The sequence below is a fragment of the Streptomyces sp. NBC_00670 genome, assembly GCF_036226765.1.
GTDB lineage: Bacteria > Actinomycetota > Actinomycetes > Streptomycetales > Streptomycetaceae > Streptomyces.
In genome coordinates this window covers 1,915,011-2,142,855 of record NZ_CP109017.1, presented here as the reverse complement: position 1 = coordinate 2,142,855, position 227,845 = coordinate 1,915,011, and the positions used below count along the sequence as shown (strand labels likewise).

The following is a 227,845-nucleotide window of genomic DNA, read 5'->3' as shown; positions in this document are numbered from 1 at the left end:
CGGCCTGGCGGGCGAGCACACCGCCGTCCCCATGGCCGTCGTACAGGTGGGCGCGGCGCTGGTGTCGGTGGTGTGCTTCGTGGCACTGTGCCGTCCCTGGAACGGACCGGCCGGCACGGAGGGACCAGAGCACTGAGCGCACCGAGACTGCGTGTCGACAGCCCCGAACGGGCCGGACTCGACCCCGGCGAACTGCGCCTGCTGGTGCGCGACGTGCGGACGGCGGTGGAGCGGGGCTGGGCCGCCGGAGCGGTGGTCGTCGCGGGGCGCGGGCCCGTCGTCGCGGTCGAGGAGGCCGTGGGGTGGGCGGTCCGGCACGCCCGCTACGACGAGGAGAGCGACACCGGCGTCGAACTCCCGCCGGATCGACGGGTCCCGATGACCGTCGACACGCCCTTCGACCTCGCCTCCCTCACCAAGCTGTTCACGGCCGTCGTCGCCGTGCAGCAGCTGGAGCGCGGCACGCTCGGCATCGACGCGCGCGTCGGGGCGTACCTGCCGGACTTCACCGGCGCCGCCGCGCACGGGCTGACCGTACGGCAACTGCTCACCCACACCTCCGGGCTGCGGCCCGAACTCCCGCTGTACGACGCCGTCGACGGGGCCGCGCGGCTGGCGCTGCTGCGGGCGGAGGAGCCGGTCGGCGCGCCCGGTACGTACCGCTACTCCGACCTCAACATGCTGCTGTTGCAGCAGCTGCTCGAACGGCTGACCGGGCGACCGCTGGACGTCCTGATCCGGGACGGCGTCACCCGGCCGCTGGGCATGACCGCCACCGGCTTCGGGCCGCGCCCGGGGGCGGCGGCGACGGAGGACCAGCGGCGGCCGTGGGCGAAGGCCGACCGGGGGATGCTGCGCGGGATCGTCCACGACGAGAACGCCTGGGCGCTCGGGGGCGTGGCCGGGCACGCGGGGCTGTTCTCGACGGGCCGGGACCTCGCGGTGTTCTGCCGGGCGCTGCTGAGCGGGGGGTCGTACGGACCGGCCCGCATCCTCGGCTCCGACTTCGTGGAGCTGATGCTGACTCCGCCGGGGCTGGGGTTCGCGGTGGACCAGCCGTGGTTCATGGGGGAGTTGGCGGGGCGGGGGGCGGCGGGGCACACGGGGTTCACGGGGACGTCGGTGGTGCTGGATCCGGCGACGGGTTCGTTCCTGGTTCTGCTCTCCAACGCGGTGCATCCGCGACGGCGGCCCGCGGACAACACGGTGCGGGCGAGGGCGGGTACGCGTCTGCACCGGGCGGTACGGCCGCTCTGACCGGGGGCGGCTTGTCGCCCCCGCCGCCCCTGTCCGGTCGCGACAGCCGGGTCCGTCGCCGTCCGCGTCTCCTCGGGCCGTCGCTCGGTCGCTCAGAGGAGGGCGCCGCCGGAGACCTCGATGCGCTGGGCGGTGACCCAGCGCAGGCCCTCGGAGGCCAGCGTGGCAATGGCGTCGCCGATCTCCTCGGGTTCGCCGACGCGGCCGAGCGCGGTCTGTCCGGCCAGAGCCCGGCGCATCCCGGCGTCGTCCCGCATCGCTCCCCCGTTGAAGTCGGTGGCGGTCGGTCCCGGGGCGATCGAGTTGACCCGGATGCCGCGCGGACCGAGTTCCGCGGCGAGGGTGCGGCTCAGGGCTTCGACGGCGGCCTTCGAGGCGGAGTAGACCGAGGTGGCGGGGCTGGTGTGGCGGGTCAGTGACGTCGAGACGTTGATGACCCGGCCGCCCTCGGCCAGCAGCGGCACGAGTGACTGGGTGAGGAAGAACGTGCCCCGGACGTTGGTGCCCATCACCGTGTCGAAGTCGTCGGTCGTGACGTCCTCCAGCGCTCCGAAGATCCCGACTCCCGCGTTGTTGACCAGGATGTCGAGCCGCGAAGCACCCCAGCGCGCCAACCGCTCGCTCAGTTCGGAGGTGAAGGACGCGAAAGAGGAGACGTCGCTGAGGTCCAGCCGGAGCACAGCGGCGGTCCCGCCCACCGCCCGCACCTGTTCCGCCGTCTTCTCGGCCCCGGCCGCGTCACCGCGGTGGGTGACCACGACCCGCACGCCGCGGGCGGCCAGAGCGAGGGCCGCGCCGCGTCCGAGGCCGCGATTCCCGCCGGTCACCAAAGCGATCCTGTCGGTCGTCATGAACTGTTCCTCCACCGGTCCGGCCACCGGGATCCACCCGGTGCACCACGGATAGGAGGCGAGTCACTCGACTCGCCTTTCTCCCGCACCGTAGGCAGGACCATGGAGGCGAGTCAAGTGACTCGCCTCGGTTCCACGGCATACTGTCCGCATGGCAGCAGAACTCTCCGCGCACCACCGCAGGCTCGCTCGGCAGAAACGCGAGGCGATCACCACCGCGGCCACGGATCTGTTCCTGGAGCGTGGTTACGACGGCACCTCGCTTGCCCGGATCGCCGAAGCGGCCGGGGTCTCGAAGTCCACCCTGTTCAAGCGGTTCCCCACCAAGGCGGCACTCTTCGAGGCCATCGTCACCGAGTCCTGGCAGCGCGACGCCGAGGACGCCCCCGCGCGGCCACGGCCCGGAGACCTGCGTTCCGGACTGACGACGATCGGCCACCGCTATGCCGACCTGATCGGCCGGCCCGGCATGACGGCCCTGTTCCGGATCGTCATCGCCGAACTGCCACGGTTCCCCGAACTGGGGCGGATGCAGTTCCAGCTCGGCAAACTGCCCTACTTCACCTCCGTCCAGAGCTACCTGGAAGCCGAGCACGAGGCGGGCAACGCCGATGTCCCGGATGCCGCGAGTGCCGCGAACCAGTTCCTCGGCATGATCGCCAACTACGTCCTGTGGCCGCGCATGCTGCTGACCGACTGGAACCCCGGGGCCTCCGACATCCACGACGCCGTCGAACAGGCCGTCCAGACCATGCTCGCCAGATACACCCCGACCCACCGGCCCGACCCCGGCCGGCCGTGACCGGCGAGGTCAGCGGTGGGCGCGGACGGTGCCGGGCGTGCGCGCCGAGCCCTCGGCCAGGGCGACCTCAGCGGTGTGCGCGGGGAGGTAGCGCGCGCCCCTCACCCGGTCGCTCAGCGGGTCCAGCGCGGCCAGTGCCTCGGCGTCCAGGGTGAGTTCCAGGGCGGCCGCGTTCTGCTCCAGCCGGGCCGGGCTGCGGGTGCCCGGGATGGCCGCCACCGTCACCCCGAGCCGCTCGGCCTGGGCGTACACCCAGGCCAGCGCCACTTGGGCCGGGGTGGCGCCCAGCCGGCCGGCCACCTCGCGGACGGTCGCCGCGATTTCCTCGTTGGCCTCGCCCGCCTCGCCGGCGAAGCGGGGGTTGGTGCGCCGGAAGTCCTTCTCGCCCAGCGTGGAGCGGTCCAGGGCGCCGGTCAGGAACCCCCGCCCCAGCGGTGAGTACGGCACAAGACCGACCCCCAGCTCGGCCATCACCGGGGTGACCGCCTCGACGTCGCGGGTCCACAGCGAGTACTCGCTCTGCACCGCGGTGATCGGGTGCACCGCGTGCGCCCGGCGCAGCAGCTCGCCGTCGATCTCGGACAGGCCCAGATGGCGGACCTTGCCCGCCTCGACCAGCTCGGCCATCGCCCCGACGGTCTCCTCGATCTCCACGTCCTGGGGCGGACGGTGGGCGTAGTACAGGTCGATCACCTCCACGCCCAGCCGCAGCAGCGAGGCGTCGCAGGAGCGCAGCACGAAGTCCCGGGCACCGCGGATGCGGCGTGCCCGGTCGCCGGCGCTGCGGTCGATGCCGAACTTGGTGGCGAGCCGCACCTGGTCCCGGCGGCCGTGGACGGCCCGGCCCACCAGGACCTCGTTGTGCCCGGAGCCGTAGGCGTCGGCGGTGTCCAGGAACGTGACGCCCAGCTCCAGGGCCCGGTCGATCGTGGCCAGGCCGCCGTCCCAGTCGGCGGCCCCGTAACTCTCGCTCATTCCCATGCACCCCAAGCCCATCGCGCTGACGGTGAGCCCGGACGAGCCGAGGGCGGTGCGGTTGATCATGCGCGGACACTCCTCCTGCCCGGCGGACCGGGCGGTACGGTGAGCACTGACGAACGCCCGCGACGCTAGGACTTCGAGCGCGCTCGAAGTCAAGCGAAGCCGCCCTCGCTCCTTCGGGGGCGCAGCCCCTGGGGACGGGGAGGGCAGGGGCGGCTCCCTACAATTCCGCACGTGAACCCCGCCGCCCCCGCCTCCGCCGAGGACACCCTCCGCACCACCCTCGCCCACCTCCTCGACGGTCTGCCGCCCCGCCGGGCCGCCACCGCCGTCGACCGGCTCATCGCCAGCTACCGGGGCCGTACCCCGACCCACACCCCGGTCCTGCGGGACCGCGCGGACGTCGTCGCGTACGCCGCCTACCGGATGCCCGCCACCTTCGAGGCCGTCCGCGCCGCCCTCGGCGCCCTCGCCGCGGCCGCCCCGGACTGGACCCCCGGCAGCCACACCGACATCGGCGGCGGCACCGGCGCCGCCACCTGGGCCACCGCCGCCACCTGGCCCCGGGAACGCCCGGTCACCGTCCTGGACTGGGCCGAGCCCGCCCTCGCGCTCGGCCGGGAGATCGCCGCCGCCCACCCCGCGCTCAAGGCCGCCGAGTGGCGGCGCGCCCGCATCGGGCAGGGGCTCGCCCTCGACCCCACCGACCTCGTCACCGTCTCCTACGTCCTCGGCGAGCTGACCGACGCCGACCGCGCCCACGTCGTCGACGCCGCGGCGGCCACCGGGCGGACCGTGGTGATCGTCGAGCCCGGCACCCCGGACGGCTACGGCCGGATCATCGAGGCCCGCGACCGGCTGATCGCCGCCGGGCTGCGCGTCGCCGCGCCCTGCCCGCACAGCGCCCGCTGCCCGATCGTCCCCGGCGAGGACTGGTGCCACTTCGCCGCCCGGGTCAGCCGCTCCTCGCTGCACCGCCAGATCAAGGGCGGCTCACTGCCGTACGAGGACGAGAAGTTCAGCTACGTCGCCGCCACGCGCGAGCCCGCGACCCCGGCACCCCACCGCGTCGTCCGCCGCCCCCAGATCCGCAAGGGTCAGGTACTGCTCGACCTGTGCGCCCCGGACGAGGCGCTGCGCCGCGAGACGGTCACCAAGCGGCACGGCCCCCTGTACCGGGCGGCCCGCGACGCGGACTGGGGCGACGCCTGGCCGCCCCGGCACTCGGACGAGTGAAGGGCACCCGACGGACCCCCGCAAAGACCCCCGGATACGGACTCCGGCCACCGAAGGCGGAGGATGGTGGGACCATGGAGCATGTCTGAGCATGCCGAGGCATTCCGTACCCAGGTGAGGAGATCGATGAGCGCAGGGTTCGGCCGCCGCGCGGGCGGGCAGGGCAGGTTCGCCCGGATCTCCCAGTGGATGCGTGGCGGCCACACGGACGAAACCGCCGTCGGCGACGGCGGCCGGGAGGACCTGCTGCTCGCCACGGCCGCCGCCGGACTCCCGCTGGCCCCCGCCGCACACCCCGTCGGCTACCGCTGTTCCTGCGACCGCGTCGGCTGTCCCACCCCCGCCCGGCACCCCGTCTCCTGGGCCTGGCAGACCCAGTCGACCACCGACAGGGCCCAGGTCGAGCGCTGGGCCAGGCACCAGCCGGACGCCAACTTCATCACCGCCACCGGCATGACCCACGACGTGCTCGACGTGCCGCGCGAGGCCGGCCGGGAGGCCCTGGACCGGCTGCTGGCGGCCGGCGTCGAGGTGGGTCCGGTCGCGGTCACCGGCGGCGGGGCCGGCACGGGGGAGGGGCGGATGATGTTCTTCACCCTCACCCGCGGCACCCCTCAGGACGAGGACGAGTGGTGGCCGTGCGCGCTGGACTGCCACCCCGAGACGATGGACGAGCATCCCGGACTGCGCTGGCACTGCCGGGGCTCCTACGTCCTCGTACCGCCGGCCGCGCTGCCGGGCGAGGAGCGCGTGGAGTGGGTACGCGGCCCCGAACACCCGCTGCCGGACCCGCTGAGCCTGCTGGAGGCGCTCACCGACGCCTGCGCCCGCCATCACGTGGGAGCCGAGGACGCCGACGCGTTCGAGACGACCTGGCCGCACGGCGCCTGAGCCGAAAAGATCCTCTAGCCACCCCTTGGGTCGCCGCCCTATCCGCCCTTCGCTCCCGTCAGTCCCGCCACCCGTCCCAGGAACCGGACCTTCCCCTCGTCGCCCGCGCCCTTCGCCGGGTCCAGGACCGCCTGGTTCGAGACGTACCCCAGCGTCAGCGACTGCTTCGGCTCGCCCTTCATCAGCGCCTTGATGCTGGGGTCGGTCACCGTGAGGCTGACCCCCTTCGCGGCCGTCTGCTTCTCGTAGTGCCGGGTCGCGAAGAACACCAGCGCCGCCCCGTCCTTCGTGCGCAGCCCCAGCGGGGTGTACGCGCCGCCGGTGAGCGCCTCGTCCTGGTACTGGCGGGCGAGCCCGGGCCGGCTCGCGTTCTTCTTGCGGGCGTCCCGCAGCGCGTTGGTGTAGGCACCGGAGGCGAACGTGTCGCCGCCGTCCCGCAGATAGTCCGCGTACCGTGCCGGGAGCTTGCCCGGCGCCACCGCGAGCGCCGGGTCACCAGCGGGTACGGGCTCCGCGAAGCCGTCGGCGTCCTTCTTGAAGACGGGTACGTCGTCGGCGGCGACGACCGTCAGATAGGTCACCCGCCAGGCGTCGTCCGCGCCGGTGCGGGTGAAGACGAGCAGCCAGCGGCTGCTGCCGCGGTTGGAGGCCGAGTCGGCGACGAACCAGCGCGGCCAGCCCGCCTTCTTCGGGATCGTGTACGTCGTGTCGGTCAGCTCCAGCGCCTTGTACGAGGAGTTGCCGTCCGGGGCCGTCACGTGCCCCGCCTTGAGCTTGGCGCCGTCGATGTCGCCGAGCGCACCGGAGACGTGACCGGCGTCCAGGGAACGGTCGTTGGCCCGCTGCGCCTTGTTGTAGGCGGTCAGGAAAGCCTTGAGCGCCTTCGCCGCCTCCCCCTTCGTGGCGGCCGGGAGCACCTCGCGCTCCCCGTGCACCACCACGCACCCGCTCGCCGTCAACGACAGCACGGTCACCGACGCCGCGAGCAGTGCGCTCCGGTCAAGCCTGCGAAGCCTTCGAGGTCCGCGATCCCTGGTCATCAGGCGCCTTCACCTTCCCCTTCCCGGAGGCGAACCCTACCGGGGCCAGGAACAGCGCGAGCGCCGGGACCAGGTACAGCACCCACACCACCGACTGGAGCACCGTCGGGTCGGGCTGGAAGTTGAACACGCCCTTGAGCAGGGTGCCGTACCAGCTGTCCGGCGGGATCGTGCCGCTGATGTCGAAGGCGAGGCTGGTCAGCCCGGGGATGATGTCCGCCTCCTGGAGGTCGTGGACGCCGTACGCGAGGACGCCCGCGGCGACGACGACGAGCATGCCGCCGGTCCAGGTGAAGAACTTGGCGAGGTTGATCCGCACCGCTCCCCGGTAGAACAGCCAGCCCAGCAGCACCGCGCTGGCCAGGCCCAGGGCGACGCCGATCAGCGGGCGCGGGGTGCCGTCACCGGCCGCGTGCACCGACGCCCACACGAACAGCGCGGTCTCCAGGCCCTCCCGGCCCACCGCGAGGAACGCGGTGGCGACCAGCGCGCCGGTACCCATCGCGAGGGCGGCGTCGAGCTTGCCGTGCAGTTCGGACTTGAGGTGGCGGGCGGTGCGCCGCATCCAGAAGACCATCCACGTCACCAGGCCCACCGCGACGATCGACAGCGAGCCGCCGAGCGCCTCCTGCGCCTGGAACGTCAGCTCCTGGGAGCCGAACTCCAGCACGCAGCCGAAGCCGAGCGCGAGGGCGATCGCGATGGCGATGCCGGTCCAGATGGGCCGCAGGGCGTCCCGGCGGCCGGTCTTGACCAGGTAGGCGATCAGGATGCAGACGACGAGGCTGGCCTCCAGCCCTTCGCGCAGACCGATCAGATAGTTGGAGAACACGGTGCTACGCCTCCTCGGAGAACAGCGCCCGGCCCCACCAGTCGTCCGCGTCGCGGACGCCGGGCGGGATCGCGAAGACCGCCGAACCCACGTGCTGGATGTACTCATTGAGCGCGTCGGACGCGGACAGCTTGCGCTGGAGCGGGATGAAACCCTTGCGGGGGTCGCGCTGATAGGCCAGGAAGAACAGTCCGGCGTCGAGCCGGCCGAGGCCGTCGGTGCCGTCGGTGAAGGAGTAGCCCCGGCGCAGGATGGTGATGCCGTCGTTGGCGTCGGGGTGCGCGAGCCGCACGTGCGCGTCGGGCTTCATCGCCTTCAGGAACGGCGGGTCGTGCTCCTCGGCCTTGCCGACGGGGGCGCCCTCGCCCTTGTCGCGGCCGAAGACGTCCTCCTGCTCCTGCAGCGAGGTCCGGTCCCACACCTCGATGTTCATCCGGATGCGCCGGGCGACGAGGTACGAGCCGCCGTTCATCCACGCGTCCGTCTTGCCGCCGTCGCCGTCCCCGACCCATACGTACTTCTTCAGCCGGCCGGTCTCGTCCCCCGCGATGTTGCGGGTGCCGTCCTTGAAGCCGAAGAGGTTGCGGGGCGTCTGGGCGCCCGGGGTGGTGGAGGAGGTCTTGCCGAAACCGAGCTGGGACCAGCGGATGGCGACCTTGCCGAAGCCGATGCGGGCGAGGTTGCGGATCGCGTGCACGGCGACCTGGGGGTCGTCCGCGCAGGCCTGGACGCACAGGTCGCCGCCGGTGCGGGACTTCTCCAGGTTGTCGCCGGGGAACTTCGGCAGGTCGACGAGGGCTTCGGGCCGCCGGTCGGCGAGGTCGAACTTCTCGAAGAGGGAGGGGCCGAAGCCGATGGTCAGCGTCAGCCGGGAGGGGTTGAGGCCGAGCGCCTCGCCGGTGTCGTCCGGCGGTGCCTCGGCGAGCCCGCCGTAGGCGCCGTCGCCGACGGTCTTCCCGGCGGTCATCCGCCGCGCGGCGGCCGTCCAGTCCTTCAGGAGCTGGACGAACGCGGCCCGGTCCTCGGTCTTCACGTCGAACGCGGCGAAGTGCAGCCGGTCCTGGACGGCGGTGGCGATGCCGGCCTGGTGCGTGCCGTGGAAGGCGACGGCGCCGCCGGTGTCGGCACCGGCCGGGTCCATGCCGTCCCCCGCCTCGGCCATCGCCACGGCACCTCCGGCCACGGCGGCCCCGAGCGCGAGCCCGGCCCCGCCCCAGCCGAGCAGGGCCCGCCGGGAGGGTGCGGGAGCGGCGGGGCCGGACCCCGCACCGCTGTCCGTGTCCGTGCCCGTGTCCGTGCCCGGACCCGGCTCCCCGGAGATCTCCGCCATCCCGCTCTCTCCCACCTCTGTGTCGCTGCTCTCTTCTCTCTCCGTGCCCTACTTGACGACGGCGGCGGCGAGCTTGGAGAGCGGCTCGGCGAGCGCGTTGACCGCGTCCGACAGCTCCTTGCGGTCGCTCTTGCCGACCTGGTCGTAGGAGGTGAAGTCGTAGGAGTCCGTGTTCGGGCGGTACTTGTCGAGCAGCTTGTTCAACGCGGCGAACTGCTTGTCCAGTTCGGCGGTGAGCGCGGAGTCGTTCTTCTCGGCGACGGGCTTGAGCAGCTCGTACGACTTCTGGGCGCCCTCGACGTTGGCCTTGAAGTCGACGAGGTCGGTGTGCGAGTACCGCTCCTCCTCACCGGTGACCTTGCCGGTGGCGACCTCGTCGAGGAGCTCCTTGGCACCGTTGGCCATGGAGGTGGGGGTGATCTCGGCCTTGCCGACCCGCTTCTGCCAGTCGGTGAGGTCGGTGACGAGCTGATCGGCGAGCGACTTCTCCGCCTTGCCGATCTTCTTGTCCTCCCAGAGGGCCTTCTCCAACCGGTGCCAGCCGGTCCACTTCTGGCCCTCTTCGAGGCCGTCGGCGCGGACGTCGACCTTGGGGTCGATGTCGCCGAAGGACTCGGCCACGGGCTCGGTGCGCTCCCAGCCGATGCGGGAGGGCGCGTACGCCTTCTTGGCCGCCTCCAGGTCGCCGTCCTTGATCGCCTTCACGAAGGTCTCGACCTTGGGCAGCGTGGCGTCGGCCTGCTCCTGCGCGTACTCGCGGTAGGCGGCGACGGCCTTGTCGAGCTTCGGGTCGCGCTTGGCGGTCTTGCCGCCGCCGGTGACGGTGAGCTTCTGGCGGACGCCGTGGCCCTTCATGCCGGGCCGGCAGGCGATCTCGTACGAGCCGGCCTTGACCTCGGCGGTCAGCGTGTACTTCGTCCCGGGCCCGATGTTCTCCTTTTCGGACACGATCCGGTCGTCCGGGAAGAGGATCTCGACCTCGGTCGCCCTGGACCCCTTGTTCTCGATCCGCAGCGTGACCTGCCCGGCGGGCACGGACTTGGCGGAGGTGTCGCAGGTGGAGTCGGCGGCGGTCACCTGGATCGCGTCGCCGTCCTTGGCGTCGCTCTTCTCGGTGCACCCCGTGAGGGCGGTCAGGGCCGCCGTGGTGGCGACGGCGGTGACGACGGAGAGACGGACGGCTCGCATCAGGGCTCCAGGCTCCAGGGCAACGGGGCCGCACCGGCAGGTGAGGCTGACCTAACTTAACTGAGGATTACCTCAGTCATACCCGCAGGAGTCGTGATTCACCTCTCACAGAAGGATCACAGACACGCCCAGATCTCACTGGCGAAAAATCGCCCCCAAGTCGAAGTCAAGCCGGGGTCAAGTCCCCTGGTGGGCGCCCCGACTCGGGTGACACACATCACAGGGGCCGCGCCCCGCCGTAAGGGGCGCGGGGCTGTGTTGTCTGCGCGGCTCCGCCGCGGGGGCGAAACCCTCACCCCCAGCCCTCCGATGGTTGAATCCCCCCGTGACCGACTACGACGTCCTCCGCGTCTTCTGCGGACCAACCGCCGGCTACGGCAACGAACTCGCCGTCGTCCGCAACGGCTCGCTCCTCCCGGACCGCGACGACCGCCAGACCCTCGCCGCGAAACTCGGCTTCAGCGAAACCGTCTTCGTCGACGACCCCGAGCGCGGAGTCATCGACATCTACACCCCCACCCTGCGCCTCCCCTTCGCCGGCCACCCCTGCGTCGGCACGGCCTGGCTCCTGGACGTCCCCGAACTGGTCACCCCCGCGGGCACGGTGGGCACTCGCCTGGACGGCGAGTTCACGTGGATCGAGGCCCGCCCGGAGTGGGCCCCGCCCCGCACACTGCGCCAGTACGCGACGGCGACGGAGATCGACGCGCTGCCGGTGCCACCGTCAGGGGAGCGAAGCGAGATGGGGGTCCCCCCGGACGAAGTCTGGGGGACGATCTACGCCTGGGCCTGGCAGGACGAGCCGGCCGGCCGCGTCCGCGCCCGCGCGTTCCCGGGCCGCAACGACGGGATCGAGGAGGACGAGGCGACGGGCGCCGCTGCCCTCCTCCTCACCGCCCAACTGGGCCGAGCCCTCAACATCACCCAGGGCAGGGGCTCCCAACTCCTCACCGCGCCACAGCCGGAGGGGTGGGTGGAGGTGGGCGGCCGGGTGGTCCTGGAACGCTGAACCGGCGTCAGCCGACGCCACCGCCGACGAAGGCGTTCCAGGCGTCCCGCCCGAACGGTATGACCGGCCCGGCCGGCTTCTTGCTGTCCCGGACGGGGGCGAGGCCGGGTATGCCGTGGGCGAGTTCGAGGCAGTCGCCCTGCCCGCCGCTGTGGCTGCTCCTGCGCCATGTCGCCGTGTCGATGAGGGAGGGGGTGCGGGCTTCGTGGCTCATGGTTCGTACTCCTCGGCGACCTGCTGGATCAGCGTGAGTGACTCCGTCGGTGGCAATGCTGCCATCCGGGCGCCGTCGAAGAGCGCCTGGTAACACGCCACTTCGCTCTCCCGCTCCATCCAGATGTTGCCGGCCGGCGTCTCGGTGAGGACCAGGTCGAGTGAGGCCATCTGCGGAAAGGTGAGCAGCAGATACGGGTCGTACATGCTCGCGTGCGCACCACGCGAGAACGGGAGCACCTGGAGGGTGACGTTGGGCTGCCGCGCCATGGTCACGAGGTGCCGCAACTGCGCGCCCATCACCTCGGGGCCGCCCACCTGCTGGCGCAGCACACCCTCCGTCAGCACCGCCCAGTACGTGAGCGGAGCTTCACCGGTGAGACGTTCCTGACGGGTGAGGCGGACGCGCACGAGCTGGTCGATCTCCTCGGGCGTGCGCCACGCACGCGAGGCGACCGTCACCGCCCGCCCGTACTCCGCCGTCTGCAGGAGCCCGGGAACGAGCTGCACCTGGTAGGTCCGGATGCTCTCGCAGATGGCCTCCATCTCGATCTGATCGATGTACGTGTCGCTGAGCAGCGTTCCCCGGGCGCGGGCCCTGTTGCATGCCGTGCTCGGGGGCTGGGGTGTGGGGCAGGCCGTGCGGGACACCGCCGAGTTGGTGCTGTCCGAGCTCGTCACCAACGCGTTGCGCGCGCCCGCGCCGCGGGACCGGCAGGTCGGCGTACGGATCACCCGCGCGGTGGGCGAGGGCCGACTGCGGCTGGAGGTGAGCGACGCCGGCGGCGGCCGCCCCGAGGTCCGCGAACCCGGCGCGGACGAGACTGGCGGGCGCGGGCTCCTGCTCGTCCAGGCCCTCGCCGACCACTGGGGCTACGAGACGCGCACCGCCGGAATCGGCAAGACGGTGTACGCGGAGCTGAAGGACCCCGACCTCGTCGCCGCACCGGAGACGCACGAAGTCGCGGCGGTCATGGTCCGCACCGGCCAGCGCGTCCGGGTATGGGGCGCCTGGCGCACCGTCCTCGCCGTACGGAACGACCAGCACACGACGGGCGGCCCCGCCGTCGTCCTGACCCTGGACGACGGCCCACCCCTCCACGTCCACGCGACCGAGCCGCTGACCGTACGGGCATGACGGGTGGACCCGGGCGGGTCATGCCGTCAGGGGGAACTCCTGGGACAGGGCGTGGAAGACCGTGGTGTTCAGGGTGAAGGCCTTCTTGCATTCCGTGACGATGCGCTGTTTCTCCAGGTCGTCGGCCTGGACGGCGTCCAGCAGGGTGCGGTACCGGCGCTTGAAGGCGGCCGGGTTGGGCACGTCCTCGAAGACGTAGAAGCGGACGCCGTCGCCCTTGCGCGGGAAGCCCCACATGCGTTCCGCGCGGTCGCGGATGATCTGGCCGCCGGAGAGGTCGCCGAGGTAGCGGGTGTAGTGGTGGGCGAGGTAGCCGGCCGGCCAGTGCTCCGCGCACTGGCGGATGCGGGCCGCGTACGCCTCCGTGGCCGGCAGGGCGGTCAGGCCGGAGCGCCAGTCGGGGCCGCGCAGATGGGCCAGGTCCCGTTCCAGCGCGGGCAGGCGGCGCAGTTCCGGGCGTATGAAGGGGCCCGCCACCGGGTCCGACGCCAGCTGCGCGGCGGGGCCGGTCTCCAACGCCTGGTAGACGAACCACAGTTGCTCCGTGTAGCGCGCGTACGCCTCGACGCCGAGGCGGCCGCCGAGCAGGTCGCCCATGAACGTCGAGGTCTCCGCCTCCCGGTGCTGCTCGTGCGACGCGGTGCGGATCAGGGCCGAGAACGGGGCGGTGTGCTCCGACGTGCTCATGAAACCTCCTGTGCCGGGTGGGACGCCCGATCAGTTTTTATGGTTAGGCTTGCCTAAGTCAATGGTTTGCCGACGTCGTGTCGGTAAACGGCAACGCAACCCGGTGAGTGATCAAGGGTGCGTGAAGGAGCCCGCCCCCTGTCGCGTGACAGGGGGCGGGCTCCTCTCGGTCGAGCTGGCCGCGCGGTCGCGCGGTCGTCAGGGCAGGGTCAGGATGTCCGCGCCCGTCTCCGTGACCACCAGCGTGTGTTCGAACTGGGCCGTCCGCCTGCGGTCCGCCGTGACGACCGTCCAGCCGTCGTCCCACATCTCGTACTCGTGCGTGCCCAGCGTCAGCATCGGCTCGATCGTGAACGTCATCCCCGGCCGCATCACCGTCGTCGCCTGCGGGCTGTCGTAGTGCGGGACGATCAGCCCGGAGTGGAACGACGTGTTGATGCCGTGGCCCGTAAAGTCCCGTACGACGCCGTAGCCGAAGCGCTTGGCGTACGACTCGATGACCCGGCCGATGATGTTGAGCTGCCGGCCCGGCCGGACCGCCTTGATCGCGCGGTTCAGGCACTCCCGGGTGCGCTCCACCAGCAGCCGCGACTCCTCGTCGACGTCCCCGACGAGATACGTGGCGTTGTTGTCGCCGTGCACCCCGCCGATGTACGCCGTCACGTCCAGGTTGACGATGTCGCCGTCCCGCAGCACCGTCGAGTCGGGGATGCCGTGGCAGATGACCTCGTTGACCGACGTGCACAGCGACTTGGGGAAACCGCGGTAGCCGAGGGTGGACGGGTACGCCCCGTGGTCGCACATGTACGTGTGCGCCACCTCGTCGAGCCGGTCCGTGGTCACCCCGGGGGCGATGTGCTTCGCCGCCTCCTCCATCGCGCGCGCCGCGATGCGGCCGGCGACGCGCATCGCCTCGACGGTCTCCGGGGTCTGCACCTCCGGGCCCGTGTACGGCGTCGGCGCGGGCTTGCCGACGTACTCGGGGCGGCGGATGTTGCCGGGAACGGAGCGGGCGGGGGAGAGCTCTCCGGGGGCGAGCAGCGACTGACCAGACATGTCGGCGAGTGTATCCAGCGGGGTTGGGGGGACGATGGCGGTGGTGAAGTGGTGAGTGGTGAGAGGAGCTGTGGTCATGGCCCTGTTCAAGAAGCGGACCGCCGGGAAGCCGGGGGAGTGGTTCTACTGCCTTCAGCACAAGAAGGTGGAGGAGGGGCCGGAGTGTCCGGCGAAGGATCGCTTCGGGCCGTACGCGTCGCCCGAGGAGGCGCGGCATGCGATGGAGACGGCACGGGAGCGGGATCTTGAGTGGGAGACGGATCCTCGGTGGCATGACGGGGGTGCGGGGAGCGACGGGGGTGCGTCGGGGCGGGGGTGAGTGGGGGCGCGTTGTCGGGTGCGGGTGGGTGGGGACTCCTCGCGCCCGCGCGGCGGTAGCCGCACATTGACACAGCCCCGCGCCCCTTAAGTCGCCGCCCGGCGGCTCAGTGCGTGTTCGTTCGTGCGGGCGTCGTAGTGCATCAGGGCCGGGAGGAACACCGCCAGCGCTCCCACCGCCGCCGCGCAGGCCGCGCCGCCCGTCCAGATCGAGGTGCGGATGCCCAGGAGGGCCGCCGTGCCGCCTGCGCGTACCTGGCCCAGCTGGGGGCCCGCCGAGTACGACAGGAGTTCGATGCCGGCGAGGCGGCCGCGCAAGGCGTCGGGAATCGTCTGGTTCCAGATCGCGCCGCGGAAGATGCCGCTGACCATGTCGCAGCCCCCGGCCACGGTCAGGAACAGCAGCACCAGCCACACCTCGCGCACCGCCCCCGCCGCCACCACCGCGAGGCCCCAGCCGGCCGCCGCGAGGACCACCATCAGGCCGTGCCGGTGCACCCGCGAGGTCCAGCCGCTGGTCAGCGACACCAGCAGCGAACCGGCCGGCAGGCTCGCGTACATCAAGCCCAGCGACCACGCGGCGTCCAGCTCGTCCGCGAGGAACGGCAGCACCGCGAGCGGCATCGCGAAGAACATGGCCGCGAGGTCGACGGCGTACGTGCCCAGCAGCTCCTTGCGGCCCCACGCGTACCGCGCGCCCTCCGCGATCGCCCGCAGCGACGGCCGCGCCGCCTCCCGCGCGGCGGGCGCCGCGGCCAGCCGCCACCCCAGCGCCACCGACACCGCGAACGTCAGCGCGTCGGCGGCGTACGCCCAGCCCAGCCCCGCGTAGGCCACGACGATCCCGGCCACCGCCGGACCGGCCACCCCGCCGACCGTCCAGCGCAGACTGTTCAGCGAGATGGCCGCCGTGAGGTGCTCGTGCGCCACGACCCGCGGCAGCAGCGCGTCCAGCGCCGGCCGCTGCACCGCGGCGAGCGCGGAGGACAGCGCGGCGACGGCGTACAGCGGCCACACCAGCGGCCGGGGCAGCACCGCGTTCACCAGCAGGACGGCGCTCAGCAGACCCAGGCCCGCCTCGGTGCCGAGGATCAGCCGCCGCTTGTCCAACGCGTCCGCGAGCGCCCCGCCGTACAGTCCGCACACGAGCAGCGGGACGAGTTCGACGGCACCGATCGCGCCGACGGCCGCCGCGGAGCCGGTGAGTTCCTTCAGCTGGACGGGGAGTGCGACGAGGGTCAGGAAGCTGCCGAAGTTGGTGACCAGGCCGGCCAGCCACATGCGGCGGAAGTCCGCGGAGGCGCGCCAGGGCGTCAGGTCCGGCAGCAGCGCCCGCCGGCGCGATGCGGGTCGCGCCGGGGCGGGCGCGGGGGTGGCGGTGTCGTCGGTCACGACGGGCCATGTTCGGGTCCCGGAGGGCGGGGGACAACCGATTTACGGCCTGCCCCGGGCCCATGGGGCCGAGCACGTAGAGTCGGCGCATGACCTCCAGCGACAGCGCACCCCCCGCTTCCGACGCGTCCGGGAAGGCCGCCGACAAGACTTCCGGGCAGACCCCCGCGAAGGCCCCCGCCAAGGACCCCTGGGACCTGCCCGACGTCTCCGGGCTGGTCGTCGGCGTCCTGGGCGGCACCGGGCCCCAGGGCCGCGGCCTGGCCTACCGGCTCGCCCGGGCCGGCCAGCAGGTGATCGTCGGCTCCCGCGCCGCCGACCGGGCCCGGGCCGCCGCCGGGGAACTCGGCCACGGCGTCGAGGGCGCCGACAACGCCGAGTGCGCGCGGCGCAGCGACATCGTCATCGTCGCCGTGCCGTGGGAGGGCCACGGCGACATTCTGGCCTCGCTGCGCGAGGAGCTCACCGGCAAGCTCGTCGTCGACTGCGTCAACCCGCTCGGCTTCGACAAGAAGGGCGCCTACGCGCTGAAGCCCGCGGAGGGCAGCGCCGCCGAGCAGGCCGCCGCGCTGCTGCCGGACGCGCGCGTCACCGCCGCCTTCCACCATCTCTCGGCCGTCCTGCTCCAGGACCCGGGCGTCGAGGAGATCGACACCGACGTGATGGTGCTCGGCGAGGTGCGCGCGGACGTGGAGCTCGTCCAGGCGCTGGCCTGCCGCATCCCCGGCATGCGGGGCATCTTCGCCGGGCGGCTGCGCAACGCCCACCAGGTGGAGTCGTTGGTCGCCAACCTGATCTCGGTCAACCGCCGGTACAAGGCACACGCGGGGGTCCGGCTGACGGACGTGTGAGGGGGGCGGGGGGCACCCGGAAGCATGGGGGACACTGGAGACCGCAGGAACACCCGCGGGTCCCACACCTTCGGTACCGCGGTGTCGTCACGTCCCCGACAGGAGCCCCCCATGCCCCGCCTGGCCCTCTACGCCCTCGCCGTCTGCGTCCTCTCCGTGGCCGCCGCCGTCGTCTCGTTCGTCCAGGGCAGCTGGCTGGGGATCGTGTGGGTGCTGCTCGCGGGCCTGTCGTCGAACATGACGTGGTACTACGTCCGCCGCGACCGGGCCGCCGCCGCTGCCGCCCGTGCGCAGCGGTCGGTCACGGGCTGACGCCGTCACCGGTCGGCGGCCGACGGCGGCCGCGTCACCGACTGACGGCCGTCACCGGCCGCGTCACTGACCGACCGCGCAGTACGGGTCGCTCTCGCGCCAGAAGCGGAACAGGTCGTAGCCGCAGTACGTCGAGAAGTCGTCGATGCCGAGGCCGCGCAGCAGCGCGTCGATCATGTCGAAGAACGCGTTGTTCACCGACGGGATCCACAGCACCGCGAACACGAACAGCAGTCCGAACGGGGCGAACGGCTCCATCTGGCGCCGGGCGTTGTACGACAGCCACGGCTCGACCACGCCGTAGCCGTCGAGCCCCGGCACCGGCAGCAGGTTGAGGATCGCCGCGGTGACCTGGAGCAGCGCGAGGAACGCCAGCGCGTAGCGGAAGGCGCGCGGCACGCCGTCCAGCGCGTCCAGCCAGAACGGCGCCGTGCACAGGACGGCGAACAGGACGTTGGCCAGCGGGCCGGCCGCCGAGATCGCGCTGTGCTTCCAGCGGCCGCGTATGTGCCCGCGCTCGACGAAGACGGCACCGCCCGGCAGGCCGATGCCGCCCATGATCATGAACAGCACCGGCAGCACGATGCTGAGCAGGGCGTGCGTGTACTTCAGCGGGTTGAGCGTGAGGTAGCCCTTGGCGCCGATGGTGAAGTCGCCGCTGTGCAGGGCGGTGCGGGCGTGCGCGTACTCGTGCAGGCAGAGGGAGACGATCCAGGCGGCCGTCACGAACAGGAAGACGGCCACGCCCGGCTGCTCGGCGAACCCGGTCCAGGTGGCCCACCCGGTGACCGCGGTGACGGCCAGGATGCCCAGGAAGACGGGACTGATCCTCCGGTCGCTGCGGCGGGCGGCGGCGGTGCTCATGGGGAAGGGGCTCCTGGGGTGCGTCGTCGGGACGTCCGTGGGTGCGGAACGTGCGTGGGCGGAACGACCGTACAGGTGATGCGGCGATGTGGGGAGAACGATCCGGGAGGCGGTGGGGGTTCCCCGCGGCGGCCGCGGCCCGGCGGGGCGGGCCCTTGGTGAAACCCGGGGGCGGAGGGAACGCGTCCCCAGGGACAATGGACCCCGTGCGCTACCGCATCCTCGGCACCACCCAGGCACTTCGCTCCGACGGCACGCCCGTCCCGGTCGGCGGGGCGCGGCTGCGTGCCCTGCTGACCGTGCTCGCCTTGCGGCCCGGGCGGGCCGTGCCGGCCGGGCTCCTCGTCGAGGAGGTGTGGACCGGCGCCCCGCCCGTTGACGCGCCGGGCGCGCTCCAGGCGCTGGTGGGGCGGCTGCGGCGGGCGCTGGGCGCGGGCGCGGTGGAGTCGGCGGACGGGGGCTACCGGCTCGCGGCGGTCGCCGACGACGTCGACCTGCACCGTTTCGAACGGCTCACCGGGGAGGGACTGCGGGCGCTGGCCGACGGGGACGCCGCGAAGGCCGCCGCCGTCCTGGACGACGCGCTCGCCCTGTGGCAGGGGCCGCCGCTGGCCGACCTGCCGGACCGCACGGGGGAGTCGGCCCGCTGGGAGACCCGCCGGCTCGACGCCCGCCGGGCGCGGCTGACGGCGGCGGTGGCGCTGGGCGAGGCGGAGCAGCACCTGCCGGAACTGACCGCGCTGTGCGATCTGCACCCGCTGGACGAGCCGTTGCAGGCCCTGCGCCTGCGCGCGCTGCGGGCGGTCGGCCGCCCGGCGCAGGCCCTGGTCGCGTACGAGGCCGTACGCCGCCTGCTCGCCGACCGTCTGGGCTCGGACCCGGGCCCCGAGCTCCGCGCCCTGCACGCCGAACTGCTGGCCGTCGCCGACGACGGTGCTCCGGCCCGCACCCCGGGCGCCGTCGACCCCCGTGACACCGGAGCGGGAACCGCGGACACCCCGGCGGGCACCGCTCCCGGACCCTCGAGCGCTGCCCCCGCCAAGAGTCCCCGTACGCCCCCGCCGGGCAACCTCCGGGCCCGGCTCACCTCCTTCGTGGGGCGGGACGGGGACATCGCCGCGTTGCGGCGGGATCTCGGGGCCGCGCGGCTCGTGACGCTGCTCGGGCCCGGCGGGGCCGGGAAGACGCGGTTGTCGCAGGAGGCGGGGGAGGCCGTCGCCGGGGAGCTGCCCGGCGGGGTCTGGCTCGCCGAACTCGCCCCCGTGCGCGACCCCGACGCCGTGCCCGAGGCCGTGCTCACCGCGCTCGGCGCGCGCGAGACCGTGCTGCGCGGCGCCGGCGCCGAGGAGATGCGCGCCGCCACCGACGCGCACCGCGACGACCCCGTCACCCGGCTCGTCGAGCACTGCGCCCGCCGCCGCATGCTGCTCATCCTCGACAACTGCGAGCACGTCGTGGACGCCGCCGCCCGCCTCGCCGAGGAACTCCTCGCCCGCTGCCCCGGCCTGACCGTCCTCGCCACCAGCCGCGAACCCCTCGGCATCGCGGGGGAGTCGCTGCGCCCCGTGGAGCCCCTGCCGCAGCCGTACGCCCTCGAACTGCTCGCCGACCGCGGCGCCGCCGCCCGCCCCGGCTTCCGGCCCGAGGACGACCCGGAGGCCGCCGCCGAGATCTGCCGGCGGCTCGACGGACTGCCCCTCGCCATCGAACTGGCCGCCGCCCGGCTGCGCATGCTGACACTGCGCCAGATCGCCGACCGGCTCGACGACCGCTTCCGGCTGCTCACCTCCGGCAGCCGCACCGTACTGCCCCGCCAGCAGACCCTGCGGGCCGTCGTCGACTGGTCCTGGGAACTGCTCGACGACGAGGAGCGCGGCGTCCTGCGCCGGCTGTCGGTGTTCGCCGGCGGCTGCGACCTCGCCGCCGCCGAGGCCGTCTGCGGCCCCGCCGCCCTGGACGCGCTCGGCTCCCTCGTCGACAAGTCCCTCGTCGTCGCCGCCCCCGCCGAGACGGGCGACGGCGCCGAGATGCGCTACCGGCTCCTGGAGACCGTCGCCGAGTACGCGGGCGCACGGCTCGACGAGTCCGGGGAGCGCCCGGACACCGAGCGCGCCCACCTCGTCCACTACCGCGAACTCGCCCGCACCACCGACCCGTTGCTGCGCGGCGCCGGCCAGCGCGCCGCGGTCGCACGGTTCCAGCAGGAGTACGAGAACTTCCGCACCGCACTGCGCCGCGCGGTCGACGCCCGCGCCGAGCAGGACGCCCTCTGCCTGGTGCTGTCCCTGATCTGGTACTGGCAGATGCGCGACCTGCGGATCGAGGGGCGGACCTGGACCTCCGCCGTGATGGAACTCTTCCCCGACCCCTTCGCGGGACCCGTGCGGCCCGTCCCCGACGTCCTGGAGAGCCCCGTCGGCGCCCGCCCGCCGTTCGATCCGGGCCTCCTCGACGAGGCCCGGCGCGGCGTCCACCTGGCCCATCTCGCCTACATGGACATCGAGCTCGGCTCCTGGCAGACCGAGCAGGCCCAGCAGAAGCTGCGGACCATCGCCGGCACCTACCGGCCGGGCCAGCCGCAGGTCTGCCGCATGCCCGGCAGCCTGTGGTTCTTCGCCGTGCTGCTCACCGGCGAGCCGGGCGACATCCGCGGGGTCGTCGACGCGACCGTGGACACCTGCCGCGCGCTGGGCGACGACTGGAACCTGGCCCAGGCGCTGGAGACCCGGGCCAACATCCTCGCCAACCGCTCCGACTGGGCGGGCGACGCGACCCGTGACGCGGAGGAGGCACTGGAGATCTTCACCCGCATCGGGGACGCCTGGGGCGCCGCCGAGGCGCTCTCCGCCCGCGGCGAGTCACTGGAGCGCACGGGCGCCTACCTGCGCGCCGCCGCCGACTACGAGACGGCGATCGAGCACGCCGACCGGCTCGGCGCCCACGCCCAGGTCGGCGTCCTGCGGTCCCGGCTCGGCGCCGCGCTGATCGAGGCCGGCCAGGACGAGCGGGGCGAGCGGCTGCTGTGGCAGGTGATCGAGGAGAACGCGGGGTCGGTGTCCGAGGGCATGCCCACCGCCCGGCTGTACCTGGCGCTGTGGCTCGGGCACACCGGCCGGACCGGCGAGGCCCGCGCACAACTGGCCCTGCTCCGCGAGGAGTTCAAGGCAGTGGGCTTCCCGGTGTTCGACGGGCTCGTGCTCACCATCGAGGCCTGGCTGGACGCCCTGGAGGAGCGGTACGACGACGGGCTGGAGCGCGTGTGCGCGGCGCTCGACCGCGCCGCCGACCGGCTCACCCATCTGATGGCGCCCCAGCTGGGCTCGACGGGCCTGGTCATCGCCGCCCTCGTCCTGACCGGCCTCGACGGCCGGGACCCCGCGGACGCCGCCCGCTGCCTGGGTGCCGCCGACGCCCTGCTCCCGCCCGGTCAGCTGCTCAACGTCGCGGAACGCGCGAACCGGGAGACGGCCGAGCGGCAGCTCCGCGAAGTGCTCGACGCATCCGCCTACGAGACCGCGTACGCGGAGGGCGGCGGCCTCACCCTGGAGGAGGCCACCGCCCTCGTACAACGCGGACCGGGGGGCGCGGAGGGCCGGTGACACCGGCGCCGCCTCACGCCTTCGTGGAGAACTTGCGGACCGCGATCGGCATCATGACCGCCGTCAGCACCGCCGACCAGGCGACGGTGATCAGGATGTCGTGGGCCACCGGCCCGCCGTTCATCAGCCCCCGCGCGGCGTCCGCCAGCGAGGACAGCGGGTTGTAGTCGGTGAACGCCTGGAGCCAGCCCGGCATGGTGCTGGTCGGGGCGAAGATGGACGAGCCGAACTGCAGCGGCATCAGCACGAGGAACCCCATCGCTTGGACGGCCTGGGCGCTCTTCATCACCACACCCAGGGTCAGGAAGATCCACATCACCCCGAAGCCGAACACCATCGACAGACCGATGGCCGCGAACAGACCGGGGACGTCGGACACGGACAGACCGAGCAGGAAGCCGACCACGAGCAGGATCGCGGTGGCCACGAGCATCCGGCCGATCTCCACCACGATCTTGGCGATCAGCACCGAGGCCCGGCCGATCGGCAGCGACCGGAAGCGGTCCATCACCCCGGTCTGGAAGTCCTGGTTGAACCCGGTGCCCACGCCCTGCGCGATGTTCATGCCCATCATCGCCATCAGGCCCGGCACCAGGTAGTTGACGTACTCCTGCCGGTTGTCGGCGCCGCTGATCGCGCCGCCGAAGACGAACACGAACAGCAGACAGAACACGATCGGGAAGAGCACCGCGTCGAACATCGACTCGGGGTCCTGCCGGATCCACAGCAGATTGCGGCGGATCAGCGCGCCGGTGTGGCGCAGATGGCCGCGCAGCCCGATCCGGCCGTCACCGGAGAGCGGGGCGGAAGCGGTGGGGTGCGGGGCGGCGGTGGCGGCGCTCATACGGCGACCTCCTGGCGGGCGGGGACGTCGTCCTGCGCGGCGGCACTGGCCTTGTGGCCGGTGAGCGACAGGAACACCTCGTCCAGGCTGGGCAGTTCGGTGGTGATGGCGGACAGCGTGATGCCGCGCGCGGTGAGCGCGCCGACCACCGCGGTCAGCTGCTCGTCGCTGAGGATCGGTACCAGGACGCTGCCGGTCTCGGCGTCGACGGAGGCGCTGCCGGTGCCGGTGAGCCCGAACTCGTCGAGCGCGGCGGCCGTCGGGCGCAGCTCCAGCGGGTCGGCCGGGCGGATCCGCAGCGTACGGCCGCCGACGCGGGCCTTCAGCTCGTCGATCCGGCCGCCCGCGACGACCCGGCCGCGGTCCACGACCGTCAGCTCGGAGGCCAGGTACTCGGCCTCCTCCATGTACTGGGTGGTGAGCAGTACGGTCGCGCCCTCGGTGACCATCCGGCGCACCTCGGTCCACACCTCGTTGCGGGTGCGCGGGTCCAGACCGGTGGTCGGCTCGTCCAGGAACAGCACCGCCGGGCGGCCGATCATGGAGGCGGCCAGGTCGAGCCGGCGCCGCATGCCGCCGGAGTAGGTGCCCACCGGGCGCCGGGCGGCCTCGGTCAGCGAGAACCGCTCCAGCAGACCGTCGGCGCGGGCCCGGGCCTCCTTGCGGGGCAGATCGAGCAGCCGGCCGATCAGGTAGAGGTTCTCGAAGCCGGACAGCTTCTCGTCGACGGAGGCGTACTGGCCGGTGAGGCCGATCACGCGGCGGGTCTGCCGCGGCCGGCGCAGCACGTCGTACCCGGCGACGGTGGCGTGGCCGGCGTCCGGCACGATCAGGGTGGACAGGCAGCGGACCAGGGTCGTCTTGCCGGCTCCGTTGGGGCCGAGCACGCCGAGGACGGTGCCCTCGCGCACGTCGAGGTCGACGCCGTCGAGCGCCTTCGTCTCGCCGTAGTGCTTCACCAGCCCCCGCACGGTGACGGCCGCGTCCCGGGCGGCGTCGGGGTTCTTGTCGATTCGCGTCATGCCGATGACGGTGCCAGCCGCCACCGACAGACCACCTACAGATCACCGACAGGAGAACCGACAGGAGAACCGACAGAAGGAGCGACGGAAGGAGCGACGGAAGGACCGACGGCAGGCCGTCGGCAGCGCCGGTCCTACGACGCCTGATCGATGTCGGCGGAGGTGATCTCTCCGTCCTGGACGGTGTACGTGCCCGAGAACGTCTGGACCGAGCCGTCGGTCTGGACCGCCTGGAGGTCGACCTCCACGACGCCGGAACCGGAGCCGGAGCCGTCGTCGACGGCGGTGACATAGACGTGCGAGGTGGTGCCGAAGCCGGCCACCCAGTCGGAGTAGGAGCCGCCGAAGAGGTTCGAGCCGCCCATGTCCCAGGCGGCCGAGTAGTTCCCGGCGTTCAGGTGGTCGTAGTAGTCGGTGACGACCGTGCTCGCGGTCTCCGTCTCCCCGGTGTCCCCGGTGGTTCCGGTGGTTCCGGCCTCCTCGGTGTCCTCCGCGGGCGTCGGGGTGTCGGTCGCCGGGTCGCCGGCACCGGCGCCCACGCCGTCGTCGGAGTAGGGGTACGACGTCCCGGAACCGTCGCCGGACGTGGACGGCGTGCCGTACGGGTATCCGGGGAGGACCGGCAGGCCGGGGGAGCTGTCCACCGAGGTGCTGTCGGACCGGTGGGCGACGGCCACGCCGAGCGTCGTCCCGCCGGCCGCCAGGACGGCCAGCAGGGTCCAGGGCAGCCAGCGCGGCAGCCGGGTGCCGCCCACCCGCACGTAGGCGCCCGGGGTGCCGGTGGCCGCCGGGTCCGCGGCGGGGCGGGCCGCGCCGCAGTGCGGGCAGCCGGGCAGCGTGGGGTCCTCGACGCGCACGCCGCAGTGAACGCAGTAGTGCATGGTCCTGCCTCCGCCCCCGCCTACAGCCCTCGGACGGCTTCCTCGATCGTCACCGCCAGCGAGGACAGCGCGGCGAAGCCGGGCACCGCCTCCGCGAGTGCCCTGGCGACCCGGCGCAGCTTCCCCGTACGGGGCTCCGGTGCGGCCAGTTCCTCGCGCGCGTCCTGCGCGAACTCCGCCAGGTCCTCCCGGTCGGGGTGGTCCGAAGCGCGCAGGTCCTCGATGAACCGGGCCAGCAGCTCGCTGATCTCCTGCGGGGTCGCCGCCCGGGCGCCGTCGTCCGGCGCCTTGCGCTCCGTGACGCGGAGGTCGATGCGCGCGTTGCTGCCGCTCGCCACTGCCACGTTTCTGACCTGGGCGTTCCCCGTCGCGATGACACCGTTGTTGCCGTGTGCGTCCATGTCGTTCCCCGTCCGTCCGTTGGTCGTGCGTCGTGTCCACTTGCCGCCGTCAGTCCACGGTGGGCCGCGGGATCCGCCGGATGACGGCCGAGATGCGGGACTTGTCGCCCGAGGCGACCGCGCTCGAGTCGACCCGCGCCCCGGCGGCGGCGATGATGCCGTTGTTGATGATGGTTTCCTGACGCTTGATCAGGTCACCGGCGTCGATGTCGTGCGCCTCGGCGAACTCCACGAGGGCGTCCAGGATCCGCCGTTCGACGGTCTTGAGGACCATGCCGGAGTCGGACTTCTGGAAGTACCGCTGGTGGCCGGCGGCGGAGGCGAGCTGCCGCACGCTGTCGCGTGCCCCGTAGTCGAACACCTTGAGCCGGGTGATCTGCCGGTGCTGCTTCTTCGTACGGCGCTTCATGCCGAAGTCCGGCAGGAAGCCCGCGACCGCGCGGACCGGGGCGGCGAGCAGCACGAACGGCGTGCCGATGAGGTTCTGGAGCACCATCGAGCAGAACTCGCCCGGCGAGGGGTGCGGCATGAGGCCGTCGATGGTCCGGTAGCGGTCCAGCAGCGGGCACAGCACGGTGGGCTGGGCCTCCACGAGCAGATTGGAGTCCGAGCGCACGAGCCGGAGGAACACCGAGGTCACCAACTCGCCGCCCCAGCCCGAGGAGTGCGTGACCAGATAGGCGCGGGCGGTCTCCTCCGGGGCCCGCTTCAGCGCGTCCAGCAGACCGGCGTCGATCCGGGCCAGGGGACGGCCGAGGGGATTGGGCAGGAAGCGGGAGTCGCCCAGCAGGGCCGACCCCTCCACGAACACCCGCTCCTCCAGTTCCAGGCAGGGCAGCGACAGTTCACCGATCCGCCGGGCGATGTGCGCGTACAGGTCCGTGACCTCGAAGTTCCGCGGTGTCACACCCTCGCGCCCCGAGGTGGTCACGTCGAAGGTCAGCGACCACGAGTCGAGTTCCCGGCCGTACCCGGTGAACGGGGAGAAGCCGCTGTAGGCGGTGAGGTTGCCGTGCGCGTACTCGTCGATCTGGCGCAGGCGCCGGTCGGCGGAGGCGGTGGGCGCCGGGGGCGCCAGCGCGGGGTCGAACCGGTCCGGGCGCAACCGCTGGAGGTGTTCGCCGTAGTGGGTGGAGTAGGCGAACACCAGCGTGGTCAGCCAGCCGAGCAGGAACATGAGGAGGGCGGTCACTCCGCTGCCCAGCAGCAGTCCCACGAACAGCACCAGGAACTCGACCGCCAGGACGAGGTCCCTGGCGTGCCGCCGCGCGTTGGCCTCGTAGGCGTACCGCAGCACCACGGGCACGTCGCATCCCGGAGCCGGTGCCACGCCCAGGTGCGGCTCGGCCGCGATGTCCCTGAGCAGGGAGTTGGCGTACTGCCGGTCCAGGAAGACGGCGGCGCACATGTACCGGGTCAGGTCCCGGCCGCCGGTCCAGCGGGGGACGGTGAGGCCACGTGCCGGGCGGGGCGCGTCCGCCCGTCCGGCGGGGACCAGCGCGGCCCCGCACTCGCCGCAGAAGGCCGCCCCCGGCACCGCGTCGGCGGAACAGCCGGAACAGGTCGTCCGCGTCGTCTGGGTCATCGCCGCTCCCCGAGGGTCTACGTCCCGTCACCACCAGTGCACCACCGGTACGGGAGAGCGCGCTGGGCCGGAGGCGTCCTCGACACCGTTCCGTTGCCGAAGCGTCTCGAATCGACCCGTTTCCGGGCAAGTCGTGGCCATGGCTTCGACGGAGTGTCGGCGCGGCGCGGCCGGGAACCGGCACGGCCCGCCCCCACCGAAGGGGAGCGGGGCCGTGCGCGCGTCCTGCTCAGTGGACGGAGTGCTCCTCCGTCGGGAACGTGCCGCCCACGACCTCCTCCGCGAAGGCCTTCGCCGCGTCGCCCATGGTGCGGCGCAGCTCGGCGTACTGCTTGACGAACTTGGGGACCCGGCCGGAGGTCAGGCCCATCATGTCCGTCCAGACCAGGACCTGGGCGTCGGTCTCGGGGCCGGCGCCGATGCCGACGGTCGGGATGTGCAGCACCCGGGTCACCTCGGCTGCGAGCTCCGCCGGGACCAGTTCGAGGACGACCGCGAACGCGCCCGCGTCCTGCACCGCCTTCGCGTCCCGCAGCAGCTGCTGGGCGGCCTCCTCGCCGCGGCCCTGCACGCGGTAGCCCATCGCGTTGACGGACTGCGGAGTCAGGCCGATGTGCGCCATGACCGGGATGCCGGACTCCACCAGCAGCTCGATCTGGCGGTGCGAGCGTTCGCCGCCCTCCAGCTTCACCGCGCCGACCCCGGCCTCCTTCACCAGCCGGGTCGCCGAGCGCAGCGCCTGTACCGGGCCCTCCTGGTACGAGCCGAACGGCAGGTCGGCCACGATCAGCGCACGCCGGGTGCCGCGCACGACGGCCGCGGAGAGCATGGTCATCTCGTCGAGGGTGACGGGGACGGTGGTGTCGTACCCCAGGTGGCAGTTGCCCGCCGAGTCGCCGACGAGCATCACCGGGATGCCGGCCTCGTCGAACACGGACGCGGTCATCGCGTCGTACGCGGTGAGCATGGGCCACTTCTCGCCGCGCTCCTTGGCGGCGGTGATGTCGCGGACGGTGATCCGCCGGGTGCCCTTGCCCCCGTACAGCGCCCTGCTGTCGCCGGAGGGCTTCAGCGCGCCCGGCGCGGACTGCTCGTGGGCAGCCGAGAACTGCGTCATCGCAACGGCTCCTTCTGTCATCTCGAGGCGCCCTGACGGCGTCCCCGGACCGTTTTCCATGGTGGCACCTCGGGGTGCGGCGGACCAGAGTGGGGCGGGGCGATCCCCGTCTCACGCGCGGTGGTCCCGTCCCGCCCGGCTCCGTAACGCCTCCGTAAAGAGTTTCGATACGAGACGGTGCCGTATCGGAATTCGTCCTACGCTCGTTCCATGACAACTCCCGCTGCCCCGGCCGAGCGCCGGGTGCCGGAGGCGGTGCACCGGCGACGGTGGGCCATCCTCGGCGCGCTCATGCTGAGCCTGTTGATCGTGGTGCTCGACAACTCGATCCTCAACGTGGCCATCAAGACCATCTCCACCCCGGCCCCCACCGGCCTCGGCGCCACCCAGAGCGAGCTGGAGTGGGCGATCAACGCCTACACCCTCGTCTTCGCCGGGCTGCTTTTCACCGCCGGACTGCTCGGCGACCGGCTGGGCCGCAAGAAGACGCTGCTGGCCGGTCTCGCCGTCTTCGGCATCGGCTCGGCGCTCGCCGCCGAGTCCGGCTCACCCGTCCAGCTCATCGTCTTCCGGGCGATCATGGGCCTGGGTGCCGCGTTCGTCATGCCGGCCACCCTCGCCGTCCTCATGAACGTCTTCGAGCGCGACGAGCAGCCCAAGGCCATCGGCATCTGGGCCGGCGGCGTCGGCCTCGCCATCGCGATCGGCCCGATCACCGGCGGCCTCCTCCTGGACCACTTCTGGTGGGGCTCGGTCTTCCTGGTCAACGTGCCCATCGTCGTCCTGGCGCTCGGCCTGATGATCTGGCTGGTCCCGGACTCCCGCGACCCGCGCCCCGGCCGCGTCGACCCGCTCGGCGTCGTCCTGTCCGTCATCGGCCTGGTCCTGCTCGTCTACGGCATCATCAAGGGCGGCCAGCTGGCCGACTTCACCGACCCCAAGGTGCTGGCCAGCAGCCTGGGCGGGCTCGCCGTGCTGGTCCTCTTCGTGCTCCACGAGAAGCGCAGCGACCACCCGTCCATCGACATCGGCTACTTCAAGAACCGGGTGTTCTCGGCCGCCATCGTCGCGATCACCCTGGTCTTCTTCGCACTGATGGGCGTGACCTTCTTCTCCGTCTTCTACACCCAGAGCGTGCGGGGCTTCTCGCCGCTGGAGACCGGTCTGCTGATGCTGCCGCTGGCCGCCGCGCAGATGATCTTCGCGCCACGGGCCCGGCTCCTCGTCGACCGCTTCGGCAACAGGGCGACGACCACCGCCGGACTGCTGCTGCTCTCCGCGATGCTGGCCGCGTTCGTGGTGCTCGACTCCGACACCCCGATCTGGATCCTCGAGGTGATGTTCTTCCTCATGGGCACCGGCATGGCGCACATCATGACCCCGACCAGCGTGGTCATCATGCAGGCCCTGCCGCGCGAGAAGGCCGGCTCCGCCTCCGCGCTCAGCAACACCTTCCGCCAGGTCGGCGGCGCGCTCGGCATCGCCGTCCTCGGCTCGGTGCTCTCCACGGCCTACCGCAACGGCATCGAGGGCAGCCTGTCCCGGGTCCCGGCCGGCCTGCGGCACACCGCCGGCGAGTCCATCGAGGCCACCCTGGGCGTCGCGCACAAGCTGGGCCCGCGCGGCGACGCCCTGGTCGGCCCCGCCAACGACGCCTTCCTGCACGCCATGCACGTCACGGCTCTGTGGGGTGCGGGCGTCGCGGTGCTCGGCGCGGTCGTGGCGGGCGTCTTCCTGCCCGGGAAGGCCCCCGCGGAGCCCGCGGGCGAGGCGGAACCGGAACTCGTCACCAGCCGGGACTGACCGGCCGGTCCCGGGGCGGCGCACGGACACACGGGGGCAGTGGGGGATCCTGGCAGCACAGGAGACGAACGGAGCACCACGTGACCCTTGCCGACAGCACCGCCGGACAGCGGGGCACGCCCGCACGCGGGCGGCCCCGCAGCGAGGCGCTGGAGCACGCCATCATCGAGGGGGTCCTCACCCTCCTGGAGGACGGCGTGCCGCTCGCCGAACTCTCCATGGAGCGGATCGCCCGCACGGCCGGCGTCGGCAAGGCCACGATCTACCGGCGCTGGCGCGGCAAGGAGGAGCTCTTCGTCGACGTCGTGCGCGCCGCCGAGCCCGCCGAGCCCCTGCTGCCCGGCACCTCGCTCCGCGACGACCTGGTGGTCATGCTGGAGTGGATGCGCCGACGCGGCCTGGCCGGCCGGTCCTCGGCGGTGCTGCGCAACGTCCACGCGCAGATGAAGTCCAGCCCCCGGATCTGGGCGGCCTACGAGACGTCCGTCGTCAGACCCCGCCGCAACGCCCTCGTCGAGGTGCTGCGGCAGGCGCAGCAGCGCGGCGAGATCCGCGCCGACGTCGACGTGCGGCTCGCCTACGACCTCCTCACCGGGCCCATGCTCCTGCGGTCCGTCCTGCGCCCGGACGGCGACCTCCCCGAGGACCTCGCGGAGCGCATCGTCGACACCGTCATGGAAGGCCTGTGCCCGCCCGCCGGAGAACCGCCCCGCTGACGGCCCGTCCGGCCTTCCGGTTGTCCGGCGGCCGGGCCTCCCACACGCCGTCAGAAGGCAGTTCCCGACCGGGCCGTGTGCGCATTTCGTCACAAGAATCGCCCGTTCCGCTTCCGTTCGGAACGCGGGACGCCGCCTTCGTCGTCCTTGTGCGGGTACGGCCGCCCGGGCGGGCGCCGTACGGAAGCGATCATCCCCTAGGGTTTTCCTCCACGGGGACGACGACGTGCACGGGCAAGGTGTGAGGCGACGGTATGGCGCAGGCGCAAATGACGGAGACCGGCAACGACGACGGGAACGGGGACGGCCGTCGGGGAGCCCGGTTCCGGCGGCTGTGGCACCGCCTGCGCACCGACCGCGGCATCTGGCGCCGGGGCATCGTCCTCGCCGTCCTCGCGGTCCTCCTCGGACTGCTGATGGCCCTGCACGAGAGCGTGCCCAACCGGGTCGGCAACTTCGGCAGCCTCCTGGAGACCTTCCTGCCCTGGCTGGGCGTCCTCGTCCCGGTCCTGCTGGTACTCGCGCTGGTGCGCCGCTCGGCGACCGCGCTGATCGCCCTGCTGGTGCCCGTCCTGGTCTGGACGGACCTCTTCGGCGGCCTGCTCTCCGACAAGACCGCCGAGGGCGGCGGCGACCTGACCGTCGCCACGCACAACGTCAACGCGAGCAACGCCGACCCCTCCGGCACCGCCCGCTCGATCGCCGCCGCGGGCGCCGACGTGCTCGCGCTCCAGGAACTCAAGGCCTCCGCGGTGCCCACGTACGAGAACCTGCTGGAGCCGACGTACAAGTACCACGCGGTGGTCGGCACGGTCGGGCTGTGGAGCAAGTACCCGATGAGCGGCGTCAAGGCCGTCGACATCAGGCTCGGCTGGAAGCGCGCGATGCGGGCGACGATCGCCACGCCCGAGGGGCGGCTCGCCGTCTACGTCGCCCACCTGCCCTCCGTGCGGGTGAAGCTGCGGGCCGGGTTCACCGCCCGCGAGCGCGACCGCAGCGCGGACGCGCTGGGCGACGCCATCGCGCACGAGAAGCAGTCCCGGATCGTCCTGCTCGCCGACGCCAACGGCACGATGAACGACCGCGCGCTCACCGCGGTCACCTCGCAGATGCGCTCCACGCAGGGCGCGGTGGGCAGCGGCTTCGGCTTCAGCTGGCCGGCGTCGTTCCCGATGGCCCGCATCGACCAGATCATGGTCAAGGGCGTGAAGCCGGTGTCGTCGTGGACGCTGCCGGAGACCGGCAGCGACCACCTCCCCATCGCGGCGAGCGTTGAGCTCACCGGCGACGGGGAGTAGGGGCGCGGCCCGACCGGGACGTGAGGGCGGGCTCTAACCCCGTTCGCGCCACGCGTTGGTGATGGGCAGGCGGCGGTCCTTGCCGAAGCCCTTCGCGGAGATCTTCGTGCCCGGCGGGTACTGGCGCCGCTTGTACTCCGCCGTGTCCACCATCCGCAGCGTCCTGACGACCAGCTCCCGCTCGAACCCGGCCGCGACGATCTCGTCGGCCCCCTGATCGCGGTCCACGTACCGGTCGAGGATCGCGTCCAGGACGGGATAGTCCGGCAGGGAGTCCGTGTCGACCTGCCCCGGCCGCAGCTCCGCGCTCGGCGGCTTGGAGATGGAGTTCTCCGGGATCGGCGGCGTCTCGCCCCGCTCCTCGGCCGACCGGTTCCGCCACCGCGCCAGCTCGAAGACCGTCGTCTTGTACACGTCCTTGATCGGCCCGTACGCGCCCACCGAGTCCCCGTACAGCGTCGAGTACCCCACCGCCAGCTCGGACTTGTTGCCCGGGGCCAGCACGATGTGGCCCTCCTGGTTGGAGATCGCCATGAGCAGCGTGCCGCGCAGCCGCGACTGGAGGTTCTCCTCGGCGAGCCCGGTCAGCTCCGTGGCCGACATGTAGGCGTCGAACATCGGCGCGATCGACACCGTACGGAAGTTGAGCCCCGTACGCCGGGCCAGCTCCGCCGCGTCGTCGCGGGAGTGCTCGGACGAGTACTTCGACGGCATCGAGACGCCGTACACATTCTCCGGGCCCACCGCGTCGCACGCGAGCGCGGCCACCAGCGCGGAGTCGATGCCGCCGGACAGACCGATCAGCACCGAGCGGAAACCGTTCTTCTTGACGTACGCGCGCAGGCCGACGACGAGCGCGGAGTAGATCTCCTCGACGTCCTCCAGCCGGTCCGCGTAGCCGCCGGTCAGCTCGGGCTCGTAGGCCGGGAGGGGCTCCTCGGAGACGACCAGGCGTTCGACGCGCAGCCCGTCGTCGACGACGTCACCGTCGGCCGGCGCGTCCGCGGCGACGCCGGGCAGGTCGAGGTCGAGCATCACCGCGCACTCCTGGAACTGCGGCGCCCGCGAGACGACCTCGCCCTCGCGGTCGACGACGATGGTGTCGCCGTCGAACACCAGCTCGTCCTGCCCGCCCATCATGGCCAGGTAGGCGGTGGTGCAGCCGGCCTCCCGGGCGCGCTTGCGCACCAGCTCCAGGCGGGTGTCGTCCTTGTCGCGCTCGTACGGGGAGGCGTTGACGGAGAGCAGCAGCCCGGCCTTCGCCGAGCGGGCGGCGGGCACGCGGCCGCCGTCCTGCCACAGGTCCTCGCAGATGGCGAGGGCGATGTCGACGCCGTGCAGCCGCAGGACGGGCATGGTGTCGCCGGGCACGAAGTAGCGGAACTCGTCGAAGACGCCGTAGTTGGGCAGGTGGTGCTTGGCGAAGCGGAGCGCGATCTCGCCGCGGTACAGCACGGCGGCGGCGTTGCGGGGGGTGCCGGCCGGCTGGCCGTACTTCGGCTGCGCGGACTCCGAGCGGTCGAGGTAGCCGACGAGGACGGGCAGCTCGCCCAGGCCCTCGTCGGCGAGCCGCGCCGCGAGCTCGCGCACGGCGGCCCGGCTGGCCTCGACGAAGGAGGACCGCAGGGCGAGATCCTCCACGGGATACCCGGTGAGCACCATCTCCGGGAACGCCACGAGGTGCGCTCCCTGCCCGGCACACTCCCGGGCCCGCCGAAGCACGGCCTTCACGTTCCCGGAGAGGTCACCGACGGTCGAGTCGATCTGATTCAGGGCGAGACGTAGTTGAGGCACGCCGCCCAGTGTAATCGTCACACAGACACGATGCCCGCGCCGTAATCAGGGGCGCGGGGAACTGCGCAAAACGGAGCGAAGCTCCGTAGGGGGGTCCGGGGGCGCAGCCCCCGGGGGATGGGAAGGGTAGGGGCGGCGGGGGCGAGAAACCCCCCGCAGGCACCCCCACAGGCACCCCCCTCAGTACCGCAGCAACGTCATCATCCCCGCCTCCTGGTGGTACGCGTTGTGGCAGTGCAGCATCCACACCCCCGGATTCACCGCGTCGAAGTCCACCGCCACCGACCTCCCCGGCAGCACGGCAACCGTGTCCTTCCGCGCCCCCGGCCCGTCCTGCGTCCCGGTCAACGCGAACGCGTGCCCGTGCAGATGCACCGGATGCCACATCTTCGTCGCGTTCGTCAGCACCACCCGCACCCGCTCCCCCGCCCGCACCTCACGCACCTTCTCCGGGTCGTACCGCTCCCCACCGAACGCCCAGTCGTACTTCTTCATGGTCCCGGTCAGCCGCAACCCCAGCGTCCGGTCCGGCCGCCGGTCGTCCATCGCCACCGAGTCGTCCGCCAGCAGCTCGTCCGCCGACACCAGCCGCCCGTCCAGCTCCCTCGGCCGCGCCGACGCCCCCGGCGCCGCCCCGCTCGCCGTACGCAGCAGCGCCCGCGCCGCCCCGCCCTTGCCCTCGGCGAGCGCGGTCAGCGGGAAGACGCCGTCCCCGGCGGTGACCAGGACGTCGTACCGCTCGCCCATGCCCAGCATCAGCGCGTCCGTGTCGGTGGGCCGCACCGGGTGGCCGTCGGTGTGCGTCACCGTCATCCGGTGGCCGCCGAGCGCGACCCGGAACGCGGTGTCGCCGCTCGCGTTGATCAGCCGGATCCGGATCCGCTGCCCGGGCCGCGCCGCGAAGACCCGGGGGGCGTTAGCCGTCCGTCCGTTGACCAGGTAGTACGGGTACTTGACGTCGCCGCCGACCCCGCCGAGCAGCGCACTCTTCCCCCGCTGCGGCCGCCGGCCGGCCCGGTCGGAACCGTGCGGAGCGGAACCGTGCGCGTCACCCTCCGGGTCGCCGTCCCCGTCCCCGCCCCTGCTGTCGCCGCCCCCGCCCTTGCCGTCGCCGTCGGACATGCTCATGCCGCCGCCCCGGCCGCCGAGGAGTTTCTTCAGCTCCGCGTCGGGGGTGCGGCCGCCCACCCCGTCCAGCCAGTCGTCGAGCACGACGACCCACTCCGTGTCGTAGCCGAGCGGCTCGTGCGGGTCCTCGACGATCAGCGGCCCGTACAGGCCGCGGTCCGCCTGGACGCCGGCGTGCGAGTGGTACCAGTACGTGCCGGGGGAGTCGAGCGGGAACCGGTAGACGAAGTCGGCGCCCGGCCGGACCGCGCGCTGGGTGATGCCGGGAACGCCGTCCATCGCGTTGGGCACCCCGAGGCCGTGCCAGTGCAGGGTGGTCGACCGCGGCAGGTGGTTGGCGAGCGTGACGGCGAGGGTCTCGCCCGCGGTGACCCGGATCTGCCGCCCGGGCAGATCGTCGCCGTAGCTCCACGTCCTGACGGTGCGTCCGCCGAGGTCGACCGTGCCGGAGACGGCGGTGAGCCGGACGGTGCGCACGGCACGGGCGCCGGACGTGGCCGCCTCGCCGGACCTCGCGTCGCCGGCCGGCGCGGGAAGCGTGGCGGCGGTGCCGCCGGGGGTGCCGGCCGGTGTGGAGCAGGACGGGTCGGGCAGCGGGCGGGCGGCGGCGAGGGCACCGGCCCCGGCGACCGCGAGGGCACTGGTGCGGAGCAGGGCGCGGCGGGTCTGGGCAGAAGTAGGCATGCCCGAATTGCACTACTTGGGATGGTGTGCATGCGTGCACGAAACGCGTGTTGCTCCGGCCGGGTGAGCCGACGGCCCCCGCGCACCCCGCCGGTGGGCAGGGTGCGCGGGGGCCGCAGGAGGCAGGTGACTCAGCGCCGCCGGTACGACGACACGTAGCCGCCCGCCGGCGAGCCGACGCCCGTCACCGGGTCGTAGCCGCGTACGGCCTTCAGCGAGCTGTCCTTGCCGAGGCTGCGCACCGAGGTGATCAGCCCCTCGGACGCGTCGTAGGAGTTGGCGAAGTCCACGCGGGCCACCGCGAGGTCCGTGCCGGTCGGCTTGTCCACGACGTCGTGGTAGACCTTCGAGCCGTAGCGGTCGTAGATCGCCGGGTTGGCGAAGCCGATCGCCCGGCCGCCGCGCTCCTGCTGCGCGAGCGCCTGGACGCCCGCGATCACCGGCGCGGCCAGCGAGGTGCCGCCGATCCGGTACTCGGAGTAGCGGTAGGAGCCGTCCGGGAAGGTCTGCGTCTGGCCGACCTTGAAGCCGGTGTTGGGGTCGGCGATCGCCGAGATGTCCGGAACCGTGCGCATCGGCGCGGCCGTTCCGTTCGCCTTGGCGAGCGAGGACGGGACCACTCCGCGCTGGTAGTACGGCTGCGCCACGGTACGGCTGGTGCCGCCGCCCGCGCCCGAGGTGAACGCGCCGGGGAAGTCGGCCCAGCTGCGGCCGTCGTCCGACAGGGCGGCCCGCTCGGTGCCCCAGCCGGTCTCCCAGAGGTACTTGTCGTGCTTGCCGACGGCCAGCGAGGTGCCGCCGACCGCGGTCACCCAGGCGGAGTTGGCCGGGGTGTCGACCTGCTTCGTCCCGGTGTTGGCGACCTCGTCGCCGTTGTCACCGGAGGAGAAGTAGAAGCCGATGCCCTCGATCGCGCCGAGCTGGAAGACCTGGTCGTAGGCGGCGGCCAGGTCCGGCGTCTGGTTGGCCTCGATGTCGCCCCAGGAGTTGGAGACGATGTCGGCCAGGTGCCCGTCGACTATCTTGCTCAGCGAGTCGAGCAGGTCGTTGTCGTAGCAGGAGGCGGCGCCGACGTAGACGATGTCCGCCTTCGGCGCGACCGCGTGCACGGCCTCGACGTCGAGGGTCTCCTCGCCGTACCAGCCGGCCGCCCCGCACTCCTCGGTCCGCGTGTAGTCGCTCGGCAGCACCTGGCTCAACTGGCCGCGCTTGTAAGAGGCGTCGCCGTGCTTGCCGGCGTAGGTGGCGGCGTCCGAGGCGATGGTCGGGGAGGCGTAGGCGTCGGTGATGGCGACGGTCACGCCCTTGCCGGTCGCCTTGCCGGCGCCGTAGGCCGCGCGCAGCTGCTTGCCGGTGTAGCCCTTGACCGCGTACGGGATCTTCTTGCCGTACGCCTTCGGCAGCGAGGAGGCCGTGTTCGAGCCGTAGTACGAGGAGAACGGCCCGGAGTTGCGGAACACCGCGTCCGGCGGGGGCAGGGTGTCGCTGTGGCTCGCCTTGTGCGGGGCGTTGTCCAGGCCGGTGACGGTGAGGACGGCGCCGTCCAGCGCGGCGGGCACGGAGGCGTTCTCCGCCGGGGCGCGGTAGGTCTTCTTGCCCTTGGCGTAGTTGTGGAGCTGGGTGCCGAAGGCCTTCTCGGCGGCGGCCACGTCACCGGTGACGGAGACGTAGTGCCGGGTGGTGCCGGTGACCTCGAGCCCGGCCGACTTCAGCCAGTCGGTGACGGCGTCGACCTGGGCCTTCGTGGCGCCGTAGCGGGCGTCGGCCTGCTTGGCCGACAGGTACTTGCCGTACGAGGCGGAGTCCGGGTCGGAGACGGCCTTCGCGTACGCCGCCAGGCCGGTGGCGTCGCGGCCGGCGAGATAGACGCGGACGGAGACCTTGGTGCTGTCGCTGGTGGCGCCCTTGTCGGTCGAGCTCTTGGCCCAGACCGGTTTGGTGCCGGCGAGCGAGTCCCGGCCGTGGCCGTCGGCGGCGTGGGCCGCGGGCGTGCCGAGGGCCAGGGCCCCGGCGAGCAGCGGCAGTGTCGCTGCCAGGCTCAACCCGGCGCGCGCGGTGGCGCGAGTGGATCTCATAAAACCCCCTGCGATGCGGTTCTTCGCATGTTTCGTCGCATGTCGATCGCACGATCCCGGCCACTCTTTCGATGATCGGTTCATGTCAGGGGAATGGAATGGCCAAGAAGAGCCCAAGTGCCGGGGATTGGTGGGGGTTTGGGAGAGATGGGGAGAAGGACCGGTCAAAAAGTTGAATGCCCGATGCGTATTATTTACGCTGGTGGTATGCGGCTTCTGCGCTCCACCGATCTGGCGCTGCGCGTCCTGATGAGGCTCGCCGTCGCGGGCGAGTCCAGCCCCACGACCCGGGAGGTCGCGGCGGACATGGACGTGCCGTACACGCATGCCGCGAAGGTCGTGGCCGAGCTCCAGCACCGGGGGTTGCTGGCGGCGCGGCGGGGGAGGGGCGGGGGGCTGTCGGTCACGGAGGCGGGGCGGACGGCGTCGGTCGGGGCGATCGTGCGGGCCTTCGAGGGCGGGGAGGAGGCGTCCGACGTGGTCGACTGCGAGGGGGCCGGGCCCGGGACCCCGCCGTGTCCGCTCCGCTCGGACTGCCGGCTGCGGGGCGCGTTGCGCCGCGCCCAGGAGGCGTTCTACGCGACGCTGGACCCCCTGACGGTGGAAGACATGATCGCGTCCCCCACGGGCCCCCTCCTCCTGGGCCTCCCGGGGGTGGGCGCGCCGGCGTAGGGGGCACCCCGGGTTTTGTCGCCCCCGCCGCCCCTGCCCTTCCCGTCCTTGACCCGGGGGCTACGCCCTCAGGCCCCCGAGGGGGAGGGCGCGGGAGAGCTCGGGTGGGTGGGGTGTGGGCGGGTGCGGGTGCGTCGTGGTTGGTCGCGCAGTTCCTCGCGCCCCTTGAAAGCAGGGGGCGCCCCCGTCTTTCAGGGGCGCGGGGAACTGCGCGACCAGCCCCCACCGGCCGTCAGCCGACAACGCACCCCCCGGGGTTCAAGGGGCGGAGCCCCTTGAAGGGACGGGAAGGGTAGGGGCGGCGGGGGCGAAAATACCGTCAGGCAGCCGCAGCCGCATCCTTCGCCAGCCACAGGTCCGGCCCGAACACCTCGTAGTGGATGTCCGCTGCCGCGACCCCCGCGCGGAGCAACTGCTCCCGCACCACCCGCATGAACGGCAGCGGCCCACACAGATAGGCAACCGTCCCCGGCGCCACGTCGACCTCGCCGAGGTCGACGAGCCCCGGCCGCCCGGCCCCCTCCGCGTCCTCCTCGTAGAAGAACACCGCCTCCCCGTCCGCGAGCTTCGCCGCGTACGCCGCGTGGTCACCCCGCAGGGCGTGCGCCGCCGGCGACCGGTCCGCGTGCACCACGGTCACCCGCCCCGCATGCTCCCCCTGCGAGAGCTGCTCCAGCATCGCGATCATCGGGGTCACCCCGATCCCCGCGGACGCGAGCAGCAACGGCGCGTCGGTGTCCTCGAGCACGAGGTCGCCGTACGGCGCCGACAGCTCCAGTACGTCCCCCTCGCGCACATGCGCGTGCAGGTGGTTGGAGACCTCGCCCTCCGGCGTCACCGCGTCCCCCGGCACCCGCTTGACCGCGAACTGCCGCACCGGCGAACCCGGCGCCGCCGTCAGGCTGTACTGCCGGATCTGCCGCGCCCCGTCCGCGAGCCGCACGCCGACCGAGACGTACTGCCCGGCCCGGTACGCCGGCACGGGCCCGTCGTCGGCGGGCCGCAGCCGGAACGTGGCGACGTCGGCGGTCTCGTCGATCCGCTCGACGACCTTCCACTGCCGCAGCCCGCTCTCCTCGCTCGCGGCGTAGAGCGTCTTCTCGATGGCGATGAGGGCGTTGGCCATCAGCCAGTAGACCTCGGTCCAGGCCGCGGCGACCTCCTCGGTGACCGCGTCGCCGAGCACCTCGGCGATGGCGGCGAACAGGTGCTCGTGGACGACCGGGTACTGCTCCGGCCGGATGCCGAGCGAGGCGTGCTTGTGGGCGATCCGACGCAGCATCAGGTCGGGCCGCTGGTCGGGGTTGTCGACGAGGTGGGTGGCGAAGGCGGCGATGGAACCGGCCAGCGCCTGCTTCTGCGTGCCGGCGGCCTGGTTGCCGCGGTTGAACAGGTCGCGCAGCAGCTCCGGGTGGGCGGCGAAGAGCCGGCTGTAGAAGCGCTCGGTGATGTCGCCGATCGCCGCGCCCACGGCGGGAAGCGTGGCGCGGACGGTGGCTGCGGACTGCTCGGAGAGCATCGGAACTCCTCTGAGGAACGGAGTGACGGTCCTTCGGCCCCGGCGAGGACCGGCGGACCCGTGGGAGGGGCCGTACGGCCCGGGGGAGAGCCGTACGGCCCCACCAGGGCCGAACGGCCCTGGTGGGCACCGGCGGAAGGAGTGGATCGTGGTGGCTCCGCCGGATTCCGTGGGCACCGTAATAAAACTTGCATCGGAGATGCAAATTAAGAACGCCGCGGGGGGCGAGGATCGGCCATTCACGAAACCGCAGTTCAGCGGGCAAGATGGCCTCGGAGTGGGGCACCCGGGTGGACACCTGCCGCACGTGTGACGTTCGGAACAGGACCGCCGGGCCGCCGGGGGTCCGCAACGCGGATGAAATGCTGGTGTGGTGGGATGCTCAGGTGCCCGACCGCCCGCTCCGTCACCCTCGGGAACGGCGGCCTGACCAGCAAGGATGGGGAACGGAAGATGGACAAGCAGCAGGAGTTCGTGCTCCGGACCTTGGAGGAGCGCGACATCCGGTTCGTACGCCTGTGGTTCACGGACGTGCTGGGCTTCCTCAAGTCCGTCGCCGTGGCCCCGGCCGAACTCGAACAGGCCTTCGATGAAGGTATCGGCTTCGACGGCTCCGCGATCGAGGGCTTCGCGCGGGTCTACGAGTCCGACATGATCGCCAAGCCGGACCCGTCCACGTTCCAGATCCTCCCCTGGCGCGCGGAGGCCCCCGGCACGGCCCGGATGTTCTGCGACATCCTGATGCCCGACGGCTCGCCGTCCTTCGCCGATCCCCGCTTCGTCCTCAAGCGCGCCCTGAACCGCGCCTCCGACCTGGGCTTCACCTTCTACACCCACCCGGAGATCGAGTTCTACCTGCTCAAGCACAAGCCGGTGGACGGCACCCGGCCCACCCCCGCCGACAACTCCGGCTACTTCGACCACACCCCGCAGGCCATCGGCATGGACTTCCGCCGCCAGGCGATCACCATGCTGGAGTCGATGGGCATCTCGGTGGAGTTCTCCCACCACGAGGGCGCCCCCGGCCAGCAGGAGATCGACCTGCGCTACGCCGACGCGCTCTCCACGGCCGACAACATCATGACGTTCCGCCTGGTCATGAAGCAGGTCGCGCTGGAGCAGGGGCTCCAGGCCACGTTCATGCCGAAGCCGTTCTCGGAGTACCCCGGCTCGGGCATGCATTCCCACCTCTCCCTCTTCGAGGGTGACCGGAACGCGTTCTACGAGTCCGGCGCCGAGTACCAGCTCTCCAAGGTGGGCCGCTCCTTCATCGCGGGCCTGCTGCGGCACGCGGCGGAGATCTCGGCCGTCTCCAACCAGTGGGTCAACAGCTACAAGCGCATCTGGGGCGGCGCCGCCCGTACGGCCGGCGCGGGCGGCGAGGCGCCCTCGTACATCTGCTGGGGCCACAACAACCGCTCGGCCCTGGTCCGCGTCCCCATGTACAAGCCCGGCAAGACCGGCTCGGCCCGCGTCGAGATCCGCTCGCTGGACTCCGGCGCCAACCCCTACCTCTCCTACGCCGTCCTCCTCGCCGCCGGCCTCAAGGGCATCGAGGAGGGCTACGAACTCCCGGCCGGCGCCGAGGACGACGTCTGGGCCCTCAGCGACGGCGAACGCCGCGCCCTGGGCATCGAACCGCTCCCGCAGAACCTCGGCGAGGCGCTGGACCTGATGGAACGCAGCGACCTGGTCGCCGAGACCCTCGGCGAACACGTCTTCGACTTCTTCCTGCGCAACAAGAAGCAGGAGTGGGAGGAGTACCGCAGCGAGGTCACGGCGTTCGAGCTGCGGAAGAGTTTGCCGGTGCTGTAGGCGGTCGGCGAGGGTCCGGGAACCGGACGGCGAAGGGCCCGGGGCGGTGGCGTACGGCCACCTCCCCGGGCCCTTGTCGTGACGCGGCCGGTCAGCGCCGGCCCTCGGTGAACCGTGCGAGGTCCTCCACCGTCGGCCTCTCCAGCAGGGACTCCGCGGCGCCGTCGAGCATCTGGGCGATCTCCGTCGAGCGGGGGAGCATCGTCTTCTCGTAGGCGCGGACGGCGTCGTCGACCGTGGCGGCGCGGGTGAGCGCGAGGGCGAGTTCGCTGGCGTCGAGCATGGCGAGGTTGACGCCGACGCCGAGCGGCGGCATGAGGTGGGCGGCGTCCCCGAGGAGCGCCACGGTGGGGGAGTGCTCCCAGGTGTGCGGCACGGGGAGGGCGAAGATCGGGCGGTCGACGTAGGGGCCGTCGTTGTCCGTGAGCATCCGCAGCAGCTCCGGTGACCAGTCGGCGTACGCGCGCAGCAGGTGGGCGCGGATGCCGGCGGTGTCCTCGGGGTGCAGCCCTTCCCGGGTGAGCCAGTCCACGGGGGTCTTCCGTATGAGGTAGACGCGCATGTGGTCGCCGCTGTTGCGCTGCGCGAAAAGGCCGCGCTCGCCGTCGGCGACATGCGCGTTGCCCTTGCCGACCAGGGCGGACAGCTCGGGGTGCGCGTCCTCCATGTCGTCGAACCAGGCCTCCAGGAAGCCGACGCCGGTGTAGGTCGGCTTCGCGGACGAGACCGACTCGCGGACGCGGGAGAACGCGCCGTCCGCGCCGATCACGAGGTCCGTCTCGGCGGTCGTGCCGTCGGTGAACGTCAGGGTGCGCGGGCCGTCGGCCGGTCCGCCGGCCGAGGCGAGCGCGCGGCCCCACTGGACCGTTCCGGGTGCGAGGGAGCCGAGCAGCAGGCCGCGCAGCTGGCCGCGGTCGATCTCGGGGGCGGCGGTCTCGCCCTCGCCGGGCAGGTGGTGGCCGAGCAGCCGGCCCGACGGGTCGAGGTGGCGCATCTCCTGGCTCTCGGGCCGGGCGAGCGCGAAGAATTCCTCCAGCAGGCCGGCCTCGCGCAGGGCGAGCTGGCCGTCGTCCTCGTGCAGGTCCAGGGAGCCGCCCTGGTTGCGGGAGCCGGCGTCCGGGTCGCGGTCGTACACGGTCACCGCGAGACCGTGCCGTTGCAGGACGCGGGCGCAGGTCAGGCCGCCGGGACCGGCGCCGATGACGCTGATGCGGGCGTGGGCAGGGGTGGGCGAAGGCATGGCGGGGCTCCTTGGGATCGGGATCCGGGGTCGGATCGGCGCCGTGCCACCACCAAAGCAGAAGTGAGTAAGAAAGTGCAACCAGTACAGTTTCTGTATCGGTCCAGCTATGCGGTACGGTGAGGCCATGCCCGACGTCACGCCCCCGGACCGCACCGCCGCCCCCCGCCCCGCCGTCGGCCGCCGCGAGCGCAAGAAGGCCGCGACGAGGCATGCCATCGCCGACGCCGCGCTCGAACTGTTCCTGGAGCACGGCTTCGACCGCGTCAGCGTCCGCGACGTCGCCGAGAAGGCCGACGTCTCGACGACGACCCTCTTCGCGCACTTCCCGAGCAAGGAGTCACTGGTCTTCGACCGCGAGGAGGACGTGGACGCGCGGTTGCGCGCCTGCGTGCGCGAGCGGCCCGAGGGCCAGGGCGTGGTGGAGGCGCTGCGCGCGCACGCGCTGACGGCCTGGATCCCGATCGCGGCGGACCCGCGCCGGAAGGGGTTCGCCGCCCTCGTCGACGGCACACCGGCGCTCCGCGAGTACAGCGAGCGGATGTGGATGCGCCACGCGGACACCCTTGGCACGGCGATCGCCGAGGAGCTGGGCCGGACCCCCGACGACCTCGCGTGCGCGGCCCTCGCACGGTTCGTCCTGGAGGTCCCGACGCTCACACGGGACCGCGAGGACCCGGAGGCGAGCGTGAAGCAGATCTTCGACCTGCTCCTCAACGGCTGGCGGTCAGAGGCGGCTTGAACGTCCGGTGTGTGTGACGAAGCGCGTCCAGGCGCCCGGAGCGAGGGTCATCCGGGGGCCGGTGGTGTTCTTGGAGTCGCGGACGTGGATGGCGGCGGGGGATATCGCTACCTCGACGCAGTCGTTGCCGTCTCCGCTGCTGCTGTAGCTGCTCTTGAACCATGCCAGTGGCGGACGCGCCGACCGGGCACCCATGATCCGCTCTGTCTCCTCCTCGGAGTAGGCAGGGAGCCATACGTCGAACAACGCACGCATGTGTTCGTCGGTCTGCAGCAAGCCGTGGATGTTGTGCGTGCTGTACAACGCGATCTCGACTGCGTGGGCCTCCATCCGAGCCAGGTCCCGGACCCGCTTCGGGTACCGGACCTTCCTCACGTCCTCCTTCATGGCCGCGAGCAACCCGCCGGCGTTCAGCACCTCATCGGCGCGGTCCAGGTAGTCGGGCCGGGGGATTCGCTTACCGCCCTCACACTTGTGAACCAGGTCCTCGCCGTATCCCATCGCCGTCGCGAAGTCGGCCGCCCGCATGCCCGACGCCTCCCGCCGGAGCCGCAACTGCCGCCCCACCGTGGTGATGACCGCGACCCCCCAGTCGTCGTCGGGATCCACCTCCCACCCTGGCTCGTCCGCCGCCTCGGCCGCGCCTTCGGGCCGCATCACCTCATCGTCTACGGACATCCGCACCCCCTCCGCTCAACGCGTCGTATCGCGATGCATCTCACGATAAATGGAAACGCGTGCTCGGTGAGGCGAATGGGCCGGTCACCACGCCAACGAGTGATGTGGCCCCAAGGCCCGGCTCCAGTCGCCGGAGCCGGTGTCCTTCAGTACGCCGCCGGCCGGACGTCGAGAACTCACTCCTGCGGCCTTGGTACATAACCTGTACCATCGTGACATGGCTCTCAAGCGAACCAATGTCTACGCCGAAGACAGCGATCTCGACCTGATCAAGGAAGCCGCCGCACGTCTGGGCGTCGCCGAGGCGGAGATAATTCGTGAGGGCATTCACCGGATCGCTCTGGCACATCGCGTCTGGGACGAGCCGTTCGTTTCCGACGACGAGACCTTCGATTTCGGCGGTCCGGTGGGCAAGGACGAGATCCGTGCGGCGACGACCGGTGCGCACGCCGGTCAGGAGCGCCATGGTCAGGGCGACGCCGCGTGATCGCGATCGCCGACACCTCGGGCATTCTCGCTCTTTTCAATCGGTCCGACCCCGATCATTACGAAGCCAGGAAGGCCGCGGATCAGTGCGGCTTTCTCGTGGCCACCCCGCTGGCGCTGACCGAAGTGCATCAGGTGGCCACCAGTCGTGTCGGGCGACAAGCGGCCGACACGATCCTTCGTGCCCTTGCCGCGCGCGTACGGCAGACGCGCCTGGTCCTGGCGACGCCCCACGCCGAGATTCTGGATATGGCGCTGACCGTTCGGGCACGCTACGCGTCACTCGACCTCGATCTGGTGGACGCGGTGAATGTCGCCCTCGCCGCCGAGTACGCCACGGACGCCATCCTCACGAAGGACATACGGGACTTCCGGGCGCTGCGCCCCGTGGACGGCAGGCACACGTGCTTCCGCATCCTGCCCGATGACCTCTGACGGACTGTCGTTCTGCGGAAATCGTGATCGTGGAACCCGCCCCGGCGCCCCGGCGTCCTACACGGCGGACGCCTGCCGAGCACCCGGGAGAGCACGTGGCGAAGAAGGACCGGCCGACGGACGCGGCGAGGGGCAAGGACAAGGACGCCGAGAAGTGGCTGTCGCGGTTCCAGTGGAAGCTGGCCATGCAGCCGGGGGTGGACCGGGCCGTCGTGCTCCAGGCCCTCAAGGAGGTCACGTTCCACTGCGACGAGACGGGGGAGGACCCCCGGACCGCCTTCGGTGACCCGGACGACTACGCCGTGAAGGCCGCCGCGCGGCTCGTGTTGCCGGAGCGGGCGGAGCGGGACCGGCGGCAGAACCGTCTGCTCAAGGCGATCAGGTCCGTGGGCCACAAGGCCGAGAACATCCCGGACTTCTGAGTCGACCTTTGAGCCGACTTCTGAGCCGACTTCTGAACCGGCCTCTGAGCCGCCTTCCGAGTAGAGGGCATCGCTGACACGTCCGACCCGCCCCGTCCCGACCCGCCAGGACGAAGGACGCCACGGGCGTCACGGTCCGCCACACGGATCGTGACGCCCCTCGCCGTTCGGCTCAACGCGGCTCCTCACCCCGCCCCGCCCCGTGCGCCAGCCCCTCCACGATCAGGTTCAGGCCCGCCTCGAACGCCGAGTCGTGGTCGACCGGCGGGATGCCGGGCGGCGGCCCCGCGGAGCCGTCCTCCGCCTGTTCCTCCAGGACGCTGCCCACCGTGAAGCGGCCGGCGGCCAGCATCGCCATTCCGGCCTCCCGTTCGGGCAGGCCGGACGCGACCAGGAACGCCATCTTGTGCGCGATCCGGTCCAGGTCCCCCGCGCCGGGACTGCTCCCCGCGTGCAGCCGCGCACCGTCCCGGCGCAGCAGCAGCGTGCGCCGGAAGCTCCGCGTGTTCTCGCGGAACCACTCGCGCCAGTCCTCCTCCGGCGCCGGCAGCGCAGCCGTCGCGTGCGGGGCCATGGCGGCCTCGGCCATCGCGCCGAGCAACTCCTTCTTGTTTTTGAAGTGCCAGTAGAGCGACGGCTGTTCGACGCCCAGCCGCTGCGCCAGCCGACGCGTGCTGACGGCGTCGAGGCCGACCTCGTCGAGCAGGTCGAGCGCCTCGGCGATCACGGTCTCCCGGTTCATCTTTGCCACCTTGACAATCTATCGGCGATAGGGGGACTTTGGAAAGACACCTATCACCGATAGAGATTCGGAGTTCCGGGATGAAGTCCTCTCTGCGCGTCCTCGTCTGCGGCGGCGGCATCGCCGGGCCGGCGCTCGCCCACTGGCTCGCCCGGGGCGGACACCGGGTGAGCGTCGTCGAACGGTTCCCGGCGCTGCGCGCCACCGGCGCCCAGGTCGACCTGCGCGGTCAGGGCATCGAGGCGATCGCGCGCATGGGGCTGCTCGACGCCGTCCGCGGCCGCCTCGTCGACGAGCGCGGCGTCGCCTTCGTGGACGCGCGCGGCCGGACGCGGGCCACGATCATGGCCAACACCTCCGGCAGGGGACGGCAGACGCTGACCTCCGAGTACGAGATCATGCGCGGCGACCTGGTGCGCATCCTGCACGAGGCGACGAAGGACGACGTGGAGTACGTCTTCGGCGTGAGCGTGGAGCGCTTCGAGCAGGGGGACACGGAGGTCGTCGCCCACCTCTCCGACGGCACCTCCCGCACCGTCGACCTCCTCGTCGGCGCCGACGGCCAGGGCTCCCGCATCCGGCGCGCCCTCCTCCCGCCCGGCGCCCCCGACCCGTACCGGCGGGTGGGGATGCACATGGCCTACTGGTTCGTGCCGCGCATCGCCACGGACGGCAACGTCCGCGACACCTACCTCGCCCCCGGCGGCCGCATGATCATGCGCAGGAGCCACCACCCGGACGAGACGCAGGTCTACTTCGTACTGCGGGAGGAGTCCGCGGCGGCCTCCGCCGTGCACCGGGAGCCCGTCGAGAAGCAGAAGCGGTTCTGGACGGACAGGTTCCGCGACGCCGGCTGGCAGACGGAACGCTTCCTCGACGGCATGGCGACGACCGCGAGCTTCTACTCCCAGGAAGTCCTGCAAGTGCGCACCGACACCTGGTCCCGCGGCCGCGTCGCCCTGGTCGGGGACGCCGCCCACTGCGCCTCCCCGTACAGCGGCATGGGCGTCTCCGGCGGCCTCGTCGGCGCGTACGTCCTGGCCGGGGAGATCAACCGGCACCCCGGCGACCTGCCCCGGGCGCTGGCGGACTACGACACCGTGCTGCGGCCCTTCGTCGACGAGATCCAGGCCGCCGTCAAGCCGCGCCTGCTGCGGCTCGGGCTGCCGGAGAGCCGGCCGGCCATCGGCGCCTTCCACTCCGCCGCCGCGCTGGCCTCCTTCCTGCGCGTCCCCGACCTCGTCGCCCGGTACGCCAAGGAGGACCGGGGCGGGGCCTGGCGGCTCCCGGAGAGCCCGGTTCCGGTGCCGGCCGCCGGATGACCCCGCCGGACGGGGCCCACGGGGGTCACACGGGGCCGCCCCGTGCCGGTGCGGATAGGCTCGCCCCCGGACGGGCCTGATCAGGCCGCCGTACGGCCTGGCCCTCGGCGGTGCCGTACGGCCCGCGAGGCGGCCGGGTGAGCGACGGGAGGCTGGGATGACGGTGCCGGGGCGCAGGAGCAGTACCTTCACACGGCTGCTGCGGCACGGATTCACCGATCCGTCCGCCTCCGAACGGCTGCTCGACGCCCCCGAACTCGCCGCCGTGCGCGCCGACCCCGTCCTCCTGGAGGCCCTCGGTGCCACCGCCGACCCCGACCTCGCGCTGCTCGGACTCGTCCGGCTCCTCGAGGCGCAGCCGGGCGACACGGCACGGCATGAACTGCTGGACACCCTGATAGCGGCCAAGCCGCTGCGCGACCGGCTGCTCGGGGTGCTCGGCGCCTCCACCGCGCTCGCCGACCACCTCGCCCGGCACCCCGCCGACTGGCAGGCCCTGGTCACCTACGAGGCACGGGACCTGCACCCCGGCGTTCCCGAGTTCGAACGCCGGCTCGCGGACGCCGACGACCCGGTCGCGCTGCGCGTCGCCTACCGCCGCTGTCTGCTGTCGCTCGCCGCGCGCGACGTGTGCGGGACCACCGACCTCGCCCAGACCGCCGCCGAGCTCGCCGACCTCGCCACCGCCACCCTGCGCGCCGCCCTCGCCCTCGCCGAGGCCGCCGCGCCCGAGGACGCCGCGCTCTGCCGGCTCGCCGTCATCGCGATGGGCAAGTGCGGCGGCCACGAGCTGAACTACGTCTCCGACGTGGACGTCATCTTCGTCGCGGAACCCGCCGAGTCCCCGGGCGGCGGCGACGGCGACGGCGAGGCCCGGGCGCTGCGGGCCGCCACCCGGCTCGCCTCGCACCTGATGCGGATCTGCTCCGAGACCACGATCGAGGGCAGCATCTGGCCCGTCGACGCCAATCTGCGCCCCGAGGGCCGCAACGGGCCCCTCGTCCGCACGCTCAGCAGCCACCTCGCCTACTACCAGCGGTGGGCCAAGACCTGGGAGTTCCAGGCGCTGCTCAAGGCCCGCCCGGTCGCCGGGGACGCCGAGCTCGGCGCGGCCTACACCGACGCCCTCGCGCCGCTGGTCTGGGAGGCCGCCGAGCGCGACAACTTCGTCGCCGACGTGCAGAAGATGCGCCGCCGGGTGGTCGAGAACATCCCCGCCGCCGAGATCGACCGCGAGCTCAAACTCGCCCCCGGCGGACTGCGGGACGTCGAGTTCGCCGTCCAGCTCCTCCAGCTCGTGCACGGCCGCTCCGACACCTCCCTGCGCAGCCGCACCACCCTCGACGCGCTGGCCGCCCTCGCCGCGGGCGGCTACGTCGGCCGCACCGACGCCGAACAACTCGACGCGGCCTACCGCTTCCTGCGCACCATGGAGCACCGCATCCAGCTCTACCGGCTGCGCCGCACCCACCTCGTCCCCGAGGACGAGGCCGACCTGCGGCGCCTCGGCCGCTCGCTCGGGCTGCGCACCGACCCCGTCGCCACCCTCACCCGCGAGTGGAAACGGCACGCCGGTGTCGTACGGCGGCTGCACGAGAAGCTGTTCTACCGGCCGCTGCTCGACGCCGTCGCCCAGCTCGCCCCCGGCGAGGCCCGGCTGAGCCCCGGCGCCGCCCGCGAGCGGCTCGTCGCCCTGGGGTACGCCGACCCCGCCGCCGCCCTGCGCCATCTGGAGGCGCTCGCCTCCGGGGTCACCCGCAAGGCCGCCATCCAGCGCACCCTGCTGCCGGTGCTGCTCGGCTGGTTCGCCGACTCGGCCGACCCCGACGCCGGGCTGCTGGGCTTCCGCAAGGTGTCCGACGCGCTCGGCAAGACCCCCTGGTACCTGCGGCTGCTGCGCGACGAGGGCGCCGCCGCCGAGAACCTCGCGCGCGTCCTGTCCGCCGGGCGGCTCGCGCCCGACCTGCTGATGCGCGCGCCCGAGGCGGTCGCGCTGCTCGGCGACGGGGACGGGCGGCGCGCGGGCAGCGGGCTCGCCCCGCGCTCCCGCGCCCAGCTCGAACAGGAGATCGTCGCCGCCGTGGGGCGCGCCGACGGCGCCGAGCAGGCGGTCACCGCCGCGCGCGGAGTGCGCCGGCGCGAGCTGTTCCGCACCGCCGCCGCCGACATCGTCGGCTCCTACGGCACCGAGGAGACGCCCGTCGAGGCGGACCAGGGCGCCCTGGTCGACCTCGTCGGCGGCGCGATCTCCGACCTCACCGCCGCCACGCTCGCCGGAACCCTGCGGGCCGTGGTGCGCGAGCGGTGGGGCGACACGCTGCCCACCCGGTTCGCCGTCATCGGCATGGGCCGCTTCGGCGGCCACGAACTCGGCTACGGCTCCGACGCGGACGTCCTCTTCGTGCACGAGCCGCGCGAGGGCGTCGATGAGACGGAGGCGGGGCGGGCCGCGAACGCCGTCGTCACCGAGATGCGGCGGCTGCTGCAACTGCCGAGCGCGGACCCGCCGTTGCTCGTCGACGCGGATCTGCGGCCCGAGGGGAAGTCCGGGCCGCTGGTGCGGACGCTGACCTCGTACGCCGCGTACTACCGCCGGTGGTCGCTGGGGTGGGAGGCACAGGCGCTGCTGCGGGCGGAGCCGGTGGCGGGGGACGCGGAGCTGGGGGCGCGGTTCCTGGAGCTCGTCGACCCGCTGCGGTATCCGCGGGGCGGGCTCGGGGAGGACGCGGTACGGGAGATCCGGCGGCTGAAGGCGCGGATGGAGGCGGAGCGGCTGCCGCGGGGCGCGGATCCGACGCTGCACACGAAGCTCGGGCGGGGTGGGCTGTCCGACGTGGAGTGGACGGTGCAGTTGATGCAGTTGCGGCACGGGTACGAGGTGGGGGAGCTGCGCACCACCCGGACGCGGGCCGCGCTGACGGCGGCGCGGGAGGCGGGGCTGCTGTCGGCGGAGGACGCGGCGACGTTGGACGAGGCGTGGGTGCTGGCCACGCGGGTGCGGAACGCGGTGATGCTGGTGCGGGGGCGGGCGGGGGACACGTTCCCCTCCGACGCGCGGGAGTTGGCGGCGGTGGGGCGCTATCTGGGGTACGGCCCCGGTCACGTCGGTGACATGCTCGACGACTACCGCCGTACGACGCGGTTGGCACGGACGGTGGCGGAGAGGCTGTTCTACGACGCGTGAGGGTGTGCGGCGCCTTTTCCTCGCCCCCGCCGCCCCTGCCCTTCCCGTCCCTTCAAGGGGCTCCGCCCCTTGGACCCCGCACGGGCTCCGCCCCGTTTCGCGCCCACGCGGCGGAGCCGCATGTCGGCACAGCCCCGCGCCCTAGGCGCGCGGCGGAGTCTTCACCGCCGACGCCGTCGAACCCCGCACCACCAGTTCCGGCATGAAGACGAACTCGCTGTGGGGCGCCGGCGTTCCGCCGATCTCCTCGAGCAGCGTGCGGACGGCCGCCTGGCCCATCGCCGGGACCGGCTTGCGGACCGTCGTGAGGGGCGGGTCGGTGAACGCGATGAGCGGGGAGTCGTCGAAGCCGACCACCGAGACGTCCGTCGGCACCCGCAGCCCCCGCTGCCGGGCCGCCCGTATCGCACCGAGCGCCATCATGTCGCTCGCGCACACCACCGCCGTACAGTTCCGGTCGATCAGCGCGGTGGTCGCCGCCTGGCCGCCCTCCAGCGTGTAGAGGGAGTGCTGGACCAGCTCCTCCTCGATCACGTCCGGAGCCAGCCCGAGCAGGTCCTGCACCGTCCGCACGAACCCCTCGATCTTGCGCTGCACCGGCACGAACCGCTTCGGCCCGAGGGCCAGCCCGATCCGGGTGTGGCCGAGGGAGACGAGGTGGGTCACGGCCAGGGCCATGGCCGCCCGGTCGTCCGGGGAGATGAACGGCGCCTGCACCTTCGGCGAGAAGCCGTCCACCAGGACGAACGGCACGCCCTGCGCCCGCAGCCGCTCGTAGCGCTGCATGTCGGCGGTGGTGTCGGCGTGCAGCCCGGAGACGTAGATGATGCCGGAGACCCCGCGGTCCACCAGCATCTCGGTGAGCTCGTCCTCCGTGGAGCCGCCGGGGGTCTGCGTGGCGAGCACCGGGGTGTAGCCCTGCCGGGTCAGCGCCTGGCCGATGACCTGGGCGAGCGCCGGGAAGATGGGGTTCTCCAGCTCCGGGGTGATCAGCCCCACCAGGCCCTCGCTGCGCTGCCGCAGCCGGACGGGGCGCTCGTAGCCGAGCACGTCGAGGGCGGCGAGGACGGACTGACGGGTCGTCGCGGCGACGCCCGGCTTGCCGTTCAGGACCCGGCTGACGGTCGCCTCGCTGACCCCCGCCTGCGCTGCGATGTCGGAAAGCCGTGTGGTCACGGGATGCGACTGTACCGGCCCCCTCGCCCCTCGCGCACCGGGCGCACGCCGGGTGCGGGCGGGCGACCGGCCCGCGGCGGGCTGCTGCGTCATCGCGCTCCCTCGTGAGTTCCGCGTACGTCTGCGCGCAGGTGACGCGTATGTGTCCGCGTAGGTGGGTCGGGTCCGGGTGGTGACCCGCTTTCAGCGGCCTTCCGCCGCCGCCTGCAACGGATGATCCCCCGTCGGACCCCCTCGCGGCAAGAGCTTGCAGAGACTTGCACAACCCGCCCCGGCCTGCCGCACCCCCGGTAACCCCCTACCGCAAGGCAACCGCCCGCACATCACGGACCCGTAACTGTCACCAGTTCTTGCACTTTTTTGCTGCAAGGTCTTTCGCGCCGCTTACATCGCTGTTACGTTCACGTCGCCCGGCGGCCTTGCCGAGGTGCCGGCCGCGAGGTCGGCGGCAGGGACGGCGGGCGGGACCGTCCTCCCTGGCCCTCAAGGGCACTCACCCCTCAAGGAGAACTCATGCGGCGTGGCATAGCGGCCACCGCGCTGGTGGCGTCCCTCGCCCTCGCGGCGACGGCCTGCGGCGGAAGCGACAGCGACAGCGGCAAGGCCGACGGCCCGGTCACGATCACCTGGTGGGACACCTCCAACGCCACCAACGAGGCACCGACGTACAAGGCCCTCGTCAAGGAGTTCGAGGCCGCCCACAAGGACATCACGGTCAAGTACGTCAACGTCCCCTTCGACCAGGCGCAGAACAAGTTCGACACCGCCGCCGGCTCCAAGGGCGCCCCCGACGTGCTGCGCTCCGAGGTCGGCTGGACCCCCGCCTTCGCCAAGAAGAGCTACTTCCTGCCGCTGGACGGCACCGAGGCCCTCGCCGACCAGTCCAAGTTCCAGGCCAGCCTGATCAAGCAGGCCCAGTACCAGGGCAAGACGTACGGCGTCCCGCTGGTCACCGACACCCTCGCGCTCGTCTACAACAAGGCCCTGTTCAAGAAGGCCGGCATCACCGAGGCCCCCACCACCTGGGACGAGCTGAAGGCCGACGCCGCGAAGATCAAGGACAAGGCGGGCGTCGACGGCTACTGGGGCTCCACCGCCGGCTACTACGGCCAGCCGTTCCTCTACGGCGAGGGCACCGACACCGTCGACGCCGCCGCCAAGAAGATCACCGTCGACTCGCCCGCCGCCAAGAAGGCGTACGGCACCTGGCTGAGCCTCTTCTCCGGCAAGGGCCTGCACAAGGCCGACACCACCGCCGACGCCTACGCCCACATCCAGGACGCGTTCGTCAGCGGCAAGGTCGCCGCGATCATCCAGGGCCCCTGGGAGATCACCAACTTCTACAAGGGCAGCGCCTTCAAGGACAAGAGCAACCTGGGCATCGCCACCGTCCCGGCCGGCTCCACCGGCAAGGCGGGCGCCCCGACCGGCGGCCACAACCTCTCCGTCTACGCCGGCTCCGACAAGGCGCGCCAGGCGGCCGCGCTGAAGTTCGTCAACTTCATGACCTCGGCGAAGTCCCAGGAGACCATCGCCCTGAAGAACTCCACGCTGCCCACCCGCGACGACGCCTACACCGACAAGGTCAAGGCCGACCCCGGCATCGCCGGCTACCAGAAGGTGCTGCCCGCCGCCCAGCCGCGCCCGGCGCTGCCGGAGTACAGCTCCCTGTGGACCCCGCTCGACACCGAACTGCCCAAGATCGCCGGCGGCAAGGAGTCCCTGGACAAGGGGCTGAGCAACGCGGAACTCGCCTTCACCAAGCTGGTCCCCGACTTCAGCAAGTGAGCCCCGCCGGCCGCCGGGCCCCCGCACCGGGGGAGGGGCCCGGCGGCCGCACCACCTCCGCTTCGGCCGCACATTCCGTCGTACCGCAGAACTTTCCAGAAGGTGTCGAACCATGACAGTCGCCATCGACCGCGCGACCGGCAAGCGCCACGGTGACCGCGCGCCGCGGCCCGGCCGCACCGGGCGCCTGCGGCGGGCGTACCAGAAGCACTGGTACGCCTACGCGATGATCGCCCCCGTGGCGGTCGTCCTCGGCGTGCTCGTGCTGTACCCGCTGGTGTACGGCCTCTACCTCACCCTCACCGACGCCAACAGCCTCAACACCGCGCGCACGATCGGCGTCAACCACATCGACGCCACCTACAAGTTCATCGGCCTCGACAACTACCAGGACATCCTGTTCGGCCCGACGGCGTACGACCGCTTCTGGTCGCACTTCCTGTGGACGGTGCTCTGGACGGCCCTCTGCGTCGCCCTGCACTACGGCATCGGTCTCGGCCTCGCGCTGCTGCTCAACCAGAAGCTGCGCGGCCGCACCTTCTACCGGCTCGTCCTCGTGCTGCCCTGGGCCGTGCCCACGTTCGTCACCGTGTTCGGCTGGCGGTTCATGCTCGCCGACGGCGGCATCATCAACGCCGCCCTGGACGCCCTGCACCTGCCGAGCCCGCTGTGGCTGGAGGACACCTTCTGGCAGCGGTTCGCCGCCATCATGGTCAACACCTGGTGCGGCGTGCCGTTCATGATGCTCTCGCTGCTCGGCGGACTGCAGTCCATCGACACCACCCTGTACGAGGCCGCCGAGATGGACGGCGCCAGCGCCTGGCAGCGGTTCCGCTACGTCACCCTGCCGGGGCTCAGGTCGGTCAGCTCCACCGTCGTCCTGCTCGGCATCATCTGGACGTTCAACCAGTTCGCGATCATCTTCCTGCTGTTCGGCAACACCGCGCCGGACGCGCAGATCCTCGTCACCTGGGCCTACCAATTGGGCTTCGGGCAGCAGCCGCGTGACTTCGCGCAGTCCGCCTCCTACGGCATCCTGCTGCTGGCCATCCTCGTCGTCTTCACCTCCTTCTACCGCCGCTGGCTGAACCGCAACGACCAGCAGCTCGCGATCTGAGGCAGGAGCTCCCATGAGTACGACCACCGCAGAGACCTCCGCCCCGGTCACCGGCCGGCCCGCCGCCGACACCACCCGGCGCCGGGTGCGCCGGCGCGGCGAACGCGGACCGCTCGCCACCCTCGCCTCCCACGGCGTGCTGATCACCGCAAGCCTGATCGCGTTCTTCCCGGTCGCCTGGCTGCTCTTCCTCTCGCTCGGCCCCGGCAAGGACGACTATCTGCACCCCGGCCGCATCTGGCACACGATGACGCTGGACAACTACACGTTCGTCCTGGAGCACACGAGCTTCTTCGACTGGCTCAAGAGCACCCTCGTCGTCGTGGCCGGCACCACCGTCATCGGAGTGGTCATCGCCGCCACCACCGGTTACGCGGTCTCCCGCATGCGCTTCCCCGGCTACAAGAAGTTCATGTGGCTGCTGCTGCTCACCCAGATGTTCCCGATCGCCGTCCTCATCGTGCCGATGTACCAGATCATGTCGGACCTGGGACTCATCGACACCTACCTCGGGCTCATCCTGATCAACAGCACGACGACCGTGCCGTACTGCGCCTGGCTGCTCAAGGGGTACTTCGACACCATCCCCTTCGAGATCGACGAGGCCGGCCGCGTCGACGGGCTCACCCCGTTCGGCACGTTCCTGCGGCTGATCCTGCCGCTGGCCCGGCCCGGGCTCGCCGTCGCCGCGTTCTACTCCTTCCTCACCGCGTTCGGCGAGGTCGCCTTCGCCTCCACGTTCATGCTGAGCGACGACAAGTACACCTTCGCCGTCGGCCTGCAGAGCTTCGTCAGCGAGCACGACGCCCAGCGCAACCTGATGGCCGCCACCGCGGTGCTGATCGCGATACCCGTCTCGGTCTTCTTCTACCTGGTCCAGAAGAACCTGGTCACCGGGCTCACGGCGGGCGGCACGAAGGGCTGACGCCCTCCTCGCGCCGACGAGGGGTGCCCGGCCCATCCACCGCCGGGCACCCTTGCCCGCGCCCCGCCCGCCCCGCACTTAGAACTCCACGACGCCCCAAGGACGCCATGACCCAGCACTCCGCCGAAACCGCCCCGGCCGCGCAGCCGGCCCCCCTCGCCCCGGCCACCGTCCCCGAAGCCGTCACCGCCGTCCCCGCCGACCGCCCCGACTGGTGGCGGGACGCGGTGATCTACCAGGTGTACCCGCGCAGCTTCGCCGACAGCAACGGCGACGGCATGGGCGACCTGGAGGGCATCCGCACCCGGCTGCCGTATCTGCGGGACCTCGGCGTGGACGCCGTGTGGCTCAGCCCGTTCTACGCCTCCCCGCAGGCCGACGCCGGCTACGACGTGGCCGACTACCGCGCCGTCGACCCCATGTTCGGCAACCTCCTCGACGCCGACGCGCTGATCCGCGACGCCCATGAACTGGGGCTGCGGATCATCGTCGACATCGTCCCCAACCACTCCTCCGACCAGCACGAATGGTTCAAGCGGGCGCTCGCCGAGGGCCCCGGCTCCGCGCTGCGCGACCGCTACCACTTCCGCCCCGGGAAGGGAAAGCACGGCGAACTCCCGCCCAACGACTGGGAGTCCATCTTCGGCGGCCCCGCCTGGACCCGGGTCACCGAACCCGACGGCCGGCCCGGCGAGTGGTACCTGCACCTGTTCGCGCCCGAGCAGCCCGACTTCAACTGGGAGCACCCGGCCGTCGGCGACGAGTTCCGCTCCGTCCTCCGCTTCTGGCTGGACATGGGCGTCGACGGCTTCCGCATCGACGTCGCCCACGGCCTGGTCAAGGCCGCCGGACTGCCCGACCTCGGCGCCCACGACCAGGTAAAACTGCTGGGCAACGATGTCATGCCGTTCTTCGACCAGGACGGCGTGCACGCCATCTACCGGCAGTGGCGCACCATCCTCGACGAGTACGCGGGCCACCGCATCTTCGTCGCCGAGGCGTGGACGCCCACCATCGAGCGCACGGCCAATTACGTGCGCCCCGACGAGCTGCACCAGGCGTTCAACTTCCAGTACCTGAGCACCCATTGGGACGCCGCCGAGCTGCGTGAGGTCATCGACCGCACGCTCGACTCGATGCGTCCCGTCGGCGCTCCCGCCACCTGGGTGCTGTCCAACCACGACGTCACCCGGCACACCACGCGGTTCGCCAACCCGGCGGGCCTCGGCACGCAGATCCGCCTGCCCGGCGACCGCGCACTGGGCCTGCGCCGCGCCCGCGCCGCCACTCTCCTCATGCTGGCGCTGCCCGGCTCGGCATACGTCTACCAGGGTGAGGAGCTGGGCCTGCCGGACGTCACCGACCTGCCCGACGAGGTGCGCCAGGACCCGGCGTACTTCCGCGGCGCCGGCCAGGACGGCTTCCGCGACGGCTGCCGGGTGCCGATCCCGTGGACCCGCACGGGCTCCTCGTACGGCTTCGGCGACGGCGGCAGCTGGCTCCCGCAGCCGGCGGACTGGGCCGAGCTGAGCGTCGAGGCCCAGACGGGCGCCCCCGACTCCACCCTCACCCTCTACCGCACGGCCCTGGCCGCCCGCCGCGCCCACCCGGACCTGGGCGCGGGCGACGCGGTGGAGTGGCTGACGTCCCCCGAGGGCGTCCTGTCCTTCCGCCGCGGCGACTTCGTGTGCGTGGCCAACACGACGGGGGAGCCGGTGACGGTCCCGGCGTACGGCCGCGTCCTGCTCGCCAACGGCGAGGTGCGGGTCGCGGGCGAGACGGCCGAGGTGCCGGCCGACACGACGGTGTGGTGGGCGGACTGACCGTCCGGTGACCAGCAGACCGGGGCCCGGTCACCGCTTCGGCGGTGGCCGGGCCCCGGTGCGTGACCGCCGGGACGTCCGGGCCGGTTCGGTGCCCTCAGCGAAACGTTTGCGTTTCGATGGCGGGGCGTCTAGCCTATCGGTACGAAACCGTTTCGTTCCTGGAAGCGTGCGGAGCGGTCCCGAGCAGCCTTGAACCGGAGTGAGTCCCATGCCCCAGACAGCCGCGTCGCCGGACTCGGCGTCGCTCAGCAAGAAGACCGGCGCCCGGCCCGAACAGGCCGGGGCAAGCCACCGGTGGTGGGTCCTCGCCCTGATCGGGCTCGCCCAGCTGATGGTCACGCTGGACGCGACGATCGTGAACATCGCCCTGCCGTCCGCCCAGGCCGACCTCGGCTTCTCCGACGGCGACCGGACCTGGATAGTCACCGCCTACTCCCTGGCCTTCGGCAGCCTGCTGCTGCTCGGCGGCCGGATCGCCGACCTCTTCGGCCGCAAGCTCGCCTTCCTGACGGGCGTGGGGGGATTCGCGGCCGCCTCGGCCGTGGCCGGCGCGGCCACCAACTTCGAGGTCCTGGTCACGGGCCGCGCCCTTCAGGGCGTCTTCGGCGCGCTGCTCGCGCCCGCCGCGCTCTCCCTGCTGACCACCACGTTCACCGACGCCAAGGAGCGCGCCAAGGCGTTCGGGATCTTCGGCGCGATCGCCGGTTCCGGCGCGGCCGTCGGCCTGCTGCTGGGCGGCGTCCTCACCGAGTACGCCGACTGGCGCTGGACCCTCTACGTCAACGTCGCCCTGGCGGCCGTCCCGCTCGTCGGCGGCTGGCTGCTGCTCCGGCGCACCGGCCGTGAGCCCGGCGCCAAGCTCGACATCCCCGGCACGGTCCTGGTCACCACCGGCCTCTTCGCCCTCGTCTACGGCTTCTCCATGGCTGAGTCGCACGACTGGGGCTCGCCGCGCTCCTGGGGCTTCCTCGCCGCCGGTGCCGTACTGCTGGCTGCCTTCACCTGGTGGCAGACGAGGGCCGCGCATCCGCTGCTGCCGCTGCGCGTACTGCTGGACCGCAACCGCGGCGCGTCCTTCGCGGCGATGCTCGTCTCCGCCGCCGGAATGTTCGGTGTGTTCCTCTTCCTCACCTACTACCTCCAGCTCTACCTCGGTCTCTCCCCGGTCGAGACCGGGCTGGCCTTCCTTCCGATGGTCGGTGCCCTGATGGTGGCCGCCACCCTGTCCACGAGCGTCCTGATCCCGCGCATCGGGCCGAAGACCGTCGTCCCGCTCGGCATGGCCCTGGGAGCCGTCGGCCTGATCTGGCTGACCCGTCTCGGCCTGGACAGCACGTACGCCGCCGATGTCCTGCCCGCCGTAGTGGTCACCGGTCTCGGCATCGGCCTGGTCATGGCGCCCGGCATGAGCCTGGCCACCAGCGGTGTGGCCGCCGAGGACGCCGGGGTCGCCTCCGCCTCCGTCAACACGATGCAGCAGGTCGGCGGCTCGATCGGCACGGCGCTGCTCAACACCCTCGCGGCGGGCGCCGCCACGTCCTACCTGAGCGGCAGGGACGCCACCAGCAAAATCGTCCAGGCCCACGCGGCACTGGAGTCGTACTCCACCGCGTACTGGTGGTCGGCCGCCTTCTTCGCGGCCGGCGCACTCATCACGATCCTCCTCTACCGCCGCGGCACCCCGACGCCCACCGCCGCCGACGCCCCCGCCGTCCACATGTGACGAGCATGCGGTGACCACGCCCCCCGGGGCCCGTTACGCCCAAGTACCGGGCCCCGGCGCCGACTCCGTAACCTGGCTGCCCGGCAAGCCTGTTGAGGAACGACAAGTAAGCGGACGCCTGGAGGCCGTGACGATGAGAACGCCCTGGCGGGGCACGGCCTGCGCCCTCGCCCTGTTAGGGACCCTGAGCGCCTGCGGCGGATCGGAGACGTCGACGGTCCCGCTGCCCGCCGCCCGGAAGCCGCCCTGCGTGGCGGACGACGGGGTGCTGGTGGGCTGGCTGGACGGCGACGCGTACCCGGACCGGGTGACGGACCGCGACCAGGGCAGGGCCACGACGGTGGAGTGGGGAACGTCAGGGGGCGGCTTCGGCAAGCCCGTCGGCATCCGCTCCCTCATCGGCGCACGGAACAAGGAAGACGCGGCCGCAGTCGCCGCCGACATCAACGGCGACGACGAACTCGACCTGGTCGTCGTCGCGTTGACCACTCCGCTCTACGACGCCCCGGAACCCGCACGGATCAAGGAACTGCGGATCGGTCCGCTCCACCGCGACGGCAGGAGCGGCCACACCCTCGGCCTCGACCTCCGCGGCAACGGAGGACTCTCCCTCACCGACTTCAACCACGACCACCGCCTCGACGTGGCCGCGTGGGACTACCAGGGCGACGGGGTGTACGGCGTCCTCCGCCTCCTGAACACGGGCAAGGGCCTGTCCCGCGACGGCACGTACCACGAGAACGACGAGTGGGGCCAACACAGCCCCGCCAACCTGCCCCGGACCCCGCTGAACGAGTTCTACTCATCCTGCGGGTCCGACGGCGCGACGACCTCGCCCACGCCGACCTCCTGAACGCCGCAGTACCGGATCGGCCGCCCAGCGCCGCTCAGCAGACCATTGCCGTTGGAACCCGTGGCCGATTACTGCAAATGCGTCTCGAGATCTTCGACGGTCCAGTCGGCCTGGCGGAGGATGGACCGAAGGGTGCCGGGTGCGAGGCTGCGGTGGAGGGGAACAATGACGGTCCGCTCGCCGCTGCGGTACTTGGCGTGGCTGCCACGGGCAGAGACGTACGCGAACCCGCCCCGTTGTAGGGCCTTGCCCACTGCGGCTCCGGAGAGGCCCGTGGGGACGGCGGGACTCACGCGACGCGCCGCACTTCGACGGGGGCCGTGATCACTTCGGTGACCTCGGGGGCGGGGGCGTCCTCGAAGTAGAGCTCCAGCGCTTCGCGGAGGTTCTCCAGGGATTCTTCGATGGTCTCACCCTGGGAGGTGACCTCAACCTGAAGACAGCGCGCCACGTACCACTCGCCCTCGTGGGTGATCGCGGCGGTCAGGTGCAGTGCGTCAGTGGTCATGCTGCTCAGTCTGGCATCCACCGCCCCCGTCGGGCGGTGTTTGCCCCCGCTGTCACCCGCGTCTGTACCCATGTTGACCGGACGGAGCCGGCCGCACGGCCACGCCCACGCCGGTGTCACCGCCGCCGTCTCCGCCTCCGTCCGCCGTCCGCTCCAGGTCCTCAACCGGCCCGGTTGACGGCGCTCTGCCGGTTGGCTTCGTCCACCTTGGCGAGGAGCTCGGCCCGGCGATCCCGTAGGACGGCCGCCAGTTTGCGTGCCGTCGCGGGGTTGCAGCGGCCGAGCTCCACGAGGGGTGGCAGATAGTCGCTGGCGAGGCAGACCGCGTCCAGCCCGAGCGAGGGCAGCACGACCCCCGCCCCCGACAGTGCCTTCTCCAGCTCGTCCTTCGCCGCCTCGGTGTCGCGGATCCGGGCGATCCGGGTTTCCAGGCGTCCTTCGGGCTGCCATCCATGTGCGCTGCACCTTCCTTCGTTGTTACCGATGTTCTGCTTGCTCTCCCGAGCATCGGTGCGTGCCGCTACGATCACAAGGAGTAACTGTTTTCGCGGTACTTGAACGAAAACCGGGGTCAGCGATGCCCGCGCCGAAGGAACTCGACCCTTCCACGTCCCTCACCGCGCTCTACGGCGCGAAGCTGCGCAAGCTCCGTGTGCGGTCCGGGCTCACCCAGCGCCGGCTGGGCGACCTGATCCCGATCGCCCACAGCCGGATCGCCCAGTACGAGTTGGCAAGGAGAACCCACCCGAGGACGTCAACGCCAAGCTGGACACGGTCCTCGAGGCCGACGGCGACCTCGTCGCCCTCTGGGGCCACATCAGGCGGACACCGATCCCGGACTGGGCGCGGAAGTTCATGGAGTACGAGGCCAAGGCGATCACCATGCACAAGTACATGGCGCACAGCGTGCCCGGCCTGCTCCAAACCGCCGCGTACGCGCGCGAACTGCTGCGCCTGGGGCAACCCTGGTGCGCGGCAGAGGAGATCGACGCGAAGGTAGCGGCCCGACTCGGTCGGCAGGGCCTGCTGCGCAGACCGCAGCCGCCGCTGCTGTGGGTGGTACTGGACGAATCGGTGATCCGTCGGCCCGTGGGAGGGCCGACGGTCATGCGCGACCAGTTGAATCACGTGCTCGAGATGGCGAGGACGCCGCACGTCGAGGTGCAGGTGATCCCCTTTGCGACCGGTGGCCACTCGGCGATGGGCGGCTCACTCACCCTCCTGTCCTTCGAGAAGGCGTCGGACGTGGCGTACCTGGAAGCCGGGCACTCGGGCGAGCTGGTGGAGGACAGGGCCATGGTGGCCCGTCACTCCTATCGTTACGATCTCGTGCACGCCCAAGCCCTGCCGCCCGAGCCGTCAGCGGCCCTGATCCAGCGGGCCATGGAGGAATACGAGACATGCGCAGCACACGAGCCGACCTGACAGCCGCCACCTGGCGCAAGAGCACGTACAGCGACGGCGGCGGCGGCGACTGCCTGGAAATCGCCACCAACATCCCCGACACGGTGCCCGTCCGCGACAGCAAGCGCCCCACCGGCCCGACGCTGCTCCTGGGGCCCGCCGCCTGGACGGCGTTCGTCACGGGCATACGGCGGAGGAAGTAGTCGGCTACGCCGTCTTGGTCAGTGGAGAAGCAGTCCGGGAGGCAGACCGTGCGGGACAACTACCCGAGGTTCCCCGGGTTCGAGAACGTGATTTTGGAGGACAGTCACGTACTGGACATCTTGGTTCGTCCAGCTGTCCTTCTCCTCAAGCTCGATGTGTTGCTCCTGCCCGGTCACCCTGAATACCGCCTCCCGGCGCCGGGAGAACGTGCCTGCTTTCGGCAGGCGACGGTCGTCTTCTCGTCCATCCGTGAACTGCACTGGACGGGCCAGAGCGTCATCACACCGGCGATCGACGCCAGCGGCACCACCGACTACGGATCAGTCGACTCTCTGACCAGGGTCGACGACAGCTACAGGTTCCTGGGCGACTGGGGCGAAATCAACCTGCAGTCGGACACCCCCTCGCTGTCGATCGACCCGCCCCTCCCTCTTGATCCAAACGAAACCCCCTAGTAGTGCTTCGTTACGTTGAGTGATCTCGGCTGGTGGTGGGCAGCCTCCCAGGATGAGGCTGGGGGAGGTGGAACGGCTCCGGGGCGAGTTGGCGGGGTTCGTTGCCGATGTGTTCGGGTCGTTGCCGCGCCGGGATCAGCGGCGGTGGGGCGAGTGTTATCTGCGGGGCCTGATGCTCGACGGCCGGCGCAAGTCGGTCCAGCCGATGGCCGAGCGGCTGCCGGACGGGAACATGCAGGCCCTGCAGCAGTTCGTGAACCAGTCGCCGTGGGATCCGCTGCCAGTCAGGCAGCGGATCGCTGAGCGGCTGTCCGAGGTGATCACTCCTGAGGTGTGGGTGATCGACGACGTGTCGTTCCCCAAGTGCGGCAAGGCGTCGGCCGGGGTGGCCCGCCAATACTGCGGAGCGGTCGGCAAACGCGCGAACTGCCAGGTCGCGGTCAGCGTCCATGCCGCCACCGACACCGCGTCCTGCCCGCTGAACTGGGAGTTGTATCTGCCGCGCGAGTGGACGGACGAACCGGACCGCTGCCGCCGGGCCGGAGTCCCCGACGACGTCGTCCACCAGGAGAAGTGGCGTCTCGCGCTCGGCCTGCTCGACAGCCTGACCGACTGGCGGTTGAAGGCGCCGGTCGTGGTCGCCGACGCCGGCTACGGCGTCAGCACCCCCTTCCGCCTCGGCCTCGAGAAGCGAGGACTGTCCTACGTCCTCGCGCTGACCGGCAAGGAAGTCGCCCACCCGGAGGAGGTCGAGCCGCACCAGCCCGTCTACGGCGGGCTCGGACCGCCGACCCTGCCCCGCTACCGCACCCCACCCCGAGCCGTTTCCGCCCTTGCGGCGCGGGCCAGTGCCAGCCGGTTCACCGAGGTGACCTGGAGGCAGGGCAGCAAAGGCGCGATGACCTCACGGTTCGCGGTGCTGACAGTGCGGCCCGCGGGCAAGCAATGCCTGGCCGCTGCCCAGGAGGCGGGCGGCGGCCGCAACCACTGGAACGGAGTCCTGCCCTCCCAGACCCTGCTGGTCGAATGGCCGGACGGCCAGGACGCTCCGACCGGCTACTGGATATCAAACCTGCCCGCCACCACCCCGGTCGCTGACCTGGTGCGGTGGGCGAAGATGCGCTGGCGCATCGAGCACGACTACCGCGAGCTCAAGCACGGACTCGGGCTGGACCACTTCGAAGGCCGCACCTGGCGCGGCTGGCACCACCACGTCACCCTCGTCACCGCCGCCCAGGCCTTCCTCACCCTCCGGCGGCTCGACCCAAAAGCCCACATGCCGGCCTGACCCTCTACCAGGTCCTCGATGTCCTCCAGGACCTGCTGAGGTGCTGGACCGGCACCTGCACCACCTGCGGTCGACCACTCACCACACGCAGAATCAGACCCAGAACCTAACGAAGCACTACTAGCCGTTTCGTCGTTGCTCCACCTCAACGCTTACCTGGGCTCCATCCGCCGACGCGCTCGACGCACTCCGCGAACAAGTGTTGAGGTGGTGACCAGTCCTACGGGCTTGCGTTCACACCGACACGAGCCATGATTTCGTCGGCCAGTTCCTGCGGGGGGCGCTCGCCGTCCAGGAAAATCGTGTCCGTCGGCAAGGTGTCCGCTGCGGCCACGCACTGCTTGATCTGGGCCTTGCACCACTGACGGACCGCCTCGTCACGTTCAGGGTCGTGCGGCGCCACACTCCGGGCGTCGATACGTCGCGCCAGCACTTCGGACGGGACGTGGAGGAAGAAGTGGTGGATCACCACCCGCGCTTCCTGCAACGCGCCGAAGATTTCGGCAACGTACTCCGGGTCGACCAGCGTCATCGGCACCAGGATCGGACGCCCGTACTCCTCCAGCAGTCCCACGGCCATGCCGGCCACCTGTCGCGCCACACACGCAAGTCCTGGAAATTCCCGGTCGGCACATCGACGATGGTGCGCAATACGAAGCCGATCTGCTCAGGGTCGTACACCAAAGCATCGGGCCGGCGCCGGTGCAACTCGTCGACCAGAGTGGTCTTCCCGCTCCCGAAGGGAGCGTTCACCCAGATGATCACAGGTCTCCCGTCTTGTATCACCGTCACCTGGCCACCACGCTACGGTGGCCCCGGTCCGCCGTTCCTGGCGGGCCGGGGCCGGGGTTCCGTACCGGTTACTTCCACGTGTCCGCGGCCGTATAGCCGCTAGACGCCCCCGTCGAGTACGAGCGGTTCGTGCCGGACTCCCATGTCACGTTCCCGGACGTGTCCTTCTTCAGGTACTTGTACGTGAACGCCGTGCTCTTGGGGACGATCACCAGCTTGCTCCAGGTCGGGTACGACGCGGAGGACAGGGGGATCGCGTCCGTCGGGTTCCAGGAGCCGAGGGACGGGAGGGAGCCGACGACGTAGACGTTCGTGCCCGATGTCGTTGTCGCATTGACGTTGAACGTGACGTCCGTGGCGTCCGTGCTCGCCACGTTCCAAGTGTTGTTCAGGGTCAGGGCGGAAGTCGCCGTCGTCGCCGAGCGGTTCGCGTTTGATTCCCAGGTGACGTTCCCCGACGCGTCCTTCTTGATGTACTTGTACGTGACCGTCGTGTTCGTGGGGAGGTTCGCCTCGCCCGACCAGATGGGGTAGCCCGTCGACGACAACTTCACCGCCTTCGCCGTGTCCCACGCGCCCAGGCTGTCCGAGGAGCCGACCACGTAGACGTCCGTGCCGGAGGTCGTGGAGGCGTACTCGTTGAACGTCGCCGTGATCGTCGTTCCGGAGCCGCCGTCACCGCCCCCGTCGCCGTCGCAGCTCGTCGTCGGGCACGTGTACGTGCCGTCGTAGAACGCCACCGCCCCCTTCGCCGGCACCGTCAGGGTCGCGCTGCCGCCCGAGACCGTGGCCTTCGTCGCGCCGCCGTCGATCACGTTCGTGTACGTGCCGTCGGCCATGCCGGTCGTGAACGTGTAACTCGTCGACGAAGAGCCGTTGTTGAGGGCGAAGAAGCCCTTGCCCGAGCGGCCGAAGCCGATCACGTTCGACGACTTGCTCTGCCAGTTCGAGACGGCCGCCGTGTCCGTGGCGTTGTGGAAGGCGACCATGCCGAGGACCGCGGCGTCGCGGTCCAGGCAGTACCAGCTGCCGCCCGAGCAGTCCGTGTCGGTGACGAAGCCGCCCGAGTTCGGCGGGGCCTCGTCGGAGACGTTCCACTTCCAGCTCGCGTACACCGTGGGCGTCGCGCCCTTGTACGCCAGTTGGAACAGGTTGGCCAGCTTGTAGGTGTCGTCGTCCTTGTAGGACAGGTGCAGCCCGTTGCGCTCGGTGTCGTGGTTGGTGACGAAGGCGACCGCGTTCGCGGCCGGCAGGATGCCGCTGGAACCGAGGGACGACAGGTCGGAGACGTTGCCCTGGAAGGCGGACTTCAGCCTGCTCGCGTAGGTGAAGTCCAGGACGTCACCGGAGGCGTAGTAGTCCGCCGGCTGCGGGGTCGTACCGGGGTACACCTCCTGGAAGACGTACGGGTCCGCCCCCGAGGACGTGTTGTCCAGCTTGGCCTCGATGGCCGCCATGTCGCCCTCGGCGATGTGCTTGGCGGCGTCCACGCGGAAGCCGTCGACACCGGCCGCGAGCAGCTTGTTGAGGTAACCGGCGATCTTCGAGCGGACCGAGTCGTCGCCCGTCTTCAGGTCGGGCAGGCCGAGCAGTTCGCAGTTCTGCACCTCCGCCAGGTTGTTCCAGTCGTCGATCGTCCCGTCCTCGTCGTTGCAGTAACCGTCACCGGCGTGGTGGTAGTCACCGGAGTCGAAGTCCGGGGTGTCGTACTTGTTGGTGATCGTCGTGCCGTTGTAGCCGGTGCCGGTCTGCGCGGCGGTGTGGTTGATCACCGCGTCCACGTACACCTTCACGCCCGCAGAGTGGCAGGTCGACACCATCGAGGAGAACGCGGCCGCCGTCCCGAAGCGGCTGTTCAGGTTGTAGGAGTAGGGCTGGTAGACGTCCCACCAGTAGAAGTTCGTCTGCTTGAGCGATTCGGCGGGCGGGGCCACCTGCACCGCGCCGTAGCCCGCCGGGCCCAGGACGTCCGTGCACTCCTTGGCGATCGACTTCCAGTTCCACTCCCACAGGTTGGCGATCACGTCGTTCTTCGCGGTGGTGTCCGCCTGCGCCGGGGCGGCCGGCAGCGCGACGGCGCCCGCCAGGGCGAGCGCGCCGGCGGCCGCGGCGGTGCACAGGCGTCGTATCAGCCCGCCGGGGGGTCTGTGTGGGGTCGTCATGTGCGGCTCCGTCGTGGGGAGAGCGGCTCCGGCGGTGGGGACCCGCGGAGTCCGCCTTTCAACGCGAGCCGAGCGTGCGGGAGTCGAGAGGGCCACGTCAAGGCTGTGGTTGAAATTTCTTGCTATGGGTTTCAGGACTCTTGCTGCAACCCTTGCGGCGGCGGTACGGTCACGCCGCGCCCGGCAGCGTACGACGCCGCCACCCCGGTGCGGGGTCCACGAACCGAGCCGAACCGAGCCGTACCCGCGAGGAGTTCACCCTGTGAGACCGAGATCGTCGAGAGCGCAGGCGCCCGTGTCCGGGCGCCGCACCCCACCGGGCGGCCGGATCGCCGCCCTCACCGCGGCCGCGCTCGCCGCCGCGCTCCTCAGCCCGGTCGCCGCACGGGCCCAGACCCCGCCCGCGCCCCCGTCGGACGCGAAGCTCGCCGCGCAGCCCGCCCGGCACGACGCGACCCGCGAGCAGTTCTACTTCGTCATGCCGGACCGGTTCGCCAACGGCGACACCGCCAACGACAAGGGCGGACTCACCGGCTCCCGCCTCGCCACCGGCTACGACCCCACCGACAAGGGCTTCTACCAGGGCGGCGACCTCAAGGGTCTGACGAAGCGGCTCGACTACATCAAGGGCCTGGGCACCACCGCCCTCTGGCTCGCCCCGATCTTCGAGAACCGTCCCGTGCAGGGCACCGGCGACAACGCGTCCGCCGGCTACCACGGGTACTGGATCACCGACTTCACCAGGGTCGATCCCCACTTCGGCACCAACAAGGACCTCGAGACCCTCATCGACAAGGCCCACCACAAGGGCATGAAGGTCTTCTTCGACGTCATCACCAACCACACCGCCGACGTCGTCGACTACGAGGGGAAGTCCTACGACTACCTCTCCAAGGGTGCCTTCCCCTACCTCACCAAGGACGGCAGGCCCTTCGACGACGCCGACTACGCGGACGGAAGCGGGAAGTTCCCCGACGTCGACGCCGGTTCCTTCCCGCGCACCCCCACCGTCGCCGCCGCCGACAAGGACGCCAAGGTCCCCGCCTGGCTCAACGACCCGACGATGTACCACAACCGCGGCGACTCCACCTACGCCGGCGAGTCCGCCACCTACGGCGACTTCTCCGGCCTCGACGACCTGTGGACCGAGCGCCCCGAGGTCGTCCGCGGCATGGAGAGGATCTACGAGCGCTGGGTGCGCGACTTCGACGTCGACGGCTTCCGCATCGACACCGTCAAGCACGTCAACATGGAGTTCTGGACGCAGTGGGCCACCGCCCTCGACGCGTACGCGGCCCGCCACGGCCGCGAGGACTTCTTCCAGTACGGCGAGGTCTACTCCGCCGACACCTCCGTCACCGCCCCCTACGTCACCCAGGGGCGCCTGGACGCCACCCTCGACTTCCCCTTCCAGGACGCGGCCCGCGCCTACGCCTCCCAGGGCGGCAGCGCCAGGAAGCTCGCGTCCGTCTTCGGCGACGACTACAAGTACACGACCGACAAGGCCAACGCCTACGAACAGGTCACCTTCCTCGGCAACCACGACATGGGCCGCATCGGGTACTTCCTGAACCAGGACAACCCGAAGGCCACCGACGCCCAACTCCTCGCCAAGGACCGGCTCGCCAACGAGCTGATGTTCCTCAGCCGCGGCAACCCCGTCGTCTACTACGGCGACGAACAGGGCTTCACCGGCGTAGGCGGCGACAAGGACGCCCGCCAGACCATGTTCGCCTCGAAGGTCGCCGACTACCTCGACGACGACGAGATCGGTACCACCCGCACCCACGCGAGCGACGCCTACGACACCAACTCCCCGCTCTACGAGCAGATCGCGGCCCTCGCCAAGCTCCGCCGGGCCCACCCCGCCCTCACCGACGGGGTCCAGACCGAGCGGTACGCGGCCGACGGGGCCGGTGTCTACGCCTTCACCCGCACCGGCAGCGAGAAAGGCGACAAGGAGGAGTACGTCGTCGCCTTCAACAACGCGGGCGAGGCGAAGACGGCCACCTTCGCCACGGACTCGGCGGCCGGCACGACCTACCGGGGCATCTACGGCACCAAGGCCATCGCCACCTCCGACGCCGACCGCAAGGTCACCGTCACCGTCCCGGCCGGTTCCGCGATCGTCCTCAAGGCGACCGCACCGCTGGACAAGCCCGCCACCAAGCCGACGCTCACCCTCAAGGCCCCGGCGGCCGGCGCCACCGGCACCGTGGAACTCACCGCCGACGTCGACGGCGGACAGCTCAACCGGGTCGTCTTCGCCGCCCAGACCGGCACCGGGAAGTGGCGGGTCCTCGGCTCCGCCGACCATGCCCCCTACAAGGTCACCCAGACCCTCGGCACGGACGTGAAGCCCGGCACCACCCTGCGGTACAAGGCGGTCGTCGTCGACTCCGCCGGCCGTACCGCGAGCGCCACCGCCGCCTCGACCTCCGGCACCCCGCCCGCCGCGGAGACACCCACCGCCTCCTCCCGCGCCTACGCGATCGTCCACTACAAGCGCACTGACGGCGACTACGCCGACTGGAACCTGTACGCGTGGGGCGACCTGGCCGACGGCGAGGCGACCACCTGGCCCGCCGGGCACCCCTTCACCGGGCGTGACGCGTACGGCGCCTTCGCCTGGGTGAAGCTCAAGCCGGGCGCGTCCGACGTCGGCTTCCTCGTCGTCGACAAGGACGGCAACAAGGACGTCGCCGCCGACCGCTCCATCGACGTCACCAAGACGGGCGAGGTGTGGATCGCGCAGGGTGACCCGGACGTCGTCACCGAGAGGCCCGACTACCCGGCGCAGGACACCGCCAAGGCCGTCCTGCACTACCACCGCGCCGACGGCGACTACGACGGCTGGGGGCTGCACGTCTGGACCGGCGCCGCCGAGCCCACCGACTGGTCGGCACCCCTGAAGCCGGTGAAGACTGACAGCTATGGCGCTGTCTACGAGGTGCCGCTCACCGCGGGTGCCACCAGTCTCAGCTACATCCTCCACAACGGCGACGAGAAGGACCTCCCCACCGACCAGTCGCTCGACCTCACCGCCACCGACGGCCACGAGGTGTGGCTGATGAGCGGCCAGGAGGAACACCTGCTGCCGCAGCCCGCGGGCGGCGCGGCCGCGCTCGACCTCGGCACCTCCAAGGCGGTCTGGATCGACCGGGACACCGTCGCCTGGAACGGGACGGACGGCGCCGCCTCCACCCAGCTCCTCTCCTCCCACGACGGCTCGATCGCCGTCGAGGACGGGGCGCTGACCAGCGACGACGAGCGCTGGCTGCGGCTGACGAAGACCACGCTCACCGATGCCCAGAAGGCGAGGTTCCCGCATCTGAAGGACTACACCGCCTGGTCCGTCGACCCGCGCGACCGCGACCGGGTGCGCAGCGCGCTGCGCGGACAGCTCGTCGCCACCCAGCGGGCCGCGAACGGCGCCGTCCTCGCGGCGACCGGCGTGCAGACCGCCGGTGTCCTCGACGACCTCTACCCGGCCGCCACCAAGGCCGACCTCGGGCCCACGTTCCACCACGGCCGGCCCACCCTGGCCGTCTGGGCACCCACCGCGCAGAGCGTCGCGCTGGAGCTGGACGGCCGCAGTGTGCGGATGCACCGGGACGACACCACCGGCGTCTGGTCCGTCACCGGGCCGGCGTCGTGGAAGAACAAGCCGTACCGGTACGTCGTGAAGGTGTGGGCACCCAGCGCCGGAGAGCCCGGGAAGCCCGGGGAGTCCGGGAAGGTGGTGACCAACAAGGTCACCGACCCCTACTCCGTCGCCCTCACCACCGACTCCGCGCGCAGCCTCGTCGTCGACCTGGCCGACCGGCGGCTCGCCCCGTCCGGCTGGTCCACGCTGCACAAGCCGAAGGCCGTGCCGCTGCGGGACGCCCAGATCCAGGAACTGCACGTCCGCGACTTCTCCGTCGCCGACCCGACCGTCCCGGCCAAGGACCGGGGCACCTACCTCGCCTTCACCGACAGGAACAGCGACGGCTCGAAGCACCTGCGCGCACTGGCCGAGTCCGGCACCTCCTACGTGCATCTGCTGCCGGCGTTCGACATCGCCACCATCCCGGAGAAGAAGTCCGACCAGGCAACCCCCGGCTGCGACCTCGCCTCCCACGCCCCCGACTCCGACAAGCAGCAGGAGTGCGTGGCGAAGACCGCCGCGGAGGACGCCTTCAACTGGGGCTACGACCCGTACCACTACACGGTCCCCGAGGGCTCGTACGCCACCGATCCGGAGGGCACGGCCCGTACGGTCCAGTTCCGGCAGATGGTGAAGTCCCTCAACCAGGACGGGCTGCGGGTGGTGATGGACGTGGTCTACAACCACACCGCCGCCTCCGGGCAGGCCGACGCCTCCGTCCTCGACAAGGTCGTCCCCGGCTACTACCAGCGGCTGCTCGCCGACGGCTCGGTGGCGACCTCCACCTGCTGCGCGGGGACCGCGCCGGAGAACGCGATGATGGGCAAGCTGGTCGTCGACTCGATCGTCACCTGGGCCAAGGAGTACAAGGTCGACGGCTTCCGCTTCGACCTCATGGGCCACCACCCGAAAGCCAACATCCTCGCCGTCCGCAAGGCGCTCGACGCGCTCACGCTCAAGAAGGACGGCGTCGACGGGAAGCGGATCATCCTCTACGGGGAGGGCTGGAACTTCGGCGAGGTCGCCGACGACGCCCGGTTCGTCCAGGCCACGCAGAAGAACATGGCGGGCACCGGCATCGCCACCTTCTCCGACCGCGCCCGCGACGCCGTACGCGGGGGCAGCCCGTTCGACGAGGACCCCGGCGTGCAGGGCTTCGCCAGCGGCCTGTACACCGACCCCAACTCCTCGACGGCCAACGGGACCAAGGCCGAGCAGAAGGCCCGACTGCTGCACTACCAGGACCTGCTCAAGGTGGGCCTCAGCGGCAACCTGGCGACGTACCGGTTCACGGACTCGGGCGGCAAGGAGGTCACCGGCGCCGAGGTCGACTACAACGGCGCCCCCGCCGGGTACGCGGACGCGCCCGGTGACGCCCTCGCCTACGTCGACGCGCACGACAACGAGTCCCTGTTCGACGCGCTCGCCTACAAGCTGCCGAAGGACACCTCCGCCGCCGACCGGGCCCGGATGCAGGTCCTGGCGATGGCGACGGCCGCCCTCTCGCAGGGCCCGGCGCTCTCCCAGGCCGGCACCGACCTGCTGCGCTCCAAGTCGCTGGACCGCAACTCCTTCGACAGCGGCGACTGGTTCAACGCCATCCACTGGAACTGCGCCGACGGCAACGGCTTCGGGCGCGGGCTGCCCCCGGCGGCCGACAACGAGGCCAAGTGGCCCTACGCCAAGCCGCTGTTGACCTCGGTGCGGGTCGGGTGCGCGCAGATCGAGGGCGCCTCGGCGGCGTACCGGGACCTGCTGCGGATCCGCACGACGGAGAAGGACTTCTCCCTCGCCACGGCGGCCACGGTGCAGGACCGGCTCTCCTTCCCGCTCTCGGGCAGGGACGAGACGCCCGGCGTGCTCACCATGCGCCTCGGCGACCTGGTCGTGGTCTTCAACGCCACACCGGAGAAGCAGAAGCAGACGGTGCGCGCCGTGGCCGGGACGCGGTACGCGCTGCATCCCGTGCAGGCGAAGGGCGCGGACGCGGTGGTGAAGGGCGCCTCGTACGACAGGGCGGCGGGCACGTTCACGGTCCCGGGGCGGACGGTCGCCGTCTTCACCCGCGGTTAGGGTGAGGGGGCCCGCCGTGTTCGGCGGCGGGCCCCGCTTCCCGAGCTGAGGAGCCGCTCATGCCGCAGGTCACCGTCGAGTACTCGGACACGCTCGCATCCGGCTTCGACCGCAGGGGTTTCGCCACGGCACTGCACGCCGAGCTCGTTCGGACGGCGGCGGCGAAACCGGAGGCGTGCAAGACACGGTTCCTGCGGGCCGAGGGCGTGACGGTCGGCACCGACACCGAGGGGCACGCACTCGTGCACGTCTCGATCGCCCTGCTGCCCGGCCGCACGGACGAGACGAAGGCCGGCCTCACCGAGAACGTACTGGAGCTGCTGCGCACCCACCTGAAGACGGACGGGGAGCGGTTGCACGCCTCGGCCGAGGTGCGCGAACTCGACGCGTCCTACCGCAAGTTCGAGGTCTGACCCGGTTCATCAGGGGGCCGGGAGCGGCGCGGCCAGGGCGACGAGCCGGGCGACCAGGTCTGTGAACGGGCTGTCGGCCGGCTCCTCCTTGACCATGGCGCGCAGCACGTCGCTCATCTCCTCGTCGTACGCCGCGCTGACCGCCGCCAGCGCGGCGAAGTCGTGCACGAGCTGCACCTCCAGCTCGCCGCGCGGGATGCGGCGGCCCTCCAGCCAGATCAGCGCCTTCGACTCGGCCAGCGAGATCCACGAGCGGACGACCATTTCCAGCCGCGCGGGCGGGGCCTCGGCCTGCGCGTCGAAGCCGAGGTGCGACAGGATCTGGACGTAGGCGGCCTGGCGCACGGAGTCGACGAGCGCGTTCGTCCGGGAGGAGCCGACGGCGGGGCCGCCGCGCATCAGGGCGGAGAAACCGGGGCCGTGGTCCTCGACGAAGTCGAAGAAGCGGCGCATCACGCGCAGCAGCCGGGCGCCGAGCGGACCCTCGTGCGGTTCGGCGAACCGCCCGGCGAGATCCTCGGAGGCCCGCTTCAACGCGGCCTCGTAGAGGCTGAGTTTGCCGGGGAAGTAGTGGTAGACCAGCGGCCGCGAGATGCCGGCGGCCGAGGCTATCTCGTCGATGGAGACCTCGTCGGGGGAGCGCCGGCTGAACAGTTCGAGGGCGACGCCGATCAACTGCTGCCGTCGCTCCTCGACACCCATCCTGCGGCGAGCCCCGGTAGTCATACGAACACTTTACCGATCACTTCACCGATCGGATCCGGCCGGTTGCGGGCGGTGGGATGCGCGTGAAAGGCGGTGTGGTGTGTGTGGTGCGGTGCGTGTGCGGGGCGGTTCGGGTGTGCCGTCAGCGGTCCGTGCCGGACGAGGACTCGTGGCGGTCCGCCGCCGCCTTCTCCTCCCGCGGGCGCCGGGTGAGGACGAGCGGCTCGGAGTCGGTGATGGCGACCGTGTGTTCGGAGTGGGCGGCGCGCGAGCCGTCGGCCGAGCGGATCGTCCAGCCGTCCGGGTCGAAGCGGATCTTGTCGGTGCCGGCGGTGAACCAGGGCTCGATCGCGAGGGTCAGCCCGGGGCGCAGCTTCCAGCCCCGGCCGGGACGGCCGTTGTTGGGGATGTGCGGATCCTCGTGCATCGTGCGGCCGATGCCGTGGCCGCCGAACTCCAGGTTGACCGGGTAACCGTACTCGGCGGCGACCGAACCGATGGCCGCGGAGATGTCCCCGAGCCGGTTGCCGGGCCGGGCCACCGCGATCGCGGCCTCCAGGGCGACCTCCGTGGCCTCGATCAGCCGCAGGTCCGCCGGGGCCGCGTTGCCGACGGCGACGGTGTGCGCCGAGTCCGCGGCCCAGCCGTCGATGGCCACGGCCATGTCCATGGTCAGCAGATCGCCGTCGCGCAGTGTGTACGGGTGCGGCAGCCCGTGCAGGACGGCGTCGTTGACCGAGAGGCAGACGACGTTGCGGAACGGGCCCTTGCCGAAGGAGGGGGCGTAGTCCCAGTAGCAGGACTCGGCGCCGCGCTCCTTGATCCGGCGGCGGGCGTGGTGCTCCAGGTCCATCACGTCGACCCCCACCGCGGCGAGCTCGCCGAGCTCGGCCAGTACCTGGCCGACGAACTGCCCGGTGACACGCATGCGCTCGATGTCTCTGGGCGTCTTGTGCTCGATCACTGCGATTCCTCGATTCCCCGGGGTGGCCGACAGGTATATTTATACCAGGCGAGAGTGGAGCTCGGTCCACGCCCGAGACGGTGGTGGACGGGTAGCATGGCCGTATGGTTCGCCACCCGCTCGCCCCCGAACAGATCGAGGCGGGCCGACGCCTCGGAGCCGCGCTGCGCCGCGCCCGGGCCGGACGCAACCCCGGTGAAGTGGCCCTCGCGGCCGGCATCTCGCCGGAGACCCTCCGCAAGATCGAGACCGGCCGGCTGCCGACGCCCGCGTTCGGCACGGTCGTACGGCTCAGCGAGGTGCTCGGCGTGCCGCTCTCCGAACTCGCGGACGTGTGGCGCACGGATCCGGCGGCGGCGCTGAGCGAGGCGTCGTAGCGGCGCTGTTCCCGTCGTGCGGCCCGCTGCGGGCGGGCCGCGTCCGTGTACGTACGGGGGTTCGGCCTACCGCAGGCGGTTCAGGGTCCGGCCGTCGTCCAGTGTGGCGGTGAGCTCGGGTTTGGTGTCCGGCTTCGCCGGCAGGGTCAGGGTGTGGCCCTCCGCCTCGCCCGTGAGCGCGCCGGTGGCCCGTACGGTGCCGGCCGCGCGGTCGGCGGCGGCCAGCAGGTACCACGCGTCGGCGTCCGACTTCCACAGCACGCCCGCCAGGACGTGCGGGTCCTTCGGGCCGCAGGCCGGGTCGTCCTGCGCCTTCGCCGCCACCGCCCCGTACGCCGAGGACGGCGCCCGGAACTGGGCCAGCGCCCGCGCCCCCTCGCCCCGCCAGGTCTCCGCCCGGGTGCACACCCACGTTCCGTCGCCGCTGCCGTCGGGCAGGGGCTGGCGCGCGTACTGCCAGGCGTTGACCGAGCGCACGCCCTGCGCGCGCTCCGCCGCCAGCGAGCAGGCGAAGGGCGCCCAGGCGCGCAGCGCCGCCGCCCCGGCCGCCTCGCGCGGTGCCGACGGGCGGCCGACGGTCAGATGGGCGGGGGTGAGCTCCCCGAGGTCCGTCATCAGACGGGCGTCGCCCGAGCGGTCGGTGAGCTGGAGCACGTTCCAGGAGGTGCAGGCGCCGGGGTGGGTGGCCGGGCTGGCCAGCGGGGAGGTCGTCCCGTCGGCCTTCAGATGCAGGTCCATCACCCCGGCCGTCGGCTTCATCAGGTCCCGCTCGCCCGCCTTCTCGATCCAGGGAGCCGTCAGATAGCGGACGTTGCCGTCGGCGCGGCCGAGGACCACCGCGGTGGCCTCCGCGCGGCCGGCGCCGTCGACCCGGGCGAAGTCCAGCGCGGCGCCCGCCGTGCCGGACGTCGGCTCGGCGTACCGGACGATGCGCAGGCCGTCGTAGAACAGCACCACGCGGGCGGAGTCGACCTTCCCGGCGTACAGCAGTTGCGGCGGTCCGGCCGGGCCGCCCGTGGGCGAGCCCGGGGTCGCCGACACCTGCACCGACTCGCCGGGCCGCGCCCACACCGCGAGCGCGCGGCGCAGCAGCGCGGTGTCGCCGACGGCGTCGCCACGCGCGGGCCAGGCGGAGAAGTCGGTGCGCGGTGACGTCTTCCACGCGGTGGGGGCCGCCTTCGTCAGCCGGCCGGGGTCCAACGCGGCCTGCGCGGACGGGTTCTGCGCGTAGGCCGGGGCGGCGGCGCCGTCCGGGCCCCAGCCGCCGTCCGGCCACGCCAGCAGCGCCCCGCAGACGGCGACGGCCGCCGCCGCGGCGAGCGCGGCGCGGGTGTGCTGGCGGCGGCGCATCAGGTCGGTGGGGCGGGCGTGCAGCGTGCAGGGGTCGAACTCGGGGGAACCGAGCAGCATCTCCTGCGCGGGGACGGTGGCCGCCTCCGCGAGCGCGGCGGCCGGGTCCGTGACGCCGGCCGCGGCCAGGACGTCGCGGAGCGCGGTGTCCGGCAGCCGGTCCAGACCGCGCAGGACGTAGGCCGCGCGGGCCGGGGCGGAGAGCGCGGACAGCGCCTTGTCCAGGGCGGGTTCGTCGGTGCCGCCCGAGCGGGGGAAGAGCCTCAGGCCGCGGAGGTGGGGGAGCAGGGGCGGGAGTTGGGCCCGCCTGGGCCAGGCGCGGAAGGTGAGGGGGCGGGCGGCGTCGAGGGCGGTGCGGATGACCCGGGTACGGACGAGGGCGTAACCGGGGTCGGTGTCGCGGGACTTGGCGCCGCCGGCCTGGGTGGGGATGACGGTGGTGGGGGTGGGGGTGCGGCCGTGGGGGAGGGCGCGTTGGACCAGGGCGTGTGCGGTGAGGACGCGGCGGTTGCGGCCGAGGGTGGCGGGGAGGGTGAGGTAGGCGAGGCGGGTGAGGCGGGGGTAGTGCTCGATGAGGGCGGCCTCGGCGGTGGTGACGTCGATGGCGGGGCGAGGGGCGACATCCTGTGACTGCACGTTCAGCAGAACGAGCGAACGGCGACGAGGTCACCGGGTTCCCTCCCGGGGGCGGGGGACTTGGGGGTGGGTGGGGAAGAACTCGGGAGGGCGGGGTGCGTCGGCGGGTGCGGGTGCGTCGTGGCTGGTCGCGCAGTTCCCCGCGCTCCTTAGGGGGCGCGGGGAACTGCGCGAGCAACCCCCACCCGCCCGCACGCCCCCACACAACCCCACCCACCCGAGCTCTCCCGGGGTGCAAGGGGCGGAGCCCCTTGTCAAGGACGGGAAGGGTAGGGGCGGCGGGGGCGAGGGACCCTACGCAAGCCCCCACGAGGAGAACTGGACCGTGCCCCGCCCCCCGTCGCCGCCGTTCGTCGCCGTCATGAAGAGGCCGACGTCCTGAACGGCCCCGACGCCGGGGACCGGTACCGTCGCCACCGTCCGCCAGGACGAACCCCCGTCCGTCGAGAACTCACCCAGGAACGCGTCCCCGTCGCGCGTCAGCCGCAGCAGCACCGGCGCCTTCACCCCCGTCACCCTCCGGTAGGTGTCCAGCGTGCCGTCCCCGTTCGCGTCGTACGACAACACCACCCCGTTCGACGGCGTCACCGCCAGGTTGACGAACCCCCGTGCCCCCGCCGTCGCCAGCGCGTCGCGCGCGACGATCCCGGCCCGCGCCCACGCCCCCGTCGCCGCCTGCGCATCGACCCGCACCGTCGCCGACACCCCGTCCCGCAGCGCCCCCTCCCGGTACGCCGTGCCGAACTCACTCGTGCCCTTCCACAGGTCGGCCCCACCCCCGTCGATCGCGAAGCGCTCGCCGAGCTGCCCGAAGACGGCGTCGTTGTTCGTGTACGTCCGCCACCCCTCCGCCAGCGGCCCCGCCTCGAAGAGCGTGCCGTCGAAGCGGGAGGTCACCCGCTGCTCCCCGCGCGGCCCGTACGTCACGGCGAGGGAGTACGGCAGCGCCCGCAGCGGCTCCTCCAGCGGCGTCCCCGGCGCGCTCGCGCGCCACCGCACCGTGCCGCTCCCGCCCGCCGGCACCCCGCTCAGCGACCCGGCACCCTCCGGCTCCGCGTCGATTCCGGTGAGCGCGAAGTCGACGCGCCCGGTGCCGCGCAGCCCGTTGACGTTGCGGAAGACGGCCGTCACGCGCGCGTGCCCGCCGGGCGGGAAGGCGACCGGGTCGGCGGACACCTCCAGCGCCCCCTGGTACGGCGCCCGCGCCAGCACGTCCCGCACCCGCGCGGCGGTCCGGTACGCGTCGCCCACCGGCCGCAGCGGATAGTCCTTGCGCTCCCGGGTCCAGGGCTCCTCGAACGCGAACCAGTCCACCGCCGCCGGCTGTGTCCCGGCGGCGAGCGCGTCCTCGCACGCGTCCAGCCACTTCCGCCAGCGCGGGAGGTAGAAGTCGGCGAGCAGACCGTGCCACTCGCGGTTGGCGTACTCGTGCAGGCTGCCCGCGTCGGAGGTGTCCCGGTCGCCCCACACCGTCAGCAGCACCTTGGCGGTGCGTTCGAACTCGGCGCGCTCGTCCGTGTTGGTGGCGAGGCGGCGCGCGTCGTCGATCCAGGGACCCAGCAGGAACGCCGGATGCGTGCCGGTGACGTCGTCGGACAGCCGCATCAGCGCGAGCCACTGCTTGGCGAGTGCCTTGAACGTGGCGGCGTCCTCGCGGTCGAAGGCCGCCTTGAGCTGCGGAAGGTACTGGCGGCTGCGGTGCGCGAGCGCCTGCCGGGCCACGTCGACCAGGTCGTAGCGGTAGGCCGCGCTGCCCCGCCGGTGACCGGCGACCGCGAGGAGCCCGGCGAGGGCGGCGTCGAAGCGGGCCGGGTCGTAGGTGAGGGCGCTGGGCGCGTACCGGGCGGCACGGGTGGCGGACAGGTCGGGGCGGGCGCAGAAGAGGGAGTCGTGCGGGTCGCTGCGCTCGCCCGCGTGCTGCTGGTACGCGGTGTCGTGCAGCGCCCGCCAGGCCCGGCGGGCGCCCGCGTCCCGGCCGCCGTAGCGGAGGTCGGCGTAGGAGGCGAACCACTGCGCGCGGTCGATCACGTCGTCGGTCCAGGCCAGTTCGGAGAAGAGTTCGAAGGCGGCCGGGTCGCGGTCGGTGGCCTCCGGAAGGTAGGCCGTGCCGGCGAGCGCGCTGTTGGGCTTGTCGCGCCAGGCGAAGAACTTCTCCTGCCAGATGTGGGCGCGGGCGCCGAGCGTGGTGCGGCCGCCGAAGTTGGGGATGGTGCCGAACGCGTACGGCGTGCCGCCCCAGTCCTTCTCGCGGTCGGTGACGCTCGTGTAGCGGTCCGAGACGCCGTCGACGATGAGCATCCTCTCCTTGTCGACGGCGTCGAGGAGTTCGGGCAGCGGGTTGGCCTCCCAGCCGAGGATCACCCAGGTGGCGCCGGGGCGGGCGGTGCGCAGCGCCTTCTCGACGCCGCGCGCCGCGTCGGGCACGGGGACGTCGCCCGCGGTGCCGCCCTCGTGCAGCAGGTCCATCTTGAAGTGGGCGGCGGTGCCGAAGACGTCCTGCTGGTGGCGGTAGAAGGAGGCGGCGACCTTCGCGAAGGCGTCCGTGCGCGGATCCAGCCAGTCGGGGCGGTCGAAGCCGTGCCAGGTGCCCTGCGGGACGACGTGCGCGTCGCCGCCGTTGCGGTCCACGAAGCCCTTGGGGACGTGGCCGTAGTAGCCGGGCAGGACGGGACGCATGCCGAGGGAGCGCAGCCGGTCGGCGATCCGGCGGCCCAGCGCGGCCCGCTTCGCGATCAGTTCGGGGGAGAGGGGGCCGCCGTAGCCGTACAGGTTCTGCAGCAGCCACCACGGCTGGTGGGAGGGGGCCGGGAGCCAGGCGCGGGCCTCGGCGTCGCTGTAGCCGAAGTCCTTCAGGACCCGGTGGTAGACGGCCTCCATCCCGGCGATCACCATGACCTCGTTGCAGCCGTGCGCGGCGAGCAGGTCGATCTCGTGCTCCCAGTACGACCAGTCGGCGTAGGGGGCGGTGTAGCCGTCGTTGGTGTCGTTGAGCGCGAACCGGTGGGGGAGCGCGCTCGATCTCCCGACGAGGCGGGCGGGCGCGGGCAGCCGGTGCGGCAGGTCCAACTGGCTGCCGTTCCAGGCGAGGTGGGCCCCGCACACGTACTTGAGGTACCAGTGCACCCCGTGCAGCAGTACGGCGGGTGACGTGCCGGCCACGCCGATCCGTCCGGTGGTGCCGGTGACCTGGAAGCGGTCGTGCCCGCCCGAGGGGCGCAGGGGCGTCAGGTGGAACTGTCCGGCGTGATCGGGCAGCAGCCGATTGAGCGCGGAGCGCGCCGGAGCCGTATCGAAGGCGGGGCCCCCGCCGGGGGCCCCGGCGGCGTGGGCCGGAACCGTCGTGCTCAAGGCGGTTCCGAGGCCGAGGACACCGGCCGTGCCCAGCACCGTACGTCGCGACGGAAGGTTCGATGAGTCCATCTGTGTGCCCCCTGTGTCGACAGGTGCGGCACGCTAACGGGACGGCCGTCCGTGCTCAACGGTGCGCACGGAGCTGGCGAGTTCACGTCGCCCGAAGGGACCGGAGGAACGGATGAGGTTGACAACTGCGAGGCTCGCGGCGGGCGCGGCCGTGGCCCTGCTGGCGCTGACGGCGTGCGGTGCCGGGAAGGACGGGGCCGCGGCCGAGAAGGTGCCCGCCACGGCCACCGGAAGCCTGGAGAAGATCGCCTCGGACGCGCACTGCACGCCGGACATGCAGACCGACGCCGACGAGATCCGTCAGGCGATCTGCAAGAACGGCGACGGCAGGTTCGTCCTGGCCACCTTCGCCACCGACCGCGGCCAGCGCGAATGGGTCAACGAGGCGAAGGACTACGGCGGGTTCTACCTCGTCGGCGCGAAATGGGTCGCCGTCGGCGACCAGAAGCTGGTCAAGACGCTGCGCGGGACGCTCGGCGGCACGCTCGAGGTGGGCACCAACCACGCGGCGCACGCGAGCCACGAGGGCTGAGCGGGCGGTCGTCCGACCACAGATACGGGCAGTCGAAAAGCCGGCGGTGGAATTACCACCGCCGGCTTTCCCGTGGGGGGATCTGTGGGGAATACGCGGGACTAGCGGATCACGTGCACTTCCGCCCGGAGTTGATGCAGTTCACCACCTTGTTCATCAGGCTGTCGTCCATGACGCTGATGAAGTCGTCGTGGTCGTTGATCGGCTTGTGCAGCTGCTCCGGGAATCCGTCGACCGCGTAGGCGTTCTTCACCTGACCGTTCTCGATCGTCGGGGTGGGAACCTCGTACACCAGGCGCATCGTCAGCTGCGGGATGGCCTTGAAGCCGTTGGCGCAGTTGCCGTTCGCGTCGGCGAAGGCCACGTGCGCGCGGTGGTTGGCGCTGTCGGTGTTCTGGCCGTCCCAGCAGCTCTGGAAGGCGAACGAGCGGACCACGTCACTGCCTTCGGGGCAGATCGGGTACTTGTCCGTGAGCTGGACCTTGTCCTCGAAGCCGGTGCAGCTGAAGTGCGCGTTGGCGTTCGCGGGGCCGTTGGTGAAGGCCTTGGCGTCACCGGTGATGATGCGCAGGAACTTCGGCATGCCGACGACCTTGGAGGTGGCGCTGCCGACGTAGGTGATCTCGGCCTGCTTGGCGGTGAGGATCTTGCCGACGTTGCCCTCCTTGCCGCCGCCGTCGTTGTTCTGGTCGAACTCCTGCGTGCCGTCCTGCACACGCATCACCGGCCAGTAGTACGAGGACCTGTCGCCCTGCTCGTCGCAGGAGGTGTCGGCCGCCGCGAACGTGTCGTTGTTCGAGAAGGCGTTGACGTCCTGGTTGCCGACGTAGTCGTGGGTGTGGTGCGCGCCGTTGGTGACGCCGGGGGCGACGATCACGTTGTCGGTGTTGTAGTTCTTGTTCTCGTTCACCCCGCAGTCGACGGTGAACGTGCCGGTCGACGCGCCCCGGGTGCTGTTGCGGCCGCCCCGGCCGGACCGTCCGGCCTTGCGGGTCTTGGCCTTCTTCGAGACGTTGGGCTGGACCTTGGTGATGTCGACGAAGTCCGCGGCCACCGGGCCGTTGCCGCCCTGACCGCCGTTGCCGGCCTGCTGGCGGCCGTCGCCGTTCTGGTCCTGGCCGCCCTGATCCTGACCGCCGTTCTGGTCCTGGCCGCCGTTCTGCCCGTCACCGTTCTGGCCGTCGCCGGTGCCGCCCGCGTTGGTCTGGTCGGCGGGCGTGCCGGTGCAGGGCGCCATGGAGTCCAGCGAACCGGGCGCGGTGCCGCCGACCCGCCTGAAGTCGGTCTTGATGCGCCCGATCACCGCGGACCGCTTGTCCTTCAGCGGGCCGAGGATCGCGTTCTGCACGAAGTTGGCGTCGTTCGTCTGCGCCCGACGCGTCGACGCGAGCCGCGCGTACGCCTCGGTGATCTGCTTGTCGAGGTTCGCCAGCTCCTTGTCGACATTGGCCTTCGCCCGCCCCGGCACGTCGGTCAGCTTCTGGCCGACGTCCGGGCAGGAGATCGTGGCCACCTGTGCTCCGGCGGCCTTGGTCCGGTTCTGGCCCGAGTTCTCCTCGTGCGCAGAAGCATAGAAGTTCGCCCAGATCAGCCCGCCCCCACCGAGCGCTAGGGCCGCCGATGCGGCTATGGCCTTGGTGGCCAGCGACGAGCGGCGTTTTCTTGTGTTGCGTCCCATGGAACTCCTCTGACTTCCTTGGCGGGGCGGAGGCGCCCGACAGGAGTGAAGCGGCTCCATTTCATACGGGAGGGGCTCGTGGGGCGTTCAGGGACACCGGAAAAAACTTGGCGCGCATTCTTGAACGGGATTCAGCCGACGGGTAGTTGACGGTCCCTCGGGGATTGTGGAATTGGCCTTCTCACCCGGTCACCGGTCAGGCTTCGGCGGTGCCCGACGAGGCCGCCAGCACCCTCGCCTCCACCGCCGGATCCAGGCCCACCCCCGGCCGGTCCGTGCGCCGTGGCGCGGGTCCGTCCAGGGTGCGCAGCCACGCCCACGTGTCGGCGACCGTCTCGGCGACCTCGCGGTGCCGCAGCCCCTCGCGCACCGCTCGGGAGACGTCCATCGAGTAGACCGAGGTCTCCAGCTCGCTCCCGTGCGGCACCCACACCGGGAGCTGCGTCCAGGGCTCGATCCCGGCCGCGAGGACCGCCTCGGGCGCGGTCCAGCGCAGCCGTGCCGTGCCGCCCGTCACCCGGACGCAGGCGTCCAGCAGCTCGCCCATGGTGGCCCGGTCCCGCGTCCCCGCCACGTTGTACGGCCCGCTCGACCCCCGTTCGACGGCCGACAGCAGCCACTCGGAGAGGTCCCGGGCGTCCACATACGGCACCGCCAACTCCCTTGGGCCCGGGGCGAGTACGTCACCGCCCCGGGCGATGCGGTGCAGCCACCACGGCAGCCGGCCGACGTTCTCGTACGGGCCGAGGATCAGCCCGGCCCGGACGAGCAGCGAGGCGTCCGCGCCGAACGACTCGACCGCCGCCAACTCGCCGCCCCGCTTGTCCCGGGCGTAGTCGGTCCGTTCCGCACCGGCGTCGGCGCCGTCCACCGCCGGCATGTCCTCGGCGAAGCCGGCGGGGCGCGGCCACTCGTACACCGAGCAGCTCGACACGTACGCGTAGCGGCCGGCCCGCCCCGACAGCAGCCGGGCCGTCTCCCGTACGGCGCGCGGTGCGCCCGACCAGGTGTCGACGACCGCGTCCCAGGCGCCGCCGGCCAGCGCGGCGAGCCCGTCGGGCGCGGTACGGTCGCCGAGCAGTGCACGCGCGCCCCGCGGTACGTCGTTGCGGCCCCGGTGGAAGAGGGTCACCTCCCAGCCGCGGCGCACCGCCGCCTCCACCACGGCCCGGCCCACGAATTCCGTCCCGCCCAGCATCAGCAGTCTCATGCCGACGACTGTGCCCGAGCGGGCCGGGGAGCGAACGCCGCTCTGCTGACAGGAGAGCGGGGACTCAGCCGCCGGTGGGCGGGGCGTACTTGTAGCCCACGCGGCGGACCGTCTGGATCGCCGCGCGGTGCTCCGCGCCCAGCTTGCGCCGCAGCCGGGCGACGTGGACGTCGACGGTGCGGCCGTCGCCCACGTGCCCATAGCCCCACACGGTGGTGACGAGCTGGTCCCGCGTGTGCACCCGGTGGGGGTGCGCGACGAGGTGCGCCAGCAGTTCGAACTCCAGGTAGGTCAGGTCGAGCGGGCGTCCGGCGACCTCGGCGGTGCGGCGCACCGGGTCGATGCGGACCAGCGGGGTGCCGGACGGCTCGCTCGGCTCCGGGGCGGCGTCGGGGGCCGGGCGCTCCGGGGTGTCGGGTACCGCGGCGGGGGCGAACGGCGGCTGCTGTCCGGCCGGGACGAGGACCAGATAGCCGACCATCGGCGGCCGGCCCGGCAGCGTCGGGAGGGTGTGCGGGGGAGCGGGCAGCCAGGTGGCGCCGGGCGGCAGCAAGTCGGCGATCTCGACCACCTCGTCCCGGTCGACGGCGCGCAGCCGGTGGCGCTGGGCGGCGGTGGCGGTGACGGAGGAGGCGGTGGAGAGGGAACGGGTGGTCGCCATGAGACGTCAGCTCTTTCGCGCGAGGGGTTCGACGGAAGGCTCGACGGCCGCGGGACGTGGGGCGGGTGGCCCGGCTGCCGGGGCGTCGAGGAAAGGCGTCGTGTTCGCGCCGGCCGAAGACCGGGTACGGCGTCAGAGGGCCGGCGCGTTCGTCGCGCGGCAACACACCCGGTCGAAGTCGTGGTGCTGACGGGACGGCCAGAAGGGCTCCAGGTCGTGGCGACCTGTCGCGGTGCGCTGCTGAATGCCGGCCATGCTCACATTGAAGCAGACGCCCGCCGCCGCGGGGAGCCTCCTCTCACAGCGTGGACGCCGGGGTACACGCGGGCGGCGCGGGAGGAGGCGTGCGAAGGGGCGCCCACCGTGACGGTGAGCGCCCCTCGCGCGGCGGTGGTCGGCCGGTCGTCAGACCTGGCCGACCTTCTCCAGCGCCGTGCAGCACGTGTCGACCAGCAGCCGCGTCACCACGTACGGGTCGACGTTGGCGTTCGGGCGGCGGTCCTCGATGTACCCCTTGCGGTCCTGCTCGACCTGCCAGGGGATGCGGACCGAGGCGCCGCGGTCGGAGACGCCGTAGGAGTACTCGTTCCACGGGGCCGTCTCGTGCAGACCGGTGAGGCGGTCGTCGATCCCGGCGCCGTAGTTCTTGACGTGGTCCATCGGCTTGGAACCCTCGCCGAGCGACTCGCACGCCGTGATGATCGCGTCGTACCCCTCGCGCATGGCCTTCGTCGAGAAGTTGGTGTGCGCGCCCGCGCCGTTCCAGTCGCCCTTGACCGGCTTGGGGTCGAGGGTGGCGGAGACCTCGAAGTCCTCGGCGGTGCGGTAGAGCAGCCAGCGGGCCACCCACAGCTGGTCGGAGACCTCCAGCGGGGCCAGCGGGCCGACCTGGAACTCCCACTGGCCGGGCATGACCTCGGCGTTGATGCCGGAGATGCCGAGGCCGGCCCTGAGGCAGTTCTCCAGGTGCGCCTCGACGACGTCACGGCCGAAGATCTCGTCCGAGCCGACGCCGCAGTAGTAGCCGCCCTGCGCGGCCGGGAAGCCGCCCTCGGGGAAGCCGAGCGGGCGGGAGCCCTTGAAGAACGTGTACTCCTGCTCGATGCCGAAGATCGGCTCCTGCGCGGCGAACCGCTCCGCGGTCTCGGCCAGTGCGGCACGGGTGTTGGACTCGTGCGGCGTCAGGTCCGTGTTGAGCACCTCGCACAGCACCAGGATGTCTTCGCCGCCGCGGATCGGGTCGGGACAGACGAAGACGGGCTTGAGCACGCGGTCCGAGGCGTGGCCCTCGGCCTGGTTGGTGGAGGACCCGTCGAAGCCCCAGTACGGCAGGTCGGCGGCGGTGGACGTCTTCTCGGAGGAGGCCATGATCCTGGTCTTGGACCGGAGCTTGGCGGTCGGCTCGGTGCCGTCGATCCAGATGTACTCAGCCTTGAAGGTCACGGGCCACGTCCTTCGGGAGTCCGGCCGGGGCGGTACGGGGCCGCGCGGCCGGTGCGGGTGCGGGTGCGGCACGCGGCGCTGCGGCACTGGGGCGCTGCGTGGTGCTTCGAGGCTGTCAACAGGCGGTTTCCCGGCCGTTGCCCGTATGTGAACGCCGTGTTACCCGCGGCGGCTGTGCGCGGCGTCACAGCCACCGCGGGTATCTCCCGGAGTTACCCCACCTTCTCGATGAGCGCGCGGCGGATGAGGAACTTGCCGGACTCCCGCACCTGTTCGAAGGCCGCGTTGTTCAGCAGGACGCAGCTGCCGGAGACGGAGGTGACCTCCACGGTGGTCGACTTGTCGTTGTCCAGATTGGTCACCTTGAGCTTCGTACCGGCCGGGAACTGGTTGCTGGACGCGGCGGGGGCGCCGTCCTCGCCGGAGAGCGTCACGGTCGAGCCCGCGCAGACCTGCTCGCCGGCGGCCGCCGCGTCGCCGCCGGCCTGGGCCGGGGGTTGCCCGGCGGGTTCCGTCGCGGCCTGCGTCGGGGGTTGCGCGGCGGCGGTCGGGGAGCCCTGAGCCGACTCCCCGACCTCGCAGCCGGACGCCTCCTGCTTGCGCTCTATCTCCGCGATCACCGCCTCGCGGTTGGCGATCCGCGCCTCCGACTGGGCGTCGGGCGCGGCCCGTTGGCCCTCGATGAACTTCTGGTTGTTGCCCAGCGCGGTGGCCAGTCCCTGGCAGACGGTGGAGGTGGCCGCGTTCTGCACGGGCGCCGCGTTCGACGTGGCGGCCAGGGCGAAGGCCCCGCCGCCCGCCATCGTCGCGGCGCAGGCCAGCAGCGCGATCTTCTTCTTCGTGCCGAGCTTTCTCCTGCGCGACATGCGCGCCTCCTGGGAGGTAGGGGAGCGTACGCCGCTATGTACGAGATCCCGAACAGGACCTACTCAGCGGTCACAGGAGTCGCACAAGTGACCTGTGCCACACGGGGCTTGGCTCAGCGTGACAGCGCGTCGCGTACGGCGTCCTCGGTGCGGGCGACCACGGCGGTGCCGTCGTCGGCGGTGATGATCGGCCGCTGGATCAGCTTCGGGTGCTCCGCGAGCGCCCGCACCCAGCGGTCGCGGGACGCCGGGTCCTTCGGCCAGTCCTTGACGCCGAGTTCCCCGGCCTCGGCCTCGCCGGTCCGTGTGATGTCCCACGGTTCGAGCCCGAGGCGCTGGAGCACCTGACGGATCTCGTCCTCGCTCGGTACGTCCTCCAGGTAACGGCGGACGGTGTAGTCGGCGCCCTCGGCGTCGAGCAGGGTGAGCGCGCTGCGGCACTTGGAACAGGCGGGGTTGATCCAGATCTCCATGCGGGACACGGTAGCGGTGCTCTCCCGGCCCCCGGCAGCCCCACGCGCACCGGAGCCCCCACGGCCCTCCATCATCCCCCAACTCACGTCCTGACCTGGCCTTTTGGCGCCGTTGGGGCCCTCCGATTGTCAGTGCCGGGCAGTAGAATAGAAGCAGTGTTCGAGGCCGTCGCCGGAGGTTCCGGACGGTGTCCCGACCGCGACAGGAGGATGCCCGTGCCCGCTGCCACCCTCACGTCCACGCCGTTGCCCACCCAGTCGACCGCCGCGCGGCAGGTCCCGCTGGACCTGCCGTACGCCCCCGTCGCCAAGCGCCCGCTCCCGGCGGGGCGGCCCCGCGAGTGGTACGTCACCCACAACCGCCGGCTGAAGGCGATGCGGCTGGCGATCGCGCTGCTCGACTCCGGGGTGTACGTGCCGCATCAGGCGCGGGACGAGGTGATCCACCGGACGGCGGCGCTGATCGGCGTCCACCCGCCGTCGGAACGCACGTGCCACATGGTCCGCGCGCTGCTCCGCTACACCCGCTGAACAGGTGCTTCGCGCGCAGTTCCCCGCGCCCCTGACCAGGGGCGCGGGGAACTGCGCAATCTTTTCGGGGGTCTGGGGGCTTGCCCCCGGGGACGGGAAGGGTAGGGGCGGCGGGGGCGAGGAAAAGCCCGTCACAGACCCGGCGCGCCCCACAGCGGGAACCAGCGCCCCAGGTCGGACTCCATCCGCAGCTCACCCGCCAGCACCCCCCGCACCCGCAGCTCCAACGCCGTGTCCCGCCGCTCACCCCCCACCGGCGCGAACGGGTAGAACGTCCCCCGCTTGAACAGATACACCAGCCCCAGCCGCCGCCCCGCCCCGGCCTCGGCCTCCACCCCTGCCTCGCGAAACCCCACCACCGAGCACAACAACTGCGGCCCGAACCCGTTCACCTCCATCGCACTGTTCACCGCATGCACGTCATTCACCACCGACGCCACCTCCCCGACCCCCCGCCGCGAGACGAGCCACGAGTACCCGTACTCGTCCCGCCGCAGCTCCACCCCCGCCCCCATCCGCTCCGCATCCGCGTCCAGCAACGCCCGCACCTCCCGGTGCGTCTGCTCGAACGCCGCCCCCTCGACCGTCGCGAAACACACGGCCCCTTCCCCCGTAGGGGTGAACCCGGCCCCCGCCTCCAACGTCACCGCCGCCGCCGGCAAGGCGAACAGCTGATCGAGATCCGGCGCGACCGGCCTGGTCCGCCCGAGCAGGATGTCGAGAAACCCCACGCCGCCTCAGCCCACCCTCCCGGTCTCGCCCAGCTCCGCCGAGATCCGGCCCAACTGCTCCAGCCGCTGCTCCAGACTCGGATGGGTGGAGAACAGCCGGGCGAACCCCGCGCCCTTGCCGAACGCGGGGGTGAAGTAGAACGCGTTGAAGGCCTGCGCGGTCCGCAGATCCTCACTGGGGATGCGCGCGATGTCCCCGTCGACCTTGGTCAGCGCGGCGGCCAGCGCCGAGGGCCGCCCGGTGAGCAGCGCGGCGGCCCGGTCCGCGGCCAGCTCCCGGTACCGGGACAGTGCACGGATGAGGACGAAGCTCAGCGCGTACACCGCCGCCGAGACGCCCATCACGATGCCGAGCACGGCCAGCGTGTTCTGGTCCCGCCGGCCCCGCCCGAACAGCTCCGAGTAGAAGGCGAACCGCACCACCAGCCCGGCGAGCACTCCGAGGAACGACGCGATCGTGATCACGGCGACGTCCTTGTGCGCCACGTGCGACAGCTCGTGCGCGAGGACGCCCTCCAGCTCCGCGGGCTCCAGCCGCCGCAGCAGCCCCGTGGTCACGCACACCACGGCGTGATCGGCGTTCCGCCCGGTCGCGAACGCGTTCGGCATGTCCATGTTGGAGACCGCGACGAGCGGCTTCGGCATGTCCGCGACGGCGCACAGCCGGTCCACGACCCCGTGCAGCTCCGGATACTCCTCGCGCTCCACGACCCGCCCGTGCATCGAGTACAGCGCGATCCGGTCGGAGAACCAGTACTGCGCCCCGAGCACCGCCGCCGCGATCACCACGACCAGCACCCACGACTTCAGCAGCACGACCAACGCGGCCACGAAGGCCACGTACAGCAATCCCAGCAGGAACATCGTGACCGTCATCCGCACGGTCAGCCGCCGATCACTGTGGAACCGGCTCCGCATTCCGCATCACCTCGCGGTACCTCGGCATAAGGCATAAGGCGTAAAGCACTCGTCCCGCTCTCCATTGTGCGCCCGCACCCGCCGCCGCGGCCCATGCGCGGCCCCCGAACGCCCCCAGGGACGGCAAAGGCCGGGAGGGACGACGACGGGGCCGCCGTCCACGAGGGACGACGGCCCCGGGGGCCATCGGGCGGGTGCGCGCACCCGCCCGGGTCGGCTCACACGTCGAAGTACAGCTCGAACTCGTGCGGGTGCGGGCGGAGCTGGAGCGGGGCGATCTCGTGGGTGCGCTTGAAGTCGATCCACGTCTCGATCAGGTCGGACGTGAAGACGTCGCCCTGGAGGAGGAACTCGTGGTCGGCCTCCAGGCGGTCGAGGACGGCGCCGAGGGAGGTGGGGACCTGGGCGACGCCCGCGTGCTCCTCGGGGGCCAGCTCGTAGAGGTCCTTGTCGATCGGCTCGGCCGGCTCGATCTTGTTCTTGATGCCGTCCAGGCCCGCGAGCAGCAGCGCCGAGAAGGCGAGGTAGGGGTTGCCGGAGGAGTCCGGGGCACGGAACTCGACGCGCTTGGCCTTGGCGTTCGAACCCGTGATCGGGATGCGCATGGCCGCGGAGCGGTTGCGCTGCGAGTACACCAGGTTGACCGGCGCCTCGAAGCCCGGCACCAGACGGTGGTAGGAGTTCACCGTCGGGTTGGTGAAGGCCAGCAGCGACGGGGCGTGCTTGAGGATGCCGCCGATGTAGTAGCGGGCGGTGTCCGACAGGCCCGCGTACCCGGCCTCGTCGTAGAACAGCGGGTCGCCGCCCGCCCACAGGGACTGGTGGACGTGCATGCCCGAGCCGTTGTCGCCGAAGATTGGCTTCGGCATGAAGGTCGCGGTCTTGCCGTTGCGCCAGGCGACGTTCTTCACGATGTACTTGAAGAGCTGGAGGTCGTCCGCGGCGGCGAGCAGCGTGTTGAACTTGTAGTTGATCTCGGCCTGGCCCGCGGTGCCCACCTCGTGGTGCAGCCGCTCCAACTGGAGGCCGGAGCGCTGCAGCTCCAGGGAGATCTCGGCGCGCAGGTCGGCGAAGTGGTCGACCGGCGGGACCGGGAAGTAGCCGCCCTTGTAGCGGACCTTGTAGCCGCGGTTGTCCTCGACCGCGCCGGTGTTCCAGGCGCCGGCCTCGGAGTCGATGTGGTAGAAGGACTCGTTCTCGGCGGTCCGGAAGCGGACGCTGTCGAACACGTAGAACTCGGCCTCCGGGCCGAAGTACGCGGTGTCTGCGATGCCGGTGGAGGCGAGGTACGCCTCGGCCTTCTTGGCCACGTTGCGCGGGTCGCGGGAGTACTGCTCGCCCGTGATCGGGTCGTGGATGAAGAAGTTGATGTTGACCGTCTTGTCGCGGCGGAACGGGTCGACGCGCGCGGTGGACAGGTCGGCGCGGAGTGCCATGTCCGACTCGTGGATGGCCTGGAAGCCGCGGATCGAGGAGCCGTCGAACGCGAGCTCCTCGGCCGGGTCGAAGGCCTCGGCCGGGATCGTGAAGTGCTGCATCACACCCGGCAGGTCGCAGAACCGGACATCGACGAACTTGACGTCCTCGTCCGCGATGAACTTCTTGGCCTCGTCGGCGTTCTGGAACATCAAGCTCCTCCTACTCCCGGCCGTTCCTTGCCGGGGTGGTAGTTCGTTCGTGCGGCCGGTGCGGTGGCACAACCGGTTAACGACCCTAGGGAGGGGTGATTTCTCGGGCGTGACCCATTTGTTTCGTGGAGGTTAACCGGCTCGTCCCCCATTGTGACGTGTGCCGGACGTCCGCGCGGGGTGGGGCGGGGGCCGTGTGGGCGCCCGCGGGGGCGCAGTACCGTGGACGGGTGGACAACAGGCAAGCAATCGGATCATGGCTCTCCGGGCCCCGCGCCGCCGCCGAGGAGGCGGGAGCGGACTTCGGTTACCGCGGGGAGCAGCTGGGATTGCCGGAGGAGGGGCCGGGGTCGATCGCCCGGCCCGGGCGGCGGCTCGGAGCGGTCGTCGTGGACTGGGCGCTGTGCCTGCTGATCGCATACGGCCTGATCACCGACGGCTACGGGCAGGCGACGAGCAACTGGACGCTGCTCGTCTTCTTCCTGCTGGGGGTGCTGACCGTGGGGACGATCGGGTTCACCCCGGGCAAGCGGCTGTTCGGGCTGCGGGTGGTGGCGCTGGCGTCCGGGCGGGTGAGCCCGGGGCGGGCGGTGCTGCGGACGGTGCTGTTGTGCCTGGCGATCCCGGCGCTCGTATGGGACCGGGACGGCCGGGGCCTGCACGACCGCCTCGCGGGGACGGTGGAGGTGCGGGCGTAGCCCGCGCCCGTAGGCGGTTCTGACACGGAAAGGGCTCCTGGCAATCCGTACCGTTGCCAGGAGCCCTTTCCGTGTCAGTGGGCGCTGCGGTTACCGCAGACGGCCACCCCTCGGCATCCGCATGCCCTTCGGCATCGGGCCCTTCGGGAGGGGCATGTTGCTCATCAGGTCGCCCAGCGCGCGCAGCCGGTCGTTGGTCGCGGTGACCTGGGGGCCGGTCAGCACCCGCGGGTACTTCAGCATCGTCGTGCGCAGCTTCTTGAGCTCGACCTGGCCCTCGCCCGTGCCGACGATCACGTCGTGCACCGGCACGTCCGCCACGATGCGGGCCATCTTCTTCTTCTCGGCCGCCAGCAGCGTCTTGAGCCGGTTCGGGTTGCCCTCGGCCACCAGTACGATGCCGGCCTTGCCGACCGCCCGGTGCACCACGTCCTGGTTGCGGTTCATCGCCACCGCCGGGGTCGTCGTCCAGCCGCGCCCGACGTTGTCGAGCACGGCGGCCGCCGCACCCGGCTGGCCCTCCATCTGCCCGAACGCCGCGCGCTCGGCCCGCCGGCCGAAGACGATCGCCATCGCCAGCAGGGCGAGCAGCAGACCGAAGATGCCCAGATAGATGGGGTGACCGATCAGGAAACCGATCGCGAGGAAGACGCCAAGAGTGACGATTCCGACAGCCGCGAGTACAAGACCGATCTTCGAGTCGGCCCTGCGGGTCATCTTGTAGGTCAGGGCGATCTGTTTCAGTCGCCCGGGGTTCGCAGTCTCCGCCGCGGATTCCTTCCTCGCCATGGCACGAAGTCTACGTGTCCCGACAGGCGCCGACGACGGCAGTGCCCGCTGCGATGCGGGAGGGTGACGCCGTACCCGCCGAATCGTTACGGCGGCGCGGTCAGCCGTCGGCACGGACCCCGGTCAGCAGGGGCAGGGCGGCGGCGTCGAGGACGCGTTCGGCCTCGATGCGGTCCTTGGCCCGGCGGCGGTCCTCCAGGACCGAGTTCCAGGCGTTGCGACGGGCGGTGCGCTGGCCACCGCTCAGCAGCAGACTCTCGACGGCACGGAGTGCATCGGTGAACTTCGGAAGCGCGGTGGCACGGACGGGTGCGGCCTGCATGACGGAGGTTCCCCCTCGGGAAAACGGCGGCCAGGGTCGGGGCCCTACATGATGTGAACCCAGGGTCACGCTTCGGTGTTACCAGGACGTGACCGACCGGTCAAACGGGCATGAAGCCTGGGTACGACGCCGGAAACGGCCGTCGCGGCACGAGCGGAGCCCCTAGCTGCGAGGACGCCGGGGCCGCGGCGGACCGGCGTTTACCGACCGGTAGTGCCCTGTGCGCGGATTCACACGATCACCGGGCCCCGGAACCACCGAGCGGCGGCACTGGGTGCCAGTGCCGCCGCCCGTACGGGAGATGAACCGATCAGACCGCCTGCGAGGCGACGTAGGCGCCACGCTTCTCCACGGCCATGCGGTACAGCCGGCCCGCGCGGTACGAGGACCGGACGAGCGGGCCGGACATCACACCGGAGAAGCCGATGCGCTCGGCCTCCTCCTTCAGTTCCACGAACTCCTGCGGCTTGACCCAGCGCTCCACCGGGTGGTGGCGGACGCTCGGCCGCAGGTACTGCGTGATGGTGACCAGCTCGCAGCCGGCGTCGTGCAGCTGCTTCAGCGCGTCGACGACCTCCTCGCGGGTCTCGCCCATGCCGAGGATGAGGTTCGACTTGGTCACCAGGCCGTAGTCGCGGGCCGCGGTGATGACCTGGAGCGAACGGTCGTAACGGAAGCCGGGGCGGATCCGCTTGAAGATCCGCGGCACCGTCTCGACATTGTGGGCGAAGACCTCGGGGCGGGCGGAGAAGACCTCCGCCAGCTGCTCGGGGACCGCGTTGAAGTCGGGGGCCAGCAGTTCGACCTTGGTCCGGCCCTCGGCCCGGCCGGCGGTCTGCGCGTGGATCTGGCGGACCGTCTCGGCGTAGAGCCAGGCACCGCCGTCCGCCAGGTCGTCGCGGGCGACGCCGGTGATGGTGGCGTAGTTCAGGTCCATCGTGACCACGGACTCACCGACCCGGCGGGGCTCGTCACGGTCGAGCGCTTCCGGCTTGCCGGTGTCGATCTGACAGAAGTCACAGCGCCGGGTGCACTGGTCGCCACCGATGAGGAAGGTCGCCTCGCGGTCCTCCCAGCATTCGTAGATGTTCGGACAACCGGCCTCCTGACAGACCGTGTGCAGCCCCTCGCTCTTCACGAGGCTCTGCATCTTGGTGTACTCGGGGCCCATTTTCGCCCGGGTCTTGATCCACTCGGGCTTGCGCTCGATGGGGGTCTGGCTGTTGCGGACCTCCAGGCGCAGCATCTTGCGTCCGTCGGGTGCGACTGCGGACACGTCGGCTCCCTGTAGCTTCGATTCGTCGGCAAACCCCAGCGTACGCCCGTACGAGGACAGGTCCTGAACCGGTTCGGGCTCCATAGGGGCGCGGGGAACTGCGCAATCTTTCAGGGGGGTCCGGGGGCACAGCCCCCGGGGACGGGAAGGGTAAGGGCGGCGGGGACGAAAAACCCGACCCAGCCCCACGCACCCCTACACCGACGCCCGCTCCACCACCCTCGGCTTCAACTCCGCGTGCTCCAGAACCTCCCGCAGATGCCGCTCCACCACCGGCAGCACCTCCGCGATGGTCACGTCCCGCCCCAGTTCGCTCGCCAGGGACGCGACCCCCGCGTCACGGATCCCGCACGGAATGATCCGGTCGAACCACGTCGCGTCCGGATTCACGTTCAGCGCGAACCCGTGCATCGTGACGCCCTTGGCGACCCGGATCCCGATGGCGGCGACCTTCCGGTCCTCCCGCCGCTGCCCCGCGTTCGACGGCGCGTACTCCGGCCCGTTCAACCGCGGATCGAACTCCTCGTCCGTCAGCCGGGGGTCGAAGTCCAGCGACAGCCCCCCGAGCGCGGGCCGCTGCTCGACGGGATCGCCCAGCACCCAGACCCCGCTGCGCCCCTCCACCCGCGTCGTCTCCAGACCGAACTCCGCGCACGTACGGATCAGCGCCTCCTCCAGCCGCCGCACGTGCGCCACGACGTCCACCGGGCGCGGCAGCTTCTGGATCGGATAGCCGACGAGCTGTCCGGGCCCGTGCCAGGTGATCTTGCCGCCGCGGTCCACGTCGATGACGGGCGTGCCGTCGAGCGGGCGTTCGCTGTCCTCCGTGCGCCGGCCGGCGGTGTAGACCGGCGGGTGCTCCAGGAGCAGCACGGTGTCGGGAACCTCGTCGGCGAACCGCGCCGCGTGCACCCGGCGCTGCTCGTCCCACGCCTCCTGGTACTCCACGGCATCCGGGCCGAACCCCATATGGACGAACCGCACCTCACCCACGGCGAGCGCCTCCCTCAGCGAACTGTGTCGGGCGCGTGCACCGCGCCCAAGCCACTGTACGTCCGTGCGAAAGCGACCCCCGGAGAGGGCCGAACGGGGGGCGCGCGGGGGGTGTGCGGAGGGCGCGGCGAGGGCGTGCGGGCGGTGCGGCGAGGGCGTGCGGGCGGTGCGGCGAGGGCGTGCGGGCGGGCCGCCGCGCCGCCGCCCGCTCCCGTTGCGTCAGCCGGTCGGGCGCATCCTCACACGATCGGATGAATGGGCGCCGAAGTGTGCGATCAGTCGCTCACTCTCCGCTACATTCGCGCCGACGGCAGCAGACGTACGCAGGAAGTGAGCGCCAAAACGGCTGCTCAGAGGCGATCCGGGCAGCTCGCGAAGTCCCCGCGGACAGCGCGCGGCCCCGGACGGCACCGGAAGGCAGGAGACCGCACCGCAGATGACGGAACGACCCGCGCAGCGCACCCCCAACCGCCAGCTCGCCGCACTCATCGCAGAAGCGGGGTTCTCCAACGCAGGTCTGGCCCGTCGTGTGGACCAGCTCGGCCTCGAACACGGACTCGACCTCAGATACGACAAGACCTCCGTCACCCGCTGGCTGCGCGGCCAGCAGCCCCGCGGCACCACGCCCGCGCTCATCGCCGAGGTCTTCACCCGGCGGCTGGGCCGCAGGCTCAGCGCCCAGGACCTCGGGCTCGACGCGTGCGCCCCCGTCTACGCCGGTCTGGAGTTCGCCGCGACGCCGGAGGAGGCCGTCGACATCGTCGGCGGGCTGTGGCGCAAGGACTCCGGCAGCCATGCCGAGCTCCGCAAGATCGCCTTCACCCCGGCCGGTCTCGTCGTCCCCAGCCGGGACTGGCTGATCGGCCGCGCCGACGACCGGGTCGCCCACGGCGAGCCCGGCCCCGTACGGCTGCCCGCGCAGGGCCGCCCGGCGGTGCCGCGCCAGCGCGGGCACTCCGAGCGCGGTCCCGGCCAGCGGGTCACCGGTGGCGACATCGCCGCGCTGCGCTCGGTCGGCGAGCTGTTCCGCACCCTCGACCACGCCTACGGCGGCGGCCACGCCCGCCAGGCCCTCGTCCGCTACCTCGAACACGAGGTCGAACCGATGCTGCGCGGCACGTACGGGGAGCAGACCGGACGCCGTCTGTTCGCCGCCGCGGCCGACCTCACCCGGCTGGCCGGGTGGACCTCGTACGACATCGGGGCGCACGGACTCGCGCAGCGCTACTTCGTCCAGGCGCTGCGGCTGACGCAGGCGGCCGGCGACCGGGTCTACGGGGCGTACGTCCTGGTGACGATGAGCAGGCAGGCCATCTACCTGGGCCATGGCCGGGAGGCCGTACAGCTCGCCCGTGTCGCGCAGCAGGGCGCCGTCAACACCGCGCCGCCCGCCGTGCAGGCGCTGCTGCACGCGGTCGAGGCGCGCGGGCACGGGGTGCTCGGGGAGGTGCGGGCGTGCACGGCCTCGCTCGTCCGGGCCGAGCGGGCCCTTGAGGCGAGCCGGCCCGGGGACGACCTTCCCCCCTGGGCCCGCTTCTTCGACGAGGCCCAGCTCGCCGACGAGTTCGGCCACTGCCACCGGGATCTGCAGCAGTACCGTGCGGCCGTGCAGCACGCGGAACGCTCGCTGCAGCTGCGGCCGGTCGCGTTCGCGCGCAGCCGGTTGTTCTGCCGGGTGGTGCTCGCCTCGGCCCGGCTGGGCCTCGGCGAGCTGGACCAGGCCTGCCAGTTGGGCGCGGAGGCCGCCGCGCAGGCGTCGGAGATGCGGTCGGTGCGGGCGGTGGAGTACGTACGGGACTTCGAGCGCCGGCTCGAGCCGTACCGGGATGCGGCGCCCGTGCGGGGCTACCGCGACCGCGTGGGCGTACTCCAGTAGCCCTCCGTGCGGCCCCGCCCCCCCGGGCGGGGCTCGGGCGCCCTCCGGGCGGGGGGGTCGGGTGCGTTGGCGGGTGCGGGTGCGTCGTGGCTAGTCGCGCAGTTCCCCGCGCCCCTCAAAGGCGGGGGGCGCGCCCCGGTTCTTTAGGGGCGCGGGGAACTGCGCGAGAAGCCCCACCGGCCGTCGGCCGACAACGCACCCCCGGGGTCCAAGGGGCGGAGCCCCTTGAAGGGATGGGACGGGTAGGGGCGGCGGGGGCGAGACAAAGGCCCCCGCCACCACCGCGCTACGCCGCCGTCTCCAAACGGCGGCCTGCCGGCCGCGAGGCCCAGGCGGCCGCATCCGCGAGCACCGCCCGCGCCGCCCTCCGGGCCGAGTGAAGCTCCCCCTGGAGCCCACTCACCCCCCGGTGGTCGCCGCACACGTACAGCCCCGACAACACCCGCACCGGCCGCCGCACATCATGCGGCACCCCCATCCCCGGCACCGCCTCCGCGTCATGATGCACCGCCAGCAACTCCCACCGCCGCGTGGACGTCCGGTACATCCGCCCCAACTGCGCCCGCGCCTCCGCGTCCAGCACCCCCGGCCCCGCCGGATCCGCCGGCCGCCCGAGCACCACGGACGTGACCAGCGCCCGCCCCACCGGCGCCCGCCCCGGATCCACCTGACTGATCACCGCCGTGTGCGCCACCGGCCCACCCCGGTCGGCGTCCAGCAGCAGCACCGGCTCGGCGAGCGGCGGCTCGTCGGTGGTGTGGTGCAGCACCGTCACCGCGTGGTGCGCCGGCACCCGCAGCCCGGGCAGCAGCGCGGCCGCGGACCGCGCCCCCGTCGCCAGGACGACCGCCCGGCAGTCCACCTCGCCCAGCTCCCGCGTGGTCACCGAGGTCGTGGACACCGCCGTCACGCGCACCCCCGTACGGACCGACCCCGGCGGCAGCCCGGCCGCCAGCAGCTCCGGCAGGGCGTCCGCGCCACCCTCCGGCAGACACAGCCGCCCCGTCACGAAGGCGTGCAGCGCGAGGTCGGCGCAGCGGCTGGACGACGTCAGCGCCGGGTCGCCGAGCAGCGCGGCCAGCAGCGGCCGCAGGAACCCCTCGACCGCGGCGGCCGGCAGCCCGTACCCGGAGAGGGCCTGGGCGGTGGGGAGTTGTGGCCGGGACAGCAGCCGCTCGGGCGGTGTGGCCGCCAGCCGGGCCAGCACCGTGGCCAGCCGCGCGCGCTCCGCCGCCCCGCCCAGCGGACCGGGCGCGGGCCGCGACGGCCGGCCGCGGTGAAGCGGCTGCGGACGCGCGGCCCTGGGGGCGCTTGCGAGGGCGCGTACGGCCGTGAGCGCGCCCCTCGTTCCCCGTACCGCGCTCAGGGCGGCGCCCCGGCGCACCACCCGCCGGGCGGCCGCGGGCAGGAACGACTCCCCGGCCCGGTGGTGCCGGCCCTCGCTGTGCAGCAGCACCCCGGGGGCGAACGTCCGCAGGGACAGCGTTTCGAGCCCCGGGGTGCGGGCCAGCTCCGGGTACGAGGTGCACAGGAGCCGGCCCGTACGGTCGAGGCGGAAGCCGTCGACCTTCTCGCTGGTCATCCGGCCGCCGACACCGCCGGCCGCCTCCAGGACGAGGACGCTCAGCCCCGCCCGGGTCAGATGGTGGGCCGCCGCGAGCCCGGCGACCCCGGCCCCCACGACGACGACGTCGACGGCGTCCCCGCGGTCCATGGCGTCCGTGACCTCGGTGATGTCCACCGTGTCCGTGATGCCTGGGGCGTTCATGGTGCCTGGGACATCCATGATGCCCACGGGATCCGCGGCGCTCGGACCGTCCGCGGTGTTGACGATGTGCGCATCCGCCTGGTGCACCGGCTCAAGCACGTGCCCTCCTCGAGGTCGCGCGGCTGCTGGGGACGTGATGCCCCCAACAGGCTCAAGGAATACGCGAGTTCGGCACGAGGGTAGGCGGCGGCGGGAAGCACGGCAGGGGGCACGGGGGCCTCGTGAGGGTGCACGGGGGCGCTCTCCGGGGGAGCCGGGCGCCCCCCTCACTGCGCCCCCCTTCCCGCCCCGGGTCAGTCCGTGCGGCGCAGCGCCGCCCGCAGCGCGTCCTCGATCCCCGGGAACGCGAAGCGGAAGCCCGACTCCAGCAACCGCGTCGGCAGCACCCGCTGACTGGTCAGGATGTCGCCCGCCATGTCGCCGAGCGCCAGCCGCAGCAGCGCCTCGGGCGTCGGCACCAGCGTCGGCCGGTGCAGCACGCGCCCCATCGCCCGGGTGATCTCCGCGTTGGTCAGCGGCGTCGGCGCGGTCAGGTTGACCGGACCGGACAGCGACCCGGTGTCCAGGGCGTGCCGCAGCGCGGCCACCTCGTCGTGCAGGGAGATGTAGCTCCAGTACTGCCGCCCGTTCCCCATCCGGCCGCCGAGCCCCGCCCGGAACAGCGGGAACAGCCGCGCCCACGCCCCGCCGCCGCGCGCCACCACCAGGCCGGTGCGCGCCAGCACCGTACGGATGCCGGCCTCCTGCGCCGGGGCCGTCGCCTCCTCCCACTCCACGCACACCGACGGCAGGAAGCCGTCCCCGGGCGGCGCCGACTCGTCCACCGCGCGGTCGCCCGTCGCGCCGTAGAAGCCCATCGCGCTGCCGTTGACGAACACGCGCGGCGGTTCCTCCAGCGCGGCCATCGCCTCGGCGAGCGTGGCCGTGCCCAGCACCCTGCTGTCGCGGATCCGCCGCTTGTACCCCTCCGTCCAGCGCCGTGAGGCGACCCCGGCCCCCGCGAGGTTCACCACCGCCGCGCAGCCGACGAGGCCGGCCGCGTCGATCCGCTGCTCCTCGGGGTCCCAGCGGACCTCGCCCGGACCGCGCGGCGCGCGCCGCACCAGCCGCAGGACCGTGTGGCCGTCCCTCTCCAGCGAGCGGGCCAGCGCCGAACCGATCAGCCCGGAGGCACCGGCGAGCGCGACGCGGGAACCGGCGGGGAGCGCGGAGTCGGCGGACGGCGGGGGAGGGGACGCGTCGGCTGTCATGCGTCCATCCTGCCCCGCCGTCCCGGAACCGTGCGCGCGCGGGGACCGGCGGCCGGCCGCGGGGCCCCGGCCGGGAACCACGCGCGCGACCCGTTGTCACACCCCGGCCGTACAGTGATCCACATGTCAGTTCCGCACCCGCCGCCGCGCATACGCCGGGCCACCCCCGCCGACGAGGACGCGCTCGGGCGGCTCGACCGCGCCACCTGGTCCACGCTGCACGCCGTCCAGCCCCGGCCGCAGCCGCCGTACGAGCCGTTCTACACCGAGCGGTTCGGGCCCCGGGACCACCTCGTGGCCGAGTCCGGCGAACACACGGACGGACGCATGGACGGACACATAATCGGCTACCTCCGCATCGGCTTCCCGACCTCGCTCGCCGCCAACGCGCATGTGCGGCAGATCCTCGGGTTCGTCGTCGCGGAGGAGGCGCGCGGGACCGGTGTCGGCCGGGCGCTGCTGCGGGCCGCGGCGGAGGAGGCCCGGCGGCAGGGCGCCCGCCGCCTCACCCTGCGCGTTCTCGGGCACAACACCCCCGCCCGGCGGCTCTACGAGTCGGAGGGGTTCGTCGTCGAGGGGGTGCTCCCGGGGGAGTTCCTGCTCGACGGAAAGTACGTGGACGACGTCCTCATGGGCCGGAAGCTGTAGCCGCCGCGCCGGGCGGTCACGACTCCGTCAGGTCGCCGGTGTCCACCGCCGTCGTGCGGTTCCTCGCGTCGCGGGCGTCGTCCGCGACCTCCTTCGCGGTGAGCACGTACCCCGTCTCCGCGTCCGAGGTGGAGCGCGCGAACACCACCCCGTACACCCGGCCGTCGGTGCTCAGCAGCGGGCCGCCGGAGTTGCCGGGCAGCACCGTGGAGCGGACGGAGTAGATCTGCCGGGTGACGGTGCCGGTGTTGTAGATGTTCCGGCCCGTCGCCTCGATCGTGCTCGCGACCGTGGCCGCCCGCAGGTTCAGCCCGCCGTCCTGCGGATAGCCGGCCACCACCGCCGGGTCCCCGCGCCCCGCCGTGTCGTCGAAGCGGAGCGCGGGGGCGGTCAGCTCCGGCACGTACAGCACCGCCACGTCCCTGTCCGGGTCGAACAGCACCACCCGGGCCGCGTACACCGTGCCGACCCCGCCCACGCGGACCGAGGGGTCGTCGATGCCCGCCACCACGTGGGCGTTGGTCATCACGTGCCGGGGCGCGTAGACGAAGCCGCTGCCCTCACGGCCCTGGTCGCCCGCGACGCCCTCGACCTTCACGGTGCTCGACGTGGCCGCCTTCGTGGCGCGCGCCGTGACGTTGTCGCCGGAGGGCTCGGCCACGCCCGCCGTCGGCTCGTTCTCGAACGGGTTGAACACCTGCGGGAAGCCCGCCTCCGTGAGCGCCGTCGTGGCCCGCGAGAACCACGACGGGGTCGTCTCCGGCATGACGTCCTGCACCGCGCCCAGCAGCGCCGAGTTGCGGATCGAGGAGGAGACCACCGTGGACGACGAGGCGCCGACGACGCTCGCCGCCACCCACGCCACCAGCAGGACGGCCACGGTGTTGGCCGCCGCCCCGCCGACCCCGTCCGCCACCCGCAGCGCCCCCTGGTCCAGCTCGCCGCGCAGCCGCAGGGCCAGCCGGCCCGCCAGCTCGTGCCCCACGGCGGCCGGCACCAGCAGCGTCAGCACCGCCGTCAGGGTGGCCATGGGGGTGCCCCGGGTGACCAGCTCCATGACCCACGGCAGCACCCACACGCCGATCACGGCACCGGCCACGAAGCCGGCCAGCGACACACAGCCGGCGACCAGCCCGCGCCGGTAACCGGACGCCGCGTAGGCCAGGATCACCAGCAACAGCACTACGTCGAGCAGGTCCACATGGCCGCCTTTCTCTCGGGCCGCCCCCCTTGGCACGCACCGGGCGCACCTCTCGGTACGCACCGGGCGCACCCCTGAGTACGTGCCCGCCACGCCCGTTGATCAGGCCCGGAGCCATCCGTACGGCACCGGTGCCCGCACCCTTCGAAAACGCTCCCGGACACGACGATGGTTCCACCGGGTGGCGCGGCACACATCTGGCAGCGCACGCGTCGCGGGGTCGGCGGAGGCGGGTGAGGGTGGGGACCATGCGTGTGGTCCGAGGAACGCGCGGGCGCCTGCGGGCGAGAACGCGCGGCAGGCACAGACATCGCGCCGGACACGACGACGGGTTCGGTGGCGCATTCGGCAGCGGTGTTCACGACGCCGGACACGGCGACGGGTTCGGCACCGGGGTTCACGACGCCGGACACGGCGACGGCGGGTACGACGCCGGGCACGGCCGTTCCCACGACGCCGGGGACGGCGGCGGGTACGGGCAGTGGCGTTCGTCCCACGAGGCGTACCGCCGGACGTACCGCCGGCCCGCCGTGCGGCGCCGGCGGTCCGGGCACCGCCGTACCCGGCGTGCCCTGGTGCTGCTGCTCGGCTGTCTGCCCGGTGCCGCCGTCGCGCTCGTCCTGGCGTTCTGCGCGGTCGGCGCCGCCCCCACCGGCGCCCGGTCCGCGCACCCCGTCCCCACCCGGCATCCGGCCACCGCCCCCGCGCACCCCGCCGTCCGCCCGGCCATCGTGCCGCGCTCGCGCTGGGCCGGCGAGGGCCTGCCCGCACAGCCGCCCCCGCGCTACGACGACCGGGTCGTCGCGATCTTCGTCCACCACACCGACTCGCCCAACGGCTACGACTGCGCCGACGCGCCCCGCATCATCCGCGCCCTCTACCAGGGCCAGACCGCCGCCCGGCAGTGGGACGACATCGGCTACAACTTCCTCGTCGACCGCTGCGGCACCATCTACGAGGGCCGGGCCGGCGGCGTCGACCGCCCCGTCACCGGCGCCCACACCCAGGGCTTCAACCACCGCACCGCCGGCATCGCCGCGATCGGCACGTTCACCGCGGGCACCCCCGTGCCGCAGGAGATGACCGAGGCCATCGCCGCGCTCGCCGCCTGGAAGCTCGGCCTCTCCGACGTCGACCCGCGCTCCCGGGTCGCCCTCGTCTCCAGCAACGGCGGCAGCCGGTACGCCGCCGGGGCGACCGCGGTGCTCCCGGCGGTGGCCGGGCACGACGCGGGTTACCAGACGAGCTGCCCCGGCGCCGCGCTCTCGGCCCGGCTGGCGTGGATAAGGGAGCGGGCGGCACAGTTGCAGGGCCGCGGCTGAGCCGCAGGCGCGCCCGGGCCCGGGTCAGTCGCCGAAGCGGGTCCACAGGGAGGGGTAGCGGCGGGCCAGGGCGGCCTCGTCCTCGAAGTCCTGCGGTGTGCCCTCGGGTTCGTCGGGCGCGGGCGGCAGCCCGAGGTCCGGGGCGACGACGCCGGTGAGCTGCTCGTACGCCTCGTCGGCCGCGTAGCCGAGCTCCTCGCCGTCGCCGTCGACGCGTTCGTCGAAGTCGTCCAGGAGTTCGGCGAGGGAGTCCGGGTCGTGCAGGGCGCCCTCGAAGACCTCGCGGCCCTGGCCGATCAGCCAGCAGCGGAAGTAGTCGAAGGCGTCGTCGCTCGCCCCGCCGAGCAGCAGCCAGGCGGCGCCCCACAGGTCCCAGCGGTAGGCCCGGTTGTAACGGGCCTCGAAGTGGCGGGCGAAGTCCAGCACCGCCTCCGGGTCCAGCCGGAGGAGCCGCTCCACCAGCAGGTCGGCGTGCTCCTCCGGGTCACCCCCGGCGGCCTCGCGGGTGGTGTCCACCAGCTCCCAGAACTCCGTCTCGTCCATCACGCCCCCAGCATCTGCCCTGGGCGGGCGGTACGCACGTCGGTCGCGCGGTCGCTTCCCGGCTGTCGTCAGGCGTAGAGGGCCGCGAGGCGGCGGGCGTCGGCGGCGAGGCGGCGGCGCAGGGAGGCGGGGGCCAGTACCTCCGCCTCCGGGCCCAGCGCGGTGAGCTGGGCGTGGGCGACCTCCTCCGACTCCACCGGCAGGGTCAGGGTGACGTGGCCGTCCGGGCCGTCCCGGCCGGTCGCCTCCGCCAGCGCGTGGCGGGCTGAGGCGGGGTCGACGACATCGGGGAGCAGGCGGGCGCCCTCGGGGGAGAGGCGTACGACGACCTGCGTGCGGAGGATCGAGCGCGCGAACTCCGCGGCGTGCTCCGCCCAGAAGGCGGGCAGGTCGAAGCTCTCGTCGCGGGTGAAGCGGTCCTCGTCGGGCGCCGTCGGGGTGACCGCCGTGAAGCGGTCGAGCCGGTACACGCGGAACGGTCCGCCGTCCGGGGCGGTGACGCGGGCGCACAGATACCAGGCGCCCGCCTTCAGGACGAGGCCGTACGGTTCCAGCTCCCGTTCGACCTCGTCGTCCTCCGGGCGGCGGCGGTAGCGGGCGGTGATGCGGCGGTCGTCCCAGACGGCCTCCGCGATCGCCGGGAGCAGGTCGGGGGTGCGGGGGTCCCTGAACCAGGCGGGGGCGTCGAGGTGGAAGCGCTGGGCGGCCGTGCGGGGGGTGTCCCGGAGGGAAGGGAGGAGGGCGGCGGAGACCTTCAGGCGGGCGGCGGAGGCGGCGTCGGCGAGGCCCATGTCGCGGAGGGGGCCGGGGAGGCCGGAGAGGAAGAGGGCCTCGGCCTCGGTGCGGGCGAGGCCGGTGAGGCGGGTGCGGTAGCCGTGGAGGAGGTGGTAGCCGCCGGTGCGGCCGCGGTCGGCGTAGACGGGGATGCCGGCCTCGGACAGGGCCTGGGCGTCGCGGGCGACGGTGCGCTCGGAGACCTCCAGCTCGCGGGCGAGCTCGGCGGCGGTCATGGTGGGGCGCCCCTGCAGGAGCAGCACCATTCTGATGAGCCTGGCGGCACGCATGGGTTCATTTTGGCGCGGGTGGGGCTGGGGGGCTGCCTTTTCCTCGCCCCCGCCGCCCCTACCCTTCCCGTCCCCGGGGGCAAGCCCCCGGACCCCCAAAAGATGCGCAGTTCCCCGCGCCCCTGATCAGGGGCGCGGGGAACTGCGCACGGGGTCAAAGGGGCGGAGCCCCTTGAGGACGGGACGGGTAGGGGCGCCGGGGGCGAAGGAAACCGCCCCCGGCCGCCCCCACCCTCCGCCGAATTACAACCCGTACCGCTCCCGCGCTTCCTTCACCGCCGTGGCCTTGACCTCGCCCCGGCGGGCGAGGTGCGCCAGCGCCGCGACGACGATCGACTCCGCGTCGACGCCGAAGTGGCGGCGCGCGGCCTCACGCGTGTCGGAGAGGCCGAACCCGTCCGCGCCCAGCGACGCCCAGTCCTGCTCGACCCACTGAGCGATCTGGTCGGGAACCTGCCGCATGTAGTCGGAGACGGCCAGCACGGGACCCTGCGCCCCGTGCAGCGCCCGCCGCACGAACGGCACCCGCTCCTCGCCCCGCAGCAGCGCCGCGTCCGCCTCCATCGCGTCGCGCCGCAGCTCGGTCCAGGACGTCGCGGACCACACGTCCGCCGCGACACCCCACTCCTCGGCGAGCAGCCGCTGCGCCTTCAGCGTCCAGTGGATCGCCGTGCCCGAGCCGAGCAGCTGGATGCGCGGGGCGTTCGCCACCGTGGTCAGCCCGGCCGACTCCGCCGTGTTGAAGCGGTACAGGCCCTTGACGATGCCCTCGTCGATGCCGGGCGTCGCCGGCTTCGCGGGCTGCGGCAGCGGCTCGTTGTAGACGGTGAGGTAGTAGAAGACGTTCGGGTCCTCACCCGGCGCCGCCTCGCCGAACATCCGGCGCATACCGTCCTTGACGATGACGCCGAGCTCGTAGGCGAACGCCGGGTCGTACGTCAGTGCCGCCGGGTTGGTCGCGGCGATCGCCGGCGAGTGGCCGTCGGCGTGCTGCAGGCCCTCGCCCGTCAGCGTCGTCCGGCCGGCCGTGGCGCCGACGAGGAAGCCGCGGCCGAGCTGGTCGCCGAGCTGCCACATCTGGTCGCCGGTGCGCTGCCAGCCGAACATCGAGTAGTAGATGTAGAACGGGATCATCGTCTCGCCGTGCGTCGCGTACGACGTCGAGGCGGCGATGAACTCGGCCATGGCGCCGGCCTCGGTGATCCCCTCGTTGAAGATCTGGCCGTTCTTCGCTTCCTTGTAGTACATGAGCTGGTCGCGGTCGACCGGCTCGTACGTCTGGCCCTTGGGCGAGTAGATGCCCAGGGACGGGAAGAGCGACTCCATGCCGAAGGTGCGCGCCTCGTCGGGGACGATCGGCACCCAGCGCCTGCCGGTCTCCTTGTCGCGGACGAGGTCCTTGACCAGGCGGACGAAGGCCATCGTCGTGGCGACGGACTGTGAGCCGGAGCCCTTGTCGAAGGCGGTGAACGCCTTGTCGGCGGGCATCGGCAGCGGCCCGACCGGGTGCACCCGGCGGGAGGGGGCCGGGCCACCGAGGGCCGCGCGGCGCTCCTGGAGGTAGCGGACCTCGGGGGCGTCGGCGCCGGGGTGGCCGTAGGGGACCACGCCGTCGACGAACTGCGCGTCCGAGATCGGCAGGTCCAGACGGTCGCGCATGTCCTTGAACTGCTCGACCGTCAGCTTCTTCATCTGGTGGTTGGCGTTCTTCGACGCGAAGCCGTCACCGAGGGTGTGGCCCTTGACGGTCTGGGCGAGGATCACCGTCGGCGCGCCCTTGTGCGCGAGGGCCGCCCGGTAGGCGGCGTAGACCTTGCGGGCCTCGTGGCCGCCGCGCGAGAACTGGAAGCACTCGATGATCTTGTCGTCGCTCAGCAGCTTCGCCATCTCGACGAGCGCCGGGTCCTTGCCGAAGAAGTCCTCGCGGATGTAGGCGGCGTCGCGCGTCTGGTACGTCTGCACCTGCGCGTCCGGTACCTCGCGGAGCCGGCGGACCAGCGCGCCCGTGGTGTCCAGCCGGAACAGCTCGTCCCAGGCGGTGCCCCACAGGGTCTTGACCACGTTCCAGCCGGCGCCCCGGAAGAGGGACTCCAGCTCCTGCACGATCTTGAAGTTGGCGCGCACCGGACCGTCGAGCCGCTGCAGGTTGCAGTTGATGACGAAGGTCAGGTTGTCCAGGCCCTCGCGGGAGGCGAGGGTGAGCGCGGTGGTGGACTCCGGCTCGTCCATCTCGCCGTCGCCGAGGAACGCCCAGACGTGGGAGTTGCTCAGGTCCTTGATGCCGCGGCTGGTCAGATAGCGGTTGAACCGCGCCTGATAGATCGCGGAGATCGGGCCGAGGCCCATGGAGACGGTGGGGAACTCCCACAGCCAGGGCAGTCGGCGCGGGTGCGGGTACGAGGGCAGACCGTTGCCGCCGGCCTCGCGGCGGAAGTTGTCCAGCTGCGTCTCGCTGAGCCGCCCGTCCAGGAAGGCGCGGGCGTAGATGCCGGGGGAGGCGTGGCCCTGGATGTACAGCTGGTCGCCGGAGCCGTCGCCCTCCTTGCCGTGGAAGAAGTGGTTGAAGCCGGTCTCGTACAGCCAGGCGGCCGAGGCGAAGGTGGCGATGTGGCCACCGACGCCGTACTTGCTGCCGCGGGTCACCATCGCGGCCGCGTTCCAGCGGTTCCACGCGGTGATGCGCTGCTCCAGCGCCTCGTCGCCTTCCACGGCGGGCTCGGCGGCGGTGGGGATGGTGTTGACGTAGTCCGTCTCGAGGAGCTGCGGCAGCGAGACGCCGGCTCCCTCGGCGCGCTCCAGGGTGCGACGCATCAGATAGGCCGCACGGTGCGGGCCGGCCGCCTCCGCGACCGCGTCCAGGGAGGCCTGCCATTCGGCGGTCTCCTCCGGGTCCCGGTCCGGGAGCTGGTCGAGCGCGCTCGGCTGGATGGCGTTGGGGTCGGTCATGTCGCCGCCTTCCTCAGTCGAAGGGGGTTCCCTCATCGGTAAGGGTTCGGGTGTGCCCTTGGTCTTTGGCAGGACAGGGCGGTGGGCTTCGGTGCTGTGACACCATGCGGTTTCGCCGCGCGGCCCAACGGTGACTGTAACTCCCTGATCGATGATCGATCAAAGGGTTGAGGGGCAAAACATCTTGATTCCGAGAAAGTCGGCACGGGGTGTCTCCGACGGTGGCACGGGGTGACGGTTCCCTCCGGGGGTTTGCGCAGGTGACAGGGGGTGCCCCTCGTCGACCCCGGGCGCGCGGGAGAGCTCGGGGGGTGGGGTTCGTTGGCGGGTGCGGCTGCGTCGTGGCTGGTCGCGCCCGCGCGGCGGAGCCGCATATCGACACAGTCCCGCGCCCCTAAAAGCCGGGGGCGCCCCCAGCTTTATAGGGGCGCGGGGAACTGCGCGAATGGCCCCCACGGCCCGCGGCCGACGACGAACCCCTACGCGCGCGGTGCGCAGCCCAATACGTGGGACTTGACCAGGTCCGCGATCCTCGGGTCACGACGACGGAACGCCGCGACCAGCTCCTCGTGTTCCTCCGCGTACGACTGCTGCACCGTCCCCAGCCACCGTATCGACAGTGCCGTGAACACCTCGATGCCCAGCCCCTCCCACGTGTGCAGCAGCACCGAGTTACCGGCCGCCCGCACCAGCTCCCGGTGGAAGCCGACCGTGTGCCGCACCTGCCCCGTGCCGTCGGCCATCCGGTCGGCCGCGTACAGCGCGGCCACGTGGGGTTCGAGCGCGGAGCAGTCCAGCGCCAGCCGCTCCGCCGCCAGCTCCGCGGCGATCGCCTCCAGGCCGGCCCGTACGGGGTAGCTCTCCTCCAGGTCCGCCGCCGTCAGGTTCCGCACCCGGACGCCCTTGTTCGGCGCGGACTCGATCAGCCGCAGCGACTCCAGCTCCCGCAGCGCCTCCCGCACGGGAGTCTGGCTGACCTCCAGCTCCGTGGCGATCCGCCGCTCCACGATCCGCTCGCCCGGCTTCCAGCGCCCGCTGACGATCCCCTCCACGATGTGCTCGCGGATCTGTTCGCGCAGCGAGTGGACGACGGGCGCGGTCATGAGGGCTCCGTAGGTTGCTGGACGGCCCGGACAGGACCGTCGGGCCCCCGGGGCGTTTGACGTTTAGACAATAAGGCCGTACGCGCCGCGCGGAAGGGCGCACGGGGGCGCTCACCCGCAGGTGAGACGAGACGCACACGCCGTTGCCGGATGCAACGACCCGCACGGCGGCCCGGACGGCGCCGACAACGACGGTGCCCCCGCCCGGAGTGTTCCGGGCGGGGGCACCGTGTGCACCGATCAGGCGTTGAGGATCAAAGGCCCAGCTCGACCTCGAACTCGCCCGCCTCCAGGATCGCCTTGACCGCGGTCAGGTAACGGGCCGCGTCGGCGCCGTCCACCAGACGGTGGTCGTAGGACAGCGTCAGGTACGTCATGTCGCGGACGCCGATGACCGTACCCTCCTCCGTCTCGATGACGGCCGGGCGCTTGACCGTGGCGCCGATGCCGAGGATGGCGACCTGACCCGGCGGCACGATGATCGTGTCGAACAGCGCGCCGCGCGAGCCGGTGTTGGAGATGGTGAAGGTCGCGCCGGACAGCTCGTCCGGGGTGATCTTGTTGGCCCGGACCTTGCCCGCGAGCTCGGCGGTGGCCTTGGCGATACCGGCGATGTTGAGGTCGCCCGCGTGCTTGATGACCGGGGTCATCAGGCCCTTCTCGGAGTCCACCGCGATCCCGATGCTCTCGGAGTCGAAGTAGGTGATGGTCCCCTCGGCCTCGTTGATCTTGGCGTTGATGACCGGGTGGGCCTTCAGCGCCTGGGCCGCCGCCTTGACGAAGAACGGCATCGGGGAGAGCTTGACGCCCTCGCGCGCCACGAAGGAGTCCTTCGCCTGGGCGCGCAGCCGCATCAGCCGGGTGACGTCGACCTCGACCACCGAGGACAGCTGGGCCTGCTCGTGCAGGGCCTTGACCATGTTGTCGCCGATGACCTTGCGGATCCGCGGCATCTTCACGGTCTGGCCGCGCAGCGGGGAGACCTCGAGCTTCGGGGCCTTCTTCGCCGTCGACGGGGCGGCAGCGGCGGCCGGCGCCGGGGCGGCGGCCTTCGCGGCCTCGGCGGCGGCGAGCACGTCCTGCTTGCGGATCCGGCCGCCGACGCCGGTGCCCTTGACGGAGCCCAGGTCGACGCCGTTCTCGGCGGCGAGCTTGCGCACCAGCGGGGTCACGTAGGCGCCGTCGCCACCGGCGGTCGCGGCCGGAGCCGGGGCCGGGGCGGGAGCCGGAGCCGGGGCGGCCGGGGCCGGCGCGGGGGCCGGGGTCTCCTGGACCTGCGGGGCCGGCGTGGTCGGCGCCTGCGGGGCGGGCGCCGGGGCGGCGGCCTGCGGAGCCGGGGCGGGAGCCGGGGCCGGGGCCGGCGCGGGCGCCGGGGTGGGCTCGGGCTGGGCCGGGGCGGCGGGGGCGGCCGGCGCCGCCGCCGGGGCGGCACCCGGCTGACCGATGACGGCCAGCTTCGCGCCGACCTCGGCCGTCTCGTCCTCGCCGACCACGATCTCGAGCAGCACGCCGGAGGCGGGCGCCGGGATCTCGGTGTCGACCTTGTCCGTGGAGACCTCGAGCAGCGGCTCGTCGGCCTCGACGGACTCGCCGACCTCCTTCAGCCAGCGGGTCACCGTGCCCTCGGTGACCGACTCGCCGAGCGCCGGGAGCACCACGTCGGTGCCCTCGGCGGAACCGCCGCCGGCGGCGGCCTCGGGGGACGGCGCCGGGGCGGGCGCGGCCTGCTCGGTGGAGGGCGCGGCCGCGGCGGGCTGGGGCGCGGGCTCGGGCTGCGGCTCGGGCTCGGCGGCGGGCGCGGGAGCCGCGGCCGGGGCGCCGGAGCCGTCGTCGATGACGGCCAGCTCGGCGCCGACCTCGACCGTCTCGTCCTCGGCGACCTTGATGGAGGACAGCACACCGGCGGCCGGCGAGGGGATCTCGGTGTCGACCTTGTCGGTCGACACCTCGAGCAGCGGCTCGTCGGCCTCGACGCGCTCGCCCTCGGCCTTCAGCCAGCGGGTGACAGTGCCCTCGGTGACGCTCTCACCGAGCGCCGGAAGGGTTACGGAAACCGCCATGGTTTCGGTTGCTCCTTAACGGAAGTGCGGAAGTCTGTTGTCGTCGACCGAGGGTGGTCAGTCGTGGGCGTGCAGCGGCTTGCCGGCCAGGGCCAGGTGGGCCTCGCCGAGCGCCTCGCTCTGCGTCGGGTGGGCGTGGATGAGCTGGGCCACCTCGGCCGGCAGCGCCTCCCAGTTGTAGATCAGCTGGGCCTCGCCGACCTGCTCGCCCATGCGGTCGCCCACCATGTGCACGCCGACCACCGCACCGTCCTTGACCTGGACGAGCTTGATCTCGCCCGAGGTCTGGAGGATCTTGCTCCGGCCGTTGCCGGCCAGGTTGTACTTCAGGGCGACGACCTTGTCCGCACCGTAGATCTCCTTGGCCTTGGCCTCGGTGATGCCCACGGAGGCGACCTCGGGGTGGCAGTACGTCACCCGGGGGACACCGTCGTAGTCGATCGGCACGGTCTTCAGACCGGCCAGCCGCTCCGCCACCAGGATGCCCTCGGCGAAGCCGACGTGCGCGAGCTGGAGGGTCGGGACCAGGTCGCCGACGGCGGAGATGGTGGGCACGTTGGTGCGCATGTACTCGTCGACGAGGACGTAGCCGCGGTCCATGGCGACCCCGGCCTCCTCGTAGCCCAGGCCCTGCGAGACCGGGCCGCGGCCGATGGCGACGAGGAGGACCTCGGCCTCGAACTCCTTGCCGTCGGCGAGGGTGACCTTGACACCGTCCTGGGTGTACTCCGCCTTCTGGAAGAAGGTGCCCAGGTTGAACTTGATGCCGCGCTTGCGGAAGGCGCGCTCCAGCAGCTTGGAGGAGTTCTCGTCCTCGACCGGGACGAGGTGCTTCAGACCCTCGACGATCGTCACGTCGGTGCCGAAGGACTTCCACGCGGAGGCGAACTCGACGCCGATGACGCCGCCGCCCAGGATGACTGCGGACTTCGGCACGCGGTCCAGCACGAGGGCGTGGTCGGAGGAGATGATCCGGTCGCCGTCGATGTTCAGGCCCGGCAGCGACTTCGGCACGGAGCCGGTCGCCAGCAGGACGTGCCGGCCCTGGATCCGCTGTCCGTTGACATCCACCGAGGTCGGGGAGGACAGCCGGCCCTCACCCTCGATGTACGTCACCTTGCGGGAGGCGACCAGGCCCTGCAGGCCCTTGTACAGGCCGGAGATGACCCCGTCCTTGTACTTGTGGACGCCCGCGATGTCGATGCCCTCGAAGGTCGCCTTGACGCCGACGGCCTCGCTCTCGCGGGCCTGGTCGGCGATCTCGCCCGCGTGCAGCAGGGCCTTGGTGGGGATGCAACCCCGGTGCAGGCAGGTACCGCCGACCTTGTCCTTCTCGATCAGGGCGACGTCCAGGCCCAGCTGCGCCCCGCGCAGGGCCGCGGCGTAACCACCGCTACCACCGCCGAGGATCACTAGGTCGAAAACGGTGCTGGCGTCGTTCGCCACGTCACGTCCTCCATGCATGTGCGCCACCGGTCGTCGGTGACCGGCTGACGGCTGGTGTCCGGCCGCTCGTTCTTCGGCCCTCGGATGGGGCCCTGTCCTGCCGTGCCCCATCTTCGCACTTGTCGCCGCGGTACGAGACGCGGGGCTGGGGTGTGAGACACCCCACGCTCACTTGTGACCGAGCCGGGGCCTCACGTGTGACCGCGCACGGAGGGGCCCGCACGAGGCGGGCCCCTCCGTGCGCGGGCGGGACTCAGCCCAGGTCGCCCGCCGCCGTCAGCTCCGCGAGCCGGACCAGCGTGCGCACGGCCGTACCCGTGCCGCCCTTCGGGGTGTAGCCGAACGGGGCGCCCTCGTTGAACGCGGGACCGGCGATGTCCAGGTGCGCCCAGGTGATGCCCTCGCCCACGAACTCGCGCAGGAAGAGACCGGCGAACAGACCGCCGCCCATCCGCTCGCCCATGTTCGAGAGGTCGGCGACCTGGGAGTCCCCGGCCTTGCGCAGGTGCTCCGGCAGCGGCATCGGCCAGGCCGGCTCGCCGACCTCCTCGGCCGCCTCGTGCACCGCGGAGCGGAAGGCGTCGTCGTTGGCCATGACACCAAAGGTGCGGCTGCCCAGCGCCAGCATCATCGCGCCGGTCAGCGTGGCCACGTCGACGATCGCGTCCGGCTCCTCCTCGGAGGCCGCCCACAGCGCGTCGGCGAGCACCAGCCGGCCCTCGGCGTCGGTGTTGAGGACCTCCACCGTCTTGCCGCTGTACATGCGCAGCACATCACCCGGGCGGGTGGCGGAGCCGGAGGGCATGTTCTCGGCGAGCGCCAGCCAGCCGGTGACCTTGACGTCGAGGCCGAGCCGCGCGGCCGTGACGACGGCGGCGAACACGGCGGCGGCGCCGGCCATGTCGCACTTCATCGTCTCGTTGTGGCCGGCCGGCTTGAGCGAGATGCCGCCCGAGTCGTAAGTGATGCCCTTGCCGACGAAGGCGAGGTGCTTGGCCGACCGGGCGCCCTTGGCGGGGGTGTACGACAGCTTCACCAGACGCGGCGGGACGGCGGAGCCGACGCCGACGCCGAGGATGCCGCCGTAACCGCCCTTGGCGAGCGCCTTCTCGTCGAGCACCTGGATCTTGAGGCCGTGCTCCTTGGCCGCGGTCTGCGCGAGCGCGGCGAACCCCTGCGGGGTGAGGTCGTTCGGCGGGGTGTTGACGAGGTCGCGGGCGCGGTTGAGCTCCTCGGCGACGGCGGTGGCCCGGGCGAGCGCGGCCTTGTGGGCCTTGTCGCGGGACTTGCCGCCGAGCAGGGTGGCCTCCGCGAGGGGGGCCTTGCCGTTCTTGGCGTTCTTCCCGCCCCGGCCCGTCTCCTTGTACGCGTCGAAGGCGTACGCGCCGAGCAGCACGCCCTCGGCGACGGCACCGAGGTCGGCGGCGTCGGTGAGGGGGAGCGCGAAGGCGGCCTTGCGGGAGCCGGCGAGCGCGCGGGCGGCGGTGCCGGCGGCGCGGCGGAGGGTCTCCGCGGAGTACGACGCGTCCTGCTCGGGCTCGGGGCCCAGGCCGACGGCCACGACGACGGGGGCCTTGAAGCCGGCGGGGGCCGGCAGCTTCGTCACCTCGCCCTCGGCGCCGGTGGCGCCGAGGGTCTCGAGCACGGTGGCGAGTGTGCCGTCGTACGCCGTGTCGACGGCTTCGGCGCCCGGTGCGACGACCGGGCCTCCGGTGCCCTTCGCGACACCGACCACGAACGCGTCGGCGCGGAGGCCGGACGCGGTGGCGGTGCTGAGAGTGAGAGCAGTCACGGTGGTGAATTCTCGCTTCCGTTTAAGTGTTCTGTGGCCGAACGGATGGGGTCGACCGCCCGGTGTAGACCCTAGATCCGCGGTGCGCACTGGCCCCGACCGGCCCGGTCATGTGCCACGCCGCAGCCTACGCGCCGGTCTCGCCCCAAGAGGGTTTCGCCCCCGCCGCCCCTACCGCCCTTCCCGTCCCTTCAAGGGGCTCCGCCCCTTGGACCCCGTGCGCAGTTCCCACCCACCCGCACTCCCCACTCAACCCCACCCACCCGAGCTCTCCGGGGTCCAAGGGGCGGAGCCCCTTGTCAAGGACGGGGAGGGTAAGGGCGGCGGGGGCGGAAAACCCTTCGGTTCCCCCAACCGGTAGGTTTGGGGATCATGATTCGTCCGGGTTCGCGGCCCGTGCTGCTCGCGCTTCTCCTCACCCTCCTCACCGCCTGCGCCCCCGCGCACGACAACGCCAACGGCAACGACACGGACAAGGACACCGGCGGAGCCGTCTGGCACCCCGCCCCCGCCACTCCCTGGCAGTGGCAGCTCAGCGGCCACCTCGACACCACCGTCGACGCCCCCGTCTACGACATCGACGGCTTCGACCACCCCACCTCCACCGTCGCCACCCTCCACCACGCCCACCGCAAGGTGATCTGCTACCTCTCCACCGGCGCCTGGGAGGACTTCCGCCCGGACGCGGACGAGTTCCCCAAGTCCGTCCTCGGCCGCGGCAACGGCTGGAAGGGCGAACGCTGGCTCGACATCCGCCGCACCGACCTCCTCGAACCCCTCATGTCCGCCCGCCTCGACATGTGCGCCAAGAAGGGCTTCGACGCCGTCGAACCCGACAACATGGACGGCTACAGGAACCGCACCGGCTTCGACCTCACCGCCACCGACCAGCTCCGCTACAACCGCCTGATCGCCAGGCTGGCCCACGAGCGCGGCATGGCCGTCGGCCTGAAGAACGACCTCGACCAGATCCCCCGCCTCGTCGGCGACTTCGACTTCGCGGTCAACGAGCAGTGCGCCCAGTACGACGAGTGCGACAAGCTCAAGCCGTTCATCGCGGCCGGCAAGGCGGTCTTCCACGTCGAGTACGAGCTGTCGACCGACGACTTCTGCGCGCGGTCCCGGAAGCTGAGGCTGAGCTCCCTGCGCAAGCACTACGCCCTGGACGCCTGGCGCAAGGCCTGCTGAGCCGGGCCGGGAACCGGGAAGTCACCCCAGCGACAGCACCACCAGCGCCGCCGTCCCCGCCGTCTCCGCGAGCGCCCCGAAGACGTCCCCCGTCACCCCGCCGAACCGCCGCACGCAGTGCCGCAGCAGCGGCTCGGCGGCCCCGACGGCGAGCGGCACCGCCAGCCCCGTACGGACGGCGTCGTACGTCCCGCCCAGCGCGGCCCCGACCGCGACGGCCAGGATGGTCGTGGCGGCGGCCACCCACAGCGCCGCATCCCGCGGCACCGTCCCCGCCACCGCCGCGCCCAGCCCCTCCGGGCGGGCCGCGGGCACCCCCCGCCGTGCGGCCAGGGTGAGCGCGAGCCGGGCCGCCGCCGCCGACACCGCCGCCGCGACCAGCCCCCGCTGCCACGAGGCGCCGTACGCCTGGGCGAGCGCGGCGACCTGACCGAGCAGCACCAGCAGCAGGGTGAGCACGCCGAACGGTCCGATGTCGGACCGCTTCATGATGTCCAGCGCCGCCGCGGCGGGCTTGCCGCTGCCGAGCCCGTCCGCGGTGTCGGCGAGCCCGTCCAGGTGCAGGCCCCGCGTCAGCGCGGCCGGTACGGCGACGGCGGCCACCGCGGCGAGCAGGGCACCCGCGCCCATCTGGACCAGCAGTGCCCCGAGCAACCCGGCCGCCGCGCCGACGGCCAGCCCGGCGAGGGGCGCGCAGAGCATCCCAGCCCGCGCGGCCTCCCTGTCCCACCGGGTGACGTGGACGGGGAACACCGTGAGGGTGCCGAAGGCGAAGCGGAGGCCGGTCGAGCGCGGGGTCGTGGACACCGGCGCAGGTTACCGGGCGGTCGCGAGACGCCGACAGGCCGTACGGCCCCGCACGGCCGCCGTACCGTCGCCGGGCCGCGAGCCCACGAAGTGAATAAAGTGCGCATATGGGACACTGGTGGGTCCGCAACATCGTCGAGCCGGGGAAGCAGCCCCTGCTGCTCGCGCTCGCCGCCTTCGTCCTGACCTTCCTGCTCACCCGCGTCGTCACCCGCATGATCCGGGCCGGCAAGGGCCCCTTCGGCAACGTCACCGCGGGCGGGACGCACATCCATCACGTGGTGCCCGGCGTCGTCCTCACCGTCCTCGGCGGCTTCGGCGCCGTCGCGAGCGGCAGGCACGGCTTCGGTTCCGGCACCTTCGCGGTGGTGTTCGGCGTCGGCGCGGGGCTGGTGCTCGACGAGTTCGCGCTGATCCTGCATCTGGACGACGTCTACTGGACCGAGGCCGGACGGCAGAGCGTGGAGGTCGTGGTGGTCACGGCGGCCCTGGTCGGGCTGGTCCTCGCCGGGTTCCTGCCGTTCGGCGTCAACGACATGACGGGCCAGGAGTTGCGGGACCGCGGCGGGGTCATCGTCAGCGTCGCCGTCAACTTCGCGTTCTCGCTGCTCGCCCTGAGCAAGGGCAAGGCGCGGCTCGCGCTGTTCGGAGTGATCGTGCCGCTGATCGCGCTCGTCGGAGCGGTCCGGCTGGCCCGCCCCGGCTCGTTCTGGGCCACCCGCTTCTACCGCCGCCGCCCGCGCGCCCGGGCCCGCGCCCGGCTGCGCGCCTACCGCCACGACCGGCGCTGGAACGGCCCCCGCCGCCGGCTCCAGGACTGGATCGCCGGCGCCCCGACCCCGCCGGACCCGCCACCGCCCACCCTCGGCCCCCGCCGTTGAAACGGGCTCAGCGCCCCCGGTCGGCATCGGGCCGGTTCAGCGCCGGGACGCCAGATGCCGTCTGTGCAGCCACTTCGGCAGCCCCGGAGCCTCCAGGAACCCCTCCGCGCGAGCCGCCGCGACCGCGATGCGCGGCAGGTCGGAGCTCTTCTCGAAGAGCACGAACCGCGGCTCCCAGATGGGCCGGTACTTCGCGTTGGCGCGGTACAGCGACTCGATCTGCCACCAGCGGGAGAAGAAGCTCAGCAGCGACCGCCACAGCCGCAGCACCGGCCCGGCACCCAGCCGGGCCCCGCGTTCGAAGACCGAGCGGAACATCGCGAAGTTGAGCGAGACCTGCGCGATCCCCAGCCCGGGGGCGGCCCGCAGCAGCTCGATCACCATGAACTCGATCAGCCCGTTGTCGCAGTCCCGCCCCCGCCGCATCAGGTCGAGGGAGAGCCCGCGCGGCCCCCACGGCACGAACGACAGCAGCGCCCGCAGCCGCCCGTCGGCGTCGGTGCACTCGACCATCACGCACCGCCCGTCCTCCGGGTCGCCGAGCCGCCCCAGCGCCATGCTGAAGCCGCGCTCGGTGGCGCCGTCGCGCCAGTCGTCGGCGCGGTGCAGCAGATACGCCATCTCGTCGGCCGGAATCTCCTCGTGGCGGCGGATCCGCACCCGGTGGCCCGCCCGCCGCACCCGGTTGTGCGCCTGGCGGACGGTGCGCATCGCGCGGCCCTCCAGGGTGAACTCGGCGGTCTCCACCAGCGCCTCGTCGCCCAGTTCGAGGGCGTCCAGGCCGTGCCGCGCGTACACCGTGCCGGCCTCCTCGCCCGCGCCCATCACCGCGGGGGTCCAGCCGTGCGCCCGGGCCTCGGCGAGCCAGGGCACGATGGCGCCCGGCCACGCCTCCGGGTCCCCGAGCGGATCGCCGGAGGCGAGGGAGACCCCGCCGACGACCCGGTAGGCCACCGCGGCCTTCCCGGTCGGCGACCACAGCACGCTCTTCTCCCGGCGCAGCGCGAAGTACCCGAGCGAGTCCCGCTCGCCGTGCCGCTCCAGCAGCGCGCGCAGCCGCCGCTCGTCCTCGGCGGTGAGCGGGTCGACGGCACGGCGGGCGCGGAACGCGGCGTGCACGACGGCCAGGATGAGCGCCGTACTGAGCACGTTGACGGCGACGTTGACCCAGTTGGGCGTCAGGATGCCGGGGAAGCGGGCGGTGTCGGCGGCGACCGAGATCAGCCGCAGGGTGCCGTAGTGCCAGCGCTCCCAGAACGTCGAACGGGCCGCGTCCGGTGCCCGGTTGGTGACCGTCACGAGCAGCGCGGCCAGCAGCGAGCTGCCGAGCAGCCCGACACCGGCGACGACCGCGGCGAGCCGGGGGTTGGACCGGTCCCCCTTGGCGTAGAACTCGCGCCGGCCGGCGAGCAGCGCGCCGACGAAGACGGCGGTGAGGACCAGGGAGACCCAGTTCTGCGGGGAACGACGAACCCCCGGGGAGGTCATGGCGAGGCCGAGCAGCACCAGGAAGGGCCCGGCGAGCGCCAGGTTGAGGATCCACGCGGCCCGCTTGCGGCGGCGCAGGGTGACGGCGAGGAACAGGGCAAGGACCCCGGAGGCGAAACCCGCCGTCAGCAGGTACGGCGTGAACAGGTCGGCGTGGTTGTGGCGCCGTACGTCCTGGCCGAGGGAGACCCAGACGGCGCTGAGCAGGTTGACGCACGCGACGAGCCGCACGTACCAGACGGCGAACGCGGCGGCCCGCCGTGCGAGCGCCGCCCGCCGCTCCGAGCCGAGACCCCACGGACCCCCGCGCCCCCACGCCGTACGGAGCCGGGAGACGGGACGGAACCGCAGCCGGGGGACCGGGCGGCGGGGCCGGGAGGCCGGACGGGGTGAGGGAACCGTACGGTCGTCGGTCCCCACATTGACTCGGGCATCTGCCATGAAACCGGATCATATCCGTGCGTCTCCGGCAGTACGTCCGCATCCCCTCTCTAGGACGACACGACCCTCAAGGGCGTTGCGCCACGATGCGGAAGGTGTTGGCAAAGCGGGTGTGCCGCAGCGCGGGCGCCAGCGCGTGGTCGACCGCCGCCCCCACCGCGACCAGCGGGGCCCCCGCCCCCAGCACCGCCCTGCGGACCGTGCGGGCCGGCGGCGACGGCGGTGCCGGCCGCCACGGGGTGTCCGGCGCCGGGGCCGCCCGGGACAGGGCCAGGGTCAGCGCCGCCGTCAGATCGCCGGGCACGTGCGACCAGGTCCGGTCCACCGCGAGGACCTCGCAGCCGCGCGCCGCGAGTTCCGCCGTCAGATTGCGCACCGTCGGCAGATGCAGTTGCCGCGGCTGGTCGTAGGGAACCCACCAGCGCCCCAGCAGCCGGGCGAACAGGCAGCCGGGGTCCGGGAGTTCGAGCAGCAGCCGGCCGCCCGGCCGCAGCACGGCGAGCGCGGCGCGCAGCTCGGCGCGCGGGCCCGGCACCCGCGGCAGATGGTGCAGCATGCTCACCACGTCGTAGCGGGCCCGCAGCCGCGCGACGACGTGCGGGTCGGTGAGGTGCCCGCGGTGCCCCTCCTCCACCCGCCCCTCGGCCCGCGCCCACTCCACCCGGCCCGTGGTGTCCAGGCCGTCGAAGGAGGTGTACGGGAAGAACTCCCGCGCCGCCGCCGGGAAGTGCCCGTACCCGGTGCCGACGTCCAGCCAGCTCTCCGGTTCGCCGTACGGCAGCATCGCCCGCGCGGCGGCCCGGTGCCGCCGCCGGGTGACCCGCGCGAGCCCCGGCCAGGGCGCCGACTCCCCGGCCTCCAGGGGGCTTTCGGCCAGGTCGCGGTGGTGGAAGGCGAGCCCCTCGGTGGAGAGCGGCGGGTTCTGGAAGGCGTGCCCGCAGTCCCGGCAGCCGTCGACGGTGAAGTGTCCGGGCCGGTGCCGCAGCAGGTCGGGCGTGCGTACCCGGGTGCGCAGCCGGCCCGAACCGCACCAGGGGCAGCTCTCGCGCCGGGGTCCGAGGAACTGCTCGATGCCCCGGGCGACTTCACCGAGGCACGCGGTCCGCCGCGCGGTGATCGCCTGCGAGGTGCTGCGGGACATGGGCGGCTCCTGGAAGGCGGAAATGCTCAGGTGCGAATGCTCAGGCATAAATGCGAGCAAAACGGAACGTATGGGATCGCGCTCACCGGTGCAACGACGTGCCCCCGACGTGGCGCGGGCCCGTCCGTGCGCTGCCGGTACTGTTCGGCGAATGAGCTCGCTTAATCTCGACGACTTCACCGATCTGATCGAGCGCCCCGACGGCGGGGTGCGCCGCGACGCCGAGGCGCACCGGGAGAGTCGGATCGTGCCCCCCGGGGCGCTGGGCCGCCTGGACGAGCTGGGCGAGTGGCTCGCCGCGGCGCAGTCCGCGGTGCCGGTGCGGCCGGTCGAGCGGCCGCGCGCGGTGCTGTTCGCGGGCGACCACGGGGTCGCCGCGCTCGGGGTGTCGGCCCGGCCCGCGGGCGAGGCCGTGCGGCTGGTGCGGGACGTACTGGACGGGGCGGGCCCGGCGGCGATCCTCGCCCGCGGGGCCGGGGTGCCCGTGCGGGTGGTCGACCTGTCCCTGGACTGCGACCCCGAGGAGCTGCCGGCCGAGGTCGTACGGCACCGGGTGCGGCGGGGCAGCGGGCGCATCGACATCGAGGACGCGCTCAGCATGGAGGAGGCCGAGGCGGCGTTCCGGGCCGGGATGGCGGTCGCCGACGAGGAGGCCGACGGCGGGACGGACCTGGTCGTCCTCGGCGACATCAGCGTCGGTGGTACGACGCCCGCGGCCGTGCTCATCGCCGCGCTGTGCGGGACCGACGCGTCGGTGGTGACCGGGCGGGGCGGACAGGCCATCGACGACCTCGCGTGGATGCGCAAGTGCGCGGCGATCCGGGACGCGCTGCGGCGGGCGCGGCCGGTGCTGGGGGATCAGCTCCAGCTGCTCGCGACGGTCGGCGGGGCCGATCTCGCGGCGATGACCGGGTTCCTGTTGCAGTGCGCCGTGCGCAAGACGCCGGTGATCCTGGACGGGGTGGTCTCGGCGGCCTGCGCGCTGGTGGGGCAGCGGGTGGCGTTCCGGGCGCCGGACTGGTGGCTCGCGGGGCAGAGCAGTGGGGAGCCGGGGCAGGCGAAGGCGCTGGACCGGATGGCGATCGAGCCGTTGCTCGACCACGGGGTGACGGTGGGCGAGGGCGCGGGCGCGCTCCTGGCGCTCCCCCTGGTCCGCGCCGCCGCGTCCCTGGCAGCGGAGCTGCCGGCCCGGCCGACGGATCCGGCAGAGCCGGAGTGACGGGGGCGGGGAAGTTTTTTCGCCCCCGCCGCCCCTTCCCTTCCCATCCCTTCAAGGGGCTCCGCCCCTTGGACCCCGTTGCGCAGTTCCCCGCGCCCCTTGATAGGGGCGCGGGGAACTGCGCATCTTTCGGGGGTCCGGGGGCTTGCCCCCGGGGACGGGAAGGGTAGGGGCGGCGGGGGCGAGGAAAGAAGTGGTCAGCCGCGCAGCGCGAGGGGCTGGCCGGCGATCACCAGGAGGACCGTTTCGCATTCCGCGGCCACCGCCGCGTTCAGGCGCCCCAGTTCGTCGCGGTAGCGGCGTCCCGACGCCGTCGCCGGGACGATCCCGGACCCCACCTCGTTGGACACCGCCACCACCGTCCGCCGAGCCCCCCGCACCGCCCCCGCCAACTCCTCCACCCGCCCCCGCAACGCTTTCTCCCCGCCCCCGCCCCACTCCGCGTCGTCCCACGCGTTCACCGCGTCCATCGCATCGGTCAGCCACAGCGACAGACAGTCGATCAGCAGCGGCGGCCCGCTCTCCCCCAGCAGCGGCACCAGATCGCACGTCTCCACCGTCCGCCACGACCCCGGCCGCCGCTCCCGGTGCGCGGCCACCCGCGCCGCCCACTCGGTGTCTCCGCCCCGCGCGCCCCCCGTCGCCACGTACAGCACGTCGGGGAAGGACTCCAGCCGCCGCTCCGCCTCCACCGACTTCCCCGACCGCGCCCCGCCGAGCACCAGCGTGCGGCGCGGCACGTCGGGCACGTCCTCGTAGACGCCCACCGTCAGCGTCGTCCCGTCCGGCACCGCCCGCGCCCCCGCCGCCGCGAGCCGCCGCCGCGTCTCGGCGCCCGGCGGCACGTCGTGGTCGAGGTGCACGGCGACCACGTCCGTCGTCGGCCCCACCGCGCCCACCGCCCGCAGCCGGGCCAGCGCGTCGGGGCGGCCCAGCACGTCGGCGACGACCATGTCGTACGTCTCGGCCGCCCCGTTCTCCAGCCCGGCCGGCGCACCCCCGGGCGGCAGGTACAGCAGCCGGGTGCCGTCCGGGCCGGTCACCGCGTACCCGGTGCCCGGCGCGTCCAGCGCCACCGCCCGCACCCGGTGCCCGGTGAGCAGCGCCAGCTCCCGCCCGTCCGGCACCCGCCCGGGCTGCGGCAGCCCCGCCGGGACCTCCACCGCGGGCCCGTCGTGCGGATGCGAGAGCAGCACCTGCCGTACGCCGCCCAGCGAGCGCCCCGCGCGGGCCGCCGCGAACGCTGCGCCCGGCGTCAGGTCCAGCAGCAGCGTGTCGTCGACGAGCAGCGCGGTCGCCGCGCGCGCGTCCGCGCCGAGGGAGGTCGCGCAGGCCGCGCAGGGACAGTCGGGGCGGGGCAGGCCCGCAGGGGCGCCGGTGCCGAGCAGTGTCAGTTCCACGGACCCGATTTTCACTTGTCTCCACCCGTCCCCGCAGATCGGGCACGCCCGACTAGGCTGCGCAGCGGGGGCCGGACCATGATCGGGCTCCCGCTGTGCAGTGTGCTCACACCTTGGAGGCGTACATGGCGGCATGGACGTGGCGGTTCGAGAAGGCCGACGGGGCGGAGGTCGAGCCCGCGGTCGTGCCGGAGGAGTTCACCACGCAGGGGGATGCCGAGTCCTGGATCGGGGAGCACTTCAGGCAGCTGCTGGAGGGCGGCGCCGACCAGGTGCGGCTGTTCGAGGACGGCACGCAGATCTACGGTCCGATGAGCCTGCACGCCGAGGAGGCACAGGCGGAGGAGGAGCCGCAGGAGTCGTAGCGGCCAGGTGGGAAGCGGCAGGGGCCGGCGTCACTGCTCGCCCAGTGTCACGCCGGCCGTCCTGCGGTCGCCGCCCCGCGTGTACGTCACCGTCGTGCGGTCGCCCGGCTTCTTGCCGGCCAGCGCCTCGGCGAGCGAGGTGAGGGTGGTGACCCGGGTCCCGCCGAGTCCGGTGATGATGTCACCCGACCTCAGCCCCGCCTTGTCGGCCGCGCCGCCCTTGGTGACGTCCACGACCGCGACCCCCGCCGGCTGATAGTCGTCACCGACCACGGTCCGGGCCGTGATCCCGAGCGCCGCCCGGCCGGAGTCGGTGACCTTGCCCTCGCTCACGATCTGGTCGGCGATCGTCTTCACCATCGATGACGGGATCGCGAACCCGATCCCTGGCGCCGCGCTGCCGCCCAGGTCGGGGTCGGTCGCGGCGAGCGTGGGGATCCCGACCACCCGGCCGTCGAGGTCCACGAGCGCGCCCCCGCTGTTGCCGGGGTTGATCGCCGCGGAGGTCTGCAACATGTTGGGGATGGTGGCACCCGTGCCGCCGCCCGAGCGGCCCTCGCTGACGGTGCGGCCGGTCGCCGAGACGATGCCCTGGGTCACGCTCGACGACAGGCCGAGCGGGGAGCCCATCGCCAGCACGATCTGGCCGACCGCGACCTTCGTGGAGTCGGCGAAGGAGGCCGCCTTCAGCCTCTGCGGCAGCTTGTCCAGCTTGATGACGGCGAGGTCCTGCTCGGGGTACGAGTACACCAGCCGTGCGGTGAAGGTGTCCTCGCTGTTGGCCGTGGTCACCTTGAACGTCTTCTCGTCGCCGACGACGTGGGCGTTGGTGACGATGTGGCCCTTGTCGTCGTAGACCACCCCGGAGCCGAGGTCCTGGCTGGCCCGGATCTGCACGACCGAGGGCAGGACGTCCTTGATGACCTTCTGGTAGTCGCTCTGGAGGTCGTTGGCGGCCATGGGGCGGGTGGCGGGGGTGGCGGTCGCGGCGCGGGGTTCGTCCCCGGAGTCACCGGAGCCGGGGGAGCAGCCGCCCAGGAGGAGGGCGGCGCAGGCCATGGCGGAGCACGTCGTGAGCGCGCGGCTACGGAAAGCGTCCATACGACGAGTGTGTGGGCGCCCACCGCCCCCGTCCCCCGCTGACCCCCCGAACGGGCCAGCTTTCTCCGCCCCCCTATCGGACCACGGTGAGTGCCCGCGCCCCCGCGGCGGAGCCGCGGAAGCCGGGGCGACCCCTGGTTTTCAGGGGCGCGGGGAACTGCGCGACAAGCCACGACGCAGCCGCAGCCGCCGGAAGCACAGAAGCCCCCGAGCTCTCAGGCGCCCCGTACCCCGCAAAGGTGCAGCAACGCCGCGACCCGGCGGTACGGGTCCGTGCGGCCCGCCCGTTCCTCCGCCGCCAGCAGCGCGCTCAGCGCCCCGTCGGAGGCCGGCGGCTCCGCCCCGTCCGGCGCCGTGTCCGTGAAGACCCGCACGCCGTACCACGCGTGCAACGGCGCCCCGATCCCCGCGAGCGTCGCCGTCAGCGCCTCCAGGCGGTCCGCGCGGACCTCGAGCCCCAGACGATTCGTGTACGCCGTCGTGTCGAACGCGGCGAGCGCCGCCGGCCAGTCGCCGGACAGGCCCGGCCGCATGGCGAGCGCGTCGCCGTTGCGTACCAGCAGGGACAGCAACCCGCCGGGCGCCAGCATCCGGGCCAGCCCCGCCACCAGCGGGTCAGGCTCCTCCACGTACATCAGCACCCCGTGGCACAGCACCACGTCGAAGCTGCCCGGCAGGAAGTGCACGCCGGTGTCGCGGCCGTCGCCCTCGATGATCCGCATCCGCTCGCGGACGCCCTCCGGCTCCGCGGCCAGCGCCTCGTGCGCCACCGACAGCATCCGCGCGTCCCGCTCCAGGCCGGTCACCCTGTGCCCGGCCCGCAGCAGCCGCAGGGCCTGCGTGCCCTGGCCCATGCCGACGTCGAGCACCCGCAGCCGCTGCCCGACCGGGAACCGCCCGGCTATCTGCTCGTCCAGCTGCCGGCCCACCAGCTCCTGCCGGACGACGTCCCGCAGCCCGCCCAGCTTGTCCAGCCAGGCATCGGCCGCGCCCCCGGCGAACTCGTCCGTGCTCAGGGCCGTTCCCCGCGCTTGGCCTGGGGTTTGGGCAGCCGCAGCCGGCGCATCTGGAGCGAGCGCATCAGCGCGTAGGCGACGGCGCCACGCCGGTTCTGGTCCGGGAAGCGGGCGGTCAGCTGCTTGCGCAGCCGGAACGCGGAGACGATCGAGTCGAGCACGATCAGCACGATCACGACCAGCCACAGCAGCAGCGCGATGTTCTGCAGCGAGCCCACCCGCACCAGGCTCAGCGCCAGGATGACCACGGCCATCGGCAGGAAGAACTCCGCGACGCTGAACCGCGAGTCGATGAAGTCCCGCGCGAACTTGCGCACCGGGCCCTTGTCGCGCGCGGGCAGGTACCGCTCGTCGCCGCTGGCCAGCGCCTGGCGCTGGCGCTCCATCGCGGCACGCCGCTCGTCGCGCTGGCGCCGGGCGGCGTCCTTGCGCGTCACCGGCGTGTTGGCGACGCTGCGGCGCTGCGACTGGGCCTCGCTGCGCTTGGGGGTCGGCCGGCCCTTCGGGGCCTGCGGGTCACGGGGCTGCTTGGAGCCGGTCGCGCTCACCTTGTCGGCGACGGCGGCCTTCTCGTCCTTGGCACGGCTACGGAACACAAAGCCCAAGGGTACGGGGTGCATCGGCATGGACCGCAGCCGCATGGGGAACGATCCCGCAACACCATTCGTCTGCAGGGGGAGGGATGCGGCGGTTTCTGGTGGTTGCGCCGGGGGCACTCCGGCGGACCCGGGGGAAAACCCCGCCGTTTCGGGGAGGCACCTACTCCCTGGGCCGGAGCGGAACCGACCGCAGTCGTCCTTGGGGATGACCGCATCACCTCCCGAACAGTGCGGTAATGGAGGCAGGGCCCGTACTGTGGGTTCTGTCGCAGTCGCTGGAGCTGAAGTCCGTCAGAAGGGGGCGCGCGAAGCCCATGAGCGGTGTCATGAAGCGTATGGGGATGATCTTCCGCGCGAAGGCGAACAAGGCCCTTGACCGGGCCGAGGACCCGCGCGAAACCCTCGATTACTCGTATCAGAAGCAGCTGGAGCTGCTCCAGAAGGTGCGCCGCGGCGTCGCCGACGTGGCGACCTCGCGCAAGCGCCTGGAGCTCCAGCTCAACCAGCTCCAGTCACAGTCCGGGAAGCTGGAGGACCAGGGCCGCAAGGCGCTCGCCCTCGGTCGCGAGGACCTCGCCCGCGAGGCGCTCTCCCGCCGCGCCGCGCTCCAGCAGCAGGTCACGGACCTGGAGACCCAGCACCAGACGCTCCAGGGCGAGGAGGAGAAGCTCACCCTCGCGGCCCAGCGCCTCCAGGCCAAGGTGGACGCCTTCCGTACGAAGAAGGAGACCATCAAGGCCACGTACACCGCCGCCCAGGCGCAGACCCGGATCGGCGAGGCCTTCTCCGGCATCTCCGAGGAGATGGGCGACGTCGGCCTGGCCATCCAGCGCGCCGAGGACAAGACGCAGCAGATGCAGGCCCGCGCCGGCGCCATCGACGAACTCCTCGCCTCCGGCGCCCTGGACGACCCCTCCGGCATGGCCAAGGACGACATCCAGGCCGAGCTGGACCGCCTCTCCGGCGGCACGGACGTGGAGCTGGAGCTGCAGCGGATGAAGGCGGAGCTGGCCGGCCCCGCCGAGCAGCGCCAGGCCATCGAGGGCGGCGAGGGCCAGGCCCAGGCGCCGTCCCAGAGCCAGGCCCAGCCGCAGGACACCCCGCGCTTCGACAAGCAGTGACGCCGGGCATCGCCCACAATGCGGTCACGGGCCGCCACGGCCCGATCCGGTCCCACGCGCGCGTCCTGAGGAGGGCGACATGATCGTACGGATCATGGGGGAGGGGCAGGTGAAGCTGGACGACTCCCGCTTCGCCGAGCTCAACAAGCTGGACGACGACCTGCTGGCGGAGGTGGAGGGCGGCGACGAGGCGGGCTTCCGGCGCACCCTGACGGCGCTGTTGGACGAGGTGCGGCGGCTCGGCGAGCCGTTGCCCGCCGACTCCCTGGAGCCGTCCGAACTCATCCTCCCGTCGCCGGAGGCGACGCTGGAGGAGGTCAGGGAGATGCTGTCGGACGACGGGCTGTTGCCGGGGTAGGCATACGTACGGGGCACCGTTCGCAACGCGCCCCGTACCTTTGTCCCCGTGGGCAATCTGTCGCAGGCCCGGTGCTGGCCGTCGAAGCATCCCCTGACGTTCGACGGGGGGCTCGCCGTCGGCGTGTTCGTCTGCATGGTCGCCGGGTCCTTCGTCGACCCGCACGGGGAGCACGGGGTGTCCTGGACGCTGCGCAGCCCCACCCCCCTCAGCCTCGCCCTGATGGTGCCGGCCGCCGCCGCGCTGGTGCTGCGCCGGCTCGCCCCCCTCGCCGTCCTGGCCGTCACCACCGCGCTCTCCCTCGTCGAGCTGATCACCGGCGACCCCCGCGCCCCCGTCTCGATGGCCGCCGTCATCGCGCTGTTCACCGTCGCCGCCGTCACCGACCGCCCCACCACCTGGCGGGTCGGCCTGCTGACCATGACCGTGCTGACCGCCACCGCGATGCTCTCCGGACCGCTGCCCTGGTACACCCAGGAGAACCTCGGCCTGTTCGCCTGGACCGGCATGGCCGCGGCGGCCGGGGACGCCGTCCGCAGCCGGCGGGCGTTCGTGCACGCCATCCGCGAGCGCGCCGAACGCGCCGAGCGCACCCGCGAGGAGGAGGCCCGCCGCCGTGTCGCCGAGGAGCGGCTGCGCATCGCCCGCGATCTGCACGACGTCGTCGCCCACCACATCGCCCTGGTCAACGTCCAGGCCGGGGTCGCCGCCCACGTCATGGACAAGCGGCCCGACCAGGCCAAGGAAGCCCTCGCCCACGTACGGGAGGCCAGCCGCTCGGCGCTGAACGAACTGCGGGCCACCGTCGGCCTGCTGCGCCAGTCCGGCGACCCGGAGGCCCCCACCGAGCCCGCCCCCGGGCTCGCCCGGCTCGACGAACTCGCCGACACCTTCCGCCACGCGGGCCTGCCCGTCGAGGTCGCCCGGGCCGACCACGGCACGATCCTGCCCGCCGCCGTCGACCTCGCCGCCTACCGCGTCATCCAGGAAGCCCTCACCAACGTGCAGAAACACGCGGGCGAGAGCGCCAAGGCCGAGGTCAGCGTCGTCCGCGTGGGCCCGCACGTGGAGGTCACCGTCCTGGACAACGGGGCCGGTGGCGACGACGGCCCCGAGGACGGGGGCGGGCACGGACTGCTCGGCATGCGCGAGCGGGTCACCGCCCTGGCCGGCACCCTCACCGCGGGCCCCCGGTACGGGGGCGGCTTCCGCGTCCATGCGATCCTGCCGCTCGACCGCCGTACTTCCGCCACCACCGAGGACAGCCCATGACGATCCGCGTCCTGCTCGCCGACGACCAGGCGCTGCTGCGGAGCGCGTTCCGTGTGCTCGTGGACTCCGAGCCGGACATGGAGGTCGTGGGGGAGGCCTGCGAGGGCGCGGAGGCGGTGCGTCTGACCCGCGAACGGGCCGCCGACGTCGTCCTCATGGACATCCGCATGCCCGGCACGGATGGTCTTGCCGCCACCCGGCTGATCAGCGCGGACCCCGAACTCGCCCATGTCCGGGTGGTGATGCTGACGACCTTCGAGGTCGACGAGTACGTGGTGCAGTCCCTGCGCGCCGGTGCCTCCGGCTTCCTGGGCAAGGGCTCAGAGCCGGAGGAGCTGCTGAGCGCGATCCGGGTCGCCGCCGGCGGCGAGGCCCTGCTGTCGCCGGCCGCCACCAAGGGGCTGATCGCCCGCTTCCTGGCGCAGGGCGACATGGACGACGACGGCCGCGACCGGGCGCACGCCGAGCGGCTTGCCGCGCTCACCGGGCGCGAGCGCGAGGTGCTCGTCCAGGTCGCGGGCGGCCACTCCAACGACGAGATCGCCGAGCGGCTGGAGGTCAGCCCGCTGACGGTGAAGACGCACGTCAACCGGGCCATGAGCAAGCTCGGCGCCCGCGACCGCGCCCAACTGGTCGTCATCGCCTACGAGTCGGGCCTGGTCCGCCCGCGCACGGACTGACCAGGCCCCCGGGCCGTGCTCTACGGAAGGGCCAGCATCCGCTCGAGCGCCAGCTTGGCGAACGCCTCCGTCTCCGCGTCGACCTCGATCCGGTTCACCAGCGTGCCCTCCGCCAGCGACTCCAGCGTCCACACCAGGTGCGGCAGGTCGATGCGGTTCATCGTCGAGCAGAAGCAGACCGTGCGGTCCAGGAAGACGATCTCCTTGCCCTCGGGGGCGAAACGGTTCGCCAGTCGCCGTACCAGGTTCAGCTCCGTGCCGACGGCCCACTTGGACCCGGCCGGGGCCGCCTGAAGGGCCTTGATGATGTACTCCGTCGAGCCGACGTAGTCCGCCGCCGCGACGACCTCGTGCCGGCATTCGGGGTGCACCAGCACGTTGACGCCGGGGATCCGGGCCCGTACGTCGTTGACCGACTCCAGGCTGAACCGGCCGTGCACCGAGCAGTGGCCGCGCCACAGGATCATCCTGGCTGTCCGCAGCTCCTCCGCCGTCAGCCCGCCGTTCGGCTTGTGCGGGTTGTAGACGACGCAGTCCTCCAGCGACATGCCCATGTCGCGGACGGCGGTGTTGCGCCCGAGGTGCTGGTCCGGCAGGAACAGCACCTTTGTTGTCGAGGGCTCCCCCTGCGCGAAGGCCCACTCCAGGGCGCGCTGCGCGTTGGAGGACGTGCAGATGGTGCCGCCGTGCCTGCCGGTGAAGGCCTTGATGTCGGCGGAGGAGTTCATGTACGACACCGGCACCACCTGCTCGGCGATGCCCGCCTCGGTGAGCACGTCCCAGCACTCGGCGACCTGCTCGGCCGTCGCCATGTCGGCCATCGAACAGCCGGCGGCCAGGTCGGGCAGGACGACCTTCTGCGCGTCGGAGGTCAGGATGTCGGCGGACTCGGCCATGAAGTGCACACCGCAGAAGACGATGTACTCCGCCTCCGGACGGGCGGCGGCGTCCCGGGCCAGCTTGAAGGAGTCGCCGGTGACGTCCGCGAACTGGATGACCTCGTCGCGCTGGTAGTGGTGGCCGAGCACGAAGACCTTGTCGCCGAGCTTCTCCTTGGCCGCACGGGCGCGCTCGACCAGGTCCGGGTCGGACGGCGAGGGCAGGTCGCCGGGGCACTCCACCCCGCGCTCGCTCCTAGGGTCGGCCTCGCGGCCGAGCAGCAGCAGGGCGAGGGGGGAGGGCTGTACGTCGAGCTCGGTGGTCTGGGCGGTGGTCACGACACGCACCCTTTCTGTTCTGCGGCTCGCCGGCCGGGGCACCGGACCGACGGGGCATACGGGTCAAACGGGATCGACAGCACCGACTTCTCGTCGGATTGACGCTATTATCATATCTGCTTCGCGTCAGTTTGACGACGGCCCTCGCGTCCATGTGACGTGAATCCCGGTCGCCCCGAACCGGGAATGCGGGCGTTGTCCCCTCTCCCCGCGTGTGTGCGAGCATGAAGGGAAGAAGGAAGCGGGACGAAACGAGAAAGCAGACGCCCGGCCCGGAATGAAATCCCGGCCCCGCGGGTTGCACTCGTCGGCAAGCAGTCTCCGTACAACCCGGGAGAGATGTAGATGTCCGTATCGGACGAGACCACCACCGTCACCGACGGCATCATCCTGACGGACGCCGCCGCGTCCAAGGTCAAGGCCCTGCTCGACCAGGAAGGCCGTGACGACCTCGCGCTGCGCGTGGCCGTTCAGCCCGGCGGCTGCTCCGGCCTGCGCTACCAGCTCTTCTTCGACGAGCGCTCGCTCGACGGCGACGTGAAGAAGGACTTCGGCGGGGTCGCGGTCGTCACCGACCGCATGAGCGCGCCGTACCTGGGCGGTGCCACCATCGACTTCGTGGACACGATCGAGAAGCAGGGCTTCACGATCGACAACCCGAACGCGACGGGCTCCTGCGCCTGCGGTGACTCCTTCAGCTGACCGTTGCTGACCGACGGCGGCGCCCCCTTCCGAGGGGGCGCCGCCGTCGTTCGTGTGCGTCTCTACCGGGCGGTCGGGCTCGCCGAGGGCAACGGGGTGGTGGCCTTCGGCACCGGCCTGCCGTCCGGGCCCACCACCGTGCGGTCGCCCAGTGGTGCGTCCAGGTGCAGCGTGGCGCGGTAGACCCGGGCGACCGCGATGCACGGCCGCTCCGGGTGGGCCGTGGTCCCGGTGACGGTCACCGTCACCTTCTTCCCGTCCTCGCGCGCGGTGGCCTCGTACGTCGTGCACACGCCGCCCTCGTAGACGACGGTCAGCTCCGTGCCGTCGGCGCGGTAGCCGGTGACGTGCGCGTCGTGGGCGGACGACGACCCGGTCGGGCTCGGCTGGCCGGGGGTCCCGGGCGCCGTCAGGTAACGCGGATCGACCGCCGCGCGGGCCACGGTGGACGTCGTCTCCTCTCCCGCCGGCCGCACCTCGAACAGCCACGACGGCACCAGCACGGGACGCCCCGCCGAGGTGCGCGCGGCCAGCCCGAACTCCGCGTCCTCCACCCGTACGGTCCCGCGCGCGCCGCCGGTGGGGGAGGCGGCGCACGGCGTCTCGTCCCGGTCCTTCAGCGGAACCGGGCTCGCGCAGCCGCCGATGCCCTTGCGGCCGTACGACGTGGTGGCGCCGTTCATCAGCTCCAGCGCCTTCTCGGCGCCGATCACGGGGTACTCGGCGCCCTCCCGGGGAGCGACGAGTTTGCCGCTGCCGCCGACGACCTCGCCCCCGCTGCCGATCTGCAACCCCGTCGTCCACCCGGAGGTGGGCAGTCCGCCCACCCGGGGTTCGGCGTTGACCACCCGGGCTCCCCCCAGGACCTGGCTCGCGTCCAGCTTCGCGTCGTCCTGGCCGACGGCCTTCAGTACGGGGGCGGCCGCCTTCTTCGCGGCTGCCTCGCCGACGGGGTCCGTCGTACCCGTGGTCGATCCGGAGCCGCCGGGCTTGCACGGCCGCCCGCGCGGACAGTCGTCGCCGCCGGGCTGCACCGCGCTGAACGTCCAGGTGCCGGGCGCCTCGCGGTCCACCCGCAGCAGGGGCTCCGCCTCGCCCTTGGCGACGCCCACCTGCCACCGGTCGCCGACCAGCCGCGGGGTCCCGGTCAGCCGCAGCGCCTTCGCCAGCCGGGCCACGTCGTCCTTGGACACCCGCCCCTCGGCCCAGTACACCGCCGCGGAGTCCGGCCCGTCGGGCAGCTCACCGCTCGCGCGGTAGACGGCCCCGTACGGATTCGGCTCACCGACCGCGATGCCGGGGCGCCCGCCGGTGCCGTACCCGTCGAGGGCGAGTGCCGGGGGAGCGGACCCGCCGCCTCCGGGGCCCGCGTCGCCGTCCCCGCCGGAGGCGGTCGCGGCGACATAGGCCCCGCCGCCCGCGACGAGCAGGACGGCGCCCACGACCGCCGCGACGGCCCCACGCCGTCGCCGCGCGGAGGACGCGTCCGGCGCGGTGCCGTCCTGCTCATCACGGGCACCGCTCGGTGGCGTGCCGTCGGGCTCACGGGCGCCGGCGCCGTCGGCGGCCGGCACCTCCGGTGTCTCCGCCGCGCTCGGCGCACCCTCGGGGCCCGCAGCGCCCCGGGGGCCGTTCGGGTCGTCGTCGGTGGGGGGCTCGGTGTTCACCGTGGTGCTCCTTCCGCTCCGCTGCTGTCCCGTGTCGTACGTCGCCTCCCCTGTACGGGGGACGGCGATGGGACGCAGCGGGGGAGCGCACGGTTCCCCCGGGCGCGCTCAGTCGCCGTAGTCGGACATCGCCTCCAGCAGCCGGGCGGAGCCCGCCGGTACGCGTACGCCGTGGATACGGGAGGGGGAGACCGGCGACGCCTTCGCGGCGGCGGGGGCGGTCCAGCGCGGGGCCATCCGGGCGCCGTCACCGGGCAGCGACGCCAGGTCGCCCTCCAGGTCGACCGGGCCGGTCACCGCACCGGCGACCGCGCCGCCGGCCGGGGCACTGCCGTGGAACTCGAGGTTCGTCATGCTCGCACCGTAGGCACGGCCGGGCCCGCGAAGAAAGACCTACTATCGGGTAGTTCCGCCTGCTTCAGCGGCAGGTGCCGACCGGGTAGCGTGAACCGTCAATCCCCCCTCCTCTGAGGAGCGTGCCCTCGCCGTGCGTATCGCAGTCACCGGCTCCATCGCCACCGACCATCTGATGACCTTCCCCGGCCGCTTCACCGATCAGCTCGTCGCGGACCAGCTGCACACGGTCTCCCTCTCCTTCCTGGTCGACAACCTCGACGTACGCCGGGGCGGTGTCGGCGCGAACATCGCCTTCGGCATGGGCCAGCTCGGCACCCGCCCCGTACTGGTCGGCGCGGCCGGCGCGGACTTCGACGAGTACCGGGCGTGGCTGGACCGGCACGGCGTCGACACGGACTCCGTCCGCATCTCCGAGACCCTGCACACCGCACGCTTCGTGTGCACCACCGACGCCGACCACAACCAGATCGGCTCCTTCTACACGGGCGCGATGAGCGAGGCCCGGCTGATCGAGCTGAAGACGGTCGCCGACCGGGTGGGCGGCCTCGACCTCGTCCTGATCGGCGCGGACGACCCCGAGGGGATGCTCCGGCACACCGAGGAGTGCCGCTCGCGCGGCATCCCGTTCGCCGCCGACTTCTCGCAGCAGATCGCCCGGATGAACGGCGACGAGATCCGGATACTGCTGGACGGGGCGACGTACCTCTTCTCCAACGAGTACGAGAAGGGCCTGATCGAGTCCAAGACCGGCTGGACCGACGCGGAGATCCTGGAGCGGGTCGGCCACCGGGTGACCACGCTCGGGGCGCGGGGCGTGCGGGTCGAGCGGGTCGGGGCGGAGCCGATCGAGGTGGGGTGCCCGGAGGAGGAGCGCAAGGCCGACCCCACGGGTGTCGGCGACGCGTTCCGGGCGGGGTTCCTGTCGGGGCTGGCGTGGGGGGTTTCGCTGGAGCGGGCGGCGCAGGTGGGGTGCATGCTGGCGACGCTGGTGATCGAGACGGTGGGGACGCAGGAGTACCGGTTGCAGCGGGCCCACTTCATGGACCGCTTCACGAAGGCGTACGGCGAGGAAGCGGGCGTGGAGGTCAAGACCCACCTGCGATGACGGCCGGGGGAGGGGTTCGCCCGGGAGTTATTCGCCCCCGCCGCCCCTACCCATTCCCGTCCTTTCAAGGGGCTCCGCCCCTTGGACCCCGTGCGCAGTTCCCCGCGCCCCTATCAAGGGGCGCGGGGAACTGCGCAATCTTTTCGGGGGTCCGGGGGCTTGCCCCCGGAGGGACGGGAATGGGTAGGGGCGGCGGGGGCGAGAACCATCCGTCACGACACCCGGCGCACCACATACGCCACCCCCGCACCCCCCTCCACCGCTTCCTCCCCCTCGTACCGCTGCCCCCGCATCTCGCACCACGCCGGAATGTCCAGCCGCGCCGCCTCGTCGTCGGACAGCACCCGCACCACACCCCCCACCGGCACCTCCCCCCACACCTTCGCCAACTCGATCACCGGAATGGGGCACCGCTTCCCGAGCGCGTCGACCACCGCCGAAGAGGCCTTCCCGGCCCCCGGCCGGACCTCCACCGACACCCCCAGCTTCGCCCGCACCCCCTCCACCACCCCCGGCACCACGGACAGAAACCCCTCGACGTCCGCCTCCGCCACCCCCGCCGGCAGCGACACCCGCACATTCCCCTCGCTCAGCACCCCCATCGCCACCAGCACATGGCTCGGCGTCAACGTGCTGCTCGTGCACGACGACCCGGACGACACGGAGTACCCCGCCCGGTCCAGTTCGTGCAGCAGCGTCTCCCCGTCGACATAGAGACAGGAGAACGTCACGATCCCCGGCAGCCGCCGCTCCGGATCCCCCACCACCTCCACGTCCGGCACCAGCTCCGCCACCCGCCCCCGGATCCGCTCCGTCAACTCCCGCAGCCGCAAGGCTTCCTGGGACGCCTCGGCCCGCACCGCCCGCAGCGAGGCGGCCGCCGCCACGATGGCCGGGAGGTTCTCGAAGCCGGGCGCCCGCCCCGACTCCCGCTCGTCGCCCGGGCCGGACGGCGCGAACCGCGTCCCCTTGCGCACCGCTAGCAGCCCCACCCCGGACGGCCCGCCCCACTTGTGCGCACTGGCCGCGAGCAGCGACCACTCCCCGGCCACCGGCCCCCACCCCAGCGACTGCGCCGCGTCGACAAGGAGCGGCACCCCGGCCGCCCGGCAGGCCGCCGCCACCTCGGCCACCGGCTGTTCGGTGCCCACCTCGTGGTTGGCGGACTGCAGACACGCCAGCGCGGTGTCGGGCCGCAGCGCCGCCGCGTACGCCGACGGGTCCACCGCGCCCGTACGGTCGACCCCGACCCGGGTGACCGTCCCGCCGTCCGCCTCGAGCGACTCGGCCGCGTGCAGCACCGAAGAGTGTTCGACCGCTGACACGATCAGGTGGCGTCCGACGCGCCGCCGGCCGCCGAGCGCCCCCGCGATCCCGGAGTGCACCGCCCGGGTGCCGGAGGAGGTGAAGACCAGCTCGTCGGGACGGCACCCCACCGCCTCCGCGGCCGCCTCCCGCGCCGCGTCGAGCAGCAGCCGGGCCCGGCGCCCCTCCCGGTACAGCCGCGCGGGATCGGCCCAGCCCTCGTCCAGGGCGGCCAGCAGCGCCTGGCGGGCCACGGGATGAAGGGGAGCGGCGGAGGCGGCGTCGAAGTAGGGCATGGGCACCACGCTAGGCGCAACGGGAGAAGCACGGCGTCCCCCGTCCCGGACCCGGCCTCAGGCCGCTCCCGGCGCGCCGCCGTTCCGCCGATCCCCGTCCGTCCCACGTCCGTGTTCCGCCCGTGTTCCGCCCCATCAGGGTGACCCGTGACGCGTATGCCACCCTCCCCGCGACCCTCCGAGGGGCGTCGGCTAGGGTTTGGTCCGCATAAACATCAAACCCCTGCCCGACGCAGGGCGGCGACCGACCAGTGAGAAGGCCGCAGCCAACCAGCGCGGGCGAGACACTCGGGAAGGCGCTACGTGAGTCCCAACGGCTCCGACCTCCCCCACGCCGCGGGCGGCGCGGGCGGTACCCCCAAGCCGCGGCGCCCGATGCGGCGGAAGCTGCTGCAGGCGCTGACTGCGGGCCTGGTCCTGGCGACCGCGACCGGTTGCACATACAAGGACTTCCCTCGCCTTGGTATGCCCACCCCGACCACGGAAGAGGCTCCGCGGATCCTCTCCCTGTGGCAGGGCTCCTGGGCGGCCGCGATCGCGGTCGGCTGCCTGGTCTGGGGCCTGATCCTGTGGAGTGCTTTCTTCCACCGGCGCAGCCGCACCAAGGTCGAGGTTCCCCCTCAGACCCGGTACAACATGCCCATCGAGGCGCTGTACACCGTGGTCCCCCTGATCATCGTCTCGGTGCTGTTCTACTTCACCGCCCGGGACGAGACGAAGCTCATGGACACCTCCGCCAAGCCCGACGTGACCATCAACGTCGTCGGCTTCCAGTGGAGCTGGGGCTTCAACTACGTCGAGAACGTCGACGGTTCCACAGGTGACGCGAAGACCGACAAGAACCTGGAGCCGATCCCGGACCGGTTCAAGAAGGACTTCCCGGCCAACGCCGGCGGCGTCTACGACGTCGGCACGCCCGCCTCGAAGAACCCGCAGAACGGCAACCCCGGCCCGACCCTGTGGCTGCCCAAGGGCGAGACCGTCCGCTTCGTTCTCACCTCGCGCGACGTCATCCACTCCTTCTGGGTGCTGCCGTTCCTGATGAAGCAGGACGTCATCCCGGGCCACACCAACGCTTTCCAGGTGACCCCCAACAAGGAGGGCACCTACCGCGGCAAGTGCGCCGAGCTCTGTGGCGTCGACCACTCCCGGATGCTGTTCAACGTGAAGATCGTTTCCCCTGAGCGTTACCAGCAGCATCTCAAGGACCTCGCCAAGAAGGGGCAGACCGGTTACATTCCCGCCGGCATCGCGCAGACGAGCCACGAGAAGAACCGGGAGACGAACAACCTGTGAGCATCCTCAATCAACCCCAGGGTGCCGCGGCAGCAGGATCCCACTACGAGGACGAACTGCCGGTCCGGCGCCAGAACCGCGGCAACGTGGTCGTCAAGTGGCTCACCACCACCGACCACAAGACGATCGGCACGCTGTACCTGGTCACGTCGTTCGTGTTCTTCTGCATCGGCGGCGTCATGGCGCTCTTCATGCGCGCCGAGCTCGCCCGCCCGGGTCTGCAGATCATGTCGAACGAGCAGTTCAACCAGGCGTTCACGATGCACGGCACGATCATGCTGCTGATGTTCGCGACGCCGCTGTTCGCCGGCTTCACGAACTGGATCATGCCGCTGCAGATCGGCGCGCCCGACGTGGCGTTCCCGCGGCTGAACATGTTCGCCTACTGGCTCTACCTGTTCGGCTCGACCATCGCGGTCGGCGGCTTCCTCACCCCGCAGGGCGCGGCCGACTTCGGCTGGTTCGCCTACTCCCCGCTGTCGGACGCGGTCCGCTCGCCGGGCGTCGGCGCCGACATGTGGATCATGGGTCTGGCCTTCTCCGGTTTCGGCACGATCCTCGGCGCGGTCAACTTCATCACCACGATCATCTGCATGCGCGCCCCCGGCATGACGATGTTCCGCATGCCGATCTTCACCTGGAACGTGCTGCTCACCGGTGTGCTGGTGCTGCTCGCCTTCCCCGTGCTGGCCGCCGCGCTGTTCGCCCTGGAGGCGGACCGAAAATTCGGGGCACACGTATTCGATGCCACGAATGGCGGGGCGCTGCTGTGGCAACACCTCTTCTGGTTCTTCGGCCATCCAGAGGTGTACATCATCGCGCTGCCGTTCTTCGGCATCATCAGTGAGGTCATTCCGGTCTTCTCCCGCAAGCCGATGTTCGGCTACATGGGCCTGATCGGCGCGACGATCTCCATCGCCGGCCTCTCCGTGACCGTGTGGGCGCACCACATGTACGTCACCGGCGGTGTGCTGTTGCCGTTCTTCTCCTTCATGACGTTCCTCATCGCCGTCCCGACCGGTGTGAAGTTCTTCAACTGGATCGGCACGATGTGGAAGGGCTCGCTCAGTTTCGAGACCCCGATGCTGTGGGCCACCGGCTTCCTGATCACCTTCACCTTCGGTGGTCTGACCGGCGTCATCCTGGCCTCGCCGCCGATGGACTTCCACATCTCCGACTCGTACTTCGTGGTGGCGCACTTCCACTACGTCGTCTTCGGCACCGTCGTCTTCGCGATGTTCTCCGGCTTCCACTTCTGGTGGCCGAAGTTCACCGGCAAGATGCTGGACGAGCGGCTTGGCAAGATCACCTTCTGGACGCTGTTCGTCGGCTTCCACGGCACGTTCCTCATCCAGCACTGGCTGGGCGTCGAGGGCATGCCACGCCGGTACGCGGACTATCTCGCGGCCGACGGCTTCACCACGCTGAACACGCTGTCGACGATCTTCTCCTTCCTGCTCGGCCTGTCGATCCTGCCGTTCCTCTACAACGTGTGGAAGACCGCCAAGTACGGCAAGCCGGTCGAGGTCGACGACCCGTGGGGCTACGGACGTTCGCTGGAGTGGGCGACCTCCTGCCCGCCGCCGCGGCACAACTTCCTCACGCTGCCGAAGATCCGCAGTGAGTCCCCGGCGTTCGACCTGCACCACCCGGAGATCGCGGCGCTCGACCAGCTCGAGAACACCGGGCACGGCGAGAAGACCCTCGCCGGGAGCAAGGAGGCCGGCAAGTGAAGGTCCAGGGCAAGATGTTCCTGTGGCTGGCGGCCTTCCTGGTCGTCATGGCCATCATCTACGGCGCGTGGTCGAAGGAGCCCGCCGGTACGACGGCGCTCTTCCTGGCCTTCGGCCTGAGCGTGATGATCGGCTACTACCTGGCCTTCACGGCCCGGCGGGTCGACGCGGGCGCGCAGGACAACAAGGACGCGGATGTCGCGGACGACGCCGGTGAGCTGGGCTTCTTCAGCCCGCACAGCTGGCAGCCGCTCGCCCTCGCCGTCGGTGGCGCCCTCGCCTTCATGGGCGTCGTCTTCGGCTGGTGGCTGCTGTTCTTCTCCGCCCCGATCATCCTGATCGGCCTGTGGGGCTGGGTCTTCGAGTACTACCGCGGCGAGAACCGCACCCAGTAACACGCCTCGCACCACCGGGAGCCCGGACACTCCGTCAGGAGCGTCCGGGTTCCTCCGTATGGCCCACCCGCGTCCCCCGTACGGCCCACCCGCCGCGCCGCTCCCGGGGGGCGTCCCTACGTTGAGGCCATGAGTACCTCACCGCGCAGCCGTACGGTCGCCGGCTGCACCCTGCTGGTGGTCTCCCTGGCCGCGGGGCTCAGTGCCTGCGGCGGGGGCGACCATCCGCTCGCGGCCAAGCCGTACGACGCGGGGGACCGGGTCGCCGTCAGCGCCCTGGCGGACGACGGCAAGAAGGCGGACCCGGACAAGCCCCTGGAAGTCACCTCACGGGACTCCGACGGACGCCTCACCGACGTCACCGTCACCGACGCCGCCGGACGCCGTGTGCCCGGCGAACTCACCGCCGACGGCAGCCGCTGGCACAGCACGTCACCGCTGGCCTCGGGCGCCCACTACACCGTCCGCGTCAGCACCGAGGACGAGGACGGCGCCCCCGGGCGCAAGGTCGTCGAGTTCGACACCGGCGCCGGAAAGGCCAAGAAGGTGAACGTCACCTTCGGCCCGGACACGGGCACCTACGGCGTCGGCCAGCCCGTCACCGCCACGCTCAGCGAGCCGGTCAAGAACAGGGCCGCCAGGGCCGTCGTGGAACGCTCCCTGCACGTGAGCGCCCGGCCCGCGGTCGAGGGCGCCTGGTACTGGGTGGACGACACCACGCTCCACTACCGCCCCAAGGAGTACTGGCCCGCCCACACCACCGTCACGGTCTCCAGCGACCTGCACGGGCTGAAGGTGGCCGACCGGCTCCGCGGCGGCGACGCCAAGCCGCTGAAGCTCACCACCGGCGACAAGGTCGTCGCCGCGACGGACGCCGCCACGCACACGATGACGGTCTACCGCAACGACGAGGAGATCAACGAGATCCCCGTCACCACGGGCAAGGCCGGCTTCGAGACCCGCAACGGCGTCAAGGTCGTGCTCGGCAAGCAGTACCTCGTACGTATGCGCAGTACCAGCATCGGCATCGCGGAGGGCTCCGCGGACTCCTACGACCTGCCGGTGTACTACGCCACGCAGGTGACGCTCAGCGGGGAGTACGTCCACGCGGCCCCGTGGTCCGTCGACTCCCAGGGCTCCGCCAACGTCAGCCACGGCTGCACGGGCATGAGCACGAGCAACGCGGAGTGGTTCTACGACACGGTGCGCGCCGGTGACGTGGTGACCGTCGTCAACTCCGACGGCGACACGATGGCGCCGTTCGGGAACGGGTACGGCGACTGGAACCTGTCCTGGAAGGACTGGCAGAAGGGCAGCGCCCTCACCCCGGCGAAGCCGGCGAAGTTGCCGAGCCTCCTCGACAGGGCTCGGCTGCGGCCCCAGGGCGCGTAGTAGCTCGGGGGTTCGCGTTGTTGGGCGGGTGCGGGTGGGTTGGTGGTTGCTCGCGCAGTTCCCCGCGCCCCTAAAAGCCAGGGGGCGCCCCCCCGCTTTCAAGGGGCGCGGGGAACTGCGCGACAAGCCACGACGCGTCCGCACCCGCCAACGCACGCGTACCCCCGAGCTACTGGGCACCCGGCGCAGCCGTCACGCGCTGAGGGCGACCCTCTTCAGGAGGGCGCCCAGCGTCGTGGCGAGGTCGACGGGGTCCACCGGCAGCGTCACGGCCGCGTCCGCCCGACTCCACGTCGCCAGCCACGCGTCCTGCGGCCGCCCCATCAGCACCAGCACCGGCGGGCACTGGAACACCTCGTCCTTGATCTGGCGGCACACCCCCATGCCCCCCATCGGCACGGCCTCGCCGTCCAGCACGCACACGTCGATCCCGCCGCGGTCCAGCTCCCGCAGGACCGCCTCCGGCGTGGCGCACTCCAGGAACTCCACCTCGGGGCCGTCCGGAACGGGCCGCCTGCCGGACGCGAGCCGCACCTGTTCGCGGGTGGTGGAGTCGTCGCTGTAGACCAGCACGGTGGCGGTCGGCTGCATGCTTCCTCCGGAAGACCTCGTCGTCGTGCGGACATGGACCGTTGGGCCGGATGCTACTCCCTCGCACCCGCCCCGGGCAGCGGTCGGAACGGCCCGGCGATGCGCCATCCGGGCAGCGCACGGGGTGCGGACACTCCGAACGGCACCCCCCGGGGTGAGGGCGGGATAAGCGACCGACATAATGTCGGTCGTGGCGACAGCAACGACAGTAGATACCGGGCACGCACACCCGTCGGTCAACCGGCCGAACCTCACCAGCGTCGGAACCATCATCTGGCTGAGTTCCGAGCTGATGTTCTTCGCGGCCCTCTTCGCGATGTACTTCACCCTGCGATCGGTGACCGGCCCCGATCACTGGAAGGAGATGGCGAGCGCGCTCAACGTCCCCTTCTCGGCGACGAACACCACGATCCTGGTGCTCTCCTCGCTCACCTGCCAGCTCGGCGTGTTCGCCGCCGAGCGCGGTGACGTGAAGAAGCTCCGGGGCTGGTTCATCGTCACCTTCATCATGGGCGCGATCTTCATCGGCGGTCAGATCTACGAGTACACCGAGCTGGTCAAGAAGGACGGCATCTCGCTCTCCTCCGACCCGTACGGCTCGGTGTTCTACCTGACCACCGGCTTCCACGGTCTGCACGTGACGGGCGGTCTCATCGCCTTCCTCTTCGTGCTCGGCCGTACGTACGCGGCGAAGAGGTTCACGCACGACCAGGCAACGGCAGCGATCGTCGTGTCCTACTACTGGCACTTCGTCGATGTCGTCTGGATCGGCCTCTTCGCCACGATCTACCTGATCAAGTAGCCGAAGCGCCGAGACCGGCCACCCGACCCTTCCGAAGCATCGACGCAGAAGATCCTGACACCGGGGTAATCCGTGAAAAAGCTCTCCGCACGACGACGCCATCCGCTGGCGGCGATCGTCGTCCTACTCTTCGCGCTGGCGGCCACCGGGGGGCTGTACACCGCGTTCGCGCCCGCGGACAAGGCACAGGCCGACGACACCGCACAGTCCCTCGCCATCGAGGAGGGCAAGAAGCTCTACGAGGTGGGCTGCGCCAGTTGCCACGGCACCGGTGGTAAGGGCAGCTCCGACGGTCCGAGCCTGGTCGGCGTCGGCGCCGCCGCGGTCGACTTCCAGGTCGGCACCGGCCGCATGCCGGCCTCCACCTCGCAGCAGGCGCAGGTCGAGAAGAAGAAGAACATCTACTCGCAGGCGCAGATCGACCAGCTCGCCGCGTACATCGCCTCCCTCGGCGCCGGCCCGGCCGTGCCGACCAAGGACGAGTACAGCCCGGAGGGCGCGGACATCGCCAAGGGCGGTGAGCTGTTCCGTACCAACTGCTCGCAGTGCCACAACTTCACCGGCAAGGGCGGCGCGCTGACGAACGGCAAGTTCGCGCCGAGCCTGGAGGGTGTCGCCCCGAAGCACATCTACGAGGCCATGCAGACCGGCCCGCAGAACATGCCGTCCTTCCCCGACACCACGCTGACGTCCAAGAACAAGCAGGACATCATCGCGTACCTGAAGGCTGTCGACGGCGATGAAACGACCAACCCCGGCGGTCTCGAGCTCGGCGGTCTTGGCCCGGTCAGCGAGGGTCTGTTCGCCTGGATCTTCGGACTCGGCGCGCTGATCGCGGTCGCCGTCTGGGTCGCCGCTCGGACCGCAAAGGCCAAGAAGTCATGAGTAGCCAAGACATTCCAGAAGAGAAGCTGCCCGCCGAGCGGGACCAGGAGCACGAGGCCCACGAGGGCCTGGCCGTCGCGGACGAGGAGAACCCGTTCGCGGACCCCGGTCTGCCGCCGCACGAGCACCGCCGCCAGGACGTGGACGAGAAGGCCGCGAACCACTCCGAGCGCACGGTGGCGCTGCTGTTCACCGTCTCGATGCTGGCCACCATCGGCTTCATCGCCTCCTACGTGGCGATCTCGCCGGACACCTCGATCTACGTGTTCCCGCTGGGGCACATCAGCGCGCTCAACTTCGCGCTGGGCCTGACCCTCGGCGTGGCGCTGTTCGCGATCGGCGCGGGCGCGGTCCACTGGGCCCGCACCCTGATGTCCGACGTGGAGATCGCCGACGAGCGTCACCCGATCGAGGCACCCCCGGAGACCCGCTCGAAGGTCCTCGCCGACTTCAAGCAGGGCGCCAAGGAGTCCGCGCTCGGCCGCCGCAAGCTGATCCGCAACACGATGTTCGGCGCGCTCACCCTGGTGCCGCTCTCCGGCGTCATGCTGCTGCGCGACCTCGGCCCGCTGCCCCACACCAAGCTCCGCCACACCGCGTGGGCCAAGGGCAAGCTGCTGGTCAACATGAACACCAACGAGCCGGTCCGTCCCTCGGACGTGGCCGTGGGTTCGCTGACCTTCGTCAAGCCCGAGGGGCTCGAGGAGCACGACGAGGACTTCCAGACCGAGATCGCCAAGGCGGCCCTGATGATCGTCCGGCTCCAGCCGGAGAACATCAAGGACAAGCAGGAGCTCGACTGGAGCCACGAGGGCATCGTGGCCTACTCCAAGATCTGCACCCACGTCGGGTGCCCGATCTCGCTGTACGAGCAGCAGACGCACCACGTCCTGTGCCCGTGCCACCAGTCCACCTTCGACCTCTCCGACGGTGCCCGAGTCATCTTCGGCCCGGCCGGCCACCCCCTGCCGCAGCTGCGCATCGGTGTGAGCGAGGACGGTTACCTCCAGGCGCTCGGCGACTTCGCGGAGCCCGTCGGTCCTGCTTTCTGGGAGCGCGGATGAGTACTGCAGCAGCCAGCAACGAGCCGCGCAGGCGCGGCAAGGCACCCGCCGGAGAGCGGGTCGCCGACTGGGCCGACGGCCGCCTGGGGATCTACTCCCTGGCCAAGTCCAACATGCGCAAGATCTTCCCCGACCACTGGTCGTTCATGCTCGGTGAAGTCTGCATGTACAGCTTCATCATCATCATCCTGACGGGTGTCTATCTGACGCTGTTCTTCCACCCGTCGATGAACGAGGTCCAGTACCACGGCAGTTACGTGCCGTTGCAGGGCCAGATGATGTCCGAGGCGTTCAACTCGACCCTGCACATCTCCTTCGAGGTGCGCGGTGGTCTGCTGATCCGGCAGATCCACCACTGGGCGGCGCTGATCTTCCTCGCCGGCATGTTCGTGCACATGATGCGCGTCTTCTTCACCGGCGCGTTCCGCAAGCCGCGCGAGGTCAACTGGCTGTTCGGCTTCCTGCTGTTCGTCCTCGGCATGTTCACCGGCTTCACCGGTTACTCGCTCCCGGACGACCTGCTCTCCGGCACCGGTGTCCGCTTCATGGAGGGCGCGATCCTGTCCGTGCCGATCGTCGGCACGTACCTGTCGTTCTTCCTCTTCGGCGGCGAGTTCCCGGGCGGCGACTTCGTGGCCCGCTTCTACTCGATCCACATCCTGCTGCTGCCGGGCATCATGCTCGGCCTGATGGTGGCGCACCTGATCCTGGTCTTCTACCACAAGCACACGCAGTACGCGGGTCCCGGAAAGACCAACAACAACGTCGTCGGCATGCCGCTGCTGCCGGTGTACATGGCCAAGGCCGGAGGCTTCTTCTTCCTGGTCTTCGGTGTCATCGCGGTCGTCGCCGCGATCGCGCAGATCAACCCGATCTGGGCGATCGGCCCCTACCGGCCGGACCAGGTCTCCACCGGCGCCCAGCCCGACTGGTACATGGGCTTCTCCGAGGGCCTGATCCGTGTCATGCCGGGCTGGGAGATCAACCTGTGGGGCCACACGCTCGTCCTGGGCGTGTTCGTACCGCTGATGATCTTCCCGCTGGTCCTGGTCGCCATCGCCGTCTACCCGTTCATCGAGTCCTGGGTCACCGGCGACAAGCGCGAGCACCACATCCTGGACCGCCCGCGCAACGCCCCGACCCGGACCGCGTTCGGTGTGGCCTGGATGACGTGGTACTTCGTCCTGCTGATCGGTGGCGGCAACGACCTGTTCGCCACGCACTTCAGCCTGTCGATCAACGCCATCACCTGGTTCGTCCGGATCGCGTTCTTCGTCGCCCCGGTGATCGCGTTCATCGTCACCAAGCGGATCTGCCTCGGCCTCCAGCGCCGCGACAAGGAGAAGGTGCTGCACGGGCGCGAGTCCGGCATCATCAAGCGCCTGCCGCACGGTGAGTTCATCGAGGTGCACGAGCCGCTCAGCCAGGAGCAGCTGCACACCCTCACGGCGCACGAGCAGTACAGCCCGCTCGAGCTGGGCCCGACGGTCGACGAGAACGGCGTCGAGCGCAAGGTCAAGGGGCCGCAGAAGCTCCGCGCCAAGCTCAGCAAGGCGTACTACGGGGAGGACAACCAGATCCCCAAGCCCACCGTCGAGGAGTACAAGGAGATCACCAGCGGCCACGGCCACCACTGATCGTCCGCTGTCGCCACGCCACGGCGAGAAGGGCCCCGTCCGATGCTCGGACGGGGCCCTTCCCCGTGTGCGGGGCTGGATAGGGTGGGGGTGGCCGGCCCGCGTGAGGTGCCGGACTTCTTCTTCTCGTGACGAGCCAGGAGCGGCGTATGACTGCTGTGACCCCCGCTGGAGGCGACACCGCGGCGGGCCGCTCCTGGCCCGCCCTTCTGAACGGTCTCCTCGACGGCCGTGACCTGTCCGCGGACGACACCGCCTGGGCGATGGACCTCATCATGCGCGGCGAGGCGACCGACGCGCAGATCGCCGGCTTCGCGGTGGCGCTGCGCGCCAAGGGCGAGACGGTGCAGGAGATCACCGGGTTCGTACGCGCGATGTACGCGCACGCGCACGTCATCGACGTCCCCGGGGACACGGTCGACATCGTCGGCACGGGCGGGGACGGGGCGAAGACCGTCAACATCTCCACGATGTCCGCCATCGTCGTCGCCGGGACCGGGGCGAAGGTCGTCAAGCACGGCAACCGGGCCGCGTCGTCGGCGTCCGGGGCGTCGGATGTGCTGGAGAAGCTCGGCGTCGACCTGAACCTGTCGCCGCAGCGGGTGGTGGAGGTCGCCGAGGAGGCCGGGATCACCTTCTGCTTCGCGGCGAAGTTCCACCCCGCGCTGCGGCATGTGGCGGCGGCGCGCGGGCAGCTCGGGATCCGGACGACGTTCAACTTCCTCGGGCCGCTGACCAACCCCGCGCAGGTGCGGGCCCAGGCGATCGGCGTCGCCGACGCGCGGATGGCGCCGATCATCGCCGGGGTCTTCGCCGAGCGGGGCAACTCCTCGCTCGTCTTCCGCGGTGACGACGGGCTCGACGAGCTGACGACGACGTCGACGTCGCGGGTGTGGGAGGTGCGGCACGGCAAGGTGACGGAGGAGGCGTTCGACCCGCGGTCGGTGGGGATTCCGTTGGTGCCGGTGGAGGCGTTGCGGGGCGGGGACCCCTCCTACAACGCGGATGTCGCGCGGCGGGTGCTGGAGGGGGAGGCGGGGCCGGTGCGGGATGCGGTGCTGTTGAACTCGGCGGCGGCGGTGGTGGCGTTGCGGGGGGAGGAGGGTCCACTGGTGGACCGTCTCCGTGACGGGATGGCGCGCGCGGCGGAGTCCATCGACAGCGGCGCGGCCCGGGAGGCGCTCTCCCGCTGGGTTGCGGCCACGCGCCGGGCGTGACGGTACGGGGGCGTGCGGGCGGCATTTTTTCGCCCCCGCCGCCCCTACCCGTCCCGTCCTCAACCTGGGGGCTCCGCCCCCAGGCCCCCCGGGGGTGGGTGGGGGTTGTGGGCAGGTGCGGGTGCGTCGTGGCTGGTCGCGCAGTTCCCCGCGCCCCTAAAAGCTGGGGGCGCCCCCGGTCTTTCAGGGGCGCGGGGAACTGCGCGAGAAGTCCCCACCCACCCGCACCCGACAACGCACCCCGGGCCCCCCGTATCGGGATGTGGGACGGGTTGCGGGGGAGGCGTGGGGTCCCGTAGCGTCGGGCGCAGGTCATGAGTGACAGTCATGAGGCCCCGGCCGACTGTCCGGCAACCCTCCGTCCGTGGCGGGGTGCCCCGGGTGAAGACCAGGCCGCCCGCCACAAGGCCCGCGGCAAGCGCGGACCCCTCGGCACTCCAGGGGTCCTGGTCACCGAGGAGCCCCCCGTGAGCAAGCGAATGCGATAGGGCCGCAGAGCCCCGCCTCCGCACACCCCTTTCACCTCACCCACGCGCGAGCGCGCCCGGGCCGTCGCCCCCGCTCGCGTGGTGATTCCGCCTGCGCCCACGGGAGTTCACCCATGTCCGTCACCACCGCCACCACGGCCACCACCACCCCTCTCCCCGTCCTCGGCCGCGACGTCACCGTCCCCCTCGTCACCGGCGGCGAAGTCACCTACGCCGCCCTCGACTACGCCGCCAGCGCCCCCGCCCTCCAGCGCGTCTGGGACGACGTCGCCGCCTACGCCCCCTACTACGGCAGCGTCCACCGCGGCGCCGGCTACCTCTCCCAGCTCTCCACCGACCTGTTCGAGAACGCCCGCCTCACCGTCGCCGAGTTCCTCGACTGCCGCGCCGCCGACCAGGTCGTCTTCACCCGGTCCACCACCGACTCCCTCAACCTCCTCGCCGCCGCGCTGCCCGCCGGCTGCGAGGTGTTCGTCTTCGAGACCGAGCACCACGCCTCCCTGCTGCCCTGGCGCGCCGCCCGCGTCACCTACCTTGACGCCCCCCGCACCCCCTACCAGGCCGTCGACACGCTGGAGCGCGCCCTCGCCGCCCGCGACACCACCGCCCCGGCCCTGGTCTGCGTCACCGGCGCCTCCAACGTCACCGGCGAGCTCTGGCCCGTCCGCGAACTGGCGGCCACCGCGCACGCGCACGGCGCCCGTATCGTCCTGGACGCCGCCCAGCTCGCCCCGCACCACCCCGTCTCCGTGCAGGACCTGGACGTCGACTGGGTCGCCTTCTCCGGGCACAAGCTGTACGCCCCCTTCGGCTCCGGCGTGCTGGCCGGCCGCGCCGACTGGCTGACCGCCGCCGAGCCCTACCTCGCCGGCGGCGGCGCCAGCCGCAGGGTCACCCGGCGCACCGACGGCGGCGTCGATGTGGAGTGGCACGAGAGCGCCGCCCGCCACGAGGCCGGCTCGCCCAACGTGATCGGCGCCTACGCCGTCGCCTCCGCCTGCAAGGCGCTCACCGAGGCCGGCTGGGACACCCTGGTCGCCCGCGAGAACCAGCTGATCGAGCGGGTGCGGGCGGGCCTGGCCGAGGTGCCCGAGGTGCGGGTGCTGTCCCTGTTCGGCGACGACGCGCCCCGCGTGGGCGTGCTCTCCTTCGTCGTCGAGGGCTGGAACAGCTCGCACTTCGCCGCCGCGCTCTCCGCCGAGTACGGCATCGGCGTCCGCGACGGCCTCTTCTGCGCCCACCCGCTGGTGCGCACCCTGCTCGGCGGCGACCCGCAGACCCAGGGCGAGTGCGGGGCGCCGGAGGCCGCGCCCGGGGAGAAGTCCCTCAACGCGATCCGGGTGAGCTTCGGCGCGGGCACGCCCGACGAGCACGTCGACCGCTTCGTCGCAGCGGTACGGGAACTGGTGCGCGAGGGCGCCACGTGGGAGTACCGCACGCAGGACGGCCGCTGCGTTCCGGCGGTCTGACCGGCCGCCCCGCCGCACCGCCGCTCCGCGGGGCTGGGGTCGTTACGACTCCAGCCCGATGGAGAACGCCGCCTCCAGGTCGTGCTGCGAGTACGTGCGGAACGCGACGTGCGTGTCCGTGCCCTCGACGCCGGGGATCTTGCTGATCCGGCCCGGGATGACGTCCGCCAGCTCGTCGTGCGCCCTGACGCGGACCATCGCGATCAGGTCGTACGTCCCGGTCACGGAGAACACCTCGCTGACGGAGTCCAGTGCGGCGATCGACTCGGCGATCTCGGGGATCCGGTCCACGCTGGTCTTGATGAGCACGATCGCGGTGATCACGGCTGGTTCTCTCCCTCGGGGGCCGGTCTTGTGTCCCTCACTGTAGCCATCGGGCCGTACCGCACCCACGCGTACCCGAAGCCCAGCGCGAACCCCACCACGTGCGCCAGGTAGGCCACGCCGGGCCCCTGGCCCTCCCGGCCCGCCGCCAGCCATTGCAGGGCCGCCCAGAACGGCAGCACCACCCACGCGGGGAAGCGCAGCGGCAGGAAGAACAGGAACGGGAAGAGGCTGGTCACCCGCGCCCCTGGGAACAGGAACAGAAACGCCCCGAGGACCGCCGAGATCGCCCCCGAGGCGCCCACCAGGGTCTGCGCGGAATCCGCCCGCGCCGCCGCGTAGCCGAGCAGCGCGAGCGCCCCGCAGCCCAGGTAGAACAGCGCGAACTCCAGATGTCCGAGCCGCTCCTCGGCCATCGCGCCGAAGACGTACAGGAACAGCATGTTGCCCAGCAGGTGCACCCAGGTGCCGTGCACGAACAGGGCGGTGACCGGGGAGAGCGTGGCCCGCGCGGAGCCGCTGAACAGCTCCACCGGGATCACCCCCCAGCGGGCGAAGTACGTCTGCTGGGCCAGCAGCAGCCGGTCCCCGGTGCCGTACCCCGGGTTGAACCCCGAGGCGGGGCTCATCAGGAAGAGCACGAAGCACACGGCGATCAGCCCGTGCGTCACCGGCGCCGGCTGCCGCCGCAGCGCCCGTACGGCCGTCCTGCCCCTGTCGTGGATCTCGCGGATCATGCGACGAAGCATGACGTACCCGGGCGTACCCGGACGGAGTGCCTCGCCGCGATGGACACACCCGCGGGGGGTCCCGCGCAGGCCGTAGGGTTACGACCCACACGCACCAGGGAAACTGGGGCATCACGGAGACCGGAAGAAGGAAGAGCAGCCACGATGACGGTTCCCCTGCCGACCGAGACGACCCGGTGGCGCTGCACGCTCTGCGGCAACCTCACGCGTTTCGACGTGACCCGCTCGTCCAAGGCGGTCGAGTACGTGCACCTGGACCTGTCCGGCGTGCCGAAGGTGGAGGAGCGCGAGGTGGTCAGTGAGACCATCGAGTCGGTGCGCTGCCGCTGGTGCAACGCCGTGGATCAGGTGGAACTCGTGGACAGGCCGGGCAGCGGCTCCTGAGCGGAGCGGGTACCCGCACAGGGAGCCCCGCGCGGGGCTCCCGTACAGGCAATAGGGGTGACGGATGGCTCAGACACAAGGCGGGGAGCCGGGCGACGGCGCCGCCGAGGTGCTCGACCGTCCGCTGCCCGACGGCGTGCGCAAACGCGTGGTGGGGATCGTCTCGGACGGCTTCGGCGGGCTGACCGTGGCCGAGCTGCCGGCCCAGCTGCGGCAGTACGCGCGGTTCACGCCCACCCGGCGGGCCAAGTTCGCGGGCAACGCCATGGCGGCCGCGGTGGAGACCGACGCGCTGTTCCGGCAGCGCATCGCCGAGAAGCTCAGAGAGGCCCAGCCGGAACTGGCCGGCGCCCTCGACGCCGGGTCCCCGCCCCCGGCCGCCGACCCGCTCGACGTGGCCGCCGCGGCCTATGTGCTGCGCCCTGCGGGCTGGGTGAAGCTGGTGACCGCGGCCGGCGAGGAGGCCCAGCGGGCGGACGCCGAGCGGGCCGACGAGGCGAGCCGCGCCGAGCTGGAGCGGCTGCGCGCCGACCTCGCGGCCGCCCGCGGCCAGGTCCGCGCCGAGACGGAGCGGCTGCGCGCCGAGCTGGAGACGGCGAAGAAGGAGTCCGAGTCGCTGCACCGCAAGCTGCGGGCCGCGCTCAGCGACGTCAAGCGGGGCGAGGCGGCGCTGCGCAAGGCGCGGGCCGAGCGGGAGGCCGAGCGCGCCGAGGGGCAGGCCCGGCTGTCCGCAGCGGAGAGCGAGTCCCGCCGGCTGAAGGCACGGCTGGGGGAGTCCGAGGCCGCCCTGGAGGCGACGCGCAAGGCCGCCCGCGAGGGCCGCAGCGTCGAGGACATGCGGGTCAGACTGCTCCTGGACACGGTCCTGGACGCCGCCCAGGGGCTGCGCCGGGAGCTGGCACTGCCGCCGGTGTCCGTGCGGCCCGCGGAGACCGTGGACGCCGTCGAGCCGGGCCGGATGACCCCGAAGGACATCGCCAACCGGGCGCTGTCCGAGAACGACCCGGCCGTCGTCGACCAGTTGCTCGCGCTGCCGCAGGCGCACCTCGTCGTCGACGGCTACAACGTCACCAAGACCGGCTATCCGCAGATGCCGCTGGAGAAGCAGCGGCTGCGGCTGCTCGGGCAGCTCGCCCAGCTGGCCGCGCAGACCGGCGCCGAGACCACCTGCGTCTTCGACGGCGCCGAACTCGCCGCCCCGGTGCTGCTCGCGCCGCCGCGCGGGGTGCGGGTGCTGTTCTCCAAGCCGGGCGTGACCGCCGACGAGCTGATCCGCCAGCTGGTGCGCGCGGAGCCGCCGGGACGGCCCGTGATCGTCGTCTCCACCGACCGCGAGGTCGCCGACGGCATCGCGCGCGCCGGCGCGCGGCCGGTCGCCTCCGCGGTGCTCCTGAAGCGTTTCTCGCGCGGCTGAACCAGGGCGCCCCGTTCCGGGTCCGTCGTGTCCCGAAGAGGCCGTACGTACCCGTACACGCCAACCGCAACGTCCGTTCCCCTTGCCCGAATTGGGCTCATCGTCACGCAACGTAGTGTCAACGAGGGGTCACTGCTTGTGCGTTGTGGGCAAAATATGCTCGCGGGGGCCGTGTTTTTTCTGATGAGGATTTGAACTGATCACAAGAGGGTCACTAGGGTCAGCTCGAACCTCCACTCGGTTGATCACTTATGGGGAGTGACGGTGGAGGGGCACCGCCCGCCGGCGTGTCGGTAGGCGGCTGAAGGAAGAAGGAGCTCGCCTCCGTGGCGTCCCACCGTCGACCCAAGCAGCCGAGCCGCACGCGGGTGACCGCGCTCACCACCGTCGCGGCCGCCGCCGTCGCCCTGAGCGCGCAGGCCGCCAACGCCGCGCCGAGCGAGAAGCCCAGCAAGAGCGAGGTCAAGGCGAAGGTCGACAAGCTCTACGAGCAGGCCGAGCAGGCCACCGAGAAGTACAACGGGGCCAAGGAGAAGCAGGAGAAGCTGCAGAAGCAGATCAGCACCCTGCAGGACAAGGTCGCCCGGGGCCAGGCCGATCTCAACGAGCTGCGCGAGGGCATCGGCACGATGGCCAGCGCCCAGTACCGCACCGGCAGCATCGACCCCTCCGTCCAGCTCTTCCTCTCCGCCGACCCGGACGACTACCTGGACAAGGCCGCCACCCTGGACCAGCTCAGCGGCCAGCAGGTCGAGTCGCTGAAGAAGATCCAGGACAAGCAGCGCGAGCTGGCCCAGGAGCGCAAGGAAGCCTCCGACAAGCTCAAGGACCTCGCCGACACCCGCACCGAGCTCGGCAAGAAGAAGAAGCAGGTCCAGAGCAAGCTCGCCGATGCCCGGACGCTCCTCAACACCCTCACCGCCAAGGAGCGCCAGGAGCTCCAGGACGAGCAGACGCGTTCCAGCCGCTCCTCCGAGCAGCGCGTCGACCTCGGCAACTCCACCCCCGCCTCCGGCCGTGCCGGCGCCGCGTTCTCCGCCGCCCAGAGCAAGATCGGCTCGGCCTACGTCTACGGCGCCACCGGCCCCTCCTCCTTCGACTGCTCGGGCCTGACCTCCTGGGCCTACGCCCAGGCCGGCGTCTCCATCCCGCGTACCTCGCAGGCGCAGGCGAACATCGGCACGCGCATCTACTCGCAGAGCCAGCTCCAGGTCGGCGACCTGGTGTTCTTCTTCAACGACCTGCACCACGTGGGCCTCTACGCCGGCAACGGCCAGGTCCTGCACGCCCCGCGCACCGGCACGGTCGTCCGGTACGAGTCGATGAGCACGATCGGCGGACCCTTCATGTTCGGCGTCCGCGTCTGACGTCGTGTCCGGGCCCCGGGAGCGCCTGACGGCGCTTCCGGATCAAGGTGGCGTGCCGCCCGAACGGGCGAATTCCCGCACCCCGCGCTGACCCCGCGCCCCGCCGGTGACCTGCGTCAGCGGCGGGGCGCACGGCTGTCCGGCGGTCACTGCCCGTAGCCGTACGGTGACCGGCCCGGCTACTGTCTGCCGCCGTGCCCCTGAACAGGGGTCCGACAGCGGAAGGAGTGCGCCGGTCGTGGGGTCCCATCAGCGTCCTGCACCAACCGGACTGGGCCGGGGGCGTGGTGCCACGCTCGCCGTGCTGTCCGCCGCGGCCACCGCGGCCGCGGCACTGGGGGCCGTACCGGCCGGTGCCGCGCCGCGCGACGGCCGGGCGGAGGTGGACCGGCTGTACCAGGAGGCCGAGCGCGCCACCGAGGCGTACAACAAGGCCGACGAGCGCGCCGACACCCTGCGCGGCGAGGTCCACCGCGCACGGGACCGGATCGCCCGCACCCAGGAGAAGGTCAACACCCTGCGGGACGCGCTCGGTTCGCTCGCGGGCGCCCAGTACCGCTCCGGCGGGCTCGACCCCTCGCTCGCCCTCCTCCTCTCCTCCGACCCCGACGACTACCTCGACCGGGCCGCCACGCTCGACCGTGTCACCGCCGACCAGGCCGGCCGGCTGCGGCAACTGCGCTCGGCGCTGCGGGAGCTGGCGCAGCAGCGGACGGAGGCGGGCGGGAAGCTCGCCGAACTGGAGGAGAGCCGGAAGGCGGTGGCGCGCCACAAGCACGCGGTGGAGCGGAAGCTGGCGCGGGCGCGGCAGGTGCTGAACGCCCTGCCGGCGGGGGAGCGGGCCGCGTACGACCGGGCCTCCCGGTCCGCCGGGCGGCCGCCGGCCCCGCTGCCGCTGCCGGGGCCCGGGGACGGCCCCGGGCACGAGGCCGCGCCCGGTGCGCGGGCCGCCGCGGCGGTCGCGGCGGCGCGGTCCGCGCTGGGACGGCCGTATGTGTGGGGGGCGACCGGGCCGAACGGGTTCGACTGCTCCGGGCTGATGCAGTGGGCGTACGCGCAGGCGGGGGTGGGGCTGCCGCGGACGTCGCAGGAGCAGCGGTATGCCGGGCGGCAGGTGCCGTTGTCCCAGGCGAAGCCCGGGGATCTTGTGGTGTACCGGTCGGATGCGAGTCACGTGGGGATGTACGTGGGGGGTGGCCGGGTGATCCACGCCCCCTATCCGGGGGCGGTGGTGCGGTACGACTCCGTCGGGATGATGCCGGTGGCGGCCGTTACCCGGCCTTGAGAACGGGGGGTGCGCCCCCTTTGCCCCCTTGGGCGCCTCATAGCTCGGGTTTTCGTGTTCGTCGGCGACTGCGGGTACGTCGTGGCTGGTCGCGCAGTTCCCCGCGCCCCTTACCGGCGTGGTTGCTCGCGCCCGCGCGGTGGAGCCGCAGATCAGACACACTCCCGCGCCCCTGGCGGGGGTGTGCCACGTACGATCGTCTGGTGGCTGGGTTCGGGCGGGTCCTCGGGTGTCTCCTGGTGGTGGGGGTGCTCGTGGGGTGCGGAGGCGGGGGTGTGGGGGACTCCGGGCGGGGGGACGTGCAGCGGATGCTGGACCGGCGGGCCGGGGCCGTGCTGGAGCGGGACCGGGGGGTGTTCCTCGGGACCGAGTCCGCGACGGCCGACCCCCGGAGGCAGCTCGCCACCGGCGCCGCCGAGTTCGCCAACCTCAGAAACGTTCCGCTGGCCTCCTGGTCCTACCGGATCACCTCCTTCCACCGCACCGGCGAGCGCGCCACCGCAGACGCCGACCTGCGCTACCAGGTGCGCGGCTACGACCGCGCGCCGGTCACCTCCGGCCGGGTGCTGCGCCTGGTGCACAGCGGACGGCACTGGTACGTGGCCTCCGACGAGCCCGCGAAGAAGTCGGGGCAGCAGCTGTGGGAGCAGGGCGCGGTGCGGGCCGTCAGGGGCAGGCACAGCCTCGTGCTCGGCGTGGGGCAGTCGGAGTCGGACCTCGAGCGGTACGCCCGGCTCGCCGACGACGCCGTACCCGCCGTCTCCCGGGCCTGGGGGAGCGGCTGGGCGGGGCGGGTCGTGGTGTACGTGCCGCGGTCGGTGAAGGGAATGGCGGGGCTGCTGGGCGGCGCAGCCGGCGGGTACCGGGGGATCGCGGCGGTCACCACCGGTGAGGCGGGCGGCTCGACGTCGGCGCCCGCGGACCGGGTCATCGTCAACCCGGACGCGTACGGCGTGCTCGGCGACTTCGGCCGGCAGGTGGTGCTCACCCACGAGACCACGCATGTCGCCACCCGCGCCCACACCACCGCCGCCACCCCGCTGTGGCTGTCCGAGGGCTACGCGGACTTCGTCGGCTACCGCGAGTCGGACCGTACGGCGGCGCAGGTGGCGCCCGAGCTGCGGGACGAGGTGGCCGCGGGGCGGGTGCCGGACGCGCTGCCCACCGACGCGGACTTCGGCTTCGGGCAGGAGGCCGGGCGGCTGGCACGGGCGTACGAGGGCGGCTGGCTGGCCTGCCGGATGATCGCCGAGCGGTGGGGCGAGAAGCGGCTGCGCGCCTTCTACCGGGCGGTCGGCGACCACGGTGAACGAGCGGGCGCGGTCGAGGACGCGCTGCGGACCGTCCTGGACACCGACGCGGCCGCGTTCACCCGGGACTGGCGGGCGTATCTGCGCGACCGGCTGGGCTGAGCGGCCCCGGTGTGTGCGAACCGAAAGTCTCGATTTCGGTCCCGAGCGCCGGGGGGATGTTCGTTTCGGGCAACTTTCCTAAACTTGCGGCTGTGAAGGGTTTGCTGCTGCGGCTGTCGTCGCTCGACGCCGACGCGACCGCCGCGGTACGGGTGATCGCGCACTTCCAGGCGCTGCTCGCCGCCGACCGGATCGACCCGGCGGCCCTGCTGCGGTCCACCGCCGCGCTGGCCGAGTGCCCCGCCGGGATGGAACTCGCCGACGGACGCGTGCTGCGCGCCGGACCGGACGGCACCGCGCTGACCGGCCGCCCCGGAGCCGTGTCCGGCACCGCCGAGCTGGGCGCGGCAGGGCGGGTCTGGCTGGAACGGCCGGGCGCCGCCGGGCCCTTCGACGACCTGGTCCTGGAGTGGCTGGCCGTCGCCGCCCGCACCCTCGCGCAGCCGCCGCGCGCCGTCGATCCGGCGCTGGTGGAGGTGGTCCTCTCCGGCCGTGAGACCGTCGCCGACCGGACCAGGGCGCTGCGGCTGCTCGGGTTCGTCCCGCAGGCGCCGCTGCGTGCCGTCGTCGTCGCGGCGCCCGGCGAGCCCGAGTCGCTCGCCCTGGCCCTGCTGGACCGGGGCCGCCCGCCCGGCACCGTACGGGCCGCCCGGATCGGCGGCCACGGGGTCGCGCTCGTGCAGCGGACGGCGGCGCCCGGCGCCCCCGCCGGTGACGCCCCCTCGCCCGCCGGTGAGCTGCGCCAGGTGCTGCGCGGTGCCGTGCGGGTCGGGGTCGGCGGCGGCGTCGAGGCGCTGCGGGCGGCGGAGTCCTGGCAACAGGCGGTGCTGGCCCTGCGGTTCGCGGTGCCCGGGGTGCCGGCCGAGGCGGTGGCCGACCACGACGAGCTGGGCACGGTCGCCGTGCTGGCCGACCTCCCGGCGGACCGGCTGCGCGCCCTGCCCGACGTACGGCTCCTGGCGGCGGTGGCCGCGCGCGACGGCGGCGCGGCAGGGCTGGACGCGCTCTCCGCGTTCTGCCGCACCGGGTCACTGCGCCAGGCCGCCGCCGAACTCCACCTCCACCACAGCTCGGTGGCCAGCCGCCTCGAACGCGTCGAGGCGGTCACCGGCTGGCGGCTGCGCGAGCCCGGCGACCGGTTCCGGGCCCGGCTCGCGCTCTACGCCTGGCGGCTGGCGCGGGGCGCGGACGAGCCGCTCACCACGCCGGACGCCGGTCCGCTCACCACGCCAGGGCGCGGCGCAGCACCGTGAGCTCCTCCGCGGCCATCCGCTGTGCCACGGCGGCGTGCCGCACCATCCCGGCGCCGTGGAACGTGCCCGGGAACAGGTGCAGTTCCGCGGCGACTCCCGCGTCCAGCAGCGCGCGGGCGTAGTCGACGCCCTCGTCGCGCAGCGGGTCGTACGCCATCACGGCCAGGTGCGCCGGGGGCAGTCCCGCGAGGTCGGTGGTGCCGGCCCGGGCGGGGGCGGCGGTGACCGGCACGCCGACCGAGCCGGGGACGCCCTCGCCGAGGTAGGCGGTCCAGCTCAGCCGGGCGTTGCGGCGGTTCCAGACCGGGGTGTCGGTGAAGCGGCGGGCGCTGACGGTGGCCAGCCGGTCGTCGAGCGCGGGGCTGTCCAGGTACTGCAGCCGGAGTTCCGGGCCGCCGCGGTCCCGGGCCAGCATCGCGGTGGCCGTCGCCAGGCAGGCGCCGGCGCTGTCGCCGGCCACGGCGAGGCGGTCGGCGCGGATGCCGAGGCCGGCCGCGTTCGCGGCGGTCCAGCACAGGGCGGCGTAGCAGTCCTCCAGGCCGGTGGGGTACGGGTGTTCCGGGGCGAGCCGGTAGCCGGGGGAGACGACGACGCCGGGGAGCTCGCGGCACAGGCGGAGGTTGGTCTCGTGGTCGACGTCGGGGCTGCCGAGGACGAAGCCGCCGCCGTGGATGCGGAAGACGGCGGGGAGGGGGTGGGTGGCGCCCTCCGGGCGGTAGACGCGCAGCGAGACGCCGGCCTGCTGGACGTCCATGACCGTCACGCCGGTGGTGTCCGTGTCGGTGACGCGGAGGAAGGTCTCGGCCTTCTGCGCGGCGCGGGCGGCGGCGAGGTCGGAGATGTCGACGGGGGGCATCATCGCGAGCGCGGCGGCGAGTTCGGGGTCCAGGGGGTGAGGATGGGGGTGGGGGTGGGGGTGCGTCATGCGGACACGGTGACACCGGCCTCCGGCCGGGGGGAGCCGACAGGTGTCGGAGCCGGGGGGTTGGTTGCCCGACGGGTGCGCGGTGAGCAGTTCCTCGCCCCCGCCGCCCCTACCCTTCCCGTCCTCAAGGGGCTCCGCCCCTTGGACCCCGGCACGGGGCTTCGCCCCGTTTCGCACAGTTCCCCGCGCCCCTATCAGGGGCGCGGGGAACTGCGCAATCTTTTCGGGGGTCCGGGGGCGGAGCCCCCGGGGACGGGAAGGGTAGGGGCGGCGGGGGCGAAAACCCTCCTGGGCGCGCCCCGCCGTCAGGCGTTCGGCGCCGCGCTGCTCTGGCGAACCACCAGGCGCGTCGCCAACTCCATGCGGAGGGCCGGCCGATCCGCCTCGGCCGGCTGGAGGAGCATGCGCGCCGCCTCCTCCGCCATCTGCCGCAACGGCTGGTGCACCGTCGTCAGCGGCGGACTCGACCACTCGGCGAGCGGCACGTCGTCGTAGCCCACGACCGACAGGTCCTCCGGGACGCTCAGCCCCTGCCGCCGCGCCGCCTCCAGCACCCCCAGCGCCTGCAAGTCGCTGCCCGCGAAGATCGCGGTGGGCCGGTCGGGAAGCGCGAGCAGCTCCATGGCCTGCTCGAAGCCGCCCTGGACGTGGAAGTCGCCGTAGCGGACCAGACGTTCGTCGGTCTCCAGGCCCGCCATCGTCATCGCGGAGCGGAAGCCGTCCAGCCGGGCCAGTGAGCACATCATGTCCATGGGGCCGGTGATGATGGCGATGCGCCGGTGGCCGAGTTCGGTCAGATGCCGGGTCGCGGCCATGCCGCCGGCCCAGTTCGCCGAGCCCACCGAGGGCACGTCCGCCTCGGGGTCGCCCGCCGGGTCGATGATGACGAACGGCACGGCACGGGAGCGCAGTTGGCGCTTGACCTTGTCGGGCAGCGAGGAGAAGACCAGCACCACGCCCAGCGGCCGGCGCTGCAGCACCCCCTCGACCCACTCGCGCCCGGGCGCGTGCCGGTCGCCGCTCTCGCTCAGCACGACGCTGGCCTTGTGCTGCTTCGCCACGTTCTCCACGCCGCGGATCAGCTCCATCGCCCAGACGCTCTCCAGCTCCGGGAAGACCAGCTCGATCAGCGGCGCGTGCGAGGACGTCGCGGCCCGGCGCCGGTAGCCGTGGTTCTCCAGCAACTGCTCCACCCGGGTCCGGGTGGCGGCCGAGACGTCCGACCGTCCGTTGAGGACTTTCGAAACCGTCGAAAGGGACACACCGGCCTGGGCGGCGACCTCCGCGAGGGTCACCCTGCCGGTCGTGCTGTCCTCGTCAGTCAGGCTCATGGGCAGCAGCATAGGGCACGGCCCCCGGTAACGGTTCGGTCGCGGCCGCACACCCCCGTTGACCGAGCGGAAACACTCGCCTAATGTCCCGGCAACAGCGAATTTCGTAAGCTGCATCGAAACTTTCGAAAAGGGGTGGGTGATGCGGACACGTACTCGGTTCTCCCGCATGCTCGTCGGTGGTGTGACCCTGGGCATGGCGCTGTCACTCTCCGCGTGCGGGGGCGACAGCGGGTCGGGCTCCAGCGACGGGAAGATCCACGTACTGGTCTACGGGGACGCCACCAACAAGGTCGAGAAGGCAGTCGTCGCCGAGTTCAACAAGACCTCCGAGGTCAAGGTGGTCCTCGACACCATCCCCGGCGCGACCTATCAGCAGAAGCTCCAGACGATCATCAACACCCCGCAGGCCCCGGACGTCTTCTACAACTGGGGCGCCGGCAGCATCCAGCCGTTCGTCAAGGCCGGCCTGCTGATGCCGCTGGACGACTTCATCAAGGACGACCCCAAGCTGAAGTCGGCGTTCCTGCCGAGCGTCTTCAACGCGGCCGAGGTCGACGGCAAGGCCTACGGCATCCCGATGCGCGGCACCCAGCCGGTGCTGCTCTTCAGCAACGACAAGGTCCTCAAGGACGCCGGCACGACGGCCCCCAAGACCTGGGACGACCTGCTCGACTCCGTCAAGAAGCTGAAGAAGTCGGGCGTCACCCCGATCGCGCTGGGCGGTGGCGACCAGTGGCCGACCCTGATGTGGTTCGAGTACCTCTACGACCGCATCGCCGGCCCCGACCTGCTGAAGAAGGCCGTCGCCGGTGACAAGGACGCCTGGGCGAGCGAGGACAGCAAGAAGGCCCTGAACAAGCTCAAGGAGCTCGTCGACACCGGCGCCTTCGGCACCAACTACGACTCGGTGAAGTACACCGACGGCGGCTCGCCCGCGCTGATCGCGCGCGGCAAGGCCGGCTTCGAGCTGATGGGCTCCTGGTACTACTCCCAGCAGCAGACCGACGCCAAGGAATTCGCCGAGAAGGACCTCGGGTACCACCCCTTCCCGACCATCGACGGCGGCAAGGGCGACCCGAACGACGTCGTCGGCAACACCAACAACTACTACTCGGTGATGAAGAAGACCAAGCATCCCGAGGCCGTCGCGAAGTTCCTCAAGCTGATGTACAGCGACAAGTTCATCAAGCGGCAGCTCGCCATCGGCAACCTGCCGACCACGACCAACACCGAGAAGTTCCTGGACACCGCCTCCAACCCGGACTACGCCCACTACCAGTTCGACCTGGTGAAGAAGGCCCCGTCCTTCCAGCTCTCCTGGGACCAGGCCTACCCGCAGTCCGCGAGCGAGCAGATGCACCAGGCGGTGCAGCAGTTCTTCAACGGCTCGATGGACGTCGACGGATTCATCAAGGCCATGCAGGCCCTGCCGACCGCCTGAGTCCGCCATGACCACACAGCTGACACATGCGGCCGCCCCCGTGAAGACCTCCGGCCGCGGCAGCGGCCGGGCACGGGGCGGACAGGCCGCCGACGTGGGCCGCCCGGGCTTCGCCTGGGCGGTCCCCGCCACGATCTTCTTCGTCCTCTTCGCCATCCTCCCGCTGCTCGCCGTCGCGGTCCTGTCCTTCATGAGCTGGGGCGGCATCGGCGACCCCGAATGGGTCGGCCTCGACAACTGGAGCCGGGTCTTCGACGACCCGGTCATGATCAAGAGCATCTGGCTGACCCTGCTGCTCACCGTGCTCGGCGTCGTCCTGCAGACCCCGCTGAGCATCCTGATCGGCGTCTGGGCGGCCGGCACGCAGCGCAACCGCGCGGTGATCTCCGCCGTCTACTTCGTGCCGCTGCTGCTGTCCTCCACCGCCGTCTCGGTGCTGTGGCGGGCGCTGCTCGACCCGAACTTCGGCATCCCCTCCGAGGCGACCTGGCTGTTCGGCGACGGCAACCTGTTCGGTGAGCAGTCCACCGCCATCGGGGTCCTCGCCTTCGTCTCCACCTGGCAGTTCACCCCGCTGCACAGCCTGATCTACCAGGGCGCCGCCCGGGCCATCCCCCAGGTGCTCTACCAGGCCGCGCAGATCGACGGCGCCGGACGGGTGCGGCAGTTCTTCCACATCACCCTGCCCCAGCTGCGCAACTCGATCATCACCTCGATGATCCTCATGGTCGTCGGCGGCCTCACCACCTTCGAGACCGTCCTCATCCTGACCCAGGGCGGACCCGGCACCGACACCACCATCAGCGCCTACTACATGTACCAAAAGGCCTTCAAGAGCTTCGACTTCGGTGCCGGCGCCGTCATCGCGCTGCTCCTGGTCGTCGCGGCCACGATCATCTCGCTGATCGTCGTACGCCTCTCCGGCTACGACAAGATGCGCTCCACCATGGAGGGTGTGTCATGAGGCGACGCCCCAACTACCTGGCCGGCGTGGCCTCCGTCGCCTGGCTGATCATCGTCGCCCTGCCGCTGTACGTCATGCTGTCGGCGACCGTGCAGTCCAAGGGCGACTACGCCAAGGGCAGCCCGCTCTCCTGGCCCGAGCACTTCACCTTCGAGAACTACTCGGGCGCCTTCGACGAGGGCTTCGGGAAGTTCTTCCTCAACACCCTGATCGTCACCGTGGCCGTGGTCGCCATCGTGGTGCTGCTGGTGCCGCCGCTCGCGTACGCCGTCGTCCGCAGCCGCTCCCGCGTCGCCTCGGGTGTCTTCCGGCTGTTCCTGCTGGGCCTGGCCATCCCCGCCCAGGCGGTGATCGTGCCGATGTTCTACCTGATCAGCGAGGCCGGGCTGTACGACAACCTGATCGGTGTCATCCTGCCCACCGCCGCGTTCTGCCTGCCCATCTCCACGCTGATCCTCAGCGGGGCCATGCGGGACATCGGACACGAACTCTTCGAGGCCATGGCCGTGGACGGCGCCTCCCCGCGCCGGATGTTCCTGCAACTGGTGCTCCCGCTCTCCAAGGGCGGCATCTCCACCATCGTGGTGTTCTCCGCGCTCCAGGCCTGGAACGGCTTCCTCTTCCCGCTCGTCCTGACCCAGTCCGACTCCACCAAGGTCATCACCCTGGGTCTGTACAACTTCCAAACCGAGCACGGCATCAACGTCCCCGGCACGCTCGCCGCGGTGTTCATGTCCATGGTGCCGATCCTGCTCGTCTACCTGTTCGCCCGCCGCGCCCTGGTCCAGGGCCTGATGGGCGTCGGAGGAAAGTGACCGCCAACGTGGCTGTTGAGACAACCCCCGTCACCTCGACCACTCCCACCACCCCCACCCCGCCGGTCTGGCAGGACAGCGGTCAGGATCTCGACACCCGGGTCACCGCCCTGATCGAGGCCATGACCGTCGAGGAGAAGATCGCCCAACTCGTCGGCGTCTGGGTCGGCGCCTCCGACGAGGGAGGTGAAGTCGCCCCGCACCAGCACGACATGGAGGAGGCCGTCGATCTCGACGCGCTGCTCCCCTCGGGCCTCGGGCAGCTCACCCGCCCCTTCGGCACCGCCCCCGTCGACCCGGCGCTCGGCGCGCTCTCCCTGCTCCGCACCCAGCAGCGCATCACCGCCGCCAACCGCTTCGGCATCCCCGCCCTCGCCCACGAGGAGTGCCTCGCCGGCTTCGCAGCCTGGCGGGCCACCGCCTATCCCGTGCCGTTGTCCTGGGGCGCCACCTTCGACCCGGACCTCGTACGGAAGATGGCCGCCGCCATCGGCCGCGACATGGCCTCCGTCGGCATCCACCAGGGCCTCGCCCCCGTCCTCGACGTGGTGCGCGACGCCCGCTGGGGCCGGGTGGAGGAGACCATTGGCGAGGACCCCTACCTCGTCGGCACCGTCGCCACCGCCTACGTCCAGGGCCTGGAGTCCGCCGGGATCGTCGCCACCCTCAAGCACTTCGCCGGCTACTCCGCCTCCCGCGCCGGACGCAACCTCGCCCCCGTCTCCATGGGCCCGCGCGAACGCGCCGACGTGCTGCTGCCGCCCTTCGAGATGGCGATCCGCGAGGGCGGCGCCCGCTCCGTCATGCACGCCTACACCGACACCGACGGCGTCCCCTCGGCGGCCGACGAGGATCTGCTCACCGGACTGCTGCGGGACACCTGGGGCTTCGACGGCACCGTCGTCGCCGACTACTTCGGCATCGCCTTCCTCAAGACCCTGCACGGCGTGGCCGCCGACTGGGCCGAGGCCGCGGGCACCGCGCTGCGGGCCGGCGTCGACGTCGAACTGCCCAGCGTCAAGACGTTCGGCGAGCCGCTGCGCGCGGCCGTCGCCGACGGCCGCGTCCCCGAGGCACTCCTCGACCGCGCCCTGCGCCGGGTACTCACCCAGAAGGGCCAGCTCGGCCTCCTCGACGCCGACTGGGACCCGGTGCCGCCGGTCCTGCGCGGGGCCGCGCTGGACGACACCTCCGCCCTGCGCGGCACGGTCGACCTCGACCCGCCCGGCAACCACGCACTGGCCGCGGACCTCGCCGACCGGGCCGTGATCCTGCTCGGCAACAACGGCGTCCTGCCGCTCTCCGCGCCCCGCCGGATCGCCCTGATCGGCCCCCAGGCCGACCAGCCGAACGCCGTGCTCGGCTGCTACTCCTTCCCGGCGCACGTCGGCGTCCACCACCCCGCCACCCCCGTCGGCATCGAACTGCCCACGCTGCGCGAGGCGTTGGTACGGGAGTTCCCGAACGCGGAGATCGTCACCGTGCGCGGCGCGGACGTCGACGGCGAGGACACCTCCGGGTTCGCCGCGGCCGTGCGGGCGGCGCGCGACGCCGACGTGGTGGTCCTCGCGCTCGGCGACCGGGCCGGGCTGTTCGGGCGCGGCACCAGCGGCGAGGGCTGCGACGCCGAGTCGCTCGCCCTGCCCGGCGTGCAGCAGGCCCTCCTCGACCGGCTGCTCGACGTCGGGACGCCGCTGGTGCTGACGCTGCTCGCGGGGCGGCCCTACGCGCTCGGCCGGGGGGCGGCGGAGGCCGACGCGCTCGTGCAGTCCTTCTTCCCCGGCGAGGAGGGCACGGCGGCCATCGCCCGGGTCCTCAGCGGCCGTACGAACCCCTCGGGGCGGCTCCCGGTCAGTGTGCCGGCCGGGCCGGGCGTCCAGCCGACCACCTATCTCGTCGCCAGGCTGGCCCAGGCCAGCGAGGTCTCCGCGATCGACCCCGGGCCGGCGTTCGCCTTCGGCCACGGGCTGTCGTACACGAGCTTCGAGTGGAGCGAGCTGGTCGTGGAGGACGAGGAGACCGGTACCGACGGGGAGTTCCGGCTCGCGTTCACGGTGCGGAACACCGGGGACCGGGAGGGGACGGAGGTCGTGCAGCTGTATCTGCACGATCCGGTGGCGTCGGTGGTGCAGCCGGTGCAGCGGCTGATCGGCTACGCGCGGGTGTCGCTGGCGCCGGGCGAGTCCCGGCGGCTGACGGCCCTCGTCCCGGCGGACGTGGCGTCCTTCACGGGGCGGGACGGGCACCGGGTCGTCGAGCCCGGTGACCTGGAGCTGCGCCTGTCCGCGTCGTCGGCGGATCCGCGCCTGACGGCGACGGTCCGCCTGACGGGTCCCACCCGCCGGGTGGACCACAACCGCCGCCTGCATGCGGTGATCGAGGAGGCGTAGGGAGTTTTCGCCCCCGCCGCCCCTACCCCTCCCGTCCCCGGGGGCTGCGCCCCCGGACCCCCGCCAAAAGATCGCGCAGTTCCCCGCGTCCCTGGCAGGGGCGCGGGGAACTGCGCGAGCAACCACAGACCCACCCGTAGCCGCCCGACAACCCGCCCCCCCCGAGCTACTGGGCGCCGGACGGGGTCGAAGGGGCGGAGCCCCTGGAGGACGGGGAGGGTAGGGGCGGCGGGGGCGAGAACAACTCCTCGTGGGCCGGCACCGTGTCCCGCCACAACGCCCGCGCCGCGATCACCGCCGCGCAGACGAGCAACCCGTTCCGCACCACCAGCAGCGCGACCCCCAGCCCGTCACTCGCCACCACCTCCGCGAAGAACAGCGGAAACTCCAGCACCGTCACCGGACACGCCACCAGTACCAGCCCCACCGGAACCGCCATCCGGCTCCCCCGGCAGCACAGACACACCGCCCCGAGCCCCACCAGCCACACCAGATACTGCGGACTGATCACCCGGCTCGTCACCGTGAACACCAGCACCGCCACGAACGCCGCATCGACCACCGTGTGCGCCGCGACCCTCCGCACACTCACCCGCCACAGCACCAACCACCCCACCCCCACCACGCTCAGGAACATCGCCCCCGAACTCACCACCCCCACCCACGGCCCGAGGAACTCCACCGAGCCGTAGTTGAGCAGCACCTCCCCCCGCCACCGCCCGAAAAGCCGCGCCACATGGAAGACGAGCGCACCCAGCGACTCCACCTCCGTCCCCCGCCGGCTCTGGTAGCCCAGGAACGAGAACGCCCCCGGCACCGCCACCGCGCACACCAGTGCGAGCCCACCCGCGACCACCACCGCCGCGCCCCACGCCCTCCGCCGCACCACCCCCACCAGCAACAGCACCGGCCACCCCTTCACCAGCGCACCGAACCCCGCGAGCGCCCCCAGCACACGCGGCCGCCGCGCCCCCACCACCAGCGCGCCCACCGCCACCGCCGTCACCATCACGTCGTACCGCGCGTACACCGTCGGCCCCAGCAGCGCGACCCCCACCGTCCACAGCCACGCCCCGCGCACGGGGCGCGCACCGCCCCCGTCCCGCGCCCCGGCGGACAGCAGCAGGCCCAGCACCACCAGATCGGCGAAGAACGCGAGGACGAAGAAGGCGTGCGCGTAGTCAAGGAACGGCAACAGCGCGGGGGAGAGGATCGCGAGCGCGGCGGCCGGCGGGTACTGCCAGGAGACGTCCCCACTCGGGAACACACCGGTGCGCAGGACGTCGTACCAGCCCCGGTAGATCACCGACACGTCGCTCGTGACGTCCGGCCCCGGGAACACCCACACCTTGTAGACGAACAGCAGCAGCGCCAGCCGGGTCCCGGCCCAGACGGCGAGCACCCCGAGAGGAATCCGTCGCGTACCCGCCATGCCCACGCAAGCCCCGTCCGTCCGTCACCGCCGCCGTGCCGGGACATGATCGCGTGAGTGGCTGTGCGGCAGCCGTGAGGCGGGGCCGTGCCGCACGGTGAATACGACCGGGCGGCGGGTCCCGTACGCCCCGTTCGGTACTGTCGTCGGCGATGCACAAGACCCTGATCGTGACCAACGACTTCCCGCCCCGGCCCGGCGGCATCCAGGCATTCCTGCACAACATGGCGCTGCGGCTCGACCCGGAGCGGCTGGTCGTCTACGCCTCCACCTGGAAGCGGAGCCGGGAGGGCGTGGCCGCGACGGCCGCGTTCGACGCCGAGCAGCCCTTCACCGTCGTACGCGACCGCACGACGATGCTGCTGCCGACGCCCGCCGCCACCCGCCGGGCCGTCGGACTGCTGCGCGCACACGGCTGTACGTCGGTCTGGTTCGGCGCGGCGGCACCGCTCGGCCTGATGGCCCCCGCGCTGCGCCGGGCCGGTGCCGAGCGGCTGGTCGCCACCACCCACGGCCACGAGGCCGGCTGGGCCCAACTCCCCGTCTCCCGGCAGTTGTTGCGGCGGATCGGCGACTCGGTGGACACGGTCACGTACCTCGGCGACTACACCCGCTCCCGCATCGCCCCCGCGCTCACCCCGGCCGCCGCCGGGCGCATGACCCAACTGCCGCCCGGCGTCGACGAGAAGACCTTCCACCCCGGCTCCGGCGGCGCCGAGGTCCGCGCCCGGCTCGGCCTGAGCGACCGTCCCGTGGTGGTCTGCGTCTCCCGCCTGGTGCCGCGCAAGGGCCAGGACACGCTGATCCTCGCCCTGCCCCGCATCCTCGCCCTGCACCCCGACACCGTGCTGCTGATCGTGGGCGGCGGCCCCTACGAGGGCGACCTGCGCCGCCTCGCCCGCGAGACGGGCGTCGCGGATTCCGTCCGCTTCACCGGCTCCGTACCGTGGGCGGACCTCCCCGCCCACTACGGCGCCGGCGACGTCTTCGCCATGCCCTGCCGCACCCGCCGCGGCGGCCTCGACGTCGAGGGCCTCGGCATCGTCTACCTGGAGGCCTCCGCGACGGGCCTCCCCGTCGTCGCCGGCGACTCCGGGGGTGCCCCCGACGCCGTACTCGACGGCGAGACGGGCTGGGTGGTACGCGGCGGAGAGCCCGCGGAGGCGGCGGACCGCATCAGCGCGCTCCTGTCCGACGAGGCCCTACGACGTCGGATGGGGGAGCGGGGCCGCCAGTGGATTGAGGAGAAGTGGCGCTGGGACCTACTGGCGGAGCGCCTGAAGGCCCTGTTGTAGACGGCTCGCTTTCAGCCACCGGCGGGGGCAGCGCCCCTCCAAGGGGCGCGGGGCTGTGTCGATGTGCGGCTCCGCCGCGTGGGCGCGAGCAACCAAGAACCCACTCGCACCCGCCCACGGCGAAAAGCCCCCACCCCCTAAGGCGCCCCCACCGCCTACCGCACGTAGATCCCCTCGATCTCGGTCGCGAAGTCCTTCGCGACCACCCCCCGCTTCAGCTTCAGCGACGGAGTCAGATGCCCCGACTCCTCCGTGAACTGCTCCGCCAGTACACGGAACTTCCGTACCGACTCCGCCTTCGACACCGCCGCGTTCCCGTCGTCCACCGCGCTCTGCACGGCCGCGAGCAGCTCGGGGTCCTCCCGCAGGGACGCGGCCGTGGACCCGGCGGGCTTGCCGTGGTCCGCGGCCCACCGGCCCAGGAACTCCTCGTCGAGCGTGACCAGCGCGCCCACGAACGGGCGTCCGTCGCCGACCACCATGCACTCCGCGACCAGCGCGTGCGCGCGGATGCGGTCCTCGATGACCGCGGGGGCGACGTTCTTGCCGCCCGCGGTGACGATGATCTCCTTCTTGCGGCCGGTGATCCGGAGATAGCCGTCCTCGTCGAGCGTGCCGACGTCGCCCGTGTGGAACCAGCCGTCGGCCAGCGCCTCCGCGGTGGCCGCCTCGTTGTTCCAGTACCCCTTGAACAGATGCTCGCCGTGGAGCAGCACCTCGCCGTCGTCCGCTATCCGGACGACCGAGCCGGGCAGCGGCTGTCCGACCGTGCCGATCTTCTGCCGGTCCCAGGGGTTGAACGCCGTCGCCGCGCAGGACTCGGTCAGGCCGTAGCCCTCCAGGACCGTGAAGCCGATGCCGCGGAAGAAGTGGCCGAGCCGCTCGCCGAGCGGGGCGCCGCCGGAGATGGCGTACTCGCCGCGCCCGCCGAGCACCGCCCGCAGCTTGCCGTAGACGAGCCTGTCGAAGAGCTTGTGCCGGATCCGCAGCCCGAGGGAGGGGCCGGAGTCGGTGTCCAGGGCCCGGCTGTACGCGATGGCGGTGTCGGCGGCCCGGTCGAAGATCCTGCCCTTGCCGTCGGCCTGCGCCTTGGCGCGCGCCGCGTTGTAGACCTTCTCGAAGACGCGCGGCACGCCGAGGATGAGCGTGGGCCGGAAGGAGGCCAGTTCGTCGGTGAGGTTCTTGATGTCGGGGAGGCAGCCCAGCTTGATCGGCGCCATCATCGGCGCGACCTGCACCAGTCGCCCGAAGACGTGGGCGAGGGGCAGGAACAGCAGCACCGAGCACTCGCCGGTGCGGAACAGCGGACGCAGCCGTTCCACCACGTTGCCGCACTCGGCGAAGAAGGAACGGTGGGTGAGGACACAGCCCTTGGGACGGCCCGTGGTGCCGCTGGTGTAGACGATGGTGGCCGGATCGTCCGCCCTGGCCAGCGAGGAGCGCTCCTCCACCGTCGCGTCGCTGACGTCCCGGCCGAGCCGCCCCAGCTCCGCCACGCCGCCGGCGTCGATGCCCCACACGTGCTTGAGCGCGGGCAGCGCCTCGCGCACCGACTCCACGGCCGCCGCGTGCGCGTCGCTCTCCACGAGGCAGGCGGTGGCGCCCGAGTCGCCGAGGATCCACTGCACCTGCTCCGCCGAACTGGTCTCGTACACCGGCACGGTGATCGCGCCGGCGCTCCAGATCGCGAAGTCCAGCAGCGTCCACTCGTAGCGCGTACGGGACATCAGCCCCACCCGGTCGCCCGGCTGCACGCCCGAGGCGATCAGGCCCTTCGCCGCCGCCCGCACCTCGGCGAGGAACTCGGCCGCCGTGACGTCCTGCCAGCCGCCGTCCGTCCTGCGGGCGATGACCGCCACGTCGGGATGCTGCGCGGCGTTTCTGCGGACGATGTCGGTCAGATTGCCGTCCGCGGGGACCTCGTACAGAGCCGGAAGGCTGAACTCGCGCAAGACTGCTGCTCCTCATAGGGCGCCGACGCCACGACGTCGTGCTGCGACGGTGCGGTCCAAGGCTGGGGCGGGTGCGCGGGGGCCCGGCGAACGCGGTGGCCGAAACCCTGAGCACGACTGGACTGCCCGGACGTTACCCGTCGGTATGGCTTCCGGGACAGGGGGTCCCTGGGAGATGTTCGGTGTGTCACACGCCGTGGCGTCACCGGGGTCACGGTAGTGCAGACAGGCGATAACCGGCCAGTAACCGACGGTTCGACCCGTACTGTTCACCATGGCTCCGCGCCCCCTACCCTTGATCACCATGGCACGGACTCCCGGCGGTGACCGCAGAAGCCCGACGACCAGGATCCACGTGGTCAGCGACGTGCACGGCAACGCGCGCGACCTGGCCCGCGCGGGGGACGGCGCGGACGCCCTGGTCTGTCTGGGCGACCTCATCCTCTTCCAGGACTACGCCGACCGCTCGCGCGGCATCTTCCCCGACCTCTTCGGTGTGGAGAACGCCAACCGGGTCATCGCCCTGCGCACCGCCCGCCGCTTCGAGGAGGCCCGCGAGTTCGGCGCCCGGCTGTGGCGCGCGCTCGACGTCGACCGGACCACCGCCGTCGAGACGGCGGTACGGAAGCAGTACGCCGAACTGTTCGCCGCGTTCCCCACCCCCACGTACGCCACCTACGGCAACGTCGACATGCCCGCGCTGTGGCCGGAGTACGCCGGTCCGGGCACCCGCGTCCTCGACGGCGAGCGCGTCGAGATCGGCGGCCGGGTCTTCGGGTTCGTCGGCGGCGGACTGCGCACCCCCATGCGGACGCCGTTCGAGATCGGCGACGAGGAGTACGCGGCGAAGATCGAGGCGCTGGGGGAGGTGGACGTGCTGTGCACCCACATCCCGCCCGAGGTGCCCGAACTCGTCTACGACACGGTCGCGCGCCGCTTCGAACGCGGCAGCCGGGCCCTCCTCGACGCCATCCGTCGCACCCGGCCCCGGTACGCCCTCTTCGGCCACGTCCACCAGCCGCTGGTCCGGCGGATGCGGATCGGCCGCACGGAGTGCGTGAACGTGGGGCACTTCGCGCGGACCGGGCGGCCGTGGGCGCTGGAGTGGTGAGGCCGTGGCCCCCCTGCGATGCGGCGGTGGAGAGGCGCGGTGACCACGGGGTCGCCGCTGCGCGGTAGCCTTCCGCTGCACATACGTGCGCATCTGCGCACACCCTCCCTGACCGGACCGCATCTGGAGGAGCCACGGCGATGGCGGAACACACCAGCTCGAGCATCACGATCGAGGCGGCACCGGCCGACGTCATGGGGGTGATCGCCGACTTCGCCCGCTACCCGGACTGGACGGGCGAGGTGAAGGAGGCGGAGGTCCTCGCGACGGACGGGCAGGGGCGCGCGGAGCAGGTGCGCCTCGTGATGGACGCGGGGGCGATCAAGGACGACCAGGTGCTGGCGTACACGTGGGGGTCCGGGAACGAGGTGTCCTGGACGCTGGTGAAGTCGCAGATGCTGCGGTCGCTGGACGGGTCGTACCTGCTGAGGCCGGCGGGGGCGGGGGCGACGGAGGTGACGTACCAGTTGACTGTGGACGTCAAGATTCCGATGCTCGGGATGATCAAGCGCAAGGCGGAGAAGGTCATCATCGACCGGGCGTTGGCGGGGCTGAAGAAGCGGGTGGAGTCGGGGCGGTAGTTTTCCGCCCCCGCCGCCCCTGCCCGTCCCATCCTTGCCAAGGGGCTCCGCCCCTTGGACCCCGGCACGGGGCTTCGCCCCGTTTCGCGCAGTTCCCCGCGCCCCTGAGAGGGGAGCGGGGCTGTGCCAATGTGCGGCTCCGCCGCGTGGGCGCGATCAGCCACGAGGCACCCGCACACGCCCGACAATCCGCACCCCCCGAGCTCTGAGGCGCCCCACCATGCGCATCCTCCTTGTCACCGGCCCCGGCGGCTCCGGTCGGACCACCGTCGCTGCCGCCGCCGCGCTTCGCGCGGCCCGGCGCGGTAGCCGCACGCTGCTCCTCTCCGCCGACCCCGACGACACCCCCGGCGCCGCCCTCGGCATCCCCACCCACGCCACCCCCACCCCCGTCGAAGACGCCCCGGGCCTCACCACCTGGCGTCCGGACGCCCGCACCCGGTTCCGCGACGATCTCCTCGCCCTCCAGAACCGTGCCGCCTCCGCGCTCGAACTCCTCGGTGCCGCCCGGTTGGACGCCGAGGAGCTGACCCCGCTGCCCGGCGCCGCCGAGCTCGCCCTGCTCGGCGCCCTCCGCGACGCCGCGCTCTCGGACGCGTACGACCTGATCGTCGTCGACCTGCCGCCCGCCCCGCAGGCCCTGGCCCTGCTCGCCCTGCCCGAGCAGCTGCGCCGCTATCTGCGCCGGCTGCTGCCGCGGGAGCGGCAGGCCGCCCGCGCGCTGCGGCCGGTGCTCGGCCGGCTCGCGGGCGTCCCCGTCCCCACCGAGCGGCTCTACGAGGCCGCCGCCCGCTGGGACACGGCCCTCGGCGCGACCGAGGCCGTCCTCGCCGACCCGGCCACCACCGCCTGGCTGGTCGCCGAACCCGGCCCGGCCGGCGCCGACGCCGTCCGCACCGCCACCACCGGGCTCGCCCTGCGCGCCCTGCGCCTGGACGCCGTGATCGCCAACCGGGTGCTGCCCGACCCCGGCGCCGACACCTGGCTCGCCGGGCCGGCCGCGCAGCAGCGCAAGACGCTCGACGAGTGGCGGGAGACGTACGGCACCGCCGCCGTCCACCCCGTCCCGCACCTCGGGCACGACCCGCGCGGCACCGACGACCTGGCCGGGCTGCCGCTCCCCGTTCCCGACCCCGGCGGCCCGGCGCCCGCCCCGGTCGAGTGGCCGGTCACCGACGGGCCGGCCGAGGACGGCGACGGCCTCCTCGTCTGGCACCTCCCGCTGCCCGGCGCGACCCGGGAGGAGCTGGACCTGGTCCGGCGCGGCGACGAACTCGTCGTCACCGCCGGCCGGTTCCGGCGCATCGTCCCGCTCCCCTCCGCGCTGCGCCGCTGCACCGTCGCGGGCGCGGCCCTGCGCGAGGGCGAGCTGCGCGTCCGGTTCGCCCCCGATCCGGCGCTGTGGCCCGGGCGGTTCGGGTAACGTCGAAAGGACGATACGCAGTCAGGAGCCCGCCATGAGCGAAGAGCGCCGTCACTCCGACGAAGCCGACGAAGCCGCCTTTGACGCCGCTCGGGAAGCGGCGGAGGCGGACCGGGAAGCGAACCGGGAACCGGACCGGCCCCAGGCCACCGACGCCGACGCCTGGGCCACCGCCACCGCCGAGGACCTCGCCGAGGAGCAGGCCCGCCGCAAGGCCCAGTACGGGGCGCCGTCCGGTTCGGCCGCCGAGGAGTTGCGCCGGTTCGTCGACACCGTGGCCGACAGGCTCACGGGGCTCCAGTCGCCGCTGTTCGGCGCCGCCGCCTCCGGTGCGGCCCAGCAGATGGTCGACCAGGTGGTGCGCCAGGCGAGGGCGGTCGTGGAGCCGGTCATCGAACGGAACCCCGACGTCTTCGACCACCTCGCCGCCGCCGGCACCGAACTGCTCGCCGCCTACCGCAGCGCCGTGCAGGCCCAGGAGGGCCGCTGGACCGCCCGTGACCAGGGCACGGACCCTCGCAAGGACGACGAGGGGCCGGGCCCCGGCGAGCACATCGACGTGGACTGACAGCGCCCTCGGGTACGGTTGACCACAGCGGGGCTCGACCGGAACTGAGGGATTCATGGGACTCACCATCGGCGTCGACATCGGCGGCACGAAGATCGCGGCCGGCGTGGTCGATGAGAAAGGCAACATCCTTTCCACCTTCAAGGTGCCGACCCCCACCACACCCGAGGCCATCGTGGACGCCATCGCCGCCTCGGTGGAGGGCGCGCGGGCCGGGCACGAGATCGTCGGCGTGGGCATCGGTGCCGCCGGTTACGTCAACCGGCAGCGGTCCACGGTCTACTTCGCGCCGAACATCGACTGGCGGCAGGAGCCGCTGAAGGAGAAGGTCGAGGCCCGGGTCGGGCTGCCGGTCGTCGTGGAGAACGACGCGAACGCGGCGGCGTGGGGCGAGTACAAGTTCGGTGCGGGCCAGGGCCACCGCAACGTCATCTGCATCACGCTCGGCACGGGGCTCGGCGGCGGCATCATCATCGGCAACAAGCTGCGCCGCGGGCACTTCGGGGTGGCCGCCGAGTTCGGCCACATCCGCATGGTGCCGGACGGGCTGCTGTGCGGGTGCGGCAGCCAGGGCTGCTGGGAGCAGTACGCGTCGGGGCGGGCGCTCGTGCGGTACGCGAAGCAGCGGGCGAACGCGACGCCGGAGCGCGCGGACATCCTGCTCGCGCTCGGGGACGGGACGCCCGACGGGATCGAGGGCAAGCACATCTCCGTCGCCGCGCGCCAGGGGTGCCCGGTGGCGGTCGACTCCTACCGGGAGCTGGCCCGCTGGGCGGGTGCGGGTCTCGCCGACCTGGCGTCGCTGTTCGACCCGTCCGCGTTCATCGTCGGCGGCGGGCTGTCGGACGAGGGCGACCTCGTTCTCGACCCGATCCGCAAGTCCTACAAGCGGTGGCTGGTCGGCGGCAACTGGCGGCCGGTGGCGGACGTCATCGCCGCGCAGCTCGGCAACAAGGCCGGCCTCGTCGGTGCGGCCGACCTGGCTCGAGAGCCCGACCCCATCATGTGACAAGGGGCCACTGCCCCTTGGCCCCCCGGGGGCGCGGGAGAGCCCGGGCGGTGGGGCGCGTGGGCGGGTGCGGGTGGGTTCGTGGCTGGTCGCGCAGTTCCCCGCGCCCCTGAAAGCCCGGGGGCGCCTCCAGCTCTCAAGGGGCGCGGGGCTGTGTCCGATCTGCGGCTCCGCCGCGGGGTCGCGAGAAGTCGCCGTGCCCCGTAAGGGGTGCGGGGAACTGCGCGAGGAGTCCCCACTCACCCGCAGCCGCCACACAACCCGCCCACCCGAGCTCTCCCGCGCCTCACTCCACCCACCCCCGCTCCTCCGCTCTCCGGGTCGAAGGGGCGGAGCCCCTGGGGGCAGGGAAGGGCAGGAGCGGCGGGGGCGAGGAACCCCTCCGGCGGCAACCCCCCGCGGCGTATCTTGATCACCATGCCCACCACACCCCCGTTGCCCTCTTCCCGCACGGACCCCGACGGCTCCGCCGTCCTCCGCGCCCTCACCTACAACGTCCGCTCCCTCAAGGACGACACCGACGCCCTCGCCCGCGTCCTCACCGCCTGCGCCCCGGACCTCGTCCTCCTCCAGGAGGCCCCCCGCTTCTTCCGCTGGCGCAAGAAGATCGCCCGCCTCGCCGCCGCCTCCGGCCTCGTCATGCTCTCCGGCGGCGGCACCGCCGCGGGCCCCGCCCTGCTCTGCTCCCTGCGCGCCACCGTCGAACGCACGCAGGACGTCCTGCTGCCGCTCACCCCCGGACAGCACCGCCGCGGCTTCGCCACCGCGGTCGTCCGCTTCGGCGGCGCCCAGCTCGGCGTAGTGAGCTGCCACCTCTCGCTCCATGAGCAGGAGCGGTACGAGCAGGGCGGCCTGCTCCTCGACCGCGTCGCCGCCCTCGGCACGCCGCACGTCCTCGCCGGCGGCGACCTCAACGAGCCCCCCACCGGCCGCACCTTCCGCCGGCTCGCCGCCGACCTGCGGGACTGCCGGGAGACGGCGCCCTGGGGCGCGGAGGAGACCTGGACCCGTACGGAGCCGCACCGCCGCATCGACGCGCTCTTCGCCACGAAGGGCGTCGAGATCCTCGGCTGCGGGGTTCCGCTCGGTCACCCGGGGGTGCGCGGATGCGACCTGAGGGCGGCCAGTGACCACCTTCCGGTACTGGCCGCCCTCAAGGTTCCGGCCGCGGGCTGAGCGGCGGGGGCGCTCGTCAGACCACCGCGCCCCGGCCGGGGTCGTCGTCGTCCTCGTCGCCGGGATGCATGCGTACGACGAGGGTGGCGCAGCCGCCGAGGAAACCGCCGATGCAGGCGGTGGTGAGCCACCAGGTCATGTCCCAGCCGAGCAGGACGGCGAGCAGGAGCAGGATCGGGCCGCCGACCGCGCCGAGCCAGGCGAACCGGGCGGTGGTGTCGGAGGCGGGCAGCGGCGGCGGCTCGGGCGGCACGAAGTGCCCCTCGTCGTCGTCCCCGTCGGACCCACCCGGCGGCGGCGAGTAGTCCCGCGGCCCCACCCCGGGCGCGAAGGAAACGGACCCACCCAACGGCGTCCCGGCTCCGGCCCCGCCGGACCTCCCGGTCCCGCCGGACACCCCGGTGCCATCGGCTCGCCCGGACGTCCCGGCCCCGCCGGAAGCCCCCGGCGCACCGGTCTCCCCGGCTCCGCCGGCCCCGTCGGCCTCACCGGGCGAACCCGTACCCACGGCTCCGCCGGACGTGCCGGCTCCGCCGGACGTGCCGGCCCCGCCGGACGTACCCGCCCCGCCGGGCGAACCCGTACCCCCGGCCCCGCCGGACGTACCGGCTTCGCCGGACCCCCCAACTTCGCCGGACCCCCCGGCCCCGCCGGACTCCTCCGGCGCATCCGGTGGCTCCGGGAGGGGGACCTCCTCCACCGGGCGGAGGGGGCGTACCGGGCGGAACGGTTTGAATGGTTTCGTGCCGGGCGGGTCCGGCGGTTCCTCGCCGTAGCCCGCGACGATCGCCGCCCACGCGGCGTCCTCGTCGAGGGGGAGCCCTCGCTCCTCCGGCTCGTGGTCGGAGTCGTGCTCAGCCACCTACGGCCGTCCCTTCCTCGTGGTCGTGCCCCTCCCCGGGCGCGGACTCGGGCGTGAGACGGGCGACGAACGCGTGGCTCTCTTCGAAGATCCGGTCCGCGTCATGGTCCAACGTCGCCACGTGGTAGCTCTGTTCCAGCAGGACCTCGGTGACGTCCGTAGACGACACCCGGCTCAGCACGCGCGCGGAGTCCGCGGCCGGCACCACGTGGTCCCGCGTGCTGCGCAACAGCAGCAGCGGCTGCGTGACCTGCGGCAGCTCGGCGTCCACCCGGCGCAGGAAGGCCCGCAGGGAGTGCGCCGCGTGCAGCGGCATCCTGTCGTACCCGACCTCCTCGCCGCCCTCCTTCGCGATGTCGCTGACGATCCCCTTCGTGCTCGGCACGAGGTACCGGGCCACCGGCAGGGCGTGCGCGGCGAGCCCGTGGACCTTGTTCGCGGGGTTGACGACCACGACCCCGCGCACCGCGTCCCCGTGCTTCGCGGCCAGCCGCAGTGCCAGCGCCCCGCCCATGGAGAGGCCGAACACGAAGACGTGCGCGCAGCGCTCGCTCAGGACGCGCAGCTCGCGGTCGACCTCGGCGTACCAGTCGGGCCAGCCGGTGAGCCGCATGTCCTGCCAGCGCGTGCCGTGTCCGGGCAGCAGCGGCAGGGAGACGGTCAGACGACGCCGCGCGAGGTACTCCGCCCAGGGGCGCAGCGACTGCGGGGAACCGGTGAAGCCATGGCAGAGCAGCACACCGACCGGACCGCCCTCGTGGCGGTACGGCTCGGCTCCAGGGAGGACCGGCACGTTCGGTCTCCTGTTCGTCAGTAGTCGTTGCGGCGGTGGTCGGTCACGGCGGTAGTCGGTACCGCCGTGTCGGTAGCGCGGTGTCGGTACGGCGGAGAGCGTGGTGATCGGCAGTACGAAAACCGGCGGCCCGCCGTTCGGAGATCGGCGGCCGGGTGGCGTACTTCACCGTACGCGACCGCACTGACACCGACCAGGGCCGTCGGACCCCCCAGCGCCGACGCGTACCCCCACCACGGCGAACTCCGCACCCGGCAAGGGCACTTCGGCCCGCACCCCGCATCCCCCACGGTTACGAAGCCATGACATCCGGACGTACAACGGGAGGCGCCCGGACCGCGTCGAACTGACTGAACGCGGGATTCCGTGTCCCGGACCCGACCGATCCGAAAGGTTCCCCCACATGACCCGAGCACAGCGCCGGACCCGCACCACGCGTCTCACCGCACCCCTGGCAGCCGCCGCGCTGCTCGCCGGGGGACTCGGCGCCGTCGCCCTCTCCGCCGGCTCCGCGCAGGCGGCCCCCGCCGCCGCGTCCGCCGCCGCGCCGGACGACTTCAACGGCGACGGCTACGCCGACCTGGTCGTGGGCGCCCCGGACGCCACGGTCTCCAGCGCGGCCAAGGCCGGCTACGTGGCCGTCACCTACGGCTCCGCCGACGGCGTCTCCACCACCCACACGCAGGTGATCAGCCGCTCCACCGGCGGCGTCCCCGGCTCCGCCACCGCGAACCAGCGCTTCGGCGCCTCCTTCGCCAAGGGCGACCTGGACGGCGACGGCTTCGGCGACCTGGTGATAGCCGGCGGCAAGGCCGGCTCCGTCGTCCTGTGGGGCTCCGCCTCCGGGCTCACCGGCGGCACGGCCCTCGCCGGGTACGGCGCCTCCCCGCAGACCGGCGACTTCGACGGCGACGGCACCACGGACCTCGCCCTCTTCTCCGCGCAGTCCCTCGGCGGCGACGACCCCGAGGGCGCCCCGGCCGCCCTGTGGAAGGGCCCCGTCTCCCGGGCCGGCAAGCCCGCTGCCGTCCTGCCCCTCCTCGACAAGTCCCTGTGGTGGGGCTACGAGGAGGACGACGCCTCCTGCGAGACCGGCGGCGGCTGCGAGGACGGCCCGTCCTCCATCACGGGGCCCGTCGACTCCGGCGAGGTCGGCGACGTCAACGGCGACGGCAAGGACGACATCGTCCAGTGGGTCTACGGCGGCGACGGCGTCTGGGGCAACCGGCTGCTCCTCGGCGGCGGCAACGGCTTCACCCGCGGCTGGGTGCCCGGTGAGGACACCGGCCGCGACACCGGCACCGGCATCGGCGACGTCGACAACGACGGCTACGACGACGTGGTCGTCGGCCGCGACGGCTGGAACGACAAGGTCCGCGTCGCCTTCGGCTCGGCCTCCGGCCTGTCCGAGGACAACGTGCAGTCCTTCGACCAGAGCCTGCCCGGCTTCCCGGGCGCCGAGGAGGAGGGTGACGCCCTCGGTGCCACCGTCTCGGTCGGCGACGTCACCGGCGACGGATTCGCCGACATCGCGCTCGGCCTGCCCGGCGAGGACGTCGGCGACGTCGAGGACGCCGGTTCCGTCGCCCTGATCCCCGGCAGCGCCTCCGGCGTCACCGGCACCGGCGCCCAGACCTTCCACCAGAACACCAAGGGCGTCCCCGGAGTCGCCGAGGCCGGCGACCGGTTCGGCGTGAGCAGCGCCCTCCTGGACGTCGACGGCGACGGCCACCTCGACCTCGCCGCCGGCTCCACCGCCGAGAACGGCGAGAACGGCGCCGTCTGGGTGCTGCCCGGCACGGCGAACGGCCTCACCGCCACCTCGTCCGTCGCCTTCGGCGCCGGTGACCTCTCGGCGCCCGCCACCAAGGCCCACTTCGGGGCCTTCCTGCGCTGAGCGGACCAGTGGGGGACGGTGGGGCGGCCGGGTGCCGCCCCACCGTCATGTCCGGGCACATCGTCTAAGGTCTGTTCGAGGACACGGGAGGCACTCGGTTGTTGTACGGCGCGATGAAGGTCACCGTCGGGGGCACGCTGAAGCTCGCCTTCCGGCCCTGGGTGGAGGGCCTGGAGCACGTGCCCGCCGCCGGTCCCGCGATCCTGGCCAGCAACCACCTGTCCTTCTCGGACTCCTTCTTCCTCCCCGCGGTCCTCGACCGCAAGGTCACCTTCATCGCCAAGGCCGAGTACTTCACCACCCCCGGCGTCAAGGGACGGATGACCGCCGCCTTCTTCAAGGGCGTCGGCCAGCTCCCCGTCGACCGCTCGGGCGCGCGCGGCGCGGGCGAGGCCGCCGTGCGCAGCGGCATCGAGGTGCTGCGCCGCGGCGAACTGTTCGGCATCTACCCGGAGGGCACCCGCTCGCCCGACGGCCGGCTCTACCGGGGCAAGCCAGGCGGCCTGGCCCGCGTGGCGCTGGCCACCGGCGCGCCCGTGCTGCCGGTCGCGATGATCGACACGGAGAAGATCCAGCCGCCGGGGAAGGTAATGCCCAAGCTGATGCGCCCGGGCATCCGCATCGGCAGGCCGCTGGACTTCAGCCGATACCAGGGCATGGAGCACGACCGCTTCGTCCTGCGGGCGGTGACCGACGAGGTCATGTACGAGATCATGCGACTCTCCGGCCAGGAGTACGTCGACATCTACGCGACCGCCGCCAAACGGCAGCTCGCGGAGGCCGCCAAGGCGGAGAAGCAGGAACAGAAGGCCGAGGACGGGGCGCGGCCCGGGTCGTAGCCGCGGGCCGCGGCGGGGTCAGGGGTGGGGGAGCATGCCGAAGCGCGTGAAGGTCATGAGGATGTCGGTCGAGCAGCCGCTGTGGCGCGCGCTCACCGGCTACCGCGTCCTGACGATGCTGTACGCCGTGGGGCTCTTCCTCACCGCGTACAGCCGGTTCCGCCGGCCCGGCCTGGCGATCGGCTACTTCGTCGTCCTGGTCGTGTGGACCCTGGCCACGCTGCCCAAGGTCGCGGGCGCGGTGCACTGCACCAAGCGGTTCCTCGCCGCCGACCTGACCATCGCGCTCGGCGGCATCCTGCTCACCCCCCTCGCCGACACCCACCAACGGGTCGTCGAGGGCGGCCCGACGCTGCCCTCGATCTGGACCGCGGGCTCCGTCCTGGCGTACGCCATCAAGGGCGGCTGGCGCTGGGCGGCCTTCGCCTCCACCCTGGTGGCCGCCGCCAACCTGGTCGAACGCGGCGCCCCGACCCGGGACACCGTGCACAACGTCGTCCTCGTCTGGGTCGCCTCCATCGCCATCGGCTACGTCGTCGAGGTCGCCCGCGCCTCCGAACGCACCCTCGCCCGCGCCCTGGAGATCGAGGCGGCGACCCGCGAACGGGAGCGGCTCGCCCGGGACATCCACGACGGCGTGCTCCAGGTCCTCGCCATGGTGCAGCGGCGCGGCACCGCGCTCGGCGGCGAGGCGGCGGAGCTCGGCCGGCTGGCCGGCGAGCAGGAGGTGGCGCTGCGCTCCCTGGTCACCGGGGGCCCCAGCCCCGTCTCCCGGCTCTCCGAGGACGCCGCCGAGGGCGCGCTCGTACGGCTGGTGCAGGAACCGGACGACGGCCCGGGCGACGGAGCCGACGACCCGCGCGAACCGGTCGACCTGCGCCCCCTCCTCGCCCCGTACGCCGGCGCCCGCGTCACCCTCTCCGAGCCGGGCGCGCCGGTGCCCCTCGCCCCGACCGCCGCACGCGAGGTGGCCGCCGCGGTCGGCGCCGCCCTGGACAACGTACGGCTGCACGCGGGGGAGGGGGCCAGGGCCTGGATCCTGGTCGAGGACGAGCCGGACGAGATCGTCGTGACCGTACGGGACGACGGCCCCGGCATCCCCGAGGACCGGCTCGCCCAGGCCGAGGGGGAGGGCCGGCTCGGCGTCGCCCAGTCGATCCGGGGCCGGCTGCGCGACCTCGGCGGCACGGCCGAACTGCTCTCGGTCCCCGGACAGGGCACCGAGGTCGAACTGAAGCTACCGAAACGCGCGCCGGGCACAGCGGCCGGCGCCCGCGCACAGGACGTACGGGGGAAGGCGGAACAGCGATGAGCGACCAGCAGGACACGCGGGACACGCGGAACACCGGCGCGGCCGGGGCCCCGGCCGGGGGCGGTGCGGGCGAGGGCGAGGACGGCGGGCCGATCCGGGTCATGGTGGTCGACGACCACCCGATGTGGCGCGACGCCGTCGCCCGCGACCTCGCCGAGGCCGGGTTCGACGTCGTCGCCACCGCGGGCGACGGCGAGCAGGCCGTGCGCCGGGCCCGGGCCGCCGCGCCCGACGTCCTGGTCCTCGACCTCAACCTGCCCGCCAAGCCCGGCGTCCAGGTGTGCAAGGAACTGGTCGGCGCCCGCCCCGCCCTGCGGGTCCTGGTGCTCTCGGCCAGCGGCGAGCACGCGGACGTGCTGGAGGCGGTGAAGTCCGGCGCCACCGGCTATCTGGTCAAGTCGGCGTCCACCGAGGAACTCATCGACGCGGTGCGCCGCACGGCGGCCGGCGACCCCGTCTTCACCCCCGGGCTCGCCGGGCTCGTCCTCGGCGAGTACCGGCGCCTGGCCGCCGAGCCCACCCCCGCCCCGGACGCCGGCGACACCGGCCGGGCGCCCCGGCTGACCGAACGCGAGACCGAGGTGCTGCGGCTCGTCGCGAAGGGGCTGAGCTACAAGCAGATCGCCGAACGCCTCGTCATCTCGCACCGTACTGTCCAGAACCACGTGCAGAACACCCTGGGCAAACTGCAGCTGCACAACAGGGTCGAGCTGGTCCGGTACGCCATCGAGCGAGGTCTGGACGGTTCCTGACCACCTTTCAGCCGCCTCTCGACCACTTAGCGGCTGCTTCCGAGTGATTCACCGGAATTGACCGTCCCGTGCATGCCGAAGTGACGTGGGTCACCATTAGCGTGACCCGCATCAGGCAACCGCGGCGAAGGGACACTGTCATGCGGGTAGGAGTACTGACCGGGGGCGGCGACTGCCCCGGGCTCAACGCCGTCATCCGGGGCATCGTCCGCAAGGGCGTGCAGGAGTACGGCTACGACTTCGTCGGCTTCCGGGACGGCTGGCGCGGTCCCCTCGAGGGCGACACCGTCCACCTCGACATCCCCACCGTGCGCGGCATCCTGCCCCGCGGCGGCACGATCCTCGGCTCCTCCCGCACCAACCCGCTCAAGCAGGAGAACGGCATCCGCCGCATCAAGGACAACCTCGCCAAGGAGGAGATCGACGCGCTCGTCGCGATCGGCGGCGAGGACACCCTCGGGGTCGCCGCGCGCCTGGCCGACGAGTACGGCATCCAGGTCGTCGGCGTCCCGAAGACCATCGACAACGACCTCTCCGCCACGGACTACACCTTCGGCTTCGACACCGCCGTCAACATCGCCACCGAGGCCATCGACCGGCTGCACACCACCGCCGAGTCCCACATGCGGGTGCTGGTGGTGGAGGTGATGGGCCGGCACGCGGGCTGGATCGCCCTGCACTCGGGCCTCGCCGGCGGCGCCAACGTCATCCTCATCCCCGAGCGGAGATTCGACGTCGAGCAGGTGTGCGCGTGGGTGACCTCGCGGTTCAAGGCGTCGTACGCGCCGATCGTGGTCGTCGCGGAGGGGGCGCAGCCACGGGACGGCGACATGGTGCTCAAGGACGACTCGCTGGACTCCTTCGGGCATGTGCGGCTGTCCGGGGTGGGGGAGTGGCTGGCGAAGCAGATCGAACGGCGGACGGGGAAGGAGGCGCGGACCACGGTGCTGGGGCATGTGCAGCGTGGGGGGACGCCCAGTGCGTTCGACCGGTGGCTCGCCACGCGGTTCGGGTTGCACGCGATCGAGTGCGTGCGGGACGGGGAGTTCGGCAAGATGGTCGCGCTGCGCGGCACGGACATCGTCCGCGTCCCCATCGCGGACGCGACGTCCCGCCTGAAGACGGTCGACGCGACCCTCTACGAGGAGGCGTCGGTCTTCTTCGGCTGAGGGGAGGGTTTTTCGCCCCCGCCGCCCCAACCCGTCCCTTCAAGGGGCTCCGCCCCTTGGACCCCGGACGGGGCTTCGCCCCGTGCGCAGTTCCCCGCGCCCCTATCAGGGGCGCGGGGAACTGCGCAATCTTTTGGGGGTCCGGGGGCTTGCCCCCGGGTTGGGACGGGAAGGGGCGGCGGGGGCGAAAAACTCAGGGCCGCACCCCCTCCGTCACCCCCGCCAGCAGCTCGCGCACAACGGCCGCTCCGTTCACCGTCAGCACCGACTCCGGATGGAACTGCACCCCCGCGAACCCCGGCCCCCGCACCGCATGCACCTCCCCGTCCCGGGACCGGCTCACCTCCACCCCCCGCCCGGCCAACCCCGCCGCCGCCTCCCCGTCGCACCGCGCCACGAAACTGTTGTAGAACCCCACCGTCTCCACCCGCCCGAACAGATCGATCCCCACCTGCGCCCCCTGATACGGCACCCGCTTCCGCCCCACCGAAAGCCCCAACTCCGCCGCGATCAGCTCATGCCCGAGACACACCCCCAGCACCCCCCGCCGATGCCCCCGCAGCACCTCCCCCGTCAGCCCCCGCAGGAACCGCATCTTCGGATCGGCCAGGTCGGAGGGGTCCCCCGGCCCGGGGCCCAGCACCACCACCCCCTCGTGCGCGAGCACTTCCTCCCGCAGCCCCGCCTCGTCGTACCGCCGCACCGTCACCCCGAACCCCGACGACCGCAGCACATGCGCCAGCATCGAGGTGAACGTGTCCTCCCCGTCGACGACCAGCGCATGCCCCCGCGAGGCCGCCACCGGCTCCCGCATCCGCAGCCAGAACGGCGCCAGCGCCCCCCGCCGCCCGTCCAACGCCGCCCGCACCCGCGGATCGTCGGCCAGCCGCGGCCGTACGGACTCCTCGCGCGACCGCCCGGGCCGTACGCCCAGCGCCGCCAGCACCCCCGCCGCCTTCGCATGCGTCTCGGCCACCTCGCCCGCCGGGTCCGAGCCCCGCACCAGCGTGGCCCCGACCGGCACCCGCAGCCGCCCGTCCGCCGCGATGTCGGCGGTGCGGATCAGGATGGGGGAGTCCAGCGTCTGCGCACCCCCGGCGTCCCGCCCGAGCAGCGCCAGCGCCCCCGCGTAGTAACCGCGGCCGCCGGCCTCGTGCCGCTCGATGACCCGGCAGGCGTTCTGCACCGGCGAACCCGTGACGGTCGCCGCGAACATGGTCTCCTTCAGCACCTCGCGCACGTCCAGCGAGGAGCGCCCGCGCAACTCGTACTCGGTGTGGGCGAGATGGGCCATCTCCTTCAGCCGCGGCCCCACCACCACCCCGCCCATGTCGCCGACCGTGCACATCATCTTCAGTTCCTCGTCGACGACCATGGAGAGCTCCTCGATCTCCTTGCCGTCGGCGAGGAAGTCCAGCAGCTGCTCCGGCGTCGGCCCGCCGGCCGGATAGCGGTAGGTGCCGCTGATCGGATTCATCACCACCGTCCCGCCGGACATCCGCACATGCACCTCGGGGCTCGCGCCCACCAGCGTGCGCTCGCCCGTGTGCACGACGAACGTCCAGTACGCGCCCCGCTCGCCCACCAGCAGCCGGCGGAACAGCGCCAGCGCGTCCGCCCGTCCGAAGCCGTCGATCACGCCCTCGTACGTCCGCCGGATCACGAAGTTGGCGCCCTCGCCCCGGCCGATCTCGTCCCGCAGCACCCGCCCGACGATCCCGGCGTACTCCTCGTCGCCGACGTCGAAGCCGCCGCCCGCCACCCGCACCTCGTGCCGCGGCAGCTGCGCCAGCGCCGTCTCCAGAGGAAGTACGTGCCTCTCCTCGGGGACGAGGACCAGCAGCGGGGTGCCGTCGTTCCGTACATCGAACCCGCGTTCGCGGATCTGCCGGAACGGGACGAGGGCCAGGCCCTCCTCGGGCAGCTCGGCCAGGCTCTCGCGGGCGGTGACCGGGCCGCGCAGCACCTCGACGGTGTCGTGGTCGTGGCCGGGGGTGCGCCGGCGCAGCAGCGCGAACGGCCGGTCGTCGCTCAGCAGGGCGGACAGGTCGTACGGGGCGGGGAGGTCGGGCAGGGCGGGCAGGTCGGGCAGGTCCATGGGATCGGTTCCTCATCGGTGGGAGGAACGGTCCGGTCGGTCGCGGAAACGCCGAAGGCCGCCCCTCGGGCGGCCTTCGCGAAGTCGTCGTGCGTACGCGCGATCAGTGGGCCGCCGAAGGAGCGGTCCACCACCACATACGGTGCACGTGCGCGAACATGGCGTGCACCCTACCCGATACCGGCGCGTCGCGGCAGCGGCGCTCGTCCGGCGCGGCGGCGCGCCGCCCCGGACGGCCCAGGCGGGCCCCCACCACGGTTTCGCGGCCCGCCGGTTGTTGGAAGGACGGCGAGCACACCTGCTCACCGGAGGTCCGTCCCCGTGCGCACCATTCCCAGCTCCCCCTTCCCGCGGAGTGCGGCGCGCCGCGCCGTCCGCACGCTCGCCGCGCTCACCGCGGCGGTCGCCGCCCTCGGCGCCGCCACGGCCGCCCCCGCCGGGGCCGACGACGGCAGCACCCGCATCAGCTACCGCGGCCACACCTTCACCGTCCCCGCCGACTGGCGGGTCGTGGACCTGGAGGAGGACCCGACCGCCTGCGTCCGCTTCGACCGGCACGCCGTCTACCTCGGCACCCCCGGCGAACACCAGGACTGCCCGGCCCGCGTCCTCGGCCGCACCGAGGCGCTGCTCGTCCAGCCCGTGGAGGCGACGGCGTCCGAGCGCTCGATCACCGAGAACTCCACCTCCCGCACCTACCGCGCCACCGCCGAGCGGATCTCGGTGACAGCCGCCTACGGGCAGGACCGCGCCGCGATCCGCCGCATCCTCGACGGCGCCGGGCTCTCCGCGAGTGCCGCCCGCGCCGAGCCCTCCGCCGGGGTCCCGGCCGCGCTGCCCGCCGACGCCACCGCCCACCGCGGCCGGGGCTTCGACGCCTGCACCGCGCCCAGCCAGTCCTCGATGGACGCCTGGAAGGACGACTCCCCGTACAGCGCCGTCGGCATCTACATCGGCGGCGTCAACCGCGGCTGCTCGCAGGCCCGGCTCACCGCCCAGTGGGTGAGCAACCAGTACGCCAATGGCTGGCGGTTCCTGCCGTTCTACGTCGGTCCCCAGCCGGCCGGCGGCAGCTGCGGCAGCGCCTGCACCGCCCTGACCAGCCCCACCGCGCAGGGCACCGCCGCCGCCGACGACGCCGTCCGCCAGGCCGCCGCGCTCGGCCTCGGCAAGGGCACGGTCCTCTACAACGACATCGAGGCCTACCCCCGCTCCACCGCCGTCACCAACCAGGTCCTCACCTACCTCAAGGCCTGGACCCAGCGGCTGCACACGCTCGGCTACCGCTCCGGGGCCTACGGCAGCACCGCCTCGCTCGTCACCGACCTGGTCGCGCACGCCACCAAGACGACGCTGCCCGACGTGGTGCACTTCGCCCACTGGAACGACGAGGCGGTCACCACCGACGCCGTCCTCCCCGCCCACCTGTGGTCCGCCCACCAGCGCGTCCACCAGTACGCCGGCAACCGCACCGAGACCCACGGCGGCGTCACCATCAACATCGACCGCAACCAGCTCGACGTCGGGCCGTTCACCGACGAGCCGTAGAGCCGGGGGGCCGTAAAACAGGGCCTACGGTCCGCACCGGGCCGCGTTCGGTCAGTCACCATGGCGTTTTCGGCCATCGATCGAGCGCGGCCCGTCTCACGTGATGGGCGCGTAACGGACACCCCCGCACGACCCCGTAAAGTTCAGGGGGTGACCGTGAACGCTAAGACCAGCGCGAGCGCTGGCAACACCTGGCGAGACCTGCCCGCGGCGCAGCAGCCCGAGTACCCCGACACCGAGGCTCTGCGCGCAGTGATCGCGGACCTCGAGTCGTATCCCCCGCTGGTCTTCGCGGGCGAGTGCGATCAGCTGCGCGCCCGGTTGGCGGCCGTCGCCAAGGGAGAGGCGTTCCTCCTCCAGGGTGGCGACTGCGCCGAGGCGTTCGACGCGGTGTCGGCCGACCACATCCGCAACAAACTCAAAACCCTCCTCCAGATGGGCGCCGTGCTCACGTACGCGGCCTCCGTGCCGGTCGTGAAGGTCGGCCGGATCGCCGGCCAGTACTCCAAGCCGCGCTCCAAGCCCACCGAGACCCGCGACGGCGTCACGCTGCCGACCTACCGCGGCGACTCCGTCAACGGCTTCGACTTCACCGAGGCCGCCCGCGTCCCCGACCCCGAGCGGCTGAAGCGGATGTACCACGCCTCGGCCTCCACGCTGAACCTGGTGCGCGCCTTCACCACCGGCGGCTACGCCGACCTGCGCCAGGTGCACGCCTGGAACCAGGACTTCGTGCGCTCCTCGCCCTCCGGGCAGCGCTACGAGCAGCTGGCCCGCGAGATCGACAGCGCGCTGAACTTCATGCGGGCCTGCGGCACGGACCCGGAGGAGTTCAAGACCGTCGAGTTCTACTCCTCGCACGAGGCGCTGCTGCTCGACTACGAGTCCGCGCTCACCCGCGTCGACTCCCGCACCGGCCGGCTGTACGACGTCTCGGCGCACATGGTGTGGGTCGGCGAGCGCACCCGGCAGCTGGACCACGCGCACATCGAGTTCGCGTCGAAGATCCGCAACCCGATCGGCATCAAGCTCGGCCCGTCCACGACGGCCGAGGAGGCGCTCCAGTACATCGAGCGCCTGGACCCCGAGCGCGAGCCCGGCCGACTGACGTTCATCGTGCGCATGGGCGCCGACAAGGTCCGCGACAAGCTGCCCGAGCTGGTGGAGAAGGTCACCGCCTCCGGCGCGACCGTCGCCTGGATCACCGACCCGATGCACGGCAACACCTACGAAGCGGCCTCCGGCCACAAGACCCGCCGCTTCGACGACGTGCTCGACGAGGTCAAGGGCTTCTTCGAGGTCCACAAGAGTCTGGGCACCCACCCGGGCGGCATCCACGTGGAGCTGACCGGCGACGACGTCACCGAGTGCGTGGGCGGCGGCGACGAGATCTTCGTCGACGATCTGCACCAGCGCTACGAGACGGCGTGCGACCCCCGGCTCAACCGCAGCCAGTCGCTGGACCTGGCGTTCCTGGTCGCGGAGATGTACCGGGACCAGTGAGCCGGATTCCGCTTACCGGTCGGTGAGCGTTTTTCGCGGCGGTGGGGCGCGGATCACACAGGATCCGCGCCCCTTCCGCTTTTGCGTCCCCGGCGTGACGGTTAAGGTTAGGTTTGCCTCACCGAACGATCGGGCATCCCGGCAACCGGTACGGCATGAACCCGAATCCCGCCGGGAGGTGACCCGCGTGTACGTCTGCAGCTGTTTCGGCGTGACCGAAGAGCAGATCAAGCAGCACGCGGAGAGCGGGGCCTGCACCCCACGTCAGATCGCCTCGCAGTGCAAGGCGGGCACGGACTGCGGCGGCTGCGTACGGCGCATCCAGGCGCTGCTGGGCCGGGGCGGCTGCCCCCGCCGCGAGCTCCTCGACCAGGGCCGCCCGGCACTCGGCGAACTCCCGCCGCGACCGGTGGCGGACGACGGGCCCGCACGGCTGCCGGACGACGGGCCCGCACGGCTGCCGGACGCGGCCTGAGCGCCTGCCGGGTGCGGTCCGAAGTGAGGGCTGGCGGCCGGAGAACCGTTCCGGCCGGCCTCAGTGCGCGCTCGGGCCGGACGCGTCCGGCTGGACCTGCTCGATGACCGTCGACAGGTAGAGCGACTCGCCCAGCTTCTCGATCAGGTCGAGCTGGGTCTCCAGATAGTCGATGTGGTGCTCCTCGTCCGCGAGGATCGCCTCGAACACGTTGGCGGACGTGACGTCCCCCTTGGAGCGCATCAGCTCGATGCCGCGGCGCAGCCGGTCGATCGCCTCGACCTCGATCTGCTTGTCGGCCTCGAACATCTCGGTCACGCTCTGGCCGACCCGGACGTGGAACAGCCGCTGGTAGTTGGGCAGTCCGTCCAGGAGCAGGATGCGGTCGGTGAGGAGTTCCGCGTGCCGCATCTCGTCGAAAGACTCCGAGCGGGTGTACCGCGCCAGCTTCGTCCACCCCTTGTGGTCCTGGAGCTTGGCGTGCAGGAAGTACTGGTTGATCGCGGTGAGCTCGGCGGTGAGCTGCTCGTTGAGGAATTCGATGACCTCGGGGTCGCCCTGCATCGGCGGGCTCCTTCCGGGAAGGCGTTGGGGCAGGTTGCGCCGCATGATTGCACCGATCGCGAAGATCATCCAGTAAGTAGGCACTTAGTAAGTATCGCCATACTTGCGGAGGATGGATGGTTGTTGGTGGCGATTGGCCGTGATCGGCGGTAATCGAAGCAATTGATGGCGATATGCCCGGATTGTCTCCCGGGTCATGGGTACCGTGCCCGGTCTGTCAGGATGGAGGCATGGGTCAGCCGGTGGAAAGGAACACAGGAGAAGCGGCACAGCAGCCCCCGCTTCCGCCGGGGCAGCGGCTCCAGCGCGGCTGGCCGGTGACCCATTACGGCCCGGTCCCCAGGTTCCGCCCCGAGCGCTGGGACTTCCGTGTCTTCGGCGCCACCGCCGACGGCGACAAGCACTGCTGGAACCACGAGGAGTTCACGGCCCTGCCGTACTCCACGGTCGTCGCCGATCTGCACTGCGTGACGAAGTTCAGCATGCTCGGCGCGGAGTGGGGCGGGATCCCGGCGCGCACGGTGTTGGAGTTCGCGCCGCCCGCGCCCGCCGTCACCCATGTGATGGTCTGGGCGGAGTACGGCTTCAGCTCGAACATGCGGCTGTCCGACTTCGCCTCCGAGCGCGCGCTCTTCGCCACGCACAAGGACGGTGAGCTGCTCACCGCGGAGCACGGCTTCCCGCTGCGGCTGATCGTGCCGCACCTGTACGCGTGGAAGGGTCCCAAGTGGGTGCGGGGCGTGGAGTACATGACCGCCGACCGCCGCGGCTTCTGGGAGGAGCGCGGCTACCACAACGTCGGCGACCCCTGGAAGGAGCAGCGCTACTCCTACCAGGAGGAGCCGGGGGAGGGCCCGGAACTCTGAGCCGCTCCGGGCTCCGGTCCCCTGGGTGATTTCGTCCCGGGTTCTCAGCTGTCGCGGAGCTTCTTGAGCCGGGCGACGTCCGCCGTGTGGCCCTCCTTGCCGCCGGGTGTCTCGATGACCAGCGGGACGCCCTCGGTGGCGGGATGGGTCATCAGCGCGCGGAACGGGTCCTCGCCGATGTGCCCGTCCCCGATGCCCGCGTGCCGGTCCTTGTGGGCGCCGACGACGTCCTTGGAGTCGTTGGCGTGGATGAGCTTGAGCCGGCCGGGGCCGACGGTCTCCACGAGCAGGTCGAGGGTCTGGTGCGCGCCGTGCGGGCCGGTCAGGTCGTGGCCGGCGGCGAAGACGTGGCAGGTGTCCAGGCAGACGCCGAGGCGGGGGTGGGCGTCCAGGGCGTCGAAGTACGGGCCGAAGTCCCAGGTGCGGGAGCAGAGCGAGGCGCCCTGTCCGGCCGTGGACTCCAGCAGCAGATACGGGTCGTCGTCGTGGTCCAGCTCCTCCAGGAGGGGAAGCATGCGCTCGCGGACCTGCTTGAGTGCGACGGTGCGGTCGCGGCCGCCGGTGGCGCTGCCGGTGTGGACGACGACGCCGAGGGCGCCTATGGCGCGGGCGCGGCGGAGGGAGTGGCGCAGCGACTCGACGGAGCGTTCGACGGTGGCCTCGGTGTGGGAGCCGAAGTTGATCAGGTACGGGGCGTGGACGTACGCGGGGATGTTCCGCGCGGCGCACGCCTCGCGGAAGGCCTCGTCCTCGCGGGGGTTGCCGGTGGGGGTGGCCCAGCCGCGGGGGTTGGCGACGAACACCTGGACGGCTTCCGCGGCGAGGTCGTGGGCGTAGGGCAGCCCCACGCGGTGGAGACCGCCGGCGACGGGGATGTGCGCGCCGATGGGGTTACGGGGTGAGGGGGATGCGACCACGCTCTCAAGGGTCGCACGCGCTTTTCCTCGCCCCCGCCGCCCCTACCCGTCCCATCCTCAAGGGGCTCCGCCCCTTTGACCCCGTGCGCAGTTCCCCGCGTCCCTGATAGGGGCGCGGGGAACTGCGCGATCTTTTGGGGGTCCGGGGGCTTGCCCCCGGGGACGGGAAGGGTAGGGGCGGCGGGGGCGAAAAAACCTCCCGCGCACACGCCCCGCGCTCAGCCCAGCTTGATCGTGATCTTCGAGCCGTACGGCGCCTTCTCGCCGCCCTTGACCGACTGGCTCTTCACCGTGTCCCCGCCGAACAGATCCAGGAACCCCCGGTCCTCGTCGACCTCGAACCCCGCCGCCTCGAGCGCGTCCCGCGCATCCCCCGCACTCGAACCGACCACGTCCGGCACCTCCACCCGCTTGCGCCCCTTGGACACGGTCACCGTCACCGTGTCGCCCTCGGCGACCTTCTTCCCCACGCCGGGCGACACCGCCGCCACCCGCCCCGCGTCGAACTCGGACGCCACCCGCCGCTCGGCGACCTTCACCTTCAGCCCGGCGTCCTCCAGCTCCCCCCGCGCGTCCTGGAGCGAGGACCCCGCCACGTCCGGCACCTCCACCGCACGCCCCCGGCTGACGGTGAGCGCGATCGCGGACCCCCCGTGCCGCTCGGTCCCGGCGTCGGGGTCGGTCCCCACGACCCGGCCCTTCGGCACGTCCTCGCTGAAGGCCCGCGTCACCATGCCCGCGGCCAGCCCCTCCTCCTTCAGCTTCGCCCGCGCGTCCGCCAGGCTCTGCCCCTTGAGGTCCGGCACCTTCACCGTCTCCGGGCCGTCGGACACCGTCAGTGACACCGAGTCGTGGCTGCGGATCCGCTCCGCCGGCGCGGGGTCGCTGCTGATGACCCGGCCCTTGGCGACCGTGTCGCTGTACGCGTGTTCGATCTTCCCGACGTCGAGCCCGGCGTCGTCGAGCTGGTCCCTGGCCTGGGCCTCCGTCTTGGAGAGCACCGGCGGCACCTTGGTGAACTGCCCCGAGTTGATGTACCAGACGCCCGTGCCGACGCCGAGCACCAGCAGCACGACGGCCACGATCGCGACGAGCCCCCGCCGCGACCGCGGGTTCCCGCCGCGGCGGCCCGGCGCGGGCGGCACCGGCGGACTCTCCAGCCGGCTGGTCCGGTTCTCCCCGCCGCCGTCGAAGCCGGCGCCCACCTCGCCGGCCTCGTTCACCGGCAGCGGCCGCACGACCGTCAGCGCGCGCGGGATCACGCTCGTACGGTCCTCGGCGTTGTCGTGCCCGTCGGATCCCGCCGCCAGCGCCCCCGGCGGCACCGCGTCCAGCTGGGCGGGGTCGAGCGCGGAGCGCGCCCGCAGCGCCTCGCCGAGCAGCGCGGCCGCGTCGGACGGGCGCAGCTCGGGGTTGCGGGCGGTGGCCGTCAGGACCAGCTCGTCCAGCTCGTACGCCATCCCCGGGACGGCGGCCGAGGGCGGCGGCACGTCCTGGTGGAGGTGCCGGTAGAGCACCTGTGCGGGGGTGTCCCCGGAGTGCGGCTTGGCGCCGGTGAGCATCTCGTGGAGCAGCACCCCGCACGCGTAGACGTCGACCCGGGGATCGGCCGTGCCGTGCTCGATCTGCTCGGGGGCGAGGTAGGAGACCGTGCCGAGGACGGCGCCGGTGGTGCTGGTCACCGTGTCCACGGCCCGGACCAGGCCGAAGTCGGCGACCTTGACCCGGCCGTCGTCCCCTATGAGGACGTTCTCCGGCTTCATGTCCCGGTGCACGAACCCGGCCCGGTGCGCGGCGCCGAGCGCGGCCAGTACGGGTTCCAGGATGTCGAGGGCGGCACGCGGCTGCAGCGCCCCGCGCTCGCGCAGCACGTCCCGCAGGGTGCAGCCGGCGATGTACTCCATCGCCAGGTACACATACGACCCGTCGGTGCCCTGGTCGAACACCTGGACGACGTTCGGGTGGTCCAGGCGCGCCACGGACTTGGCCTCGCGGATGAACCGCTCCACGAAGGAGCCGTCGGCGGCGAGCGAGGGGTGCATCACCTTGAGCGCGAGCACCCGGTCCAGGCGGGTGTCCAGGGCCCGGTACACCGTGGCCATCCCGCCGGCGGCGATCCGCGCGTCCACGCGATAGCGGCCGTCGAGCACCTGCCCGACGAGGGGGTCCTGAAGGGTCGTATCCACGCGAGCGAGTCTACGAGCCCCCACCGACACTCCTCACGGCCCCGCAGCAGCCGGTACGGGACTGCAGCGCACCTGTGACGTGCACGGAGGAACTCGGGGGACCCTCAGAACCCCGGCCGCTCCGGGTCCAGCACCGCCATCCCCTCCGCCGGGGACGACCCCTCCGCGAAGAACCGCCGGGGAATGCGCCCCGCCCGCCGCGCCAGCCGCCCCGCCTCCACCGCCCGGCGCATGGCCTCGGCCATGAGCACCGGCTCCTGCGCCCGCGTCACCGCCGACGCCAGCATCACCCCCGCGCACCCCAGCTCCATCGCCAGCGCCACGTCCGACGCCGTCCCGGCCCCCGCGTCGAGAATCACCGGCACGCGCGCGTGCTCCACGATCAGCTGGAAGTTGTGCGGGTTGCGGATCCCGAGCCCGGACCCGATCGGCGAGCCCAGCGGCATGATCGCCGCGCATCCGACGTCCTCCAGCTTCCGCGCCAGCACCGGGTCGTCGTTGGTGTACGGCAGCACGGTGAACCCCTCGTCGACGAGGGTCTCCGCCGCGTCGAGCAGCTCGACGGGGTCCGGCAGCAGCGTGCGCTCGTCCGCGACGACCTCCAGCTTCACCACGTCCGTGCCCAGCGCCTCCCGGGCGAGCCGCGCGGTGAGCACGGCCTCCCCTGCGGTGAAGCAGCCCGCCGTGTTCGGCAGCACCCGGATGCCGAGCCGGTCGAGGACCGACAGCACCGAGCCGCGTACGGAGGGGTCCACGCGCCGCATGGCGACCGTGGTCAGCTCGGTGCCGGAGGCCACCAGGGCGCGCTCCATGACGTCGAGGCTGGGCGCCCCGCCGGTGCCCATGATCAGGCGGGACGACAGCGTCGTACCGCCGAGGACGAAGGGATCGTCGGCCATGGTCAGCCTCCTTGGACGGCGGTGAGGACCTCGACACGGTCGCCCTCGGACAGCGCCGTGGCCGGCCACTGGGCCCGCGGGACGACGGTCTCGTTGAGCGCGGCGGCCACCCCGGAGGGGGCGGTGGTGAGCGTGCGCACCAGGGCGTCGAGGAGGGTCCCGGCGGCCACCTCGCGCGGCTCGCCGTTGACGGAAACGGTCACATGGGTCATGTCGGCTGCTCCGAGAGGGCGGCGGCGCCGAAGCGCCGGGGGCTGAAGGGGCGGGCCTCCTCCGGCAGTACCCCGGTGGTCAGGACGTCGGCCATGACGTCACCGGTGACCGGGGTGAGGAGCACGCCGTTGCGGTAGTGGCCGGTGGCCAGCAGCAGTCCGTCCACGCCGGTGGGGCCGAGCAGCGGGGCGTTGTCGGGGGAGCCGGGGCGCAGTCCGGCGCGGGTCTCGGTGAGCGGCAGTTCGGTGATGCCGGGGACGAGTTCGTGGGCGTCGCGCAGGAGTTCGTACACCCCGCCGGCGGTCACCGTGGTGTCCCAGCCCAGCTCCTCGCTGGTCGCGCCGAGGACCAGCTCGCCGTTCTCGCGCGGCACCAGGTAGACCTGGCTGCCGCGGACCACGGCCCGCACGGTACGGCTCAGGAAGGGCGCGTGGCGCTTCGGTACGGTCAGCCGCACCACCTGCCCCTTCACCGGCCGTACGGGAGGCAGTACGGCGTCCGGCACGCCCGCGAGCCGCCCGCCGGCACTGCCGGCCGCCAGCACCACCTGCCCGGCGGTGAGCGCGGTGCCGTCGCCGGTGACCACGCCCGTGGCCCGGTCCCCGGCCAGGGTGAGCCGCTCGGCCCACGCCCGGTGGAGAACGACCCCGGCCCGCTCGCAGGCCACGACGAGGGCCGCGGCGAGCCGGCGCGGGTCGATCTGGTGGTCGCCGTCGACCCGCAGTCCGCCGCGCACACCGGGCGCGAGCATCGGTTCGAGGCGGCGGCACTCCCGTCCGCTGAGCCACTCCGAGTCCAGCCCCGAACGCCCCTGCAACGCGTGCAGTTCGCGCAGGTGGGCCCGGTCGTCGGCGTCGAGCGCGACGGCGAGCGTGCCGCACCGGCGGTAGCCGAGGTCGTGTCCGGTGGCCTCGGTCAGCTCGGCGGCGAAGCCGGGGTAGCGGCGGGCGGACTCCAGGTTCAGCGCGAGCAACGTCTGCTCGCCGTGGTGCAGTTCGGTGACGGCGGCCAGCATCCCGGCCGCCACCCGGGCGGCCCCGCCGCCGGGTTCGGGATCCACCACGGCGACGGCGAGACCGCGCAGGGCGGCCCGCCAGGCGGTGACCAGTCCGATGAGCCCACCGCCGACGACCAGGACGTCGGGGCTCGGCCCCGACACGCCAGGGGCCTCGGCCGGGACCTCACTCGAAAGCCTTTGCGATGAACGCGGCAGCCTTTGCGATGAACGCGACATGGGCGTCCAGCTCCTCCCTTCGCCGGCATGACCCGGATCAGGTTCGTACGGTCGGAGGCCGCAGCCTCCCTCTCAGCCCGGTACGTCCGGGCTCCCGCGGGTGCTTTACGGTGGCCAGCCTAGCCCTTCCCCCTCGACCCTCACAGGGAGCCCCGCACCATGACGCCCTCGCTCGACGGACTCGTCCTCGCCCCGGTCGCCGACCAGGCACCGGGCCAGGTGGGCACCCGGACCCGCTTCTCGTACCACGAGAAGGACGGCGAGATCTGGGCCGAGTACGCGGGCGGCGACGTCGTCCGCGGCCACCTCGTGGGCACCCGCACGGGCGACCGGCTCGACTTCCGCTACGTGCAGCTCAAGCACGACGGCAGCACCTCCTCGGGACACTGCGTCTCCCGCGTCGTCGCCCTGCCCGACGGGCGCGTGCGCCTGGAGGAGACATGGGAATGGGAGTCCCAGGAGGGCAGCGGGACGAGTGTGGTGGAGCAGATACCCGGCTGAGGCGGGTATCCGGAAGCGATACGCGAAAGCGGTATGCGGCGACGGTGCCGGAAGCGATGTCCGGGCACGAGTCCCACGGCGGGCAGCCGTGGGAAGACACTGAGGTGAACAGGTGAGCGAGCAGGCGCGGGAACGGGCGGAGCGGCGGGTCGTGGTCGCGGGCGCGGGCATGGCGGGCGTACAGACCGCGGTCGCCCTGCGCGAACAGGGGTTCACCGGCCCCGTGACCGTGATCGGCGCGGAACCGCACCAGCCCTACGACCGGCCGCCGCTGTCCAAGGCGGTCCTGCTCGGCAAGGCGGAGGGCTCCGCCTTCGACATCGACTTCGAGGCGCTCGGCATCGGACTGCGGCTCGGCCGCGAGGTCCTCGGGGTACGCCCCGCCGACCACGAACTGGACACCGCCGAGGGGCCCGTCCCCTACGACGTGCTCGTCCTCGCCACCGGCGCCGAACCGGTCCGGCTGCCGGGCACCGAGGGCGTCCCCGGGGTGCATCTGCTGCGCACCCTGGACGACGCCGAACGGCTGCGCCCGGTGCTCGCGGACCAGCACGACGTCGTGGTCGTCGGGGCGGGGTGGATCGGTGCCGAGTTCGCCACGGCCGCGCGGGAGGCGGGGTGCGCGGTGACCGTCGTGGAGGCCGCCGGCCGGCCGCTGGCGGAGGCGCTGCCCGCCGAGGTCGCGGCGCCGATGGCCCGCTGGTACGCCGACAGCGGGGCCGTGCTGCGCACACACGCGCGCGTGGCGCGTGTCGAGCCCGGGGCGGTCGTCCTCGACGACGGCTCGCGGGTGCCGGCCGGGGCCGTCGTCGTCGGCATCGGCGCGCGGCCCGCCACGGGGTGGCTGGCCGGGTCCGGGATCGCGCTCGGCGCGCAGGGGGAGGTGCTCGCCGACGACCGGCTGCGCACGTCCGTGGCGGACGTGTACGCGGTCGGTGACTGCGCGTCCTTCCCCTCGGCGCGGTACGGGGAGCGGTTGCTCGTGCACCACTGGGACAACGCGTTGCAGGGGCCGCGGACGGTGGCGGCGAATGTCGTGGGGGACGCGGGGGTGGTGTACGACCCGGTGCCGTACTTCTGGTCGGAGCAGTTCGGGCGGTTCGTGCAGTACGCGGGGCATCACGTGGGGGCGGACGAGCTGGTGTGGCGGGGGGATGCCGCCGGGGCGGCGTGGTCGGTGTGCTGGTTGCGGGGCGGGCGGTTGGTGGCGCTGCTGGCGGTGGGGCGGCCCCGTGACCTGGCGCAGGGGCGCCGGCTGATCGAGGCGGGCGCGGTGATGGACACGGAACTCCTCACGGACCCGGCGCGGCCGTTGAAACGGGCGGTGGCGTAGGCGGGAGCGTGACTGGCTCGCAGTTCGTCCGGGCCCCGTGAGGGGCGCGGGGCTGTGTTCGACGTGCGGCTCCGCCGCGTGGGCGCGAGCAGCCACGACGCACCCGCGGCCGCCGACGCACCCGAACTCCCGAGCTGTGAGGCGCCCCCGGCCGGCCACCGTGTCCCACGACTGGCCGGTCCCACTTCCGACTGCTCGTCGGCAATGGCACGCTTGGTTCCGTGACCGAGATTGACGCAAAGATCGATGCTCTCGTCCCCGCCTGGCTCACCCTCCCCGACATCGCCGAGCAGCTCGGCGTCGAGGTGACCCGCGTTCGCCAGCTGGTCAAGGAGGGCCAGCTCATCGCCGTACGCCGGGGTGAGAACCGCGCACTGCACGTCCCCGCCGCCTTCATCGACGGGGACAAGGTCGTCAAGGGCCTGTCCGGCACCCTGACGCTCCTGCGGGACGACGGCTTCACGGACGAAGAGATGCTGGAGTGGCTCTTCACGACGGACCCGAGCCTGCCCGGCACCCCCGCGCAGGCGCTCGGCGAGAACCGCGGCACGGAGGTGAAGCGCCGGGCCCAGGCGCTCGCCGTCTGACCCGGGGGACGTAACCTCCGGCGTACGGGCCGCCCACCGCGGACGGCCCGTACGCCGCCGACCGCGCCGCCCGCACGCAGGGCGGCCCGGAGAACACCGAGAACCACCGGGGGAGCCCCACCGTGCCCGACACCGTCCGCGCCCGCCTCGACGACGCCCTGCTCTACCTGTGCACGGACGCCCGCAAGCGCCAGGGGGACCTCCCCGAGTTCCTGGACGCGGTCCTCGCCGCCGGCGTCGACATCGTGCAGCTCCGCGACAAGGGCATGGAGGCGGCCGAGGAACTGGCGCACCTGGAGGTCTTCGCGGAGGCCTGCGCCCGCCACGGGCGCCTGCTCGCGGTGAACGACCGCGCGGACGTCGCCCACGCGGCCGGCGCCGAGGTCCTGCACCTTGGCCAGGGCGACCTCCCGGTGCCCGCCGCCCGCGCGATCCTCGGCGACGACACCCTCGTCGGCCGCTCCACGCACTCGGTGGCCGAGGCCGAGGCCGCCGCCGTCCAGGACGGCGTGGACTACTTCTGCACCGGCCCCTGCTGGCCCACCCCCACCAAGCCCGGCCGCCCGGCCCCCGGCCTCGACCTGGTCCGGCACACCGCCGCACTCGGCACCGACCGCCCCTGGTTCGCGATCGGCGGCATCGACCTCGGCAACCTCGACGAGGTGCTCGAGGCCGGCGCCCGCCGGGTCGTCGTCGTCCGCGCCCTCACCGAGGCCGACGACCCCGGCGCGGCCGCGGCCGAGTTCGCGAAACGGCTCCGCCACGCCCGGTGACGACGGGGTCGGCCGGATCCGGTGCCCGGGAGTGTCCGTGTCCAAGAGTGTCCGAGGGGTGGACAACAACCCGGCAAACAAGACAAATGTCCGCCGTCCGGTTGGGGGACCGCGTACCCCTGGCTAACCTGCCCATATGGCCCTCGGAACCGCATCCACCAGGACTGACCGCGCACGCACCGTGCGCGACATGCTCGCCACCGGCAGGACGGTCTGCTCGTTCGAGTTCTGGGCGCCCAAGACGGAGAAGGGCGAGCGCAACCTGTGGAACGCGCTGCGCAGGGTGGAGGCGGTCGCCCCGGACTTCGTCTCCGTGACCTACGGCGCCGGCGGCTCCACCCGCTCGGGCACGGTGCGGGCGACCCAGCGGATCGTCGCCGACACCACGCTCACCCCGGTCGCCCACCTCACCGCGGTCAACCACTCCGTGGCCGAGCTGCGCAACATCATCGGCCAGTACGCCGACGCCGGGATCCGCAACATGCTCGCCGTGCGCGGCGACCCGCCCGGCGACCCGATGGCCGAGTGGGTGGCGCACCCGGAGGGCCTGACCTACGCCGCCGAACTGGTCCGGCTCATCAAGGAGTCCGGCGACTTCTGCGTCGGCGTCGCCGCGTTCCCCGAGATGCACCCGCGCTCCACCGACTGGGACACCGACGTGGCCCACTTCGTCGACAAGTGCCGGGCCGGCGCCGACTACGCGATCACCCAGATGTTCTTCGACCCGGAGGCCTACCTGCGGTTGCGTGACCGGGTCGACGCGGCGAGCTGTGCGACCCCGGTCATCCCGGAGGTCATGCCGGTGACGAGTGTGAAGATGCTGGAGCGATTGCCACAGCTCAGCAACGCCGTGTTCCCAAGGGAGTTGAAAGACCGCATCCTCGCGGCGAAGGACGATCCGGCCGCTGTACGCTCCATTGGCATCGAGTTCGCCACGGAGTTCTGCGCGCGGCTGCTGGCCGAGGGCGTCCCCGGACTGCACTTCATCACGCTGAACAACTCCACCGCGACACTGGAAATTCACGAGAACCTGGGTCTGCACCACACACGGCAGACCTAGACCGGTCGCATCGTCGTACGACACACTGCGTAGCGACCACAGGGAGAGGGGCGTACATGGGCTGGACGGTCCTCTACATCGCGTTCGGCATCGTCGCGCTGTGGCTGCTCGGCGAGGTGCTGCTGCAGTACAAGGCACGGCTGCGCTGGCGGCTGCTCGCCTTCGGCGGCTTCCTCCTCGTCGTCCTCGGCGTGCTGGTGCCCTCCGTCCTCGTGATCGCACTGGGCGCCGCGGCCTTCGCCGTGGGCCAGACGTACGTCACGCTGTCCTTCCGCCGCGGCTTCGCGGCGGGCTGGGCCGTCGGGCACCCCAAGCGGGAACCGGGCGGCAGCAAGCGGCGGCGCGGCGAGAACGCCCCGCCGGAGCCGGACCCGGCCGAGTTCGAGCCGGAGGACGACGCCGCCACCGGAACGTACCCGCAGCAGGCCGAGTCCTTCGACGACGACCGCGACGACGTCTTCACCCCGGCGCGGCCCGCGGGCGCGGAGAGTCCCGCCGAGGCGACGGCCGTCTACGAGCCGCAGCCGATGCCCGACGAGACCGGCACGTACGGCGTCTACACCGACGCCGCCTACGCCGCCTCGAACGCGGCCGGCGCCCAGCAGCAGGGGTACGGCTACGACGGCTACTCCTACGACCAGCAGGGCTACGGCTACGACGCCGGGCAGCAGCAGTACGGGGCCTACTCCGACCCGTACATCGGCACCTCGGCGTACCCCGAGGGCGGCGCCTACGACACCGGCGCGGGCTACGGGAACCAGCAGTACGGCCAGCAGGGCTACGGCCAGGAACAGGACCAGTACGGCACGACGGGAGCCCCCGGCGGCGGCTACGGAGAAACCCCGCCCGGCGGCGTCTGGGTCCCCCAGCAACGCAACACGGAAGACACCTACGGCGGCGAACTCCCCCCCGAACAGTCCTACCCCTACCAGAACAACCCCAACGGCCAGGGCTACGACGACCAGTACCGCTACTGACAAGGCCCCTCGAGGGGCGGGGGACGGCCCGGGGTTTGCAGGGGCGCGGGGAACTGCGCGACAGGCCACGACGCACCCGCACCCGCCGACGAACCCCACCCACCCGAGTTCTCTCGCGCCCCCGACACCCCCCGCCCGGGAAGGGCTACTGGGAGCCCCGGAACCCGGGCCCCTCCACCACCAGCCCGGCAACCAGCGCCCCGGACATCCCCGCATGCGCCAACCCCCCACCCGGCTGAGCCCACCCCCCGACCGCGAACACCCCCGCCACCCCCGTCGCATTGGACGGCCGCAAAAAGCGGCCGCCCCCCGCCGCGAACGCAGGCCACGGCACCGCCCCCGAAGCCACCCCCGTCTCCACCGCCGTCTCCCCCGGCGACCGCACCTCCCGCCACAACTCCCGCCCCCGCAGCCCCGGCACGGCACCTCCCGCCGCCTCCACCACCCGCTCCGCGAACCGCTCCCGAACGCCCGCGGACGCCCAGTCGCCCCCCACCGGCACGGCCGCCGACACCACCACCGCCTCGTGCTCACCGTCCGGCCGCAACGCCGCGTCGTCCGGCCGCAGCACACTCACCGTCGGCCGCACGGCCGCCGCCGGAAGGCGCCCGGCGAGGAAGTCCAGCTCGGCGACACGGTCGGGGGAGTGCACGACCGTGCGATGCGCCACCGCCTCCTCCCGCGCCCCTCGCAGCGCGAGGAGCACCGTGAACCGCCCGGCTCCCAACGCCCCGACGGTTTCCGCGTCGGCCCCCACCTCGCCCTCCGGCCACGGCGGACGCCCCACGAGCCCGGCCAGCCGCCCCGGATCGACCCCGGCCACCACATGCTCCGCCCCGGCCACCGTGCCGTCACCGAGCTCCACGCCCACCGCCCGGCCGTCCTTCTCCACCACCCCGGCGACCTCCGCGCCGAAGGCGAACTCCACCCGGCGGGCCAGACACCGCTCGTACACCGCGCGGGCCAGCTCCCGCAGCCCCCCGCGCACGTACCACAGCCCGAACGCGTGCTCCATGTACGGCAGTACCGCCGCGCTCGCCGGCGTCGTACGCGGATCGAGCCCCCAGGCCAGGGCGTGGCTCTCCAGCAGCGCGGCCAGCCGGGGATCGGCCAGTTCCAGCTCGCCGACCTCGGCCAGCGTCGCGGCCGTACGGGTGCGCAGCAGCCGGCGGCGCGGCACCGCCGGGTACGGCTCCCGCTCGCCGAGCACCCGCCAGTCCGCCCACAGTGGCTCCTCCAGCAGCGGCCGCCGCGTACGGTCCCACGCCTCCCGGGCGCGGACCAGGAAGTCGCCCCACCGCGTTCCCGCCCCGGCGCCGAGCGCCGCGTCCAGCGCCGCGACGACGCCCGCCCGCGAGGCGTTGGGCAGCGAGACCTCCGTGCCGTCCGCGAAGACGTGCCGGGCGGCCGGGTCCACCTGCACCAGCTCGACGCACTCCTCCAGCGGCTCCTTGCCCGTCTTGACGAACAGATCCCGCCAGACCGCCGGCAGCGGCAGCAGACCCGGCCCGGTGTCGAAGGAGAACCCCTCGCGCGTGAAGCGGCGCACCCCGCCGCCGTACGTGTCCGTACGCTCGTACACCGTCACCCGGTGGCCCGCGACGGCCAGCCGGGCGGCGGCCGCCATCGCGCCCATCCCGGCGCCGATCACCGCAATCCGTGCCATGTCAGGGACTGTATCGGCCACCACCGACAATCCGTCCTGGGGGCCACCGGCCCTGGGGACGGGTGCGGGGCACTGAGTACGCGTACCCAGGCACGGAGATGAGTAGCCGCACGGATGGGCTCCGACGTGCGCGGACGGGAAAGTGGAGGCACGGAAGGGGGCGCGGCTCCGGCACCGCCGACACGGGGCGGCGGAACGGAGCCCGGCCCCGGCCGCTCCTTCCGCCGATCCGTCGGCGGGAGCGAGGCACGGGGGATCCCGGGGCTCGGGGGAGTACGGGGATCACGGGGAACACGGGGGGTGCGTCAAGCGCCGGTCCGGACCGGCCCGCGGGGGACGCGGCCGGCCCGGACCGGCGCCTTTCCGTGCCCCACGCGTGCGTCAGCCGCGTCCGCCCACCCGGCCCTGCAACAGCCGCGACAGCGCCGCGTGGACGTCGTCCAGGGAGCGCTCCGGCTGGAAGGACTGCCAGTCGAGCGCCGCCACCAGCACCATGCCGACCAGGGCCGCCGCCGTCAGCGACACATCGATCTCGCCGCTCAGCTCCCCCCGCGCCACCCCCGCCCGCAGCACGTCCTCGATGACCGCGACGACCTGCTGCCGCACCACCGTCAGGGTCGGCTGCCAGGCCCGGTTGGTGCGCCACAGCTCGGCCACGTACAGCTGGGTGAAGGCCGGGTAGCGGGCGATGAACTCCAGCCCCGCGCGGACCATCGCGTCCAGGGCGTCCACCGTGCGGCCGCCCTCGCGGCCGGTGCGCTCGGCCGCCTCCCGCAGCGAGGCGGTCAGCAGCCCCACGCCGTGCCGCAACAGCTCCTCGAAGAGCACCGACTTGCTCGCGAAGTTGTAGTACACCGTGCCCTTGGCGACCCCGGCACGCTCGGCGATCTCGTCCACCGTGGTGGCGGAGAACCCCTGCTCCGCGATGAGGGTGACGGCCGCCTCGTAGAGCTTCTGCCGGGTGGCCTCACGGCGGCTCGTGACGCCCCGCGTGACGCTGCTGGTTTCGACCATGCCCCTGATTCTCACAGCAACCTTGCGAAACCCCCGCCCGGACCTCTGCCCGAACGTGTGAGCGAGACAAAAGCGCAGGTCGGAACGGATTGTCAGTGCCATACCTCACTATGGGCGCATACGGCCACAGTGCCGTCGAGAAGACGACAGGAGGTTCGTCATGGCCCACCACGAGGCGGGCGCCGCCCGGCGGCGCCGCACGGCCGGCCCTGCCCCCTCACCGACCGGACCGGCGAGCGACGTGCACCCCGTGCTCCGCCGGACCACCGCCCCGCCCGCCGCGCTCGACCTGCTCGCCCAGGCCCGCGCCGGTCTCGACGAGGCGACCGTGCTGGAGACGTCCAACGAGCGGTACGCCGCGGCCCATCTGGCCGCCCTGCGCACCGCCGCCGCGGTGCTCGCCGCCCGCGGCCGCCCGGAGCCGACGCCCCGGCGCCGCGCCCGGATCCGCAGCGCCTGGGAGGTGCTGCCCGAGATAGCGCCCGAACTCGACGAGTGGAGCGCCCTGTTCGCCTCCGGCGCGGAGCGGCGCGCCCGTGCGGAGGCCGGCATCCGGGGCGCCGCGAGCAACCGCGACGCGGACGACCTGATACGCGACGTGGCGATGTTCGTCCGGCTGGTGGAACGCATGCTGGTGCTGCAGCCGGTACTGCCCGCACCCCGCGGCGACGCGGGCCGGACGGACCGCGGAGGCCCCGGCGACCGGGAGGTGCCCCACGCGGGGTGAGGGAGGCGGTGCCCCGGGCGGGGTGAGCGGGCCGGTGCCCACCGGGCGGACGGGACGCTTCGGACGCCGCCGGAGGCAATAGGGTGGAAGGCGCCTGAGGCCTTCCACCCTGGTGACAGCCGGTGAGTTCCGGTGACGCGGGGAGCGGAGGGCAGCCCAACCCGCTCCGCCGTACCCCCGGCGGTGCCGCGCCGAGGAGTCAACTGCCGTGTCGGACCCGATGCGCCCCCGCGCCTCCCTCCGTACCGCCGTGGTCTGGGAGGTCCTCAAGGACGCCCTCGACCGCCGGGTGAAGGCCACGGGCCGGGACGTGCTCGACGTGCTCGACACCGGGGGCGGCAGCGGCAACTTCGCCGTGCCCGCGGCCCGGCTCGGCCACCGCGTCACCGTCGTCGACCCCAGCCCGAACGCGCTGTTCGCCCTGGAGCGGCGGGCCGCCGAGGCCGGCGTCGCCGACCGGGTGCGGGGCGTGCAGGGCGACGCCCACGGGCTGTTCGACGTGGTCGAACGCGGCGGTCACGACGTCGTGCTGTGCCACGGGGTCCTGGAGTACGTGGACGATCCCGCCGAGGGCGTCCGCAACGCGGTGGCCGCGCTGCGCCCCGACGGGGTGCTCAGCCTGCTCGCCGCCGGTCTCGGCGGTGCGGTGCTCGCGCGCGCCCTCGCCGGGCACTTCAAGGAGGCCCGGCAGGCCCTCGACGACCCGAACGGCCGCTGGGGCGAGGCCGACCCCGTGCCGCACCGCTTCACCGCCGACCAGCTCACCGCGCTGGTCGAGGGCGCGGGGCTGCGCGTGGCCGCCGTGCACGGCGTGCGCGTCTTCGCCGACCTCGTGCCCGGGGTACTGGTCGACACCGAGCCCGGAGCGCTGGAGGCGCTGCTGAAGCTGGAGGCCGCGGCGGCCGAGCACGCCGCCTTCCACTCCGTGGCGACGCAGCTCCACGTTCTCGGTGAGACGCGGGGGGCGGGCGGGGCCTGAGCCGCCTCCCGTGACGCGCCGCTGATCAGGGACGCGGCGGCGGATGGAGTACGCCACAGGCCCCCCGAACGGGTGCCCGGCGCCGTATGATCGGGGGAGACCGCCCGGCATGACGGAGCGGCCGCTGGGGAATGGAAGCCTCAGTGAGCCGGACGGCCATGGCGGATTCCGGTTGGTCGATTGGCGCAGAGGGGCGGGTTTCACGGGGGCGATTCCCTGCCTATCCTGAAGGGGACCCCCGGTCGCCCCGGCGACTGCACGATGAGGAGGACTCCGTGCCGCTCTCGGAGCACGAGCAGCGCATGCTCGAGCAGATGGAGCGAGCGCTGTACGCCGAAGATCCCAAGTTCGCGACAGCGCTTGAGGGAAGCGCGCTGCGTACGTACACCCGGCGACGGGTCTACCAGGCGGTGGCGGGCTTCCTCGTAGGTATCGCGCTCCTCATGGCCGGAATGGTCGCACAGCAGATCTGGGTCAGTGTGGTCGGGTTCCTGGTCATGCTGGGGTGTGCGGTGCTCGCCGTGACGGGCTGGCGAAAGGCCCCCAAGCCGGGCGAACAGCCGGCGTCCCCGCCGGGCCGCCAGAACCGGCAGCGACGCTCCATGATGGACCGCATCGAACAACGCTGGCAGCGCCGCCGCGACGAACAGGGCCAGTAGGCCCCACAGACACCGATTGCGCAGTTCCCCGCGCCCCCTTTTTTCAGGGGCGCGGGGCTGTGTTGATTTGCGGCTCCGCCGCGTGGGCGCAATCTTTTGCGGGGGTCCTGGGGCGGAGCCCCCGGGGATGGGAAGGGTAGGGGCGGCGGGGGCGAGAACCCTTCCGGGCCCGCCCCCACCCCGCCTCACCCCTGAGCCCGGCCCTGTGCCCGCCGGGGCAGGGACGGAACGCGGGCGCGCAGCGCAGCCCGCAGGGCCGCCCACCGCTCCGCCACCGCCCACACCACCCGCCAGGCCGACCGCGGCGCAAGCCCCGCCCGCACCCGAGCCATCCGCCCCACAGCCCCCCGCAACGCCCCCACGACAACCCGCGCATCCTGCGCGACCCCACCCGCGGCCCGCGGCCGAGGCGCGTACAGAACCTCCTCCACCGCCGAGGCCAGCCGGTGCATCGCCCCCGCCGCCGCCCCCTCGAGGCCCCCCAGCCGTACGATCCGCTCCGCCGCCTTCCGCGGAGTCAGCGAGTCGTCCGGCACGATCCCGAGGTCCCACGCGGAGTCCACGACCTCCCGCCACACGGCCAGGACATGCCCGGCCGCCTCCCGCTCACCCCGCCCGTGCCCCCCGAGCCGCACCGCCCGCTGGCGCAGCCGCCACAGCATCGGCAGCAGCGGCACGACCAGCACGAGCAGCGCCAGCGCGGCGAGGCCGAGGAGCTGCCACCACGGCGGTCCGTCGTCGTGGGCGGCGGTGCCGGCCAGGGCCGACTCGGTCGGGCAGGCCTGCAGCCGCTTCTGCTGGGCCGAGCAGCTCTCGTCCGCCGACGGCTCGGCCGACGTGGCCTCCGACGAGGACGCCGACGGCTGCGGCACCTCGGGGTTCTCACCCGTCGGCGTCCGCGTCTGCGTGTACTCCGGCGTCGAGCCCCGGTTCGGGGTCGGCTCGAAGCGGGTCCAGCCCACGCCCTCGAAGTACAGCTCCGGCCACGCGTGCGCGTCCCGCAGCCCCACCGACATCGACCCGTCGGCCTGCGGCGTCCCCGGTGTGAAGCCGACCGCGACCCGGGCCGGTATGCCCAGCGTCCGCGCCATCGACGCCATCGCGAACGAGAAGTGGACGCAGAAGCCGCGCTTGTCCTTGAGGAAGCGGGCGATCGCCCCGGAGCCGCTGCCGACCTCCACCTGGGTGTCGTAGGTGAAGCCCCCATTGACCGCGAACCAGTCCTGCAGCTTCACCGCCTGCTCGTAGTGGTTGTCCGCGCCCTTGGTCACCTCGCGGGCCTTCTCCGCCACCACGTCCGGCAGCGAGCCGGGAACCGCGGTGAACTCGCGCCGCAGATCCGCCGGCGGCTCGGGCGCCGCGGCCAGCTGCTGCGCGGTCGGCTGCACGATCAGGCTGCGCACCGTGTACCGCGCGCCCATGGTGGTCTGCCCGTGGTCGCCGACGAGCGTGCGGCCCACCGGCTCGAACCGCCACTTGCCGTCGACGTCGACCCCGCTGGCCGGGTACGGCATCGGCAGCCAGTCCTGGGCGTAGTCGTTGGCGGCGGCTATCCGGGTACGGATCTCGCTGCGCCGGACGTCCTGCTTGAGTCCGAGGGGGTTCGGGAACGTGCTGGGCACGTCCTCGATGTGCCGCTGGGCCGGCTTCCAGGTGGTGCCGTCGAAATCGTCGAGGGCCACGATCCGCAGGTACATGTCCTGCGTGTCCTCGGTGTCGGTGCGGTAGGACAGCACCTGGCGGTCGTCGTCCGTGTTCAGGCTGTCCCGCAGCGACACCAGCGGGTTGACCGCCGAGATCGTGCCGCCGCCGCCCGTTCCGGAGCCGACCCCGGCGCCGGCGGCGTCCAGCAGCCCGCCGTCGAGCGCGGGCAGCGCGAGCGGGACGACCAGGGCCACGCCGAGCGCGAGCACCCCGATCCGCCGCCCGGTGCGTACGGGGGCCACCGTGCCGCCGGCGGAAGCGCCGCCGCCCGGGGTGCGGGCGCCGCCACCGAAGACGCGCCCCCACTGCGAGAGCCGGTCGCGGCCCTCGGCGAGCAGCAGCATCAGATAGCCGGCCGACGCCAGCACGAACCACAGCCAGGCGGCACCGCCGTCGGCCAGCCCCGCGGCCACCGAGTACAGCGCGAGCAGCGGCAGCCCGGCCGGGGCCGCGCTGCGGAAGGTGACCGCGAGGGTGTCCACCGCGAGGCCGATCAGCACCACGCCGCCGACCAGCATCAGCCGGATGCCGGGGGTGAGCGGCGCGGGGATGGCGTACTGGGCGACCTGGTCGGAGCCGGTGTCCAGCAGCTCGCCGAAGTACCGGAAGGCCTCGGGCCCCGGCACGAACCCGGCGACGGCGTACTCCCGGGCGAAGATCAGCGTGAGCAGCAGCAGGGAGACCAGGAGCTGACAGGCCAGGGTCAGCGACCTGGCCAGCGGCACCCGCCGGGTCAGCGCGCCCACCCCGGTCTGCACGACCACCAGGAACACCGCCTGGAAGAACCATGTCGCCGGCGACACCAGCGGCAGCAGCGCACACGCCGCCATCAGCGTCGCCGCCGCCGCGCACAACGCCAGCCGTGCCCGCCCGCTCATACCCGCTCCTCCAGAACCCCGCCGCACATCCCCGTCCTCCCGAACGGACCACCATCTCCGGCCGGGCCGCCGTTCGTGCCCGCCCCCGCGGCCGAACCGCCACAGACACCCGCCCCTGCGGACGGGCCGCCGCTCACGGTCGGCCTCCCGGGTGGCCGGCGGTCAGTGTGCCCGGGCCCGTGCGTTGGCGGTCGGCCTCGCGCCACATCGTGTCCAGGGCGGCGCCGCGCGGTACCGGTACCGCCGTCCAGCCCGCCTCGCGCAGCAGCCGCAGTGCGCGGGTGCCGTCCGCCCGGCCGGCGGCGGGTACGTCGGTCTCCTCCCGGAGCCAGCCGGCCGGGTCCAGGACGAAGGCGAGCGCGCCGCCGCGCCGGCTCATCCGCGCGGCCATCGCCGCCTGCTCCTCGTCGAGGTCCCCGAAGAACGCCACCAGCAGCCCCTCGTTCCCGCCCCGCAGCACGTCGTACGCGCCCGACAGCCCCGTGGCGTCGGAGTGGTCGATCACCGCGAGGGTGTCCATCATCAGCCCGGCCGCGTCCGCGGACTCCTGGCTCGCGCCCGCGAACCCGTCGGAGCCCTCGCCCGGCACCGAGCTGCCGGTGTCGGTCAGCAGCCGCACCGAGTAGCCCCGCTCCAGCATGTGCACCAGCACGGACGCCGCGCCCGCCACCGCCCACTCGAAGGCCGAGTCGGGCCCGGCGCCGTCGTAGGCGCCGCCCCGGGTGTCCAGCAGTACCGTGCAGCGGGCGCGCTGCGGCTGCTCCTCGCGGCGGACCATCAGCTCGCCGTACTTGGCCGTCGAACGCCAGTGCACCCGGCGCAGGTCGTCGCCGTGCCGGTAGCCGCGCGGGATGACATCGTCGTCACCGGCCAGGGCCAGCGAGCGCTGCCGCCCGTCGCCGTACCCGGTGGCCTCGCCGGCCAGCCGCACCGGCGGCAGCGGCTCGACGCGCGGGACGACGGTCAGGGTGTCGTACGTCGAGAAGGACCGGGTCAGCTCGCACATGCCGAACGGATCGGTGAGCCGCAGTTGCAGCGGGCCCAGCGGATAGCGGCCGCGCAGATCGGAGCGGACCCGGTAGGACACCTCGCGCCGCCCGCCCGCCTCCACCCGGTCCAGGACGAACCGGGGCCGGGGCCCGAGCACGTAGGGCACCCGGTCCTGGAGCATCAGCATCCCCGTGGGCAGCCGCGAGACGTTGTCCATCCGCAGATGCACCCGGGCCTCGCTGCCGGCGGGCACGCGCGCGGGGGAGAGCCGGCGGCTGCCCGCGACCCGGTAGCGGGTGCGGTACAGCACGGTGGCGCAGATCAGCGGCAGCACGGCGAGCAGCAGCCCGACCCGGAGCAGATCGCCCTGGCCGAGGACGTAGGCGCAGATCGCGGCCGCGACCCCGGCGGCCAGGAACGACCGCCCGCGGGTGGTGAGCCCGGCGAGCGCCGTGCACAGCCCGCCCCGTTCCTGCTCCTCCGCGGCCGCGGACCCCGGCGCCCCCCGCGGCATCACAGCCTCCGCGGCGGCTGCTGGCCGTACGCGGGCGCCCCGCGGCCCATCGCGAGCCCGGGGCCCTGCGGGGGCGCCGCGGCGGGCACGGGCGTCGTCTGCAGGATCTCCTCGACCACCTGCTCCGAGGTGCGGCGGTTGAGCTGGGCCTGGGCGGTGGGCAGCAGCCGGTGGGCGAGGACCGCCACGGCGAGCGCCTGGATGTCGTCGGGGAGCGCGTACTCCCGGCCGTTCAGGGCCGCGGACGCCTTCGCCGCGCGCAGCAGGTGCAGCGTGGCGCGCGGCGAGGCGCCGAGTCTGAGCTCGGGGTGGGTGCGGGTGGCGGCGACCAGCTCCACCGCGTACCGCCGCACCGGCTCGGCCACGTGGACGCCCCGCACGGCCTCGATCAGCTTGCCGATCTCGTGCGCGTGCGCCACCGGCTGGAGGTCCTCCAGCGGGGAGATCCCGCCGTGCACGTCCAGCATCTGCAACTCGGCCTCGATGCTCGGGTAGCCCACCGAGACCCGGGCCATGAACCGGTCGCGCTGCGCCTCCGGGAGCGGGTAGGTGCCCTCCATCTCGACCGGGTTCTGCGTCGCCACCACCATGAAGGGATGGGGGAGTTCGTAGGTGTGGCCGTCGATGGTGACCTGGCGCTCCTCCATCGACTCGAGCAGCGCCGACTGGGTCTTCGGCGAGGCGCGGTTGATCTCGTCGCCGATCACGATCTGCGCGAAGACCGCGCCCGGCTTGAACTCGAAGTCCCGGCGCTGCTGGTCCCAGATGGACACGCCCGTGATGTCCGACGGCAGCAGGTCGGGCGTGAACTGGATGCGCCGCACCGAACAGTCGATGGACCGTGCCAGCGCCTTGGCGAGCATCGTCTTGCCCACGCCGGGCACGTCCTCGATGAGCAGATGCCCCTCGGCGAGCAACACGGTCAGCGAAAGCCGTACGACCTCGGGCTTGCCCTCGATCACCCCTTCCACCGCGCTGCGGACGCGCTCCACGGTGGCGGTCAGATCTGTGAGGCTCGCTCGATCGTCATAGGTCGTCACCCGGCCCTCCTCGGCCCGTACTTTCCTCGGGCCGACGCGTCGTGACGCGGACCGGCCCACCCCGATGCAGGACGCCGCGCGGTGAAGGACCGCGAGGCGTCACACCCGCATTCTTGTTGCCGTTACCGGTTCGTGTCACTCGCCTGTGGACAACTGACAGCGTTTTGTCATGCTTACGCGGCTTTGCGCCCCACTCAGGCCGGGGTGATCTCGCGCAGCCTGCCGGTCTTCACGTCGAAGACGAAGCCGCGCACGTCGTCGGTGTGGAGCAGGAACGGCGAGGTGCGCACCCGCTGGATCGACTGCCGCACGTCCTGGTCGACGTCGCGGAACGCCTCGACGGCCCAGGACGGGCGCTGGCCGACCTCCATCTCCAGCTCGTGCCGGAAGTCCTCGGTGACCGACTCCATGCCGCAGCCGCTGTGGTGGATGAGGACCACGCTGCGCGTGCCGAGCGCGCGCTGGCTGATGGTCAGCGAGCGGATCACGTCGTCCGTGACCACACCGCCGGCGTTGCGGATGGTGTGACAGTCGCCGAGCCGCAGACCGAGCGCCTTGTGCAGGTCGAGGCGGGCGTCCATGCACGCCACCACGGCCACCTGCCGCACCGGCCGGGCGTCCATCCCGGGGTCGGTGAAGGCCTCGGCGTACCGCTCGTTGGCCTCGACGAGGCTGTCGATGACGGGGCCGTCGGCGGCGGCCCGGGGGGCGGCGGAAGAGGATGCGGATGTCGTCATACTCATGACGTTACTGGTCGGGGGCGGTCGCGTCCTGCTGTGCGAAACGGACAAAGAGCGCCATCGCGACGTGTTGTGAGCTACCCCACACGAACGGTGAACCCCCGCCGTACGGGTGATTACGGGCCTGACGGAGGTCCGCCCGCGGTACCGGCGCGACGCGCAGGCCGGTTGATTGACGGCAAGACACCGTGGACTAAAGTGGCGCGAAGCGGCAGGCGAGACGTCTCCCCTGCTCCTCAGCTCAGCATTCACCACGGGAAGTTCCGGCCCGGTGCCGGGGCCTCCCCGCGTGCGCGGCGCGTACGTACGGCCCGGCCCCTCCCGCCCCGGTCGGCCGACGCTTCCGGCGCCGGCCGGTCCCTTACCTCCCCGGCGCGCGGAACGGGGACCCGGCGGTGCGCGCGCGGCGCGCCCGACTTGGAAGGGCCCGGGATTGGAAGCGCGCGAGGCGCAGGAGCCGCAGGACCGGCAGGCACCGGCCGCACACGGGCAGCGCGGTGACGGCGAGCACCGTCCGGCCCCCGGCAGACACGTCCCGGTGATGCTGCACCGCTGCCTGGACCTGCTGGCCCCGGCGCTGGAGCGGCCCGGCGCCGTCGTCGTCGACTGCACCCTCGGCCTCGGCGGCCACAGCGAGGCCCTGCTCGCCCGCTTCCCCGAGGCCCGCCTCGTCGCACTGGACCGCGACAAGGAGGCGCTGCGGCTGTCCGGCGAACGCCTCGCCCCGTACGGCGACCGCGCCACCCTGGTGCACGCGGTCTACGACGAACTCCCCGCCGTCCTCGCCCGGCTGGGCCTGGCCCGGGTGCAGGGCGTGCTGTTCGACCTCGGCGTCTCCTCCATGCAACTCGACGAGGCGGACCGCGGGTTCGCCTACGCCCAGGACGCCCCGCTCGACATGCGCATGGACCAGTCGGCCGGAATGAGCGCCGCCGAGGTGCTCAACACCTACCCGCCGGGCGAACTGGTGCGCATCCTGCGGGCGTACGGCGAGGAGAAGCAGGCCAAGCGGATCGTGTCCGCCGTCGTGCGCGAGCGCGACAAGGAGCCGTTCACCCACAGCGCCCGCCTGGTGCAGGTGATCCGGGACGCGCTGCCGCAGGCCGCCAAGCGCACCGGCGGCAACCCCGCCAAACGCACCTTCCAGGCGCTGCGCATCGAGGTCAACGGCGAACTCGCCGTCCTCGAACGGGCGGTCCCGGCCGCGGTCGAGGCGCTCGGCGTCGGCGGCCGGATCGCCGTGCTGTCGTACCACTCGCTGGAGGACCGGCTCGTCAAACAGGTGTTCGCGGCCGGTGCCGCCACCACCGCGCCGCCCGGCCTGCCCGTCGTCCCCGAGCGCTACCAGCCCCGGCTCAAGCTCCTGACCCGCGGTGCCGAACTTCCCACCGAGGAGGAGATCGCCGAGAACCGCCGGGCCGCTCCGGCCCGGCTGCGCGGGGCCGAGCGCATCCGGGAGGACGCCGAGTGAGGCACCGTGGGCGGCGCACCGGACCGGCCCGGACCGGGAGGGCACGTGAGTAGGAAACCGCAGCTCAAGGGGCGGGCCGCGCGGCTCGCCCGGCTGTTCCCGGCGGCGCGGGGGCGGGCCGCCCGCACCCCGTTCGTGCTGCTGGTCGTGCTGCTGCTCGGCGGCGGCCTGATCGGCCTGCTGATGCTGAACTCCGCCCTCAGCGCCGGGTCGTTCCGGCTCGACGACCTCCAGCAGCGGACCAAGGACCTCACCGACGAGGAACAGGCGCTCCAGCGCGACGTGGACGCCTACTCGGCCCCCGACGCCCTCCAGCGCCGCGCCCGCGAACTCGGCATGGTCCCCGGCGGCACCCCCGCCTTCCTCGGCCCCGACGGCACGGTCAAGGGCGAACCCTCCCCGGCCGCGTCCGACGAGACCCTCGAACAGTCCGCCCTCGAGAGCACGGGCGGCACCGTCGAGGAAAGCCCCGGCGCGAGCGTGGCCGCGAGCGCCGGCACGGCCGCCGCCCAGCCCCTGAGCGCCCCCGGCACCCCGCCGCAGGACACCGCCCCCGCGCCCGGTGCCACCTCCGGCCCCACCGCCCCCGCAATGCCCGCGACGACCCCCGGCAGGTGACGGAAGTGGTTGACGACCCCGGCAGGCAGCCGCCGCGCCGCCGTGTGCCGGGCCCCGCCCGGTCCGCCCGGCCGGCCCGCCCCGAGCGCTCCGGCGGCCCCCGGCGGCCGGGGCCCGGCGCCCGCCCCCTGCGCCGCCCGGCCCCCTCCCGCGCCATGCCGCGCACCATCCGGCTGGCCGGGCCCCGCCCCCGGCTGCGCATGGTCGGCGTCGCGCTCGCCCTGGTGCTCTCCGTCTTCGTCGTACGGCTGCTCCAGGTGCAGGCCGTCGACTCCGCCACGTACACCGCCAAGGCGGACGTGAACCGGTACGTCGCCCACGTCCTTGCCGCCGAGCGCGGCGGGATCACCGACCGCAACGGCGTCACGCTCGCCACCAGCGTGGACGCGAGCGACATCACCGCCGACCCGATGATGTTCACCAAGGAGCAGCTGGGGATCGACGACGGTCCCGAGCAGGCCGCCGCCCTGCTCGCCCCGATCCTGAACCAGGACGAGGCGACCCTCGCCAAGAAGCTGCACCGCAACACCCGGTACGTGCTGCTCGCCCGCCGGCAGACCCCCGAGGTCTGGAAGCAGATCCAGGACGTACGGGCCACCCTCGCGGAGAAGGCGCAGACCGACAGCGGTGTCGTCGACGTCCTGGCCGGTGTCCTGCACGACCCCAGCAGCAAGCGGGTGTACCCCAACGGCGATCTGGCCGCCGGGATACTGGGCTGGGTCAACGCCGCCGGGGAGGGCGGCGGCGGCATCGAACAGATGCTGGACAAGCAGCTCTCCGGCACGGACGGCAAGATCCGCTACACCCAGTCCGGCGGCCGTCTGGTGCCCACCGCGAGCTCCACCGAGACCCCGGCCGTCCCCGGCAGCGACGTCGAACTCACCATCGACCGCGACATCCAGTTCGCCGCGCAGAACGCCATCAGCGAGCAGGTGAAGAAGTCCAAGGCCGACCGCGGCTACGTGATCGTCCAGGACACCCGCACCGGACAGATCCTCGCCATGGCCAACGCCCCCGGCTTCGACCCCGGCGACCTCGCCCACGCCGACCCCTCGGCACTGGGCAACGCGGCCGTCCAGGACGCCTACGAGCCCGGCTCCACCGCCAAGGTGATGTCGATGGCGGCGGTCCTGGAGGAGAACGTGGCCACCCCCGCCACCCATGTCGTCGTGCCCAACCGGCTGCACCGCGGCGACCGGCTGTTCTCGGACGACATCGACCACGAGACCTGGCACCTGACGCTCAACGGCGTGCTCGCCAAGTCCAGCAACATCGGCACCATCCTGGCCACCGGCGAACTCGGCAAGACGCAGAAGGAGGCCAACGAGGTCCTCTACTCCTATCTGCGCAAGTTCGGCATGGGCAAGGCCACCGGGCTCGACCTCCCCGGCGAGACCAAGGGCATCCTCGCGCCCGCCGGAAAGTGGTCCACCTCGCAGCAGTACACGATCCCTTTCGGCCAGGGATTCTCCCTCAACGCCGTACAGGCGGCCTCCATCTACTCCACCATCGCCAACGGCGGCGTCCGTGTCGAACCCACCCTCGTACGCGGCACGAAGGGCGCCGACGGGCAGTTCACACCGGCCGCCAAGCCGGAGCACAGCCGGGTGGTGAGCGCCAAGACGGCCAAGACCCTCGCCAAGATGCTGGAGTCGGTGGTCGACGACGAACAGGGCACGGGACTCAAGGCCCGCATTCCGGGGTACCGGGTGGCGGGGAAGACGGGCACGGCCAACCGCGTGGATCCGGCCACCGGCAGATACCACGGCTACACCTCGTCCTTCGCCGGATTCGCCCCCGCGGACAAGCCCCGGATCACCGTCTACTGCGCGATCCAGAACGCCACTTCGGGCAGCTACTTCGGCGGCCAGATCTGCGGGCCGATCTACAAACAGGTGATGGAGTTCGCCCTGAAGACCCTCCAGGTCCCGCCCACCGGCGCGGCCCCCGCCGACCTGCCCGTCGAATACAAGCCATGACCCGCACCCCGTAAGGGTCCTGCCCCGCGCTCCGTGCGGCGCACGACCCGCGAGCCCCGAGGCCCCCGGCCGCGACCGCGCGACGGCCGCGCCGGGAGCCGCGCAGACCGCCGTACGCGCGCTCCCCGCCGTACGCCCCCGCAAGACCGATGCCGTACACCCCCGCAAGACCGATCAGGAACGTGCCCGTGACGACGATCACTCCCGGTTCCGGGAACCAAGGACCGCCCAGCCCTCCGCTTCGCCCCGCGCCCGGGGCGCCCGGTACGCTCACCGCCGTGCCACACGCCGATCAGTCCCAAACCACCCAGAAGGGCGCATCCGTGACCTATCCCGGGCCGCCCCGACCGGAGCGCCTTGCCGCCACACCCCTCGCGGAACTGGCCGGTCAGCTGGGTGCCGCCGCCCCCGGGGCCGCCGCCGACGTCACGGGCATCACCCACGACTCGCGCGCCGTCCGCCCCGGTGACCTGTACGCCGCCCTGCCCGGCGCCCGCCTGCACGGCGCCGACTTCGTCACCCAGGCGGCCGGCCTGGGCGCCGCCGCCGTGCTGACCGACCCGAGCGGCGCCGACCGCGCCGCCGCCACCGGGCTGCCGGTCCTCGTCGTGGAGGACCCGCGCGCGCGGATGGGCGAGCTGGCCGCCACGATCTACGGCCGGCCCGGCCGCGACCTGCTCCAGATCGGCATCACCGGCACCTCCGGCAAGACCACCACCGCCTACCTCGTCGAGGGCGGGCTGCGCACCGCGAAGTCCACCGGGCTGATCGGCACGGTCGAGATGCGCATCGGCGACGAGCGCATCAAGTCCGAGCGCACCACCCCCGAAGCCACCGACCTCCAGGCCCTGTTCGCGGTCATGCGGGAGCGCGGCGTCGAGGCGGTCGCCATGGAGGTCTCCAGCCACGCCCTGGTGCTGGGCCGGGTCGACGGCTGCGTCTTCGACATCGCCGTCTTCACCAACCTCAGCCCGGAGCACATGGAGTTCCACTCCGGGATGGAGGACTACTTCCAGGCCAAGGCGCAGCTGTTCACCCCGGCCCGCAGCCGGCTCGGCGTGGTCAACACCGACGACGAGTACGGCCGCCGGCTGGCGAAGCAGGCCACGGTGCCGGTCGTGACGTACTCCGCCGAGGGCCACCCGGACGCCGACTGGCGGGCCGAGGACGTCCAGGTCGGCCCGCTGGACTCGACGTTCACCGTGCACGGCCCGGACGGCGCCCTGGTGACCGCCCGTTCGCCGCTGGCCGGCCCGTTCAACGTGGCCAACACCCTGGCCGCGATCGTCGCGCTGGCCGCCGCCGGGCTCGACCCGCAGACGGCCGCCGACGGCATCGCCGCCGTGCCCGGCGTCCCCGGTCGGCTGGAGCGCGTCGACGCCGGACAGCCCTACCTCGCGGTCGTCGACTACGCGCACAAGACGGACGCCGTCGAATCGGTCCTCAAGGCGCTGCGCAAGGTCACCAAGGGCCGGCTGCACATCGTCCTCGGCTGCGGCGGCGACCGGGACACGACCAAACGCGGCCCGATGGGCGCGGCCGCGGCGCGGCTCGCCGACACCGCCGTCCTCACCTCCGACAACCCCCGCTCCGAGGACCCCCTCGCCATCCTCGCCGCCATGCTCCAGGGCGCCGCCTCGGTGCCCGCGCACGAGCGGGGCGAGGTGCAGGTCTTCGAGGACCGGGCCGCCGCGATCGCCGCCGCCGTCGCCCGGTCCCGGCCCGGCGACACCGTGCTGGTGGCCGGCAAGGGCCACGAGCAGGGCCAGGACATCGCCGGGGTGGTACGTCCCTTCGACGACCGCCAGGTGCTCCGCGAAGCTATCCAGCAGACCCAGGGATGAACTTGTGATCGCCCTCTCCCTCGCCGAGATCGCAGCAGTCGTCGGCGGGCAGACGCACGACATACCGGATCCGTCGGTCATGGTCACCGGACCCGTCGTCCGGGACTCCCGCGAGGCGGTGCCCGGCAGCCTGTTCGCCGCCTTCGTCGGCGAGCGCGTGGACGGCCACGACTACGCGCGGGCCGTCGTCGAGGCCGGTGCGGCGGCCGTACTGGGCTCCCGGCCCGTCGGCGTGCCCGCCATCGTCGTGGACGACGTGCCGCGGGCGCTGGGCGCCCTCGCCCAGCACGTCGTCCAGCGGCTCGGCGCCACCCTCGTCGCCCTCACCGGCTCGGCCGGAAAGACCAGCACCAAGGACCTCATCGCCCAGGTGCTGCGCACCAAGGCGCCCACGGTGTTCACGCCCGGCTCGCTCAACAACGAGATCGGACTGCCGCTGACCGCGCTCAGCGCCACCGCCGAGACCCGGTTCCTCGTCCTGGAGATGGGCGCCCGCGGCATCGGCCACATCCGCTACCTCACCGAGCTGACCCCGCCCCGGATCGGCCTCGTCCTGAACGTCGGCTCCGCCCACATCGGCGAGTTCGGCGGGCGCGAGCAGATCGCACAGGCGAAGGGCGAACTCGTCGAGAGCCTCCCGCCGGCCGAGGAGGGCGGCGTCGCCGTCCTCAACGCCGACGACCCCTACGTGAAGGCCATGGCCGCCCGCACCACGGCACGCGTACTGCTGTTCGGGGAGAGCGACGAAGCGGACGTACGCGCCGAGAACGTGACGCTCACGGCCACCGGACAGCCCTCGTTCAGCCTTCACACACCCTCCGGGTGCAGCGATGTGACGATGCGCCTGTACGGTGAGCACCACGTGTCGAACGCGCTCGCCGCGGCCGCCGTCGCCCATGAGCTGGGCATGTCCGCGAAAGAGATCGCCACCGCGCTCTCGGAGGCGGGCTCCCTCTCCCGCTGGCGCATGGAGGTCACCGAGCGCCCTGACGGCGTGACCATCGTCAACGACGCCTACAACGCGAACCCCGAGTCCATGAAGGCCGCGCTGCGCGCGCTGGCGGCCATGGGACGGGGGCGGCGGACCTGGGCGGTGCTCGGCAGGATGGCCGAGCTCGGGGACGAGGCGCTCGCCGAGCACGACGCGGTCGGGCGGCTGGCCGTCCGGCTCAACGTCAGCAAGCTCGTCGCGGTCGGGGGCAGGGAAGCGTCCTGGCTGCAACTGGGCGCATATAACGAGGGTTCGTGGGGTGAGGAGTCGGTGCACGTGTCCGACGCACAGGCGGCGGTCGACCTGTTGCGCAGCGAGTTGCGCCCGGGAGACGTCGTACTCGTGAAGGCGTCCCGGTCGGTCGGGCTCGAGAGCGTGGCCCAGGCGCTGCTCGAGAACGGTGCCGAGGGTGAGGTTGCCGCCCGATGATGAAGCAGATCCTGTTCGCGGGAGTCATTGGTCTGTTCCTGACCCTGGTCGGCACCCCGCTGCTGATCAAGCTGCTGGCCCGCAAGGGCTACGGCCAGTACATCCGCGACGACGGCCCGCGCGAGCACGCCAGCAAGCGCGGTACGCCGACGATGGGCGGCATCGCGTTCATCCTCGCCACGATCGTCGCGTACTTCCTGGCCAAGGTGATCACGGTCTACCTGGACGAGGACGCCGACGCCTCGCCGTCCTTCTCGGGCCTGCTGGTGCTGGGTCTGATGGCGGGGATGGGCCTGGTCGGGTTCCTGGACGACTACATCAAGATCGTCAAGCGGCGCTCGCTGGGCCTGCGGGCCAAGGCCAAGATGGCCGGACAGCTCATCGTCGGCATCGCCTTCGCGGTGCTCGCCCTGCAGTTCCCCAACCTGCAGGGGCAGACGCCGGCCTCCACCAAGATCTCCTTCGTGCAGGACTTCGGCTGGAGCATCGGCCCCGTCCTGTTCGTCGTCTGGGCCCTGTTCATGATCCTGGCGATGTCGAACGGCGTGAACCTGACGGACGGTCTGGACGGCCTGGCCACCGGCGCCTCGGTCATGGTCTTCGGCGCCTACACCTTCGTCGGCGTCTGGCAGTACCAGGAGTCGTGCGCCAACGCCGCGACCCTGATGAACCCCCAGGCCTGCTACGAGGTGCGCGACCCGCTCGACCTCGCCGTCATCGCCTCCGCGCTGATGGGCGCCTGCCTCGGCTTCCTGTGGTGGAACACCTCGCCCGCCAAGATCTTCATGGGGGACACCGGTTCGCTGGCGCTCGGCGGCGCGCTCGCCGGCCTCGCGATCTGCTCCCGCACCGAGCTGCTGATCGCCCTGCTCGGCGGCCTGTTCGTGCTCATCACCATGTCGGTCGTCATCCAGGTCGGCTCCTTCCGCACCACCGGCCGACGGGTCTTCCGGATGGCGCCACTGCAGCACCACTTCGAACTCAAGGGGTGGTCCGAAGTCCTTGTCGTGGTCCGGTTCTGGATCATCCAGGGCATCTGCGTGGTCGTCGGACTCGGCCTCTTCTACGCGGGATGGGCGGCCGCCAAGTGACCTCCGGCGGGATCCAGGGGGCCGCCGCGGCCCACGAGTTCGCAGGGCTGCGCGTCACCGTCGCCGGCCTCGGTGTGAGTGGCGTCAGCGCCGCCCGCGCCCTGGCCGGCCTCGGCGCCGGGGTCACCGTCGTGGACGGCGGCGACTCGGCGGCACAGCGCGAGAAGGCCGAGGCCCTCGCGGCGGACGGCATCACCGTCCGCCTCGGCGACGCCGAGACCCTGCCCGAGGGCACCGGACTCGTCGTCACCTCGCCCGGCTGGAAGCCCTCCTCGCCGCTGTTCGCGGCGGCCGCCGCGGCCGGGATCGACGTCGTCGGCGACGTCGAGATCGCCTGGCGGCTGCGCGGCCCCGGCGCCGCCCCCTGGCTCGCCGTCACCGGCACCAACGGCAAGACCACCACCACGCAGATGCTCGCCTCGATCCTGCGGGCCGCGGGGCTGCGCACCGCCGCCGTCGGCAACATCGGCACCCCGATCGTCGACGTCGTCCTGGCCGGCACGGACGAGACCGGCGAGCCGTACGACGTGCTCGCCGTGGAACTCTCCAGCTACCAGCTGCACTGGGCCCCCTCGCTGCGCATGCACAGCGCCGCCGTCCTCAACCTCGCCCCCGACCACCTCGACTGGCACGGCTCCATGGAGGCCTACGCCGCCGACAAGGGGCGCATTTACGAAGGCAACCAGGTGGCGTGCGTCTACAACGTCGCCGACAAGGCCACCGAGGACCTGGTGCGCGAGGCCGACGTCGAGGAGGGCTGCCGCGCCGTCGGCTTCACCCTCTCCGCCCCGGGCCCCTCCCAACTCGGCGTCGTGGACGGCCTCCTGGTCGACCGCGCCTTCGTCGAGAACCGGCAGAGCAACGCGCAGGAGCTCGCCGAGGTCTCCGACGTGCGCCCCCCGGCCCCGCACAACATCGCCAACGCCCTTGCCGCGGCGGCCCTCGCGCGCGCCTACGGGGTGCCCGCGAAGGCCGTACGGGACGGGCTGCGCGCGTTCACCCCGGACGCGCACCGCATCGCGCACGTCGCCGACGTGGACGGAGTCGCCTACGTGGACGACTCCAAGGCCACCAACACCCATGCGGCACAGGCCTCGTTGGCGGCCTACGAGTCGATCGTGTGGATCGCGGGCGGGCTCGCCAAGGGCGCGACCTTCGACGAGCTGGTCGCGGGCGCGGCCGGCCGGCTGCGCGGCGCCGTGCTGATCGGCGCCGACCGCGCGCTGATCCGCGAGGCGCTGGCGCGACACGCCCCCGAAGTACCCGTGGTCGACCTCGACCGGACAGACACTGGGGCGATGCGCGCGGCGGTCCTTCGGGCGCGCGAGCTCGCGCGGCCGGGCGACACGGTACTGCTGGCGCCGGCCTGCGCGTCCATGGACATGTTCACCAACTACAACAAGCGCGGGGACGCGTTCGCGGAGGCCGTCCGCGAACTCGGTTCCGCGGACGGCTGATCCGGGCCTGCCGTTGCCGGCGGTGCCGGGATGGGAGGACGCGTGGATGCGATGTGGTCCGAGCCCCGGGGCACTTCCCCCGGGCCGCACCCGGGGGCGGCGGCACGTTCCGGCAGGTGCCGCTGATGTCCGGTAGCCGCACCGCGCCCCGCCCGCCCGGCAGGAGACCCCCGGCCTCCGCCGTCCGGCCCCCCGGCAACTCGGCCCTGCACCGTCTGCACGCGCGGGCGCGCAAGGCGTGGGACCGGCCGCTCACCGCCTACTACCTGATCCTCGGCAGCAGTCTGCTGATCACCGGGCTCGGTCTGGTGATGGTCTACTCGGCCTCCCAGATCACCGCGCTGCAGATGTCGCTGTCGGGCTCGTACTTCTTCCGCAAGCAGTTCCTGGCCGCCGTGATCGGCACGGGGCTGCTGCTCGCCGCCTCCCGGATGCCGGTACGGCTGCACCGCGCGCTGGCCTACCCCATCCTGGCCGGCTCGGTCTTCCTGATGATGCTCGTGCAGGTGCCGGGGATAGGGGTCGCGGTCAACGGCAACAAGAACTGGATCTCGCTCGGCGGCTCCTTCCAGATCCAGCCCAGCGAGTTCGGCAAGCTCGCGCTGGTGCTGTGGGGCGCCGACCTGCTCGCCCGCAAACAGGACAAACGGCTGCTGACCCAGTGGAAGCACATGCTGGTGCCGCTGGTCCCCGCGGCCGGACTGCTGCTCGGACTGATCATGCTCGGCGGCGACATGGGCACCGCGATCATCCTCACCGCGATCCTGTTCGGGCTGCTCTGGCTGGCCGGGGCGCCGACCCGGATGTTCGCCGGCGTGCTCGGCATCGCCGCGCTCATCGGCACCGTCCTGATCAGGACCAGCCCCAACCGCATGGCCCGGCTCGGCTGCCTGGGCGCCACCGACCCGGGCCCCGACGACTCCTGCTGGCAGGCGGTGCACGGCATCTACGCGCTCGCCTCCGGCGGACTGTTCGGTTCCGGGCTCGGCGCGAGCGTGGAGAAATGGGGGCAACTGCCCGAAGCCCACACCGACTTCATCTTCGCCATCACCGGTGAGGAACTGGGCCTGGCGGGCACACTGTCGGTGCTCGCCCTGTTCGCGGCTCTAGGCTATGCGGGTATCCGCGTGGCCGGACGCACGGAGGACCCCTTCGTGAGGTATGCCGCGGGAGGCGTGACCACCTGGATCACCGCGCAGGCGGTGATCAACGTCGGTGCGGTGCTCGGTCTGCTGCCGATCGCCGGTGTCCCGCTCCCGCTGTTCTCCTACGGAGGGTCCGCCCTGCTGCCGACCATGTTCGCCATCGGGTTGCTGATCGCCTTCGCGCGCGACGACCCCGCTGCGCGGGCGGCGCTCGCCATGCGGCAACCTCGCTTTGGTAGAAAGCGGGCTGGAGGCCCTCGGGCCGCCAGGAGATGGAACACGATGCGACGGCGCGCCCCTGGGGCGCGTTCGTCCGGAGAGCGGTGAATTTCGGTGCATGTCGTCCTCGCCGGTGGAGGGACCGCCGGCCACATCGAGCCCGCGCTCGCCCTCGCGGACGCCCTGCGCAGGCAGGACCCGACCGTGGGGATCACGGCCCTGGGCACGGAGCGCGGACTCGAGACACGTCTCGTTCCCGAACGTGGCTACGAACTCGCGCTGATCCCCGCCGTCCCGCTGCCGCGCAGGCCCACTCCCGAGCTGATCACGGTCCCGGGCCGGCTGCGCGGCACGATCAAGGCGGCCGAGCAGGTCCTGGAGCGCACCAAGGCCGACGCCGTGGCCGGGTTCGGCGGTTACGTGGCGCTGCCCGCCTATCTGGCCGCCAAGCGGCTCGGCGTGCCCATCGTGATCCACGAGGCCAACGCCCGTCCGGGCCTGGCCAACAAGATCGGCTCGCGGTACGCGGCCCAGGTCGCCGTCTCCACCCCGGACAGCAAGCTGCGCGGCGCCCGGTACATCGGCATCCCGCTGCGCCGCACCATCGCCACCCTTGACCGGGCCGCCGTGCGCCCCGAGGCCCGGGCCGCGTTCGGGCTCGACCCCAACCTGCCGACGCTGCTGGTCTCCGGCGGTTCGCAGGGCGCCCGGCGGCTGAACGAGGTCGTCCAGCAGGTCGCCCCCTGGCTCCAGCAGGCCGGCATCCAGATCCTGCACGCCGTCGGCCCGAAGAACGAACTGCCGCAGGTGCAGCAGATGCCGGGGATGCCCCCCTACATCCCGGTAAGTTACCTGGACCGGATGGACCTCGCGTACGCCGCGGCCGACATGATGCTCTGCCGCGCGGGCGCGATGACCGTCGCCGAACTCTCCGCCGTCGGGCTCCCGGCCGCCTACGTCCCGCTGCCCATCGGCAACGGCGAACAGCGGCTGAACGCCCAGCCGTTGGTCAAGGCCGGCGGCGGACTGCTGGTCGACGACGCGGAACTGACCCCCGACTGGGTCCGGGACAACGTCCTGCCCGTGCTCGCCAACCCGCACCGGCTGTACGAGATGTCGCGCGCGGCCGGTGAGTTCGGCCGCCGGGACGCCGACGAACTGCTCGTCGGCATGGTGTACGAGGCGATCGCCTCGCGCCGTTAGCACCGTATGACGAAAGGGCAGGAGCGTGGCCGGACCCACCACCGCCGAACGCGGCGAACGGCAGCAGCCGAAGAAGTCCGGCCCGCCCCGGCCGCCCCTGCGGCGGCGGCTGCCCCGCCGCCGCACCCTCGTCCTGCTCGCCGTGGCCGCGGTGGTCCTCGGCACCGGCCTCGGCTGGCTCCTCTACGGCTCCCCGTGGCTGCGCGCCGAGCACGTCTCCGTCTCCGGCACCCGGGTGCTCACCGCGGACCAGGTGCGCACGACGGCCCGGGTGCCGCTCGGCGACGCCCTGCTGTCCGTCGACACGAACGCGATCGAGGCGCGGCTGCGCGAGGAACTGCCCCGTATCGACACCGTCGACGTCTCCCGTTCCTGGCCGCACGGAATCACCCTGAACGTCACGGAGCGTGTCCCGGTTCTCGTGATCGAGAAAACCGGCGCAACGGAAAAGCAGGGCGACAACCAAAAAGATAATAAAGCGCGAAAATATGTCGAAGTGGACAAAAAGGGTGTGCGCTTCGCCACTGTCTCCCGCATTCCCGACGGCGCCCCGCTGCTGGAATTGACCGTGGCCCGCGGCGCCTCCGCCCGCCGCTTCCCCGCCGAGCGGCTGACGCGCGCGGCGGTGGACGTCGCCCGCGACCTCCCGGCCGCCGTGGCCCGCACCACCCGTACCGTCACGGTCCGCTCCTACGACTCCGTCACGCTGGAGTTGGGCGGCGGCCGTACCGTGCTGTGGGGCAGCGCCGAGCAGGGGCGCGCGAAGGCCCGTACCCTCACCGCGCTCATGAAAGCGGCACCGCGCGCACGCCACTTCGACGTGAGCGTCCCCACCGCCCCGGCGTCATCGGGGAGTTGACGCACATCCGCGCAGGCCAGCACCCTGGTTGGGCAGCGCTACGGCTGATCACATAGGGTGAAAAGAAAAACGGGAGGTTCGGCGTGTTCGTTGAACGCGCGCCACTTGTCGACTTAGTGTCCTGTTCAGAAGACTTCAAGGAACAGACACACTGGTAACCCTAAACTTCAGCGTTAGGGTTCGGGTCGGCGTTCGGACCGTCCCATTCGGCATCAGTCGTCGGATCGCGGGGCCGGCAGTGCTCCGGTGATGCGGCGACACGTAACTCGAGGCGAGAGGCCTTCGACGTGGCAGCACCGCAGAACTACCTCGCAGTCATCAAAGTCATCGGTGTCGGCGGCGGTGGTGTCAATGCCATCAACCGGATGATCGAGGTCGGTCTCAAGGGCGTCGAGTTCATCGCCATCAACACCGACGCACAGGCGCTGTTGATGAGCGACGCCGACGTCAAGCTCGATGTCGGCCGCGAACTCACCCGCGGACTCGGCGCCGGAGCCAACCCGGCCGTCGGCCGCAAGGCCGCGGAGGACCACCGCGAGGAGATCGAGGAGGTCCTCAAGGGGGCCGACATGGTCTTCGTGACAGCCGGTGAAGGCGGCGGCACCGGCACCGGCGGGGCACCCGTCGTGGCCAACATCGCCCGCTCCCTCGGCGCCCTCACCATCGGTGTGGTCACGCGCCCGTTCACCTTCGAGGGACGGCGCCGCGCCAACCAGGCCGAGGACGGCATCGCCGAGCTCCGCGAAGAGGTCGACACCCTCATCGTCATCCCCAACGACCGTCTGCTGTCCATCTCGGACCGCCAGGTCTCGGTCCTGGACGCCTTCAAGTCGGCCGACCAGGTCCTGCTCTCCGGTGTCCAGGGCATCACCGACCTGATCACCACCCCCGGCCTGATCAACCTCGACTTCGCCGACGTCAAGTCCGTCATGTCCGAGGCCGGTTCGGCGCTCATGGGCATCGGCTCGGCCCGCGGTGACGACCGCGCGGTGGCGGCGGCCGAGATGGCGATCTCCTCGCCGCTGCTCGAGGCCTCCATCGACGGCGCCCGGGGCGTGCTGCTCTCCATCTCCGGCGGCTCCGACCTCGGCCTGTTCGAGATCAACGAGGCCGCCCAGCTGGTCAGCGAGGCCGCGCACCCCGAGGCCAACATCATCTTCGGCGCCGTCATCGACGACGCGCTCGGCGACGAGGTGCGGGTCACCGTCATCGCCGCCGGGTTCGACGGCGGTCAGCCGCCGTCCAAGCGGGACACCGTCCTCGGCTCGGCCTCGGCCAAGCGCGAGGAGCCGGCGCCGGTACGGCAGGCGGAGAGCCGCCCGTCCTTCGGCTCGCTCGGCAGCGTCACCCCCAAGGAGGCCGCGCCCGAGCCCGCCCCGGAGCCGGTCAACGACCTCCCGGCCGGCCCGCCGGTGCCGCCGTCGCGGACGTACTCGGACAGCGCCGCCGAGGAACTGGACGTTCCGGACTTCCTCAAGTGATAGGCCCCCTCGACGCTCCCGACCCGAGTGGCGCGCACTTCGCCTTCACCGACCGGTGGGGCGGGGTGAGCGCCGCTCCGTACGAGGAGCTCAACCTCGGCGGCGCGGTCGGTGACGACGGCGACGCCGTGCGCACCAACCGCGAACTCGCCGCGAAGTCCCTGAGGATCGCCCCCGGCGCCGTCGTCTGGATGAACCAGGTGCACGGCGCCGACGTGGCCGTCGTCGACGGACCCTGGGAGAGCGGCACCGCCGAACTTCCCGCCGTGGACGCCCTGGTCACCACCCGCCGCGGCCTCGCCCTCGCCGTCCTCACCGCCGACTGCGTGCCCGTCCTGCTCGCCGACCCCGTCGCCGGGGTCGCCGCCGCCGCGCACGCCGGACGGCCCGGCATGGTCGCCGGTGTCGTCCCCGCCGCCGTGCGCGCGATGACCGCACTCGGCGCCGACCCGGCCCGGATCACCGCCCGCACCGGCCCCGCCGTCTGCGGCCGCTGCTACGAAGTGCCCGAGGCCATGCGCGCCGAGGTCGCCGCCGTCGAGCCGGCGGCGCACGCCGAGACGAGTTGGGGTACGCCGGCGCTCGACGTGGCCGCCGGAGTGCACGCCCAGCTCGAACGCCTCGGTGTGCACGACCGGGTGCGCTCCCCGGTGTGCACCCGGGAGTCGCAGGACCACTTCTCCTACCGCCGCGACCGCACCACCGGGCGGCTCGCCGGCTATGTCTGGCTGGACTGAAGGAACATGACCGACCGCAGGGCTCAACTCGCCGCGAACCTGGCACAGGTGGAGGACCGCATCACCGCCGCGTGCGTGGCCGCGGGGCGCAAGCGGGAGGAGGTGACCCTGATCGTGGTCACCAAGACCTACCCCGCGAGCGACGTGCGCCTCCTCGCCGGACTCGGCGTGCGGCACGTCGCCGAGAACCGGGACCAGGACGCGGCCCCCAAGGCCGCCGCCTGTTCGGATCTGCCGCTCACCTGGCACTTCGTGGGCCAGTTGCAGACCAACAAGGTGCGTTCCGTGCTCGGTTATGCCGCACTCGTGCAGTCCGTCGACCGCGCCCGGCTCGTCACGGCGCTCTCCAGGGAGGCGGAACGGACCGGCCGCGAGGTCGGCTGTCTGCTGCAGGTCGCGCTGGACGCGGGGGAGAGCGGACGGGGCGAGCGCGGCGGCGTCGGACCCGACGGCATCGGGGAGTTGGCCTCCCTGGTGGCACAGGCTCCCGGACTGCGGCTGGACGGACTGATGACCGTCGCGCCGCTCACCGGGGAGTACGCGGGACGTCAACAGGCGGCGTTCGAGCGGTTGATGGATTTGTCGACCGTACTGCGCCGGACTCATCCTGCTGCGAACATGGTTTCCGCGGGGATGAGTACGGACCTCGAACAGGCCGTGGCGGCCGGGGCGACACATGTACGCGTCGGCACTGCGGTACTCGGAGTCCGCCCCGGGCTCGGGTA

201 protein-coding genes, 2 pseudogenes and 2 riboswitches (2 of these 205 only partly in view) are annotated in these 227,845 nt (G+C 72.4%); of the genes and pseudogenes, 110 read left to right on the top strand and 93 right to left on the bottom strand.

Features of this window, described 5'->3' with window-relative positions; genetic code table 11:
- Positions 1 to 136, top strand: partial view of a multidrug effflux MFS transporter gene (locus OIE12_RS09540; protein ID WP_329133732.1) — the 3' portion only. 1,181 nt of this gene lie to the left of the window's left edge; the window shows 136 of its 1,317 coding nt (coding positions 1,182-1,317); its start codon lies off the left edge, out of view; the stop codon is at positions 134 to 136.
- Entirely contained in the window at positions 88 to 1,257 is a 1,170-nt protein-coding gene (locus OIE12_RS09535; RefSeq protein ID WP_329133730.1) for a serine hydrolase domain-containing protein, read from the top strand. Before OIE12_RS09540 ends, OIE12_RS09535 begins: the two co-directional genes overlap by 49 nt.
- Before the next feature lie 92 nt (positions 1,258 to 1,349).
- On the opposite strand, the gene OIE12_RS09530 is transcribed toward OIE12_RS09535, so the two are convergent.
- On the bottom strand, positions 1,350 to 2,108 hold the full coding sequence (locus OIE12_RS09530) for an SDR family NAD(P)-dependent oxidoreductase (RefSeq protein ID WP_329133728.1): 759 nt from the start codon (positions 2,106 to 2,108) through the stop codon (positions 1,350 to 1,352).
- A gap of 151 nt (positions 2,109 to 2,259) precedes the next feature.
- Here OIE12_RS09530 and OIE12_RS09525 point away from each other — a divergent pair, with 151 nt between their 5' ends.
- Positions 2,260 to 2,910 carry a TetR/AcrR family transcriptional regulator gene (locus OIE12_RS09525; protein ID WP_329133726.1) on the top strand — a complete coding sequence of 217 codons (651 nt, stop codon included), beginning with the start codon at positions 2,260 to 2,262 and terminating at the stop codon, positions 2,908 to 2,910.
- 9 nt (positions 2,911 to 2,919) lie between these two features.
- On the opposite strand, the gene OIE12_RS09520 is transcribed toward OIE12_RS09525, so the two are convergent.
- On the bottom strand, positions 2,920 to 3,954 hold the full coding sequence (locus tag OIE12_RS09520; RefSeq protein ID WP_329133724.1) for an aldo/keto reductase: 1,035 nt from the start codon (positions 3,952 to 3,954) through the stop codon (positions 2,920 to 2,922).
- A gap of 171 nt (positions 3,955 to 4,125) precedes the next feature.
- On the opposite strand from OIE12_RS09520, the gene OIE12_RS09515 reads away from it, so the two are divergent.
- Together OIE12_RS09515 and OIE12_RS09510 are read left to right on the top strand one after the other, a co-directional pair.
- Positions 4,126 to 5,127: a small ribosomal subunit Rsm22 family protein gene (locus OIE12_RS09515; RefSeq protein ID WP_329133722.1), complete on the top strand. Its 1,002-nt coding sequence runs from the start codon at positions 4,126 to 4,128 to the stop codon at positions 5,125 to 5,127.
- A gap of 126 nt (positions 5,128 to 5,253) precedes the next feature.
- Entirely contained in the window at positions 5,254 to 6,018 is a 765-nt protein-coding gene (locus tag OIE12_RS09510; RefSeq protein WP_329133720.1) for a bifunctional DNA primase/polymerase, read from the top strand.
- 38 nt (positions 6,019 to 6,056) lie between these two features.
- Here the strand turns inward: OIE12_RS09510 and OIE12_RS09505 are convergent, their stop codons facing one another.
- The 4 genes from OIE12_RS09505 to efeO are packed head-to-tail and all read right to left on the bottom strand — an operon-like array spanning position 6,057 to position 10,408.
- On the bottom strand, positions 6,057 to 7,058 hold the full coding sequence (locus OIE12_RS09505) for a hypothetical protein (protein ID WP_329133718.1): 1,002 nt from the start codon (positions 7,056 to 7,058) through the stop codon (positions 6,057 to 6,059).
- Complete coding sequence (efeU, locus tag OIE12_RS09500) at positions 7,018 to 7,890, bottom strand: iron uptake transporter permease EfeU (protein WP_030379669.1); 873 nt, start codon at positions 7,888 to 7,890, stop codon at positions 7,018 to 7,020. Before efeU ends, OIE12_RS09505 begins: the two co-directional genes overlap by 41 nt.
- Positions 7,891 to 7,894: 4 nt before the next feature.
- The gene (gene efeB / locus OIE12_RS09495; RefSeq protein WP_329133715.1) at positions 7,895 to 9,220 is read right to left on the bottom strand and encodes an iron uptake transporter deferrochelatase/peroxidase subunit; all 1,326 of its coding nucleotides are present in this window, start codon (positions 9,218 to 9,220) and stop codon (positions 7,895 to 7,897) included.
- Positions 9,221 to 9,268: 48 nt separating this feature from the next.
- Positions 9,269 to 10,408, bottom strand: a complete 1,140-nt coding sequence (gene efeO, locus OIE12_RS09490; protein WP_329133713.1) for an iron uptake system protein EfeO — start codon at positions 10,406 to 10,408, stop codon at positions 9,269 to 9,271.
- 325 nt (positions 10,409 to 10,733) lie between these two features.
- On the opposite strand from efeO, the gene OIE12_RS09485 reads away from it, so the two are divergent.
- Positions 10,734 to 11,417, top strand: a complete 684-nt coding sequence (locus OIE12_RS09485) for a PhzF family phenazine biosynthesis protein (protein ID WP_329133711.1) — start codon at positions 10,734 to 10,736, stop codon at positions 11,415 to 11,417.
- 7 nt (positions 11,418 to 11,424) lie between these two features.
- Here the strand turns inward: OIE12_RS09485 and OIE12_RS09480 are convergent, their stop codons facing one another.
- Both OIE12_RS09480 and OIE12_RS09475 read right to left on the bottom strand, forming a co-directional pair.
- On the bottom strand, positions 11,425 to 11,631 hold the full coding sequence (locus tag OIE12_RS09480) for a DUF397 domain-containing protein (RefSeq protein WP_329133710.1): 207 nt from the start codon (positions 11,629 to 11,631) through the stop codon (positions 11,425 to 11,427).
- A complete protein-coding gene (locus OIE12_RS09475) occupies positions 11,628 to 12,176 on the bottom strand; it encodes a DUF5753 domain-containing protein (RefSeq protein ID WP_329133708.1) in 549 nt (182 codons plus the stop codon). Before OIE12_RS09475 ends, OIE12_RS09480 begins: the two co-directional genes overlap by 4 nt.
- Positions 12,177 to 12,189: 13 nt before the next feature.
- Between OIE12_RS09475 and OIE12_RS09470 the strand changes: the two genes are divergently transcribed.
- Positions 12,190 to 12,768: an ATP-binding protein gene (locus tag OIE12_RS09470; protein ID WP_329133706.1), complete on the top strand. Its 579-nt coding sequence runs from the start codon at positions 12,190 to 12,192 to the stop codon at positions 12,766 to 12,768.
- Positions 12,769 to 12,786: 18 nt separating this feature from the next.
- Here the strand turns inward: OIE12_RS09470 and OIE12_RS09465 are convergent, their stop codons facing one another.
- On the bottom strand, positions 12,787 to 13,455 hold the full coding sequence (locus OIE12_RS09465; RefSeq protein WP_329133704.1) for a biliverdin-producing heme oxygenase: 669 nt from the start codon (positions 13,453 to 13,455) through the stop codon (positions 12,787 to 12,789).
- Positions 13,456 to 13,653: 198 nt separating this feature from the next.
- Positions 13,654 to 14,511: a type I methionyl aminopeptidase gene (map, locus tag OIE12_RS09460; protein WP_329133702.1), complete on the bottom strand. Its 858-nt coding sequence runs from the start codon at positions 14,509 to 14,511 to the stop codon at positions 13,654 to 13,656.
- A gap of 76 nt (positions 14,512 to 14,587) precedes the next feature.
- Here map (OIE12_RS09460) and OIE12_RS09455 point away from each other — a divergent pair, with 76 nt between their 5' ends.
- Positions 14,588 to 14,830, top strand: a complete 243-nt coding sequence (locus OIE12_RS09455) for a hypothetical protein (RefSeq protein WP_329133701.1) — start codon at positions 14,588 to 14,590, stop codon at positions 14,828 to 14,830.
- Between the two features lie 86 nt (positions 14,831 to 14,916).
- Here the strand turns inward: OIE12_RS09455 and OIE12_RS09450 are convergent, their stop codons facing one another.
- The gene (locus tag OIE12_RS09450) at positions 14,917 to 16,221 is read right to left on the bottom strand and encodes an MFS transporter (protein WP_329133699.1); all 1,305 of its coding nucleotides are present in this window, start codon (positions 16,219 to 16,221) and stop codon (positions 14,917 to 14,919) included.
- A gap of 89 nt (positions 16,222 to 16,310) precedes the next feature.
- On the opposite strand from OIE12_RS09450, the gene npdG reads away from it, so the two are divergent.
- The gene (gene npdG / locus OIE12_RS09445; RefSeq protein ID WP_329133697.1) at positions 16,311 to 17,072 is read left to right on the top strand and encodes an NADPH-dependent F420 reductase; all 762 of its coding nucleotides are present in this window, start codon (positions 16,311 to 16,313) and stop codon (positions 17,070 to 17,072) included.
- Positions 17,073 to 17,096: 24 nt separating this feature from the next.
- Positions 17,097 to 17,384: a hypothetical protein gene (locus OIE12_RS09440; RefSeq protein ID WP_443053784.1), complete on the top strand. Its 288-nt coding sequence runs from the start codon at positions 17,097 to 17,099 to the stop codon at positions 17,382 to 17,384.
- A 63-nt stretch (positions 17,385 to 17,447) separates the two neighbouring features.
- Here OIE12_RS09440 and OIE12_RS09435 read toward each other — a convergent pair whose 3' ends face one another.
- Entirely contained in the window at positions 17,448 to 18,248 is an 801-nt protein-coding gene (locus OIE12_RS09435; protein WP_329133693.1) for a site-2 protease family protein, read from the bottom strand.
- Positions 18,249 to 18,445: 197 nt separating this feature from the next.
- Here OIE12_RS09435 and OIE12_RS09430 point away from each other — a divergent pair, with 197 nt between their 5' ends.
- Positions 18,446 to 21,847 (top strand): AfsR/SARP family transcriptional regulator, encoded by a 3,402-nt coding sequence (locus tag OIE12_RS09430; RefSeq protein ID WP_329133691.1) that lies wholly within the window; start codon positions 18,446 to 18,448, stop codon positions 21,845 to 21,847.
- Between the two features lie 13 nt (positions 21,848 to 21,860).
- On the opposite strand, the gene OIE12_RS09425 is transcribed toward OIE12_RS09430, so the two are convergent.
- The 6 genes from OIE12_RS09425 to panB all read right to left on the bottom strand — a co-directional run bounded on the left by OIE12_RS09425 (position 21,861) and on the right by panB (position 27,697).
- A complete protein-coding gene (locus OIE12_RS09425) occupies positions 21,861 to 22,691 on the bottom strand; it encodes an ABC transporter permease (RefSeq protein WP_329133689.1) in 831 nt (276 codons plus the stop codon).
- Positions 22,688 to 23,713 carry an ATP-binding cassette domain-containing protein gene (locus tag OIE12_RS09420; RefSeq protein WP_443053783.1) on the bottom strand — a complete coding sequence of 342 codons (1,026 nt, stop codon included), beginning with the start codon at positions 23,711 to 23,713 and terminating at the stop codon, positions 22,688 to 22,690. The genes OIE12_RS09425 and OIE12_RS09420 overlap by 4 nt, the downstream gene beginning before the upstream one ends.
- Positions 23,714 to 23,847: 134 nt before the next feature.
- Positions 23,848 to 24,594 carry a hypothetical protein gene (locus tag OIE12_RS09415; protein WP_329133685.1) on the bottom strand — a complete coding sequence of 249 codons (747 nt, stop codon included), beginning with the start codon at positions 24,592 to 24,594 and terminating at the stop codon, positions 23,848 to 23,850.
- 20 nt (positions 24,595 to 24,614) lie between these two features.
- Entirely contained in the window at positions 24,615 to 24,995 is a 381-nt protein-coding gene (locus OIE12_RS09410) for a hypothetical protein (RefSeq protein ID WP_329133683.1), read from the bottom strand.
- Positions 24,996 to 25,044: 49 nt separating this feature from the next.
- The gene (locus OIE12_RS09405; protein ID WP_329133681.1) at positions 25,045 to 26,580 is read right to left on the bottom strand and encodes a zinc ribbon domain-containing protein; all 1,536 of its coding nucleotides are present in this window, start codon (positions 26,578 to 26,580) and stop codon (positions 25,045 to 25,047) included.
- Positions 26,581 to 26,809: 229 nt separating this feature from the next.
- On the bottom strand, positions 26,810 to 27,697 hold the full coding sequence (panB, locus tag OIE12_RS09400; RefSeq protein ID WP_329133679.1) for a 3-methyl-2-oxobutanoate hydroxymethyltransferase: 888 nt from the start codon (positions 27,695 to 27,697) through the stop codon (positions 26,810 to 26,812).
- A 210-nt stretch (positions 27,698 to 27,907) separates the two neighbouring features.
- On the opposite strand from panB, the gene OIE12_RS09395 reads away from it, so the two are divergent.
- From OIE12_RS09395 to OIE12_RS09385, 3 genes are all read left to right on the top strand, one after another.
- The gene (locus tag OIE12_RS09395) at positions 27,908 to 29,500 is read left to right on the top strand and encodes an MFS transporter (protein ID WP_329133677.1); all 1,593 of its coding nucleotides are present in this window, start codon (positions 27,908 to 27,910) and stop codon (positions 29,498 to 29,500) included.
- 80 nt (positions 29,501 to 29,580) lie between these two features.
- Positions 29,581 to 30,216 carry a TetR/AcrR family transcriptional regulator gene (locus tag OIE12_RS09390; RefSeq protein WP_329133675.1) on the top strand — a complete coding sequence of 212 codons (636 nt, stop codon included), beginning with the start codon at positions 29,581 to 29,583 and terminating at the stop codon, positions 30,214 to 30,216.
- Between the two features lie 254 nt (positions 30,217 to 30,470).
- A complete protein-coding gene (locus OIE12_RS09385; protein ID WP_329133673.1) occupies positions 30,471 to 31,514 on the top strand; it encodes an endonuclease/exonuclease/phosphatase family protein in 1,044 nt (347 codons plus the stop codon).
- 33 nt (positions 31,515 to 31,547) lie between these two features.
- Here OIE12_RS09385 and OIE12_RS09380 read toward each other — a convergent pair whose 3' ends face one another.
- The 3 genes from OIE12_RS09380 to OIE12_RS09370 form a co-directional block, all read right to left on the bottom strand.
- Positions 31,548 to 33,308 (bottom strand): NAD+ synthase, encoded by a 1,761-nt coding sequence (locus OIE12_RS09380; protein WP_329133671.1) that lies wholly within the window; start codon positions 33,306 to 33,308, stop codon positions 31,548 to 31,550.
- 180 nt (positions 33,309 to 33,488) lie between these two features.
- Entirely contained in the window at positions 33,489 to 35,120 is a 1,632-nt protein-coding gene (locus OIE12_RS09375; protein WP_329133669.1) for a multicopper oxidase family protein, read from the bottom strand.
- Positions 35,121 to 35,251: 131 nt separating this feature from the next.
- The gene (locus tag OIE12_RS09370; protein ID WP_329133665.1) at positions 35,252 to 37,195 is read right to left on the bottom strand and encodes a S53 family peptidase; all 1,944 of its coding nucleotides are present in this window, start codon (positions 37,193 to 37,195) and stop codon (positions 35,252 to 35,254) included.
- Positions 37,196 to 37,402: 207 nt separating this feature from the next.
- Between OIE12_RS09370 and OIE12_RS09365 the strand changes: the two genes are divergently transcribed.
- Positions 37,403 to 37,867, top strand: a complete 465-nt coding sequence (locus OIE12_RS09365; RefSeq protein WP_329133664.1) for an RrF2 family transcriptional regulator — start codon at positions 37,403 to 37,405, stop codon at positions 37,865 to 37,867.
- Between the two features lie 319 nt (positions 37,868 to 38,186).
- Here OIE12_RS09365 and OIE12_RS09360 read toward each other — a convergent pair whose 3' ends face one another.
- Positions 38,187 to 39,386, bottom strand: a complete 1,200-nt coding sequence (locus tag OIE12_RS09360) for a globin domain-containing protein (protein ID WP_329133662.1) — start codon at positions 39,384 to 39,386, stop codon at positions 38,187 to 38,189.
- A 453-nt stretch (positions 39,387 to 39,839) separates the two neighbouring features.
- Between OIE12_RS09360 and glnA (OIE12_RS09355) the strand changes: the two genes are divergently transcribed.
- Positions 39,840 to 41,201, top strand: a complete 1,362-nt coding sequence (gene glnA / locus OIE12_RS09355; protein ID WP_329133660.1) for a type I glutamate--ammonia ligase — start codon at positions 39,840 to 39,842, stop codon at positions 41,199 to 41,201.
- 91 nt (positions 41,202 to 41,292) lie between these two features.
- On the opposite strand, the gene OIE12_RS09350 is transcribed toward glnA (OIE12_RS09355), so the two are convergent.
- The gene (locus tag OIE12_RS09350; RefSeq protein ID WP_329133658.1) at positions 41,293 to 42,441 is read right to left on the bottom strand and encodes an FAD-dependent oxidoreductase; all 1,149 of its coding nucleotides are present in this window, start codon (positions 42,439 to 42,441) and stop codon (positions 41,293 to 41,295) included.
- Between the two features lie 127 nt (positions 42,442 to 42,568).
- Between OIE12_RS09350 and OIE12_RS09345 the strand changes: the two genes are divergently transcribed.
- On the top strand, positions 42,569 to 43,183 hold the full coding sequence (locus OIE12_RS09345; RefSeq protein WP_329133656.1) for a TetR/AcrR family transcriptional regulator: 615 nt from the start codon (positions 42,569 to 42,571) through the stop codon (positions 43,181 to 43,183).
- Here OIE12_RS09345 and OIE12_RS09340 read toward each other — a convergent pair.
- Positions 43,169 to 43,378, bottom strand: a complete 210-nt coding sequence (locus tag OIE12_RS09340; RefSeq protein WP_329141808.1) for a DUF397 domain-containing protein — start codon at positions 43,376 to 43,378, stop codon at positions 43,169 to 43,171. The genes OIE12_RS09345 and OIE12_RS09340 overlap by 15 nt on opposite strands.
- Positions 43,358 to 43,861: pseudogene (locus tag OIE12_RS09335) on the bottom strand (Scr1 family TA system antitoxin-like transcriptional regulator); the annotation flags it as partial. The pseudogene OIE12_RS09335 and the gene OIE12_RS09340, both read right to left, overlap by 21 nt.
- A gap of 217 nt (positions 43,862 to 44,078) precedes the next feature.
- On the opposite strand from OIE12_RS09335, the gene OIE12_RS09330 reads away from it, so the two are divergent.
- The 3 genes from OIE12_RS09330 to OIE12_RS09320 all read left to right on the top strand — a co-directional run bounded on the left by OIE12_RS09330 (position 44,079) and on the right by OIE12_RS09320 (position 45,204).
- Positions 44,079 to 44,348 carry a CopG family transcriptional regulator gene (locus tag OIE12_RS09330; protein ID WP_329133653.1) on the top strand — a complete coding sequence of 90 codons (270 nt, stop codon included), beginning with the start codon at positions 44,079 to 44,081 and terminating at the stop codon, positions 44,346 to 44,348.
- Positions 44,345 to 44,782, top strand: a complete 438-nt coding sequence (locus OIE12_RS09325; protein ID WP_329133651.1) for a PIN domain-containing protein — start codon at positions 44,345 to 44,347, stop codon at positions 44,780 to 44,782. Before OIE12_RS09330 ends, OIE12_RS09325 begins: the two co-directional genes overlap by 4 nt.
- 95 nt (positions 44,783 to 44,877) lie before the next feature.
- A complete protein-coding gene (locus tag OIE12_RS09320) occupies positions 44,878 to 45,204 on the top strand; it encodes a hypothetical protein (protein WP_329133649.1) in 327 nt (108 codons plus the stop codon).
- Between the two features lie 172 nt (positions 45,205 to 45,376).
- Here OIE12_RS09320 and OIE12_RS09315 read toward each other — a convergent pair whose 3' ends face one another.
- Positions 45,377 to 45,946: a TetR/AcrR family transcriptional regulator C-terminal domain-containing protein gene (locus OIE12_RS09315; RefSeq protein ID WP_329141806.1), complete on the bottom strand. Its 570-nt coding sequence runs from the start codon at positions 45,944 to 45,946 to the stop codon at positions 45,377 to 45,379.
- A gap of 80 nt (positions 45,947 to 46,026) precedes the next feature.
- Here OIE12_RS09315 and OIE12_RS09310 point away from each other — a divergent pair, with 80 nt between their 5' ends.
- The gene (locus OIE12_RS09310) at positions 46,027 to 47,268 is read left to right on the top strand and encodes an FAD-dependent monooxygenase (protein ID WP_329133647.1); all 1,242 of its coding nucleotides are present in this window, start codon (positions 46,027 to 46,029) and stop codon (positions 47,266 to 47,268) included.
- A gap of 157 nt (positions 47,269 to 47,425) precedes the next feature.
- Entirely contained in the window at positions 47,426 to 50,452 is a 3,027-nt protein-coding gene (locus OIE12_RS09305) for a bifunctional [glutamine synthetase] adenylyltransferase/[glutamine synthetase]-adenylyl-L-tyrosine phosphorylase (protein WP_329133645.1), read from the top strand.
- Positions 50,453 to 50,593: 141 nt separating this feature from the next.
- Here the strand turns inward: OIE12_RS09305 and OIE12_RS09300 are convergent, their stop codons facing one another.
- Complete coding sequence (locus OIE12_RS09300; protein WP_329133643.1) at positions 50,594 to 51,628, bottom strand: LacI family DNA-binding transcriptional regulator; 1,035 nt, start codon at positions 51,626 to 51,628, stop codon at positions 50,594 to 50,596.
- A gap of 513 nt (positions 51,629 to 52,141) precedes the next feature.
- Here OIE12_RS09300 and OIE12_RS09295 point away from each other — a divergent pair.
- The 6 genes from OIE12_RS09295 to OIE12_RS09270 all read left to right on the top strand — a co-directional run bounded on the left by OIE12_RS09295 (position 52,142) and on the right by OIE12_RS09270 (position 59,860).
- Positions 52,142 to 53,416 carry an extracellular solute-binding protein gene (locus tag OIE12_RS09295; RefSeq protein ID WP_329133641.1) on the top strand — a complete coding sequence of 425 codons (1,275 nt, stop codon included), beginning with the start codon at positions 52,142 to 52,144 and terminating at the stop codon, positions 53,414 to 53,416.
- Positions 53,417 to 53,528: 112 nt separating this feature from the next.
- Positions 53,529 to 54,533 (top strand): carbohydrate ABC transporter permease, encoded by a 1,005-nt coding sequence (locus OIE12_RS09290; RefSeq protein ID WP_329133639.1) that lies wholly within the window; start codon positions 53,529 to 53,531, stop codon positions 54,531 to 54,533.
- Positions 54,534 to 54,546: 13 nt separating this feature from the next.
- The gene (locus OIE12_RS09285) at positions 54,547 to 55,458 is read left to right on the top strand and encodes a sugar ABC transporter permease (RefSeq protein WP_329133637.1); all 912 of its coding nucleotides are present in this window, start codon (positions 54,547 to 54,549) and stop codon (positions 55,456 to 55,458) included.
- A 107-nt stretch (positions 55,459 to 55,565) separates the two neighbouring features.
- The gene (locus OIE12_RS09280) at positions 55,566 to 57,281 is read left to right on the top strand and encodes a glycoside hydrolase family 13 protein (protein ID WP_329133635.1); all 1,716 of its coding nucleotides are present in this window, start codon (positions 55,566 to 55,568) and stop codon (positions 57,279 to 57,281) included.
- A gap of 211 nt (positions 57,282 to 57,492) precedes the next feature.
- Positions 57,493 to 59,007 carry an MFS transporter gene (locus tag OIE12_RS09275; protein WP_329133633.1) on the top strand — a complete coding sequence of 505 codons (1,515 nt, stop codon included), beginning with the start codon at positions 57,493 to 57,495 and terminating at the stop codon, positions 59,005 to 59,007.
- A 250-nt stretch (positions 59,008 to 59,257) separates the two neighbouring features.
- Entirely contained in the window at positions 59,258 to 59,860 is a 603-nt protein-coding gene (locus OIE12_RS09270; protein ID WP_329133632.1) for a hypothetical protein, read from the top strand.
- 68 nt (positions 59,861 to 59,928) lie between these two features.
- On the opposite strand, the gene OIE12_RS09265 is transcribed toward OIE12_RS09270, so the two are convergent.
- The 3 genes from OIE12_RS09265 to OIE12_RS09255 form a co-directional block, all read right to left on the bottom strand.
- Positions 59,929 to 60,114, bottom strand: a complete 186-nt coding sequence (locus tag OIE12_RS09265) for a type II toxin-antitoxin system HicA family toxin (RefSeq protein ID WP_329141804.1) — start codon at positions 60,112 to 60,114, stop codon at positions 59,929 to 59,931.
- A 35-nt stretch (positions 60,115 to 60,149) separates the two neighbouring features.
- Complete coding sequence (locus tag OIE12_RS09260) at positions 60,150 to 60,368, bottom strand: type II toxin-antitoxin system HicB family antitoxin (protein ID WP_030379717.1); 219 nt, start codon at positions 60,366 to 60,368, stop codon at positions 60,150 to 60,152.
- Between the two features lie 161 nt (positions 60,369 to 60,529).
- The gene (locus OIE12_RS09255) at positions 60,530 to 60,898 is read right to left on the bottom strand and encodes a hypothetical protein (protein WP_329133628.1); all 369 of its coding nucleotides are present in this window, start codon (positions 60,896 to 60,898) and stop codon (positions 60,530 to 60,532) included.
- Positions 60,899 to 60,945: 47 nt separating this feature from the next.
- Between OIE12_RS09255 and OIE12_RS09250 the strand changes: the two genes are divergently transcribed.
- Genes OIE12_RS09250 through OIE12_RS09230 form a run of 5 tightly spaced genes read left to right on the top strand, consistent with a single transcriptional unit; the run spans position 60,946 to position 63,719 of the window.
- Positions 60,946 to 61,368, top strand: coding sequence for a helix-turn-helix domain-containing protein (locus tag OIE12_RS09250; protein ID WP_329133627.1), 423 nt, complete (start codon positions 60,946 to 60,948; stop codon positions 61,366 to 61,368).
- Entirely contained in the window at positions 61,251 to 61,793 is a 543-nt protein-coding gene (locus tag OIE12_RS09245) for a DUF5753 domain-containing protein (protein WP_329133625.1), read from the top strand. The genes OIE12_RS09250 and OIE12_RS09245 overlap by 118 nt, the downstream gene beginning before the upstream one ends.
- A complete protein-coding gene (locus tag OIE12_RS09240; protein ID WP_329133623.1) occupies positions 61,769 to 61,975 on the top strand; it encodes a DUF397 domain-containing protein in 207 nt (68 codons plus the stop codon). The genes OIE12_RS09245 and OIE12_RS09240 overlap by 25 nt, the downstream gene beginning before the upstream one ends.
- A gap of 48 nt (positions 61,976 to 62,023) precedes the next feature.
- Entirely contained in the window at positions 62,024 to 62,431 is a 408-nt protein-coding gene (locus OIE12_RS09235) for a hypothetical protein (protein WP_329133621.1), read from the top strand.
- A 52-nt stretch (positions 62,432 to 62,483) separates the two neighbouring features.
- On the top strand, positions 62,484 to 63,719 hold the full coding sequence (locus OIE12_RS09230; RefSeq protein ID WP_329131397.1) for an IS701 family transposase: 1,236 nt from the start codon (positions 62,484 to 62,486) through the stop codon (positions 63,717 to 63,719).
- Between the two features lie 220 nt (positions 63,720 to 63,939).
- On the opposite strand, the pseudogene OIE12_RS09225 reads toward OIE12_RS09230, so the two are convergent.
- Positions 63,940 to 64,484, bottom strand: a pseudogene (locus OIE12_RS09225) (AAA family ATPase).
- A gap of 95 nt (positions 64,485 to 64,579) precedes the next feature.
- Entirely contained in the window at positions 64,580 to 66,673 is a 2,094-nt protein-coding gene (locus OIE12_RS09220) for a carbohydrate-binding module family 20 domain-containing protein (protein WP_329133619.1), read from the bottom strand.
- A gap of 262 nt (positions 66,674 to 66,935) precedes the next feature.
- On the opposite strand from OIE12_RS09220, the gene pulA reads away from it, so the two are divergent.
- Both pulA and OIE12_RS09210 read left to right on the top strand, forming a co-directional pair.
- Positions 66,936 to 72,395: a pullulanase-type alpha-1,6-glucosidase gene (gene pulA, locus OIE12_RS09215; protein WP_329133617.1), complete on the top strand. Its 5,460-nt coding sequence runs from the start codon at positions 66,936 to 66,938 to the stop codon at positions 72,393 to 72,395.
- 59 nt (positions 72,396 to 72,454) lie between these two features.
- Complete coding sequence (locus OIE12_RS09210) at positions 72,455 to 72,808, top strand: 5-carboxymethyl-2-hydroxymuconate Delta-isomerase (RefSeq protein ID WP_329133615.1); 354 nt, start codon at positions 72,455 to 72,457, stop codon at positions 72,806 to 72,808.
- 9 nt (positions 72,809 to 72,817) lie between these two features.
- On the opposite strand, the gene OIE12_RS09205 is transcribed toward OIE12_RS09210, so the two are convergent.
- Together OIE12_RS09205 and map (OIE12_RS09200) are read right to left on the bottom strand one after the other, a co-directional pair.
- Positions 72,818 to 73,534: a TetR/AcrR family transcriptional regulator gene (locus OIE12_RS09205; protein WP_329133613.1), complete on the bottom strand. Its 717-nt coding sequence runs from the start codon at positions 73,532 to 73,534 to the stop codon at positions 72,818 to 72,820.
- Between the two features lie 121 nt (positions 73,535 to 73,655).
- On the bottom strand, positions 73,656 to 74,477 hold the full coding sequence (gene map / locus OIE12_RS09200; RefSeq protein WP_329133611.1) for a type I methionyl aminopeptidase: 822 nt from the start codon (positions 74,475 to 74,477) through the stop codon (positions 73,656 to 73,658).
- Positions 74,478 to 74,581: 104 nt separating this feature from the next.
- Between map (OIE12_RS09200) and OIE12_RS09195 the strand changes: the two genes are divergently transcribed.
- Complete coding sequence (locus OIE12_RS09195; protein WP_329133609.1) at positions 74,582 to 74,854, top strand: helix-turn-helix domain-containing protein; 273 nt, start codon at positions 74,582 to 74,584, stop codon at positions 74,852 to 74,854.
- Positions 74,855 to 74,920: 66 nt separating this feature from the next.
- Here OIE12_RS09195 and OIE12_RS09190 read toward each other — a convergent pair whose 3' ends face one another.
- Positions 74,921 to 76,840, bottom strand: coding sequence for a hypothetical protein (locus OIE12_RS09190; RefSeq protein ID WP_329133607.1), 1,920 nt, complete (start codon positions 76,838 to 76,840; stop codon positions 74,921 to 74,923).
- Positions 76,841 to 77,134: 294 nt separating this feature from the next.
- Positions 77,135 to 80,260: an alpha-N-acetylglucosaminidase gene (locus tag OIE12_RS09185; RefSeq protein WP_329133605.1), complete on the bottom strand. Its 3,126-nt coding sequence runs from the start codon at positions 80,258 to 80,260 to the stop codon at positions 77,135 to 77,137.
- 112 nt (positions 80,261 to 80,372) lie between these two features.
- Here OIE12_RS09185 and OIE12_RS09180 point away from each other — a divergent pair, with 112 nt between their 5' ends.
- Entirely contained in the window at positions 80,373 to 80,792 is a 420-nt protein-coding gene (locus tag OIE12_RS09180) for a hypothetical protein (RefSeq protein ID WP_329133603.1), read from the top strand.
- Positions 80,793 to 80,901: 109 nt separating this feature from the next.
- Here OIE12_RS09180 and OIE12_RS09175 read toward each other — a convergent pair whose 3' ends face one another.
- The 7 genes from OIE12_RS09175 to OIE12_RS09145 form a co-directional block, all read right to left on the bottom strand.
- Positions 80,902 to 82,470 (bottom strand): DUF1996 domain-containing protein, encoded by a 1,569-nt coding sequence (locus OIE12_RS09175; protein ID WP_329133601.1) that lies wholly within the window; start codon positions 82,468 to 82,470, stop codon positions 80,902 to 80,904.
- A gap of 196 nt (positions 82,471 to 82,666) precedes the next feature.
- Complete coding sequence (locus OIE12_RS09170; RefSeq protein ID WP_329133599.1) at positions 82,667 to 83,680, bottom strand: NAD-dependent epimerase/dehydratase family protein; 1,014 nt, start codon at positions 83,678 to 83,680, stop codon at positions 82,667 to 82,669.
- A gap of 64 nt (positions 83,681 to 83,744) precedes the next feature.
- Positions 83,745 to 84,341, bottom strand: coding sequence for a winged helix-turn-helix domain-containing protein (locus OIE12_RS09165; protein ID WP_329133597.1), 597 nt, complete (start codon positions 84,339 to 84,341; stop codon positions 83,745 to 83,747).
- Positions 84,342 to 84,473: 132 nt separating this feature from the next.
- Positions 84,474 to 84,596: a hypothetical protein gene (locus OIE12_RS09160; protein ID WP_086010902.1), complete on the bottom strand. Its 123-nt coding sequence runs from the start codon at positions 84,594 to 84,596 to the stop codon at positions 84,474 to 84,476.
- A 150-nt stretch (positions 84,597 to 84,746) separates the two neighbouring features.
- On the bottom strand, positions 84,747 to 85,784 hold the full coding sequence (glnII, locus tag OIE12_RS09155; RefSeq protein ID WP_329133593.1) for a glutamine synthetase: 1,038 nt from the start codon (positions 85,782 to 85,784) through the stop codon (positions 84,747 to 84,749).
- A gap of 212 nt (positions 85,785 to 85,996) precedes the next feature.
- Positions 85,997 to 86,650, bottom strand: a complete 654-nt coding sequence (locus OIE12_RS09150; RefSeq protein ID WP_329133591.1) for a hypothetical protein — start codon at positions 86,648 to 86,650, stop codon at positions 85,997 to 85,999.
- A gap of 113 nt (positions 86,651 to 86,763) precedes the next feature.
- The gene (locus OIE12_RS09145) at positions 86,764 to 87,123 is read right to left on the bottom strand and encodes an arsenate reductase family protein (RefSeq protein WP_329133589.1); all 360 of its coding nucleotides are present in this window, start codon (positions 87,121 to 87,123) and stop codon (positions 86,764 to 86,766) included.
- 216 nt (positions 87,124 to 87,339) lie between these two features.
- Between OIE12_RS09145 and OIE12_RS09140 the strand changes: the two genes are divergently transcribed.
- Entirely contained in the window at positions 87,340 to 87,654 is a 315-nt protein-coding gene (locus OIE12_RS09140; protein ID WP_329133587.1) for a hypothetical protein, read from the top strand.
- Positions 87,655 to 87,785: 131 nt separating this feature from the next.
- On the opposite strand, the gene pspAB is transcribed toward OIE12_RS09140, so the two are convergent.
- The 3 genes from pspAB to glnA (OIE12_RS09125) form a co-directional block, all read right to left on the bottom strand.
- Complete coding sequence (pspAB, locus tag OIE12_RS09135; RefSeq protein ID WP_329133585.1) at positions 87,786 to 88,385, bottom strand: PspA-associated protein PspAB; 600 nt, start codon at positions 88,383 to 88,385, stop codon at positions 87,786 to 87,788.
- Between the two features lie 6 nt (positions 88,386 to 88,391).
- A complete protein-coding gene (htpX, locus tag OIE12_RS09130; protein WP_329133583.1) occupies positions 88,392 to 89,303 on the bottom strand; it encodes a zinc metalloprotease HtpX in 912 nt (303 codons plus the stop codon).
- 218 nt (positions 89,304 to 89,521) lie between these two features.
- Positions 89,522 to 90,931 (bottom strand): type I glutamate--ammonia ligase, encoded by a 1,410-nt coding sequence (gene glnA / locus OIE12_RS09125; RefSeq protein ID WP_329133581.1) that lies wholly within the window; start codon positions 90,929 to 90,931, stop codon positions 89,522 to 89,524.
- A 230-nt stretch (positions 90,932 to 91,161) separates the two neighbouring features.
- On the opposite strand from glnA (OIE12_RS09125), the gene OIE12_RS09120 reads away from it, so the two are divergent.
- Entirely contained in the window at positions 91,162 to 91,629 is a 468-nt protein-coding gene (locus OIE12_RS09120) for an RDD family protein (protein WP_030382569.1), read from the top strand.
- A gap of 90 nt (positions 91,630 to 91,719) precedes the next feature.
- Here the strand turns inward: OIE12_RS09120 and OIE12_RS09115 are convergent, their stop codons facing one another.
- From OIE12_RS09115 to lipB, 4 genes are all read right to left on the bottom strand, one after another.
- Entirely contained in the window at positions 91,720 to 92,418 is a 699-nt protein-coding gene (locus OIE12_RS09115) for a DUF4191 domain-containing protein (protein WP_329133578.1), read from the bottom strand.
- A 100-nt stretch (positions 92,419 to 92,518) separates the two neighbouring features.
- Entirely contained in the window at positions 92,519 to 92,740 is a 222-nt protein-coding gene (locus OIE12_RS09110; protein ID WP_329133576.1) for an SCO2195 family GlnR-regulated protein, read from the bottom strand.
- A gap of 310 nt (positions 92,741 to 93,050) precedes the next feature.
- Positions 93,051 to 94,016: a lipoyl synthase gene (gene lipA, locus OIE12_RS09105; protein WP_329133574.1), complete on the bottom strand. Its 966-nt coding sequence runs from the start codon at positions 94,014 to 94,016 to the stop codon at positions 93,051 to 93,053.
- A 195-nt stretch (positions 94,017 to 94,211) separates the two neighbouring features.
- Positions 94,212 to 95,009, bottom strand: a complete 798-nt coding sequence (gene lipB, locus OIE12_RS09100) for a lipoyl(octanoyl) transferase LipB (protein WP_329133572.1) — start codon at positions 95,007 to 95,009, stop codon at positions 94,212 to 94,214.
- A gap of 436 nt (positions 95,010 to 95,445) precedes the next feature.
- Here lipB and OIE12_RS09095 point away from each other — a divergent pair, with 436 nt between their 5' ends.
- Positions 95,446 to 96,885 carry a regulator gene (locus OIE12_RS09095; protein WP_329133570.1) on the top strand — a complete coding sequence of 480 codons (1,440 nt, stop codon included), beginning with the start codon at positions 95,446 to 95,448 and terminating at the stop codon, positions 96,883 to 96,885.
- Between the two features lie 286 nt (positions 96,886 to 97,171).
- On the opposite strand, the gene OIE12_RS09090 is transcribed toward OIE12_RS09095, so the two are convergent.
- Together OIE12_RS09090 and OIE12_RS09085 are read right to left on the bottom strand one after the other, a co-directional pair.
- Positions 97,172 to 98,599: an FAD-dependent oxidoreductase gene (locus OIE12_RS09090; protein WP_329141802.1), complete on the bottom strand. Its 1,428-nt coding sequence runs from the start codon at positions 98,597 to 98,599 to the stop codon at positions 97,172 to 97,174.
- Positions 98,600 to 98,946: 347 nt separating this feature from the next.
- Positions 98,947 to 99,903 (bottom strand): TIGR01777 family oxidoreductase, encoded by a 957-nt coding sequence (locus OIE12_RS09085; RefSeq protein WP_329133568.1) that lies wholly within the window; start codon positions 99,901 to 99,903, stop codon positions 98,947 to 98,949.
- Positions 99,904 to 100,026: 123 nt separating this feature from the next.
- On the opposite strand from OIE12_RS09085, the gene OIE12_RS09080 reads away from it, so the two are divergent.
- Positions 100,027 to 100,551, top strand: coding sequence for a GNAT family N-acetyltransferase (locus OIE12_RS09080; RefSeq protein ID WP_329133566.1), 525 nt, complete (start codon positions 100,027 to 100,029; stop codon positions 100,549 to 100,551).
- Between the two features lie 16 nt (positions 100,552 to 100,567).
- Here the strand turns inward: OIE12_RS09080 and OIE12_RS09075 are convergent, their stop codons facing one another.
- Entirely contained in the window at positions 100,568 to 101,752 is a 1,185-nt protein-coding gene (locus OIE12_RS09075) for a MarP family serine protease (protein ID WP_329133565.1), read from the bottom strand.
- A 248-nt stretch (positions 101,753 to 102,000) separates the two neighbouring features.
- On the opposite strand from OIE12_RS09075, the gene OIE12_RS09070 reads away from it, so the two are divergent.
- Positions 102,001 to 103,074 carry a peptidoglycan recognition protein family protein gene (locus OIE12_RS09070; RefSeq protein ID WP_443053782.1) on the top strand — a complete coding sequence of 358 codons (1,074 nt, stop codon included), beginning with the start codon at positions 102,001 to 102,003 and terminating at the stop codon, positions 103,072 to 103,074.
- Positions 103,075 to 103,098: 24 nt separating this feature from the next.
- On the opposite strand, the gene OIE12_RS09065 is transcribed toward OIE12_RS09070, so the two are convergent.
- The 7 genes from OIE12_RS09065 to OIE12_RS09035 all read right to left on the bottom strand — a co-directional run bounded on the left by OIE12_RS09065 (position 103,099) and on the right by OIE12_RS09035 (position 114,028).
- The gene (locus OIE12_RS09065) at positions 103,099 to 103,617 is read right to left on the bottom strand and encodes a DUF4240 domain-containing protein (protein ID WP_329141798.1); all 519 of its coding nucleotides are present in this window, start codon (positions 103,615 to 103,617) and stop codon (positions 103,099 to 103,101) included.
- 68 nt (positions 103,618 to 103,685) lie between these two features.
- Complete coding sequence (locus OIE12_RS09060) at positions 103,686 to 104,681, bottom strand: helix-turn-helix transcriptional regulator (protein ID WP_329133562.1); 996 nt, start codon at positions 104,679 to 104,681, stop codon at positions 103,686 to 103,688.
- Between the two features lie 243 nt (positions 104,682 to 104,924).
- Positions 104,925 to 107,627: a pyruvate dehydrogenase (acetyl-transferring), homodimeric type gene (gene aceE, locus OIE12_RS09055; protein WP_329133560.1), complete on the bottom strand. Its 2,703-nt coding sequence runs from the start codon at positions 107,625 to 107,627 to the stop codon at positions 104,925 to 104,927.
- Between the two features lie 479 nt (positions 107,628 to 108,106).
- Positions 108,107 to 108,730: a GntR family transcriptional regulator gene (locus OIE12_RS09050; protein WP_329133558.1), complete on the bottom strand. Its 624-nt coding sequence runs from the start codon at positions 108,728 to 108,730 to the stop codon at positions 108,107 to 108,109.
- 254 nt (positions 108,731 to 108,984) lie between these two features.
- A complete protein-coding gene (sucB, locus tag OIE12_RS09045) occupies positions 108,985 to 110,790 on the bottom strand; it encodes a 2-oxoglutarate dehydrogenase, E2 component, dihydrolipoamide succinyltransferase (protein WP_329133556.1) in 1,806 nt (601 codons plus the stop codon).
- A gap of 57 nt (positions 110,791 to 110,847) precedes the next feature.
- Positions 110,848 to 112,236: a dihydrolipoyl dehydrogenase gene (lpdA, locus tag OIE12_RS09040; protein ID WP_329133554.1), complete on the bottom strand. Its 1,389-nt coding sequence runs from the start codon at positions 112,234 to 112,236 to the stop codon at positions 110,848 to 110,850.
- Between the two features lie 253 nt (positions 112,237 to 112,489).
- On the bottom strand, positions 112,490 to 114,028 hold the full coding sequence (locus OIE12_RS09035) for a leucyl aminopeptidase (protein ID WP_329133552.1): 1,539 nt from the start codon (positions 114,026 to 114,028) through the stop codon (positions 112,490 to 112,492).
- 372 nt (positions 114,029 to 114,400) lie between these two features.
- Between OIE12_RS09035 and OIE12_RS09030 the strand changes: the two genes are divergently transcribed.
- Positions 114,401 to 115,216, top strand: a complete 816-nt coding sequence (locus tag OIE12_RS09030) for an endo alpha-1,4 polygalactosaminidase (protein ID WP_329133550.1) — start codon at positions 114,401 to 114,403, stop codon at positions 115,214 to 115,216.
- Positions 115,217 to 115,237: 21 nt separating this feature from the next.
- Here OIE12_RS09030 and OIE12_RS09025 read toward each other — a convergent pair whose 3' ends face one another.
- A complete protein-coding gene (locus tag OIE12_RS09025; RefSeq protein WP_329133548.1) occupies positions 115,238 to 116,023 on the bottom strand; it encodes an adenosylcobinamide-GDP ribazoletransferase in 786 nt (261 codons plus the stop codon).
- 107 nt (positions 116,024 to 116,130) lie between these two features.
- Here OIE12_RS09025 and OIE12_RS09020 point away from each other — a divergent pair, with 107 nt between their 5' ends.
- Complete coding sequence (locus OIE12_RS09020; RefSeq protein WP_329133546.1) at positions 116,131 to 116,904, top strand: hypothetical protein; 774 nt, start codon at positions 116,131 to 116,133, stop codon at positions 116,902 to 116,904.
- 36 nt (positions 116,905 to 116,940) lie between these two features.
- On the opposite strand, the gene OIE12_RS09015 is transcribed toward OIE12_RS09020, so the two are convergent.
- Both OIE12_RS09015 and OIE12_RS09010 read right to left on the bottom strand, forming a co-directional pair.
- A complete protein-coding gene (locus OIE12_RS09015) occupies positions 116,941 to 118,833 on the bottom strand; it encodes a phosphatidylglycerol lysyltransferase domain-containing protein (protein WP_329133544.1) in 1,893 nt (630 codons plus the stop codon).
- Positions 118,834 to 118,900: 67 nt separating this feature from the next.
- The gene (locus tag OIE12_RS09010; RefSeq protein WP_329133542.1) at positions 118,901 to 119,974 is read right to left on the bottom strand and encodes a class I SAM-dependent methyltransferase; all 1,074 of its coding nucleotides are present in this window, start codon (positions 119,972 to 119,974) and stop codon (positions 118,901 to 118,903) included.
- A gap of 151 nt (positions 119,975 to 120,125) precedes the next feature.
- Between OIE12_RS09010 and cobT the strand changes: the two genes are divergently transcribed.
- The gene (cobT, locus tag OIE12_RS09005) at positions 120,126 to 121,193 is read left to right on the top strand and encodes a nicotinate-nucleotide--dimethylbenzimidazole phosphoribosyltransferase (protein WP_329133540.1); all 1,068 of its coding nucleotides are present in this window, start codon (positions 120,126 to 120,128) and stop codon (positions 121,191 to 121,193) included.
- A gap of 197 nt (positions 121,194 to 121,390) precedes the next feature.
- Here cobT and OIE12_RS09000 read toward each other — a convergent pair whose 3' ends face one another.
- Complete coding sequence (locus OIE12_RS09000) at positions 121,391 to 122,593, bottom strand: bifunctional adenosylcobinamide kinase/adenosylcobinamide-phosphate guanylyltransferase (RefSeq protein WP_329133538.1); 1,203 nt, start codon at positions 122,591 to 122,593, stop codon at positions 121,391 to 121,393.
- A 125-nt stretch (positions 122,594 to 122,718) separates the two neighbouring features.
- Here OIE12_RS09000 and OIE12_RS08995 point away from each other — a divergent pair, with 125 nt between their 5' ends.
- Entirely contained in the window at positions 122,719 to 122,958 is a 240-nt protein-coding gene (locus OIE12_RS08995; protein WP_329133536.1) for a hypothetical protein, read from the top strand.
- 30 nt (positions 122,959 to 122,988) lie between these two features.
- On the opposite strand, the gene OIE12_RS08990 is transcribed toward OIE12_RS08995, so the two are convergent.
- The 3 genes from OIE12_RS08990 to OIE12_RS08980 all read right to left on the bottom strand — a co-directional run bounded on the left by OIE12_RS08990 (position 122,989) and on the right by OIE12_RS08980 (position 125,716).
- Positions 122,989 to 124,059, bottom strand: a complete 1,071-nt coding sequence (locus OIE12_RS08990) for a S1C family serine protease (protein WP_329133534.1) — start codon at positions 124,057 to 124,059, stop codon at positions 122,989 to 122,991.
- Positions 124,060 to 124,274: 215 nt separating this feature from the next.
- Entirely contained in the window at positions 124,275 to 124,988 is a 714-nt protein-coding gene (locus tag OIE12_RS08985; RefSeq protein WP_329133532.1) for a class I SAM-dependent methyltransferase, read from the bottom strand.
- Positions 124,989 to 125,071: 83 nt separating this feature from the next.
- Positions 125,072 to 125,716 carry a DUF3043 domain-containing protein gene (locus tag OIE12_RS08980; RefSeq protein WP_329133530.1) on the bottom strand — a complete coding sequence of 215 codons (645 nt, stop codon included), beginning with the start codon at positions 125,714 to 125,716 and terminating at the stop codon, positions 125,072 to 125,074.
- A gap of 272 nt (positions 125,717 to 125,988) precedes the next feature.
- On the opposite strand from OIE12_RS08980, the gene OIE12_RS08975 reads away from it, so the two are divergent.
- The 4 genes from OIE12_RS08975 (at position 125,989) to OIE12_RS08960 (ending at position 129,105) form a co-directional block, all read left to right on the top strand.
- Positions 125,989 to 126,795 (top strand): PspA/IM30 family protein, encoded by an 807-nt coding sequence (locus tag OIE12_RS08975; protein WP_443053781.1) that lies wholly within the window; start codon positions 125,989 to 125,991, stop codon positions 126,793 to 126,795.
- A gap of 79 nt (positions 126,796 to 126,874) precedes the next feature.
- Complete coding sequence (gene pspAA, locus OIE12_RS08970; RefSeq protein ID WP_329133527.1) at positions 126,875 to 127,153, top strand: PspA-associated protein PspAA; 279 nt, start codon at positions 126,875 to 126,877, stop codon at positions 127,151 to 127,153.
- 48 nt (positions 127,154 to 127,201) lie between these two features.
- On the top strand, positions 127,202 to 128,425 hold the full coding sequence (locus tag OIE12_RS08965; RefSeq protein ID WP_329133525.1) for a sensor histidine kinase: 1,224 nt from the start codon (positions 127,202 to 127,204) through the stop codon (positions 128,423 to 128,425).
- Complete coding sequence (locus OIE12_RS08960) at positions 128,422 to 129,105, top strand: response regulator transcription factor (RefSeq protein ID WP_329133523.1); 684 nt, start codon at positions 128,422 to 128,424, stop codon at positions 129,103 to 129,105. Before OIE12_RS08965 ends, OIE12_RS08960 begins: the two co-directional genes overlap by 4 nt.
- A gap of 20 nt (positions 129,106 to 129,125) precedes the next feature.
- Here OIE12_RS08960 and nadA read toward each other — a convergent pair whose 3' ends face one another.
- Complete coding sequence (gene nadA / locus OIE12_RS08955; RefSeq protein ID WP_329133521.1) at positions 129,126 to 130,322, bottom strand: quinolinate synthase NadA; 1,197 nt, start codon at positions 130,320 to 130,322, stop codon at positions 129,126 to 129,128.
- A gap of 345 nt (positions 130,323 to 130,667) precedes the next feature.
- Between nadA and OIE12_RS08950 the strand changes: the two genes are divergently transcribed.
- Entirely contained in the window at positions 130,668 to 131,024 is a 357-nt protein-coding gene (locus OIE12_RS08950; protein WP_030382603.1) for a HesB/IscA family protein, read from the top strand.
- A gap of 62 nt (positions 131,025 to 131,086) precedes the next feature.
- On the opposite strand, the gene OIE12_RS08945 is transcribed toward OIE12_RS08950, so the two are convergent.
- Positions 131,087 to 132,691 carry a hypothetical protein gene (locus tag OIE12_RS08945; RefSeq protein WP_329133518.1) on the bottom strand — a complete coding sequence of 535 codons (1,605 nt, stop codon included), beginning with the start codon at positions 132,689 to 132,691 and terminating at the stop codon, positions 131,087 to 131,089.
- Between the two features lie 108 nt (positions 132,692 to 132,799).
- Complete coding sequence (locus OIE12_RS08940; RefSeq protein ID WP_329133516.1) at positions 132,800 to 133,045, bottom strand: hypothetical protein; 246 nt, start codon at positions 133,043 to 133,045, stop codon at positions 132,800 to 132,802.
- Between the two features lie 133 nt (positions 133,046 to 133,178).
- Between OIE12_RS08940 and OIE12_RS08935 the strand changes: the two genes are divergently transcribed.
- Complete coding sequence (locus OIE12_RS08935; RefSeq protein ID WP_329133514.1) at positions 133,179 to 134,153, top strand: carbohydrate kinase family protein; 975 nt, start codon at positions 133,179 to 133,181, stop codon at positions 134,151 to 134,153.
- A 212-nt stretch (positions 134,154 to 134,365) separates the two neighbouring features.
- Here the strand turns inward: OIE12_RS08935 and OIE12_RS08930 are convergent, their stop codons facing one another.
- Complete coding sequence (locus OIE12_RS08930; protein WP_329133513.1) at positions 134,366 to 135,754, bottom strand: cysteine desulfurase/sulfurtransferase TusA family protein; 1,389 nt, start codon at positions 135,752 to 135,754, stop codon at positions 134,366 to 134,368.
- Between the two features lie 303 nt (positions 135,755 to 136,057).
- Between OIE12_RS08930 and ctaC the strand changes: the two genes are divergently transcribed.
- The 4 genes from ctaC to OIE12_RS08910 all read left to right on the top strand — a co-directional run bounded on the left by ctaC (position 136,058) and on the right by OIE12_RS08910 (position 140,570).
- Positions 136,058 to 137,050, top strand: coding sequence for an aa3-type cytochrome oxidase subunit II (gene ctaC, locus OIE12_RS08925; RefSeq protein ID WP_443053780.1), 993 nt, complete (start codon positions 136,058 to 136,060; stop codon positions 137,048 to 137,050).
- Positions 137,047 to 138,783 carry an aa3-type cytochrome oxidase subunit I gene (gene ctaD / locus OIE12_RS08920; RefSeq protein WP_329133511.1) on the top strand — a complete coding sequence of 579 codons (1,737 nt, stop codon included), beginning with the start codon at positions 137,047 to 137,049 and terminating at the stop codon, positions 138,781 to 138,783. Before ctaC ends, ctaD begins: the two co-directional genes overlap by 4 nt.
- Positions 138,780 to 139,178 (top strand): cytochrome c oxidase subunit 4, encoded by a 399-nt coding sequence (locus OIE12_RS08915; protein ID WP_030382610.1) that lies wholly within the window; start codon positions 138,780 to 138,782, stop codon positions 139,176 to 139,178. The genes ctaD and OIE12_RS08915 overlap by 4 nt, the downstream gene beginning before the upstream one ends.
- A 129-nt stretch (positions 139,179 to 139,307) precedes the next feature.
- Positions 139,308 to 140,570 (top strand): L,D-transpeptidase, encoded by a 1,263-nt coding sequence (locus tag OIE12_RS08910; RefSeq protein ID WP_329133509.1) that lies wholly within the window; start codon positions 139,308 to 139,310, stop codon positions 140,568 to 140,570.
- A gap of 192 nt (positions 140,571 to 140,762) precedes the next feature.
- Here the strand turns inward: OIE12_RS08910 and OIE12_RS08905 are convergent, their stop codons facing one another.
- Entirely contained in the window at positions 140,763 to 141,161 is a 399-nt protein-coding gene (locus OIE12_RS08905) for a hypothetical protein (protein WP_329133507.1), read from the bottom strand.
- Between the two features lie 181 nt (positions 141,162 to 141,342).
- On the opposite strand from OIE12_RS08905, the gene ctaE reads away from it, so the two are divergent.
- From ctaE to OIE12_RS08875, 6 genes are all read left to right on the top strand, one after another.
- A complete protein-coding gene (ctaE, locus tag OIE12_RS08900) occupies positions 141,343 to 141,963 on the top strand; it encodes an aa3-type cytochrome oxidase subunit III (RefSeq protein WP_030382613.1) in 621 nt (206 codons plus the stop codon).
- Between the two features lie 72 nt (positions 141,964 to 142,035).
- The gene (qcrC, locus tag OIE12_RS08895; protein WP_329133502.1) at positions 142,036 to 142,848 is read left to right on the top strand and encodes a cytochrome bc1 complex diheme cytochrome c subunit; all 813 of its coding nucleotides are present in this window, start codon (positions 142,036 to 142,038) and stop codon (positions 142,846 to 142,848) included.
- Positions 142,845 to 143,912, top strand: a complete 1,068-nt coding sequence (qcrA, locus tag OIE12_RS08890) for a cytochrome bc1 complex Rieske iron-sulfur subunit (protein ID WP_329133500.1) — start codon at positions 142,845 to 142,847, stop codon at positions 143,910 to 143,912. Before qcrC ends, qcrA begins: the two co-directional genes overlap by 4 nt.
- Positions 143,909 to 145,549: a cytochrome bc1 complex cytochrome b subunit gene (gene qcrB, locus OIE12_RS08885; RefSeq protein ID WP_329133498.1), complete on the top strand. Its 1,641-nt coding sequence runs from the start codon at positions 143,909 to 143,911 to the stop codon at positions 145,547 to 145,549. The genes qcrA and qcrB overlap by 4 nt, the downstream gene beginning before the upstream one ends.
- A gap of 149 nt (positions 145,550 to 145,698) precedes the next feature.
- Positions 145,699 to 146,766 (top strand): anthranilate phosphoribosyltransferase, encoded by a 1,068-nt coding sequence (trpD, locus tag OIE12_RS08880; protein WP_329133496.1) that lies wholly within the window; start codon positions 145,699 to 145,701, stop codon positions 146,764 to 146,766.
- Positions 146,767 to 147,076: 310 nt separating this feature from the next.
- Positions 147,077 to 147,193: riboswitch (SAM riboswitch) on the top strand.
- Between the two features lie 174 nt (positions 147,194 to 147,367).
- A complete protein-coding gene (locus OIE12_RS08875; RefSeq protein ID WP_329133495.1) occupies positions 147,368 to 148,723 on the top strand; it encodes an aminotransferase class V-fold PLP-dependent enzyme in 1,356 nt (451 codons plus the stop codon).
- A gap of 42 nt (positions 148,724 to 148,765) precedes the next feature.
- Here OIE12_RS08875 and OIE12_RS08870 read toward each other — a convergent pair whose 3' ends face one another.
- Both OIE12_RS08870 and OIE12_RS08865 read right to left on the bottom strand, forming a co-directional pair.
- Positions 148,766 to 149,047: an Lrp/AsnC family transcriptional regulator gene (locus OIE12_RS08870; RefSeq protein ID WP_030383423.1), complete on the bottom strand. Its 282-nt coding sequence runs from the start codon at positions 149,045 to 149,047 to the stop codon at positions 148,766 to 148,768.
- Positions 149,044 to 149,784: a rhomboid family intramembrane serine protease gene (locus OIE12_RS08865; RefSeq protein ID WP_329133491.1), complete on the bottom strand. Its 741-nt coding sequence runs from the start codon at positions 149,782 to 149,784 to the stop codon at positions 149,044 to 149,046. The genes OIE12_RS08870 and OIE12_RS08865 overlap by 4 nt, the downstream gene beginning before the upstream one ends.
- A gap of 156 nt (positions 149,785 to 149,940) precedes the next feature.
- Between OIE12_RS08865 and OIE12_RS08860 the strand changes: the two genes are divergently transcribed.
- The 6 genes from OIE12_RS08860 (at position 149,941) to OIE12_RS08835 (ending at position 156,911) form a co-directional block, all read left to right on the top strand.
- Positions 149,941 to 150,180: a hypothetical protein gene (locus tag OIE12_RS08860; protein ID WP_329133489.1), complete on the top strand. Its 240-nt coding sequence runs from the start codon at positions 149,941 to 149,943 to the stop codon at positions 150,178 to 150,180.
- Between the two features lie 64 nt (positions 150,181 to 150,244).
- Entirely contained in the window at positions 150,245 to 151,594 is a 1,350-nt protein-coding gene (locus OIE12_RS08855) for an NYN domain-containing protein (RefSeq protein WP_329133487.1), read from the top strand.
- Between the two features lie 326 nt (positions 151,595 to 151,920).
- The gene (locus OIE12_RS08850; protein ID WP_329133485.1) at positions 151,921 to 152,961 is read left to right on the top strand and encodes a C40 family peptidase; all 1,041 of its coding nucleotides are present in this window, start codon (positions 151,921 to 151,923) and stop codon (positions 152,959 to 152,961) included.
- Positions 152,962 to 153,199: 238 nt separating this feature from the next.
- Positions 153,200 to 154,246 carry a C40 family peptidase gene (locus OIE12_RS08845; protein ID WP_329133483.1) on the top strand — a complete coding sequence of 349 codons (1,047 nt, stop codon included), beginning with the start codon at positions 153,200 to 153,202 and terminating at the stop codon, positions 154,244 to 154,246.
- A gap of 203 nt (positions 154,247 to 154,449) precedes the next feature.
- Entirely contained in the window at positions 154,450 to 155,658 is a 1,209-nt protein-coding gene (locus OIE12_RS08840) for a hypothetical protein (RefSeq protein WP_443053779.1), read from the top strand.
- Positions 155,659 to 155,750: 92 nt separating this feature from the next.
- Positions 155,751 to 156,911 (top strand): PucR family transcriptional regulator, encoded by a 1,161-nt coding sequence (locus OIE12_RS08835; protein ID WP_329133481.1) that lies wholly within the window; start codon positions 155,751 to 155,753, stop codon positions 156,909 to 156,911.
- Here the strand turns inward: OIE12_RS08835 and OIE12_RS08830 are convergent.
- Positions 156,880 to 157,836 (bottom strand): alpha/beta hydrolase, encoded by a 957-nt coding sequence (locus OIE12_RS08830; protein ID WP_329133478.1) that lies wholly within the window; start codon positions 157,834 to 157,836, stop codon positions 156,880 to 156,882. The genes OIE12_RS08835 and OIE12_RS08830 overlap by 32 nt on opposite strands.
- A gap of 305 nt (positions 157,837 to 158,141) precedes the next feature.
- On the bottom strand, positions 158,142 to 159,179 hold the full coding sequence (locus OIE12_RS08825) for a LacI family DNA-binding transcriptional regulator (RefSeq protein WP_329133475.1): 1,038 nt from the start codon (positions 159,177 to 159,179) through the stop codon (positions 158,142 to 158,144).
- Between the two features lie 130 nt (positions 159,180 to 159,309).
- On the opposite strand from OIE12_RS08825, the gene OIE12_RS08820 reads away from it, so the two are divergent.
- The 4 genes from OIE12_RS08820 to OIE12_RS08805 are packed head-to-tail and all read left to right on the top strand — an operon-like array spanning position 159,310 to position 164,780.
- Positions 159,310 to 160,611: an ABC transporter substrate-binding protein gene (locus tag OIE12_RS08820; RefSeq protein WP_329133473.1), complete on the top strand. Its 1,302-nt coding sequence runs from the start codon at positions 159,310 to 159,312 to the stop codon at positions 160,609 to 160,611.
- A 7-nt stretch (positions 160,612 to 160,618) separates the two neighbouring features.
- Entirely contained in the window at positions 160,619 to 161,575 is a 957-nt protein-coding gene (locus tag OIE12_RS08815; protein WP_329133471.1) for a carbohydrate ABC transporter permease, read from the top strand.
- On the top strand, positions 161,572 to 162,390 hold the full coding sequence (locus OIE12_RS08810) for a carbohydrate ABC transporter permease (protein WP_329133469.1): 819 nt from the start codon (positions 161,572 to 161,574) through the stop codon (positions 162,388 to 162,390). The genes OIE12_RS08815 and OIE12_RS08810 overlap by 4 nt, the downstream gene beginning before the upstream one ends.
- Positions 162,387 to 164,780 (top strand): glycoside hydrolase family 3 N-terminal domain-containing protein, encoded by a 2,394-nt coding sequence (locus tag OIE12_RS08805; protein WP_329133467.1) that lies wholly within the window; start codon positions 162,387 to 162,389, stop codon positions 164,778 to 164,780. Before OIE12_RS08810 ends, OIE12_RS08805 begins: the two co-directional genes overlap by 4 nt.
- Positions 164,781 to 164,946: 166 nt before the next feature.
- Here the strand turns inward: OIE12_RS08805 and OIE12_RS08800 are convergent, their stop codons facing one another.
- A complete protein-coding gene (locus tag OIE12_RS08800; protein WP_329133465.1) occupies positions 164,947 to 166,212 on the bottom strand; it encodes a glycosyltransferase family 87 protein in 1,266 nt (421 codons plus the stop codon).
- Positions 166,213 to 166,364: 152 nt separating this feature from the next.
- On the opposite strand from OIE12_RS08800, the gene OIE12_RS08795 reads away from it, so the two are divergent.
- A complete protein-coding gene (locus tag OIE12_RS08795) occupies positions 166,365 to 167,507 on the top strand; it encodes a glycosyltransferase family 4 protein (protein ID WP_329133463.1) in 1,143 nt (380 codons plus the stop codon).
- Between the two features lie 155 nt (positions 167,508 to 167,662).
- Here OIE12_RS08795 and OIE12_RS08790 read toward each other — a convergent pair whose 3' ends face one another.
- Positions 167,663 to 169,459 (bottom strand): AMP-dependent synthetase/ligase, encoded by a 1,797-nt coding sequence (locus OIE12_RS08790; RefSeq protein ID WP_329133461.1) that lies wholly within the window; start codon positions 169,457 to 169,459, stop codon positions 167,663 to 167,665.
- 304 nt (positions 169,460 to 169,763) lie between these two features.
- On the opposite strand from OIE12_RS08790, the gene OIE12_RS08785 reads away from it, so the two are divergent.
- From OIE12_RS08785 to OIE12_RS08760, 6 genes are all read left to right on the top strand, one after another.
- Positions 169,764 to 170,570, top strand: coding sequence for a metallophosphoesterase family protein (locus tag OIE12_RS08785; protein ID WP_329133459.1), 807 nt, complete (start codon positions 169,764 to 169,766; stop codon positions 170,568 to 170,570).
- Between the two features lie 140 nt (positions 170,571 to 170,710).
- Positions 170,711 to 171,151 carry an SRPBCC family protein gene (locus tag OIE12_RS08780; protein ID WP_329133457.1) on the top strand — a complete coding sequence of 147 codons (441 nt, stop codon included), beginning with the start codon at positions 170,711 to 170,713 and terminating at the stop codon, positions 171,149 to 171,151.
- Positions 171,152 to 171,371: 220 nt separating this feature from the next.
- On the top strand, positions 171,372 to 172,574 hold the full coding sequence (locus OIE12_RS08775; protein WP_329133455.1) for an ArsA family ATPase: 1,203 nt from the start codon (positions 171,372 to 171,374) through the stop codon (positions 172,572 to 172,574).
- 34 nt (positions 172,575 to 172,608) lie between these two features.
- The gene (locus tag OIE12_RS08770) at positions 172,609 to 173,142 is read left to right on the top strand and encodes a DUF5304 domain-containing protein (protein WP_329133453.1); all 534 of its coding nucleotides are present in this window, start codon (positions 172,609 to 172,611) and stop codon (positions 173,140 to 173,142) included.
- A gap of 55 nt (positions 173,143 to 173,197) precedes the next feature.
- Positions 173,198 to 174,151: an ROK family glucokinase gene (locus OIE12_RS08765; protein ID WP_030382258.1), complete on the top strand. Its 954-nt coding sequence runs from the start codon at positions 173,198 to 173,200 to the stop codon at positions 174,149 to 174,151.
- A gap of 417 nt (positions 174,152 to 174,568) precedes the next feature.
- Positions 174,569 to 175,327, top strand: a complete 759-nt coding sequence (locus OIE12_RS08760; RefSeq protein ID WP_329133451.1) for an endonuclease/exonuclease/phosphatase family protein — start codon at positions 174,569 to 174,571, stop codon at positions 175,325 to 175,327.
- A gap of 16 nt (positions 175,328 to 175,343) precedes the next feature.
- On the opposite strand, the gene OIE12_RS08755 is transcribed toward OIE12_RS08760, so the two are convergent.
- Positions 175,344 to 175,676, bottom strand: a complete 333-nt coding sequence (locus OIE12_RS08755) for a hypothetical protein (protein ID WP_329133448.1) — start codon at positions 175,674 to 175,676, stop codon at positions 175,344 to 175,346.
- Between the two features lie 505 nt (positions 175,677 to 176,181).
- Positions 176,182 to 176,982: an alpha/beta hydrolase gene (locus OIE12_RS08750; protein ID WP_329133447.1), complete on the bottom strand. Its 801-nt coding sequence runs from the start codon at positions 176,980 to 176,982 to the stop codon at positions 176,182 to 176,184.
- A 403-nt stretch (positions 176,983 to 177,385) separates the two neighbouring features.
- On the opposite strand from OIE12_RS08750, the gene OIE12_RS08745 reads away from it, so the two are divergent.
- From OIE12_RS08745 to OIE12_RS08725, 5 genes are all read left to right on the top strand, one after another.
- Positions 177,386 to 178,879 carry an FG-GAP-like repeat-containing protein gene (locus tag OIE12_RS08745; RefSeq protein ID WP_329133445.1) on the top strand — a complete coding sequence of 498 codons (1,494 nt, stop codon included), beginning with the start codon at positions 177,386 to 177,388 and terminating at the stop codon, positions 178,877 to 178,879.
- 101 nt (positions 178,880 to 178,980) lie between these two features.
- A complete protein-coding gene (locus OIE12_RS08740; protein ID WP_329133443.1) occupies positions 178,981 to 179,718 on the top strand; it encodes a lysophospholipid acyltransferase family protein in 738 nt (245 codons plus the stop codon).
- A 34-nt stretch (positions 179,719 to 179,752) separates the two neighbouring features.
- Entirely contained in the window at positions 179,753 to 181,030 is a 1,278-nt protein-coding gene (macS, locus tag OIE12_RS08735) for a MacS family sensor histidine kinase (protein ID WP_329133441.1), read from the top strand.
- A gap of 101 nt (positions 181,031 to 181,131) precedes the next feature.
- On the top strand, positions 181,132 to 181,782 hold the full coding sequence (locus OIE12_RS08730; RefSeq protein ID WP_329141792.1) for a response regulator transcription factor: 651 nt from the start codon (positions 181,132 to 181,134) through the stop codon (positions 181,780 to 181,782).
- 140 nt (positions 181,783 to 181,922) lie between these two features.
- Positions 181,923 to 182,951: a 6-phosphofructokinase gene (locus OIE12_RS08725; protein ID WP_329133440.1), complete on the top strand. Its 1,029-nt coding sequence runs from the start codon at positions 181,923 to 181,925 to the stop codon at positions 182,949 to 182,951.
- Positions 182,952 to 183,144: 193 nt separating this feature from the next.
- Here the strand turns inward: OIE12_RS08725 and OIE12_RS08720 are convergent, their stop codons facing one another.
- The gene (locus OIE12_RS08720; RefSeq protein WP_329133438.1) at positions 183,145 to 185,049 is read right to left on the bottom strand and encodes an anthranilate synthase family protein; all 1,905 of its coding nucleotides are present in this window, start codon (positions 185,047 to 185,049) and stop codon (positions 183,145 to 183,147) included.
- 321 nt (positions 185,050 to 185,370) lie between these two features.
- Between OIE12_RS08720 and OIE12_RS08715 the strand changes: the two genes are divergently transcribed.
- The 3 genes from OIE12_RS08715 (at position 185,371) to OIE12_RS08705 (ending at position 188,575) form a co-directional block, all read left to right on the top strand.
- Positions 185,371 to 186,597, top strand: a complete 1,227-nt coding sequence (locus tag OIE12_RS08715) for a glycoside hydrolase domain-containing protein (RefSeq protein WP_329133436.1) — start codon at positions 185,371 to 185,373, stop codon at positions 186,595 to 186,597.
- 150 nt (positions 186,598 to 186,747) lie between these two features.
- The gene (locus tag OIE12_RS08710; RefSeq protein WP_329133434.1) at positions 186,748 to 188,100 is read left to right on the top strand and encodes a class II 3-deoxy-7-phosphoheptulonate synthase; all 1,353 of its coding nucleotides are present in this window, start codon (positions 186,748 to 186,750) and stop codon (positions 188,098 to 188,100) included.
- 187 nt (positions 188,101 to 188,287) lie between these two features.
- Positions 188,288 to 188,575, top strand: a complete 288-nt coding sequence (locus OIE12_RS08705; RefSeq protein WP_329133433.1) for a (2Fe-2S)-binding protein — start codon at positions 188,288 to 188,290, stop codon at positions 188,573 to 188,575.
- Positions 188,576 to 188,635: 60 nt separating this feature from the next.
- On the opposite strand, the gene bfr is transcribed toward OIE12_RS08705, so the two are convergent.
- Positions 188,636 to 189,139 carry a bacterioferritin gene (bfr, locus tag OIE12_RS08700; protein ID WP_329133431.1) on the bottom strand — a complete coding sequence of 168 codons (504 nt, stop codon included), beginning with the start codon at positions 189,137 to 189,139 and terminating at the stop codon, positions 188,636 to 188,638.
- A 230-nt stretch (positions 189,140 to 189,369) separates the two neighbouring features.
- Between bfr and OIE12_RS08695 the strand changes: the two genes are divergently transcribed.
- Positions 189,370 to 190,005 carry a sulfite oxidase-like oxidoreductase gene (locus OIE12_RS08695; RefSeq protein WP_329133429.1) on the top strand — a complete coding sequence of 212 codons (636 nt, stop codon included), beginning with the start codon at positions 189,370 to 189,372 and terminating at the stop codon, positions 190,003 to 190,005.
- A gap of 44 nt (positions 190,006 to 190,049) precedes the next feature.
- On the opposite strand, the gene OIE12_RS08690 is transcribed toward OIE12_RS08695, so the two are convergent.
- From OIE12_RS08690 to thiO, 5 genes are all read right to left on the bottom strand, one after another.
- Positions 190,050 to 190,922, bottom strand: a complete 873-nt coding sequence (locus OIE12_RS08690) for a deoxyribonuclease IV (RefSeq protein ID WP_329133427.1) — start codon at positions 190,920 to 190,922, stop codon at positions 190,050 to 190,052.
- A gap of 218 nt (positions 190,923 to 191,140) precedes the next feature.
- Positions 191,141 to 193,108 (bottom strand): Stk1 family PASTA domain-containing Ser/Thr kinase, encoded by a 1,968-nt coding sequence (gene pknB, locus OIE12_RS08685; protein WP_329133425.1) that lies wholly within the window; start codon positions 193,106 to 193,108, stop codon positions 191,141 to 191,143.
- A 104-nt stretch (positions 193,109 to 193,212) separates the two neighbouring features.
- Positions 193,213 to 194,007, bottom strand: a complete 795-nt coding sequence (locus OIE12_RS08680) for a thiazole synthase (protein WP_329133423.1) — start codon at positions 194,005 to 194,007, stop codon at positions 193,213 to 193,215.
- 2 nt (positions 194,008 to 194,009) lie between these two features.
- Positions 194,010 to 194,210, bottom strand: coding sequence for a sulfur carrier protein ThiS (gene thiS / locus OIE12_RS08675; protein ID WP_329141790.1), 201 nt, complete (start codon positions 194,208 to 194,210; stop codon positions 194,010 to 194,012).
- Between the two features lie 5 nt (positions 194,211 to 194,215).
- Positions 194,216 to 195,433: a glycine oxidase ThiO gene (gene thiO, locus OIE12_RS08670; protein WP_443054030.1), complete on the bottom strand. Its 1,218-nt coding sequence runs from the start codon at positions 195,431 to 195,433 to the stop codon at positions 194,216 to 194,218.
- Between the two features lie 18 nt (positions 195,434 to 195,451).
- Positions 195,452 to 195,562, bottom strand: a riboswitch (TPP riboswitch).
- 51 nt (positions 195,563 to 195,613) lie between these two features.
- On the opposite strand from thiO, the gene OIE12_RS08665 reads away from it, so the two are divergent.
- The 6 genes from OIE12_RS08665 to OIE12_RS08640 all read left to right on the top strand — a co-directional run bounded on the left by OIE12_RS08665 (position 195,614) and on the right by OIE12_RS08640 (position 200,685).
- On the top strand, positions 195,614 to 195,955 hold the full coding sequence (locus tag OIE12_RS08665) for a hypothetical protein (RefSeq protein WP_329133419.1): 342 nt from the start codon (positions 195,614 to 195,616) through the stop codon (positions 195,953 to 195,955).
- Positions 195,956 to 196,067: 112 nt separating this feature from the next.
- Positions 196,068 to 197,288 (top strand): NAD(P)/FAD-dependent oxidoreductase, encoded by a 1,221-nt coding sequence (locus tag OIE12_RS08660; protein WP_329133416.1) that lies wholly within the window; start codon positions 196,068 to 196,070, stop codon positions 197,286 to 197,288.
- A gap of 221 nt (positions 197,289 to 197,509) precedes the next feature.
- Positions 197,510 to 197,875, top strand: coding sequence for an Rv2175c family DNA-binding protein (locus OIE12_RS08655; protein ID WP_030382280.1), 366 nt, complete (start codon positions 197,510 to 197,512; stop codon positions 197,873 to 197,875).
- 122 nt (positions 197,876 to 197,997) lie between these two features.
- On the top strand, positions 197,998 to 198,648 hold the full coding sequence (gene thiE, locus OIE12_RS08650; protein ID WP_329133413.1) for a thiamine phosphate synthase: 651 nt from the start codon (positions 197,998 to 198,000) through the stop codon (positions 198,646 to 198,648).
- A 136-nt stretch (positions 198,649 to 198,784) separates the two neighbouring features.
- Positions 198,785 to 199,708, top strand: a complete 924-nt coding sequence (gene metF / locus OIE12_RS08645; protein WP_329133411.1) for a methylenetetrahydrofolate reductase [NAD(P)H] — start codon at positions 198,785 to 198,787, stop codon at positions 199,706 to 199,708.
- 56 nt (positions 199,709 to 199,764) lie between these two features.
- Positions 199,765 to 200,685 carry an SCO2102 family sporulation regulator gene (locus OIE12_RS08640; protein ID WP_329133409.1) on the top strand — a complete coding sequence of 307 codons (921 nt, stop codon included), beginning with the start codon at positions 199,765 to 199,767 and terminating at the stop codon, positions 200,683 to 200,685.
- A gap of 145 nt (positions 200,686 to 200,830) precedes the next feature.
- Here the strand turns inward: OIE12_RS08640 and OIE12_RS08635 are convergent, their stop codons facing one another.
- The gene (locus OIE12_RS08635; RefSeq protein ID WP_329133407.1) at positions 200,831 to 202,351 is read right to left on the bottom strand and encodes a phytoene desaturase family protein; all 1,521 of its coding nucleotides are present in this window, start codon (positions 202,349 to 202,351) and stop codon (positions 200,831 to 200,833) included.
- Between the two features lie 381 nt (positions 202,352 to 202,732).
- Complete coding sequence (locus OIE12_RS08630; protein WP_329133405.1) at positions 202,733 to 203,365, bottom strand: TetR/AcrR family transcriptional regulator; 633 nt, start codon at positions 203,363 to 203,365, stop codon at positions 202,733 to 202,735.
- 160 nt (positions 203,366 to 203,525) lie between these two features.
- Between OIE12_RS08630 and OIE12_RS08625 the strand changes: the two genes are divergently transcribed.
- The 3 genes from OIE12_RS08625 (at position 203,526) to OIE12_RS08615 (ending at position 205,730) form a co-directional block, all read left to right on the top strand.
- The gene (locus OIE12_RS08625; protein ID WP_329133403.1) at positions 203,526 to 204,092 is read left to right on the top strand and encodes an SAV_6107 family HEPN domain-containing protein; all 567 of its coding nucleotides are present in this window, start codon (positions 203,526 to 203,528) and stop codon (positions 204,090 to 204,092) included.
- A 208-nt stretch (positions 204,093 to 204,300) separates the two neighbouring features.
- On the top strand, positions 204,301 to 205,071 hold the full coding sequence (locus OIE12_RS08620) for a methyltransferase (RefSeq protein ID WP_329133401.1): 771 nt from the start codon (positions 204,301 to 204,303) through the stop codon (positions 205,069 to 205,071).
- A gap of 275 nt (positions 205,072 to 205,346) precedes the next feature.
- Complete coding sequence (locus OIE12_RS08615) at positions 205,347 to 205,730, top strand: DUF3040 domain-containing protein (protein ID WP_329133399.1); 384 nt, start codon at positions 205,347 to 205,349, stop codon at positions 205,728 to 205,730.
- A 185-nt stretch (positions 205,731 to 205,915) separates the two neighbouring features.
- On the opposite strand, the gene OIE12_RS08610 is transcribed toward OIE12_RS08615, so the two are convergent.
- The 4 genes from OIE12_RS08610 to OIE12_RS08595 all read right to left on the bottom strand — a co-directional run bounded on the left by OIE12_RS08610 (position 205,916) and on the right by OIE12_RS08595 (position 211,593).
- The gene (locus OIE12_RS08610; RefSeq protein ID WP_329133397.1) at positions 205,916 to 208,312 is read right to left on the bottom strand and encodes a transglutaminase TgpA family protein; all 2,397 of its coding nucleotides are present in this window, start codon (positions 208,310 to 208,312) and stop codon (positions 205,916 to 205,918) included.
- 133 nt (positions 208,313 to 208,445) lie between these two features.
- Positions 208,446 to 209,816 (bottom strand): DUF58 domain-containing protein, encoded by a 1,371-nt coding sequence (locus OIE12_RS08605; RefSeq protein WP_329133395.1) that lies wholly within the window; start codon positions 209,814 to 209,816, stop codon positions 208,446 to 208,448.
- Positions 209,816 to 210,856: an AAA family ATPase gene (locus OIE12_RS08600; RefSeq protein WP_329133393.1), complete on the bottom strand. Its 1,041-nt coding sequence runs from the start codon at positions 210,854 to 210,856 to the stop codon at positions 209,816 to 209,818. Before OIE12_RS08600 ends, OIE12_RS08605 begins: the two co-directional genes overlap by 1 nt.
- A 194-nt stretch (positions 210,857 to 211,050) precedes the next feature.
- Positions 211,051 to 211,593: a beta-class carbonic anhydrase gene (locus tag OIE12_RS08595; RefSeq protein ID WP_329133391.1), complete on the bottom strand. Its 543-nt coding sequence runs from the start codon at positions 211,591 to 211,593 to the stop codon at positions 211,051 to 211,053.
- A 541-nt stretch (positions 211,594 to 212,134) separates the two neighbouring features.
- Between OIE12_RS08595 and rsmH the strand changes: the two genes are divergently transcribed.
- The 13 genes from rsmH to OIE12_RS08530 form a co-directional block, all read left to right on the top strand.
- On the top strand, positions 212,135 to 213,067 hold the full coding sequence (rsmH, locus tag OIE12_RS08590) for a 16S rRNA (cytosine(1402)-N(4))-methyltransferase RsmH (protein ID WP_329141788.1): 933 nt from the start codon (positions 212,135 to 212,137) through the stop codon (positions 213,065 to 213,067).
- Between the two features lie 45 nt (positions 213,068 to 213,112).
- A complete protein-coding gene (locus tag OIE12_RS08585) occupies positions 213,113 to 213,685 on the top strand; it encodes an FtsB family cell division protein (protein ID WP_329133389.1) in 573 nt (190 codons plus the stop codon).
- Positions 213,686 to 213,690: 5 nt separating this feature from the next.
- Positions 213,691 to 215,664 (top strand): peptidoglycan D,D-transpeptidase FtsI family protein, encoded by a 1,974-nt coding sequence (locus OIE12_RS08580; RefSeq protein ID WP_329133387.1) that lies wholly within the window; start codon positions 213,691 to 213,693, stop codon positions 215,662 to 215,664.
- Between the two features lie 323 nt (positions 215,665 to 215,987).
- Entirely contained in the window at positions 215,988 to 217,508 is a 1,521-nt protein-coding gene (locus OIE12_RS08575) for a UDP-N-acetylmuramoyl-L-alanyl-D-glutamate--2,6-diaminopimelate ligase (protein ID WP_329133385.1), read from the top strand.
- A gap of 4 nt (positions 217,509 to 217,512) precedes the next feature.
- A complete protein-coding gene (locus tag OIE12_RS08570; RefSeq protein WP_329133383.1) occupies positions 217,513 to 218,928 on the top strand; it encodes a UDP-N-acetylmuramoyl-tripeptide--D-alanyl-D-alanine ligase in 1,416 nt (471 codons plus the stop codon).
- Positions 218,928 to 220,019, top strand: a complete 1,092-nt coding sequence (gene mraY, locus OIE12_RS08565; RefSeq protein WP_329141786.1) for a phospho-N-acetylmuramoyl-pentapeptide-transferase — start codon at positions 218,928 to 218,930, stop codon at positions 220,017 to 220,019. The genes OIE12_RS08570 and mraY overlap by 1 nt, the downstream gene beginning before the upstream one ends.
- Positions 220,001 to 221,476: a UDP-N-acetylmuramoyl-L-alanine--D-glutamate ligase gene (murD, locus tag OIE12_RS08560; RefSeq protein ID WP_329133381.1), complete on the top strand. Its 1,476-nt coding sequence runs from the start codon at positions 220,001 to 220,003 to the stop codon at positions 221,474 to 221,476. Before mraY ends, murD begins: the two co-directional genes overlap by 19 nt.
- 125 nt (positions 221,477 to 221,601) lie before the next feature.
- On the top strand, positions 221,602 to 222,948 hold the full coding sequence (ftsW, locus tag OIE12_RS08555; RefSeq protein ID WP_329133379.1) for a putative lipid II flippase FtsW: 1,347 nt from the start codon (positions 221,602 to 221,604) through the stop codon (positions 222,946 to 222,948).
- 6 nt (positions 222,949 to 222,954) lie between these two features.
- Positions 222,955 to 224,043: an undecaprenyldiphospho-muramoylpentapeptide beta-N-acetylglucosaminyltransferase gene (gene murG / locus OIE12_RS08550; RefSeq protein WP_329133377.1), complete on the top strand. Its 1,089-nt coding sequence runs from the start codon at positions 222,955 to 222,957 to the stop codon at positions 224,041 to 224,043.
- A 25-nt stretch (positions 224,044 to 224,068) separates the two neighbouring features.
- Positions 224,069 to 224,902: a cell division protein FtsQ/DivIB gene (locus tag OIE12_RS08545; RefSeq protein ID WP_329133375.1), complete on the top strand. Its 834-nt coding sequence runs from the start codon at positions 224,069 to 224,071 to the stop codon at positions 224,900 to 224,902.
- A gap of 287 nt (positions 224,903 to 225,189) precedes the next feature.
- Positions 225,190 to 226,383, top strand: coding sequence for a cell division protein FtsZ (gene ftsZ / locus OIE12_RS08540; protein ID WP_030380319.1), 1,194 nt, complete (start codon positions 225,190 to 225,192; stop codon positions 226,381 to 226,383).
- Positions 226,380 to 227,120 carry a peptidoglycan editing factor PgeF gene (gene pgeF / locus OIE12_RS08535; RefSeq protein ID WP_329133372.1) on the top strand — a complete coding sequence of 247 codons (741 nt, stop codon included), beginning with the start codon at positions 226,380 to 226,382 and terminating at the stop codon, positions 227,118 to 227,120. Before ftsZ ends, pgeF begins: the two co-directional genes overlap by 4 nt.
- 6 nt (positions 227,121 to 227,126) lie before the next feature.
- Positions 227,127 to 227,845, top strand: partial view of a YggS family pyridoxal phosphate-dependent enzyme gene (locus OIE12_RS08530; RefSeq protein WP_329133370.1) — the 5' portion only. It continues 1 nt past the right edge of the window; only the first 719 of its 720 coding nucleotides appear in the window; the start codon lies at positions 227,127 to 227,129; its stop codon straddles the right edge of the window (only 2 of its three bases are visible, at positions 227,844 to 227,845).

Coding starts and splice junctions, on each gene's coding strand:
- OIE12_RS09530 (WP_329133728.1), bottom strand. CDS start 2,108: ATGACGACCGACAGGATCGCTTTGGTGACCGGCGGGAATCGCGGCCTC.
- OIE12_RS09525 (WP_329133726.1), top strand. CDS start 2,260: ATGGCAGCAGAACTCTCCGCGCACCACCGCAGGCTCGCTCGGCAGAAA.
- OIE12_RS09520 (WP_329133724.1), bottom strand. CDS start 3,954: ATGATCAACCGCACCGCCCTCGGCTCGTCCGGGCTCACCGTCAGCGCG.
- OIE12_RS09510 (WP_329133720.1), top strand. CDS start 5,254: ATGAGCGCAGGGTTCGGCCGCCGCGCGGGCGGGCAGGGCAGGTTCGCC.
- OIE12_RS09505 (WP_329133718.1), bottom strand. CDS start 7,058: ATGACCAGGGATCGCGGACCTCGAAGGCTTCGCAGGCTTGACCGGAGC.
- efeB (WP_329133715.1), bottom strand. CDS start 9,220: ATGGCGGAGATCTCCGGGGAGCCGGGTCCGGGCACGGACACGGGCACG.
- efeO (WP_329133713.1), bottom strand. CDS start 10,408: ATGCGAGCCGTCCGTCTCTCCGTCGTCACCGCCGTCGCCACCACGGCG.
- OIE12_RS09480 (WP_329133710.1), bottom strand. CDS start 11,631: ATGAGCCACGAAGCCCGCACCCCCTCCCTCATCGACACGGCGACATGG.
- OIE12_RS09475 (WP_329133708.1), bottom strand. CDS start 12,176: ATGGAGGCCATCTGCGAGAGCATCCGGACCTACCAGGTGCAGCTCGTT.
- OIE12_RS09470 (WP_329133706.1), top strand. CDS start 12,190: ATGTACGTGTCGCTGAGCAGCGTTCCCCGGGCGCGGGCCCTGTTGCAT.
- OIE12_RS09465 (WP_329133704.1), bottom strand. CDS start 13,455: ATGAGCACGTCGGAGCACACCGCCCCGTTCTCGGCCCTGATCCGCACC.
- map (WP_329133702.1), bottom strand. CDS start 14,511: ATGTCTGGTCAGTCGCTGCTCGCCCCCGGAGAGCTCTCCCCCGCCCGC.
- OIE12_RS09455 (WP_329133701.1), top strand. CDS start 14,588: ATGGCCCTGTTCAAGAAGCGGACCGCCGGGAAGCCGGGGGAGTGGTTC.
- npdG (WP_329133697.1), top strand. CDS start 16,311: ATGACCTCCAGCGACAGCGCACCCCCCGCTTCCGACGCGTCCGGGAAG.
- OIE12_RS09440 (WP_443053784.1), top strand. CDS start 17,097: ATGGGGGACACTGGAGACCGCAGGAACACCCGCGGGTCCCACACCTTC.
- OIE12_RS09435 (WP_329133693.1), bottom strand. CDS start 18,248: ATGAGCACCGCCGCCGCCCGCCGCAGCGACCGGAGGATCAGTCCCGTC.
- OIE12_RS09430 (WP_329133691.1), top strand. CDS start 18,446: ATGGACCCCGTGCGCTACCGCATCCTCGGCACCACCCAGGCACTTCGC.
- OIE12_RS09425 (WP_329133689.1), bottom strand. CDS start 22,691: ATGAGCGCCGCCACCGCCGCCCCGCACCCCACCGCTTCCGCCCCGCTC.
- OIE12_RS09420 (WP_443053783.1), bottom strand. CDS start 23,713: ATGACGCGAATCGACAAGAACCCCGACGCCGCCCGGGACGCGGCCGTC.
- OIE12_RS09415 (WP_329133685.1), bottom strand. CDS start 24,594: ATGCACTACTGCGTTCACTGCGGCGTGCGCGTCGAGGACCCCACGCTG.
- OIE12_RS09410 (WP_329133683.1), bottom strand. CDS start 24,995: ATGGACGCACACGGCAACAACGGTGTCATCGCGACGGGGAACGCCCAG.
- OIE12_RS09405 (WP_329133681.1), bottom strand. CDS start 26,580: ATGACCCAGACGACGCGGACGACCTGTTCCGGCTGTTCCGCCGACGCG.
- panB (WP_329133679.1), bottom strand. CDS start 27,697: ATGACGCAGTTCTCGGCTGCCCACGAGCAGTCCGCGCCGGGCGCGCTG.
- OIE12_RS09395 (WP_329133677.1), top strand. CDS start 27,908: ATGACAACTCCCGCTGCCCCGGCCGAGCGCCGGGTGCCGGAGGCGGTG.
- OIE12_RS09385 (WP_329133673.1), top strand. CDS start 30,471: ATGGCGCAGGCGCAAATGACGGAGACCGGCAACGACGACGGGAACGGG.
- OIE12_RS09375 (WP_329133669.1), bottom strand. CDS start 35,120: ATGCCTACTTCTGCCCAGACCCGCCGCGCCCTGCTCCGCACCAGTGCC.
- OIE12_RS09370 (WP_329133665.1), bottom strand. CDS start 37,195: ATGAGATCCACTCGCGCCACCGCGCGCGCCGGGTTGAGCCTGGCAGCG.
- OIE12_RS09365 (WP_329133664.1), top strand. CDS start 37,403: ATGCGGCTTCTGCGCTCCACCGATCTGGCGCTGCGCGTCCTGATGAGG.
- OIE12_RS09360 (WP_329133662.1), bottom strand. CDS start 39,386: ATGCTCTCCGAGCAGTCCGCAGCCACCGTCCGCGCCACGCTTCCCGCC.
- glnA (WP_329133660.1), top strand. CDS start 39,840: ATGGACAAGCAGCAGGAGTTCGTGCTCCGGACCTTGGAGGAGCGCGAC.
- OIE12_RS09350 (WP_329133658.1), bottom strand. CDS start 42,441: ATGCCTTCGCCCACCCCTGCCCACGCCCGCATCAGCGTCATCGGCGCC.
- OIE12_RS09345 (WP_329133656.1), top strand. CDS start 42,569: ATGCCCGACGTCACGCCCCCGGACCGCACCGCCGCCCCCCGCCCCGCC.
- OIE12_RS09340 (WP_329141808.1), bottom strand. CDS start 43,378: ATGGGTGCCCGGTCGGCGCGTCCGCCACTGGCATGGTTCAAGAGCAGC.
- OIE12_RS09330 (WP_329133653.1), top strand. CDS start 44,079: ATGGCTCTCAAGCGAACCAATGTCTACGCCGAAGACAGCGATCTCGAC.
- OIE12_RS09315 (WP_329141806.1), bottom strand. CDS start 45,946: ATGAACCGGGAGACCGTGATCGCCGAGGCGCTCGACCTGCTCGACGAG.
- OIE12_RS09310 (WP_329133647.1), top strand. CDS start 46,027: ATGAAGTCCTCTCTGCGCGTCCTCGTCTGCGGCGGCGGCATCGCCGGG.
- OIE12_RS09305 (WP_329133645.1), top strand. CDS start 47,426: ATGACGGTGCCGGGGCGCAGGAGCAGTACCTTCACACGGCTGCTGCGG.
- OIE12_RS09295 (WP_329133641.1), top strand. CDS start 52,142: ATGCGGCGTGGCATAGCGGCCACCGCGCTGGTGGCGTCCCTCGCCCTC.
- OIE12_RS09290 (WP_329133639.1), top strand. CDS start 53,529: ATGACAGTCGCCATCGACCGCGCGACCGGCAAGCGCCACGGTGACCGC.
- OIE12_RS09285 (WP_329133637.1), top strand. CDS start 54,547: ATGAGTACGACCACCGCAGAGACCTCCGCCCCGGTCACCGGCCGGCCC.
- OIE12_RS09280 (WP_329133635.1), top strand. CDS start 55,566: ATGACCCAGCACTCCGCCGAAACCGCCCCGGCCGCGCAGCCGGCCCCC.
- OIE12_RS09275 (WP_329133633.1), top strand. CDS start 57,493: ATGCCCCAGACAGCCGCGTCGCCGGACTCGGCGTCGCTCAGCAAGAAG.
- OIE12_RS09260 (WP_030379717.1), bottom strand. CDS start 60,368: ATGACCACTGACGCACTGCACCTGACCGCCGCGATCACCCACGAGGGC.
- OIE12_RS09250 (WP_329133627.1), top strand. CDS start 60,946: ATGCCCGCGCCGAAGGAACTCGACCCTTCCACGTCCCTCACCGCGCTC.
- OIE12_RS09245 (WP_329133625.1), top strand. CDS start 61,251: ATGCACAAGTACATGGCGCACAGCGTGCCCGGCCTGCTCCAAACCGCC.
- OIE12_RS09240 (WP_329133623.1), top strand. CDS start 61,769: ATGCGCAGCACACGAGCCGACCTGACAGCCGCCACCTGGCGCAAGAGC.
- OIE12_RS09230 (WP_329131397.1), top strand. CDS start 62,484: ATGAGGCTGGGGGAGGTGGAACGGCTCCGGGGCGAGTTGGCGGGGTTC.
- OIE12_RS09220 (WP_329133619.1), bottom strand. CDS start 66,673: ATGACGACCCCACACAGACCCCCCGGCGGGCTGATACGACGCCTGTGC.
- OIE12_RS09210 (WP_329133615.1), top strand. CDS start 72,455: ATGCCGCAGGTCACCGTCGAGTACTCGGACACGCTCGCATCCGGCTTC.
- OIE12_RS09205 (WP_329133613.1), bottom strand. CDS start 73,534: ATGACTACCGGGGCTCGCCGCAGGATGGGTGTCGAGGAGCGACGGCAG.
- OIE12_RS09195 (WP_329133609.1), top strand. CDS start 74,582: ATGGTTCGCCACCCGCTCGCCCCCGAACAGATCGAGGCGGGCCGACGC.
- OIE12_RS09185 (WP_329133605.1), bottom strand. CDS start 80,260: ATGGACTCATCGAACCTTCCGTCGCGACGTACGGTGCTGGGCACGGCC.
- OIE12_RS09180 (WP_329133603.1), top strand. CDS start 80,373: ATGAGGTTGACAACTGCGAGGCTCGCGGCGGGCGCGGCCGTGGCCCTG.
- OIE12_RS09175 (WP_329133601.1), bottom strand. CDS start 82,470: ATGGGACGCAACACAAGAAAACGCCGCTCGTCGCTGGCCACCAAGGCC.
- OIE12_RS09170 (WP_329133599.1), bottom strand. CDS start 83,680: ATGAGACTGCTGATGCTGGGCGGGACGGAATTCGTGGGCCGGGCCGTG.
- OIE12_RS09165 (WP_329133597.1), bottom strand. CDS start 84,341: ATGGCGACCACCCGTTCCCTCTCCACCGCCTCCTCCGTCACCGCCACC.
- OIE12_RS09160 (WP_086010902.1), bottom strand. CDS start 84,596: ATGGCCGGCATTCAGCAGCGCACCGCGACAGGTCGCCACGACCTGGAG.
- OIE12_RS09150 (WP_329133591.1), bottom strand. CDS start 86,650: ATGTCGCGCAGGAGAAAGCTCGGCACGAAGAAGAAGATCGCGCTGCTG.
- OIE12_RS09145 (WP_329133589.1), bottom strand. CDS start 87,123: ATGGAGATCTGGATCAACCCCGCCTGTTCCAAGTGCCGCAGCGCGCTC.
- htpX (WP_329133583.1), bottom strand. CDS start 89,303: ATGCGGAGCCGGTTCCACAGTGATCGGCGGCTGACCGTGCGGATGACG.
- glnA (WP_329133581.1), bottom strand. CDS start 90,931: ATGTTCCAGAACGCCGACGAGGCCAAGAAGTTCATCGCGGACGAGGAC.
- OIE12_RS09115 (WP_329133578.1), bottom strand. CDS start 92,418: ATGGCGAGGAAGGAATCCGCGGCGGAGACTGCGAACCCCGGGCGACTG.
- OIE12_RS09110 (WP_329133576.1), bottom strand. CDS start 92,740: ATGCAGGCCGCACCCGTCCGTGCCACCGCGCTTCCGAAGTTCACCGAT.
- OIE12_RS09095 (WP_329133570.1), top strand. CDS start 95,446: ATGACGGAACGACCCGCGCAGCGCACCCCCAACCGCCAGCTCGCCGCA.
- OIE12_RS09090 (WP_329141802.1), bottom strand. CDS start 98,599: ATGGACCGCGGGGACGCCGTCGACGTCGTCGTCGTGGGGGCCGGGGTC.
- OIE12_RS09085 (WP_329133568.1), bottom strand. CDS start 99,903: ATGACAGCCGACGCGTCCCCTCCCCCGCCGTCCGCCGACTCCGCGCTC.
- OIE12_RS09080 (WP_329133566.1), top strand. CDS start 100,027: ATGTCAGTTCCGCACCCGCCGCCGCGCATACGCCGGGCCACCCCCGCC.
- OIE12_RS09070 (WP_443053782.1), top strand. CDS start 102,001: ATGCGTGTGGTCCGAGGAACGCGCGGGCGCCTGCGGGCGAGAACGCGC.
- OIE12_RS09065 (WP_329141798.1), bottom strand. CDS start 103,617: ATGGACGAGACGGAGTTCTGGGAGCTGGTGGACACCACCCGCGAGGCC.
- OIE12_RS09060 (WP_329133562.1), bottom strand. CDS start 104,681: ATGCGTGCCGCCAGGCTCATCAGAATGGTGCTGCTCCTGCAGGGGCGC.
- aceE (WP_329133560.1), bottom strand. CDS start 107,627: ATGACCGACCCCAACGCCATCCAGCCGAGCGCGCTCGACCAGCTCCCG.
- OIE12_RS09050 (WP_329133558.1), bottom strand. CDS start 108,730: ATGACCGCGCCCGTCGTCCACTCGCTGCGCGAACAGATCCGCGAGCAC.
- sucB (WP_329133556.1), bottom strand. CDS start 110,790: ATGGCGGTTTCCGTAACCCTTCCGGCGCTCGGTGAGAGCGTCACCGAG.
- OIE12_RS09030 (WP_329133550.1), top strand. CDS start 114,401: ATGATTCGTCCGGGTTCGCGGCCCGTGCTGCTCGCGCTTCTCCTCACC.
- OIE12_RS09020 (WP_329133546.1), top strand. CDS start 116,131: ATGGGACACTGGTGGGTCCGCAACATCGTCGAGCCGGGGAAGCAGCCC.
- OIE12_RS09015 (WP_329133544.1), bottom strand. CDS start 118,833: ATGGCAGATGCCCGAGTCAATGTGGGGACCGACGACCGTACGGTTCCC.
- OIE12_RS09010 (WP_329133542.1), bottom strand. CDS start 119,974: ATGTCCCGCAGCACCTCGCAGGCGATCACCGCGCGGCGGACCGCGTGC.
- cobT (WP_329133540.1), top strand. CDS start 120,126: ATGAGCTCGCTTAATCTCGACGACTTCACCGATCTGATCGAGCGCCCC.
- OIE12_RS08995 (WP_329133536.1), top strand. CDS start 122,719: ATGGCGGCATGGACGTGGCGGTTCGAGAAGGCCGACGGGGCGGAGGTC.
- OIE12_RS08990 (WP_329133534.1), bottom strand. CDS start 124,059: ATGGACGCTTTCCGTAGCCGCGCGCTCACGACGTGCTCCGCCATGGCC.
- OIE12_RS08980 (WP_329133530.1), bottom strand. CDS start 125,716: ATGCGGCTGCGGTCCATGCCGATGCACCCCGTACCCTTGGGCTTTGTG.
- OIE12_RS08975 (WP_443053781.1), top strand. CDS start 125,989: ATGAGCGGTGTCATGAAGCGTATGGGGATGATCTTCCGCGCGAAGGCG.
- pspAA (WP_329133527.1), top strand. CDS start 126,875: ATGATCGTACGGATCATGGGGGAGGGGCAGGTGAAGCTGGACGACTCC.
- OIE12_RS08960 (WP_329133523.1), top strand. CDS start 128,422: ATGACGATCCGCGTCCTGCTCGCCGACGACCAGGCGCTGCTGCGGAGC.
- OIE12_RS08950 (WP_030382603.1), top strand. CDS start 130,668: ATGTCCGTATCGGACGAGACCACCACCGTCACCGACGGCATCATCCTG.
- OIE12_RS08940 (WP_329133516.1), bottom strand. CDS start 133,045: ATGACGAACCTCGAGTTCCACGGCAGTGCCCCGGCCGGCGGCGCGGTC.
- OIE12_RS08930 (WP_329133513.1), bottom strand. CDS start 135,754: ATGCCCTACTTCGACGCCGCCTCCGCCGCTCCCCTTCATCCCGTGGCC.
- OIE12_RS08910 (WP_329133509.1), top strand. CDS start 139,308: ATGAGTACCTCACCGCGCAGCCGTACGGTCGCCGGCTGCACCCTGCTG.
- OIE12_RS08905 (WP_329133507.1), bottom strand. CDS start 141,161: ATGCAGCCGACCGCCACCGTGCTGGTCTACAGCGACGACTCCACCACC.
- ctaE (WP_030382613.1), top strand. CDS start 141,343: ATGTCGGTCGTGGCGACAGCAACGACAGTAGATACCGGGCACGCACAC.
- qcrA (WP_329133500.1), top strand. CDS start 142,845: ATGAGTAGCCAAGACATTCCAGAAGAGAAGCTGCCCGCCGAGCGGGAC.
- qcrB (WP_329133498.1), top strand. CDS start 143,909: ATGAGTACTGCAGCAGCCAGCAACGAGCCGCGCAGGCGCGGCAAGGCA.
- trpD (WP_329133496.1), top strand. CDS start 145,699: ATGACTGCTGTGACCCCCGCTGGAGGCGACACCGCGGCGGGCCGCTCC.
- OIE12_RS08875 (WP_329133495.1), top strand. CDS start 147,368: ATGTCCGTCACCACCGCCACCACGGCCACCACCACCCCTCTCCCCGTC.
- OIE12_RS08865 (WP_329133491.1), bottom strand. CDS start 149,784: ATGATCCGCGAGATCCACGACAGGGGCAGGACGGCCGTACGGGCGCTG.
- OIE12_RS08860 (WP_329133489.1), top strand. CDS start 149,941: ATGACGGTTCCCCTGCCGACCGAGACGACCCGGTGGCGCTGCACGCTC.
- OIE12_RS08855 (WP_329133487.1), top strand. CDS start 150,245: ATGGCTCAGACACAAGGCGGGGAGCCGGGCGACGGCGCCGCCGAGGTG.
- OIE12_RS08830 (WP_329133478.1), bottom strand. CDS start 157,836: ATGACGCACCCCCACCCCCACCCCCATCCTCACCCCCTGGACCCCGAA.
- OIE12_RS08825 (WP_329133475.1), bottom strand. CDS start 159,179: ATGCTGCTGCCCATGAGCCTGACTGACGAGGACAGCACGACCGGCAGG.
- OIE12_RS08820 (WP_329133473.1), top strand. CDS start 159,310: ATGCGGACACGTACTCGGTTCTCCCGCATGCTCGTCGGTGGTGTGACC.
- OIE12_RS08815 (WP_329133471.1), top strand. CDS start 160,619: ATGACCACACAGCTGACACATGCGGCCGCCCCCGTGAAGACCTCCGGC.
- OIE12_RS08810 (WP_329133469.1), top strand. CDS start 161,572: ATGAGGCGACGCCCCAACTACCTGGCCGGCGTGGCCTCCGTCGCCTGG.
- OIE12_RS08800 (WP_329133465.1), bottom strand. CDS start 166,212: ATGGCGGGTACGCGACGGATTCCTCTCGGGGTGCTCGCCGTCTGGGCC.
- OIE12_RS08795 (WP_329133463.1), top strand. CDS start 166,365: ATGCACAAGACCCTGATCGTGACCAACGACTTCCCGCCCCGGCCCGGC.
- OIE12_RS08785 (WP_329133459.1), top strand. CDS start 169,764: ATGGCACGGACTCCCGGCGGTGACCGCAGAAGCCCGACGACCAGGATC.
- OIE12_RS08780 (WP_329133457.1), top strand. CDS start 170,711: ATGGCGGAACACACCAGCTCGAGCATCACGATCGAGGCGGCACCGGCC.
- OIE12_RS08775 (WP_329133455.1), top strand. CDS start 171,372: ATGCGCATCCTCCTTGTCACCGGCCCCGGCGGCTCCGGTCGGACCACC.
- OIE12_RS08770 (WP_329133453.1), top strand. CDS start 172,609: ATGAGCGAAGAGCGCCGTCACTCCGACGAAGCCGACGAAGCCGCCTTT.
- OIE12_RS08765 (WP_030382258.1), top strand. CDS start 173,198: ATGGGACTCACCATCGGCGTCGACATCGGCGGCACGAAGATCGCGGCC.
- OIE12_RS08760 (WP_329133451.1), top strand. CDS start 174,569: ATGCCCACCACACCCCCGTTGCCCTCTTCCCGCACGGACCCCGACGGC.
- OIE12_RS08745 (WP_329133445.1), top strand. CDS start 177,386: ATGACCCGAGCACAGCGCCGGACCCGCACCACGCGTCTCACCGCACCC.
- macS (WP_329133441.1), top strand. CDS start 179,753: ATGCCGAAGCGCGTGAAGGTCATGAGGATGTCGGTCGAGCAGCCGCTG.
- OIE12_RS08730 (WP_329141792.1), top strand. CDS start 181,132: ATGGTGGTCGACGACCACCCGATGTGGCGCGACGCCGTCGCCCGCGAC.
- OIE12_RS08725 (WP_329133440.1), top strand. CDS start 181,923: ATGCGGGTAGGAGTACTGACCGGGGGCGGCGACTGCCCCGGGCTCAAC.
- OIE12_RS08720 (WP_329133438.1), bottom strand. CDS start 185,049: ATGGACCTGCCCGACCTGCCCGCCCTGCCCGACCTCCCCGCCCCGTAC.
- bfr (WP_329133431.1), bottom strand. CDS start 189,139: ATGCAGGGCGACCCCGAGGTCATCGAATTCCTCAACGAGCAGCTCACC.
- OIE12_RS08695 (WP_329133429.1), top strand. CDS start 189,370: ATGGGTCAGCCGGTGGAAAGGAACACAGGAGAAGCGGCACAGCAGCCC.
- OIE12_RS08680 (WP_329133423.1), bottom strand. CDS start 194,007: ATGGCCGACGATCCCTTCGTCCTCGGCGGTACGACGCTGTCGTCCCGC.
- OIE12_RS08665 (WP_329133419.1), top strand. CDS start 195,614: ATGACGCCCTCGCTCGACGGACTCGTCCTCGCCCCGGTCGCCGACCAG.
- metF (WP_329133411.1), top strand. CDS start 198,785: ATGGCCCTCGGAACCGCATCCACCAGGACTGACCGCGCACGCACCGTG.
- OIE12_RS08640 (WP_329133409.1), top strand. CDS start 199,765: ATGGGCTGGACGGTCCTCTACATCGCGTTCGGCATCGTCGCGCTGTGG.
- OIE12_RS08635 (WP_329133407.1), bottom strand. CDS start 202,351: ATGGCACGGATTGCGGTGATCGGCGCCGGGATGGGCGCGATGGCGGCC.
- OIE12_RS08630 (WP_329133405.1), bottom strand. CDS start 203,365: ATGGTCGAAACCAGCAGCGTCACGCGGGGCGTCACGAGCCGCCGTGAG.
- OIE12_RS08625 (WP_329133403.1), top strand. CDS start 203,526: ATGGCCCACCACGAGGCGGGCGCCGCCCGGCGGCGCCGCACGGCCGGC.
- OIE12_RS08610 (WP_329133397.1), bottom strand. CDS start 208,312: ATGAGCGGGCGGGCACGGCTGGCGTTGTGCGCGGCGGCGGCGACGCTG.
- OIE12_RS08605 (WP_329133395.1), bottom strand. CDS start 209,816: ATGCCGCGGGGGGCGCCGGGGTCCGCGGCCGCGGAGGAGCAGGAACGG.
- OIE12_RS08595 (WP_329133391.1), bottom strand. CDS start 211,593: ATGACGACATCCGCATCCTCTTCCGCCGCCCCCCGGGCCGCCGCCGAC.
- mraY (WP_329141786.1), top strand. CDS start 218,928: ATGAAGCAGATCCTGTTCGCGGGAGTCATTGGTCTGTTCCTGACCCTG.
- murD (WP_329133381.1), top strand. CDS start 220,001: ATGGGCGGCCGCCAAGTGACCTCCGGCGGGATCCAGGGGGCCGCCGCG.
- ftsW (WP_329133379.1), top strand. CDS start 221,602: ATGTCCGGTAGCCGCACCGCGCCCCGCCCGCCCGGCAGGAGACCCCCG.